Consider the following 228,381-nt stretch of genomic DNA (forward strand, 5'->3'; position numbering starts at 1 on the left):
GCGCTCCGCGGTCGGGATGCGCGCCAGCCGCTCGGCCAACGTTGCATCGCTCCATTGCGCGGCCACTGGCTGCAGCGCGAGGCTCCAGTTCAGGATCAGCAGGTTCGGCAAGGATTTCTCATCGGTCCAGCGCACGAAGTTGCGCATCACCGCGCGCTGGTAGGGATCCGCTGGCCGCAATGGCGGCGACGGCCGGATCTCGTCGAGGTATTCGCAGATGGTGGCGCTCTCATGCAGGAAGCGGTCATCGTCCAGCGCCAGCGCCGGCACCACGCCGTTGGGGTTCATCGCCAGGAAGGCGGGCGTGTGGTGCTCCTGCGCCGCCATGTCGACCGGCACGCTGTCATAGTCGATGCCCTTCTCGGCCAGGCACAGCCGCACCCGGCGCGAGGCGCTCGACAACCAGCCATGGAAGAGTTTCACGTTGCGCTCGCCGGGTTCAAGGGATCAGCACGGCCGAGCCGGTAGTGGCCCGGCCCTCCAGGTCGCGGTGTGCGTCGCGCACGGCGGCCAGCGGGTAACGGTGGTTGACCTCCAGCCGCAGTTGCCCGGCAGCGACCGCGGCGAACAACGTGGCCGCGGCATTGGCCAGCGCCTGCGGGCTTGCGATATACGTGCGCAGCGTCGGCCGCGACACGATCAGCGAGCGCGCGTGCAGCAGCTGCAGGTCGAAGGCCTCCACGTCGCCCGACGCGGTGCCGTAGTTGATCGCCATGCCGCACGGCCGCAGGCATTGCAGCGATGGCACGAACACGTCCTTGCCGACGCCGTCGTAGACCACCGCCACGCCCTCGCCGCCGGTCAGTGCCTGCACTTCGGCCACGAAGTCCGCCTCGCGGTAATTGATGACATGGTGGCAGCCATGTGCCAGCGCCACCGCGCGCTTGGCCTCGCTGCCCACGGTGCCGATCACGGTCGCGCCGAGCGCGCGCGCCCACTGCGACAGCAGCACGCCCATGCCCCCGGCCGCGGCGTGCACCAGCACGGCGTCGCCCGGCTGCACCGCGTAGAGCCGGCGCAGCAGGTACTCGGCCGTCAGCCCGCGCAGCAGCGTGGCGCCGGCCACCTCTTCCGGGATCGCGTCCGGCAAAGGCACGACCCGGCCGGCTGGCACGTTGCGCGTCACCTGACAGGCGCCGGGATGCATACAGGCGACGCGCTGGCCAACCTCGAACCCTTCTACGCCGGGACCAACCGCGGTCACCTTGCCGGCGCCAACCGAGCCCGGCGTGACCGGGAACGGCGCCGCGGTGTGGGGGCCATGCGCGCCCTTGCGCTGGTAGATGTCCGCGAAATTCAGGCCGATGGCCGATTGCCGCAACTGCAGTTCGCCGGGACCGGGCGGCGGCACTGTGACCTGGCAGGACTCCAGCACCTCAGGTCCGCCCACCCTGTTAATACAGACAGCATCAGTCAGCATACAAACCCTCGAAACATGAGCGCCGGCCGGGCGCGGACTCGATTGGAACCGGCAGCCTGGCTGCCGATTGCCCTATTCCATATGACTCAAATGCCATTCTCATAGGATCCATATGACGCAAATCCATATGAAAGCCCTCGAAGCCTACGCCATCCCGCTGCACTCCGCATCATGGAAACTCCGTATACGTATTTTTATGATTGTTATTTGTATACTCAATGCCGATTTATCGCCAAGGAACTGCCATGATGTCTTTGCCTCCCGGCACCGAAGCCGCCGGGCCCCACGCCCCGCCCGCGGACCTGCCGCTGTCCGGCATCACCGTGCTGGACCTGTCCATCGCCCGCGCCGGCCCGGCGGCGGTGCGCCTGCTGTCGGACTGGGGCGCCGACGTGATCCGCGTGGAGCCGCCCCCGCCGCAGGACCGCGGCTCCGTCACCGGGCGGCGGCGCGGCTCGGACGAGCAGAACCTGCATCGCAACAAGCGCAGCCTGTGCCTGGACCTGAAGACCCCGCAGGGCGCCGAGGTGCTGGCGCGCCTGGTGCGCCGGTCGGACGTGGTGGTGGAGAACTTCCGCTCGGTGGTCAAGGAGCGGCTGGGGCTGACCTATGAGCGCCTGAGCGCGATCAATCCGCGCGTGATCCTGGCCAGCATCTCGGGCTTCGGCCAGGACGGGCCCTATTGCGAGCGCCCGGGGCTGGACCAGATCGTGCAGGGCATGTCGGGGCTGAGTTCGGTCACCGGCGAGCCCGGCAAAGGCCCGCTGCGCGTGGGCATTGCCATCTCCGACACCACCGCGGGCATGTTCCTGGGCCAGGGCATCCTGCTGGCGCTGCTGCACCGCGCGCGTACCGGCCGCGGGCAATGGGTCCATACCTCGCTGATCGAGGGCATGCTCAACAAGCTGGACTTCCAGGCCACGCGCTACACCGTCGACGGCGAAGTGCCGACCCAGCAGGGCAATGCGCACCCGACGCTGGTGCCGATGGGCACCTACCGCTGCCGCGACGGCGTGGTCAATATCGCCGCCAGCACCGACCGCATGTGGACCAACTTCTGCCGCACCGTCGAGGCCGGCTGGCTGCTGGACGATCCCTCGTTCCAGACCGCCGCGGGCCGTGCCGCCGAGCGCCACCGGCTGGACGAGGCCATCAACCGGTGCACCGCCGCCTTCAGCGCGGCCGAACTGACTTCGCGCCTGAATGCCGCCGGCGTGCCGTGCGGGCCGGTGTTCGATATTGGCCAGGCCTTCGAGGACGCGCAGGTGCGCCACCTGCGCATGACCCGGCCCGCCGAGCACCCGGCGCTGGGGCCACTGGAACTGCTGCGCTCGCCGATCAACCTGTCGGCGGCGCCGCACCCCGAGCGCTTTGCCCGCGCCGCACCCGATCCCGGCGAGCACACCGACGAGATCCTGCGCGGGCTTGGCTATGACGAGGCCGGCGTCGCGGCCCTGCGCGAAGCCAACGTGGCGTCCTGAGCGCCAGCGGCCAGGACACTCAAAAGCGACAACGAGAACACAAAGGAGACAACAATGAAGCACACCCTCGGGCGCGCCGCGATCGGCGCCGCTTTTGCCACCCTGGCTGCGTTGCCCGGCATGGCCGCTGCGCAGGACTACCCGACCCGGCCGATCCGGCTGCTGGTCGGCTACACGCCGGCGGGCGCGGCCGACTACGTCGCGCGCGTGTTCGGCGAGGCCTTGTCGAAGGAGCTTGGCCAGACCGTGCTGGTGGACAACAAGCCCGGCGCCGGCAGCACCCTGGCCTCCGCGGCACTGGCGCAGGCGGCCCCTGATGGCTACACGCTGGGCCTGGCCACGTCCACGCTGTACGGCATCGACCAGCAGCTCTACAAGGCCCGCTACAAAGCAACCGACTTCACCCCGGTGACGCGGCTGACCGTGTCGCCGCTGATCCTGGCTGTCAACAAGAACCTGAACGTCAGCGACATCAAGACCCTGGTGGCCAAGGCGCGCGCGCAGCAGGGCAAGTTCAACTACTCGTCCTCCGGCATCGGCGGCTCGCCGCATCTCGCCGGGCTGCAGTTCGAGAAAGCCACCGGCGTCAAGATGACGCACGTGCCCTACAAGGGCGGCGCACCGGCGCTGCAGGCCGTGGCCGCGGGCGAGGTGGAGTTGTCGTTCGGCACGGCGGCGTCGGTGTTGCCGATGGGCACGCAGGGCGTGGTAAAGATGATTGGCGTAACCACGCCCAAGCCCTCGGCGGTGGCACCGGGCCTGCCGGCGCTGGCGGAGATGGGGTTGCCGGGCTTTGATTTCACCTTCTGGTTCGGGCTGTACGGGCCGGCCGGCCTGCCCGACGGCATTCGCGACAAGCTCTTTGCCGCCACCGCCAAGGTGATGGCCGATCCGCAGCTGCGCGCGAAGCTCGCCTCCAATGGCAGCGAGGTCTCAACCTCGGCGTCGCCCGCTGAGTTCGGCAAGTGGGCCGCGGCAGACGGCAAGTCGGCCGTGACGCGGATCGAGCAGGCCGGCGTCAAGCTGGACTGAGCCTGCCTGACCCGGCGGCCATCGACTAGCGCCGGCCGCGCTTGCCGCCGGCCTCGTCGCCGGGCATGGAGGCAATCATGTCCGCGTAGACGTCGCCCCCGGTGGCGATATGCCGGACCATCGCCGCCGCGGCATCGTCCTCATTGCCGCGCACGATGGCGCCCATCACCGCCTCATGCTCGGCCAGCGAGGCCAGGATGCGGGCCGGCTTCTCGAAGCGCAGGTCGCGCATGCCGCGCATGCGCGCGCGCATGGTGCGGATCTGCCGCGACAGGATGTCATTGCAGCAGGCCGCGTAGATGACTTCATGAAAGGCATCATTGGCCTCGCGGTAGCGATCGGAATCGGCACGCTCCGCGGCCGCGCGGCAATCGTCGAACGCGGCCTGCATCGCCGTGCGCTGTGCTGCACTGATGCGGCGCGCTGCCAGCCGCGCCGCCAACGCCTCAAGCTGCACCAGGATCTCGTTCATCGACACGTACTCGCGCAGCGTGATCGACGACACGATCGCGCCCTGGCGCGGCACCAGGTCCACCAGGCCGGCCGACTCCAGCTGGATCAGCGCTTCGCGCACCGGCGTGCGCGACACGCCAAAGCGCGCCAGCAACTGCTGCTCTTCCAGCTGGGCGCCGCTGGGAAGCTTTCCGGAAAGAATCTCCTGCTCGATCGCGGCGCGGATGGTTTCGGACAGGCTCTTCTTTTCTTCGGACATGGACTACGGCGGCATGCGGAGGACGGGGGATGGCCTGATTTTACCCTGCCCTGCGTATTCATTGATGCCCATTGTGTGCACACGATGTGGGGCCACGCTACGCCAGCTTGACGGAAGGCGGACGCAGACTGCCTGCCATCGGGTAGCAGGCAGCTCCTCTCAGCCAGCAATTACCAACTCTGCCAGCGCGACACTTTTGGTTACAAAACCAAATCGCCAAATGTGTTTGATGTCAAACATCTGACATTTGACCAATCAACAATCGCTCGCTGTCGCGACAAGCCAAGGCCAACCGCACCCGAACCGGCCAGTTCCCCGCACTTGTCGTCCGCGCTGCGGAAGTCCATGGGCCTGCATCCGATGTCGGCGCATGGGCTCGGCAATCGTTATCCCCCTCAACGACTACAACGCAATGCACGAAATGAGACCCTCATTGCTGTCGCGTTCCACCCGGCCATGGCTGGCGGCCGGCACCATCACCCTCGCACTGATGCTTGCCGCCTGCGGCGGCGACGACTCGCCGGGCGCGAGCGGCAGCACGATCCAGCCCACCGCCGCCAACGGCAGCAAGCCGGACAACCCCGGCAAGCCTGACCAGCCCGGCGCCTGCTCCACGCGTTGCGCCCCGTGATGCGGGCCCTTTTTCGATCCAGCGACAGACCGACCCAGCCACAGCCATGACCTTCAACCCGTCAAAAAGACAGTTCCTGAAGACCAGCCTCGGCACCGGCGCCGCCGCCGCGGTGCTGGCCAGCTTTCCGCCCAGCATCCGCCGCGCGCTCGCCATCGAAGCCAACAACGCCACCGGCACCATCCAGGACGTCAAGCACGTCGTGATGGTGATGCTGGAGAACCGCTCGTTCGACAACTACTTCGGCACCTTCAAGGGCGTGCGCGGCTACGGCGACCGCTTCGCGATCCCATTGCCCAATGGCAAGAACGCGTTCTACCAGACCGATGCCAACGGCAATCTCCTGACGCCCTACCATCTCGACGAAACCCAGGGCAACGCGCAGCGCGCCGGCGGCACGCCGCACACCTGGCCCGATGCGCAGGCCGCGTGGGACCACGGCCGCATGGACCGCTGGCCGGTGGCCAAGAAGACGCTGTCGATGGGCTACTACGATGACGCCGAGATTCCGTTCCAGCGCGCGCTGGCTGACGCCTTCACGCTGTGCGATGCCTACCACTGCGCGATGCACACCGGCACCATCCCCAACCGCCTGTTCTACTGGACCGGCAGCAACGGTCCCACCGGCGACAACGTCGCGGTGATGATTAACGAGTTCAACGCGGGCGCGGATGTGGGCCCCTCCACCGAAGGCTGGACCTGGAAGACCTACGCCGACCGCCTGCAGGCCGCGGGCGTGGGCTGGAAGGTCTACCAGAACGTGCCGGACAACTATGGCTGCAACCAGATGATGAGCTTCCGGCACTGGCGCGCAGAGATGGAGAAGATGCCCGTCGGGCGCAAGCTCTCCAACACCGCCGGCACCGGCGTCAACCCGCCCTACAACCCGGACATCGACGACCAGTACAGCCCGCTGGCCAAGGGCTTCTGCAACACCATGCCCGACGGCGGCTTCCTGCAATCGCTGCGTGATGACGTGCTCAACGGCAAGCTGCCCGAGGTGTCGTGGATCATTCCGCCGGCCGAGTTCAGCGAGCACCCCGGCCCGTCCAGCCCGGCCAAGGGCGGCTGGTACGTGCAGGCCATCCTGGACGCGCTGACGGCATCGCCCGAGGTCTGGAGCAAGACCGTGCTGCTGATCAACTTCGACGAGAACGACGGCTTCTTCGACCACAGCCCGCCGCCGACCGCGCCGTCGCGCGACCTGGACGGGACCCTGGCCGGCAAGTCGACCCTCGACGACGCGCAGATGGCCTATGAGTACTTCAACTTCCAGCCCGCCACGGCCAAGCAGCCGCCGCAGGACGGCAAGCCCTTCGGCCCCGGCCCGCGCGTGCCGATGTGGGTGGTGTCGCCGTGGAGCCGCGGCGGCTGGGTCAACTCCGAAGTCTTCGACCACACCTCGGTGCTGCGCTTCCTGGAGGCACGCTTCGGCGTGATGGAGCCGCAGATCAGCGCCTACCGTCGTGCCATCTGCGGCGACCTGACCAGCGCCTTCAACTTTGCCACGCCCAACACCGAGACCCTGCCCACGCTGGCCGGGCGCACCACCCGTGCCGACGCCACCAGCCTGACCGCCTGGCAGCAGACCCAGCCGGCGATCCCGGTGCCGGCCACGCCCGCGCTGCCGGAGCAGGACACCGGCACGCGTCCGTCGCGCAAGCTGCCGTATGAACTGCATACCAGTGCACGCGTCGACGCCGCATCCAAGGCCGTGCGCCTGCTGTTCGCCAACGCCAGCACCAACCAGGCCGGCGCGCTGTTCCACGTCTATGACAAGCTGCACCTCGACCGCATTCCGCGCCGCTACGTGGTTGAAGCCGGCAAGACGCTGGACGATGCGTGGGACATTGATGCCGACGGCGGCAAGTACGACCTGTGGGTGCTGGGGCCCAACGGCTATCACCGCTCGTTCTCCGGCGACATCAACGAAGCGGTGACCGCGTCCACCGAAATCCAGGTCTGCTACAACCCGTGCAGGAAGCCCACGATGCAGGTGAAGCTGCATAACGACAGCGATGCCGACGTGACCTTCACCGTCACGGCACTGGCCTACCGCGACGACGGCCCGTGGACGCAAAGGGTGAAGCGGGGCAAGGTGGAAACGCTGGAATGGCCGGTGGCCGACAGCGGCAACTGGTACGACTTCGTCGTGACCTGCGAGGCCAGCCCGTCGTTCGCGCGGCGCTTTGCGGGGCGGATGGAGACCGGCGAGGACGCGGTCAGCGATCCGGAGATGGGAGTGGTTTGATGCGGCAAGCCCCGGGGCTCACGTCGGGCCCCGGGGGCGGATTGTGCAAAGCAAGTCGCGTAAGTCGTAGCCGGCGCCCTGCCGGCTACGCCTTGCGCCAGACCGGCGAGGCCGAGATCGCCACCTTGCGCGGCAGGATCTGCTGCGCGGTGAAGGCATCGGCGATGCGCTGCTGCTCGGCCAGCGCGGCGGCGTCGACCGTGCGCACCGCATAGCTGCGCCGCGCGTTCGCGGCTTCCACGGTGGCCGCATCCAGGCCGATCAGCGGCGCGTGCCAGCGCGCAGCCTCGGCCGGATTGCGCTTGACCCAGTCGCCCGCGTCGCGCAACGCATCGAACACCACCTCAAGCACCTCGGCATGCGCGCGCGCGAACGGCGTCGCCGCCAGGTAGAAGCGGCGATAGCTGGCCAGCCCCTCGCCATCGCGCAGCACGCGCGCATTGGCCTGGCGCTGCACCGCCGCGAGGAACGGATCCCAGATCACCCATGCCGCCACGCTGCCGCGCTCGAACGCCGCGCGGGCGTCGGCCGGGCTCAGGTATGCCGGTTCAATATCGCGGATCGACAGACCCGCGCGCGCCAGCGCTTCCAGCACCAGGTAGTGCGCGCCTGCGCCCTTGGCAAACGCCACCCGCTGCCCCTTGAGTTGCGCCACCTCACGAATTGGCGAGTCGCCACGCACGACAATGGCCTGCGCCTGCGGCGAAGGCGTCTCGCTGGCGTAGTAGGTCAGCGCGGCACCCGCGGCCAGCGCAAACGGCGGCACCGCATCGGCCACGTCGGCGCTCAGGTCGATATTGCCGAGGTTCAGCGCTTCAAGCAGCGGCAACCCCGAGGTGAATTCGTACCACTGCACCGCCACCCCCTTGGGCGCCAGCGCCTTCTCCAGCGTCTGCCGCGACTTCAGCAGGATCATCAGCGTAGAGGACTTCTGATACCCGATGCGCAGCGCGGTCTGGCCCTGCCCCCAGCTGACGCCTGGCAGCGCACTGGCGGCGGCTGCGGCGCCCGCTGCGGCCAGAAGCAGGCGGCGGCGTGAGTCGTGGGTCGGGTTCATGACGGTGCTCCGGGATTTCGTCGGAGCGACAGCTTAGTCACGGGCCCGCACAAAGCCAACGAAGATTGTCGCGGATGCTTATGCGCCGGCCGCGCGAATCACCGCAAGCCGGCGTTATGATCTGGCACTCCTGCACAACTACCGAACGGAAATCCATGAACCTGTCTGCCGGCATCCCCATCCTCCGGATCTTCTCGGTCGACAAGGCCAAGGAGTTCTACCTCGACTTCCTCGGCTTCTCGCTCGACTGGGAGCATCGGTATGAAGAGGGGTTTCCGCTGTACGCGCAGGTCAGGCGCAGCGGCCTGACGCTGCACCTGAGCGAGCACCATGGCGACGCCACGCCGGGATCGACGGTGTTCGTGACGGTGGAGGATATCGATGCGCTGCAGCGGGAGCTGTCTGCCAAGGCCTATCCGTACGCCAGGCCCGGCGTTGAGGATGTGGGCTGGGGGCGCATGCTGCAGGTAGCCGATCCGTTCGGGAACCGGCTGCGGTTTTGCGAGGTGTCGGAGGATTAGGTCCGCACTGGCAGGCGCCTTCCTGCCAAGACTGGCCTACTCAGTTGCGCTTGACCAGCGGAGCCGGGAACCACTCGCCGGACAGGATCGGCTGGTCCGGCCCATAGAGCCGGAACGTCAGGTGGTAGTTCTGCCCCTTGGGCGTGGGCAGCCAGTTGCCGTCAGGCGCGTCCTTCGGCCGGGCAGGCCCGAAGTACAGCGTCAGCGAACCGTCTTTGCCATAGCTCAGCCTGGACTGTTTGTTGATCAGGAACCGGTTCTTCGCATTCGGGATCACGCGGAAGTTCCTGGAATCCACCGCAATCACAGACCAGAAGTATTTGACGTGGCCGGCAGGCAGCTCGTCCTTCGGGAAGGTGATGGTGTAGACATTGCCGCCGTCGAGCCTGGTGCCTGTCCCGTCTGTATCCGTCTTGAAATAGACGACCTCATCGGTGCTGTTGGCCCAGATCCCGCCCAGGTTGATGCGGGTGCGGGTCTGGTAGTCGCTGCCGTACTTGCCAATGGTAGCGGGCCGGTTCCAGCCGTTCTTGATGGTACCTGCCGTGGAGAACGACTGGAAGAACGCCGGCAGCGTCTTCTCGCGGATGACCTTGTCCACCCGCGCGCGTTCTGCGGGGCTGCTGGCCACCGCGGCACTCACGGCGCGCACCTTGGCCTGGATGAGCTCCATGCCCGGATTGATGTCCGGCTCCGAGCCAAGCGCAACGGCTGCCGAGTCAAAGGCTTCAACACCGGGGAGCTTGTCATTGCTGAAGGCGGGCGTGGCAGGCACCGGGGCAATCGTCGGCGTGCCGGTGATCCGCGTCGTGATCTGATGCTGCAGGGCAATGGCCTGCTTCTTGTCTGCGCCGATTTCCACCCGGGCCAGCACCCGTGAGATCTTGCCCGGCAGGTCGATGCGTCTGGCATTGGGCGAAAGTGCCGCACTGGCACCCTTCAGGCACATCGCGAATTCGCCGCTTGGATGGTCCGGATAGTTGCGCTCGTTGATATTGGCGACAGTTTCGCCCCAGCCGTTCAGGAACTGAATGGTGTAGTAGCGCCCCTTGATGGCCGGCACGCTGAAGACCGTGCAGGTCTTTTCGTCGACCGCGACCCAGGCCTCGCTGTAGGCGACATCCAGATTGGGATTGGCCCACGACACACCGCCGACGTCGCGATGAATGATCCGGTTCCACTGGAAACCTTCCTTCTGGAAGTCGATTTGCTGCTGGCGCAGGACAAGCAGCCGGCCCAGCAGGTAGACGTAGGCATCGTTGATGTCCTGTTCCGACACTGCGGCCGGCGGGGGGCGCGACGTGACAGCCGACGCCGCAGCCAACGCCGCGGCCGGCGGGTTATGGCATCCGGCCAGGCCCGCCAACATGGAAGCGGCCAGCATGGAGGCACCGACGGCGCGGATTGAGATCGACATGGGGCCCTCTCTTTCCAGTATCGCGATTTGCGATCGCTAGACTGTCGCTGAGAGGTGGAAAAAAGTGAACTAAATAAATTCTTCAGGTGATCTGAATAAAGTCGACCTGGACACTTCCTTCGCCCCGGAGTGCCTGAGTGGCACCACAGCCGCAGGCAAAACAAAGTTACTGCCAGAAGTCAGGCGCTTGCACCGGCGCGTTCAGCGCAGGGCCCCGGTTGACCAGGCGACGTGGGTATCCGCCGCACCGCCCCCGGCGTCCTGCGGGGTCAGCCATTGGAACAGCAAGGCATGTAGCTGCGACGGCTCCAGCGGCTTGTGCAGGACCACGCAGCCTTCGCGCTCGGCCTGCCGGAGCGCCTCGGAATCGAACTCGCCGCTGACCATGGCGCCGCTTGCGTGGTGGCGACGGCAAACGGAGCGTGGCAACCCCACCGCCTTGATCGACTACGTGACCCCCTTCACCAAGCCTATGAACGCCTCCTCGCTTGATTCGACGCGCACGGACGCCGTTCGCGGCAAACAAGCACCTCGAGTAAACGTGCCAACCATGCACACTTCAGCGCAGGCCATTTTCAATCCCACCGGCAACTTGCAGGATTCGCTCGTCGGCACCGTTCAATCCACAGACGCTGAGTGCGACGCCCGGCACGGCGGCGGGAAGCGGAAGGGATACCGCACAGCCATCGAGAAAATTGATGACACTGGGATTGCGAAGCACGAGGCCGTTGGTCGAAAAGAAGGCTTCATCGCTGTCGAGCGCGTCGAGCCGCGGCGGCCGGACGGCCACCGTAGGCATCAGCCAGGCATCGGCATCGCGCAAAAGCTCTGCCGCTCTCTGGCGCATGACTTCGCGTTCCTTGAGCAGGGTCAGATAGTCGGCGGCGCTCTGTTGCTGGCCGCGGCGGATCCGTGTCGCCACGCGCGGGTCGTAGGCAGCGCCGCGCTCGTCCAGCAGCGCACGATGCCAGTGCCACGATTCGGCCGCGGTCAGGCCGCCGCCGGCATTGATCTGTGGCAGGCGGTGAAGCTCGGGGAAATCGAATGGGATGACGTGCGCACCGAGCCTGGACAGGCTGTCCAGGGCTGCGTCGAAGCCACGCGCGACTTCGCTGTCCAGACCCTCTGTGACGAAGTCGCGCGTCACGTATAAGCGTAGGCCCGCGAGCGCAGTGGGCCGGCTGTCGAGCGCCTCACCACTGAGGACCGCATCGAAAGCCGCGCAGCAAGCCACTGAGCGCGCCAGCGGGCCGGCCGAGTCGAGCGAGGTCGACAACGGCACTGCGCCCTCCAGCGGCACGCGCCGTGCACTGGGTTTAAAGCCGGTCAGTCCGCAGAACGCGCTCGGAATGCGGATCGAGCCGCCCGTGTCGGTACCGAGCGCGGCCACGGCCATGCCGAGCGCCACGCTGACGGCGCCGCCTGAGGTAGAGCCGCCGGCGATGCAGGCTTCGTCGAACGGCGTGCGGGGCGTACTGTAGTGCGGATTCAGGCCGAGCCCGGAGAAAGCGAACTCACTCATGTTGGTGCGCCCGATCAGCACCGCGCCCGCCGCGCGCAGGCGCGCCACAGCGGGCGCATCAGCCGCCGCACCAGTGCCATCGAGCACCTTTGAGCCGGCCCGCGTCACCTGGCCGCGCACATCGAACAAGTCCTTTACCGAAACCGGCAGGCCGGCCAGTGGCGATGCCACATAGCCTGCGGCACGCGCCTGGTCTGCCGCTGCGGCCGCCGCCAGCGCGCCCTTGTCATCGACCTCGACAAAAGCCGCGCCGCCCGCCGCGCGATGACTGTTGATACGCGCCAGCGCCTGTTCGGTCAGCGCGACGCTGGTAGTACGCCCGGCATTCAGGCTGGCGGCCAGTTCGGCGATGGTGGGAAGATCGGTACGCATCAAGGGGCTACCTCCAGGCTTGCCACGCGGTACGCATGACGTATCGAACGCCGCAATACCGGATCGTGCAGCTCGACTTCAAATGCCTCCCCTCCTCCCAGTACCCCGATCACGGCCTGGGTGCCGCAGAACATCGCGGTACCGGGCGGCAGCGCGCCCTCGGCATGCAGGCGGCGGATCAGATCGCGAGGATCGAGCAGGCGTGTCACCAGTCCTTCCTGGTAAAGCTCGCGCACGCCATGCCGGGTGCGCCAGCAGCGCATCTCGAGCCGGTCCCAGTGCGCCGCGACATCGCCAAAGCGCCAGACCTCCCTACCGACCGGCTTGGCGCACATCTGTTTGGAGACGGTGACATCATAGGCCTCGACCTTGCGGTCCGTATGGTCCGAGCCCACGCCGACATAGAGCGCGTCCGGGCCCGCCATCAGCACGAACTCGATCTCACCCGATGAATCTTCCCGCGGCACTTCCAGCAACGGCGCGGTGGTCAGCAGCGAGGCGGCAAGCGGGTAGAAGCACGGAACGGTCGAAGGCGGCTTCACGCCGATCTGTTCGAGTTCCCGGATGTGGTGGTTGACGGCACCGGCATCGCGTCCGGTCCATCCGGCAATGACGAGCCGGTCGATATGCAGGGCCAGCGGTCCCTCGCCGGCGAGCTGGAATTGCAGAGTAGGCATGCGGTACTAGTAGTTGGGAAGGATGGGCTGCAGGCGGAGTGCAGCCGGCAGGCTCGGCCCGTCCGACACCGGCGGGCCACGCCTGATCTAGTGCTCAAGCGGCTTGTGAGCAGTCTCGCGGGCAGCCAGCAGCGCAACCAGCGTCACGCCCAACGCCACGCAGACGTAGAGCGACACCGCGCCGGTGGTGCCATAGGCCCTGTACAGGCTCGTGATGATGAGCGGAGCGAAGCCGCCACCGAGGATGCCCGCCAGGGTGTAGGCCAGCGATGAGCCTGCATAGCGCACCCGCGTCGGAAATTGCTCGGTCACGAACGCTGCCTGCGGGCCGTACATGACGGCGTGGATCTGCAGCCCCAGCACAACGGCCACACAGATCTGCCACGGCTGGCTGCTGTCCATCAACACGAAGAACGCGAACGCCCAGACGATTCCCAGCAGCGCGCCGGTCAGGTAGACCGGCCGGCGGCCGAGCTTGTCAGACAGCGCACCGAACAGCGGCACCGTCAGCGCATTGCCGGCCGCACCCAGCATCGTCGCGGTCAGTGCCAGCGGACGCGACAGGTGCAGCACACTGGTGACATAGGTCAGCGTGAATACCACGACCAGGGCATAGAGCACGTCCGAGCCGATCCGCACGCCGCCGGCCACCAGCAGACGCCGCCAGTGCGATACGAACACTTCCTTGAGCGGAGTCTTGGCCTGGGCATTGTGGGCAGCCATTTCCTTGAATGCCGGCGTCTCATCCACGCCACGCCGCAGCCACAAGCCGAAGACCACCGGCGCCACGCTCGAAACGAACGGGATGCGCCAGCCCCACGCCAGGAAGTCCTCCGGGCTCAGGAACAGCGAGACCATGGCAATAAAGCCAGTGCCCAGCAGCGTGCCGGCCGACGGGCCCACCTGCGTAAAGGACGCGTTGCGCCCGCGCTGGTCCTGCCTGCCGTGCTCCATCGCCAGTAGCACCGCGCCGGCCCACTCGCCGCCGATGGCGGCGCCCTGCACAAAGCGCAGCGCCACCAGCAGCAGCGGGCTCCAGATGCCCCACGACGCGTAGGTCGGCAGCATGCCCATCGCACCGGTGGCCACGCCCATCAGGATCAGCGTGGTCACCAGGACGAAGCGGCGGCCGAGCTTGTCGCCAAGATGGCCGAACACCATGCCCCCGAGCGGCCGGGACACATAGCCGACGGCATACGTGGAGAACGCCAGGATCGTGCCGGTGAGCGGATCGAACGACGGAAAGAAGATGACGTTGAAGACCAGCGCCGCCATCAGGTTGTAGACGGTAAAGTCATACCACTCCAGCGTGGTCCCGATCGAGCTGGCCGCGGCCAGGCGGCGCATCTTCGCGTTCGCGTTGGCGCTGGCCTCGCGCGCGCCGGCTGCAGCGCCGACGTCGGCTACCGGAGAAATCATTTCGCTCATGACGTCAGTTCCTTTGCGTAGAGTTTCCACTTGAGGATGTAGCGCGTCGCACCTGCGGGATTGGCGTGCAGGCCCTGCGCCGCGATGCCCAGCGCAAGCTCGCTTGCCTGTTCGTCACTGCTCTCCACGACGAACAAGGGCAGCAGTTCGCGGCCTTCGAGGCTCTCATTGGGCAAAGGTTGACTGAGCTCGTCGTCGGGGACGAGAAGATAGGAGCGGACGAACCCTGCGCGCAGCGAGAGTTCATCTCCGACCTCGCCGGTGCGATCGATGAGGGACACGGTATCGTCGGCGCGCGGCAGTGGAAGGACCGCGAGCCAGCTGCCGCTGCCTTGCCCCACCGAAGCATCGACCGAGCACACGCGGCGCATCGGCTTGCGCATGCGTCCAAGGTTGGTGACTGACCATGGGGTCTGGTGCCGGAAGGCCTGCTTGTAGGCGGCCGAGGTGAACGCAGCCAGCGATTCGGTGCGATAGAGGCCAAGGTACTTCGGGCCACCGTGCACTGCCTGGTAGCGCGCGGCCGAGATAAAGCCTGGAACGCGTGCACGCTCCTCTACGTGTTCGCGGTCGTACCAGAGGTTGAAATCGGCTTCATCGGCCGCATCCACATCGGACGCGACGAACAACAAGCCATGTGGGGGAATGGCCGCAAGATTGCTCATCAAACTCTATCTCCTCTGACGGGGTGATCGCCGGGCGTGGCTGATGAGTCGATGATCGTTGCAGCAGCGAGTCAGGACAAACGGGAAATTGTTGGTCCTTCCGATCAGTTTTTCTTGTGGATACGGCCGGGAAGCCGCACCAGGGTGGCGCAACGGCCTCTCTAGGGCCTGTTCACATATAAAACGTGCGCGCGCAAGGGGGATACGCGGCGCAGGGCTAGGTGCCAGTCGCGCCGCTTGGTCATTCCAAGCAAGCGGCTGGCAGCAACGCCATGCGCCGCGTATCCCCCTTGCCCTGCGGGTTGGCCCGAGCCGGGGCCATCTACTTTGTCGGGCGCCTTGCAAAGGGAATGACCCTTTGCGGCGACGCCCTTCGCGTAGCTGACCCCGGCTCGGGCCAACGCGCGTACGTTTTATATGTGAACAGGCCCTAGGCCCCCGAATATGGTGCAGGCAGCGACCGGACGAACTGATCCGATTCGCGGCAAGCCAGTTCGGCAACAAAGCGGATGGCCTCGGAAACGCCATGGTCGTGATAACTGACCACGACACGCTGCGGTGGCAGCGGGACATCGCAGGCAAGCAGGCGCAATTCGCCGCGCTCGACCTGCTCGCGCACCGGCGCCAGCGGCATCAGGGCATTGCCGAACCCGCCCTTGACCAGCCTGACAATGGCGGCGATCGAGCTCACGCAATGCACCTTGCCTACCGGCAGTCCGGCCTTGCGATACAGCTCCTTGAGCGCAACGTGGGGCTGCGAGCCCCGGCTCATCGTGATGGTCGGATGCTGGAGCAGCGCGACCAGCAGGCCTTCACCCGGCTGCGGTTCGCCCGGCGGGCCAACCCAGCCCATCGCCATCGGCAGGCAGGGCATGCTGGCAATCCCTTCGCCCACGGCAGTGTCGGTCTGCAGCGCGATATCGATTGCGCCGGCGCGCAAGCTCTTGTGCAGCCCTTCGGTCGTCTCGGAGGTGATCTGCACCTCGATGCCGGGATAGGTCGAACTCAGGTGGCGCAGGAAGTCGACCAGCCAGGTATGCACCACGGTCTCGATCGCGCCGATGCGCACCAGCCCGAGCAGCTGCTGGTCCGAGCGGCCCAGCACCATGATCTCGCGCTGCAGCTCGAGCATCCGCTCGCCGTAGCTGAGCAACCGCAGGCCAACCGGCGTCAGGCGCAGATCGCGGGCTTCGCGTTCAAAGACGCGGGCTCCGATCTCCTGCTCGAGCGAGGCGATGCGATTTGACATGGCAGCCTGCGTGATGTGCAGATGGTCGGCCGCAGCGCGGAAACTGCCAAGCCGCGCTACCCACATGAAGGCCTCGATGAAACGTGTATTCAAGGGCACCCCGGCGCCAGGCGGCCTGAAACCACACCGTTCATGATGTCGTCCCCCTCGTATTTATGTGCCAATTCACTTTGTCCATCGCGTTCCGTAGGCATCGCGCTTTTACTACACGGTGATGACCAGATCGGTGTACTTCGACAAATGACCATCCGAAGTCACCAAACGTAGTGGCTCCGAAAGAGCCTGTGCAACCAGGAGCCGGTCGAACGGATCACGGTGAATATCCGGCAGATCGCGCACCATCGCCGCGTGGGCCGCCCGCACCGGCAATTCCGAAAAGCCGCTCGCTTCAATCTCGGACACAAGGAGATTCACATCGACGTCGAGCTTGCCAAGCCCGGCCTTGATCGACGCTTCCCATATACTCGCGCCGCTGACGAACACATCATCGGCGTCAAGTATGAGCTTGCGGGCCTCTTTGGTCAGCTTGCGGTCGTCCGTGACACACCAAAGGTAAACGTGCGTATCGAGAAGCAGGCGCATCACCGACCCTCGAATGCGGCAATCACGTCATCGGGTAGCGGTGCATCGAAGTCTTCGGCGATGCGCACCTTGCCTTTCAGGCCACCAAACCGACGCACCACCTTGGCCCGTTCCATCGGCACCAGTCGCGCGGCCGGTTTGCCTGCCTTGGCAATCACAATTTCCTCGCCGCTGGCTGCGGCATCGACCAAACGCGAAAAATGAGTCTTCGCTTCATGGATATTGACCGTCTGCATTTTTGCTCCTAGTGGACTAAGTCCATATTAGTCCACTGAGTCCACCTGGGTCAACTCCGTCTCGTAATACGTCCCGATTCCTGACTTCGCCCCTCAGGCCCGTGTAAACTGCTGGATTTTTCGAATCCGGCGCAATGTTACAAGTGCCCCGGCGCACAGGTTTCAGCGGCCCGACGCTAGTCCGCCTGCTGGCTCGCCTGACCGACGCCGACGCCCCCTCTCCTGCAAGCTCGCTCTCGAGCCAGCTGAGCCAATGGCTTGGCTGGGCGGACGCGATCGCGCTGTCGTCGGCCCTGAAGGCCAATGCACCGGCTATGCCACCTGCGGCAAGTGCCGCTGCCGGCACCGAGGCGCAGGAATGCGCGCGCGTGCGCGCCACGCTGGCCGACGCCATCGTGGAAGACACCACGCTTGCCAACCGGCGGCGCGGGCCGGCGCGCCCGTCCGCGCTGCCCGACCCCGTCGATGCGCAGGTCGACTATGCGGTCTATCGCCAGCGTTACCTCACGCTCCAACAGACCATGGAGACGGCGATCAGCAACCTGCGCGCCCGCTTGCGCGCCACGTTGTCCGCCCGTGCCCCCGGCGTGGCCAAGCTGGCCTTGGTCGATGCGGTGATGGAACGCGTGCTGGGCGCGCGCGAGCAGGCCCTGCTGGGCACGGTGCCGGCCATGCTGGAGCCGCACTTCCAGCGCCTGCGCCAAGGCGAAGCGGCAGCGCTGGCCGAGGCCCAGGCCGCGGGGCAGCCCCCGGCGGCCCGCCCCGGCGCATGGCTGGGGGTGTTTCGCAAGGATATGCAGAGCGTATTGCTCGCCGAACTCGACATCCGCTGGCAGCCCGTTGAAGGCTTGCTGGCGGCGCTGCAAGACAGCTAACCAGGACATCATGACCCGATACCTCACCCATATTGTTGCTTTCCTGGCGGGCCTGGCGGTCGTGTGCTGGATCGCCGCCGGCTATGCCGGCACCAATTTCCTGGCGCTCATCGTCACCTTGCTGATCGGCGGCTTCTACGTGGCGGGGGCGTTCGAGCTGTACCGCTACCGCCAGGCCACGGCCACGCTGGCACAGGCGCTCGCCGGCCTGTCCGAAGCGCCGGCCAGCCTTGGCGGCTGGCTGGAACGGCTGCACCCGAGCCTGCGCGACAGCGCGCGCCTGCGCATCGAAGGCGAGCGCGTCGGCCTGCCCGGCCCCGCGCTCACGCCCTACCTGGTCGGCCTGCTGGTGCTGCTGGGCATGCTGGGCACGTTCCTGGGCATGGTGGCCACACTGCGGGGCACGGGCATCGCGCTGGAAGGCGCCACCGACCTGCAGGCCATCCGCGCCTCGCTGGCCGGGCCGGTCAAGGGGCTGGGCTTTGCCTTCGGCACCTCGGTCGCGGGCGTGGCCACGTCGGCCATGCTGGGGCTGCTGTCGGCGCTGTGCCGGCGCGAGCGGCTCCAGGCCGCGCAGGCGCTGGACGCCCGCATCGCCACCACGCTGCGGCCCTACTCCCGCGGCCACCAGCGTGACGAGGCCTTCCGGCTGCTGCAGCGCCAGGCTGACGTGATGCCGGCGCTGGTCGAACAGATGCAAGCCATGATGCGCACCATGGCGCAACAGAACGAGGCCCTGACCGAACGCCTGGCCGCCAGCCAGGACGCCTTCCACGGCAAGACCGAGGTCATCTATACCCGCCTGGCCTCATCGGTGGAGCAATCGCTGAAGGACAGCATTGCCGATAGCGCCCGCGCCGCAAGTGCAGCCATCCAGCCGGCCGTGGACGCGACCATGGCAGGCCTGGAACGCGAGACCACTGCCTTGCGCGACACCGTGACCCACGCCGTGCAACAGCATCTGGATGGGGTATCGAGCCGTTTCGAGACCGCCACCGCGGGTGTCGCGGATACCTGGAACCAGGCGCTGGCCGGGCATCAACGCACCAGCGAGGCACTGGCCGCGGATCTGCGCACGTCCCTCGACGGCTTTGCCCAGACCTTCGAACAACGTTCGGCCGGGCTGCTGGACGGTGTCGCCACCCGCCTCGACACGGCTGCCGCCAGCGCTGCCGACGCATGGCGCGAGGCACTGTCCCGCCAGGAGCGCACCGGCGAGAAGCTCGCCGACGACAACCGGCAAGCCCTGGCGTCCGCCGCAGCCGCGTTCGGCGAACATGCGGCGGCACTGGTGCGCACCGTGGGCGAGTCGCATGCCGGGCTGCAGACGCAGCTGGCCGCGCACGACGCGCAGCGCCTGTCGGCCTGGACCGATACGCTCGGCACCATCACGACTGCCCTGCGCCAGGAGTGGGAGCAACTGAACGCGCATACGGTAAGCCGCCAGGACGAGATCAGCACGACGCTGGCGCAAAGCGTGCGCGAGATCTCGGCCCAGACCCAGGCGCATGCCAGCCAGACCCTTGCGGAGATCGACCGCCTGGTGCAAGCCGCTTCGGACGCGCCGAAGGCGGCCGTCGCGCTGCAGGCGGACCTGGCTTCGCGCGATGCACAGCGCTTCGCCGCCTGGACCGATACGCTCGGCACCATGACGGCCGCGTTGCGCCAGGAGTGGGAACAGCTGAACGCCCACACGGTAAGCCGCCAGGACGAGATCAGCACGACGCTGGCGCAGAGCGTGCGCGAGATCTCGGCCCAGACCCAGGCGCATGCCAGCCGCACCCTCGCTGAGATCGACCGTCTGGTGCAGGCTGCAACGGACGCCCCGAAGGCGGCCGTTGCGCTGCAAGCCGAGCTGGCTGCGCGCGACGAACAGCGCTTTGCCAGCTGGACCGATACGCTCGGCACCATCGCCGCCATGCTGCGCCAGCAGTGGGAACAGGCCAGCACGCACGCCGCCACCCGCCAGCAGGAGATCTGCGAGGCGCTGGCGCAGACCGCGCGCGCGATCTCGACCGAGACGCAGGCGCATGCCAGTACCACCCTCGCTGAAATCGACCGCCTGGTGCAGGCAGCGGCCGAGGCACCCAAGGCCGCCACCACGCTGCAGGCGGAACTGGCATCGCAAGACGCGCAACGCATGGCTGCCTGGACCGATACGCTCGGCACCATGGCCGCATCGCTGCGCCAGGAATGGGAACAGGCCAGCGCGCACACCGTCAGCCGCCAGCAGGAAATCTGCGAGACGCTCGCCGTCACCGCGCGCGACATGGCAGCCCAGGCGCAGGCCCAGGCCACCGGCACCATCGCCGAAGTCGCCCACCTGATGCAGGCCGCATCCGAAGCGCCCAAGGCCGCCGCGGAGGTCATCGCGGAACTGCGCGAGAAGCTCACCGACGGCATGGCGCGCGACAACGCGATGCTGGAAGAACGCAGCCGCATGCTGGAAACGCTGGGCACGCTGCTCGATGCCGTGAATCACGCCTCCACTGAGCAGCGCAGCGCGGTCGACACCCTGGTCGCCACCACGGCGGACCTGCTGGACCGCGTCGGCACGCGCTTTACCGACAAGGTCGAATCCGAAACCGGCAAGCTCACCGACATCGCCGCGCAGGTCACCGGCAGCGCGGTCGAAGTCGCGAGCCTGGGCGAGGCCTTTGGCGTGGCGGTGCAGCTGTTCAGCGAATCCAACGGCAAGCTGATCGACCACCTGCAGCGCATCGAGGCCGCGCTGGACAAGTCGATGACGCGCAGCGACGAGCAACTGGCCTACTACGTGGCGCAGGCGCGCGAAGTCGTCGACCTGAGCATGCTGTCGCAAAAGCAGATCCTTGAGGATCTGCAGCAGCGCGCCGGCCAGCAAGCGCCCAGCGCAGAGGCGGCATGAGAGAGGACCTTGACGCCGGCGTGGAGCCGACCGTTCCGGCGTGGGCCGTCTTTGGCGACCTGATGTCGGTCCTGCTGGGCGCGTTCGTGCTGGTCCTGCTGGGGGTCATCGGCGTGCAGATGGAACTGTCGGCCAGGCTGGAAGCCGAGGTGAAGCAGCGGCAGGAGGAAGCACAGCGCCGCGAAACGCTGGAAAAGGCGCTGGCGGGGCCGCTGGCGGCCGGCCGCGTGACGCTGGTGAACGGCCGCATCGGCATCAGCGGCAACGTGCTGTTTGCACTCAACTCAGACCAGCTGCAACCTGAAGGCCGCGATCTGCTGAAAAGCCTGGCGCAACCGTTGTCGGCCTACCTGCGCAGCCGCGACGAGATCCTGATGGTGAGCGGCTTTACCGACGACCAGCAGGTGCGCGAAGGCAACCGCCGCTTTGCCGACAACTGGGAGCTGTCGGCGCAGCGCGCGCTGACCGTGACCCGCACCCTGATCGATGCCGGCATCCCGCCCACCTCGGTGTTCTCGGCCGCCTTCGGTTCGCAGCAGCCTGTGACACCGAATGCCGATGCCGAGGGCCGCGCGAAGAACCGGCGCGTGGAAATCTCGCCGGTGCCGCGCGTGACCGCGGGCACGGTGAAGCCGCATGGCTAGCCTCGACGTGGCAGCCGATATCCGCGCGCAACTGGACGCCTGGCAGGCCAGCGGCGCCGACCAGGCCGATCCCGTGCGCTTCCGCCTGATGGAAGCGCTGGCCCGCCGCTCCGCCGGACACAGTGGCGCTGCGCGGGGCTTGCTGGATGAGCGCCTGCGAGGTCTGGCCGCCGCGTATGCCGCCATCGTGCAGCGGTACACAGGCAACGATAGTGATATTGCCGATGATGGCGCGCCGTCCACGCCAACATCCGGCCCAACAGCCAGCGCGCTTGGCGCACTCGTGCACGACATCACCGCGCGCGCCAGGCCCGCCGCCGCGGTCGCCTCGAACGATGCACGATCGCCCGCGCCGGTGCCGGCACACGCCCCCCAGTCCGACGCGCCGCTGGTCGATGCCCTGGCCGACTACTTCCGCGAGACCTGGGCCAGGGTCAGCGTCGAGCAGCACTTCCGCCTGTCGCTGGAACGCGTGCCGGAGAATGCCGGGCCGCTCAATACCGACCATCTCGTGCATCGTTCGCTGTCGCTGATGCGCGAGACGTCGCCGGAATACTTGCGGCATTTCCTGTCCTATGTCGAGGGCATGTCCTGGCTGGAGCAGTTGGGCGCAGCGGCAGCGGCCGAGAAGGAAGCGGCGCGCGCCGCCGCGGCCAAAAAGAGCGTGCGCGGCAAGGCTCGCAAATAGCAGTCCGGCCTGCGCCTCAGCGCAGCCGCACCACCACCTTGCCGAAGGCCCCGCGTTCCAGGTGGTCGAGCGCCGCAGGCAAGTCCCCGAAGTCATACTCGCGCTCGATTATCGGACGCAGCCCCAGCCAGTCCACGGCACGCACCAGGTCCTGCAGCGCGCGCCGGTGCGACACGCCGATCCCCTGCACGGTCACGCGGCCATGCAGCACCGGATAGACGCTGGCGCGCAGTTCATCGCCCTGCAGGTTGCCGATCACCGAGATCCGGCCGCCCTGCGCCAGCGCCGCCAGCGACCGGCCGAAGTTGTCTCCGCCAGCCAGTTCCAGCACATGGTCGGCACCGCGGCCGCCGGTCAGCTCGCGCACGGCGGCCGGCCAGTCAGCGGTGCTGCCGCGATGGATGCCATGCGCCGCGCCCAGCGCCTGCACGCGTGCGAGCTTGTCGTCGCTGCCTGATACCACGATCACGCGCGCCCCCTGTGCGCGGGCGATCTGCAGCGCAAACAGGGCCACGCCGCCGGTGCCGATCACCACGACGGTGTCGCCGGGCCGCGTCACCGTCGCCTCAGCCAGGGCTTGCCAGGCCGTCAGGCCGGCGCAGGTCAGCGTACTGGCCTGCGCGGCGTCCAGCGTGCGCGGGGCCGACACCAGCGAGTCCTCGGCCAGCACCACGTACTCCGAAAGCATGCCGGGACCCGGCACGCCCAGCGGCATGCTGCGGCGCGGCTGCACGCCATCGAGCCAGCCGGTGAAGAAGGTGCTGATCACGGCGTCGCCAGGGGCAAAGTCGGCTACACCCTCGCCAATCGCCACCACCTCGCCGCGCATGTCCGACCCGGGAACCAGCGGCGGCTGCACGGGCATGCCCATGCCGTCCTGGATGATCAGCAGGTCGCGGTAGTTCAAGGCCACTGCATGGACGCGCACGAGCACCTCGCCGGGACCGAGCACGGGAATGGGCGCGTCGACGCGATGCAGGTTGTTGCGGCCGAAAGCCGACAGTTGCCAGCGTTGCATGGAGGATGTCATGGGCGTACTCCGGTCTGTTGAAAACGGTGAACCCACTATACTGATTCCCTGTCAGATCCATTGGACAATCGATGTCCTTCCCATGTAGATCTTATGGAACCAATTACCCATGACCGGCTGGCCGGCATCTCCGCCTTCGTTGCCGCCGCGGAAGCCGGCAGCTTTGCCCAGGCCGCGGCGCGTCTGGGGCTGACGCGCTCGGCTATCGGCAAGGCCATCGCCCGGCTTGAGGCACGCGTCGGCACGCGCCTGTTCGTGCGCACCACGCGCAGCCTGGCACTGACCGACGACGGCCAGGCCTTCTACGAACGCTGTGCCCAGGCGCTGGAAGACCTGGATGCCGCCCAGCTCATGCTGGAAGCCGGGCGCAGGGAAGTGGCCGGCCGGGTCCGCGTGAGCGCCCCGGTGGTGTTCGGCCGCCACCATGTGGCGCCGCTGCTGCTGGACCTGGCGGACCGTCATCCGCAGTTGCGGCTGGAAGGGAATTTCACCGACCGCCTGGTCGACTTTGCTGACGACGGCATCGACCTGGCCGTCCGCAGCGGGCGCCTGCCGGACAGCGACATGCTGGTGGCACGTCCGCTGGGCATGCAGGCCATGGTGCTCTGCGCCGCGCCCGGTTACCTGCGCAAGCACGGCACGCCGGCCAGCATTGCCGACCTGGCCTCGCACCGCTGCCTCGTCTACATGCATGGCGGCGAGTCCGTGCCCTGGTCACTGGCCGGTCCCGACGGCAATATCGCGCGGCCGGAGCTGGCGCACCGTCTCGGCTTTGACGATATCGACACCATCGCCGCGGCAGCCATACGTGGCGCGGGCCTGGTCAATGTCCCCTTGTGGCTGGTGCGGGAGCCGCTGGACCAGGGCACGCTGGTGCGCGTACTGCCGCAAGCCTCGGTCATCCGGACCCCGCTGCACCTGGTGTGGCCGCGCACCCGTTTCCTGCCGCACAAGCTGAGGGTGACGATCGATTTGCTGGTGGAGGCGATTCCCGGGGTGCTGGCGCCGGACTGACGCCGGCGGCGCAAGCCGCCCGCTATCCCTTCACCGCAAACCCGTACAACGCTGCGGCGTTCCGCCACCGGAGCGCAGCGGACAAGGCCGCGCCGGCCGCCTCGCTGTCACCGGGTGCCCCTTGTCCCGGCCAAGCGGCAAGCATCCGGCACTCGTCGACCCGAGCCGGCGCCTCGTGATTGGTCCATGGCCAGTCGCTGCCCCACAGCAGCCGGTCATCTCCCACGACTTCGTGCCAGCGCTGCGCAAGACCGGGCCAGTCCTGAGGTGACTGCAGCCGGTACGGCGCGCTGATCTTCACCCAGACCTGGCGGCGCGCGCGCACGGCAGAGGCCACGTCGAAGATCGCATCCGCGGTTCCTGCGGGACCGGGCCGGCCAAAGTGATCAAGCACGACCGGCGTGCCGGCATCGCCAAGGGCCGCGTCAAGCTGCGCCAGCACCATGGCGCCATCGCCGTTGCTGGTATGGAGTTCGACATGCCAGCCCAGCCCGGCGACCCGGGAGAACAGCCCGCGCCACGGCGCGGTGGCAATGCGCTGCCAGTCCGGATCGGCATACAGGTTCAGGCGGATGCCCCGCACGCCGGCGCCGTGCAATGTGGCCAGTTCCTGGTCCGTCACTTCCGGGTCGACCACCGCAACGCCGCGCAAGCGCCCGGGCATGGCCTGCAGCGCGGCCAGCAGCGCCGCATTGTCGGTGCCGAGAAAACTGGTCTGCACCACCACCCCATACAGGTCCCCCAACCCGGCAAGCCGGACGTGCCAGTCCTTCAGGTCGGCGGCGTAAGGCGGCTGGTAGCGGGCCGATGGCGCGGCCACTCCGGCATCGAAGACGTGGAAATGGGTATCCACCAGCGGCAAAGCGCATTTGTTCATCAGTCAGCCCCCTCCGTGGCGCGGCTCAGTGGCGCGGGTATATCCGGATATGGCATCCGAACCCGCGTCAGTATTCTAGTCCTCTAGAGGACATCGAGATTGACATCAATTTAGCACGGGTTCGGCATGCCAGACAACGCGCTGCTCCAGACTACAACCACCGCCGTGGGCCTGAGCCGCTACGGGCAGATTGCGGCGGAACTGCAGGCAAAAATCGTTTCCGGCGCATGGGCGCCCGGCAGCGCCATCCCTGCGGAAGGCGCGCTGGCCAAGGAGTTCGGCATTGCGCTGGGCACCATCCGGCAGGCCATCGCCGTGCTGGTCCAGCAGGGCCTGCTGGAGCGCGTGCAGGGCAAGGGCACCTTTGTGCGCAAGGGACTGAGCGGGGCCAGCCTGATGCGGTTTTTCCGCTTCGGCGGCGCCGATGGCGCGCCGGTGGTGCCGCGCTCGGAAATCCTGTCGTGCCGCGCCGTGCGCCTGGACAAGGCCATGGCAACCCGCTTCGGGCTGCCGACGGGCGCGCGCGGGCTGGCAATTTCACGCCGCCGCTGGCTGGAAGACACGCCCAGGCTGCTGGAATCGATCTGGCTGCCGCTGCCGCGCTGCGAAGCCCTGCAGCAACTCCCGCCGGCGCAATGGGGCGACCTGCTCTACCCGCTGCTGGGCAGCGCTTGCGGCATCACGGTCCATCGCGCCGTTGACGAAGTGACCTTCCGCACGCTGGCATCGGACGAGGCCGCCGCGCTGGACTTGCCGGATGCGCATCCGTGCGCCGTCGTGACCCGGCATGCCTTCGACCTGGGCGGCAACTGCATCGAGTACCGGCTGACGCGGGGCGACGCCTTTGCCTTTCGCTATACCGCGGACGTCCGCTGACGGACCGCACCCGAGGAGACAGACCCATGCACGCACGCAACGCGATCGCCACCACGGTCGCTGCCATGATCGCCACCACCACGCTGGCGCAGGCCGCCGACACCGCAGCTGCCTGGCCGTCACGGCCCATCACGATCGTGGTGACGTATCCGCCGGGCGGCGGCGCGGACCTGATGGCACGGCTGATCGCCCCGGCTCTCGGGCGCGAGCTGGGCCAGACCGTGATCGTCGAGAACCGCCCGGGTGCGGGCGGGCAGATCGGTGCCGCCTATGTCGCCAAGGCGGCACCGGACGGCTACACGATGATGGTCGATGCCTCCTCTTATGCGGTGAATCCCAGCCTCTATCCGCGCCTGCCCTACGATCCGGACAAGGCCTTCCGGCCGGTCGGCGTGCTGGCGCGCTATCCCAATGTGCTGGTGGCCACGGCGAGCTTTCCCGCGAGCAAGGTCAGCGACGTCCTGGCAATGGCCAGGCAGAAGCCGGGCTCGGTGGCCTTTGCATCCTCGGGCAACGGCTCGGCGCAACATCTCGCCGGCGTGCTGTTCGAGCAGCGCACCGGGGTCGATCTCCTGCACGTGCCCTACAAGGGTGGCGGCCCGGCCATGACCGATGTCATCGCCGGCCAGGTGCCCCTGTTCTTCGCCAACGTGGCTTCGAGCCTGCAGCACATCAAGGCCGGCAAGCTGAAGCCGCTCGCGGTGACCAGCCATGCGCGCACCCAGGCGTTGCCGGCCGTGCCCACCATGCAGGAAGCCGGCGTGGCGAGCTACGAGGTCTATGAATGGAACGCGGCCTTCCTGCCCGCCGCAACGCCGGACCCGATCGCAGCGAAGCTCGCTGACGCCCTGCAGAAAGTCATGACCAGCCCCGGGATCCGGCAACGCGTGGCCGAGCTGGGCGGCGAGGTCGTGGCTGCGCCGCCAGCACAGGCACGGCAATTCATCGACGGGCAGGCCCGGCTATGGGCCAAGGTCATCCGGGACGGCAACATCAAGCCCGAATAGCGCCGCCAACACCACCATTGCCCTACCACGGCCCAGTTAAAGAACGTCCAGGAGACACACATGACCAGCTTCAATCCTCTTCGCCGCCACCTGCTCAAGACCACCGCCGCGCTGGGCGCGTGCGCGCTGGCGCCAACGCTGGCGCGTGCCCAGGCCTGGCCGGCCAAGCCGATCCGGCTGGTGGTGCCGTTCGCGCCAGGCGGCAGCTCGGAGATCGTGGCGCGCTCCACCGCGGCGGAGCTGACCAAGCTGCTCGGCGTGTCAGTGTTCGTCGAGAACAAGCCCGGCGCGGCCGGCAATATCGCCATGGGCGAAGTCGCGCGCGCCGATGACAACCACACGCTGATCCTCGGCCATATTGGCACGCTGGCGGTCAATCCGTTTATCTTCCCGAAGCTGCCCTACGACCCCATCAAGGACTTCCGCGCGATCTCGCTGCTGTCCAAGGTGCCGAGCCTGTACGTGGTCCACCCCGACGTGCCCGCGAAGAACCTGAAGGAGTTCGTGGCGCTGGCCAAGAGCAAGCCCGGCAAGCTGAACTACGGTTCGGCCGGCAACGGCAGCGCCGGCCACCTGGCCTTTGAATACCTGAAGGCCGCGACCGGCACCTTCATCACCCATGTGCCGTATCGCGGCAGCGGCCCGCAGATCACCGACCTGCTGTCGGGGCGGCTGGACGCGGCCGCCGTCGGCGCGCCCGCGATCATCCAGTTCATCAAGGCCGGCAAATTGCGCTGCATCGCCACCGGCACGACCCAGCGCATTCCCCAGCTGCCTGACGTGCCAACGGTTGCCGAACAAGGCTATCCCGGCTTCGAAATGACGCAGTGGTATGGCCTGCTGGCACCGGCATCTCTGCCCCAGGCGGCCGCCGACAAGCTGGCGGACGCCACCGTGAAAGCAGTGAAGAGCAAGTCGTCGGTCGAGCGCCTGAGCGCGGATGCGGCGATTGTCGTGGGCGACACGCCGGCGGAGTTCTCGCGCTTCATCGCGCAGGAGCAGCAGCGCTGGAAGCCCATCATTGCGCGCGCGGGGATCAAGCCCGACTAAGCGGACAGCCGCTGCCGGTCCAGCCTCAGCCGGCGATGCCAGCCCAGCGCAGGTGCCTGTCCCAGTCGGCGTCGCTGATGACGCCGGACACGCCCTGCCGCTGGCCATCGGCGCGATAGAAGTAGGTGCGCGGCATCTCGCCCATCCAGTCCGGATCGACCGCATAGCGCAGCCGCTCCTGCGGCTCGTGCCCGAACACCCACGCGTTGCGCGTGAGCCTGACGCGCTGGAGCAGTTGCTGCACCTGTGGCAGCGCGTCGGGGTTGTCCGTCGCCAGCGTGACGACGCGCAGGTCCCGATGCTGCGCGCGCAGCTTGCCGATGGCGTCGAAGTTGCGCTTGCAATAGACGCAGTCGAGCGACCACACCACCAGCACAAAGGGCTTGCCCTGCTGGCTGGCTGCCAGCTGGGTGGCGCTGGCCGATGCGAACACGGCGACGCGCCCGGCCGGCGCACTGCCGGCATTGGCGGCAGTCATCGCCAGGGTCAGGACGGCAGCGGCGAGCAGCTTGCGGCGGGATGGCATCATGCGCCCTCCTTGCCCAGCGTGAACACCTGGAAGCCCTCGGCCTCGGTTCGCCACAGCACGTACGCGCGGCCGGCATGCTGCAGCAGGTGCGGCTGGTCCGAGTCGCGCCCGGTGCCGGCAAGCTTGCGGATCTGCCAGGTCTTGCCGCCGTCTTGCGACGACATCGCCGACAGGCGTGTCTGCTGGCCGTCGAACGATTTCCAGGTCACCACAATCTCGTTGTCATTCAGCGCGACGATGTCGGCATGCTGCGCGCGCGGGTCATCCAGCGGGCGCTGTGCCTGCAGCTTGCCGTCCTTCCAGCGCCCCACCGAGACCGTGGGCTTGCCTTCGCGCACATTGAACCAGACCATGTGCACCGTGCCATCGGGCGCCACCGAAGCGCCGGGGCCGTGGTGCGGGCAGGCGTCGATGCGCCAGTCGTCGAAGGTGGCGCGCTGCATCGGCGTGGCCTTGCCGTCGGTGCCCAGCAACGCCAGCGCGTGGTCGCGCGCGTTGGGCGGGAATACATGGCGCCACAGCGCCAGCATCTTGCCGTCGGGCGTTGGCGACAGCGCGATGCGGCAGCATTCGCACGACTGGTCGGCGATCTTGTAGTCGCCCTGGAAGGTCTTGCCCTGGTCGGCCGAAACCGCGTAGTAGATCGCGGCGCCGGCGTACGACTGCTTGCGCGCCTCGGCGGCAACCACGTCGCGCTTGTCGATCCAGCTGACAAAGACGCGCCCGGCGTTGTCCACCGCGATGGCGTCGAAGCGGTGCGCAATCTGGTCACGGTTGGCATGCACCGTCAGCGGTTCGGCGAAGGACTTGCCGCCGTCGGTGGAACGCGCAAAGCGGATAAAGCCGGTCCACGGCTTGGGCAGCGGCTGGGTCCAGGTGACGAAGATCTCGCCGTCGCGCCCCGCGGCCACCTTGGGCCGGCTTTCATGATCGGCGGCGACCTGCTCCGGCACGCTGTTGACATGCTGCGCCGGCCCGAAGCTGCGGCCGTAGTCGGTCGATGCACGTACCGCGACGTAGGGGCCGTCCTTGTAGGCGACCCACAGCTTGCCCTCGCGATCGAAGGCCGCGCCGGTGCCCAGCTCGCTCATCTTCGCGGCCTTGGCCTGGCCGCCGTGGCCGGCATGATCGCCGTGCGTTTGCGCGGTCGCGGCCAGCGCGGCACAGGCCATCAGCCCGGCAACGATCAGACGGAAACCGGGGCGAACGCCTTGCATGGTTGTGGTCAGCCTGTTCACGTGCTCAGAAGGAAAGTTTCGCCTCGGCGTAGAACGTCCGGCCCGGATACGGGTGGTAGACGTAGTAGCGCTGGTCGGTGAGGTTGTCGATGCCAAGCCCGAGGCGCACGTTCCTGGCGGGCCTGTACGTCACCTTGACGTCAAAGGTCAGGAAGCTGCTGGTGCCGCCGAAGGTGTCGGGATTGACGTCGGAATTGTCGAGCGTATTGTACTGCCGGCCCGAGTAGGTCATGGCCAGCGTGCCCGCCCATGCCGGCGTGATGCGATAGGTGCCGGCCAGGTTGGCGCGCCACTTCGGGATCCGGTAGAAGTACTTGCCGACCGAGGCCGGGTTGTTGGCATTCTCCAGCGTCTTCGAGTGGTTGTAGGCGCCGCTGGCCGACAGGTCGAAACCGCTGACAAGCACATCGCGCGCGTCATAGGCCAGCTCGATGCCGCGAGTACGCACACGGTCCACGTTCTGGAAGCTGGTGACGGTCGGGAATACCGTGGTGTTGGTCTGGCTGACCAGGGCATCGCGGATATCGTCCTCATACACCGAGACCCGGAAGTACGACGCATCCACCGTGCGCTCGAAAGTCAGGTCCTTCGAGAACGATCGCTCAGGCCGCAGGTTGGGATCGTTGTTGATCAGCGCGGTCCCGGTGATGCGGCCCTGGAACAGCTCGCTGACAGTCGGGTAGCGATAGGCCTGGCCCAGCGACAACCGGCCCAGCCAGTCCTGCCCGAAGGCCTTCTCCAGCGCCAGCTTGGGCGACCAGTTGGATTCGCTGCGCACCGGGTAGCCGATAGCCACGCCGGGCTGGCTGCGGCTGCCGTCATAGGCGCGCCAGCGTTCGTAGCGCACGCCGGGGATCAGCTTCCAGTCCTCGGCGAAGTACCAGGCGTCCTGCGCATACAGCGCCTGGGTCTCGGTCTTGCCGGCAAAGGCGTTGTTGAAGGCGGTGATGGTGGCCGCCTGCCAGTCCGAGGTGTTGTAGGTGGTGTTGGTCAGCCGGTAGTTGTCGTAGTGGTAGCCGAACGTGACCCAGTGCCCGCCCTGCAGTTGCTGCGGGCGGTAGTCGGCCTTCAGGTCGAGTGTGCGCCAACCGGTGCCATCGCCGTAGGTCACGGTGCCCGGCCCGTTGCCGGCGGTGTTGGCGCTGCGGCTGATGTCCTTGCTGACATCGAACAGCGACGCCACGCCCGAGAAATTCCAGCCGGTCTCGTTGCGCGTGCGCAGCGACAGGCCATAGAGCCAGCGCGCGTCCTCGCCGTTGCTCGGGGCAAAGGCGTTGGCGGGAATCACATAGCGATAGCCGCCGATATTCACATTACCGCTCGACACCGCATTGCCATTGGCATCGCGCAGGTAGCTGCCCGTGGCGCTGGAGCGGTCCTGTTGCCAGTAGGCGGCAGTGAACTGCGCCTGCAGGGTACTGGTGATGTCGTAGCCAAGCTTGAGCTTGAGCTGGTCCTGCACGGTATGCGTGACGCCCTCGCTGTTCACGCCCATCACCACGCGGTCGCGGCCGGTCTGGTCCTGGTCGAAGTGGGCGCCGGTGACCGGCTTGTCGGCGGAAGTGGCGCGGGCTGTGGAGCGCGCCACGGTATAGAAGCTCAGCGGCTGGCTCTTGCTGTCCTGCCGGTCCACGCTGACCAGCCAAGAGAACGGGCCGACGCGGTCGCCCACATAGGCGTTGGCGTGGACCCCGTTGAAGTTATCGTGCGTGCCATACAGGCTGAAGCGCTGCGTGAACAGCTGCACGCTGGCATCGCCCTCGAACTTCTCCGGCGTGCGCGTGGTGATCAGCACCGTCGCACCCAGCGAGTTGCCGGGATACAGCGCCGAATACGGGCCGTACAGCACATCCATGCGCTCGATCTCGGCGCTGTTGACCAGCGACCAGCGCGGCGGGAAGCTGAAGTCCGAACCCAGCAGGTTGGACAGCAGCAGGCCGTCCGCATAGACCAGCCCCCGCGCCGACTGGCGCGAACTGGTGCTGCGCACCGAGATGATCGAGTTCATATCGCCGATGAAGCGCTTGCGTACGGCGAGGTTGGGCGCGTATTTGAGGGCGTCTTCCGTGTTTACCACATTGAAGTCGGCCATGCGGCGGCTGCTGATGCCGTAGGCCGGCGAGGGCGTGTTGGGCGGTATGGCCGGCGTCTCGCCGCGCTCCGACTTGGCCGAGACCACCACCTCCTGCAGCGGCTCGGGCGCGTCCACCGCCTGGGCGGCGGCGACAGCGGGGCCCATCAGCACCGCCGAAACGGCCAGCGCAATGCGATTTTTCTTCACTGGAAAACCTTGTTGTCGTCTTTTTTTTGGCTCGCCCCACCTGAGCGCGGCATACGGCGCTTCTCCCCGAGAGCGAGCGCTGACATTTTATGGGGCACGGGGACGCAGGCCGATGCGACATAGCGACGCGGGCGGCGGGGCCGCCTAAGCGTTAACCCGCATATCCAACGTCAAGTCTTGTCACTACATTGCCCGGATTGGCGTCAAGCCAATGTGATGCAGGGAGAGACTGTCGCGGCGCCCGCCGCGGACGGCGCCGAAGGAGCAACCGCCCCGGAAACTCTCAGGCAAAAGGACCGGCATCACCAGTCAGTGCACTCTGAAGAATGCCGGACGCTATCGTCCGCCGGCATACCGAAGGAGCAAGCGCACCCCGCCCTGTCGGCCGGGTGTCGTGAATCTCTCAGGTCCAGAACAGAGGGGGCGTCCGCCACGCATATTGCGTCCGGGCTCCCACCATCGACGTTCCTGGAACCTGCAGATCATGAAATCAATCGCTGTCATCGGCGGTGGCATCACTGGTGTCACCACGGCCTACGCGCTGGCCCGGCGCGGATTCTCCGTCACGCTGTTCGAACGGCACCGCTATGCCGCCATGGAGACCTCGTTCGCCAATGGCGGCCAGTTGTCGGCCTCCAACGCCGAGGTCTGGACGCACTGGTCCACCATCATCAAGGGCATGAAGTGGATGCTGCGCAACGACGCCCCGCTGCTGGTCAATCCCCGGCCCAGCTGGCACAAGCTGTCGTGGTTCGCCGAGTTCATCGCCGCGATCCCCCACTACCGCCGCAACACCATCGAGACCGCGCGCCTGGCCATCGCGGCGCGTGAACACCTGTTTGACTGGGCGGCGCAGGAAGGCATTGATTTCGACCTGAAGAAAGAGGGCATCCTGCATATCTACCGCGACAAGGCCGGCTTCGAGCATGCCGGCCGGGTCTCGGCGCTGCTGGCGCAGGGCGGGCTGGAGCGGCGCGCGGTAACGCCGCAGGAGATGCGCGCGATCGAGCCGACGCTGGCCGGCTCGTACTACGGCGGCTACTTCACCGAAAGCGACTCCACCGGCGACATCCACAAGTTCACCAGCGGCCTGGCCGCGGCCATCGATCGGCTGGGCGTGCGCTGCCTCTACGGCCAGGACGTGCGCGCGGTGAAGACCGACGGCAGGCGCGCCACCGTGACCGTGCAGGACGGCGCCGACACGGCCACCTCCACCTTCGACGGCGCCGTGATCTGCGCCGGCACCGCCAGCCGCGCGCTGGCCGCGGGGCTGGGCGACCGGGTCAACATCTATCCGGTCAAGGGCTATTCGATCACGGTCAACCTGACCGACGAGGCCAGCCGCGCCGCCGCACCGGTGGTAAGCCTGCTCGACGACGAAACCAAGCTGGTCACCAGCCGCCTGGGCCACGACCGCTTCCGCGTGGCCGGCACCGCCGAGTTCAACGGCTACAACCGCGATATCCGCGCCGACCGCATCCGCCCGCTGGTGGAATGGGTGCAGCAGTGCTTCCCCGCCGTCAGCACGCGCAGCGTGGTGCCTTGGGCCGGGCTGCGGCCGATGATGCCGGACATGCTGCCGCGCGTGGGGCGCGGGCGTGCGGCCTGCATCTTCTACAACACCGGGCACGGGCACCTGGGGTGGACCTTGTCGGCGGTGACGGCGGATATGGTGGCGGGGGTCGTTGACCAGCATCTCGGCGCGAAGGTGGCGGTCGCGGCGGGTGCGCCGCTGGCATTGGCCAAGGCCTGAGTTCGCGGGTGTTTTCTCCCCCATTTGTGGGATAGGGCCACCGTGCTCGAACAGCGCCGCGCCGTGATGGAAGCATGGGGCGGCGCATGTATACGCTTGAAGAATAGTGGAAGTGATGCCCTATCTTCGCCCGGATGAGTATCCAAGCCATCCACCAATTAATGAGGCTGCGACCATAGACACGAACCAACCAACAAAGAACAGATTCGCTGCATGCTGATTCGTGTCGAACAAACTTCCTGTCCCGCGCAAAACTCCAATGCCGAAGAGATATAACCCGCCCCAAGCAGCAAGCGTAGCCAGGGCAGCGCCAGCAATAGCGCCGATGACTGCTTTCAGTATGTTCATTTTACGGGGAAGAAAAGAATTTTTTTCGAGTTGCGAAAATCTGACCAAATACCCGGAATCACAATATTCAAACTTACTCTTAGACCAGTACCAAAGCCCGTAAGCTTTTCTTCATTCCATAGATCGATATGACCTCCGCCGGCACTCCCTGCCGCCTCTCCATCACGCGCCCAATATCCATCAAACATTATTATTCCGGTTCGCCCCTTTACCTTGCCCACCCAGTCCCGCCCTGTAATATTCTCCGCCTTCCCCAGTCCGGCAAAAGGTTGCAATTTCAACCATTCCCCAAGTTCGTTTGCTCGCGTGGCAGTGACCTTCCCGTCTGCGGGAAGAATAATGCGCCCGATACTCGGCTGCCCCGACAGCGGCTTCACAAGCTTCGATGAAAAGGACTTCATCCCAATTCCGACCCTATGAAGAGCAACACTCATCCGGATCGCGCACTGATCGGAATAGGCCGGATTGTCATATGGATTGCCCGACGGATAATTGGCCCAGAGTTCCTGAAACGTTACCACCTTAAGCTGCACCTCCTTAATGGAATTCGGTGTCGCGTTTGTTGTCACGACCGTTTTCTTATTGGGCATACCTCATACCTCTGTCTGTTTTGCTAGAGCGTCATCGCCCCAATAAATTGCGTACTCGTTGAGGTTCTCTGTATATATGCGTGGTAACTTGCCGCTTTCGCCTATACCCCCAGAGAATGCGCGCCCGTCGGGCGTCTCGATGAAGTAGGGGTAGCCTTCCAAGGGTGTATTACCCGCTCGGACTCGGACTTGCTCGTCGTAGTCACCGGTCGCGGGCGAAGTCAGGTTCGAAGAGGCCAAGGACGCGGACGATGGCGGCGGTGGCGCATTGCGGCCTCCCCGGTTCACTTCAATAATGAAATCCGTCCGCGAGTGGATGACAACCGGATGAGTCGGGCACTTGCAATTGACTCGCGCACCAGTCACCAACATCTGTTTGCCGTCTACATCGACGGCCGGATAACAGTCATTCATCACCGGCCCGCCCACCTTGCAGGCGGGGCAGGTTGCATGGTCGCCTTCGACACCGACTATCAGGTCATGATGGAATATGCTGCGGCCCGTGGCGATGAGTATGCCGCCCGAGCTTGTCTTGTCTCCGTTCCGGAGTGCGTAGCGAATATCCGGCATGACGGCCTCTTAGGCGCGCACGGGATAGTAGGCGGGATCGAGCAGGCCAAGGATAGGCTTATCTGCCGATTCGTGGAATTCCAGCGCCGTCACGGGACTGAACACAATGGTGTCCCCATTGCTCAGGGGGCTGCCGATGAGGGCTACCGGCACGCCTGCTGACTCGCACGCCTTGCCTGCGCCCGCCATAATCACCGCTGTACTGCCATCCTGGTAGGTCGCCACGTCGCCAACCCGGACGATGGGACGGCCATCGTAGCTTTGATTGCTGGAACCCTTCACGACTTCACCGCCGTTGGCGGTCTTCGCACCTTCGAATGCTGCAACGTAAATCTTCTTGGTTTTCGTGTCTTGCATCATTGATCCCCGGTTGGAAATGGTTTTCTTGCCGAGTACCATTGAGCCGAAATCGGCAGTGGGGATCAATCAGACATCGCCTAAATTTGGGGATGATTCTTCAAAAGTCTTGCATGACGGCCAGGCGGCCCGAAGCCTATTGTTCGCGGGACGACCGCGACCGGCCTCCTGGCTGTGGGGCGCTCGGTGCGGCAGCCGCACGCTCGGCCTGCGCCCGCACTACCAGTTCCCCGATCGCCTGCGCGAGCCGCGTGTGGGCTTCCAGCCCCCATCTTGTAGGCCGCATTGCGTGAGGGATACCCACTCCCCGGCCCCTCTCCCGCAAGCGCGAGAGAGGAGAAACTCCATGGACGGTTTTCGCCTCACCCGGGGCGTCGCCCCAAACTCCCCACAATCCCCTTGCGGAACGTCAGCACGCACACGATGAAGATGATGCCCGTCACCATCGACACCGATTCACCGAGCCCGTTGAACCAGTCGATGCCCGTCACCGCCGCAAGGTAGCTGCCCAGTTCGCCAAGCTTGTTCTCCAGCGCGATCACAACAAACGCGCCGATGATCGGCCCGGTCAGCGTGCCGAGCCCGCCCAGCAGCGTCATCAGGATGACCATGCCGGACATCGACCAGTGCACGTCGCTCAACGTCTCGAAGCCCAGCACCAGCGCCTTGACCGAACCGGCCAGCCCCGACAGCGCCGCCGACAGCACAAAGGCGGTCAGCTTGAAGCGGTCGACGTCATAGCCCAGCGATACCGCGCGCGGCTCGTTCTCCTTGATCGCCTTCAGTATCTGCCCGAACGGCGAATGCACCGTGCGCACGATCAGCGCGAAGGCGGCCACGATGATCGCCAGCGCGATGTAGTACAGCGTCAGGTCGTCCGACAGCGGCAGCACCCCGAACAGCTTGCCGCGCGGGATGCCCTGCAGGCCGTCCTCGCCGCCGGTGAACGGCGCCTGCAGGCAGATGAAGAACAGCATCTGCGCCAGCGCCAGCGTGATCATCGAGAAGTAGATACCCTGCCGGCGGATGGCCAGCGAGCCCACCACGTAGCCGATCAGCGCGCCCGCACCGGTGCCCAGGATCAGGCCGATTTCCGGGGTCACGCCCCAGACCTTCATGGCATGGCCAGCGGCATAGCCTGCGCCGCCGAAGAAGGCCGCATGGCCGAACGACAGCAGCCCGGTGTAGCCGATCAGCAGGGTGAAGGCGCACGCAAACAGCGCGAAGCACAGCACCTTGAGCACGAACACCGGATACGCCCCCGCCAGTGGCGCGGCCAGCAGGCACGCCAGCACCACCCCGTACAGAACCTGCTTTGGCAGGCGCCCCGCCACCTGCTGCTGCCGCACGCCGATTGCGGCGATAGATTGTCCGCTCATCACTTCTCCTTTCCGAACAGCCCTGCCGGGCGCAACAACAGCACCACCACCATGATGACGAAGACAACGGTGGAAGATGCTTCCGGGTACAACACCTTGGCCAGCCCTTCGATCACGCCCAGCCCCAGGCCGGTCAGGATCGCGCCCATGATCGAGCCCATGCCGCCGATCACCACCACCGCGAACACGACGATGATCAGGTTCTGCCCCATCAGCGGCGATACCTGCATGACCGGCGCCGCCAGCACCCCGGCAAACGCGGCCAGCGCCACGCCGAAGCCGTAGGTCAGTGTCACCATCAGCGGCACGTTGACGCCGAACGCCTCGACCACCTTGGCGTTCTCGGTGCCGGCGCGCAGGTAGGCGCCCAGCCTGGTCTTCTCGATCACGTACCACGTCGACAGGCAGACCGCCAGCGATGCCCCAACCACCCACACGCGGTAATTGGGCAAGCGCATGAAGCCCAGGTCGGAGGCGCCCTGCAGCGCCTCGGGCGGTGCATAGGGCAGCCCGGACACGCCATAGACCGAGCGGAAGATGCCTTCGATCACCAGCGTAATGCCCAGTGTCAGCAGCAGGCCGTAGATATGGTCGAGCTTGTAGATCCAGCGCAGCATGGTCTTCTCGATCCCCACGCCCAGCGCGGCCACCACCAGCGGCGACAGCAGCAGCATCGCCCAGTAGCTGAGCCCCGCATGGCTCATGCCGGCCCACGCCAGCACCGCGCCCAGCATGAAGAGCGCGCCGTGCGCAAAGTTGATGACATTCAGCAGCCCGAAGATCACCGCCAGGCCCAGGCTCAGCATGGCGTAGAAGGCGCCGTTGACGAGCCCGAGCAACAGCTGCGACAGCAGCGCCGGGAGCGGGATTTCAAACAGATTCATGAGTCGCTCCTTATACGCCCAGCAGTTCATGCAGCTCCGGCATTCTGGCCTGCAGCTCATTGGCCGCGAAGCGCTCGACGATGCTGCCGTGCTCCATCACGTAGAAGCGGTCCGCCAGCGGCGCGGCAAAGCGGAAGTTCTGCTCCACCATCACCACCGTATACCCCTTCTGCTTGAGCATCAGGATCATGCGCGCAAGCGCCTGCACGATCACCGGTGCCAACCCTTCCGAGATTTCATCGAGCAGCAGCAGGTTGGCGCCGGTGCGCAGGATGCGCCCGACCGCCAGCATCTGCTGCTCGCCGCCGGAAAGACGCGTGCCCTGGCTCTGGCGGCGCTCCTTCAGGTTCGGGAACATCTCGTAGATATCGGTCTCGCTCATGCCCTTGCTGGTGTCGGCGCCCTTCAGCACCGGCGGCAGCATCAGGTTCTCTTCGCATGAGAGGCTGGAGAAGATCGCCCGCTCTTCGGGGCAATAGCCAATGCCGTAGTGCGCGATCTTGTGCGTGGGCAGGCTGATGGTCTCGTGGCCATTGACCTTGATCGAGCCCTTGCGCGCGCCGGTCAGTCCCATGATCGCGCGCAGCGTGGTGGTGCGGCCAGCGCCGTTGCGGCCCAGCAGCGTGACCACTTCGCCGCGGTTCACGGTCAGGTCCACGCCGTGCAGGATGTGCGATTCGCCGTACCATGCATGCAGGTCCCTGATCTCGAGCGCGGGTGTGTTGGATGTCGTCATATCGTTCCCCGGCCCTCTCAGTGCGCGCCCTGCAGTTCCGCGTCGACGGTGCCCATGTAGGCCTCCATCACGCGCGGATCCTTCGAGACTTCCGCATACGGGCCTTCGGCCAGGATCGCGCCACGCTGCAGCACGGTGATCTTGTCGGCGATCGACGAGACCACGCTCATGTTGTGCTCCACCATCAGGATGGTGCGGCCCGCAGAAACTTTCCTGATCAGCTGCGTGACGCGGTCCACGTCTTCGTGGCCCATGCCCTGCGTGGGTTCGTCGAGCAGCATCAGCTCGGGCTCCATCGCCAGCGTGGTGGCAATCTCCAGCGCGCGCTTGCGGCCGTACGGCAGGTTCACCGTCAGCGTCTGCGCGAACTCGGTCAGGCCGACCTGCTCGAGCAGCTCCATGGCGCGGTCATTGAGCACGTCCAGCGAGCGCTCACTGCGCCAGAACTGGTACGCCGTGCCGAGTTGCCGCTGCAGCCCGATGCGCACGTTCTCCATCACCGTCAGGTGTGGAAATACCGCCGAGATCTGGAACGAACGGATCACGCCGCGCCGCGCGATCTGCGCGGGCTTTTCACGGGTGATGTCGATGCCGTTGAAAAGGATGGTGCCGGTGGTCGGCTCCAGGAACTTGGTGAGCAGGTTGAAGCAGGTCGTCTTGCCGGCGCCGTTGGGCCCGATCAAGGCATGGATCGACCCGCGGCGCACCCGCAGGTTCACGTCGCTCACCGCGGTAAAGCCGCGGAAGGCCTTGCCGAGGTTGCGGGTCTCTAGTATCAGGTCGTGGTGCATGGCCGTGACTCCGTGGCGCTGCCGTGTCGGTTGGGATGGCGCGGCATGCTCAGCCCGCCACGGGCAGCGCAGCGACCGCGTAGGCGTGGCGCAGCGTGCGCCCCAGCACCGGGTCTTCCAGCTCGATCTCGAAGCGCTCGGCCGGGCGGATGCCGCCGATCGCGGGCAGCGTTCCGCACAGCATCGCCGAGCCTTCGCCAAAGTCGCCGCCATGGCCGCTGAAGCGCTGCAGCAGGTCCGCCGGGGAGCGCATGGCGGTCACCGGGCCTTCCTGGTACAGCACGCGCTCGCCGTCGATGGTGGCGTAGGAGCGCAGCACCAGCTGGTCCCAGTGGCCTTCCACCTCGGAAAGGCGCCACAAGGCCGACGCACAGGGCTTCTCGCACATCTGCTTGGACACGGTGATGCCGTAGGTCTCGGCTTCGCGGTCGGTATGGTCCGAGGCAATGCCCACCAGGATGTCATCGCCGTCCCGGACCAGCAGGAATTCGGCTTCGCCGCTGCTGGCCTCGCCGCTGACCTGGATCTCCGGAGCCGGCCCCAGTCGCTGCGCAGCGACGCGATAGAACACCGGGGTATAGGGCGGGCGCTTCACACCCAGTTCTTCCAGTTCCCGGATGTGGGCTTCCATGGCTTCGACGTCGCGGCCGGTCCAGCCCGCCACGATGAGCTGGTGGATGGTGACGGTGCGTTGCGACTTGCCCTGGCGGCTGTCGAGTTCAAAGGTAAGGGTCTTCATGATCGGTTGCTCTCTGCAATCGGGTGGAGCGCCGGCTGGAATGCCGGCCTCGGTGAGGGATGTGGGCTTACTTCCTGACCAGCGGGCAGGTGCTTGCGCTGAGCGGGCGGAACGCCTCGCTCGCGGGAATCACGCTGTTGATCTTGTAGTAGTCCCAGGGGCGCTTGGACTCCTGTGGCCGCTTCACTTCGACCAGGTACATGTCATGCACCATCAGGCCGTCCGCGCGGATCGTCCCGTTTTTGGCGAAGAAGTCATTGACCGGGGTCTCGCGCATGCGCGCCAGCACGGCATCGCTGTCGTCGGTGCGCGCAGCCTGGATCGCTTTCAGATAGTGCGTGGTCGACGAGTACACGCCGGCATGCACAAGCGTTGGCATGCGCCCGGTCTTCTCGAAGAAGCGTTGCGACCACGCGCGCGTGGCGTCGTCGCGGTCCCAGTAGAACGATGTCGTCAGCGTCATGCCCTGCGCGGCTTGCAGCCCCAGGCTGTGGATGTCGCTGATAAACATGTGCAGCCCGGCCAGTTTCTGCTTGCCCGCGGTGTTGATGCCGAAATCCGCGGCGGTCTTGATCGCATTGACCGTGTCGGCGCCTGCGTTGGCCAGGCCGATCACCTTCGCGCCCGAGGACTGTCCCTGCAGCAGGTAGGACGACAGGTCGGCGGAGTTGATCGGATGCTTCGCCTTGCCCTTCATGGTGCCGCCGACGCTGGACAGCGCCTCGGTGCCGTCCTTCTCCAGCGACGCGCCCAGGGCGTAGTCGACCGTCAGGAAGTACCAGCTGTTGTCGCCGCGCCGTGCCAGCGCCTTGACCGTGTTGGCGGCAAAGGCATACGTATCGTACGAGTACTGGATGGTGTAGGGCGAGCAGTCTTCATTGCTCAGGCGCGTGGTGCCGGCACCGCTGGCGATGACGATCTTGTGCTTGAGCTTGCCCAGGTTGGACACGGCCAGCGCGACCGAGGACGGCAGCGCGTCCTGGATCACGTCAACCTTCTGGTTGTCGAACCAGCCGCGCGCCAGCGTGGCGGCGACGTCGGTCTTGTTCTGGTGGTCGGCGCTGACCACCTGGATGGGGGCGCCCAGCACCTTGCCGCCGAAATCGTCCACGGCCATCTGCGCGGCGACCACCGAGCCCTTGCCGCCGATATCGGAAAAGATCGACGACATGTCGGTCAGCACACCGATCTTGACCACGCCGTCGCTGATGGGGGACGGGTCGGCTGCGGAAGCAGTCGCCGCGAACAGGGTGGCGCAGGCCAGTACGGCGGCGCCGGTACGGATATCAGGCATTGTTGTCTCCACTGTAGTTATGGGTACTTCTGTACTGCTGCGGGAGCTCAGCCCCGTTCGTGCCGCAATGCCGCCTCGATGCCCATGCCGATGGCCAGCAGCCTGCGGTCGGACAGGTGGCGCCCGAACAGCATCAGTCCCACCGGTGCGTCGCCCAGGCGATGGCACGGGACTGACAGCGCGCACAGGTCGAGCATGTTGGCGATGGCCGGGTTGCGCAGCAGCAGCCGGTTGGTACGGAAGAAGGCTTCGTCGTCGTCCAGGTCCGCAATGCGCGGCGCCACGACCGGCGCGGTGGGCAGGACCACTGCGTCGAAGCCCGCCAGCTCGGCATCGGCCTGCCGGCACAGCTCGCCCCGGCGCTGCAGCATGCGCAGGTAGTCGGCGGCACGTTGACCATCGGCCAGCCGGATGCGCGACAGCACGCGCGGGTCATAGCGATCAGACTGCTCGGCCAGCAGGCTGCCGTGCCAGGCACTGGCTTCCGCGGCGACCAGGCCGCCGTTGGCGCCGATGCCGGCCAGCTGGTCCCAGCTGTCGAAGCTCACGTCCTGCAGCAGCGCGCCCGCCGCCGACAGCCGGCGCAGCGTGCGGCTGAAGACCTCGGCCACCTCGTCCGACATGCCTTCCAGCACCAGGCCGGCGGGCACCGCCAGGCGCAGCCCGGCCAGCGGCACTGGCCCCGCGGGCGGCGCCTCGCCCGCCATCACGGCATCGATGGCGGCGCAGCACGCCACGGTATTGGCCAGGCAGCCCACCGAGTCATAGCTGGGCGACAGCGGCACCGTGCCCTGCAGCGGCACGCGCCGCGCCGTGGGCTTGAAGCCCGCGATGCCGCATAGCGCCGCCGGGATCCGGCAGGAACCGCCGGTGTCGGAGCCGACCGCGGCCAGTGCCATGCCGTCGGTCACCGACACCGCTGCCCCCGACGAGGAGCCGCCGGGAATGCGGCCCGCTGGCCGGTCATAAGGATTGCGCGGCGTGCCGTAGTGCGGATTGATTCCGACGCCCGAGTAGGCGAACTCGGTCATATTGGTGCGTCCGACAAACACCGCCCCCGCTGCACGCAAGCGCGCGATGACCGGTGCATCGGCGCTGGCGGCACGCTCCGGCAGCACCCGGGCGCCGGCGCGGGTCACGTCGCCCTGCACGTCGAACAGGTCCTTGACGGACACCGGCACGCCCGCCAGTGGGCCGGCCACGCCCTGCTCGCGCAGCATGTCGCAGGCCTGGGCCTGCTTGCGCGCTGCCATGCTCACGCCATGCGGAAACACGCGCGCGCCCTCGCCGCCGGGATTGCAGATACGTTCGACGCAGGACGCCAGTAGGGACTGCGCGTTGGCGCTGCCCGCGGCAAGCTGGCGCTGTGCGGTTGCGATGGTCGCTTCCATGATCAGGCCGGGTCGTAGTAGTGGATCTCCAGCAGCATGCAGCCGCCGTCGGACTTGAACGGGCCGTGGAAGGCACCGGGCGGGCGGCAGGCGTAGGTGTTGGGGACGAAGGCTTCGCCGCCCTTGCCATTGGCGTCGTTGCCGACGGTCAGGTCGCCGCTGAGCAGATAGACCTCTTCCCAGTACTCATGCACGAAGGGCGAGGTGGTGAACACGCCGGGCTGGAAGCGCAGCAGGCGGGTGCGGCTGCCGCTGCGGCCGCCCTCGTCCAGCGAGCCGGACAGGATCTTCTGCTGGATGCCCGAGGGATAGCCGTGAGGGACTTCCCAGCCGGACTCCAGGTCCAGAGTGTGGAACTCGTCGTGAAGTTTGGTGATTGCCATGTCGATCTCCGTGTTCGATGCGGGAATTGGGAAAGGTGGGGGAAATCAGGCGGCCTGCGGCAGCTTGGCCAGTTCGCTTTCAAGGGAATAGCTGCCGAGCATGTTGTCGACCAGGCCGGATGCGTTCTGCCAGTCGTAGGTGCGGTAGGCATGCCCCTTGGTGACGAAGGTGGCGCCCGCGTAGAACATCTCGTACTGGTTGTGGCGCGACGCAAACTCGGAGCCGACCGCGTCCCAGGCGAGCTTGAAGAACTTGACGCGCTCTTCCGGGCTGCACACCGGCGACTTCTGCGTCTTGGCGATGATCCCGGCGAGCGACGGATTGGCGAAATCCTCGATGCTCGACGGCAGCATGATCATGCCGCCGCCGGCCAGCTCGCGCAGCGTGGCCAGCACCTTGCCATAGAGCTGCTGGGTGACCACCTGCGAGCCGTACAGCATGCTGCGGTCCGGCACGAAGTAGCCGTGCTTGCCGACCTGGCCCTTGGCCTCCATGCCGTAGACCCAGGCCTCGACCATGCCCGCCTCGGCGGCCAGCTGGCCCAGCATTTCCCTGACCTGCGGGAAGCTGTTGGTGCCGTTGATCTCGGTGATGCGGTGCGCCAGGCCCACCAGGAAGCGCAGCTTCACCATCAGCCGCACCTGGCACTGGTAGTTCTGGTAGACGTGCGCCGGCGTGGCGTGGAATTGCCTGGCGCACAAGCCCACGTCGCCCGCGACGAAGATGCGCTCCCACGGCACCTTGACGTCGTCGAAATAGAGCACCGCGTCGTTCTCGTCAAAGCGGCTGGCCAGCGGGTTGTCGAACACCGAGGTGGCATTGGCTTCGTACGACTTGCGCGACATCACCTTCAGGCCCTTGGTGTTCATCGGCACCGCGAAGGACAGCGCATACATCTCGTCGCCCTCGCGCAGCGGCTGGATGCAGCTGCAGAAGACCTCGTTGGCCATGATGCCGCTGGTGGCCAGCATCTTGGCGCCGCGCACGGTGATGCCCTCCGCGTCCTGGTCGACGATGCCCACCGCCAGGTATTTGTCCTCCTGCTCGTGCGCGGACTTGGACTGGTTGGCCTGCGGGTTGACGATCACATAGGTGAGGAACAGGTCATTGTCGCGGGCATAGCGGTAGTAGTCGCGCAGCGCACCGGCACGTGCCGGATCGGCCTGCTCGAAAACATCGATGCCCATGTACATGCCCGAGATGCAAGAGGCCACGTGGTCGGGCGAGCGGCCCATGAAGCCGTAGTGCAGCTCGGTCCAGGCTTCCAGCATCTGGCGGCGCTCGACCAGTTCGTTGTAGCTGGCCGGCAGCTCCCAGATCCGGCTGACGCGCCGGTCGGTGCCCGCCGGCTGGAAGGTCATCTTGTCGACATTGCCGGGCTGCGCCTGGAAGTCATAAAGGTTGGCGTAGCTGCGGATCGAGTTGCGGAAAGCCGGATGGCTGGTGACATCCGTCACCCGCTTGCCGTCCAGATACACCTCGCGGCCATCGCGCAGCATGGCGATGTGCTGGTTACCGGTCTTGATCATGTCGTTCTCCTGTGCTGACTGTCTGTTCTTGTGGATTCAGGCAGCGGCCGGGCTGCCTTCCAGTGCCCGGTACTTGCCGCCAAAGAAGATGAGGGGCCGGCCATCCTGGCGGGCCTGGTGACGGACCACCCGCCCGATAAAGATCACGTGATCGCCTCCGTCGTGCATGGCATAGGGCTCGCACTCGAAGGTGGCCAGCGCGTCCGGCAGCAGCACGTGGCTGTCCTCGTTGCGCTTGCTGAAATCGATGCCTTCCCACTTGCCGGAATTGGCCCTGGCGAAGCGGTTCGAGATATCCTGCTGCGCCTCGGCCAGCACGTTGACGGCATAGCGCCGCGCGCTGCGCAGGTCGCCCAGGCTCAGGCAGCGGCGGTCCACCGAGAACAGCACCAGCGGCGGGTCCAGCGATACCGAGTTGAACGACGCCACCGTGATGCCAACCGGCAGCCCTTCTTCGCGCGGCGCGGTAATCACGGCAACGCCTGTTGCAAACATCGCCAACGCATTCCTGAAGCGGCGGTGCGCTTCTGCGTCCGCTTTGACGCCCTGACCAACAGATGACTCAGCCATCACGACTCCTACGCAAGTGTTCTCATCAAACCGGTTACTTTGTTTATTTACCTTTGTAACTTAGGTTTTATTGAATGCTAGAAAACAACGCCATTCAAGTTGGTGGAAACCCTAGAGTGCGGAGCCGGACAGTCCCAACGAGGCGACTCAACGAAGTCCGGAAACCCTTGCTGGACAAGGTTTTCCGGCTAGCGGACAGATGCCGCCACGCGGCCGGAATTGCAGCTGTCCGCGCGTCAAGCAACCCTACCGGCAGCATGGCACCGCCGCGAACGGCCGCTGCCCGGTGCTAGACTCGGCCCCACTTTGCTTGACCAGCGGGTACGCTTTGCCCACGGTCGTCCCCACATCCGCCGCCAGGAATGAGCGCTATGCAATCCGAGCCGAAGGCCCTTCCGATCTACATGGACTACAGCGCGACGACGCCGGTCGACACCCGGGTCGTCGAGAAGATGGTTCCCTACCTGCACCAGCAGTTCGGCAACCCCGCATCGCGCAGCCATTACTACGGCTGGCAGGCGGAAGAGGCGGTCGAGGCCGCACGCGCGCATGTGGCGGCGCTGCTGAATGCGGACCCGCGCGAAATCATCTGGACCTCCGGCGCGACCGAGGGTAACAACCTGGCGATCAAGGGCGCGGCGCATTTCTATCGCGGCAAGGGCAAGCACATCATCACGGTCAAGACCGAGCACAAGGCGGTGCTCGATACCTGCCGCGAGCTGGAGCGGCAGGGCTTTGAGGTGACCTATCTCGACGTCGGCACCGATGGCCTGGTCGACCTTGACGCGCTGCGCGCGGCCATGCGGCCGGACACCATCCTGGTGTCGGTGATGATGGTCAACAATGAGATCGGCGTGATCCAGCCGGTCGCGCAGATCGGCGAGCTCTGCCGCGCGGCGGGGGTGGTGTTCCATTGCGATGCGGTGCAGGCCGCCGGCAAGATTGCCATCGACCTGGAAACCCTGAAGATCGACCTGCTCACCGTGACGGCGCACAAGGTCTATGGCCCCAAGGGCATCGGCGCGCTCTACGTGCGGCGCAAGCCGCGCATCCGCATCGAGGCGCAGACCCACGGCGGCGGACATGAGCGCGGCATGCGCTCAGGCACCCTGCCGACGCACCAGATCGTGGGCATGGGAGAGGCCTTCAGGCTGGCAAAGCTGGAACTTGCGGAGGAAGCGCGCCGCGTGGGCGCGTTGCGCGACCGGCTGCTGGCGGGGCTGTCGCGGCTGGACGAGGTCTACGTCAACGGCAGCCTGGCGCACCGTATCCCGCACAACCTGAACATCAGCTTCAACTATGTCGAAGGCGAATCGCTGATCATGGGCATCAAGGACGTGGCGGTGTCGTCGGGCTCGGCCTGCACCTCGGCTTCACTGGAGCCCTCGTTCGTGCTGCGGGCGCTGGGACGCAGCGACGAGCTGGCACATAGCTCGATCCGCTTTACCCTTGGGCGCTACACCACTGAGGCAGAGGTGGACGAGGTCATCCGGCAGGTCAGCGAGACCGTTACCCGCCTGCGTGAACTGAGCCCGCTATGGGAGATGCACCAGGAAGGCATCGATGTCGGCACGGTGCAGTGGGCCGCGCACTAGCCTTTCTGCCGGCGCGCCTGCAGGTGTTCGAGATCCAGCGCGGCGCGATCGCCGTTGGCGACCAGCCGGTCGACCACCGAGCACAGCACCTTGAATTCGGTGCGGGACACGCCGTCGAACAATACGTCGTTGATCTGCTGCTGCACCGGCAGCAGTTCATTGAGCAGACGGGTCCCGGCGGCGGTGATGGTCAGACGCATCTTGCGCTTGTCTTCGGGATGGGCCTTCTTGTCGATCAGCCCCAGCTGCTTGAGCTTGCCGGTCTCGATGGTGATGAACGGGCCGCTCAGGTGCAGATGGTCGGCGAGCTGGTTGACCGTCACCTCGCCTTGCTGCGACAGGTGCAGGATCGAGCGGATCAGCGAGTACTGGACCCCTGTCAGGCCGATCAGGCTGCCAAAGCCGTCGCGCACGGACAGCAGGCGCGCGGCAAATGGCAGCAGGCCATTCACCAGGTGCCGGAACTCACGGTCCGAGCCGTCGACCAGGCACGCCGGATGCGTTACGGTCAGGTTCTTGTTTGCAGGAGTCGTTGCCATCGGCGGAATGTCCACTTAGCTTTTGATACAAGCTTTGTGCCAAATTCTATCAAACTCGCCGCAACACCCCGGCGGCCCCCGCCTTTCAACCCATACCCTTGAGCCCAGCATGAACACAATCCCGCTCGCCACCGCCAAAGCCCGGCTGGCCCAATACGTCGAGGCCAAGGACAACAACCGCCCGGCGCTGATCCACGAAGCTTTTGCTCCGGATGCGTCGCTGACCTTCTCGATCGATACCGACTCCATCAGCTTCCCGCCCAAGGCCGATGGCGCAGATGCCATTGCCTCGACGCTGGTCAGCGAGTTTGCGAAGAGTTTCGACCGCTGCCGGACTTACTACATCGGCGACGTTGCCGCGGCGCTGGACGGCAACGCCATGACGATCCCCTGGCTGGTGGTGATGCGGGAAACCGCGGCCAGCGCCTTGCGCGTCGGCAAGGGCTATTACCGCTGGGGCTTTGCCGCCGACGATGACGGCACGTACCGTATCGCCAGCCTGCATATCCATATCGAACGGATGGACACGATCGCCGATCCCGGCGCGGTCACGCTGGCGGCCTTGCAGGCGGCACTGCCCTATCCCTGGCTGCCGGCGCCGGTGCTGGCTGCCAGCATCGAAGCGCAAACCAGCGCGCATCCCGCGCTCGGCTTCCTGAACGTGTTCGCGCAAGCGGCCCGCATGTCCTGACGGGCGCGGATCATCTGGCCGGCAATTGCTGCGCGACCAACGCCACCCAATACGCCGCGCCCAGCGGCAGGATCCTGTCGTTGAAGTCGTAGTAGGGATTGTGCAAGGGCGGGTCCTCCGCGCTTTCACCCGCGCCGATGCCGATATAGGCGCCGGGGCGCTTTTCCAGCATGAAGGCGAAGTCCTCCGATCCCATTGCCGGCTTGATATCGGTCTTCACGTTGTCGGCGCCCACCAGTTGCGCGGCGGCGGCAATGGCGACGGCGGTCTCGGCGGGGGTGTTGACCACGCCGGGGTAGCCGGGGCGGTAGTCAATCGCGATCCGCGCGCCGTGGGTCGTGCCCACGCCCTCGCAGATCTGCCGCATCGCGGTCTGCGTGCGATCGCGCACGGCGGGGTTCAGCGTGCGGATGGTGCCGCGCAGCACCACCGACTCAGGCAGCACGTTCCAGGTATCGCCGCCGTGGATCTGCGTGATGCTGACCACGACCGAGTCGGTGGGATCGGTGCGGCGGCTGGCAATGGTCTGCAGCGCGGTGATCAGGTGCGCTGAGACGACCACCGAGTCAATGCCATGGTGCGGCTGGGCGCCATGCGCGCCCTTGCCGGTGATGACGATCTCGAAGTTGTCGAGGAACGCGGTCATGGTGCCGGCGCGGATGGCGAACTTGCCGCGCGGCAACTGGGGGAAGTTGTGCATGCCATAGACGGCATCGGCCGGGAACTGGTCGAACAGGCCCTCTTCCACCATCACGCGGCCGCCGCCTTCATTCTCCTCGGCGGGCTGGAACACGAAATGCACGGTGCCGCGGAAGGCATCGCGGTTGCGCGACAGGTGCGCGGCCGCGCCCAGCAGCATGGCGGTATGGCCGTCGTGGCCGCAGGCGTGCATCTTGCCCGCGCAGGTGGACGCGTGGGCGGCCTTGCCCAGCTCCTGCATGTTCAGCGCATCCAGGTCCGCGCGCAGCGCGATGCTGGGGCCGTCGCCGTTGCGCAGCGTGCCGACCACGCCCGTCGTCGCCAGCCCGCGCTGTACCTCGATGTCCATCAAGCCCAGCGCCTGGGCCACGATGCCGGCGGTGCGGTGTTCTTCGAATGCGGTTTCCGGAACAGTGTGAATGTCGCGGCGCCAGGCCAGCATGTCCTGGCGGATGTCGTCGGCAATGTCGGGGTCGCGATACATGGGTAATCTCCGCTGCGGGTGGGGTTCAGTGGAAGAACTCGGCAATCAGCGTGGCGCCGAGGAAGGTGCCGGCCGTGGCCGTCAGCGACACCACCACGATGCGCCAGCCGAGCAGCCGGAACACCGGCAGGTCCTTGGCCACCGAGAAGCCCGCCAGCGCCAGCACCGGCGTGGTGAAGGTCATAAAGTTGAGTTTTTCCGTCATGGCGATGACGGCGTCGGAGAACGGGAACATCCCCGGTACGCCGATCAGCGTGACCACCACCGACATCGTCAGCAGCAGCGGCACGCGCGGGAACACGCGCTTGAGCAGATCGCAGGCCGCCACGATGGCAATGGCCACCAGGATGCCCTTGAGCGATACCGACAGCGGCACGTTGTATGACAGCTTGTTGCCGATCAGCACGCCGGCACCGACCACGAACCAGCCTAGCGCGGCATCCCGCGCCGAGGTGCCGTGCGCCAGCGCGCCGTCCAGCTTGACGTCCTGCACCTCGCGCATGGCGTCACGGCGCGAGAAGCGGCCCAGCACCGGCTCCAGCTTGCCGTACAGCCACGAACACAGCGGCAGCGACAGGAACAGCGTGAAATAGAAGCCCGCCACCGAGGTCAGCAGGTTCGACGCCGCGGCAATCGCCATGATCTCGGAAGCCTGCCCCGGGTGCTGCGCGACGATGGCGCCGACGGCCGCCGCCATCAGGCTGCCCGAGCCCACACCGGCACCCATGGCCAGCGAACGCGGATCGAAGATGCCCAGGCTGCTGACAAACCCCGACAGCACCGCGATGAAGAGCGCGCCCAGCACAGTGCCGGTGATGTACTCGGCCAGCACGCCGCGGCCTTCCGGCGACGCCATGCCGTATTTCTCGCCAATGATGACGATATTGCCCTCGCGCCCGACCGAGAAGGTCGCGCCCACGGCCTCGCGCTTGATGCCCAGCAGCAAGGCCAGCGGCAGGCCCAGCGCCAGCGTGCCGAGCGCGTGCCCGAACTCCTGGAACAGCAGCGCCCAGCCCGCGCCCTTGAGCTGCGGCAGCGCGCCGCCCACGGTCAGGCCGAGCTTCACCACGAACAGCAGCAGCCCGGCATTGAGCAGCCCGGTGGCCAGCGATTGCAGCGGCGCGTCGATGCGCACCGCACGCGGCACGTTCCTGGCCGCGATGCCCCACGCCGCGGCCATCAGCAGCGCCCACAGCATCGGCATCAGCACGACCTTGCCCGGCCCCAGCTTGAACTGCACCGCGCCAATGGTTTCGGCAATCGCCACCACGAGCAGCGTGACAACGGCCAGTCGTACCTTGCCACTGCCGGTGACGGCGGCAATCGGGGAAGCGGACGCAAGCGCCGGCTGGGCAATGGGGTTGGTCATCAGGTGTCTCCGCCGGAAGGCTGCGTATGTCGCACAGAAGTGCTTTCTTCGGCATTCCGGTTCGATGTTGACCGCTTACCGAGAAGGATCGGGTTAGTATTCCGGCCCCTGAGCGTTTCATCAATGATCGTGATATGGGAAACTTGTTGCATTCAATGCAACGCTCAAGCGGAGTAACACGTGCTTTCGATGGACGACAAACTGGACACGCGGCGCGTGCGCTACTTCATGCAGGTGCTCGACAGCGGCTCGGTCCGCGGCGCCGCCGAAGTCCTCGACATGGACCCCTCAGCCGTCAGCCGGGCCATCGCCGTGCTGGAGAAAGACTGCGGCACGCGCCTGCTGGAGCGGCACGGCCGCGGCGTGGTTGCCACCGAGGCGGGCGATCTGCTGGCCGCCTACGTGCGCAACCAGAACAACCAGAAGCAGCAGTTGCTGGCCGAACTCGACAGCATCCAGAAGGTGGCGCGCGGCCATATCGACATCGTGGCGGGCGAAGGCTTCGTCGAATGGCTGATGCGCCATAGCCTGCGCACCTTCATGCTGGCCCACCCGGGGATCACGGTGGACCTGTCGGTGGGCAGCACCGACGAAATCGTGCAGCGCATTGTCGATGGCAGCGCCCATATCGGGCTGGTGTTCCAGCCGCCCAAGGACGCGCGGCTGCGCTGCCACCATGCCCATCCGATGCCGATCCAGACCCAGGTGCTGGCCTCGCACCCGCTGGCGCAGCTGGGCCGGCCGCTGGACCTGCAGGACCTGCTGCCCTACCCCGGCGCCACCCTGCACCGGACCTTCGGCGTGCGCCAGCACATCGAGGCCGCCGAGATCAGCGAGGGCGTGCGCTTGCAGTCGCTGCTGACCACTTCGTCATTCAATGCGCTGGGGCATTTCGCGGCGGCGGGGCTTGGCTATGTCCTGTGTACGCGCCTGGCCTTGTGGAACCAGCTGAACGAGGCGCGCGTGGTGTCGCTGCCAATGAAAAACCCCCTGCTTTACCAGGGGGAAATCCAGACCGTGTCGCGCCAGGGCCGGGTGTTGTCGCCGCCGGCGGCACGGCTGTTGCGGCAGATCGTGGGGGATTTCTCGGCGCTGATGACTGGGGAGTAGGCCCTACTCCGCCGTTGCGCCGGAGGCCTTCACCGCCTTGCCCCACTGGTCGCGCTCGCTGCGCATGAAGGCATCGAAGGCCACCGGCCCCAGCACGCCCGGACGGCCACCAAGCTGTTGCAGCCGCTGGGCAAACTCCTTGCGGGCCAGGACGGCGGCCACCGACCGGTGGACCGCAGCGATCACCGGCTGCGGCGTGCCGGCGCGCGCCACCAGCCCGAACCACCCGGTGACCACGAAGTCGTCCACGCCTGCCTGCGCCATGGTCGGCACCTGCGGCAGCCCGGGCACGCGCTCCGCGCCCGTCACGGCCAGGGCCCTGACGGTGCCCGCGCGCAGCTGACCCTCCGCCGACGGCAGGTTGTCAAACATGAACGCCACCTCTCCCGACATCACGGCCGCCAGGCCCAGGTTGGCGCCCTTGTACGGCACGTGCAACGCGTCGATGCCGGTGCGCAGCTTGAACAGTTCGCCCGACAGGTGCGTGGTCTGGCCGATGCCGGACGAGCTGAAGGTGAGGCGCCCCGGCTGTGCGGAGGCTAGTCGCTTCAGGTCCGCGACGTTGCGCACCGGCGAGTCGGCCTTGACCACCAGCACATTGGAGAACACCAGCACGTCGGCAATGCCGGCCATGTCGGCGGGCGTGTACGGCAGCTTGGGGTACAGGCTGTAGTTGATGGCATTGACGCCGGTATTGCCCATCATCAGCGTGTAGCCGTCTGCCGGGGCCCGCATCAGCGCCTGGGCGCCGACAATGCCACCGCCGCCGGGCCGGTTCTCGACCAGCACGGGCTGGCCCCAGCTGCCAGCCAGTTCCTTGGCCAGCAGCCGCGCGGTGATGTCGCCGCTGCCGCCAGGCGGGCCCGGCACGATCAGCGTGACCGGTCGGTCGGGGTAGCCGGCGGCATGCAGCACGCCGCTGCAGAGCATCGCCAGCAAGGCGATGCCTGCCGTGCGCAGCCAGGCAAGGCGGGCAGCTTTCCCATACAGGTTTGCATTCATCACGATCTCCTTGGGCAGCCTTGCGCCCGGTCAGCGACGCACCAGCGGACAGCCCGATTCCGCCAGCGGCTTGAAGGCCTTGTCGCCCGGAATGGTGGCCAGCAGCTTGTAGTAGTCCCACGGGTATTTCGATTCGGACGGGCGCTTCACCTCGAACAGGTACATGTCGTGCACCATCAGCCCATCGTCGCGGATGCGGCCGTTCTTCGCGTAGAAGTCCGCCACGGGCAGCTCGCGCATCTTGCGCATCACCGCGGGCGCCTCGGTCGAACCGGCGGCCTGCACCGCCTTCAGGTAGTGCAGCACGGACGAATAGACGGCCGCCTGGCTCATGTTCGGCATGGCCCTGACCTTGTCGAAATAGCGCCGCGAGAAGGCCCGCGTCTGCGCGTTCATATCCCAGTAGAACGCTTCGGACAGGACCATGCCCTGTGCGGTCTGCAGGCCGATGGCATGGACGTCGTTGACATACATCAGCAAGCTGGCCAGCCGCTGTTTGCCGCCGGCACGGATACCGAACTCGCGCGCCGACTTGATGACGTTGACCAGGTCGCCGCCAAAGCTGGCCAGGCCGATCACGCCGGCATCACTGCCTTGCGCCCGTACCACCGCGGACGAAAAGTCGGACGCGCCCAGCGGGTGGCGCACCTCGCCGGCCACGCTGCCGCCCTCCTGCTCCAGCGCGGCCCGGGCCGCATTGACGATGTCATGGCCACCAGCGTAGTCGGCCGTGATGAAGTACCAGCGCTTGCCGCCCTGCCTGGCCACGGTACGTGCGACCGAGTTGGCCAGCGCATAGGAGTCGTAGGCGTAGTGCACGGAAGTGGCCGAGCACAGGTCGCCGGTCAGCCGGTCCGAGGCCGGACCGCTGAGCACCAACACCTTGCCCTTCTCGCGGGCGACGTTGAGCACGGCCAGCGCCGTCGACGAGCCCGTCACGTCATGGATGGCGTCGACCTTGCGCACGTCGAACCATTCGCGCGCCTTGCTGGCGGCAATGTCGGCGCGGCCCTGGTGGTCGGCCACCACCAGTTCCACGTCGCGCCCCAGCACCTTGCCGCCGAAGTCGGCAATGGCAAGCTGGGCCGCCGTGGCGGTGCCCTTGCCGGAGATGTCGGCGTAGACCCCGCTCATGTCCAGGATCAGGCCGATCTTGACGGTCTCGGCGGCGCGCGCGGGCAGCGCCGCCAGGCTCAGCGCGGACCATGCCGCGATGCATGCGCACGCCGCGGCAAATCGGCGCGCGCGTGCCAGGCCCTGCCATTGAAGTTGCATAGCTGTCTCCTCGCCGTACGGTGCGGCGTTGTCGGGTCTTGCGATGGGGTGGGAACGTCTTGCGTCGCTGGTACGGCCGGCTACCCAGCCATCAGTCCGGTGTCGCGGATCATTGCGGTCCAGCGCTCGCGCTCGGACTGCAGGAACCTGGCATAGCTGGCGATGGTGCCGCCGGTGGGCGTGACCCCCAGCGCCACCATGCGCTCGCGCATGGCGGGCGCGCCGATGGCCGCCGCCGCCGCCGCGTGCAGGCGCTCGGCAACTGGCGCCGGCGTCCCGGCCGGCACGAACAGGCCGTTCCAGATCGGCACGGCATAGCCGGGAAAGCCCAGTTCCGCCACGGTCGGCACGTCGGGCATGCTGGCCGTGCGCTCGGCGCTGATGGTGGCCAGCACGCGCACGCGGCCGTCCTGCACCAGCGGGCGCGTGAATGGCACGGTCATCACGGCGACGTCGATGCGGCCTTCCAGCAGGTCGGCCAGCGCCGGGCTTTCGCCCTTGTACGGCACGTGCACCATCGATACGCCAGCGCGCTTGCTCAGGTATTCGAGCGCGACATGCAGCGGACCAAGCATGCCGGTGGACATGTAGGAAACCGCCCGCGGCCGCTTGCGCGCCGCCGCGAGCAAATCGTCGAGCGAGCGGTACGGGCTGCCGGCTGCGACCGTCAGCACATAGTCGACATTGCAGAGGTAGGCCACCGGCATCAGGTCCCGCACCGGGTCATATGGCAGCGAAGGCTGCGTGTAGGCCAGCACGATGTTGGTGCCCACGCCCCCCAGCAGCACGGAATAGCCATCGGCCGGGCTCTTGGCCACGGCCGTGGCCCCGATGGCACCCGCCGCGCCAACACGGTTGTCCACCACCATCGGCTGGGCCAGCGAGGACTCCATGGCGCGGCCCAGCAGCCGGCCCAGCGTGTCGGTGGCGCCGCCGGGGGCGAACGGAACGACCAGGCGCACCGGCCGGTTCGGATAGGCGCCTGTACCGGTCGAGGCCAGCGCCGACGTGGCCGGCCAGCCCAGCGGCGCCAGCAGGCCGGCGGACAGGCCGCGCAGCACGCTGCGCCGCCGCGCTGACACACCGCGCTCCCGCGCGCTCCCCTTGCCGCTCGCGGTGCCCACATCATGATCGCCACCCATCCCGGCGCCGCCTTGGCCGCGGCCCTCTGCATCCAGCACTTTCATGTCGTGTCTCCTCTCTTTGCGTGGCCCGCGCACGGTTCGGTGCCGGCGTCGGGAAATCACTGGCGCCCGGCCCGGCTCAGACCCGGACCGCGCTGACCGTAAGGCCGCCGTCGATATGCAGCGTCTGCCCCGTCATGAACCCGGAACGCTCGTCCAGCAGGAAGGCGATCGCATGCGCGATCTCTTCCGGCGCGCCCACGCGCTGAACCGGCACCGCCGCCATCAGCGCCCGGGTCTTGGGGTCGTCCGGCGGGCTGGCCGTATGGAACAGCTCGGTGGCGATCGGCCCAGGGGCGATCACGTTCACCGTGATGCCGGACGCCGCCAGCTCCAGCGCCCAGGTGCGGCTCATGCCGATCACCGCGGCCTTGCTGGCGCTGTACGCGGTGCGGTTCACCTTGCCCAGCGCCGCGCGCGACGACAGGTTGACGATGCGCCCCGTGCCCTGCTCGCGCATGCCCGGCAACAGGGCCTGGGCGCACACCAGCGCCGCATTGACATTGACGCGCATCGCGTCGTCCATGTCGGCGAGCGAGGCGTCGTCCAGCGAGGTGGTTGGCGCCATCGCCGCGTTGTTGACCAGCGCATAGAACGGTCCCTGCGCGGCCAGCCGCGACACCAGCGCCCGCGTCTGCGCCAGGTCGTTCAGGTCGCAGCAATGAAAGGCCGGGTCGTCGGCCAGGTCCGCCGGCCGGGTCCGTGCCAGGCCAATGGCCTCATAACCGTCCTCGCGCAGGCGCGCCAGCGTGGCGCGCCCGATGCCCTTGCTCGCGCCGGTGACCAGCACGCGTCGTCTTGTAGCCATCGATACTCCTTGTATTAAGAATTGCGGCGCGGCCCCTAGCGCTGTGCGCCCAGCACCTTGCGTCCGATGATGAGCTTCTGGATCTCCGAAGCCCCTTCGTAGATGCGCATCGGCCGCACGTCGCGGAACAGTTGCTCGATCACGCACCCTTGAGTGATCCCGAGCGCGCCGAACAGCTGCACGGCACTGTCCACCACGCGGAACGCGGCCTCGGTCCCGCCCAGCTTGGCCATCGCGGCCTCGCGGGTGATGGTGGCCTGGCGCACGTCGCGCAGCCACGCGGCGCGATAGACCAGCAGCGCGGCGGCTTCCATGTCCAGCGCCATGTCGGCCACGCGCATGCGCACGGTGTCCATCTCGGCCATGGGCTTGCCGAACAAGGAGCGGCTGCCCATGCGCGCCACGGTCTCGTCCAGCGCGCGGCGCGCGATCCCGACGGCGGCGGCGCCGACCGACGAGCGGAAGATGTCCAGCACCGACATCGCCACCTTGAAGCCGTCGCCCGGTGCGCCCAGCAGGTGGGCGGCCGGCACTTCGCAATGGCGCAGGTGCAGCGTGGCCAGCGGGTGCGGCGCGACGATCTCCAGGCTGGTGTCGATGGTCAGCCCCGGGGTGCCGGCTTCGACCAGGAAGGCGGACAGCCCCTTGGCGCCGGGCGCCTGTTCGGAGCGCGCCACGATCACGTAGTAGTCGGCAATGCCGCCGTTGGAGATATACGTCTTGGCGCCGTCCAGCACATAGACATCGCCGCGCCGCGTGGCGGTGGTGGCGGTGGCGGCCACATCCGATCCGCCCTCGGGCTCAGTCAGCGCAAACGCCGCGATCTGCCGGCCCTGCCGGCAGCCGTCCAGAAAGCGCTCGCGCAAGGCGGCGCTGCCATGCAGCCACAGCGGGGCGGCACCGATGCCTTGCATCGAGAACACAAAGTCCGCCAGCGCCGAGCCATAAGACAAGGCTTCGCGCACCATGCACACCGAGCGCAGGTCCAGCGCCGGGCGCGCATCGCCCGGCAGCGTGGGCACCGAGTAGCGCAGCAGCCCGGCCTGGCCCAGCTCGGCGGCCAGGCGGCGGCACTGGGCCGGCAGCGGCAGGGCCTCCAGTTCCGGCGCCAGCGCGGCCTGGCGCTGCTGCCAGTCGTCGAGCTCGCGTGCCAGGGCGGCATGGCTGGCGTCGAAGAAGGGAAGATCCCAATGGGTCCATTTCAGCATCGTGCAGTCTCCTCGGCCGCCAGCATCTGCTGGGCCATCGTGCGCAGTTCGTTCTTGCGGACCTTTTCGCCGTTCGGGCTCGGGGTCACCGGAAAGGCATCGACCCGGAACACGCGGATCGGCACCTTGAACACCGCCAGCTGCGCCTTGCATGCGGCCAGCACCGCCGCCTCGGCATGGGTATAGCCGCTGCCGCCCATGACGAAGGCCACCGGCCGGGCGCTGCCGTGGGCCTCCACTGCGACCACCTGGCACGCAGCGGCGCCGCTGGCCGACAGCACCACCTCTTCGATCTCCAGCGGATTGACCAGGTAGCCGCCGATGCGCAGCACATCGCCGATGCGCGACAGGTGCGTGAAGCCGCCATCGCCATTCAGGTAGGCCAGGTCGCCGGTACGCAGGTAGCCGTCGTCGGTAAAGGCGGCGGCGGTGGCCGCGGCGTCATCGAGATAGCCGAGCATGACGTCGGGGGTGAGCAGCTCGAGTTCACCGGATTCACCTGGAGGCAGGCACTCGCGGGTCTCCAGCGAGCGCACGCGCACGCGCGCCGCCGGGGCCAGCGGCACGCCTCCCGATTGCTCGCGCCGCGCCAGCGGGGCTTCTGCCGGCTGGCTGGCGAACAGCGCCAGGGTTTCACTCAGGCCATAGCAGCCGCGCATGGCGATGCCGCGCTGCTGCGCCCGTTGCGGCAAAGCCGTCAGCCCCGGCGTGAAGTTGGCATGCCCGTACATGCGCAGCACAGGCGGCTTCCATTCCGGGCCGCCCGCGTCCAGCAGCTTGTCCAGCATGTCGTTGGTGCCGAACATGTGCGTAATGCCGTCCGCCACCAGCAGGCGCGCGGTCTCGGCCGGCTCGAAGTTCTCGACCAGCGTCAGCGGCGCCTGGGCGGCCAGCGCGGTCATGGCGACGGTGTAGCCGAAGGCGCCGCACAGCGGGATCGCCAGCAGCAGCCTGGCGTCGCCGCCCTGCATGGCAAGGGCGGCCGCCACGTCGCCCGCATGCCGTGCCACCCGGCCCTGGCCATGGACGATCAGCTTGGGCTGGCTGGTGGTGCCGGACGAGGACAGGATGATGCAGGCATCGCCGGGCTGGCCGCCGGCAACAGCATCTGGCTCAACGTCGGCCAGGTCATCCAGGTCAACGCGCGCCAGCCGAGGCCACGGGTGCGCCAATGCCCCGGCGATGTCCGATGGCGCAGGCTCCGGCGCCTGCAGCAACGGCACCGCCAGCGCAAGCGTGGCCAGGCTCTGCGGCTCCACCGCGCCCATCAGGGCGTCATAGTCCTTGCCCCGGTACGCCGGCATGTAGACCAGCGCCTTGCAGCGGGCACGGCGGATGAAATCGCCGGCTTCCTTTGCGCCATACCGCATGTTCAGGCTCATGACGCTGGCGCCGATGCGGGCGCAGGCAAAGGCAACGCCAAGCCAGTCCGGCACGTTCGGCAGCCACAGGCCCACCACGTCGCCGCGGCCGATGCCATGCCGGCGCAGGCCGCCGGCGATGCACAAGGCGCGCTCGCGCAGCGCGCCGTATGTGATCGCGCTGCCCTCGAAGCGCAGCGCCACCGCATCGGCAGGCGCGGCGTCAAGCAAGTCGAACAAGGTACGTTCCGCCATGGTCGCCCCCGCTCAGACCGTGCCAACCGGCGTCACCGGCGAGCCCACCGCGCCGGGCAGCCGCAGCGGCGGCGCGGTCAACAGGAAGCGGTTACGCCTGTTGGCGCGCAGCCATTGCGCCAGGGGTGTCAGGTACCAGAGCTCGCCAAACGGCATGCCCAGCTTGAACAGGCACAGCTCATGCAGGGGCAGGAAGGCGCACGGGCCCGCCTGCGGGCGCGCGGGGATGGCCTCGACGCCGTAGTTGTCGGCCACGATGGCGGCGATCCCGCTGTCGATGATCCACTGGTGCAGTTCCGGGTCGCGCCCGTCAAGCGCCGCGCCGACACGCTCGGCCATGTCCGGCTCAGGCTGGCGGTTGCGCTCCAGCAGCAGTTGCGCAAACCCCGTGTGCAGGCAAAGGATGTCGCCCGGCTCGACCGTCACGCCATCGTCGCGCATGATCTGCGCCAGTTGCCGGTAGCCAACGCGGGTATGGCCGTCGCCAAGGTGCGCGCGCAGGTCCACCATCACCGCGCGGCCCTGCACGCCGTGCTCGGCGATCTTCTCGATGCCAAGCGCCAGTGCCCGCGACTGGCCGTCCAGCGCCGGATCATCGTCCGGCCCCTGCACGTCGACGCCGGCGCGGAAGCCGTTGTAGTAGACCATTTCGCTAACGCCATCGCCGTCGGCATCGAAATGCCCGCCCACGTGCGCCAGCGCATCCCATTGCGTCGAGTACTGCAGGAACATGTGCACGTAGTCGTCGCAGACCACATCGGTGAGCTCGGCGTTCTCGCGCGCCAGCGCGAAGTTCATGCCCAGCCCCAGCGCGCGCGGCGTCGGCTTGATGACGGGCGGGTGGCGTCGCGGGTTCAGGGCGTTGCCGCCCGGGAAGTCCAGCGGCAGGCTTAGGCAGAAGCGCAGCCCTTCCCTGACCTCCGCCGCGCCCTGCCTGACCTTTTCAGGCGTGATCAGGTTGAGGCGGCCCAGCTGGTCGTCGGGTCCGAAATCGCCCCAGTTGGATTGCTCGGGCCGTTGCTGCCAGCGCGCCGTGCGCCGGGTTGCGGCACCTTCAACCGGCCGGGCATGGGGGGCGTGCACGTACTTGTACTGGGTCATGTCGTCTCCTCTGGAATGGTGGCCACTGGCGTTCCGGTGCCGCGTGCGGCTGCCGGACGCTGGCCGTGGTCTCTGTTTTTTATTCCAGCGGAACGTCGATTACACTACAAGCACTTTTGATTAATTTGATTACATTGTGATCACGACCAAAAATCAGGCTGCCAAGGGGCCGGCGGAAACCGGCGTGGCAGGCACCCAGAGCCTGTCGCGCGCGCTGGCGCTGCTCAAGTGCATCGGCGCCGCCCATGAGCGGGGCATCGAGCTGGCGGAACTGCTGGCGGCAACCGGGCTGGACCGCAGTACCGCGTTCCGGCTGGTGTCGGGGCTGGTACATGCGGGCTTTGTCGAGCGCGAGGCGGACACCAAAAAGTACCGCCTCGGCATCGAATCCATGCAGCTTGGCCTGACTGCGATGAGCCGGGCGCCGGTGCTGGTCAGTTGCCGCCCGATGCTGCAGTCGCTGGCCCGCCAGACTGAGGACACGGTGTTCCTGGTCATCCGCAACGGCGACTACGGACACTGCCTGCATATGGAAGAAGGCAGCTACCCGATCAAGGCCCATACCCTGATGGTCGGCAGCCTGCGCCTGCTGGGGATCGGCACCGCCGGGCTGGCCTTGCTTGCCAGGCTGCCCGATGCGGAGATCGACGCGCTATACCGGCGCCACCGCGACGAATACGACGCCGCTGGCCTGACGCGGCTGCGCCTGCTCGAACTGGTGGAGCGCACGCGGCGCCAGGGCTATTCGGAGAGCGAAAACCTGGTGACCGCGGGCGCCGGTGGGGTTGGCGCCGCGTTCGAGATCAGCCAGGGGCACTACGCCGCCTTGAGTGTTGCCTCGGTGATGTCCCGGATGAACAAGACCAGGCGCACGTGGGTGGCCGGGTTGGTGCTTGAGGAAGTCCGCAAGGCGGAAATGCAGTTGCGTGCGGCGCTGCAGTGAAACGGTCCGCGCCGCTGAACTCGCCGATCGCCGCTCAGACCACGCCCTCTGCCCGCAGCCGGGCCAGCTCTTCATCCCCGATACCAAGCCGCCCATAGACCTCGGCATTGTGTTCACCCACATCCGGCCCGGTACGCGGTGACGGCGGCGCATAGCCCGAGAAGCGCGGCACCACGCATGGCGCCGGCACCGAGCCCAGGTCCGGATCGGGCAGCCGCACGATGGCCTGGCGCGCCGCCATCTGCGGGTCGTCGACGATATCGGCGATGCTGAATACCTTGCTGAACGGCACCTGGCACTGCTCCAACCGGGCCGCCACGGCGGCATAGGGCTGCGCGGCAAACCACTCGGCAATGCTGCCGTCCAGCGCTTCGATGTTGCGCACGCGCCCGGCGTTGGTGGCGTATTCCGGTGCCTGCGCCAGTTGCGGCGCGCCCATGGCCTCGGCCAGCCGGCGGAAGGTGGCGTCTGACGAAGCGACTACCGTGACCCAGACGTCGTCCGCGGTGCGGTACATATTGGACGGCGCCGCATAGGTGGTGCGGTTGCCGGCGCGCTGGCGCACATGGCCCAGTTGTTCATACTCGATGGCCAGCGGGTCCAGCAGGCGGAACAGCGCCTCGGTGGCGGCCAGGTCGATCTCGCGGCCGCGCTGGCCGGGCCTGGCGCGTTGCTCGGCTACCGCAGTGGCAATCGCAAAGGCGCCGAACAGCCCGGCGATCATGTCCCCCACCGGGTAGTTCATATGCATCGGCCCGCTCTGCGCGGTGCCCGCCAGGTTGGTGAAGCCGCTCCTGGCTTCAAAGATGCGGGCAAAGCCCGGTCGCGCCGCATCGGGCCCGGTCTGGCCGAAGCCGGTCAGCCGCAGCACGATCAGCTTCGGGTTGGCCGCATGCAGGGTGTCGAGATCCAGCCCCCAGCGCGCCAGCGTGCCAGTGCGGAAGTTCTCGACCAGCACATCGAACTGAGGCAGCAAGCGCAGGAAGATCTCGCGGCCGCGCGGCGTGCGCACATCGAGCGAGATGCCGCGCTTGCCGCGGTTGGTCACCTTCCAGTACAGGGCGTGGTCCTCGGTAACCGGCTCCAGCCCGCGCAGCGGATCGCTGCCGTCGGGCAGCTCCAGCTTGACCACATCGGCGCCCATGTCGGCACACAGCGTGGCGGAAAACGGGCCGGCCACCACGGTGGCCATGTCGAGGATGCGCAGTCCGCCCAGCGGGCCCGTGCAGTGTGCGTCTGGCGATACAGCGTGTGCGTCCTGGTCTTGCATGGCGGGCCTCCGGCGGCATTGGCATCTGCTGCAAGGTGGCAGGCGGCTGGCCCGGATGCAAGTACGGTTTCGCTGTGCGGAACTGTCGTGCTACAACATTGACGCCCCCATCCCCGGATCCCAGCATGGAACCCAAGCACCCACCGCACAGCATGGACCGCAATCCGGAACACCTGCCCCTGCCGGGCCTGGCCAGCGAGGACGCCCTGGCCACCGACCGCCAGTTCGCCACCAACCTGGCGCGCGGGCTGGAGGTGCTGCGTGCCTTCACGCCGTCCAGCCCGGTGCTGGGCAACCAGGACATCGTGGCGCGCACCGGGCTGCCCAAGGCGACGGTGTCGCGGCTGACCTACACGCTTGGGCTGCTCGGCTTCCTGAGCCGCGTGCCCGGCAACCAGAAGTACCGGCTCGGCGCCGGCGTGCTGGCGCTGGCCTACCCGATGCTGGCCGGGCTGGCGATCCGCCAGGTGGCGCGGCCTTATATGGAGGCCATTGCGCGGGAAACCGGCTGCACGGTGAACCTGGGCATGCGCGAGCGGCTGTCGGTGGTGTACGTGGACAGTTGCCGGCTGGATCCTGGCAACCTCTACCAGCCGGACATCGGCAGCACCCGGCCGCTGCTGGCCAGCGCGATCGGCCGCGCGGTCTTGCTGGCCTGCAGCGCCGACGAGCGCACGGCACTGCTGAACCGGCTGCGCGTGGACGATCCGGAGCGCTTCAACGTTGAGCACCAGATGTGGGCGGACGACCAGAAGCACTTCCGCGCGCATGGCTACTGCCTGAGCCGCGGCGAATGGCGGCCAGAGATCCACGCGATCGCGGCACCCGTGCGCCAGTCGCTGCACGAAGACCCGTTCGCGCTGAACTGCACCATCGCCGCATCGCGCAACCGCGACAACATGCTGGAGCGCGAGGTGGCGCCAAGGCTGCGCGAGGCGGTGCGGCAGATCGAACTGAGCTGCGCGCGCTAGCCGACAGGACGCAGCAATGCAGTCTGCCGGTGATGTCGCCGGCAATGACAAGCGGCCCGCCAGAGGCCCGCATGAAACCGCGCCGCGGGAAATCCCCCGGCGCAGGCAACCCAAGGAGACAAGATGGATGCCATCCAACCGTTGCGCCGGCTCGCTGCCGGCATGCTGGCCTGCGCCGTGCTGATGCCGCTGCCAGCGCTGGCCGCCCCTGACAACGCGGCGCGCTTCCCGGACCGCCCGATACGGATCATCGTGCCGTTCTCGGCGGGCGGCGTGGTCGACTCCGTCACCCGCATTACCGCGGAGAACATGGCCAAGGTGCTGAAGCAGTCCGTCATCGTCGAGAACAAGACCGGCGCCGGCGGCGCCATCGGCGCGGACTTCGTCGCCCGGTCGCCCGCCGACGGCTATACGCTGCTGGCGGTCAGCCCCAGCTATGTGGTCGGGCCGCTGCTCAACCCGTCGCTCCAGGGCAAGGGTGGCAAGGACTTCCGCGCGGTGGCGGGCATTGGTGCCGTACCCAACGTGATCGTGGTGCCGGCCGCGTCGCCGCTGCGCACGCTGCCTGAATTGCTCGACGCCGCGCGCAGCCAGCCCGGCACGCTGACCTACGCCAGCGCGGGCGTCGGCACCTCGAACCATCTCTCGGCGGAACTGCTGGCGCAGATGACGCACGTGAAGCTCACCCATGTGCCCTACAAGGGCCAGCCCGAGGCCATGAGCGACCTGCTGGGCGCGCGCGTCTCGATGATGGCGCTGACCTCGGCCATTGCCCGCCAGCAGGTGCAAAGCGGCAAGCTGCGCGCGCTGGCGGTGACCTCGGCAAAACGCTCAGCCGTGATGCCCGACGTGCCCACCGTGGCCGAGGCCGCGCGCCTGCCCGGCTATGAAGTGGGCGGGTGGTTCGGCCTGGTCGCGCCGCAGGGCACGCCGGACGCGGTGGTGCGCAAGCTGGCCGAGGCCGCCGCGCAGGCAACGTCCGACCCCGCCACTGCACGCCGCCTGGCCGAACTCGGCATGGACCTGGCACCGCAATCCACCGCCGCGTTCGACCGCTTCCTGGATACCGAAACCAAGAAATGGACCGGCGTGCTGAAGACCGCCGGCATCACGGCACAGTAGGGCACACGCCCACGCTCATACAACCAACCGGAAACCTTCAATGATCCGCGACTCCGCCAGCCAGCAAGCGCTGCTTGCCGATATCCGCCGTTTCGTGCTGGAAACCTGCATCCCGCTCGAGGCGGAAATCGACCGCACCGACGTGATACCCGAGCCCGTGGTCGAGCAGATGCGCCGCCTCGGCCTGTTCGGCCACAGCATCCCCGAAGCGTACGGCGGCGCAGGGCTGACCACCGAGGAACTGGCGCTGGTGAACATCGAGGTCTCGCAGGCCGCCACCGTGTTCCGTGCCCGCTTCGGCGGCAATACCGGCATCGCCTCCGAATCGCTGGTGGCCGACGGCACCGAAGCACAGCGACAGCGCTATCTGCCGCAACTGGCCTCCGGCAAGGTGACCGGCTGCTTTGCGCTGACCGAGCCGGAAGCCGGCTCTGATGCGACCTCGCTGCAAACCATCGCAAGGCAAGATGGCGATCACTACGTGCTGAATGGCAGCAAGTGCTTTATCACCAATGCGCCGATCGCCGACCTGTTCACCGTGTTCGCCCGCACCGATCCCGATACGCCAGGCGCCCATGGCATCAGCGCCTTCCTGATCGAACGCGGCACCCCCGGCCTCAGCACCAGCGAACCGGAACGCAAGATGGGACAGCACGGCTCGCCCGTGGGCGATGTCTACCTGAAGGACTGCCGCGTACCGGCCAGCGCCATCGTCGGCGGCAAACCCAATGTCGGCTTCAAGACGGCAATGAAGGCGCTCAACAAGCAGCGCATCAACCTGGCCGGATTGTGCGTGGGGCCCGCCATCCGGCTGGTCGACGAGATGGTCCGCTACGCGGCGCAGCGCCGGCAGTTCGGCAAACCGATCGCGGACTACCAGCTGGTGCAGCAGATGATTGCCGACAGCAATACGGAACTGCACGCCGCCCGCGCACTGGTGCTCGACACCGCGCGCAAGCGCGACGCCGGCGAGGACGTGACCATGGAGGCGTCGATGTGCAAGCTGTTCGCCTCGGAGATGGCCGGCCGCGTGGCCGACCGCGCGGTGCAGGTATTCGGCGGCAGCGGGTATATGGCGCGCACCGTGGCCGAGCGCTTCTATCGCGATGTGCGGCTGTTCCGGCTGTATGAGGGCACGACGCAGATCCACCAGCTCAATATTGCGCGCAGGACGATGGAGGCGCGTGGGGCGGTGTTGGAGGGCGGCGGCGCGGGCTGATGGGCCCCGCGGGGCACACCCGCCGCTCAGCCGCCCCGCACCCGCCCCGCCTTCTCCGCCAGCGGCGAGCGCACGCGAAAATGCGCCGCCAGCAGCGCCGCGAATTCCTCCGCGATCTCCGATGGCGCGGAATGCCCGGAGAACGCCATGCGCACCTCCACCGGGCAGCGTGGTGCGAGCGGCACCACGCGCAAGCCGTGTCCGAATACAGCCGCTACATAGGGATTGACGATCCCTATGCCCGCCCCTTCGGCCGCCATCGTGCAGATCGTGCCTGAGTATGTGGTCTCGATGGTCGCCAACGGCTCGACGGCAGCTTTTTGCATGAGCCGCTGCACCGCCACGTGCAGCGCATCGTCCGCGTTCAGCAGGATCACGAACTGCCCGCGCAAGTCGCGCACGCGAAGGGTGTCGCGCGCCGCCAGCGGATGTTCCGGGTGCATGACGCACACCGCCCCCGACTGATGCACCACGTTGACATCCAGGTGCGGATGGTCGATCTCGCTGGTGGTCAGCACCAGGTCGTACAGGCCATGCAGCAACCCTTCGCGCAACTGGTGCCCGCCGACCGTTTGCAGGCGGATATGCACGTCCGGGTGGCGCTCGGTGAACGGCCGGATCACCTTGGGCATTACCCCCAGCCCGAGCGAAGGCGTGCAGCCGATACGCAGCACGCCGGTGCCGGACTTGCGCAGCACCGCCACGTCCTGCTCGATCCGCGTCCAGCCCCTGGAAGTGGTTCTGCACCGTGTCGAACAGGCGCCGCGCCTCCTGCGTCGGCCGCAGCCGGCCTTTCTGGATATCAAAGAGCTTCAGTTCAGTCGCCGCCTGCGTGTGGGGACCGCACGCGGGCAGCATCCACTACCACCTCTACCAAGACAGCCCCGGCGGCAAGGTTGAAGTCATCGGCGACGGCATCCTGACCGAGAACGGTCACATGACCTTCTCTCCCACCAACAAGCGCTGGCTGCTCAGCGACACCTATCCCGACGCACACACCAACGAGCGCGTGCTGTTTCTCTTCGACATGGCGCAGGGCGTGCGCCATGACCTGGGCAGCTACTACACCAGCCCGGACCTGAAGAAGGAAAACCGCTGCGACCTGCATCCACGCTGGAGCCGCGACGGGCGGCACGTGTGCATCGATTCGATCCATGACCCTGAGCGGCAGATGTATATCGTCGACGTTTCCGCGCTGACCGACGAGGCGGGCTCCGGGCGTAAGACGCCCCCGACGCAAGCGCCGCCGAGCGCGCCGGCACCGGCAGGTCCGGCGCGTAGGTGAACACGCGCAGCACGCTGCTGCCCTGTACCCCCTGCGCCAAAGGCACCAGCCTGGAAGCGCCATGGGCAGCGCCCCCCCCTTTCCGAAGCCACCCCCATCCCCTCCCCCACACGCCGCCAGCGACGTCACGCTGGCGGCGATTGCCGCCGGCCGCAACCTGCGTACCAGGCAGTCCCCCTTATTTCCCGCCCTTGGTGCCAAGTCCCATGTTGCCCCGATTCCTGGTTATGGCGCGCTGCCGCAGCCGCCTGCCTGGATACAGGGCGTGCAAAAAGGGCGTTCTTCACCAAGACTGATGATGAGCATTCGGCAGTCCAGGGCCTGACAAGGTCCCGCCAAGCGCAAGCCACGCCCGGCCCGGGCTTCAAGGGCCGGCGCAACAGGTAGCGCATACGTCACATAAGTGATGATAAAGGCATTTTGCAGCGAGAGATCGGCCAATCGGCCAGCGAAGGATGCGGCCACGACGCGGCTGTCTCAACCAGGCACCCCCCACTCCAAACAGACGTTGGATTGGTGGAAGTCCGGTCACAATCGCTGATTAAGGCTGGCACAGTGGTCGCTACGTCAACAGGACTCTCCCGACTTGTCAGCAATGGCACCTCGCCGGAAGGACTGGGTGCGGCCGCCTCGCGCGCGGACGGCATCTGTTGCCGCCACCACCATGCAGGGCCTTGCCACCGATCTCACTATTACCAGACCTGTAGAAGGAAAGCCGATGTTCTCCGAAGCCGAGCCTCCGCACTCGATGCACCACGCCTCTCGCGCCAAAGCCCCCACGCTGCCGCCATGGATCACGGCGCGGATGGCACAACATTTCGACGAGCGGATGGGCAAGCTCTGGGGCGGCGATCATTTGCTTCACGGACGCACGCCCGGGCCCGACGCGCTGCACCTGAGCAGCAACGACTATCTCTGCCTGCTAGGCGAATCCTCGCTGGTACAGGCGCAGGCGCGGGCCTTCCTCAATGAAGAGCCGGAGTTGCTGATGTCGTCCGTGTTCCAGCACGGCGACACCCCGCAGCGGCAGGTCGAGCGCAAGATCGCAGACCTGATGCAGGCCGAGGACGGGCTGATCGCCCAGTCGGGCTGGGCCGCCAACGTCGGCCTGGTGCAGTGCATTGCCGGGCCCGGCATTCCGGTCTATATCGACATGAACGGGCATGCCTCCTTGTGGGAGGGCATCATCGCCGCGGGCGCGCAGGCCGTGCCGGTGCGCCACAACGATTGCGAGCACGTGCGCCGCCAGCTTGAGCGCTTCGGCCCGGGCGTGATCATGGTGGACTCGGTCTACAGCACCACCGGCAGCGTGGCGCCGCTGGAGGACTATGTCGCCCTGGCGGAGGCATCGGGCAGCGTGCTGGTGGTGGACGAGTCGCACTCGCTCGGCACCCATGGGCCGTCTGGCGGCGGCCTGGTGCGCGCGCTCGGGCTGTCTGAGCGCGTACACTTCCGCACGGCCTCGCTGGCCAAGGCGTTCGCCGGCCGCGCCGGCTATGTTGCGTGTTCAACCGATTTCAAGGACTTCTTCGCGGTTGAGTCCCGGCCGGCCATTTTCAGTTCCGGGTTGCTGCGCCATGAGGTTGCGTGGTTCGATGCCGTGACGGATTTCGTCGCCACGGCGGATGAGCGCCGCGCGCGCCTGCACGCCATCACCCGCGACACCCGGGCTGCAATTGCCGAACTGGGCTACAACATCAGCGAAGGCTCCGAGCAGATCATCGGTCTGGAGGCGGGAACCGAGCCGCAAGTCAAGGTGCTGCGCGATGCGTTGCAGAGCCGCGGGATCTTCGGCGCGGTATTCTGTGCGCCGGCAACACCCAAGAATCGGGCATTGATGCGACTTACGCTGCATGCGAAACTTGCCGCCAATGAAATCGACCGCCTGGTCAGCGTGCTCGCCAGCATCCGCGACGAAGTCCGGCTGGATGAGTGGTCCTCGACGCGCCGGGCCCGGCGCAAGTCTCAAAATCCCACAAGCGGGCCGCTGGCAGGTTCCCGCGAGGAGTAGTCCTGGAGATGGATGCAAAGGTAGCGCAAGCGGAAGACGGCCGCACCTCACTTGCCGGCGTCGCCCGCCATGCGTGGCAGACCGTGTTCGAGACCGCCGCGCGGGCCACCCTGCTGGACGAGGAGAGCGTCATCCGGCTGCGCCGGATCCAGATGGTGGGCGCGCTGGGCGTGATCGGACACCCGCTGTACTACGTGATCTGGTCCTACATCTTCCCGCAGCCCTATGAAAACCTCTGGCTGCGCCTGGTCTGCACCGCGCTGTTCGTGCCGCTGCTGTTCGCCTCCGCCTTCTCGGACCGGCGCTGGCTGCCGCCCTATGCGCTCTTTGCCATTACCGTAGGCCTGCCGTTCGCCTTTATCTTCTTCTACCTGGAGAATGGCGGCTCCATGGTGTGGGCCGAATCGGTCATCATCGCGGTGGTGATCCTGTATCACTTCAACACCGCGTTCGCGACCATTGCCTTGTTCTCAGGGGCTGCGGCAGCCATCGCGCTGTTCGTGCTGGCGGGCAACTCCATGGGCGGAATCCCGTGGGAGCCGGTACTGCTGCAGCTGCCGGTGATCGGCTTTGTCATCGCGGTGCTGGTGGTGATCAAGATGGACCGCCAGCTGCTGGCCGAACAGAAACGGCGCGGGATGGCCGCCGCGCTGGCCACCGTCGCGCACGAGTTGCGCACGCCGCTGACCAGCCTGGCCATGACTGCCAGGGGCCTAAAGGCGCGGCTGCCGGCGGCCCTGGACCAGGACACGCCGCTGCGCGACGGCCTGATGCAGGCCGTCGCCCGGATGGAGTCAGACCTGGCCCATATCAGCAACAGCATTGAACTGCTGGTCGCCAACTCCAAGAACCCGGACAACGCCACGCAGGAGCTGTTTGAACTGGGCGGTGTGATCCGCGACGCTGTCGGCCGGTTTCCGTTTGAGCAGAGCGACCTGGAGCTGGTCACCGTCGACCTGCCTGGCCCCGCCTACGTGATGGGCAACGCCCAGTTGTTCGGGCTGGTCACGACCAACTTGCTGAAGAACGCGCTGGAAGCGACCAAGCGGGCCGGCAAGGGCACCATCCATATCCGCTGCGAGGTCCGGCCCGACGCCGTCCATGTGGTGTTCCGCGACACCGCCACGGGCGTGCCGCCGCAAGTGCTGGCCCGGATGTTCCAGCCCTTCTTCTCTTACCCGGCGCATCGCGGCACCGGCATCGGACTGGCGTTTTGCCAGAAGGTGCTGAACAGCTGGGGGGCAAGCATCAGCTGCCGCTCCGAGGAGCACGTGTTCACCGAGTTCGATATGCGCTTTCCCCGCAAGGGGAAATGGCCCGAGGCGCAATGAACTGAGGCTGGCGCCTGAGAGGGTTTACCTTAGTACGCAGCAACACAAGAGTTTGGGGTGAATCGCTCTACTCCCCCGCAACGCCCTCTTCCTAGTATTGACTCACCGCGCGGCGCGTGAAGGACTGCCGTGCGGTACCAGGCATACCCTGCCTGGCCACGAACCGCCGTTCTCAATCGCGGCGGTTCATGAGCATCACGCATAGCCAGTGTCCCTGATTACCTCAATCAATCCAGCCGTTTACCGCGTGAACGGCTGCGGACACGGCTGCAAAAAAACAAAGGAGACAACATGCTGCACGACCTGCCCGCCCGCCCCGAGACCGTCCACTGGGGCTACTTCGATGCCGCCAAGGCGCCCGCCCTGACCGTGAAAAGCGGCGACCTCATTCGCGCCGAAGCCGTGACCCACCATGCAGGCGACGCCCCCGACCTGATGATGGACGATGCCATCCGCCAGCTCTACCAGAAGATTCCCCAAGACGACCGCAACCCCGGCGTGCACATCATGACCGGCCCCATCTTTGTCGAAGATGCCAAGCCCGGCGATGTGCTTGAGGTTCGCTACCTGCAGATGATCCCCCGCTTCCGCTTCGGGGCCAATGTCGCAGCGCACTGGGGCCAGCTCTACCAGGAGTTCGAGAAGGAGCGGGTCACCATCTATGAGCTGGACCAGGCCTCCAACACCGCGCACGCGCTGTACGCCTTCGACTATCCCGGCAAGCTGACCATCCCCGGCAAGGTCGTCGACGAACGCGAATGCTGCCGGCAGCCCGCGCTGGCCGGCGTGCGCGTTCCCGTGCGGCCGCACCTAGGCACGGCCGGCGTCGCGCCCGATGCGCGCGGCCGCGTCACCACCGTCGAGCCCGGCCTGCATGGCGGCAATATCGACAACTGGCGCATCGGCGCGGGCGCCACCATGTACTACCCGGTGCAGGTCGACGGCGCGCTGTTCTCGATCGGCGACCCGCATATCTCACAGGGCGACGGCGAGGTCAGCGGCACCGCCATCGAGGCCTCATTGAACGTCCTGTTCCAGGTGGTCCTGCGCAAGGACTTCCACTTTCCGTCGCCGCTACTGGAAACGCCGGATTGCTGGGTCGTCCATGGCTTTCATGAAGACCTGGATGAAGCCGGCAAGAACGCGGCCCGCGACATGATCCACCTGCTGACCGAGCAACAGGGACTCTCGCGCGACGATGCCTATTCGCTCATGAGCGTCTCGGCTGACTTCGGCGTGACGCAGGTCGTCGATGGCACCCAGGGCATCCATTGCACCATGCCGCGCTCGATCTTCCCGCCCAAGGACAAGGGCTGAGCCATCAACGCAACAACAATGGGAGAGCGCCACATGCAATACGTCTATATAGGCCGCAACGAACTGGTTGCACTGATTGTCGGCCTGGTCACCGGCACGCTGTATTCCTGGCTGAACCTGCCGATCCCCGCGCCAAACGTCACCGGCGGGATCTGCGCCATCCTCTTCACCTACATCGGCTATCTGATCGTGCACGCGTGGCGCAGGACCATCGCCTTTGGGCGGCCGCCGGAAAGCCGCTGAATCATGCGCAATTCATGAAACTGGGGAATGACATGGTGGAAATTGCATTGGGCAGCACCGAGCTGCAGGCCGCAGCCGTTGGCTTGGTGACTGGCGTTATCTACACTGCGGTACGTGCGCCGATACCGGCCCCGAACGTGCTCGGCGGGATCTTCGCCATCTTTGGCACGTTTGCGGGATTCGTACTGGTGGCCGCGATGCGAGGGCAGTTGCTGTTCGGCTAGCGGATGGCCTGGCCTTCGCAAGAAATGCTTTGGATGCGCGGCGGACAGCAATGTCCGCCCGTTTTCGCTGTTGCAGCGTGATGCCAGGGAGCCTCAATTGCACCTTTTGCGTTTTTCCACCGAAGCCTATCCACGCAACCGGCGCGGCGCAGCCTGGCGTGACGAACTCCGCGCCGCACGCCTGCATTGCGAAAGCCTGTGCGCCGATCACACCCTGCACGGCACGATCCAGTCCCGGACCACCCCGCGGGCATCGAGCTGACCTGCATTGCATCGGTCCCCCAGACGCTGGCCATCACCAGCGGCGATGGCCGCGGCCTGATGCTGCTGATGCTGACCGAAGGCGAAGCGCACCTCGCTGCGCCGGAACTGCGTGAACCGCTGCGGCCGGGGCAGGTTGTCTGCGTGCCGGAACACGCCGCCCGCAGGCTGGCCCTGGCCACCAGCTTCCGGATGCTGATCGTGCATATCGGCCAGGCATTGCTCAGCGCACGCATCACGGCCCCCTTGCCTCGCTCCGCGCTGGTGTTGAGCGGCGACTCGGCGGAACTGTTCGCCCGCCTGCTCCAGTCCATGACGGCCAGCTTCGATACCATCGTGTCCGCAAACGCCAAGGCCATCCAGCCCTTCGACAACACCATGACCGCCTGCCTTGACGCCGCGCTGGCCGACAGCCAGCCCAGCGCCCCGCCGGACATGACGCCCTCGCGCGCGGCCATCTTTGCGCGCGTCTGCAGCCGTATCGACGCACGCCTTGCCGAGCCGGAACTCAGCCTCGCCGCCATCGCCGCAGACGAGCGCATGTCGGCCCGCTACCTGCAGAAACTCTTTGAGAAGTCCGGCAGCAGCTTTTCCGCCTACCTGTGCACCAGCCGGCTTGAGCGATGCCGGGCCGACCTGGCCAACCACCAATACGACAAGCTCTCGGTCTCCGACATCTGCTATCGCTGGGGCTTCAACGACCCTTCGCACTTCAGCCATGCGTTTCGCGAACAGTTCGGGATCTCGCCCCGCGCCTACCGTGAGCAGACGGCGAACACGCCCGAGCATCGCCCACCGCAGAATGTCTCCCGCGGGCTTCCGGCCCATGCAAAACGGGCTCCCGCCAGTCCTGGCGCGCCCGCCAACGATGGCTCTGCTGCGCGCCTGCAACCGGCGCCCACCATCGTCCCCATCACCCAGGCCCGCTCGCACGCCACCCGCCCGGAAGGCCGGCACCACTGGCTGCAGGCCACGGACAAGACCGTGCACTGGGGCTATCTCAGCCACGACCTGCCGCCAGTGCTTGAAGTCATGCCCGGCGACACCGTCACCATCGAAACACTGACGCAGCACGCCTCTGACGACCGGGAGCGCATGATCGACGGCGACGCCGGTGCCGAAAGCGTCTTTCACTGGACCGCAGAGCAGAAGAACGTCAACCGGCGCGGTGCGGGCCCCATCGACGCCTCGGTCTATGGCCGCGGCGCCGGCGAAGGCTTTGGCGTACATATCTGCACCGGCCCGGTCGCGGTGCGCGGCGCCATGCCCGGCGATGTGCTGGAGGTGCGCATCCTCGACGTGCGCCCGCGCCCGTGCTGCAACCCGCGCTTTGCCGGCAGGGCCTTTGGCAGCAACGCCGCGACCTGGTGGGGCTTTCATTATCGCGACATGCTGACCGAGCCGCGCGAGCGCGAAGTGGTCACCGTCTTCGAGATCGATTGCGAACGTGCCGACAGCCGTGCGCGCGCGGTCTACAATTTCCGCTGGATGCCGCAGCGCGATCCGTTCGGCGTGCTGCACCCGACCATCGACTATCCCGGCGTGCCGGTCGACCACGACACCATCGTCAAGAACTACGACGTGCTGCGCGATATCGAGATACCGGTCCGCCCCCACTTCGGCGTCATCGCCGTGGCGCCGGCGCAGGACGGCCTGATCGACTCCATCCCGCCCTCCAGCTTCGCCGGCAACCTGGACAACTGGCGCGTCACCCGGGGCGCCAGCGTCTATCTCAGGGTAGCCGTACCGGGCGCCCTGCTGTCGATTGGCGATCCCCATGCCTCCCAGGGAGACTCCGAGCTGTGCGGCACGGCCATCGAATGCTCGCTGACCGGTGACTTCCAGCTCATCCTGCACAAGAGCACCATGATCGAACGCGGCGCCCCCTTCGCCGACCTGAGCTACCCGCTGGTGGAAACCGCCGACGAATGGATCCTGCATGGCTTCAGCTCGCCGAACCACCTGGCTGAACTGGGCCAGATGGCACAGAGCCACATCTACCTGAAATCCACCCTAGACGACGCCATGCGCGACGCCTTCCGCAAGACACGCCGTTTCCTCATGTCGGTCAAGGGGCTGAGTGAAGACGAGGCGGTCGCGCTCATCTCCGTTGCGGTGGATTTCGGCATCACGCAGGTGGTCAATGGCAACTGGGGCGTGCATGCCATTATCAGGAAGGCGATGTTCAGCCGGAGCTAGCAGGCCGCGGCTAAACCTGTCCACCATTTGCCAATGGCTGGCAAGTGCTAAGACTCCAGAAAGACCAATAGCGTGCTCCCTCTCCCGCTTGCGGGAGAGGGTTGGGGAGAGGGCCGGAGTATCGACGAAGTGACGCGTGTCGGTATGCCGGTGCCTGCCCTCTCCCCCGGCCCCTCTCCCGCAAGCGGGAGAGGGGAGCAAACACGCAGCCGGGCCGGCTATTTCAGCAGTCTGCCAAGCGCCCCCACGCACGGCGGAACTCTGCCAGTCGGCCCCTATAGTATCCTCGCGGGTTCCCCGACCCGTACCACGAGATTGATGCACCACACCGACGACGCGCTCCCCGAGCACGAATCCACCGCCATCCACGAGCCCCGCCTCTGGCGAGACAAGGGCTGGACCGCCCGCGTCATCAAGAACGAGGACGGCGACGGCTGGGCAGTCGAAATGATCCGCGACGGCAGCGCCGAGCCCGCGCTGGTCGGTCCCTGGACCATGGGGCGTAACAAGGTCGATCCCAAGCCGCTGGATGCCACTGCGCACCAGACACTGGTCAAGACGGCTTCAGAGGTAATCCGGCGGCATGAGCAACAACTGCATGCGCAGCTCAACAAGCAGGTCAGTATCGAGTCTGAGTCCGGCGCTGTGATTGTGAAGCTCGCCATTACGCCGGATGAATTCGAGCCCTTTGGCACGCTCACGGCTGAAGATGCCTTCGGCGATGTGCTGGCGACTGTGAAGGTGCGGCCCGACTTTCGGCTGACGCGGGACAGCGCCGAGCGCTGGGCTGCTGGTGGGTTCGACAGGATTCGCTAGGCAACTGCCTGACAGCGAAGCGCCGGAAGATTGCGAATCGTCTGATCGCCACAGACGGCGGAGATGGGAACACTAGAGCCATCACCGAGACAACGGTGATCGGGTGTACCAACCCGGATCTCATTACAGGTGGCCGTCTGATACGGCCAAAAGTCGCACGTCCACATCCCTCAGTTTAATGGCGGGCCGGGCGGGGCAGCCGCAAGGCTGGCCGGACTATCCTGTTAATGAGCCGGTATTGGTACCCCCGCTGTCAGGCCCGCCACCCTTTTAATGCAGGTATCAGGCGGGTCTTCCAACTTTGATAGGAGCTCGCAATGCAGGAACAAACCGCGTCGAAACAACAACCTGTCTTAAGGATCCTAGCAAAAATAACTTGAACAATTACGTCTTGCGACGAGATGTTCGAGGTTTGATGCGGTAGTTCCACTCGCCATGAAATTCGTCGCGCTCAATGGCCACGGCAGCGAGTTCGGCGTCGCTGACCTTGATACCTGCGTCGTACATGTTCTCGTCCAGTTCCGCACGCACTTTCAGCCCTTCAGCGGTACTCACGCTGCCGATGAGGTTCACTACCACCTGACGCGTCAACAGCGGTCGGCCGCGCCAGTTGTTCGTGATATGGCAGAACAGGCGATGCTCGATCTTGTTCCACTTGCTCGTACCCGGCGGAAAGTGGCACACCTGCACAGCGAAACCGAGTTCGTCGGCCAGTCGCTGCAACTGCACCCGCCACAGCCGCACACGATACCCGTTGCTGCCACCGCAGTCGGCGGTGACCAGCAGTCGCCTGGCTTTCGGATACAACGGACGGCCCATCTCCAGCCACCAGCGACGGATGCTTTGAACCGCGAACTCGGCGGTGTCGTGGTTGATGCCCACGCTGACCCAGCCCTCGTTGGCCGTCACATCATAGACGCCATACGGGGCAACCTTGCCCAGTTCATCGTCGATGAAATCGTGCACACGCGCCTGCTCGGGTTGGCCCTTGGGCTGCCATTCGCGGCCAGCGTTCTTGAAATCGCCGATCAGCTCCTTCTTTTTCGTGTCCACCGAGATGACCGGCTGACGCTGGCGCTGATACTGCGCCACCTTGTCGGCGATGTAGTGGAACTGCGCGTCGCGGTCGGGGTGCTGCGCGCCTTCGCGTGTCTTGCGCACCGATTGCAAGCTGTAGCCCGTCTGCGTCAGCAGATCGCAGATCGTGCGCTGACTCACGCGATGCCCCAGCCGGTTGAGCTCTTCGGCCAGACGGGTGGTGCTCTTGCACGTCCATCGTAGTGCTGACATCGGGTCACCCCGGCTGGTCGGCTCCACCAGTGCATCCAGGTGCTCCAACAACCTCGCATCGAGCTCAGTTAGCCTCTTGCGCCCGCCTCCCGGGGCACGAATGCGCTTGGCCGTCATGTCCCGCGTCGCTCCACCGGCCGCTTCGAGTTCGGCCAGTCCCGCATAGATCGTGGTGCGCGAGATGCCTATCGCTTTGGCCACCAGACTCACGCCCCCACGCCCCAGGCTGCGCGCTTCGGCGGCGGCCCATAGGCGCAACGTCGCCTCATCAAGGCGCGCCTGCAGGGCCCGAAACTTCGCTTCGACTGCCTCGCTGATATCCATGTGCGCATCGTATAGACGCGAGGACAACTGTTCAAGTTATTTTTGCTAGGGTCCTAATCGCCAATCCGGAAGATTGCCGGGAATCGCTGAATTGCATCAGTGCTGGATTGGACAGGGTGCTGGTGCTGTTGGAAGTGGAAAGCGAATGTTCGGATGCTTGCTTTGGTATCCGGTGCCTGGTGGCGATGATTAAGGTGAAGTTTGACCGGACGGCGGGAGAGATTTGTCCGGTGGAGTGAGTGGGGATGCTAATGTGGCCGGGGGTGTTGCTCCGGCGGGATGCGATAACCGCAGCTTCGGGCTGCGGTTATTTTTTGGGGCTGGTACAGAGTTGGTTGGTCTGTCGCGTGGGCTGACGCATATCGGCCAGTTTCCGTCCTTGGACAGATCATCAACGCCGCCAGTTAAACGGCGGGTTCACTCCCTGAAACGGCCGGTGGTCAGCGACATCGAAATGCACACGAAATCCCTGACAACCCGATTATGCGTAGCCCTCCTCCCGCGCATTATCAAGCTGCGGCAAGGTGACCTTGACTGAAGCGCCGCACGAAGGCCTTAAACCGCTCCGTGGTTGGATTGGCGAAGACTTCCCGCGGGTTGCCGTCCTCGAGAATTTTTCCCTGATAGAAAAACAGGAGCCGGTCTGCAACGTCACGTGCGAACTGCATCTCGTGGGTGACGATAATCATCGTCATGCCTTCCTTGCTCAAGTCTCGAATTGTGCGAAGTACTTCGTCGACGAGCTCAGGGTCAAGCGCCGATGTAACCTCATCGAAGAGAATGACCTTCGGATGCATCGCAAGGGACCTCGCGATTGCGATGCGCTGTTGTTGCCCGCCAGAAAGCCGCGATGGATACGCAGACGCTTTATCCGCAAGACCGACCTTCTCAAGGAGGGCCATGCACTCGTCTCGGATTTCAGCCTTGCCCCGCTGATGGAACATCAACGGCCCCATCATCACGTTGTCCAGTGCGGTTCGGTGTGGGAATAGGTTGTAATTCTGAAAGACCATACCTGCAGTCATGCGCAGACGGGAAATCTCCGCCTCGGACTGCCGTACTCGCTTTCCGTGCTCAGCACCTTTTCGGTATCCGACAGGCTTTCCGTCGACATAAATACAGCCTTGCTGGAACTCCTCAAGAAAGTTGATGCAGCGCAGAAGCGTGGACTTTCCGGAGCCGCTCGGCCCGACCATAACCACAACCTCTCCTTCACGTACGTCGAAAGAGATTTCGTCTAGCACTCGCAAGTCTCCAAACCACTTCGACACCTTCTGGACCTGAATCATCGGTCGGGTTGCAGCTACGTCATTCATAGGACAGTCCTCAATTCTGATGCGATGGCCCGTGGCACTAGTCGAACTTGAGCCGCTGCTGCAGGTGCACAGCAAAGAGCGAAATCGGGTAGCAGATAGCAAAATAGATGAGCATCACCCCGGCGAACACCTGAAACGCTTCTAGGGTTCGCTCGACAACCTCGCGTGATGCGTACGTGAGTTCCCACACACCGACGATGGACGCATACGAGGTGCTCTTCACAGCAATCGAAGCGTTGGTCACTAGTGGGGGAGCCGCTAACCTCAATGCGAGTGGCAACTGCACCTTCCTCAAGATTTGGCCAGGCATCATTCCAATGCTTTTCGCCGCCTCAACCTGGAGCTTTGGAACTGCGAGAATCGCACCTCTGACAATGTCTGCGACGAACGCCGCAAAGTACGCTGCCAGTGCAATCGCGGCTGCGTAGACAGGTGGAAATTCGACGCCGAGCTTCGGCAATGCGAAGTACGCGACAAAAATGAGGACCAGAACCGGAACACCCCTTACTACATAGATGTACGGGGTGATGACCCACGAGGCGAACCGAGGCCCGATTGCCGCGGCACTTCCCAGCAAAGTACCAACGATGAAGCTAATCGCCACCGTGAACACGGCGAGTTGAAGCGTGACCACCGCTCCTTGCAGAAGGTACGGCAATGAACTGAGCAATCCTGTCGTGCCCATCACATCTTCCTCCGATAGTGACCTTCCATCGCCCGGAAGAAAAGGCTGACTGCAGTAGTCATGACCAGATAGAAGATGGCGACCACCACGAATACCTCATAAGAAGCGGCGGTTCTCTCCATCGTCAGCTTTCCGGTGAGGGTCAAGTCGATCACACCTATGCCGGCGACGAGCGACGTATCCTTGATGAGGACCGTCACCTGGTTGCCCAAGCTTGGAATGACCTTCAGCAACGCTTGAGGAAGAATCGCCCGGAAGAAAACTGCCTTGGGCTTCATGCCAATAGCCCGAGCAGCGTCCCATTGGGTTCGCGGTACCGATTGAACGCCGCCACGAAGCACTTCGGCAAAGTACGCCGCGCTCTGAATGGAGATGGCCAAAGCACCACAGAAAATTCCATCGAGGCGCCAACCGAGCAAAGGCAGGCCGTAGTAGGCCACCAGGATGAGAACAAACGTCGGCGTGTTGCGAAGGAACTCGATTACTGCGTATGCCGGTGCTCGCACCACGACATTGCTGGAGAGACGCATTGCCGCGACCATCGCACCGAGAACAAGCGCTCCAGGCAAACTGAGGGCAACCACCGTCAAGGTTGTGATGAACCCATCCGTGAACTCGCCCAGCATTGAACTGAGCCAGCTAATCCAAATCGATAGCATGTCGTCTCCCCCTGGCTGCTTCTGTTACTTCGCGTAGTACTTCGCGTTCGGAGGATTCCTGCCGAACCATTTCTGATAAATGGCGGCGTACTCCGGATAGAGCGAACCACCGCGCATCTCTGACACATACGTGTTCAGCGCCAGCCACCACGCAAAGTCGCCAGGCTTCATAAAGATGGCGTTGTTCGTGGCCGCGGACATGCGCTGGTCCAGGATGCGAACGTCCGGGTTCTGTTTCACATACCAGAGAGCGACCGGTTCATCCAGTTGCGCGGCATCTACCCGATTGGACTTTACCGCCGTGAACTGAGCGCCGGTCGAGTCCAATACCACCGGCTTCGCTTTCGGAAAGAACTGCTTTGCTCGGGCTGCCTGCACTGGCGTGGACAGGATGGCCGTGGAGTACTTTGTGTTGTCGAGGTCTGCGAACGTCTTGATGGGGGAGTCCTTCTTGACGATGACCACAATGCCGGAATCAATATACCCTTCGGTGAAGGCAACACGTGCGACGCGGTCCGGCAAGATGGTTGCGACATGGATGCCGAAATCCACCTTCCCGCTGTTCACATTTTCCCAACGCGCGGCCGAGCTTTGCTTGACGAACTCGATGCGCTCCGGCTTTTCATCGCCGAAGAGAGATTTGGCGATGAGCTTCGCCACGTCGATGTCGAAGCCCGTCAAAGCGCCCTTCTCATCTACGAAACCGAAGGGAGGCGACTCACTCGATACGCCCACCACGACCTTACCTTTGGACAGCACCGCGTCCAGCTTCGACGCCTGGGCGTGAGCCGGAGAGGTGAGCAGCGCTGCCGCTGCAATCGATAATCCCACGGTCAGACAACGGAACAGACGCTTTACGCGACTCTCTTCGGCAACCCGTCCCATGCCACAGCAGATTTGAGTTTCGTTCATTTTCTTCGCTCCTCGATGTGATCCGTCTCAAAGGCCAGCGGGCTCAGTGGCATTTCACATTGCCCGAAGGGATGCGCCCCGAAGCCAGCAGGGAAAAGTGCCGTCATAGTTCGCAACCCGTATGAGTGGTGTGGGAAGGCGAAAGCCCCCCGCCCCAAACTTCTTATTAGTTGTAGCCGAGCACTGCAACGTGGCTCAGTTCTTCATCGTCGGTGCCACAGTCCAGCCCGACACGCTGCCCCAGCGTCGCGAGCCGCGAATCCGAATACCGGTGCCACTGCTGCGGCTTCGACTGATTCGTCTCGTGGCGGTCAAGAATGTCTTGCGTTGTCGGGGTCGGTCTCATTGCGAATCTCCTGTTATCGAACGACAGGTCGAACAATGGCGCGAAGCATTTCGACCATTGCAAGGTGGCTGGCAACCGGAATGCCGTCGACATTCGGGTCGATAATTCCCATTACGGAATTAATGAGGCCGACGTCCACGCCCCTACGTAGCAGTTCTGCCTCCAGTTCGGGGGTGTGCAGAAGGCGTGCATCGCCCAGGCGCATGGCGAGTGCCGCTGCAATCGCATAGCAACCCCAGTTCGAACACGCAGCAGTGACCAGTACGTCAGCACCTGTCACCGCCCCGATGCCCGAGCCGCATCCACATGCACACTTGTCGCCAAACTTGACGTGCTCGCGCACCGCGTTCGCCACGATGCCCATGCCAATCTCGTTGCCGCCATCGCCGACTGCAACTGTCGGGATGCCTCGGCGAATGGCTTCATCGAAGGCAAAATCGATCCGCGCACGCTTCATGCCATAGTCGACGCCGCGCATGCTGTGATAGACACCACGCTCGCTACGGCCAACGCGCTCAGTTGAAAAGAAGAGAGCAGGCTTCAGTTCGTCCAGCACCTGCTTTGCTGCGTCTCTCGCTGCATCGTCCTCGACCGGGAAGCCTCGGAGCGAAACGACAGCCAGGCTGCCATCCTTGCAGGCAATCTGCGCCTGCTCGAACGGGAGCACTGTCAACCCTGCAGCCGTCAGCACTGCGCCGAGTTGGTCCAGCAGCGTCTCTTCTGCCAACACCACGCAATGGGCCTGCTTGGCGATAGCCAAAGCCCGCACGATGACTGCGAGTCCTGCGGGGCCATCGTTCTCGCCGACGTTCGGCGAAATCCAGGCCCGCGAGACCGACCCTGTTGTCACCAGCACGGTCGCGCTTTTCGGAACGGAGGCAAGTGCGTCAGCCGCTGCGCCGACCAAAGGCTGACCCAGGCGCTCCCGGGCTGCCGCAAAGAGATGTTCGACACCACGGCCGCCGATATCCAACGAGACCAGCTTGTCCAATCGGTCGTCGAATGCGCGAAACTCAGGTTTGCTCGTCATTGCGCCGCTCCCAGAACAAGTCGTGCAACAGCATCCCGGTCGTGAATAATCTTGGCGATATCAGTCAGGGACTTGTCCATCGCATCGATGACCGCTTCGAGGCCACCGGCTCGACGAAGCGCATCGAGCGTCGGCTTGAGTCGGACCGACACCCGCGCGCCCGGTTGGCCATGCGTGTTCACCGTCAGGACACCATGGTCACGCAGCAGGACCATGCCAAGGGCTGAAGTTGCCTCGCAGGGAACAACAGCCGGCTTGTCGTCCGCGCGGCCAGCACGCTCCAGCAGAATGGCCAGGACATCGTTCTCATCAATCATGGGGCCGAGGTCGCTGCGCTGAACCCGTTCCCTGCCAAGACGGTTCTGGAGCGCGGTCGCAAGGACCTGGCCGGCCTGCGCCTCCTTCTGAAGGTCTTCCGGAGAGTATTTCTGCAGGCTGCGCAGTACTGCTGCAGCAATCGGTGCGCGCGCTTCCATGCCAAACTCGGACGCCTTGGCACTGGCCGCCGTCACGAGGTCCTGGCGGCCGACTAGTACACCAGCGCGCGGGCCCGACAAGCCGGCTTTGTCACAGTTCGTGATGGAGATGTCCGCGCCGAGCTGAAGACTCAGGGCTCCTGCGTGCAGCACAGGACGCAGGCGGGCACCATAAGCTTCGTCGAGGAACACAATGGCGTTACGGCGCTTGGCAAAGTCCACCACCTGTGTGGTGATAGTGTCTTCCAGGCGTTCGAGACTGCTGGTTACCGTAGTCACCACGACCAGGCCCGGGCTCTCGGCCTCGATTGCGGAACGCCAATCCTTGTCGCCCTGGACCTCCACAAGCTTGACTTGAGCGATGCGAGCGCCGCGCACCACCGAAGCGTGCGACCGCCCCCCCGGCGGAACCACGGAGACAACCGTCTTTCCGGCCGCATTTGCCGCGATAGTGGCGATGATGCCGGCGCTAGTGCGATTGAAGATGGTCACACCATCCTCCGCCTTCCCACCCATATGCTTGACTGCGACAGCCCGCAGTTCCTTTGCGCCCAACCCAGGCCCCACCCATTCTTCGCACAGCGTCAGAAGGTCATCAGGCGAAACGGGAAAGTCGCGCTGATTGCCGGTGAAGATGCCAATGGACTCCGGACCCAGTTCGCGGACGCGAGCGGCTGCAACGGCTTGGCCTTGCTGCAGGCGGCGCGCCTCGTCGACGCTGGAGCGAATAATCGTGCCGCGAGCGAAGCCCACTACGGGATCAATCGGGTTGCCGAAGCTGTCCTGCGCCAGGCTGTCGACGTCGGGACGCTTGCCAGATGGGTTCTGCATATCAAATCCAATATCTGCTGATTGCGATTCCGGCGGACTCGCCGGCGCTGTTTCCTGCGTGGGCGGCCGCCCGAAGTCGTACAGCGCCGCTCCCGTAAGGGTGAATCCGTCCATTACCTGGACACCGTGACGATGCTGTTGAGGAGTCCTACGAATGACGCGTGCCCCTGCCAGTCAATCCCGTCGACCGCGCATTCAGCCAGGGAGGTCGCACCATCGCGTGCTCCCGCCTTGACCGTTGCCTCGATCAACGCCCGCTCCAGTTCCGGCGAGTGGATAAGTTCCGGCCTTCCAAGCGCGGAGGCCAGCGCAGCAGCGACTGCGTATGCGCCCCAATTTGAGACCGACGCACTCACGACGACATCCGTCGCTGCCGTCGTCACCACGCCTGATTCGCATCCGCGCAAGCACCTTGCCCGTAGCGGATGCACTGCCGAAATTTCGTCGCGAACCGCGCCAAAGCCGACTTCGTTTCCTCCGTCGCCAATCCCGACCGAGAGTATCCGCCGGCTCTTGGCTACTGCCGCAAGCTGATACACGTGAGCGACTTGCTCCGGCTCACGGCAGTCACCTCGGACGCCGTGGAAATGGCCTTCCACGTTGGGACCATCGCGTTCCACGAAGAGGACTGCCGTTGGGCTGTACTCGCGGACCAAGTATTCCGCGGCCATTTGGCCCATGTGCGCCCCCATAGGGAACGATTCGACAGCAACCTTTCCCTTCCCGCCCAGCTCGTCATTGACCACCAACGCTACGGCCGCAACTGGGGGCATATGGGCGTCCTCGGTAACCAGGATGGCCTTCACGCCGAAACCAAGAACCAAGGCTCTCGCCAGAACCGCGGCCCCAGGAGGGCCATCTGTTTCACCGAGTGGCAATTTCGGCGCGATGCCTGCCCCAGTTGCAATCAACACGGTGCTTCCTGGCTTTACCGCATCCATGAGCTTTCGCGCGGCGAGAGTCGTAAGCGGCAGTCCATGATGGCGCCGGCACGCCGCGTACATTGGGGCAACATACCCGGCAGGAAGACCACCACTCAGAGGGCGGATTTCGACAGTCATCAGTCTGTCGAGACGCTCGCCGACAATCTCATCGTTTTGCTTCAACACGACCGGCTCCTCAGGCGTCAATCGGGTCGCGGTAGGTCTCTTTGGCAAGCAGTACGCAAACCAGCGAGATGACTGCGGCGACGACTACGAACCAGGAAACCGCATGCGAGGTGCCGGTCTGCGCTACCAGCCAGGCGGCAATCAAGGGGGTCGGAGCGCTAGAGATGATTCCGGACAATTGATACGCAGTCGATGCGCCACTGAACCGATAACGCGTCGGGTATTGCTCCGCATAGATGACGCCATGCAGAGAACCCGTCGAAGCGTGGCCGATGCCCAGGCCGAGCGTAATGGCCAGCACAATCAAGCCGGGGTTCCCTGTGTTCAGAAGCCAGAACAGCGGAAACGCGTAGACGCCAAGGAAAACTGCGCCGAAGCCATACACTTTCAGACGGCCAATCTTGTCTGAGAGAGCACCGAAGACAGGCTGCATGAACAGGTCAACGGCTGCGCCAACAAGCAGTGCCGTCGACGCAAGACTGCGGGGCAGGTGCAGCGTTTCCGTGATGTAGGTCAACGCATATACCGTAATCAAGAAGTACCCGACGTTGGCGACGCTCTGGAAAAAAACCATCACCAGCGTCTTCTTCTTTTCGTTGGCCCAGACTTCCTTCAGGGGAGCCTTGCAAACGTCGCCCGTCTTAGCCAGCTTCTCAAATGCTGGCGGCTCGCTCACTTGCAGTCGGATATACATACCCACTCCGAGCAGTGCCAGGCTGAACAAGAACGGCAGGCGCCATCCCCAGGCATAGAACTGGTCGTCCGGAAGCATCGAGACGAGTGCGAATGCGCCCGACGATACAAGAAGGCCGGCCGGCACGCCCATTTGCATGGTGCTGCCAAACAATCCGCGCTTCCCTTCCGGCGCGTGTTCGACGGACATAAGAGCTGCGCCGCCCCATTCGCCGCCCAAAGCGAAGCCTTGGAACACACGCAGCAGGATGAGCAGACCAGGCCCCCAGTAGCCGGCCGTCGTAAACGACGGAAGAATGCCGATGGCGGCGGTGCAAAGACCCATCAGCACCAGCGTAAAGACAAGCAGTTTCTTGCGACCCATCTGGTCGCCGAAGTGACCAATAATCATGCCGCCGAGCGGACGGATGATGAATGCCACAGCGAACGACGCCATCGAGGCGAATGTTGCAAATTCGGGAGCAAGCCCGTTGAAGAAGACTTTCGGAAAGACTAGAGCAGCCGCCGTTCCGTAGAGGAAGTAGTCGTACCATTCGACAGTCGTGCCGATGAACGAACCGAGCGCAGCCTTAGTCGATGCCGAACGCTCGGTTCGGGAGCGTCCGACGTTGGTGGCTGTTGTAGTGTGTGCATTCATTCCAAACTCCGCTTCGTGGGGCCTTCTGATACGCGCTGGTCGGCAAGAACACGGCAGAGGATGCCGACCAGCGGAACTACCGTCAGACGTTGATGGTTACGCTCTTGCGCGACGTGTAACTTTCCAGCGCGCCTTCAATCGAATACTCGGCACCGATACCGCTTTGCTTCGCACCGCCATACGACATGCCCGGAATCTGGCCGCCTGCACGATTGACCTGCAGCCATCCCGCATCAATCTGGTCGGTGACGCGCATCGCAGTGGTCAGGTCGTTCGTGAACACATACGCCGCCAGGCCGTACACCGTATCGTTCGCCCACTGCACCACTTCTTGCTCGGTGGAGAACGGGATGGCTACCAGGACCGGGCCGAACACTTCTTCGCGAGCGACCCGCCAACTGTTGTCAATGCCGGTAAAGATGACGGGGCCCGGGAAAAAGCCGTCTGCCTGTTCAACTGCCGGCGGCACGGAGCCAGTCAGCGTCGTGGCGCCAGCCTCGACGGCCTCGGCAATGAAGCTGCGCACTTCCTTGTAGCGCTCGGCGTTGATAATTGCGCCGATGTCGGTGCGCTCGTCCAGAGCGTCGCCGATACGCAATTCGTTCACCTTCGCCACGACCCTGGTCATGACGGTGTCGAAGACGTCCTTGTGGACGTACAGCCGGGAACCCGCTGTGCACGACTGCCCTTGGCGCGCGAAACGCATTGCTGCGATAACGCCATTCACCGTGGCATCGATGTGTTCGGGCGTGGCTGCGTCCGGAAATACGATGCAAGGGCTCTTGCCGCCCAGTTCCAGCGTGGCGTGGCCGATACGGTCCGCCACAGCGTGAGCGACCAATTGGCCAACTTCGAGCGAGCCCGTGAACGACACCTTAGCGACGTTCGCATGCTTGGACAGCGGCGCACCCGCGTCGATACCCGTGCCGGTAACGACATTAAATACGCCGGCCGGAAACAGGTCTGCTGCCAGCTCGGCCACCTTCAGAACGGCCAGCGGCGCATCTTCTGCGGGCTTCAGTACCAGCGTGTTGCCGGTGCCAAGTGCCATGCCGATTTTCACTGCGGCCAAGACGACAGGCGAGTTCCAGGGAATGATTGCGCCGACAACGCCCAGGGGCTCGCGGGTGGTGTAGCTGAACAAGCCGGGACCCAGGGGCAGCGTTTCACCCTTTTGCTCAGCGACCACACCGCCGTAGTAACGAAGCACCTCGGCGGCGCTCTGCACTTCCGGACGGCTCTGCGTGCGCAGAGCATTGCCGGTCTCGGCGGCCAGAACGCGGGCGATTTCTTCCACGTTGGCAGTGATACGGTTCCCCAGTTCGGTCAACAGCGCACCGCGGCTGCGCGATGCGAGACGACGCCATTTCGGGAACGCTGCAGTTGCTGCTGCCACCGCGGCATCCACATCTTCAGCGTCGCTCGCGCCGATAGTGGTAATAACAGTTCGACGGCACGGATTTTCAACATCGAGCGTGCGGCCCTTCTTGGGCGTAATCCATTCGCCGTTTACCAGCAGGCCGGTCTGACCGGCTGCCGGCACAACAATTTCGGGTTGCTTCACTTCAACAGAGCTATTCACGGAATTCCTCACTGACTTAAGACTTATTGATTGGCCGACGGCAGGCTCAGGCGAACGCCCAGCAGCTCTTCGTACAGTTCGTTGACGCTGGTGGAGTCCTTGCCGCCCAAGCCCTTGGCGCGGGCAGCGTTGTAGGTCTGGCGAACCAACTGGCCGAGAGGCATTGGCAGATTCGAGAACTCTTCCAGGCAGAGCGTGATGTCCTTGTGCATCAGGTCGATAGCGAAATTCGCCGGGCGCTCTTCCGTGAACAGAGTCTTGGGCAGATAGTCCAGCATCTTGCTGCCGGCCAGACCCGCGCCGAACACATCACACAGCACGGAGAGGTTGGCGCCGGCCTTCACGCTCGCCGCGAGAACTTCTCCCAGCGCGACGGTATTGATGGCGGTTAGCAGGTTATGGCTCAGTTTGGTCAACTGGCCAGCACCGGTGTCACCACAGTGGACGATGCGGGTTGCCAGAACATCGAGCACAGGGCGTGCCTGGTCGATGACTTCGGCCTTGCCGCCAATCATGATGACAAGCTTGCCATTGGCTGCACCCAGCACACCACCGCTCACCGGCGCATCCAGGAACTCCACAGCCTGCTTGGCGCAAGTGGCAGCAATGTCCTTCGTGGTTGCCGGGTCGACAGTGCTGAAGTCGATGATGATGGCGCCACGAGGAATCGTTTGAAGCACGCCGGTGGCTCCCGTCACTGCATCGCGCAGCGTTTTCGGGCTGGGCAGGCTCAGCAGCACGCGTTCGGCGCCTTCGGCCGCTTCGGCCGGCTTGCCCGAGGCAATTGCGCCCCTGGCCACCAGTTCCTGCACTGCCTGCTGGTTCGGATCAAACACACGGACTTCGTGTCCGGCTTCGATAAGACGAGCGGCCATACGCGAACCCATACGACCCACACCGATGAAAGCGACCTTCATTGAATTAAACCTCCGAAAACTTGAGAGACCGAGCGCCAGGTTCATATGCATAGCGGGGCTGGTCTGGCACCTCGCTTGTTGCGCATTCACTGCGGTTTGCATATGCATTTGCTGTCTGGTGCGACAAACTATAGACAGCGAAAAATGGAAAAAAAAGACGACCATTTATGACGCTATGTGTAAATTTCACTTACCATTGGTATTGCACTTTTTTGGACGAGCACGCGTCCCCAACGGGGTGCAGAAAATTGTGCGGCGCAGAAAAGCGAGCCGGGCGCGAAGACTTCGCGCAGCGTTGGAGCCCATCTGCCGCTAGGCCTTGTGGGGGCTGGGACTGGGTCTCAGATTGATGTCGCTCTGCAGCAGAGAGGGGCATCGCAGTGCGAGCAATATGAGGAGTGCATGTACCGGTTTCCGCACAGATTTGGCGCACCGATAACAGGAAGATTTTTTTGTCCTATTTCACAGACTAGGGTAAACCTCGATTACTCCAGCTTCATTTCACGAAGGGTTGTCATGCTTCATCTTGGTCGACTGCATCTACTGCACGAGCTGTCAGTGCTGGGGACGATTTCTGCTGTGGCGGAAGCGATGCATCTCACTCGCCCGGCCGTTTCGCAGCAACTCGCTCAGCTTGAAGCCGAACTGGAAACAGTTCTCTTCGAACGGTCAGGTCGAAGCGTCGAGTTGACGCCCGCAGGACGACGGTTGGTTGCGCGCGCCGCGGAACTCTTTGAGCTCGTGGAAGACATCGAAGCTGAGCTGGCTGCCGCCAACACGCAGATATCAGGAGAAATTCGGCTGTCTGCGTTTGGTTCTCTGGCATCGACGGTCGTTCCCCATGCCATCGCCAGGCTGGCGAATGAGCATCCGCAACTGAATGTGAGCATTCAGGAACTGGAGCCTGCTGACGGCCTTAAGGCCGCGGCGTCGAAGAAGATGGACCTCGCAGTTGTTGATGACCTGGTCAGCGCAGGAAACCTCGCGACTCTCCTGGAATTCCATCCCCTCTGTACTGACCACTTCGAAGCCGTAGTCGCCGCCGACCACAAGCTGGCAGGCAAGCGGTCAATTCAGCTCTCGGAACTCGCCCACGAACGCTGGGCGCTGAATCAGACGGCAGTTACCTACTACGACTTCCTGCTCAACGCCTTCCATGCTGCAGGGTTCACACCTCGTGTCATGAGCAGTTGCAGGAATATGAGTGCCACCCTGGAGATTGTGCGCACTGGATGTGCCGTTTCCGTGCTTCCCCAGCTTGCGCTTAAGGCCATCAGCAACGACCCGGACTTCAGCACAATTCCCATCCGGCCAATCCTGAACAGACGCATTTTTGTCGCGCTGCCAAAAGGTGCGGCACGGCGCCCCGCAGTGCGCGCAGTGCTGAATGCCCTTGAGGCGGCGGTCCCCCCCGAAGCCGCACTTACAGCTTCCTGAATCAGACGAGAGAAGGATTTTCTTACTCATAGAGTCACATCTCATCGCCTTTTTCTTTCCTAATCCGCTCTCTAATATTCGCAGCTATCAGCGCACCACTGCACGAAACGGCCCGTGCGTGCCGCCGATGCTTTTGGAGAGCCCCATGAATTCGTTAGTAAGGAAGTTTTTCCCCCTGGCATTGATTTGTGTAGCCGGGACCGTAGCGGCCCAAGACAACTGGCCCAGTAGGCCGGTACGTCTTGTGGTTCCTTTTCCCCCGGGCGGCGCTGCTGATGCAGTCGCGCGCATCATTTCCGACAAGCTAGGCAAGGAGTTGGGGCAACCAGTCGTTATCGACAACAGGCCTGGCGGCGCTACTACGATTGCGTCGACATTCGTTGCACGTGCCACCCCTGACGGCTACACGTTGTATCTCGGCGGCATGAATCTTCACGGCCTGGACAAAGTCCTCTATCCCGACATTCCATACGACGGGAACAAGGACTTCACTCCGATTACCCGATGGGTCAGCTCTCCGTTGGTACTGGTCGCCAACAAGGAGAGCGGCATCAAGACCGTTGGTGACCTGCTAAAGAAGGCGAAGGCCGCTCCAGATACTGTGGGCTACGCGTCCGCTGGCAATGGGACGGTGACCCACCAGGCCGCGGTGTACTTCGACAATGTCGCGGGGACAAAGCTTTTCCACGTGCCATATAAGGGTGGTGCCCCGGCAGTGCTTGCGACGCTCTCAGGCGATACCGCGGTCACTTTCGCCACGCCACCGTCTGTGATGCCCATGATTGCGTCCGGGAAGCTCCAGCCTGTGGCTGTGACATCAGCAAAGCGTTCCAGCCTCATGCCTCAGATTCCGTCAATGGATGAAGCTGGCGTGAAGGGATACAACTACACGTTCTGGTACGGCCTCTATGGCCCGGCAAACCTTACGCCGACGACCGCAGACAAGCTCTTCAAAGCAAGTGTCGCCGTCCTGGCCGACAGCAACGTCCGGAAACAGTTGGCCAATCAGGGCATGGAAGCCGTTCCCTCTGCATCGGTCAACGACTTCAAGAAGCTCATCGCTAACGATGGACCCCGTGTGGCCCAGTTTGCCAGCCTGAAAGGAAGCAAGGAGTAAGCGGCGGGGCCGACGCCCTTCAATGCAATTTGACTCGCGGCGTCATCAGTCGCCGCAGTTGATGTGCAATGAAATCGATGAGCATGCGTCGATAGCCGGTAACGGCAGAAATGTGCATACGATAGAGCGAGGCATACATCGCCCTAGCGAGAAGCCCTTCTATCAGCATGCTTCCCCCGACGATTCCCCCCATCAGATTGCCCACTGCTCCGCCCGTTCCCACGGACACGAGGGAGCCGCGATCCCGATAGCGGAATACAGGTAACGCCACGCCACGCACATGACGCTCGATTGCTTCTGTCATAAAGGACGCCTGTTGGTGAGCGGCCTGCGCTCGAGGCGGCACGGTCCGTCCTTGCTCCCATTCACAGCTAGCGCAGTCCCCGAGCGCAAACACATTCGGGTCGGCTTCGCTTTGGAGGCTCCTCGTGACTTTGAGTTGATTGAGACGGTTCACTGCGAGGCCATCCAACCTCCCCATAACGCGATGGCCTTTGATGCCAGCCGCCCACACGATGAGGTCGGCTGGCACTGTCATGCCAGAAGAAGTCCCCCGGCGTCAGGATAGATGTCACGTCACCTGATTCTTAGAGACGAGGTCCGGGGGCGGTAAAATCAGGGTAAATGAAAGCCTACTCAGCAGAGAGAAGAGAAGCGCTGGTGCGCCGCATGATGCCGCCAGAAAACGTGCTGGTTTCAGCGCTGGCCAGGGAAACGGGGATTACCGAGCAGACGTTGTACACGTGGCGCCGACAGGCGAAAGGAAAGGGGCTGGTCGTGCCGGGCGATGGGAAGAATCCCGAAGGATGGTCTTCGGAAGACAAGTTTGCGGTAGTGCTGGAAACCGCCCCGCTCAATGCAGCGGAGCTGGCCGAGTACTGCCGGCGCAAGGGTCTTTATCCCGAACAGATCGCCGCCTGGCGGGCCGCCTGTCTGGCAGCCAATGCGAACGCTGCGGAGCAGGCGCGGGAGCAGCGGCATCAGTCGAAAGACGACAGGAAACGCATCCACCAGCTCGAGAAGGAATTACAGCGCAAGGAGAAAGCGCTGGCGGAAGCGGCTGCGCTGCTGATTCTGAGAAAAAAAGCCCAGGCGATCTGGGGAGACAAAGAGGACGATTGATCAACGTCCCGGATCGCCTGTTATGTATATCGTTGATCCGCGAGGCAGCGCAGTCCGGCTGCCGGTTGGAGAAGGCTTGCAAAGAACTGGGCCTGAGCCTGCGCACGTTCCAGCGCTGGGTGGGTGACGGCGACGCGGTGCCGGCCGATCGCCGCACGACGACCGTGCGGCCGGAACCGGGCAACAAACTGAGCGACGCCGAACGGCAACAGATTCTTGAGGTTGCCATCAGTGAGGAGTTTGCCAGCCTGCCGCCCAGCCAGATCGTGCCGGGTCTGGCCGACCGCGGCGTGTACCTCGCGTCGGAGTCGAGCTTTTACCGTGTGCTGCGCAGCGTTTCGCAGCAGCACCACCGGGGTCGTGCGCGCCAACCCTCGGCTCGGGTGGTGACCAGTCATTGTGCGACGGCGCCGAACCAGGTCTGGTCGTGGGACATCACGTGGCTGCCGTCGGCGGTCAAGGGGCGGTATTACTACTGGTACATGATGCTGGACGTGTTCAGCCGCAAAATTGTCGGTCACGAAGTGCATGAGGCGGAATCGGCGGAACTGGCCGCACTGCTGATGCGGCGTGCCAGTCTGGCCGAGAGCCTGGCGGGACGTCCGCTGGTGCTGCACTCGGATAACGGCAGCCCGATGAAAGGCGCGACGATGCTCGCCACCCTGGAAAACCTGGGAGTGGCGGCGTCGTTCAGCCGGCCGCGCGTGAGCAACGACAACCCGTACGCCGAGTCGCTGTTCCGCACCTGCAAGTACCGGCCCAACTACCCACGCAGGCCGTTCGGCAGTGTCGATGAGGCCCGTGCCTGGACGCAGCAGTTCGTGCGTTGGTACAACCACGAGCACAAACACAGCGGCCTGAAATTCGTCACGCCGGCGCAGCGCCACAACGGTGTAGCCGCTGCTGTGCTTGCGCAGCGCAAGGCCGTGTACGCGGAGGCCAAGGCGCGCAATCCGCAGCGTTGGTCTCGATCGACGCGCAATTGGGAGCTGGAGAATGAAGTCTGGCTCAATCCGGAACGGATGCAGCCGCAAGAACTAAAGCAGTCCGCATGAAGTGACGCGTCAACTATCTTGACAACCGCCGAAGTCGTGACACCATGCTCATGGACTCCATTGACTGCGCTGCTCAGCATAAGCTCCACGTTGAGCTTACCCAGGAGCTTCGTTGTAGCGTTCGACACGCGAGGCGACAGCGCGGGAAGGATGCGAGGGCCACCCTCCACAATCGTTACGTGTATGTCGCTTCGGTCGTCAGCGCCGTAGAGGCCGAAGTCTCGAAGTACCCGCGCTGTCTTCTTGAGCTCAGCGGCAAGCTCCACGCCGGTTGCTCCAGCGCCGATAATGACAATCTTCACCGGGCTGGCAATGCTAGCCCGCGCATGCTCATTGCGTTCTGCACACTTGCGCAGGAGCCTGCGACGAAACCGCTCGGCTTGCCAGACCGAGTCGAGAGATATCGCATGCTGCTCAGCGCCCGAAACGCCGAAAAAGTGCGTGGTGCAGCCAACCGCCAGCACCAGGGTGTCGTATTCAATTTCACGAGCGACGTCGGGAGTTTGTTCGTCTTCGTCGAAACCAGGGACTCTGTTCAAGACGATGGTCTTTCGACTGCGGTCCAACCCGATGAATTCGCCCTGCACGAAACGGAAATGATGCCAGTGCGCTTGTGCGGCGTATGTCAATTGATTGGTGGCTGGGTCCAAGCTACCGGCTGCCACTTCATGCAGGAGAGGCTTCCAGAGGTGCGTAGCGCACCGGTCTACCAAAGTCACACTCACTCGACGCTTCTTCCCAAGCTTGTCACCAAGCTTGGTCGCCAATTCCAGGCCACCTGCGCCTCCGCCTACGATTACAACTCGATGCATGGGTTCCTCTTTGATTCGGTAGCTGCTCACACAATCAGCGGTCACATCAACTCGTCGGCTAGTGCTCCGCGACCGCGTAGTGAGCGGGTACGTTCATTAAAGAGGCGCCCATTCACTGCGTCCAGTTATAAAAAGTTAGGCGTTCGTGAAGCTCGGCTAATGATTTCCACAAGACGTTCCGTATCCGATTCGCCTACTTGTTGGCTAGGGCACCACGTTGGAGTCAAATCATGATTGACGTAGGAAAACTTCGCCTATTGCGCGAACTCGCGCAGCGACAAACCATGAGCGCCGTTGCAGACGCCGTCTGCATCACTGCATCTGCGGTGTCTCAACAGCTCTCAAACCTGGAGGATGAAGTCGGTGTATCGCTCATAGAGAGATATGGCAGAGGCGTGCGTCTGACCCCAGCCGGTAGGATGCTGGTAGAGCACGCCGACCGTGTTTTTGCCGTCCTTGAAGAAGCGAATTCAGACCTTTTGAAAGTCCGCGGAGCGCTATCAGGCTCGGTGAAGATAGCGGCCTTCTCGTCGATTGCCGTCTCACTAATGCCCAGCGTCATCACGGACCTGAATGCGAGGTATCCATCCCTCAGCATCCAACTGCACGACTTCGAGCCGACAGAAGCTCTAGCGGCGCTTCGTTCCTGGCACATTGACCTTGCGCTCATTGACGATATGTTCGCGCTGCCGGCGCGCGACGCGAATACCGTGGAGCGAGAGTTTCTCTTCACCGATGAGCTATACGCCGTGCTACCTGCGGACCATAGGCTCAACTGCTCGGATAGCGTAAATTTGAGCGACCTTCGCAACGACCATTGGGCTCTCAACTCTCACACGAGTGCCTACTATCAAGCCATAGCTGCAGCGTGTAGGAAGGCGGGCTTCGAACCGTCCGTAAACAGTAGCTGCCGGAACGTCGAGGTGACGCTGGCAATGGTAGCCAATGGTTTCTCGGTCTCCATACTCCCGCGACTTCTCACTTACCGGCGTCTCGGAGACATATGTGTGAAACGGCTCAACCCTCCGATGACGCGGAGGGTCGACGCAGCAGTTCGACAGGGAAACGGTAGGAGTCCAGCAATCTCGGGTGTGCTTGACGCGTTGCGTCTAAGAAGCGCACAGTTGTTCGCCGCCTAAAAAGGCTAGAGGCCTCGAAGCTCTCGGGGAGGAGCGGTTGTCATCCCTGGTGCATTGTACTCAGTTCGCTCCGCAGCGTACCTGAGCACAGCAGGCCGCTGGCACATCGAACCGGAGTATACCCGGCATCCACTGCTTTTGCCGCTGGTCTCCCAAACCACCGAATGGCTGATCAAGATTGCGGATTCAACCGGTCGATGCAACAGCTTGATGGAATCGTTCAGCCGGTGTATCGAAGTCTAGCGTTTTGCGCGGACGCTCATTGAGTCGCCTGGCGATGGCGTTGAGCTTGGCTGGCAGCACATCGAAGCTGCCAGCCAACATATACGAAGTGCTGTTCTCCCACAATGAGTGGCCCGCTCAACGGACGCCGGCTGGTCTGTGTCGAATCTCCTCTTCATGCTTCATTTTCCGACCGGTGGTATCGGAATGATCCCCGGGAAGACGTAAGCTTGCAGAAGCGCTATCAGGCCGATAACCGCGGCTCCGGCGATTGAGTGCCAGAAAATCGTGCGGAAGATCGGTCCCAGCGCATGCGACCTCTCCTCTGGCTCGTCATAGCATGCTGCGCAGGCCACCATGATGGACTGCGCGTCGATCATTTTTCCCATCACGCCACCGGTCGAGTTCGTGGCGACGATCAGGATCGGATTCAAATTGAGCTGTTCGGCAGTGATTCGCTGCAGGCTACCGAACAGGGCATTGGAGGCAGTGTCGGAGCCCGTCAGGAAGACGCCGAGCCAGCCCAGGTAGGCGGCGAAGAAGGGATACAGGAAGCCGGCCCCGGTGAACGCGAGGCCGAGCACTGCGTCAGTACCGGCATACCGCGTCAGGAAGCCGAGTCCAAGGACTTGCGCAATCACCAGGACTGGAATCTTCATGCGCTGGAGGGTCTGGGCGAAAGCAGCCTTCCATTGCGCCGCGCTCAGCCTGAGAACCAGGCCGGACAGGATCGCGGCCACGAATACGCCGGTCCCAGCGGCCGAGAGCCAGTTGATGGTGAACCTTGCCACCTCCGGCTTGGCATTGGCTAGCGCCACCGGGGGCATCCGTTGCACCAGGTTGTGCAGGGCGGGCATGTCCCAGACCGGCAGCGAGAGCGTCCCTGAGAATGGTGAGCCAAGCAAGGTCGTGGAAAACGTGATCGAGGAGAACAGGTTGTTCAAATACTTCTTAAACTCCGGTATGCCCCAGATGGCGCAGCAAAGGATCAGGATCACCCAGGGCAGCCATGCGTAGACTGTCTCCCGGGTCGTGTACGAGTACTTCCACTCGGTACTGTCGACCGTGGCTGTCGCGCTGGCCTTGCCGGCCGCAGCCAGCGCCTCGCGCTCGGCCCTGAGCAGGAAGCGTGTCTTCGGATGCCACACAAAGCGCAGGAACAGCGCGGTGCAGATGACCGAGAACACGCCGGAGACCACATCCGTCATCAGGTGGAACTCGTTGGTTCCTGACGCGAACCACTGCATGACGGCGAATGATGCCCCCGCGCACAGCGCCGCCGGCCACACCTCGAATGCTTCCTTCCAGGTGCCGCCTTCCATCTTCACGAACGTGGCAACAAGCCAGAACGGGACCAGGACCGAGACAAAGGGCAGTTGGCGGCCGGCCATTGCGGACAGCGTGACCTGGTCCAGGCCGCTCACCGCTGCCAGCGTGACGATCGGCGTGCCAATCGCTCCCCACGCGACCGGCGCGGTATTGGCCAGAAGATTCAGGACAGCGGACTGGAAGGGCTTGAATCCCAGGCCCACCATCACCGCACCCGCGATCGCCACCGGCGTCCCGAAGCCCGAAGTACCCTCGATGATGGCCCCGAATGAAAACGCGATCAGCACGCACTGCAGCCGCCGATCGAACGAGATATGGATGATGGACTCCTTCACAATCTCGAACTTGCCCGTCACCACGGTCATCGTGTACAGGAACATCGCAGCCAGGACGATCCAGATGATGCCCAGGAAGCCGGACAGCGACCCGAGCGCAAAGGCTGACGCCGCCGAGGCAAGCGGCATCCTGAAGACGATGCAGGACACCAGGAAAGCCGCGATGACGCCATAGAGCGCCGCATAGGGCGCGGAAATGCCGAGGTGTACGTTGCCTTGCGAATCGCGGTGCCGATGCAGGGCGATGAAGTACAAGAGCACAAGAATCGGGATCGCTGCCACCACTGTGGAAAGAAACACGTTCCCGAGCGGATTGTATGTCTGCTGGTACATGGTTTCCCTCATCGGTTACCCCGTTCAAATGAATCGGATGCTGCACATTCAGTGTACGGATAAGTATCCGGCACGCGAGTTGTTCTTAGGCCGGCGAAGAGCAGCGGGGTCCGCAAAAATTCTACCGCCGCGTGTGCCAGCCAGCAAACCTGAAGGTGTTCCGGGATCCTGGCCCGATGTCACGACCGCGCGGCAACAGCGTAATGGACTGTGAGTCATGATTCTGCGCCGCATCCAGCGGAGTGCTCAGCTCCCCCACCGCCCGGGGCCTCAAGCCCTGCGGGAGTGGACATTCTTTCCGCGCCTCAGGATCCTTTGGAGAGGCCTGGCAGCTTGGTGCGAACACTGGGTCGGTTGGAGGCTGCTGGCTCTGCTCTTTATGGGCGCGGATCAACGGTATTTCTTGCTGGCGACCGTAGCGGTCGAGACGTGACGCCTGACAATCAGAGAGCATCTCGCGCGTGGGTAATGACAGGCATCGTCATGGCACAACGGGCAGACATGGCAGCGGCCGGCGCTGTCAGTTGACGTGCTGGGCTAGCCACCTAAACTTGAATTGATCAGAAGCTTAGAACTGGCAGCTTCCATGCCAACACCACTTCACTTGAAGTGAGGCATCTGTCAGTGCACTAGGAGGGCAAGATGTTCAAGCATCTTCTGGTAGCGGTCGATGGGTCTCCATTGGCCGAAGCGGCCTTTACCAAGGCTGTGGAAATCGCTAGCGAGACCAATGCCGAGATCACCGTAGTCCGAGCTTGCCCGGACTATCACGTGTTTTCCTCCGCCGAGACGCTCAGTGATTCTCATGAAGAGTACACAAGAGGGGCCAAGGAGGAAGCGCAGAAATACCTTGAAAGCCTCCAGCACCGGGCCAGCAGCGTGGGCCTGCGCTGCAGCACGACCTACGTTGTCGATGATCACCCCTACGATGCCATCATTCGTACGGCCGAAGGCGAGAAGTGCGATCTTATTGTGATGGCATCTCACGGGCGACGAGGCGTGAAGGGGTTGCTAATCGGTAGTGAGACGCAAAAAGTTCTGACGCATAGCAAGATCCCGGTGCTGGTCTATCGGTAGCAACCCCGGCTGGAGCGATGAAATGCGTTCTGAGTCAAAGCCAAATTGGCGCGATCACGGAGTCAAGATCATTCCTGGCTCCCAACTCGATCTCAATACACCTCAAACGCCTGGCATGACGAGAGCGGCCGCAATCACACATGCGCGGGCGGGGGCTAGCAAACTTTGGGCAGGCACGGTCACCATTGATGCCAATGCCAAAACGGGAGCTCACCATCATGGCGAATTGGAAAGCGTCATATACGTTGTGAGCGGCCGGGCACGTATGCGATGGGGTGTAAATCTGGAGTTTGTCGCAGAGGCAGGGCCTGGCGATTTCATCTACGTTCCGCCATTCGTACCTCATCAAGAGATCAATGCGAGCAAAACCGAGGTTCTCAGTTGCGTGGTGGTCCGCAGCGGTCAAGATCCAATTGTCATTAACCTGGATATCAAACCCGCCGAGCCACCGGAAGAAGTCTATTGGGTCGATCCCATTCATCCGCATCCGTGAGTCCGACATGGGTATGAGCGGTTGGGGGGCGGGAGGACCGCAAGCAGGTAACGCTGCTCGAGTAGCTCGAACGGCTCCTTCTTCCCGGCCGTTTTAGTCATCTGGCAAACAGCGCGTAAACGGCAGAGAAGGCCGAGCACCCGCCAGCCAACGTGACCGACTGGACGGCCGTAGTACCTTGGAGGCTGCCATTGAAGTAGCGCGGCCGCAGCGGCCGCAGTGGGTGGCGGATTCAACCGGTCGATGCCAGCGTAGCGGATATCGGGTTCGATCAGGCGCTTCCCGGCCATCAAGCGACGTCCCCGCAGAAGACCGCGCGGACGCTCAAACGTCACGCATGGCCAAACAGCGGACGCTTGACGCGCGCCGCAACTGACGTGGGATCGTTTGCCACTCACGAACCATTGCCACCCTTTGGGGAACGGCTTGCGCATGGGAATTTGTTCTCGGCGACACTCATTCGTGCCATCATCGGCTGCGGGCAAGGGACGCTTTCTTTTGTCGGAGGAGGCTTCTTCAGTCTGGCTCTCTATGAGCATGCGAAGGCGGCGTTGTGCGACAACTGACCGCCGTTTCTTCCCAGCACGGAGGAGGTGAAAATGGTCGAATCAAGAAATGGACTTTGGAGGCGGACGGGCGCAATGCTGGCCGCATCCGGACTCCTGGCGCTATCGGGGGCTGCCCTGGCCACCAACCAGTCGCAACAGCGCCAACAAGGCAGGGACGCAAACCAGGCTGCCAAACAGGAAGCGCGCACGGGCAAGGTCGACTGCCGAGCTGCAAACCAGAAAAGCAACTCCCAGTGCCGGCAAGACAAGCGCGACACGAAGCAGGAGGGCCGCCAGGAAAAACGGGACATCAAGTACTAGCGCGGCCGATGCTGGCCGCCGAAACGATGCTACGTATTCGTGCGGCCGCTTTCTGGCGCGGCCCTGTTCATGCGCAACCGGCCAACTACGGCCTCTCGACTGCGCTCTCAAGCCGACATTCGAATGTCGGCTTTTCGAATGGGACCTGAAGCGGCTGGCGGCCAGCATCGTCATCGCGGCGGAGCACCTCGCACTGCCGAAGAGCGACGCCGCCCGCGTGGTGACGAACGCCGTGCGCGAATACCGCGAACGGATGTACAACTACGGCTGGATGCGCGCGCTCGACGTCTGGTACGACCGCATCGACCTGCGGAAGTATGAGGAGCGCTCTGGCGAGCCCGACATCATCGCGGCGGCGCGTAAGCGGCTGGCGGAGCGCATCGAGGCGGAGCGGCACAAGTCCGCGCCCGAGCAGCTGTATCCCAAGCTTGTCTCGGCGGAGGGGGAGACGCCGCGCATCAAGGATGATGCCGCCGCTAATCTTCCATCCGCGGTCCAGCCACTGGTATTGAAGCGCCAGCGTGATTGCCTTGTAATCGCCTCCTGCGCGGGTTATCAATCCCCTGGACGCGCCCAGCTTGGCAGACCAGCCACGGACGATCGGTACCGATAGCGTGATGCCGTAACGTGAGTTTTCCTGCCGATCGGCATTAGTCACGCCGTTCACCGACCTGACCCAGCCGGTTGTCCACTGTCTTACAGCGCAAGGGTCACCACGCGCAGCGTGGCATCGTCGGGACACGGTACCTCGGCAAATCCCAAACGTCTAGCCAATCGCCGCATCGCGGTATTCGAGGACAAAACATAGCCTTCCATGCATCGATAACCGCGGCGGCGAGCGATGTCAATCAAAGCGCTCAGCAGTCGGCTGGCAAGGCCAATCCCATGCCAGTCATCGACTACCGTCACGGCAAACTCGCAAACATCGTTGCCCGGCGCCGCGGCGTAGCGCGCGCCACCCACAATAGAGGAGCCCTTCTCTTTCGTGGCAAGCGCCACCAAGGCAAACTCGCGTTCCGCGGACGGGTGCGTCGCCTGCTCAAGCATCGCTTCCGGTAACTGTCGCATGGCGGCCATGAATCTGGCGTAACGCGCATCGGCGGAAAGTTTGCTGAATGCCGCCATCAGGCCGACCTTGTCGTCTTCGGCAATCTCCCGAACCAAGACTTCCCGTCCATCGCGCAGGACCACGGTGAACGGCACGAATGTTGTCACATCGGGCTTGTTTTGCATGGCAACGGAGTCGTAAGAAGAAGGCGAGTTCGACGCACTGAGCCCGCAGCCTTTCATATTAGGCGGTCTAGCGGAATCCGCCGGTACCAGAGGTAGGCCGTTGCACACAACATCGCCGACAACGCCGCCAAATATTGTACCCAGGCCGAGTGGCATCTTGTGATAACGAATTGGAAGGCCAGGCGGCTCGCTCGGCTCTTCGCGTCGAACATCATCGTCGCCCAATTTGGCGCGGGGTTTCCGCTCCGAGCGCCTAGAATGCTGAGTGAGCCGAGGCTCACAGAAGGTCGGCCAGCAGGTCTGGCGGTGCGCAGACCGCTGTTTCGCCCTTGACCACGGCTCCCATCAGCTCATCGGTATGCAGGCCGCCCTTAATGAGGGCCTCGGCCTTGCTTTCGCGCACCAGTTGCACGGCGGCAACTGCGGCCGCATGGCTGTGCTCGGCATCGACAATCGGGTACTCCCGAATGTCAATGCCGGCTGCACGGGCGGCGTCCTCGATGCGGGAACGTGGCCCGACCAGGATCGGTGCGATCAGGCCCAGCCGGGCGGCCTCTATGGCGCCTTCCAGCGAAGACTGGTCGCACGGATGCGCCACCGCCGTCGGCGTGAGCGGCATGGTCTTACAGTAATGCAGCGCGCGCTTCCTTGATGAACTGTTGCTCGGCCTCACACACGTCGAGCAGGGTCTGTCCCGGCTCGGGATCGCGGAAGAAGATGACGAAATACACGGGATGGCCGGCACGCGGCGCCACGCCGACCTGCGAGTCGTCCTTGAAGCCGCCGATGCCCGGGCCATGGCCTGCGCGCGGATCGATAATGACGTATGGGCGGCGGCTATCATCGATCCCACGCCGTCTGGCGGCGTGATCTTCAACAGCGCATAGTTGACGGGCCGTTCGAACTGGCGCCCATCCAAAACGGTCTCGTAGCCAAAATGCAGGACCGGCTTGAGTCCCTGCATGGTGCTTTCGACAAAATTGTTACCCCATTGCCGGAGCGTGTCCCAGAACAGGATGGCACGCTGCATGCTGTCGATGGCACAGGCATAGCCGCTGCAGGAACGCGCCCTCGCAACTCGCGACGTCGATCTTCTGTGGGATACGCGCAAACACCTCCAGTTTGCTTCCCGAATGAAGAACCTGGATCTCTCCATGCTTGATGTTCTACGCAAGGTAGATAGCACGTTCGAGATTCGGGATGATCAACTTTTTACGGCAGTGAACGCAAAGGGCTTCGAGGTGGACATCCTGCGTCGCGAGGCTGCCGATCTTGACCCCCACCCACTCCAACTGACCGACGATGAAGACGACCTCTGGGCAGTCCAGGCGCGACGCGCAAATGTTCTGTTGGGGGCACCTTCATTCTCTGCGCCCATCGTGTCCGTGACCGGAAGGATGGCGCGGATGACGACGATCAGTCCAGCCGCGTTCGTCGACTTCAAGCGCTGGATGGCGTCGACCGCAGAGCGCGATCCGCTCAAGATTTCTCGCGACAGGCTGCAGGCATCGATCGTGGAAGAACTGGCCAACCGCTTCCGGCTCGGTGTTTAGCGAGCCTGCTTTGCTGATGGGTTTTAACGGATTGCAAACGCCACCGCCGTTCTCATAGAACTGCGCAGTGATCTACGGCTGCAGCCATCCGAATTGGTGCCCCGCCGGCGTGCGCGACGCGCTGGTCAACGTTGATGCCTGTGTCGCCTGGTTGGCCCAAGCACAGGCTTCAGACTCGACTCAATAGCCAGGCCGATAGCAAGTCAGGAGCGCGCCTCCGCGCCGGACCCGCATGTTGTTGCATGCCTACTCTTCAATCCGGACTTTCCGTTCCTTAGCCGCATTCTTGTCCATCTTGGCCGCATGCACCGCTGCTTGTTCGAGCAACGCTGCGTGCGCCTTCGGCACGACCAGCATCGTCAAACCCAGTCCTTCCATCACGCGCAGCGCGTGCTCCAGATTGACGCCCTTGCCGTTCTCCAGCTTGGACAGCATACCGACGGAAACCCCGCAATGATTAGCAGCCTGGTCAATGGGCATCCCTTCTCCTGCCCGGGTTGCTCGAAGGCGGTCGAGAATGAACCTCCGCACCCTCAAGGTAACCTTTCATATATCCATCCGAGATCTTCTTCGTTTGCCACCGGCGCCTATCACGTTACGATGGCGCCTTCTAAAGAACGCTTCGCGGGGACGGTCAAGCGCTGACCAGTCCGCGCTGCAGCGCCGTTTTGAGCATCGAAAAGACATGTCGCGCCACCGGATTGACCGCATTGGGCCGCGCCCACAGGTAGTACGTGACATCGGGCAGGCGCGGCAGGCCATCGTTCTCGCCAAGGACGCGCATGTCCGAAGTCAGCAGGTCGATGCTGCGCGCGGTGATACCCAGCCCGCCACGCAGGGCCGCCTTGATGCCGATCAGGCTCGGCGCCAGATAGGCGATGCGCCACGGCACGCCGGCCTGCGTCAGTGCTTCCAGCGACAACTTGCGGAACAAGCTCGGCTCGTCGGCCAGGATCAGTGGCACCGGTGCGCCGCGCTCGTAGATAAAGTCTGCCGCGCAGACCCAGATGGTGGGCGTGGTGCGCAGCACGATGCCGTCCAGCGTGGCATCCTCGCGCGTGGAGACGGTCAGGTCGATCTCGCCGCGGCGCAGTGCTTCCATCAGGAACGGACTGCGGCCGACATGGATCTCCAGCCGCAGCGCCGGCGAGGTCCGGGCAATATGCGAGAGCAATAGCGGCAGGATGGTATCCGCCACATCGTGCGGCGCGCCGATCCGCACCGACCCCGTCAGGTCCCCTTCACGCAGCACGCGCAGGGCCTCGTCGTTGAGCGCCAGCAACTGGCGCGCATACTCGACCAGCTTCTTGCCGTGCCGCGTCAGCTGCTTGGCGCGACCGTGCCGCTCGAACAGCGTCAGGCCCAACTGCTCCTCCAGCCGCTGCATCTGCTGCGTCACAGCCGACTGGGTACGCTGCACCATGTCAGCCGCGGCGCCGAACGTCTCATGGTCCGCAATCGCGACCAGAGTGCGGAGCAAGTCCAGATCCAGGTTACGCATTCATTAGATTTGCTAATGGATTTTCGTGGGGCATTAAGTGGTTTTCAGGGCGGGTGTTCATTACAGTGAAACCAGAGGCACCCTTTTACCCGTCAAAAACAGAGATTGCAAGGATCGACCACACCATGTCCATCGCACAAGAACGCCAGGCAGCAGTAGGAGACACCATCCAATACATTAGGAACCTCGTAGCGAAAGACGGTGTCACCCGCGCTGCACTCGCCGATGTCCTGAGCAAGGTGGAAGACCTGGCGGCCCGCGCCGAACTGTGGAACGACGCCGATTACCCGCCGCCGGAGGCCGGCGAGCGCCAGGCGCGCTACCTGATTGCCGAGGACGCCGACCAGACCTACGCGCTGTACCTGAACGTCATGCGCCCCGGCAAGCGCATTCCCCCGCACAACCACACCACTTGGGCCTGCGTGGCTGGCGTAAGCGGCATCGAGGTCAACGACGTCTACGTGCGCACGGACGATGGCAGCCAGCCAGGCGTGGGCACGCTGGAACACTCGCACACCGTGGAAGTCGGCCCGCGCCGCGGCATTGCCCTGCTGCCCGACGACATCCACTCCGTGGAAATCCGTGGCGACGATGTCATCCGTCACCTGCATATGTACGGCCGATCGCTGGAAACGCTGACCGAGCGCCTGGCGTTCGACCTGGAGACCGGGCGCTGCCAGGTCATGAACGTGGGCGTACAGACGCGCCGCTGACCCCCGCCTGAGCCGGGCGGCCCGACGCCGCCTCCCCCTGAAAAATTGCCGCCGAATACCTCCCCGCACCGGGAGGACGGCCTCCTATTGCCCGAATTTCCATGACCAACCCTTCCTACACCGCCATCGACGCCGTCACGCTGAAAGGCTGGCTGCACGATGCCGGCGAGATTGCACTGTTCGATGTGCGCGAGCACGGCCAGTACGGCGAAGGCCATCCGTTCTACGCCGTGCCGCTGCCGTACAGCCGGCTCGAGCTCGACGTTGGCCGCCTGGCGCCCCGCACCGATACGCGGATCGTGCTGGCCGATGAGGGCGATGGCGTCGCGCCCGCTGCGGCCACCGCCCTGGCCCGTCTGGGCTACACACAGCTGTTCGTGCTCGATGGCGGCATGCCCGCGTGGCGGGCGGCCGGCTTCACGCTGTTTGCCGGCGTCAACCTGCCGTCCAAGACGTTCGGCGAACTCGCCGAGCATCACTACAACACGCCGCGCGTCTCCGCCGCTGAACTTGCGGCCATGCTGGCCAGCCCAGTCGCGCCAGTAGTGCTGGATGGACGCCCCGCCAGCGAATTCCGCAAGATGAATATTCCGGGCGCGATTTGCTGCCCGAACGGCGAACTGGCCTATCGCCTGCGCGACCTGGTACCCGATACCGGGACGCCGATCGTCATCAACTGCGCGGGCCGCACCCGCAGCATCATCGGCGCGCAGTCGCTGATCAATTTCGGCGTGGCCAATCCCGTCTATGCGCTCGAGAACGGCACGCAAGGCTGGTACCTGAACGATTTCCGGCTTGAGCACGGCGGCACAGCACGTTACCCGGACAACGTCTCGCCGCGCGGTCTCGAGGCCGCACGCGGCGCCGCGCAGGCGCTGGCCGTGCGCTTCGACGTGCCCCACATTGCCCCGGCACAGGCCGCGGCCTGGCTGGCCGATCGCACCCGCACCACCTTCCTGTGCGATGTGCGCACTGCCGAGGAATTTGCCGAGCAAACGCTGCCCGGTGCGCAGCACACGCCCGGCGGCCAACTGATGCAGGCCACGGACCAGTACGTCGGCGTGCGCCGCGCGCGGCTGGTGCTGTTCGACGCCGACGGCGTGCGCGCGCCCGTCGTGGCCAGCTGGCTGCGGCAGATGGGCCATGACTCCGTGGTGCTCGAAGGCGGCCTGCAGGCCGGCTTGTCCGCGGGCGTGAAGGTAGCCACCGGCCCGCAGGCCGAAGCCCCGGCCCTATCCACCGTCACCGCCGAGCAACTGGCGGCCGGCCTGCGCGACCAGTCGATGCTTGCGCTCGACCTGCGCGGCAGCATGGCCTTCCGCGCCGGGCATCTCGCCGGCAGCCGCTGGTCGATCCGTCCGCGCCTGGCACAGGACCTGGCCGGCGTTCCCCATGACACCACCCTCGTGCTGGTCAGCGACGGCGATGCCGACGATCCCGCCGGACTCGCCGCCGGCAGCCTGCAGGCGCTGGGCTTTGGCGACGTACGCCGGCTGCATGGTGGATTCGCCGCGTGGCAAGCAGAAGGCCACGCCGTGGCCGAAGGCGCCGACACGCTGCCCGACGCGCGCTGCATCGATTTCCTGTTCTTCGTGCACGACCGCCACGACGGCAACAAGGCGGCGGCACGGCAATACCTGGCCTGGGAAACCGGCCTGGTCGCCCAGCTCGATGCCCAGGAGCTGGCGACGTTCCGCTTCCCGCCCGCAGCCTGATCCGAGTCCTCCATCACCCTGCCCACAATAGAACGAGGTCGCCCCCATGTCACGCATTCCGCAGTTCCTGGCCGCAGCACTCTCCCTTGCCACGCTCGGCGCAGCCGGCGCCGCCCCCGCGCAGCCGCTGGCGACGGTGAACGGTTTTCCGTCGCAGCCGCTGCGGATCGTCTCGCCATTCCCGGCCGGCGGCGGCAATGACGCCGTAACGCGCATCGTGGCCACGCGCTTGCCGCAGGTGCTGGGCCAGAGCGCGGTGACGGACAACCGCGGCGGCGCCGGCGGCAACATCGGTACGCGCTTCGTGGCCGACGCCAAGGCCGACGGTTACACGGTGCTGACCTCGCAGGTCTCGGTGATGGCGGTCAACCCGACGTTGTACCGCGCGCCGGGCTTCGACCCCGTCAAGCAGTTCGTGCCGGTCACGCAAATCAATGCCGCGCCGCTGGCCATCGTGGTATCGGCCAACGCCCCGTGGAAGACCTTTGCCGAACTGGCCACGCAGGCCAAGGCGCAGCCGCAGAAGGTCACCTATGCGACACCGGGCAACGGCACGCTGTCGCACCTGGTCGGCGTGGTGCTGGACAAGGACAGCAGCGTGTCGCTCCAGCACGTCCCGTACAAGGGCGCGGGCCCCGCCATCAATGACCTGCTCGGCGGACAGGTGGATGTGCTGATCACGTCGACGTCGTCCGTGGCGGGCTTCATCCAGTCGGGTCGCATGCGTGCCCTGGCCGTGACCAGCCCGCGCCGGCTGGGCGTGTTCGCCAACGTGCCCACGCTGGAAGAGCTCGGCTATCGCAATGCGCGCTTTGAAGACTGGTACGGCTTCTTCGTGCCGGCAGGCACGGCCCCGGAGCGGGTGGCGCTGCTGAACCGCGCCATCGTGCAGGTCTTGCAGATGCCCGAGGTGGTCAGGCAGATCAACGAGGCAGGCAGCGACGTGGTGGCCAGCAGCCCCGATGCCTTCGCCACCCAGCTCAGGCAGGACATCTCGCGATGGTCCCAGATCGTAAAGTTGTCCGGCGCCCACGTCGACTGAGCACGGCACGGTCCTTGCGGTCACTACACACCAACGCAGCCTCCACAGGTCAGATATGACGCATTCGCTCCCTACCCGCCTGGCGCACGCCGGCCGCACGCACGGCGTGCCAGGCGGCCAGCCGGTGAACCCGCCAGTGGTGCGCGCCAGCACCGTGTTATTCGACTCCGTGGCCCAGCAGCGCGAGATGCGTGCGCGCCGCGACAGCGAACGGCTGTTCACATATGGCGCGCGCGGCAACCCCACCAGCTTCGCGCTCGAAGACATGGTGACGACGCTGGAAGGCGGCTACCGCACGCGCCTGTTTCCCACTGGCCTGGCTGCGGCGGCGATGACCCTGCTTGCCTACGTGCGTCCGGGCGAGCACGTGCTGCTGCCCGACTGCGTGTACGAGCCCGTGCGCAACCTGGCCAATGGTTTCCTGCGCCAGCACGGCATCGCCGCCGATTTCTACGCGGCCGACGGCTCGGACCTGGCCGCGCGGCTGCGTCCCGAGACGCGGCTCGTATACGTGGAAGCGCCGGGCTCGCTCGCCTATGAAATGTGCGACCTGCCTGCCATCGCGGCACTGGCGCACGCACACGGTGCACTGGTGGCGGCGGACAACACCTGGGGTTCGGGGCTATTGTACCGGCCACTGGAACTGGGCGCCGACATCTCGCTGATGGCCGCCACGAAATACCTGAGCGGCCATTCGGACGTGATGATGGGCACGGTATGCACCACCGAAGCTGTGTGGCAGCAACTCTCCAGCGTGGCCGACGCCTTCGGCATGACGGTCAGCCCCGATGACGCTTACCTGGTGCAGCGCGGGATCCGTTCACTGGGCGCCCGCCTCGCGCAGCATCAGCAAGGGGCCATCGCCGTGGCCAACTGGCTGCGCGAACGGGCCGAAGTGGCACAGGTGTTCTGTCCCGCGCTGCCGGACGATCCGCATCACGCGCTCTGGCGGCGCGACTGCCACGGCACCAACGGCCTGCTGTCGTTCACCTTGCGCACGCCGGCACCGGTGGCCGCCGAGCGTTTCGTCGACAGCCTGCAGCTGTTCGGCATCGGCGCATCGTGGGGCGGCTTCGAAAGCCTGGCCGTGCTGGCCGACATGCGCCGCGCGCGCAGCGTCACCGACTGGTCCGGCCATGGCACGGTGATCCGCCTGCATATCGGGCTGGAAGGCGTGGCCGATCTGCTGGCCGATCTCGAACAGGCCTTCGCCGCCATTGCCCAACTCGACACGAACGAACAGGAGCCTGTCCCTGTTCAACATCCGTGACGTGACTGGCTCCGCCAAAAGAAAGACCTTGCGCGCACCGGCAGACAGCTGCCTATAGGCTCGATGGGCTCTAGCTGATACTTCAATACGCAGCTCATGTGCTCGACCCCAGCCGGACCGAACGGAGGGAAACGGCATTTCCCATCACCGGTCCGGAGTCCTGCAGATGCCGAAAAGCCGCAAAAAAACTCAGCTCGTCGAGGAGACTCTAAAGTCAAGGACCAATTCGGTCTGAACAGTACACGGGAGGGCGTGAAAGGACGTGTCAGCGCGGGCCTCATCAACCTGAGACTTCGCCGGAAGCGTGCGTGGCGCGATTCGCACATGACCGTCCGGCACGTGGATCTGCAGTATGTCAGAGATAATTTTTGGCATTCGTCGATCTCGACGACGAGCGGCTACTTGCACAGCGAGGAGGATGCTCGCCTTGAAGCCACGCAGGCGCGGCATCGAATCGGATGGAGCAGCAACCGATCCCTTACCTGATGGATTCTCCACCCGCTTTTGGCCACTCCCGGGTTTGAATCCGAATTGGTCGTCGCGCGTGTTTCGCACGGAATTGCGATACAAAAAAGCTGGCACTTCTAGCGGGCTTCGCGTGCTTCCAAAGCCCTCGTCGCATACCGACCGTACCAACGATCTCTACCCTCGTCCCGACGCCAGATTTAGCAGCTCCATTTCCGGATACATCCGGTCGATCTCCTCTAGATCCCTGAAGGTTTCCTCGATGATCCAGTCACGGAGTTTTGCCACTGTCGGTCGCGGCGTGCCACTGGACTGCTGGACCAGATAGCAGCGCCGCTCTGTGACATGTGTTTGCCCGATTGCGGGCACTAGTGTACCCAGCCGCATCCAGTGCGTGACGACATTGAGCCAGCCCGGTGCGATGCCCTGGCCCAGCATCGCAGTCTGGATGACGATCGAATAGTCTGAGAAGTTCAGGCTGTACAGATCGAGCTCCCGCTGGCGCAGCCCTGGAAACAGATTCGGCCAGTCTCTGAAGCTGTCGGTCAGGTTGATGATGATGTCGCTGCCATGCACCGGCTTGTCGCGATAGCCTGGCGTGCAGACCGGCAGGATGATTTCTGGCATCAGCAGCGCACCCGCTTCGGGCGTCTCGTTGCCGGTAAAAAAGCGGATACCCAGGTCCACATCGTGCATCGGACCGCCCACCTTGCCGGAGATTAGCTGGAAGCGCAGGTCGACATTGGGAAAGTCCCGCCGCAGTTTTTCCATGCGCGGCATCATCCAGTGCGTCGTGAACGCGGTCGACACTGACAGGGTGATTGTCTCCATGCCCGTCGCCCGCGCCTCGATCTCGCTGATTGACGCCTCGATGGTATTGAACCCGGCGGTAATGGCTTGATGCAGCATGCGGCCGTCATCGGTCAGCTCAACGCCGCCGCGCACCCGGTTGAACAAGCGCACGCCCATGCGCTCCTCCATGCGGGCCAGCATGCGGCTCACCGCGGGCTGGCTGACATACAGCTCCGCAGCCGCCTTGGTGAGGCTCCCGCAACGCCCGGCGGCCTCGAAGACGAACAGTGCATTGGCGCTAGGCAACTTGCGACGGAAATTGGCCATAACCTCAGATTATGCTTGACCCAACAATTGGGAAGTTGCTCGCGAGCACCCCGTTTTTCTAAACTTTGGGCATGTCACGGGGATTTCTACAGTAAGCGGGCTGTCTGGACGCCACCCGAACGGAATTGTCCTGCGCCCGATCCTATTACATAGACGCAGTCTTGTCATACGCGACGACGCCACCAAGGAACCTTCTGCCATGAACAACCGCACACAGCTCGACAACCTAATCGGCCCAGCGGAAAGCACGCGCATCCTGGACGGACTGCGGCGGGGCTTTACGCGCCGTGACGTGCTCGCCATGTTTGCGGCCGGGGGCATGCAGGCAGCGCTGGCCGGAAGCCTGGCTGGCATGGCGGTTTCGGCGCATGCACAGACTCCGCGCCGCGGCGGCCGGATTCGGGTGGCCGGCGACAATGCTGGTGCGGGCGATACGCTGGACCCGGCCAGGCAGTCGAACAAGGTTGACTATTGTCGGTGCAACATGCTGTACAACGGCCTGACGTCGCTTGACGCAACCCTCGCACCCCAGCCGGCGCTGGCCGAATCGTTCACATCGAGGGATGCGAAGACCTGGATCTTCACGCTGCGCAAGGGCGTGACCTTCCACGACGGCAAGCCGCTGACGCCCGCCGACGTGGCATTCTCCCTGCTGCGCCACAAGGACCCTGCCACCGCTTCCAAGGCCAAAGTGTTGGCCGACCAGATTGACAGCGTTTCGGCCACCGGCCCTAACGAGGTGACTGTGGTGCTGTCCGCGCCAAACGCCGACCTGCCGGTCATTCTGGGAACATTCCACTTCCATATCGTCAAGAGCGGCACCACCGACTTCAACGCGGGCATCGGCACCGGGCCCTTCAAGCTCAAGGAGTTCAAGCCGGGCGTGCGCTCGGTAGTGACGCGCAATGAAAACTACTGGAAGTCCGGCAAGCCGTACCTGGACGAGATCGAGTTCGTCGGCATCGGCGACGAGGCTGCGCGCGTCAATGCGCTACTGTCCGGCGACCTCGACCTCGTCACGACCATCAATCCGCGTTCCGTTGCCCGTATCAAAGGCTCACCGGGCCATACCGTGTTTGTCACGCAATCGGGCCAGTACACCGACCTGATCATGCGCAAAGACACCGGCCCCGGCACCAACCCGGACTTCGTGATGGGCATGAAGCTGCTGCAGGATCGCGAGCTGATGAAAAAATCCATCGCACTCGGCTATGCACTGACTGGCAACGACCAGCCGATCGATCCGACCAACCGCTTCTATTCTCCGGGGCTGCCGCAACGCCAGTACGACCCCGAGAAGGCCAGGTTCCACCTGAAGAAGGCCAATCTGGGCAGCGCCCCGATTCCGGTGGTGGCCTCGCCGGCGGCCATGTATTCAGTGGATATCGCGCAAGTTCTGCAGCAATCCGCACGGCAGGCCGGCCTGAATCTCGATATCAAGCGCATGCCGGCCGATGGCTTCTGGTCGAATCATTGGCTGCAAAGCCCGGTGGGCTTCGGCTCCATCGTGCCGCGTCCGAACGCGGACACCATCCTCACGCAGTTTTTCAAGTCGGATGCAACCTGGAATGAATCGCGCTGGAAGGATCCAAGGTTCGACCAGTTGCTGTCCGCGGCGCGCGCCGAGACGGATATGGCAAAGCGCAAGCAGATGTACGCCGACATGCAGATGATGATCCACGAGGATTCGGGTATCGGCATTCCGCTGTTCGTCGCCACCATCGATGGCCATAGCAAGAGGCTCAAGGGGCTGTCGCCGATTCCGCTGGGCGGCATGATGGGCTACTCGTTCGCCGAAAACGTCTGGCTCGAAGGCTGAGCCCGCCCGCCGGGTCAACTGGTTTTTCTTTCCGATCCCGGCCGCACGCAGTGCGGCCGGGGGACTCCTTTCGTTTATTCGCTTCATTTCTCCGAGAGAGGCATCTCATGGCACTGCAAGACTTCAAGGTACTTACGTTCGATGTGGTTGGTACGCTGATCGACTTTGAAGGTGGCATGCTCGACTACTTCCGTCGCGTCGTGCCGGACAGCAAGATCACGGACGAGGAATTCCTCGCCGCCTACCGCCGGGCGCGGGCGGAAGACAAGACCATGTGGTACCCCGATGACCTGGAGCGTTGCTGGCACCTGATGGCGCAGAGCCTGGATTTGCCCGATTCCGACGAACTCGCACGAGGGCTGCGCGACTCGGTGGTGCATTGGAAAGCGTTCCCTGATTCCGTAGATGCGCTGAAGCGCCTGCGCAAACATTTCAAGCTCGTAGCGATGACCAACTCGCAGCGCTGGGCGCTGTCGCACTTCGAGAAGACGCTGAACCTTCCGTTCGACGACACCAACACCGCCGACGATGCACTGACAGAAAAGCCCGATCCGCAGTACTTCGCCTATGCCCGCGGCCGCTATGACGCCAAATGGGGCTTCAAGCAGGAGGATAACCTGCACGTGGCCCAGAGCCAGTACCACGACATCGGCGTGGCAAACGCGCTCGGCCTGAAGACCTGCTGGATCGAGCGTCGCCACGCGCAGCCCGGCTTCGGCGGCACCATGGAGGTACCCGAGCTGACCGAGCCGAGCTACCACTTCCATTCGCTGGCGCAGCTCGCCGATGCTGTCGAGGCCAACCAGTAAGTCCCTCCCCCCTGGCCGCTCACCGCGATATCGCGGTGAGCGGCCTTCGTCCGTGCGAAATGCCATGCCCATCACGATCATCCCGAATGCCGCGCAATGCAACGAACTGACCGACGATGGCCCGGTCGGTCGCCCGCTAAGCCAGCCGCCTTGCCGCACCAGCAGCCTGCGAGTCACTCTCGAAGGCGCGGGCGAGAACCGGACCGGCCTGTGGGAATGCACTGCCGGAAACTACGAGCGACAGGTGCCGGAAGCCGAGGTCATGCATATCCTGGCAGGCGCCTGCGTGTTCACGCCGACCGGCGGCGAGCCGATGCGCATCAAGGCGGGTGACACCCTGTTCTTCCCGGCCAATACCGCCGGCACGTGGGAGATCCAGGAGCCCATGCGCAAGGTCTTCGTGATCCTGAAGTAATGGGCGCGGGAAATGCGGGCGGACGCTCGTCCAATGCTGCGATCGACGCGACGTCTCAGTCTGTCGCCTTCGAGACTACGTCCATACGCGCTGATCCGCTTCGGAACCGTCTGAACGAGCCATTGCGGGGCACAGTCCCAGGTGCCCCATAATTCACAACACGATCTGCTTTTGCCCACGCCCATTTCGCAATTCAATGCGGAAAGGCGCAGCAACATCAGCGAGAAGCGCGGCGCGGTTACTCGTATGCTGATGGTCATGAAAGCCACAGCATACGCCCCGCAAACAGCTGTAGATATCCTGCCCACTCACGCAAACTATCCGCGTGTGGCAGCGGCGCTGACGTACATTCACCAGCATCTGGACGAGCGCCTGAAGCTGGAGCAGCTGGCAAGGCTTTGCCAGCTCAGCGTCAGCCGCTTCGTCACGCTGTTTCGTCAGGCGCTCGGGATGCCGCCGCATCGATATATCAGCGGCGCCCGGCTGGAACGTGCGCGCGCCATGCTCAAACGGGGTTGCTCCCCGGCGGACACGGCCCAGGCGTGCGGCTTCTACGATCAAAGCCATCTCGCACTCTGCCTGAAGAATGCCTGCGGGCTTACCCCGCGGCAATTGCAGAGCGCGGGTGGCGCTTCGCTTCCTGCCTCCGTCCCCATTCATTGAAGAGCGAGTTCACCATGAGTCTGAAAGATTTCAAAGTCCTGACCTTCGACGTTGTCGGCACCCTGATCGACTTCGAGCGCGGCATGCTCAACTATCTGCGTAGCGTAGCGCCGGATTCCAAGCTCGGTGACGAGGACTTCCTGGCTGCCTACAGGCAAGCCCGCAAGAGTCCCGACACGACCTGGTACCCGGACGACCTCGAGCGCTGCTGGAAGGTCATCGCCCCCGGCCTGGGCCTGCCCGCGACCGATGAGATCGCAAAGGGCTTCCGCGACTCTGTCGCCCACTGGCCCGCATTCCCGGATTCCGTCGAAGCGTTGAAACGCCTGCGCAAGCATTTCAAGCTGGTCACGATGACCAACGCGCAAACCTGGGCGCTGCGCCACTTCGCAGAAACGCTTGGCAATCCGTTCGACATGGAATTGAGCTGCGATGATGCCATGTGCGAGAAGCCTGACGCCCGCTACTTTGCCTATGCGCGGGGCCGCTACGAAGGCGCCTGGGGCTACAAGCAGGCGGATAACCTGCACGTCGCACAGAGCCAGTATCACGACATCGGCATCTCAAAAGAACTCGGCATCACGACCTGCTGGATCGAGCGCCGGCATGCACAAACGGGATCCGGTGGCACGATCGAATCCGCACACACCACGCCGGACTACCACTTCCACTCGCTGGCCGAGTTGGCTGACGCCGTCGAAGCCGGCAAGTAAGCCCACTTGTGATGTTGCACGCCCAGCCTGTCAGGTCTGGGCGCTTTCCTCCGCCTTTTGAAGCTTCCCTATGTCGATCGTCGTTATTTCAAATTCTGCCCAGGCCAACGGCCTAGTAGCCAGCGGCGCGGTCGCGCGCCCCCTGAGCCAGCCTGCCTGCGAAACCACATCGTTGGAGGTTCCAATGGAGGGCGCTGGGGCCAATCGCAGCGGCCTCTGGGAATGCACGCCAGGTCGCTTCGAACGGCAACTGGCCAATGCAGAAGTCATGCATATTCTGAGCGGCGCTTGCACATTCACGCCTGCCGGCGAGGCGCCGCAAGAGATTCGTGCTGGAGATACTCTCTTTTTTCCCGCCAACACTGTGGGTGTATGGGATATCCGCGAAACCCTTCGCAAAGTCTATGTGGCAATGGGCTAAGTGATCTTCCAGGGGCTTACGCCCCTGGAGTCGGGCACGCCATCCCATTCACGTCGACGGGAACAGACGCTCGATCGGATAATGGGTCTTGATGAATGGAGACTTGATAACGATAAAGCTGAAATATTTCTCGATTCCGATATTGCTTTCCAGCAGGTTTTCCATTATCTCCTGATAATGGTTCACACCCCGCGTGATGAACTTGAGCAGATAATCGTACCCACCGCTCACCAGATGGCATTCGACAATCTCGTCGATATTTGCCACGGCCTTTTCGAAGTGCACAAAATCCTCCCGGTGATGGTCTTCCAGAGTGATCTCGGTGAAAACCGTCAGGATGTCGCCCAGCTTGTCCATCCTGATCTGCGCACTGTACCCACCGATATAGCCAGCCTGTTCGAGGCGCTTGACGCGAATCAGGCAGGGGCTGGCAGACAAGCCTACAGCCTCCGCCAGGTCCACGTTGGTCATACGACCGTTCTTCTGGAGTTGGGCCAGAATACGAAGGTCCAGACGGTCGAGTTTTACGGGGGTTACCATTTTTCCTAACGACAGAAGTGTGTGCCCAGCATTTTCTCCGTCCGCCACGGAGTACGCAACAGGCACTATCCCGGTCAGTATCCCTTTGCGCGATCGACCAGCCCTACCATGGGTTGGCCTTCTTTCATGCGCCGCAAGTTATCGAGCACCACTCGCGCAGCAGTGTCCGGGCGGGTCATGCTTGCCACATGAGGCGTGATCCAGACTTGGGGGTGATGCCATAGCGAAGCGTCAGGCGGCAGTGGTTCCGGATCGGTGACGTCAAGGATGGCGTCACCTACCACGCCATCATCGAGCGCCGTCATGAGCGCCGCGGCATCAAGATGCTGCCCGCGTCCGACGTGAACCAGCTTTGCGCCACGAGGCAGCTTCGAGAACAGCGAGCCATTGAGAATGCCGCGTGTTTCCTCCGTGAGCGGCAAGAGGCAAACAAGAATGTCGGTGCGCGCAAGGAACTCGTCAAGAACCGGCCATCCGCAGAATGTCTGCACCCCGTCCAGCCGATGCGCCGAACGCGCCCAGCCCGCGCAATCGAAGCCGAACGAAGCGAGCCTGCCCAATACCGCTTGCCCAAGCGACCCAAGGCCAAGCACACCTACGCGGCAGGACTCTGCGGAACGAACCTGCAGCGGTCTCCAGTTGCCCTGCGCCTGCTGGCGCCTGTACGCCGGCAAGTCGCGATGCAAGGCAAGCACTGAAAGCGTGACATATTCAACCATCCCCTCGACGATGCCAGGCTCGATCATGCGCACCAGTGGCACATGGTCAGGCAGCCTGTTCAGGTCGAACTGATCGATGCCCGCACCAGTGGAAAACAACACGCGCAGATTCGGAAAGACTGCCAGGTCATCCGGCGGCTCCCACGCGGCCAGGTACTCCACCTCACTTGGATCTCCGATGTCAGGCCACACGCGAAAGCGCACGTGCGGGGCTTCCCGCTCAAACACTTCGGCCCACGTCTGCCCTCGAATGGGATCTGCCTTGTAGAGGAAGGTGACCTCGTCTCGCATACTCCTACCCCAAAGTTTCGTCCGCCAACACGACGCAGCGGCACTGTGGCTGACGTTCCTTGAGGCCGCCTTTGACCATGACGGCCGTATGGCCCGTCTGCTCCAGCCCGAGCGTAACGATCCAGTCGCGCAAGTCCGGAGCGTTCATGACATCCAACCGCAGGAACCGCCCATCGGCCATGGCCGCCAGATGTGCAATCAATGCCTTGGCCGTTACAGTGCATGGCGCAATCACTGGGCCGATCACGGCACCTCGTCCGAACCGACGCATTAACGCGAAGCCTTGAGCGCCGTCCGGGTGGTCCAGCACCACGGTAGCCAGCGCGTTGGGCTGCCATGACTGCAGCATGTTCTTCCGCGTCATTCCGGTGGCAGCGGTATCCAGTTGTGTCAGCAGGGGCAGGTCTTTGCGACCCGCTGGCCGCAAACGGTAGCCATCCGGCAAGGCTACCAGCGGCGGCAACGCTGCACGCCCTTCAAGCCGTGCAATATCACCCACATGGACAAAGCCCAGACGAGTCGCCCAGTCTGGTACAGGGGGCGTCACCTGCATGCGTACGGAGTGATGCTCGAGCCCCGTACAGAGCGCGTTCATAAGCTGCTTGCTGAAGCCATGCCCTCGCCAGAAGGGATGCACAGAAATCAGGCCCAATGACGCCTCGTCGGCTCCCCAGAGCCAGCGCATGCCCATGCCAACAGTGGCCTCGCCTGCCTGGATAACAAAGCCCTGGCCGATTTCAAAGAGTGCCGTCAAATCACGCAGTCTGTGTGGCCATCCGGCCAGTTCCAGGAGTTGGAGAGCATCTGACAGATCGCTCTCCACCATCGGCCGAATTCGAAAGGCGTTGCCAGCAGGTTGTGCGTAAGTGTTTGCCGATTCCATTATTTCCACGACGCAACGGGATTCTGTCGGACGCTCATGATGCGTCGAAGCAGATCGCGGTGATAGGAAAAAATGCTTGCCCGGCGAAGACGCACCAGCGCGGTGCGTTCCGCGGGTAATCCCTGATTTTTTTGCGGTGCACATGCACGTCCCGCGTGCCCGTGGCAGGCAATGCCGAATGGCCCGTCAGAAACCGCAGTATTCGCTGTGGCGGCGATAAATACCCCATAAACTCATCAGGCATGCATGCTTCAATTTCAGCGTGATGACGCAACTCGCACGCAGCGCAACGCCAGCACACTTTGACAGCAAGCCAGGCAGCGCCAGCGGCTCCAAACCACGACTGAAATGAAGCTCGATAGCTATTGGAAGGAAGGTGTACCAGAGTTCGCCGGATCGGCTGACCCATTGCCGGCAACGGCAGATGTCGTCGTCGTGGGCGGTGGCTTCTGCGGCCTGTCGGCGGCGCTGAGCCTGGCACGACGAGGCGCGCGCGTCATTGTCCTCGAAGCAGGCGACAGGCCGGCCGGGGAAGCGTCCGGTCGCAACGGCGGACATGTCAACAATGGCCTTGCTGTTGACTACGCCACGCTGGCGGCACGCGTCGGCGCCGATCGCGCTCGTGCCTGGTATCACGCCTATGACGCCGCGGTCGATACGGTGGAATCAATCGTGCGTGAGGAAAACATCGCTTGCGATTTTGTGCGCCGTGGCAAACTGAAGCTCGCCTCCCGGCCTGCGCACATGGACGCATTGTCGCGCAGCTGCGAACGCCTGCACCGCGATGGTGTCGATACTGACGTAGAGCTCCTGGACGCCGCACTGGTACACGCCGAGGTTGCGAGCGACCGATATCACGGTGGCCTGCTCTACAAGAAAAGCGGCCAGATGCACATGGGCCGCTTTGCCGTCGGCCTTGCCAGCGCCGCTGTGCGCCATGGCGCTGCCATCCACTTCAATACGCCGGTGGAACGGCTGACACGCGTTGGCAATGGACACGCGTACGGCGTCCACACGCCGCGCGGTACCGTACAGGCCGACCAGGTACTGCTCGCCACCGGAGCCAGCCGCCACGGAAGCTATGGCAGCTTCGGCTGGCTGCGTCGCCGCATTGTTCCCATCGGCAGCTTCATCATTGCCACCGCCCCATTGGGCAAAGAGCGCGCCCAAGCGCTGCTGGCTGGCCAGCGCACGTACGTGACGACCGCTAACGTCCACCACTACTTCCGCCTCTCACCGGACTACCGCCTGATTTTTGGTGGCCGTGCGCGCTTCGCTGTGTCGAGCCCGCAATCGGACGCGCGCAGCGGCACCATCCTTCGAGCCGGCATGCTTGAAGCGTTTCCGCAACTCTCTGACGTTGCAATTGACTACTGCTGGGGCGGGCTGGTGGACATGACCCAGGATCGCCTGCCGCATGCCGGTGAGCGCGACGGCCTGTACTACGCCATGGGGTTCAGCGGGCACGGCACACAGATGTCAGTGCACATGGGCCAGTGCATGGCACGGGTGATGGCCGGCGAAGCCGCAGCTAACCCGTGGCGCGGGCGCGACTGGCCTGCCATCCCAGGCCACGTTGGCCCGCCGTGGTTCCTGCCTGCCGTCGGCCTCTATTTCAAGATGAAGGACGCAGTGTCCTGACGCTACGAGACCCCTTTCGAACAACGCTCCGCCCCCTCAAGGATCTATCGCCATGTTTGACAAGAAGCCGCTGGAAGACTTCGTCGGTCCCACCGAATCGTCCCACATCATGCATGCCCTGCAACGCGGCGCCACACGGCGCGACATTCTCAAGCTGCTGGCCGCAGGCGGCATGCAGGCGGCCCTGGCGGGATCGCTGGCGGGCGTCGCGGTGTCGGCACACGCCCAGACGCCTCGTCGCGGCGGACGCATTCGCGTAGCGGGCGATAACGCCTCCGCGGCAGATACTCTCGATCCGGCCAAGCAGTCGAACAAGACTGACTACTGTCGCGGAACGATGCTCTACAACTGCCTGACCGAACTCGACTCGACGCTTGCGCCACAGCCAGCCCTTGCCGCCTCGTTTGCCACACAGGACGCGGCCACCTGGGTATTCAAGCTGCGCAAGGACGTGACGTTCCACGATGGCAAAGCCCTGACCCCGGCCGACGTGGTGTTCTCCCTGATGCGTCACAAGGATCCCGCAACGGGCTCCAAGGCAAAGTCGCTGGCCGAGCAGATCAAGAGCGTTACGGCCTCGGGCCCCAACGAAGTGACGGTCGTATTGACGGCCCCGAATGCTGACTTCCCGGTCATCGTTGGCACCTTCCACTTCCATATCGTCCGTGCCGGCACGACTGACTTCAACCAGGGCATCGGTACCGGTCCGTTCAAGCTCAAGGAATTCAAGCCGGGGGTGCGCTCGGTAGTGGTCCGCAACGAAAACTACTGGAAGCCCGGCAAGCCGTATCTCGACGAAATCGAGTTCGTCGGAATCGGCGACGAAGGCGCTCGCGTGAACGCGCTGCTCTCCGGTGATCTTGATCTTGTTGCGTCGATCAATCCACGCTCGGCAGCTCGCGTCAAAGGCTCTCCCAATGCCGATATTTTCGTCACGCAGTCCGGTCAGTACACGGATCTGATCATGCGACGCGACACCGGTCCCGGCACCAATCCTGACTTCGTGCAGGGCATGAAGCTGCTTCTTGACCGCGAACTGATGAAGAAGAGCATTGCGATGGGTTATGCCGTGATTGGCAACGACCAGCCGATCGATCCTACCAACCGCTTCTACGCCTCGGGCCTGCCGCAAACGAAGTTCGATCCGGAGAAGGCGAAGTTCCACCTCAAGAAGGCCAACATCGGCAGCACGCCGATCCCTGTCGTGGCGTCGCCGGCCGCCCTGTACTCCGTCGACATGGCGCAGATCCTGCAGCAGAGCGCCCGCGCCGCGGGCCTGAACCTTGAAATCAAGCGCATGCCGGCCGACGGCTACTGGTCCAATCACTGGCTCAACAGCCCCGTCGGCTTCGGCAACGTAAACCCGCGCGCCAGCGCAGACACGTTGTTCACCCAGTTCTTCAAATCGGATGCAACCTGGAACGAGTCGCGCTACAAGGATCCGAAGTTCGACGCCTTGCTGCTGCAGGCACGTGCCGAGACCGATGTGGCGAAGCGCAAGCAGGTCTATGCAGACATGCAGGCAATGGTTCGCCAGGACGCCGGCATCGGCATCCCGCTGTTCGTCGCCTCAGTCGACGGCTACAACAAGCGCCTGAAGGGCCTGGCGCCCGTGCCGCTCGGTGGACTGATGGGCTATTCGTTCGCCGAACACGTCTGGCTGGCGGCTTGATCAGAAGGGTGTAGGAGGCATCGTGAATTTGTTCATTTTGCGCTTGTTGGCACGCCGCCTCGGCATGGCCGTGCTTTCGCTGCTGGCGGTTTCCGTGATCGTCTTTGCCATCACCGCGGTGTTGCCTGGTGACGCCGCTCAGGAACAACTTGGCCAGGACGCCACGCCTGAAGCACTGGCCGCGCTTCGGGCACAGATGGGCCTGGATGTGCCGGCCCCCGTACGCTACGTGAAGTGGCTGGGCGGAATGCTGCAAGGAACGGCCGGCACGTCCCTGGTGACCGGGATGGCGGTAACCGAGACCATTGGCGGCCGCCTTCCTCATTCGTTGCTGCTGGCGGGGCTGACGGCGCTGATCTCGGTGCCCGTTGCCCTGGGCCTAGGGATTCTCGCCGCCGTCTATCGCGGGACGTGGTTTGATCGCGCAGTAAGTATCGGCTCGGTCGCCGTCGTATCGATCCCGGAATTCCTTGTCGCGACCCTTGCAGTACTGCTGTTTGCGGTCCAGTTGCGTTGGCTGCCCGCCCTTGCCTATGTCAGCGAAGGCGACTCGTGGCAAACGCTCCTGCGTTCAATGGCGATGCCGGTGTTAAGCCTGTGCTGCGTGATCGTGGCGCAGATGCTGCGCATGACCCGCGCTGCGGTGATCGACCAGCTCAACGCCCCGTATGTGGAGATGGTGCGTCTGAAGGGCGCCTCACCATCGCGGATGGTGCTGTTCCATGCGTTGCCCAACGCGATTGGCCCGATCGCCAATGCCGTCGCACTTAGCCTGTCCTACCTGCTCGGTGGCGTCATCATCGTCGAGACCATCTTCAACTATCCCGGCATCGCCAAGCTCATGGTCGACAGCGTGTCGCAGCGCGACATGCCAGTCGTCCAGGTGTGCGCCATGATCTTCTGCGTGGCTTACCTGCTTCTTGTCACGCTAGCCGACGTCTGCGGCATCGTGGCCAATCCGCGCCTGCGCCATCGCTGACGCGCCATTGGATTATTAACATGACCACGACAACAAATACCCACACCCGGCACTCGTCCGTGACCCCACCAGAATCACGCTTCCGGCTCCGCTGTCCAAGGCTTGGTCCGGCGGGCTGGCTCGGCGCCCTGGTGCTGCTGGCCTGGCTGGTTGCGGCAATTATCGGCCCCATGCTGATCACCACCGACGGCACCCCTTCCGGTGATGTTCAGGTATTCGCCCCGATGAGCGTGCAACACTGGCTCGGCACCGACTACCTCGGTCGTGACATGCTGGTGCGCGTCATTCTGGGAGCACGCTACACGGTGTGCGTGGCGCTGGTCTCGACGCTGTGTGCGAGTGGCATTGGCATCTCGCTGGCGCTGCTTGCCACGGTTAGCGGACGGTGGATCGATGTGGCCCTGAGCCGAGGTCTCGATACGTTGACCGCCATTCCGAGCAAGATGTTTGCGCTGATCATGGTCGCGGCGTTTGGCTCCTCGGTCTGGATGCTCGCAGTCACCGCCGCGATCATCTACGTGCCTGGCGCCTTTCGTATTGCCCGTTCGCTTGCCGTCAACATCAATGCAATGGACTACGTGACAGTCGCCCGGACGCGAGGCGAAAGCACTGCCTACATCATGCGCAAGGAGATTCTTCCCAACATTCTCGGACCGATGCTGGCCGATCTTGGCCTGCGCTTTGTCTACGTCGTTCTTCTGCTTGCCAGCCTGAGCTTTCTGGGCCTCGGCATTCAGCCGCCCGACGCCGACTGGGGGTCGCTCGTGCGCGAAAACATTGGCGCGCTCGCGGACGGAAGCATGGCCGTCATCGCACCGGCCCTGGCGATCGCGAGCCTGACGATCGCGGTCAATCTTGTCATCGACAACCTGCCGGGCCGCTCGGCACGCGCCGGAGGAAAATAATGGGCAAGTCAGTACAGGTAAGGAATCTGCGCATCGCGGCAGGCGACACCACCATTGTTGACGAGGTCAACTTCCACATTGCTCCTGGCGAAGTCCTCGCGCTGATTGGCGAATCGGGATCCGGAAAGACCACCACGGCGCTTTCCCTGATGGGCTATGCGCGCCAGGGTTGCGAGATCACGGGCGGGAGCATCCGCGTTGGCGACACCGAGGTGCTGTCGCTGTCGCCATCCGAGCAACGCGCATTGCGCGGCCGGTCCATCACTTACATCGCGCAAAGCGCTGCAGCGTCCTTCAATCCGTCGCGGACCATCATGGACCAGGTGGTCGAGCCGGCGCTGATCCATCGGCTGATGGACCGGGCCAGCGCTGAGCGCAAGGCCATCGATCTCTTCCGGGAACTGGCATTGCCTGATCCCGAGACAATTGGGGAGCGCTATCCCCATCAGGTGTCGGGAGGCCAACTGCAGCGCTTGATGGCCGCCATGGCGCTTATCACCGATCCGGATCTCGTGATTCTCGATGAGCCGACGACGGCTCTCGATGTCACCACGCAGGTCGAAGTACTGCGTGCATTTCGCCGTGCAGTGCGCGAGCGGCGCTCAACTGCGGTGTACGTAAGTCATGACCTTGCCGTTGTGGCGCAAGTAGCCGATCACATCCTCGTACTTCGCGATGGCAAGATGCGCGAGCTTGGCGAGACTGATCAGATCCTGCATGCGCCAGCAGATGACTACACGCGTAGCTTGCTAGCCGCTGCGCGACCAGCAGAGCGTAGCGGTGGGCCCGGCAGTGCGGGATCGAGCCCGGTGCTACTGGAAGTCAAAGGAGTGTCCGCAGGATATGGGCCGGTCGACGCCAAAGGACAACCGGCAGTGAAGATCCTCGACAACATCAATCTGACACTTCACCGGGGCCAGTCCATTGGTGTAATCGGCGAATCCGGTTCGGGGAAAACTACGTTGGCCCGGGCGATCGCAGGCCTGGTTTCGCCATGCGCCGGAAGCATCAAGTTCGACGGACAGCCGCTTCCGCCATCCCTGGATAAGCGCAGCCGTGACTCGTTGCGCCGGATCCAGATCGTGTTCCAGATGGCTGACACTGCGTTGAATCCGTCACACACCATCGAGGAAATCCTGGCCCGTCCCTTGCAATTTTTCCATGGGTTGCGCGGGTCTAAGCAAAGTGCACGCATCCGGGAGCTGCTGGATCTGGTTCGGCTTCCCGCCAGCCTTGCTGCCCGCACTCCTGCCGGCCTCTCCGGGGGGCAGAAGCAGCGTATCAACCTGGCCCGCGCGCTTGCGGCAGAGCCAGAACTGATCCTGTGCGACGAGATTACTTCTGCGCTTGATACTGTCGTCGGCGCGGCGATCCTCGACCTGATGGCGGAGCTGCGCCGCGAACTTGGGGTGTCGTACCTGTTCATCAGTCACGACTTGCACACTGTGCGGGCGATCTGCGACGAAATCGTGGTGATGCAGCACGGCCGCAAGCTGACACAGGTTGCACACGCGGACTACGAGCGCGGACCACATCACCCGTACTACGACCTGCTTGCCCGTTCCGTACCGGAATTGCGGCGTGGGTGGATCGACGAGGTCGATCTGGCCGCTGCCCGCTCGGCATGTGAGAACCCGGCCGCAGCAACTCACTAGCTGCCGCCGACGCGGCTTCTTCCTTCATACCCGAATCGCTGCTTCGCCATGTCTGCGCATTTGCGCGGCGTGGCAGCGGCCCCCTATTGCCTAGGAGAGATGAAATGTCTTTGACCATCCAGAACACCAGCCTTCTGCCTGGCGCCAATCTGATTGGCGCGGAATGGAGCGCCGCCGCGGATAGCCGCACGCTGAACGTGTGCGACCCGGCGACCGACGAAGTGTTTGCCATCGTGCCGGACAGCGGCGCAGCGGACGCCACGCACGCTGTGGATGTTGCCCATGCAGCGTTTGCAACGTGGAAGAAGGTACCGGCCAAGCAACGAGCGCAGATTATCAAACGCTGGAATGACCTTGTTGTCGCGCACGTAGAGGACCTCGGCCGCCTGATCTCGCGCGAACAAGGCAAGCCGCTTGCCGAGGGCAAGGGCGAGGTCATGTACGCAGCCAGCTACATCGAGTGGTTCGCCGAGGAAGCGACGCGTGCCGATGGCGATGTCATCGCAGCGCCGGTACCCGGCCGTCGCATGTTTGCACTGCGCGAGCCCGTTGGTGTGATCGCTGCCATTACCCCGTGGAATTTCCCGGCAGCGATGATTGCCCGCAAGATTGCCCCGGCCCTCGCGGCAGGCTGCACCGTCGTCTGCAAGCCCGCGGAAGACACGCCCCTTACCTCGCTGGCGCTGGTCAAGCTTGCAGAGCAGGCCGGCGTACCGCCTGGCGTGCTGAACATCGTTACCGCATCGCGCGAACGTGCCGCCGAAGTGGTTGACGTCTGGCTGGACGACCCTCGCGTGCGCAAGATGACGTTCACCGGTTCGACACCGGTGGGAAAGCACCTGGCGCGCCGCTCTGCTGACACGCTCAAGAAGCTTTCGCTGGAACTGGGCGGCAACGCTCCGTTCATTGTCTTCGATGACGCCGATCTCGACGCAGCAGTCGATGGACTGATGGCTGCCAAGTTCCGCAATGGCGGTCAGACCTGCGTGTGTCCCAACCGCATTTTCGTGCAGGACAAGGTCCACGATGCTTTCGTGGAAAAGCTGGCAGCTCGTGTCAGCGCACTCGTCGTGGCGCCCGCGACAGACCCGGCCGCCCAGATCGGCCCGATGATCAATGCTCGCGCCGTGGATAAGATCGAGCGCCACGTCAATGACGCAGTCAGCCGCGGCGCCCACGTGGTGGCGGGCGGCAAGCGGATCAGATCGGACCGCTGCCCGGGACCGAACTACTACGCGCCGACGGTTCTCGTGGATGTTGATGCGACGATGGAGTGCTCGTGCGAAGAGACGTTCGGGCCCGTCGCTCCGGTGACGCGCTTTTCGACCGAGGCGGAAGTCGTTGCCGCCGCCAATGCTACGCCGTTCGGTCTCGCGGCTTACTTCTACTCGAACGATGTGAAGCGCATCTGGCGACTGGCGGACGCGCTCGAGTCCGGCATCGTTGGTATCAACGAAGGCGCCATCGCGGCGGAGGCGGCGCCTTTCGGCGGGATCAAGGACTCCGGCTATGGCCGTGAAGGATCGCGCTATGGCCTCGAGGAGTACATGCACATCAAGTACGTCTGCCAAGGCCAGCTCGACTGAGCAGAAGGCCTTCGAGCCTGCGGTTCCGGATGCCGCAGGCTCATCCTGTTTCATTCTCGCCCCCAAACCGCCGCACTCACTGGGCGCGGCCGGCACGAAAAAGGATGTGCTGTTCGTCGTCGGACAACGAAATACGCTGCTGAACAGCCCCCCTATTTCGATCAAAGCTTCACTGCCCGCCTCCCTATACTGAGCCACACCCCGCCGCATCGGGTGCCGAACGTGCCGAACCGCAATAACCATGACACAAGCCACCTCCCCACTGCCACGCGATCTCAACCTGCTGCTGCGCTTGCGCAAACGCCTCGAAGCAGAGACCACGGCGGAGCTGCGATTCGACCAGGTGACGCGTGCCATCTACGCCTCCGAAGCCTCGAATTACCGGCAGGTTCCGCTGGGTGTGGTCATCCCCCGCACCATGGCGGATCTTGAGACTACCGTGCGCGCTTGTGGCGAATTGGGTGTGGCAATGGTGCCACGTGGTGCAGGCACCTCGATGAGCGGACAGTCGGTCAATGCAGCGATCTGTATCGACCACTCGAAATACCTGCATGCCGTTGAGTCGATTGACTCGGAAGCGCGCATTGGTCGCGTACAGCCGGGTGTCATCTGCGACCAGCTCAAACAAGCTGCCGCTGACCACGGTCTGACGTTCGGCCCGGATCCCGCCACGCATAGCCGTTGCACCTTGGGCGGCATGATTGGCAACAACTCCTGCGGCGCCCACTCGGTCATGGCAGGAAAAACCGTCGAAAACATCGAGCGTCTGGAGGTGATAACGGCCACCGGAGCTCGCTTCTGGGTCGGTGCCACCAGCGAAGCCGCGTACGCCGAGCACTTGGCCGCCGGTGGCGAGCGTGCCCGCATTGTGCGAGGACTGCGTGATCTCGCCGATCGCTATGCCGAGGACATTCGCGTCGGCTTTCCCCGTCTGAAGCGGCGCGTCTCAGGCTACAACCTTGACCAACTGCTGCCCGAGAACGGATTCAATATTGCGCGCGCACTGGTAGGCACGGAAGGTACATGCGCCACCGTTCTGCGTGCCGAAACACGGCTAGTGGAAGGATTGCCGCAGCGGGTCCTGCTGGTGCTGGGCTTCGAGTCGATCTTCGACGCCGCAGACTGCGTGCCCGAGTTGCTGCCGCTTGGCCCGATCGCCATGGAGGGCCTCGACACCGGCATCATCGGCGGCTTGAAGGAGCTGGGGTTGAAGCTCGACGACATCGCCGAACTTCCGGTCGGGAATGCCTGGCTGATGATCGAGTTCGGAGCGAGCGCACGCAGCGAGGCCATCAGGCTGGCACGCCATGCGTCGGAGGCCGCAGCAAAATTTGTCCAGAAGCCCAGTGTCCGACTGGTTGAAGACGCCGGGCTGATGGGCCGACTGTGGGCCATTCGCGAAACCGGAGCGTCGGCTACCTCGCTGTCCACCGTACCAGGTCAGCCCGATCCCACGGTAGGCTGGGAAGATGCCGCGGTCGAGCCGTCCCTGCTCGGCCCGTACCTGCGGGAGTTCTCTGCACTGGTCGCCCGCTATGGCTACAAGACCAATATGTATGGCCATTTTGGCGATGGTTGCATCCACTCGCGCATCACCTTCGACCTTCGGTCCAGGGCCGGCGTAAGCGACTGGCGCAAGTTTCTGGAAGAGGCGGCAGCACTGGTGGTCAAGTACAAGGGCTCCCTGTCCGGCGAGCATGGTGACGGACAGGCCAAGGGCGAGCTGCTTCCGCTCATGTTCAGCCCACGCCTTATGCAGGCGTTCCGCGAGTTCAAGGCCCTATGGGACCCGCACGGCCTGATGAACCCCGGCAAGCTGATCGACGCCATGCCGGTCGACGCCAACCTCCGGCTGGGTCCCGACTATCGCCGCGGCGAGGTCCCCAGCGTGTTCACGTACCCCATGGGCGCCGGTGCCAACACCGGCTACGGCCGTGAAACCGAACGCTGCATTGGGATGGGCAAGTGCCGTTCGTTGGACGGCGGCACCATGTGCCCCAGCTTCAAGGCCACGCGTGAGGAACGATATGCCACGCGTGGGCGGGCACGCATGTTCTTTGAAATGCTTAACGGCGAGATCATCGACGAGACGCGCGATGCAAAGGACGTGAAGGACTCGATGGACCTTTGCCTTTCCTGCAAAGGCTGCAAGAACGACTGCCCCACCCACGTCGATATTCCAAAGTACCGAAGCGAATTCCTCTATCGCTACTATCAGCGACGTATGCGCGCGCCGATGGACGCATTGATCGGCCGACTCGGACAGTGGCTGCCCGTCGCCACCCGATTCAGCGGCGCGTTCAATGCCGTCATGCAGAACCGTCTCTCGCGCAGGATTGGACGAGTGTTCGGCCTGGCAGAGGGCGCTGCTCTCCCACCTGTGGCAGACACGGCATTCCGTCGCAGCAATACGGCAAGGCGTCTGGAGACCACGCGCAACGAATCGTTTGGCCCGCGCGATGTGGTGGTCTGGACCGACAGCTTCAACAACGGCTTCACCCCACACGTGATCGAGGCGGCCGTGAAGGTGATCGAGCGGCACGGCTGGCGCGCACGGCTTAGCTCACGGCACGTCTGCTGCGGCCGCCCCTTCTACGATGTCGGTCTTCTCGACCAGGCCCGCAACAATTTGCGCGAGCTGCTCGACGTGCTGGCAGATCCCATCGCAGCGGGTGTTCCCGTTCTGGTACTGGAGCCAAGCTGTCTGTCGGTCTTCCGCGACGAAATGCTGGCAATGCTTCCCAACGATTCCAGGGCGAAGAGGCTGGCGGGTCTCACCGTGACGATGGCCGAGTTTGCCAAGCGCGCCGGCATCAGGCTTGAGTCCGATACGGAGGTCCATGCACATGCCCATTGCCACCAGCGCGCATGCGGTGGTTCGAGCGCAGAGAGCGCCATGGGCCTGAACGTGATGAACACCGGCTGCTGCGGTATGGCCGGTGCCTTTGGCTACCACGAGAAGACGGCAGCCGTCTCTCGTCACATTGGCGAAACCACGCTTCTTCCTAAGCTTGACGCCCTTGGCGCCGACGCCACGGTGGTGGCTGACGGCTTCAGCTGCCGGTCCCAGATTCGCAAGGTATCCGGACGCGATGCACGCCATCTGGCCGAGGTTCTAGCCGAAGCGACTGCCCCTATTGACCGATCTGTTGCCCCCGCAAAACAACGCGACGCCGCTGTCGCCGAACTTCAATGAGGTATCTAGCATGAGCCAAACCAACCAAGCCTATATCGCCGAGCGCGGCAAACACGTGCCCCACGGAGTGGTCACGGCCCATCCTCTCTTCGCAGAGAAGGCCGAGGGTGCCTACCTGTGGGATGTGGAGGGTCGCCGCTATATCGATTTCGTCGGCGGTATCGGTGTCCAGAACATTGGCCACAATCATCCCAAGGTCGTCGAGGCTGTGCGCACCCAGTTGAACCGCGTCACGCATGCCGCCTTTCAAGTTGTTGGCTATGACGTGTACGTGGACCTGGCAGCGCGCCTGAACAAGCTGGTTGGCGGCAGTGAGGCCTACAAGTCGCTGTTCGTGACAACAGGCGCAGAAGCGGTGGAAAACGCCATCAAGATTGCGCGGGCCTATCGCAATGTGCCCGGCGTCATCGCCTTCCGCGGCGGCTTCCACGGCCGCACGCTGCTGGGTTCGACGCTGACGGGCATGAGCACGCCGTACAAACAGAATTTCGGCCTGGCAGCGGACATCTACCACACCCCCTACCCGGATCCGTATCGCGGCTTCGACGCGGCTGCGGCAATCCGCGCGCTCGAAGATCTGTTCGCCACGCAAGTCGCCCCCGAGCGCGTTGCCGCTGTGATTCTCGAACCGGTTCAGGGCGATGGCGGTTTCCTGCCGGCGGGTACCGAGTTCCTACAGGCGCTCCGTGAACTGACCAAGCGTCACGGCATCGTGCTGATCCTGGATGAAATCCAGGCGGGCTTTGGCCGAACGGGAACGATGTTTGGCTTCCAGCACTCCGGCATTCAACCGGACCTCGTGACGGTGGCAAAGAGCCTGGCCGGCGGTCTTCCGCTGGCCGGTGTGGTCGGACGTGCCGAGATCATGGACGCCCCTGCGCCCGGCGGCCTTGGTGGTACCTACGCCGGCAACCCGCTGGCCTGCGCCGCGGCGCTGGCAGTGCTGGATGTCTTCGAGCAGGACAAGCTGCTCGAGAAGTCAAAACAGACCGGCGAGCTGCTGCGTTCCGGCCTCGACGCCATCGCGCGTGACTTCCCGGCAATCGGCACCGTCCGTGGTATCGGCTCGATGCTCGCACTGGAATTCGTGCGTGACGGCGACCCCTTCCAGCCGGATGCAACGCTGGCGCAATCGGTTATCGACGAATGCCGTACGCGCGGTCTGCTCGTTATCAAGTGCGGTGTGCATCGCAACACGGTGCGCTTGCTGGCGCCGTTGAACAGCGCCCCGGAGACCATCGCGGAGGCCTTGACCATCCTGCGTGATGCGATTGGCGCGTCCACGAACGCTCCCAAGTAATACCGGCACAGGCGCGGCGGACGTCCCGCCGCGCCCGCCGAAATACAAAGGCGGCCAAGACAGGGAACATCACTTCCTTCGGCCCACGGCATTTTCTGCTGAATCAACATGAACTATGCGACGGGCGCCCGTTGCGCAGTGGCATTGCGGCATCAACTACTTCTTGAAACAGCATATGCTGACTGCGACCTTTCTCGCACCGACCCTTGCCCATGCACTCTGATTCCCACGAAGCCCTGGCCGCGCTGGACCGCGCCCACCTCATTCATCCCGTATCGGCCTGGCGCACTCATGAACAACGAGGACCCACGATCCTCACGTCCGGAAAGGGTGCCTATGTCCGCGATGCCGATGGAAACGAACTGCTGGATGCATTCGCCGGGCTATGGTGCGTCAACGTGGGCTATGGCCAGGAGAGCGTGGTGGAAGCGGCGGCACGACAAATGCGCGAGCTGCCTTATGCCACCGGCTATTTTCACTTCAGCAGCGAACCAGCGATCGAGCTGGCCTCGAAGCTGGTCGAGATCTCGCCCGCTTCTCTGCGCCATGTCTATTTCACGTTGGGCGGTTCCGACGCAGTGGACTCGGCTGTGCGCTACATCACGGCCTACTTCAATGCCACGGGCCGGTCGACAAAAAAGCACTTCATTTCCCTGGAGCGTGGCTATCACGGATCGTCGTCGTTCGGCGCCGGCCTGACTGCCCTGCCCGCGTTCCACTACGGTTTCGACCTGCCACGCGCCAATCAACACTACATTCCTTCTCCCTATCCGTACCGTCAGCCTGACGGAACCGATGAGCCTGCGATTATTGCTGCTTCGGTGGCTGCGCTGCGCAGGAAGGCCGAAGAACTCGGCCCGGAGAACGTTGCCGCGTTCTTCTGCGAACCGGTACAAGGATCGGGCGGAGTTATCGTGCCGCCCCGCGGATGGCTCAAGGCAATGCGCGATGCCTGCCGGGAGTTGGACATTCTGTTCGTCGCCGACGAGGTCATTACGGGTTTCGGCCGTACCGGTCCGATGTTCGCGTGCGAGCACGAGGATGTGCAGCCAGACCTCATGACGGTGGCAAAGGGGCTGACGGCTGGCTACGTGCCCATGGGCGCCGTGCTGATGTCCGACGCGGTCTACAACGGCATCGCGGACGGAACGCCGGCCGGCCAGTCCATTGGACACGGCATGACCTATTCCGCTCACCCGGTGAGTGCCGCAGTGGCGCTGGAGGTCTTGCGCTTGTACCAGGAAGGTGGACTGCTGGCCAATGGCCAGCGCGTCGCACTGCCATTCGCGGAGGGCCTAAAGCAGATGCTGGACCATCCGCTGGTGGGCGACGCTCGCTCCCTGGGCTTGCTTGGGGCACTCGAACTGGTCAGCAACAAATCGACAAAGCAGCGCTTTGACCCGGCCCTGGGTCTTTCCGACAAGCTGTTCGCCGCAGGGTACCGAAACGGCCTGATCTACCGGGCCTTCGGGGACAACATCCTTGGCTTTGCGCCGGCATTGTGCTATTCGGAAGCCGACTTTGAAACGCTGTTCCGTCGTTTGCGAAGCGCGCTTGACGAGGTTCTGGCCGATCCTGCTGTCCGCGCCGCCACTTCGGACTGATTAGAACCCTGCGCAGCTATGGAATTCGTGCGCCTGCGCGGGCTCGGGTCCGACTGGGAGGAGAAGGCCGATCGCTGGCCAGTGCTTCGGCCCACTGGCTGCGCCACACCGCCGGCTCGCACATGACCGACCGGCAGGTGGACCTGCGTTACGTGCAGGATAATTTTGGGCATTCGTCGCTCTCGACGACGAGCGGCTACCTGCAGAGCGAGGAGGATGCGCGGCACGAGGCCACGCAGGCACGGCATCGGATTGGATGGGGCCACAAGAGTTAACGCCTCCAGCTTCTCGGCGACTGCGGCAAGCCAGCCTCTGGCAAGGTGAACAGTAGTAGTTTCACGATCTTGAAATTAGATCCGAGCCTACACTCGCATCAACCCGGCGCGACGTCACAGACGGCGTCCCCCTCTCCTGCTGGCAGCATCGTTTGTTGGGGTTGCTTCTTGGCGATTAATTGCATTTTGAGTGGCGCCCTCCGGGGAAAGCGCTGTCGAAGTGTCGAAGATCATCATTCGTGCGACCCGCGCTCATCATTCATGCGACCGTGGCTTTTCAGTGCGCAACAATGTGCCGGTGGGGCGTTGCGCACGCTCTGCAAAGCAGCTCATTAAAGTTGCCAAGCTTATAAAGGTTCCAGCACCAAGTCGTTTCGATCTTGCTGTTGCAGGAAGCCGTTAACAACCCTGGGATACCGCCCGCCGTCGGCGTATCGTCTCGGCATCAAAGAGACGGAGAGCCGACATGCGATGCACGATCGTTCTCGAGTTCGACGATGGCAATGCCACTGCGGTCAGACGGGTTGAGTTGATGCGGTTTCACCGCGCCAACTGCGCGTCTTCCGGCGACGTCGGCTTGTCCCTTACTGAAGGCAAGTCATTAGTCAACCGCGTCCAACAGGAATTCGTCGAAGAGCAGGTCAGTCGCTACTGCGCATCGCAGCAAGCTTGTAAGGCCTGCGGCGCTCTCCGTCGAGTACATGACGGACACTCCTCCGAGCTGAAGACTACGCTGGGAAAGGTCTTTTACTGTCGCGATCGCTGGCAAGCTTGCAAGTGTGGTGCTGATCGATCGAGGTATGTGTCGCCGCTCAAGAATTACATTAAGCAAGCAAGCACAGGGGAGCTGCGATGGCTGCATGCTGAACTCGACGCCACAATGCCCTATCGGCAGGCCAAGCAGGTTATGGACCAGAGTGGCAAACAACCACGGGTCTGGGCATCCGCCATGCCGCGCACCAAGCGACTGCACGAAGAAATGATGAATTTTTTGGAGGACAGCGGATACAACGATCCCGACGAAGTCTGTGTCGTGACTGACGGCGCCCGGGATCTTGCCGGGGTTGCTGACAACCTTCCGTTCGATACCGAATGGGTACTCGACTGGGCCCACATTGGTCGAATGATGCGGCACGTCGATCAAGCGTAACCGCTCATTTCAGCACACCTTGTTGAGTCGAGCCGTTACCCGGTAACGTACGCAATATGGAAACGTTACCGGGTAACTAAGGAGTGCAGGATGGCGCAGACGACAGCCCAACGGCAGGCGGCCTATCGGGCAAGACGCGCGACAGCGGGCAAGGACGGCAACGGAGAACGTCGGCTGGACATGTGGGTGAGTAGCGAGGTGGATCTCGCGCTCGCGCGCCTGGCACGCCGTTACGCGGTAACGAAGCGTCAGATGCTGGAGCGGCTGATAGTTCGTGCCGACGAAGCAATCGTGCGCCGGCTCGATCCGGATTCAGAGCAATGGGACCTCTACTTCAAGGCGAGCCGGTAATGCTCGCCCGTTACCGTGTAACGGGCGAGTGCCGTATATGATCGATCAGCGCCTTGGTTGCGGCCGGTCGTCGTTCAGGCGGCGGGCGCAGCGGCGCTTTGGCGTTTGGCGAAGTTGAACGGCAGCAGGTCGGTGACGTCCGCGTCCGGGGCACGCTGCGGCAATTCGGTCAGCACGTGTAGCAGATAGGCATACGGCTCCACGCCGCAAGCCCGGCACGTGAGCATCAGGCTATAGACCATCGCGCTGGCCTTGGCGCCGGCGACTGTGTCGCTGAACATCCACGACTTCCTCCCCGTACAGAATGGTCTGATGTCGCGCTCGATGATGTTGTTGTCCACGGCCGCTTGCCCGTCGGTGACGTAGCGGCTCAGGTACTCCCACTGGTTTCGCGTGTAGGCGATCGCCTTGCCCAGCAGGCTCTCGGGCAGTACCTGCGGCGCCTGCTCGTCCAGCCATGCCTTGAACGCTTCGAGCAACGGCACGCTGTGCTGCTGACGCATCCGGTACGTGTAGTCGATGCGCGTTTCACCTTCGGGTAGGTCTGCCTTGGCGAGCGTCTCGACCTGATACAGAGCCTTGAAGTACTCGAGCGCGTGCTGCGCGCGGCCACCGGGTTTCTTTTGGCCCTTGAGCGCGTCGACAAACGCTCGCCTGGCATGGGCGAGACAGCCGAAGTGCGTGACGCCATTGACCGTGCGCCACGCGCTGTAACCATCGGTCATCAGCATGCCCTCATAGCCGGCGAGAAACGCTCGCGGATATTCCTGAGCGCGCCCCGGCTGGTAGTCGAACAGTACGACCGGCTGTTCGCTGTCTTCGGCACTGCGATAGACCCACATGTACGATTGACTCTGCGGGGTCTTGCCTTCTTCCTTCAGGACCTGCACCGTCGTTTCGTCGCCGTGGATGAGCGGCTGGGACAGCAGCGTGCGGCGTAGCGCCTCGTACAGCCGACTGTAGTGCAATTGCGCGGGCCGGATGATCCAGTTGGCCAGTGTGCCGCGGCCAACTTCAATGCCGGCGCGACTCAGTGCGTCTTCCATACGGTACAGTGGTGTGCCATCCACGTACTTGCCGGTGGTCACCGTCGCAAGCATAGCCGCGCTTGCATTGCTGCCTGGAAGTGGTTGCGCCGGCATCGGCGCAGTCAGCACCGGCGTGCGTTCGGCGTTGCGCTCGCAGTGCCGACACGCATATTTGAAGCGGACGTGCTGCAGCACCGAGACCTTGACTTCGATGTGCAACTGCTCGCTGACCTCCTCGCCCATGCGGTGCATCGCGCCCTGGCAGCAGGAGCAGATCTTCTGGTCCTCGGGCAGGTCGTATTCGATGCGTTGGCGCGGCAACTCCGCCGGCAGCGGCTTGCGACCACGTTTGCGGCCTGCAGGCTTGTCAGGCTCCGGCAACCCCGTGTCCGGAAGCGCGAGCGCGTTATCCTCATTGTCGTCGGCCGACTCTGCGGCCATTTGTTCGGCTTCGTCGAACACGCGGTCCTTGAGCTTCTCGCTGCTTGGTGCGAAGCGTTTGGACTGCGCGAGGCGGAACTGTTCCTCAAGGAGCCTGATGCGCTCGTTTAGCTCGGCGATGTGCTGGGCGTTGGCAGCAGCCCGCGCTTCGAGTTCGCGGATATAGGCCTGGGCGGCCGGCGGCAATTGGGAGAGGTCGTGTTCGTTCATGCTGAACACGATAGTGCAGCCGCCGCCCATTCGGGTATACGTCACACCGAACGACCATCAAGCTGTGTGCTGATATTTGCGCGACGGATGCCGCTGCACGGCGTCTACGTCGATACCGTCCAGCAGCCAGTGCAACTGCTCGGTCGTCAGCTCGATCACCGCCTGCTGACGCCGTGGCCACACAAAGTGGTCTTCCTCCAAGCGCTTCATCAGGAGCCAGAAGCCGGTGCGATCCCACAGCAAGAGCTTGATCCGGTTGCGCCGGCGGTTATGAAAGGCGTAGACGGCACGGGCAAACGGATCGAGCTGCATCGACTGCTCGACCAGGGCAACCAATCCATTGATCCCGAGGCGGAAATCCACCGCATTGCGGTGCAGGTAGACCTGCAGGTCAGCGTCGAGCTTGAACATCAACGCGCTCCCAACGCTTCGATCATCGCCTTCACCAGCGCGACGTCCTGCCCGCCGCATTGGAGCTCGACCGTCACGCCGTTGGGCAACTGCGCCACCAGCCGAGACGGCAATGGCGCCGGCGGTTGCAACGCACGCACAGGCACCGACACTGCCCCAGGCATAGTTGTCCGCCCGGGCTCGGCCTGCGGGCCGGCACCGTGAATTTCCACCACCGGAACGAACGCCGCCGGCGCACTTTCGATGACGTCCCTCGTGCCAGCAGCAACCTTTTGTTCCGCCTTGTGTTGCCCGATCCATCGGCGCAACTGGTTCGCGTTCACCCCGGCCTTGATTGCCATGCTGGCCACCGATACCCCTGGCCGCAGGCAAGCTTCAACCAACCGCCGCTTGTCACCCTTGTCAAAGCTACGCTTGCCGTTGGCGCCGACGTTGATCGCCCGCAGCGGCAAGAAATCCAAATCGATCTGGCCCATGACTTGTGTCCACTAAAAATGGTGGACACAATCCTGCGCCGTCTGCGCTTCTGATGCTATGTGCGGAGAATTTCGCGCTTACGATCAAGCTATCGCGCCTATGGCCTATGGGCGCCTTACGGCCGATGGATCAGTGTTCGAGCTTTGGGAGACCTTTGTTCGTTTCCGCAGTGACGTCTGGACTGGTCAGACGGACTGGTCAGACGGTGCGTTGGCAGAACCTCGCTCAAACGTTATTTCGTCTGCTTGAGTTGCGTAAGGAGCTTGACCCGAAATTGAGCCGCGCAGCAGAACAAGCCCGCGATAAGCTTCTTATTCTAGTTTGCTACCTTAACAGCAACCTCGATTCATTGATCGACTACCGAACCCGACAGCGTGTTGGCCTACGAATCGCAACCGGCTTTGTCGAATCATCTATCAATCGAATCATTGGCCGCCGCATGTGTAAAAGCCAACATATGCGTTGGAGTCGTATGGGGGCAAACAGTGTCGTGCAAGTGCGCGTCGCTCTCTTGAACCAAGAGCTTCACGAGCTCGCTCAACGAGATTTTCCTTGGATTGGCCAGCGCCGTGTGTCTTGGCCCTGGCAGAAACCGTCCCGGCCTTTTTAACGGCTTCCATTCATGGCCGCTCGCTGGCTCGACGATTCATTGCAAGCACATCCGCCGGCTAATTGTGCAGAGCATCCCTAGCGTCAGCCATGGTCGCAACAGAACTGAATCTTTTCGGACGATGAGATAAGAAAAATTTCTTCTACGTTTGGCTGGAAGAATGACCATTCTATTGGACTCTGCGTGCGCCTTGTCAGCTTGCTGTTCACGTCGAAGTCTGCCGCGCAGACCTCGAAGCCGAGCGGTTGCCGATAGGTGGGGACCACTAAGCGTCGAACCAGGACAGGGGCCAGGTGCTTTGATGCCGGTTTTGAGGGTGGGCAGGATCCAGCCCGCTCGCAGCCGCCTCGGCGCGCATCTTCGCAATGTTGAAAGGGCCCGCGTTGTAACTGGCGAAGGCGAACAACGCGGTGCTCATCCGAGAAATGCGCATCGGGAAAGTACCTGGTCATCAGCAGATCCACATGCGGCTTCAGTTCCTCAATCCTTGTTGGGCTGAATCTTCATGGCGCTGTCGTCAGTGAAATTGTAGAGGTGCGTGTTGTCCGGCGTTTCCCCGAACCGTGTACCGCGCGGGCGGAACTCAAGGTGGCGGCGGAAATTTTCGCTGTCTGACCTGGCGCTCCGGTTAGCAAGTCTGGCCGCCTCCTGGTAGGTCATCGGGTCCTTTTCCTTCTCGATCTCCAGCAGCAACGTACGTTCGTTAACACGCACGCTGTACTTGCCAAGGTTATAGAGGAGGTACATCGCGAACAGGTTGTCGAAGTCCTGATACGCCCCCTCTTCCCTGCGGAAGTCCAGGGACAAAACCGATGGGAAACGATTGGGCAAGTCCTTGAACGCCACCTTTTCGTCCTCGTGAGGATCGACATAGGACGAGCCACCATATTTCTTGTACAGCACCACATCCATGCCATACCCGCGCTTGCCCCACTCCTCGATGAGCTTCATCGCCATTTCGGTGGGAATGTTGGCCGTGGCGGCCGCCACCACGCGCCGCCCGGAGAGAACCCTGGCACTGGTGACATCGAGGTCCCTGTAGTTGGCACCAAACTTGAATGCAGCCCCGATGGTCTTGGCGCAGTTGAGGCGCAAGTAATCGTACTTGATCTCGCCCCTGTGATACTCGGTGTTCCTGGCCCGCCGGTGATAGTCGTCATTGATGCGTTTGAAGTACGCCGCAAGGGCCGCCTTGTCGCTCGCCGGTACGCCGTAGACGCGCACGCCGATGATCGAGCGCTTGTAGATCTCGCCAAAGTCGAGGCCAAACGAAGCAGTCTGCGCGACGGAGGAGACCGTCTTGTACAGGTACTCCTTCTTCGGAATGGCCACCATCAGATCCTTCGTGTAGAAACCTGTTGCGTGCCTGCGTGCGCGGTCGGCATAGAAATTGGCTGAGTAGACCAGATCGTCACCAGGTACTTCGTCTCGAATCGCAAGGGCGATATGGCCGGCCGATCCGCCCTTGGAAGTGCCGAAGCTGATCAGCAACTCCAGATCGTAGGGGTCCTCGCGAAGAAGGTCGGCAATATGGTCGATGTTCGCGGGATCGGGCCCGCCCTTGCTGCCGAAGCTGGCGGCGACTGCCGCCCCGGACCACAAAACGGCCACGGCTACAAGCCAGATTGCCAGCCGCATCCTCATCGTACCTCCTACGCCATCGGCTACCTCGTTACCAATACAGTGGTTCCTTGGCAATTATTACCGGTGCTAGGGGCATTTGTGTGCATGATGGCCGCACGAGACTTGTGCTTCGCCGGGAACAACGCGCCCCGTGTTTGTCTCACTGCACTTTGATCCGTGAGGCCGTCGGCATGGTCTGCCCTGGATGTACCCTGGTCACCTTGTGGATGTGGCTCGCCCTGTGGTGCTGCACGATGCCGGCCTATGCGCAGGAACTCGAGCCACGCGCCTATTCTGCCGCACCCGTCGGGACAGACTTCCTCGCCGCTACCTATACCCGACTCTCGGGGGTCGTGCTGACCGCGGTTTCTATAGCGGCGGCCGTGCGTCAGTGAATGGCATCGGCGTGGCCGACGCCATCGTCGAACCCGTGCCGCTTGATATCGGACCGGTCAGCCAGCGCGGCTTCGATTTTTCGATCATGTCGACGGAGGATGGCTGGTTGCGCTTCAACAATCATGTGCATGGCATCGCGCACAGCTTCGACTTCCGGGCCGACCACAGCGACGAGGCTGCCATGGCCGCCATGCATGCCTGGTTGATGCGGAATGCCGGGTCGCCGTTCACAAACGCGCTGGCAGTCCTGCGTCATACCGCGGACGGCTATGTCGCCCTGCAGAACGATCGCTTGCGCAACGTGATGCCCAACAGCGTTAGCGAACACCGCATCACCAGCGCGGACCATCTCGCGGACACGTTTGAAACCGTTTTCGACCTCGACATTCCCCAGCCCGGGCATGCTTGGGACAAGATCCGGGCGATTCGCCGCGATAAGGCGGCCTAAACAGGCGACACCCGCTCCCACTGGCTAACTCAATGGCACGGGCGGAGGCGAGTTACGCAGCGTTAGGATTCCCAATCTCTTGGCACGTCACAAAGTGAAGTTGGCAATAGGCTTCTATTTGGATGAGATCGTGCAGAAGGCCGTTGAACCCGAATAGCCGGTGTTGAGGCAGGCAACTTCGAACGGCGCATTCGGGTCGAAAAACGACGACCGGCTCGCGACTGACAGAGGTCATCTACGATTTCTATCGGCTCTTCATGCCCCACAGCTGCATCAAGGGTGCCAGGTAGACGGCCTTTCAATTTGCATCGCAGGCCGTTGACTTCCCGCCATGGCATACGAAAGCTTGTTCGCCGCGTCAACGACTGTCTGTGCCAGCTCCAGCAAACGCTCTTCGCTTAGCCGGGAAGTCGGTCCCGAAATGCACATGGAGCCTAGCAGCCGCCAGTGCAATCCGAACACCGGTGCCGACACGCTCGAGACTTCGGGCTCCCGCTCGCCAAGCGACAGATGAAATCCACGCCGGCGGATCATTTCATAAAGCTCGCCCGGCTCGCCTGAGAACGCCAGGATGACGCGGCCTGGCGAACCGCTGTCCAGCGGCAGTGCCGCCCCGATCCTGACGTGATGCCGGATGGCCTGCGGTCCTTCGACCCGGACGAGGCAGGTTCGCTGTTGTCCCTCCCGGACGTAGAACGAAGCGCTTTCGCCGGTCTTGATCGTCAGCTCCCGCAGCACCGGCTCCACCACTTCCTGAACATTGAAGGTTGCCTGGTAGCACGCGCCCAGCCACCCCGCCGCGCGGCCGAGCCGCCAGCTGCCGTCTTCCTTCTGCACCAGATAGTTGTCCGCCGCCAGCGTGCGCGCCAGCCGCAGCACGGTGGTCTTGTGGATGCCGGTCCGCCGGCTCAGTTCGGCAAGTGAGAGCTGGGGGTCGTTCACCCCGAACGCCTCGAGTACGCGCAGGGCGCGGGTGACCGCTATGACGCCCCCCGCGCCATCGTCGCCTTTTGACGCGCCCCTTGGATCACTATTGGCATTCATAGAACGAAACGAGGTGCACGGTGTGAAACGGCATTGTATGCCGTGAAACGGTCGACCACAATCCGAATCACAACGAAACCGAGATTCGGAGACAGTCAATGAAGGCAATTTCCCGTCGCTGCATATTCGTGCTTGCCGCAGGTCTGGTTCTGGCGTCCGCCACTACCCAGGCCGCGCCGCAGTACCCCACCAAGCCCATCCGGGTCATCGTGCCTTTTCCCGCCGGCGGGGGCACGGACATCATCGCGCGAGAAGTAACTAATACGGTTGCCAAGTCGACCGGCTGGGTCTTTGTGGTGGAGAACAAGCCAGGGTCCGGTGGCAACCTCGGGGTGGACGCGGCAGCCAAGGCGCCGGCCGATGGCTACACCATCGTCATGGGGCAGACCAGCAACCTTGCCATCAATCCCTCGCTGTATGAACGGTTGCCATATGACCCACTCAAGGATCTGACACCCATCAGCCTGGTGGCATCCGCGCCGCTCGTGCTGGTGACCCATGTCAATTCGACTTACAAGACGCTGAAGGACGTGATCCAGGCAGGCAAGGCAAAGCCCGGCGCCATCAACTTCGCCTCGCCGGGCAACGGAACGGTGGCGCACCTTGGTGGTGAGCTGCTTCAAACGACCGCGAAGGTGAAGTTCACCCATGTCCCTTACAAGGGCGCAGCGCAGGCGGTCAACGACCTGATGGGCGGACAAGTCGATCTCTACATGGCCTCGGTGCCTACGTTGCTCGGGCATATCAAGAACAACCGGATGCGGCCGCTCGCGGTGACGTCCCCCAAGCGTTTGCAGGACCTGCCTCAGGTGCCGACCGTGGCCGAGCTGGGCTATCCCGGCTTTGATACCGCGACCTGGTTCGGCTTCGTCGCGCCTGCCGCGACACCGAAGGACATCGTGGCGCGCCTGAATACCGAGTTCAACAAGGCGCTCAAGTCTCCGGCGCTTGCCACCAAGCTGGACGAGCAAGGTGCATCGGTGCTGGCTGGCACGCCTGAGGCGTTCAGTGCGCTGATCAAGCAGGACATCGGACGCTGGGCATCGGTCATCAAGGCCTCCGGCACGAAGCTGGATTGACGCCCTTATCTACCTATCTATTTCATATTGCCTGGAGTCCATCATGACCTTGCCCAACATCATCAAATCGTTTGAGCGCGTGCCCGCCGAGATCGTGGCGCGGGCTGCCAAGTTCCAACCGGCGATCCTCTCCGATGTCGGCGGACGCCGCGGTGCGTTGCATGGCCGGATCAGGGCCTTGCGCCCGACCATGAAAGTCGCCGGGCCCGCCTTCACTGTCGAGGTTCGCCCCGGTGATAATCTGATGATCCATGCAGCACTGGCGCTGGCGCAGCCGGGCGATGTTCTGGTCGTCGACGGCAAAGGGGACCAGACCTCTGCGCTGATGGGAACGATCATGATGCATGCCGCTCGCCAGCGCGGCCTTGCTGGTGTCGTCATCGACGGCGCGGTTCGCGACAGCCTCGAGCTGGACGAAATGCAGTTCCCGGTCTTTTCGGTGGGCACGAACCCTAACGGCCCCACCAAGGAAGTTGGCGGGCGCATTGGACACCCCATTTCTGTTGGTGGCGTCACGGTGAACCCTGGCGACTACATCTGCGGAGACGCCGATGGCCTGGTCGTGGTGGAGCGCGAGAAGATCGAAGCCTTGCTCGATGCCGCGGCAAAGAAGGAAGACGCGGAAGCCCAGCGCATTGCCCAGATCAGGGAAGGCAATACCACCGCGCCCTGGCTGCTGGCATCGCTGGTGACGGCGGGCGTCCTGAAGCAGGGAGAGGCACTGTGACGAACAAGCAAGTCATTATCGTCACGGGTGCCGACCTCGCGCCGGAGGCCCTTGCGCTGCTGGGTGACCATGAGATCGTATTCGCGGGGAAAACGCCCCAGACCGCCGATATTGCAGCACTGGCAAAGGAGCACAACCCGGTCGGCATTATCGTGCGCTACGGCAGCATAACCGCTGAAGTCATGGACGCAGCACCGGCCTTGAAAGTGATTTCGAAACACGGCACCGGAACTGACACCATCAATAAAGCCGCTGCGCAGGCGCGCGGCATCAAGGTGGCCGCCGCGGCCGGGGCCAATGCCGCCGCCGTGGCTGAACATGCGTGGGCGCTGATCCTTGCGTGCGCCAAAGCTGTTCCACATCTCAACGATCGCATGCGCCAGGGTCATTGGGACAAAGCAACTTACAAGGCCGTCGAGCTGAACGGTGGCACGCTCGGTATTGTTGGGCTCGGAGAGATCGGCCGCCGCGCCGCCGTGATTGGTGTGGCGATGGGCATGCATGTCACCGCTTTCGATCCTTATGCAACGACGGTCCCGGAAGGCGTAACGCTTGTCGACCTGCCTCGGTTGTTCAGGGAATCCGACGTGGTGTCGCTGCACTGCCCGTTGACGGAAGAGAACCGTGGCATGTTGAACCGTGAAACACTGGCGACGTTCAAGGACGGCGCTATCCTCGTCAATACGGCGCGAGGCGGACTCATCGACGAGCCTGCACTGGCCGAAGCCCTGCAGAGCGGCAAACTGTATGCCGCAGGCCTGGACAGCTTTGCCGTGGAACCGATGCCCGTGCCGCATCCGTTCCGCGACATTCCCAACCTGATTCTGTCGCCGCACATCGGCGGCGTCAGCAACGCCGCGTACGTGAACATGGGCGTTGGGGCGGCGAAGAACGTCCTGGCGGTGCTGCAAGGCGTGGCTACGCCGGCCTGACCGACGCACGGCTGCATCATCAACTAGAACAGAAGTGTCGCGGGAGGACCCGACGGACAGTCAGGTCTCTCCCGCAGCACAAGGAGACAATGGTGTTTTATCGAACAATTGGCTGCCTGGTGGCAGCAACGACGCTGCTTGTCAGCCTGTCCGCCGTGGCGGCGTACCCAGACAAACCGGTCCGCATCATCGTGCCGAATCCTCCCGGCGGCGCCGTCGACGTCGTGACGCGCAAGGTTGCACAGAAGCTCACCGTGCAGACGGGGCAGGGCTTCGTCGTGGAGAACAAGCCGGGCGCGTCCGGCACGATCGGCACGTCCCAGGTTGTCAACGCACCCGCCGATGGCTACACGCTTCTGGCTAACGACAACTCCTACACCACCCTCCCCTATGTCTTCAAGAAGCTGAACTGGGACCATCAGACAGCTCTGGTCCCTATCGCGCCGTTCGCATTTTCGCCGGTGGTGCTTGGCGTCAAGGCCGATTCGCGCTTCAAGGACCTGGCGTCCCTTGTCACCTATGCCAAGACGCATCCGGGAGAGGTGACGTTTGGCACCGGCGGCCCCGGTAGTTCGCCGCATTTTGCCGCCGAAGCGTTCCAGCAGGCCGCAGGTATCAAGCTGATGCATGTGCCGTACAAGGGGGCTGGTGAGGCCATGGTCGGGCTGCTGTCCGGTAGCGTGGATCTGCTGGTCGTGTCGACCCCGACCGCGCTGGCGCCGGTCAAGGGTAATCAGATGCGTCTGCTGGGCATCAGTGGCAAGACCAGGGTGGATGTGTTCCCGAGCGTGCCTACGTTCGCTGAAGCTGGTGTGCCCAACTTCAGCCTGTTCAACTGGTCAGGCCTTGCCGCGCCAAGGGGCACGCCGAACGATGTCATTGCACGCCTGCAAACGGAAATCCAGAAGGCGCTCCAGGCGCCCGACATGAAGACGTTCCTTGCGCAGATGGGGTCGCAGCCAGGCAACCTGGACAGCCCCGCGTTCGCGCAGCTGATTCAGCGCGAAACCGCGCAATGGGCAACGGTTGCGCAGAAGGCGCATATTGAGAAGCAATAACCAGGGGCGGCGATGTTCCTACTTCAGCAACCGGCCGTACGCGATGCACAGGTGCTCACCCGGCTTCCGGAGTCGTTCCGTCGGCACGACCCCAACAACGCGTGGGCGCATGCCAATCGCGGCGGGGCGACGATCGACTCATTCCTGGAGGGGCCGGTCTGGGCCGATGGCAATCTCTGGGTGACCGACATCCCCTACGGCCGCATCTTCCGTGTTTCGATGCAGGGCGACTGGGAGCTTGTTGCCGAGTACGACGGTGAACCGAATGGCATGAAGCGCCTGGCCAGTGGTGATTTCCTGATCACCGACTATCGCAACGGCCTGGTGCGTCTGGATGCAAAGTCGGGAACCGTAACCCCGTTTCTTGAGCGTAGGAATTCGGAACGCTTCCGAGGCGTCAACGACCTGACCTTCGATTCGCAGGGCAATCTCTACTTCACCGACCAGGGCCAGACCGGCTTGCACGATCCGACGGGCCGCGTCTATCGGCTGACGCCCGACGGCAAGCTGGACGTCCTGCTGGACAACGCACCGAGCCCAAACGGTGTCGTCCTGTCGCCCGACGAGAAGGTGCTGTTCGTCGCGATGACCCGCGGGAACAGCGTATGGCGCGTGCCGTTGCAGGCCGACGGGTCGGTCAGCAAGGTCGGGCAGTTCTTTACCTCTTACGGCCCGAGCGGCCCCGACGGTCTGGCAATGAGATCGGATGGCCATCTGCTGGTGGCGAATCCTGGACTTGGCTATGTCTGGGTGCTCAACCATCGCGCCGAACCTGTGGAGGTGATTCGTAGCCCCGGTGGCACATCGCTGACCAATCTGTGCTTTGGCGGCACCGAGGGCACCACGCTATTCATGACCGAGTCGACCACCGGGACGATCCTGTGCGCCGACATGTCGGTGGGCGGTGCACCGGTGCACGGAGGACGGCTGGCATGAACGGAGTATCGGGCGTTCTCGCCATGCCGGACGCATGCCTGCGCCAGAGCGCCGCGGCCGGGCGGCAAGAACGCGGCCTCACCCGCGCCGCGTGCCGCGGGACTATCGCGCCTCGGTCGATTCGCGCTCGAACTTACGGATCACCGGGTTGCCAAGGATGGCATCCCTTCCCGCTTCGATCAGGCGATCGACGTCCTTCTCGGGCAGTCGAAGTCTGGTCGGCAGATCGTTCAGACTTGCAGCACGCTCCTTGTCGAGGGCATCAAACGAGATCCGCGTGACGAAGAATTCGACTTCATCGCACCGCCAGCCTGGGCGGCGTGCAGCGATCTCCTGCTGCCGAGAATGCGGCATCCCACACCGATACGCCACAAGGTCGTCGCGCCACTGCCGCATCATGGGAACGAAGGCGTCATAGCTCATTCGAACGTTGGTCGCCATTCCCGCGTCGATGGCCGCGCTTGCGACTTCGATTCCGGATGGGCCATCCTGGCTTTGGTTCCAATCGCCGCGCGGGCCCTGACCGGCGTCAACAACAATGAAAAGCAGCCGCCGCACATTGATCGCGTCGTTCTCGCTCATGGGACCGTAAGCCGTGCCCAGCAGCAGGCGCGATTGCAAAATGGTGGCCAAGCCGTAGTTGTCGGTCACCCCGCCGTCGACCAGCTTGATGTACTTTCCCTTCGAAGTGTCCCGGAGACCGCGAACGGCGATTGCCAACGCGCCAAGCAGCAGCGAGTGCCCAGGCGCCTGGGCGTGGTCAAGGTTTGGCAGCGGTGCACTACAAGCCTCGGGATATTTTTGAAGGACGATCGGTGCGAAGAAGAGCGGGACCGCCATGGATGCGGCGACGGCCTCGGAAACGGGAAAGCTCGCGAGATCACTGCATAGCGCATCGAATGCCAGCTGGCTGAACGGGAACGCGACCCGGTAGTAGACGTTCGTGGCGTTGATCCAAACGATTGGCTTGCCGCGGCGGAACATGTCGGCGTACGTCGCGCCCTTGAACACGTCTTCGTCGAGCCATGTCCGGAGATCCTCCCGATCGTTGAGGCCCCCCGCGAAGAGGCGCGCAAGGTTGACCGGATTCAGCAGACTGAAGCGAAGTCCCGCCTCTCCGTCCTTCAAGAGCACTGATCGAAAGGTCGCCAGGCTGGCCTTGCCGTGCAGACCGTAGTACGCCGCGGTGATGGAGCCTCCGGACACGCTGCTGATGAATGCGATGTCGTCGAGCATGGACGCGCCCCCAGGACTTCTCATGGCGTCGAGGCCCTGCAGAGCGCCAAAGGCGAAGGCCGCGGCTCGCGTGCCACCGCCAGAGAACGACATGGCGACGGTTGTCTGGCCGGCGACGTCGGTGGGTTCGCGCATGGCCGCGGATGCGCTGCCAGCCGCGGCCTGAGGCAGATTGCGCGGAGCATTGTGAGGAAGCGACCCGCAGGCACTGAGTCCCGCAAGTAGAAGCAGCATCAGAGTGCGGTAGGCCCTGCCGCAGGCGTGCCGCTCTCTCCCTGCCCCCCCATTCGCGAAGGCAGGCTGCTCTTGCGGCGAAGAGTTTGGTCATGTCGAAACTTGAACATTGGACTAGGTAAGGAACGGGCTCGGCGCGGTGGCGGCCCGCAGGAAGGGAAGGCCGAGTTTCGTTGCCGCCAGGATCCGGTGTGTCCGGCTCCCTCGGAATATTACGGCATCTCCATGGGGCCGCACGACCCGCAGATGGCGCCTGAGCAGCTTCGGGAGAAAGTTGGAGGGCGGACGAAGATCAATCAGGTACTGAATGCTAACTTGACCGATCTTGATTGGTTCGCCTGGTGCCACGCCGCTAGCGGTCATGTTCAATCGCCTCCAAGCTATCGGAGCCGCCACGCTCGCGAGTTCCAGGAATCAAACCGCTCACCGGAGCCAGGGTCCCACATGCCCCCCAAATCATCAAATTTTTTGAACAATATTTACAATTCAGGCTGACTGTTTCCGCACCCTCCTTCGCTATAGTTCGTCACATGGACGGCGCGATAACGCGACAGGGCGAACAAAGCGCCGCCATGCAAGAACTCAAAATCATTGAACAAATTTCATCGGAGAGAGCACCATGTCGAACGCCAAGCTGGAAGTCCTGACCCCGCGCAACAGCCAACTGATCATCATCGACCACCAGCCCCAGATGGCTTTTGGTGTGCAGTCGATGGACCGCCAGACCATGAAGAACAACGTCGTGGGCCTGGCCAAGGCAGCGAAGATCTTCGATGTGCCGACCACCATCACCACGGTCGAAAGCGATTCGTTCTCCGGCTATACCTACCCCGAACTGCTCGACGTCTTCCCCGGCAAGCAAACGCTCGAACGCACCTCGATGAACTCCTGGGACGACCAGAAGGTGCGCGACGCGCTGGCCGCCAATGGCCGCAAGAAGATCGTCGTGGCCGGCCTGTGGACCGAGGTCTGCAACACTACCTTTGCGCTGTGCGCGATGCTCGAAGGCGACTACGAGATCTATATGGTGGCCGACGCTTCGGGCGGCACGACCAAGGAAGCGCATGACTACGCCATGCAGCGCATGGTCCAGGCGGGCGTGGTGCCCGTGACCTGGCAACAGGTCATGCTGGAATGGCAACGCGACTGGAAGAACCGCGAAACGTACGACGAGGTGATGGCCGTGGCCAAGGAACACTCGGGCGCCTATGGCATGGGGATCGACTATGCCTATACGATGGTCCACAAGGCCGCGCAACGCACGGCAACCACGCACGAATCGCTGGCTCCCGTGCACGCGCCGGTCGTCGAGCGCTGATGCATGTCCGCCACCAGTCATCCCTCGGAGCGCACAAGATGATTTTTCGAAGCGTGGCCAACGGCGCCCTCCTGCTGGGATGCTGGCTGGCCATCAGCACGTCCAGCGTAGCGGCGGCAGCGATCGTCGCCAACGCGCTGATCACATGATCGCCCCTGCGCGGGGGAAATCTTCCCCCGCGGGCATACCCCAGCGAGACAAACAAGCAAAGACAATGCTGCCGGCGAGCGTTTGCCACCCTTCAGCATTGCCGGATCGGCCGAGCGCCTGGAGTTGGGCGAGTGCAAGGGCCGCTGCACCCATTTACAGGATGGATCTCAACCATGAGCGCAAACGTCAATGCATCAGACAATACAGAAACAAACGAAAATCCCAGCCTCTGGGAAATATGCAAAGCGCCAATCCTTCTTACTATTGTGGGCGGCGCCATCGACACCATTGGCTTTATTGCGCTGCTGGGCTTCTTCACCGCACACGTCACCGGAAACCTCGTGCTTGCGGGAGCGGCATTCGTCAACGGTGGGGCCGGCTTATGGATTAAGCTCGGCGCCATACCACTCTTCATTGTCACGGTCATCATCAGCAAGATGCTGATTGACCGCAACCAGCGGACCCAACAGACCCACCAGACCTTAGGTTGGCTGTTTGTTGCTGAAGCGACCTTCTTGCTGGGTTTCATGGTCGCCGGCCTGTATCTCGAACCGTTCGATAATCCGGATGGCGCGGGCCTTGCTTTGACTGGAGGCCTCGGCCTTGTCGCGCTTGCCGTCCGAAATACTGCCAGCAAGACACTGATCAAGTACATCAGTCCCAGCACCATGATGACCGGGAACACCACCCAGTTGGGTATCGATCTGTCGAATTACCTGCGCGCCAGGACACGCACCAATTTCCAGGATCTTCTCAAAAGCGCAAGTGTTGTGATCGGCTTTGTGATCGGGGCTTTCCTGGGTGCATCCCTCTATGTGACGATCGGATTCTGGGGTGTCCTTCCATTTATACTTCCCGTCGCATATATGGCGCGCATGGCATTCCGCAACCAATTCAGATGAGTGGATGACATCATGAGCATCAGCAAAAACAGGCTTGAATCATTCAGCGATGGTGTCATTTCCGTAAGCTTGACACTCATGTTGTTTCAACTACAGGTTCCGGAAGGTTTTTCGCTTAAAGACATCCTTAATAATGCCTCTAATTTTTTCGGCTATGTGCTAAGTTTTGTTTACGTCGGAATATACTGGAACAACCATCATCACCTGTTTAAAGTTGCCCGTGGAATCAACGGCAAAATTATGTGGGCGAACCTCCACCTGCTGTTTTGGCTAAGCATGATTCCATTCACCACCACCTGGACTGGAAAATCTGGCTTCGCGCAGACACCGACGGCAATGTATGCATTTGTCCTGTTCATGTGCGCCGTCTCCTACTCACTGCTCACAAGACTCATCATCAAGTATGACGGCGAACGTTCCGCACTTGGGCAAGCCATCGGCAACGACCTCAAAGGGAAGCTCTCCATCCCTATCTACGCATTAGCGATCCTGGCCAGCTTTTTCAGCAGCGCAGCTTCGTTCTTCATACTGACCTTAATGGCTGGCATATGGTTTTTTCCCGATTCTCGCATTGAAAAATATCTGCTTGGCAACAATACCCATGAACTCTGACGGTATGGGGCTCAGCGCGTCAACGCATTCTTCGAATGCGAGCCAGTCAACCATCGCAAGTTTGTCGGCCAGGGACTGCGGTTTCAAGAGTTCTCCTCCCGGGGCCTTCTCCAAGCCTGCGTTGAATAGCGTTTCAGCGGTCATGACCGCACTCGATTTCGTGATGTAGGGCGGCTTTCAGTGGCTTGTGCCCTCTTCCAGGCTGCGTATCGATCAGGCATACAAACCGCACACGGCCGGAAGCCGGCGGCGATAGCGATCGACTCATCGAAAAAGAAGACTCGCTGTCTGATATAGCCTCCGCAGGCGATGGCCTGCAGGGCCGCCCGGCAATCAAACCTGCCGTAGATCCGCCCGCCTCGATGGCCACCGAGTGTGCCCGGCACCGAACTCTCGTAGGGCTTGCCGTCCCGTCCGATCAGCGTCCAGGTTCTCGATTCGGTCATAGCCGATCCACCATTTAGACTCACACAGAATGTCTGCATCCAGACCAGATAAGTACTGACCGGCCCGTCCGTATGCGCGTGGAGACAAGTCCGCTGCAATGGTATCGGTCAAGATCAGATCCCCGGCAGCATGGCAGTCTGTGATTCGACACGCGCTGGCGCGATCGCCCTCTCGTGCTCCAGTAGCCAGCGTTTACGGGGTACCCCCCAGGCGTAGCCCTTGAGATCGCCATTGCTGGCGATGACCCGATGACACGGTACGATGATGGCGATCGGATTGGCGCCATTGGCCGCACCGATGTCGATGGCCGCGCGCGGATCGTCGAAGCCCAGTTCCTTGGCCAGCTTGCCGTAGGTCGTGGTCGTGCCGGCCGGAATGCGGCGCAGCGCGGCCCAGACCCGGCGCTGAAGCTGAGAACCAGCGGTCTCAGTCCGCAGGGCATCCAGCGCGCCCAATTCACCCGAAAAATAGCGAGCCAACGCTTCTGCGATCTCGGAAGGGGCCGGAACTTCAACCAGCTCGACACTGCCATAGTGGTCGCGCAAGCTGCGATGCTGGCGCGCCTTGTGGTCGGCAAAATCGAGCCCGCGCACATTCTGCCGCGCATCGGTGACGAGCAGTAGGTCGCCCAACGGCGACTCCAGATAGCTCAAGAACAATTGCATGATGCACTCCTTGCTGAATGAATCGGCGCCCACCTGATGTGGTCAGTCTGCTCATCTCAAGCGGGTAATGCCCCATTGGCCAAACAGGTAGGCCTCACCGCTTTCCATGTGCAGCTCGATGGCACCGGCATCGCCGACCCGCCATTGCGCCGCGCCTTAGCCGTCGCCATTCATGGCGGCCTCCCTGATCAGGCCGAGCTGGGTCAGCGCGGCCACACCGTCGTCCAGGCCGAGTTCTTCCACGATCCTGCCGTCTATCACCTTCAGCACGGTAGTACCGGTGAAATGCATCGTGCGGCCAGTTGCGGCAGGCAAACCGCCGATCAGGAAGTCATCAAATGCCGGGCCCGTGTGGGTACCGCCACCTTCCCACTGGCCGACGACATAGTCGCCTTCGGCGATCAACTCAGCCGTGCCCCAGAAGTTGAGGTCGGGGAATGCTGCACGAAAGTCGGTCATGAAGGCCTTGATATTCTCGCGACCACGACGAGGCTCGTGCAACGAATACTTGAGCAGCATGTTCGGGGCGGCAATCTCATCGATTACCGCCAGATTGACATTCTTGCCCCAGAATTCCGTGAACCAACGACCGACGACGGCCTTGTTCTGCTCTTCTTTGCTCATGGAAAGGTCCTCACAGTTAGTTTCGGCAAGGTTCATCGAAACCATTCGATGCCCTGAGCAAGAGAATAGGCATCCCCGCGTTGTTCAAAACTCCGATTCTTGCTGCGCAAACCAATCCGAAGATCGATACGGATCGGCGCATTGGATTCAATCGCAAGAAACGGAGAGCGCGGCCAAGACAGGCTGCCTACTCGGTTCCGGCCAGGTTTATCCCCGGAGTCGCCACTTTGGATATCGCGGTTGCAGGTGGCAAGCATGCCAATGCCGTGGGCTCATGAAGTCAACGTGTTCGCACTGGCCGTTGGAACGATGATTGCCCTCTTGTTCTTTACGATGATCATGTCGCGAATGATTCATCACGAGCCCCTGCCTGCCGGCAGGGTCCCTTCCCTGTTGATCCTGATGGCACCTTTCGAAGTGGGCTTTCTCGCCTACACCAACTTTACGCGACGCGTCGACACTTTCTCCGGCTTGCTGTTCTACTTCGGCCTCTTCATATTCCTTACGCTGGCGCCTAAAGTATTTCGCAAGGGAATTCCGTTCGCTTCCGGTTGGTGGGCCATCAGCTTTCCGATGGCGGCCCTCGCGAGTGCCGCGCTGAAATATTCGATGTTCGTCCAGGCCTGGCCCGTGACGGTGATTGCGATCATCCTCCTCGCCATGCTGAGCATCGCGATCGTGGTTCTCCTTGTCAGAACCCTGCACATGCTTATTAATGGGAAGCTGCTCGCCGGTTGAAGCAGTGACTGGAAACGTCGGTCAGTTGCTGGGACGATCGCCAGCCCGGGGAAAAAGCGGCCACGCCGTCGCCGCGCAGGCCCCCGCCAGGAGCCAGACGCCGGCCCAGCCGCCGCGATCGAGCAGTAGCGGAATCGCCGCAGGGGCAGCGAAGTACGCGGCGAAGACCAGCGTATTGGCCAGTCCGAGGGCCGTACCCGCCCGCTCCGCGCCCGCCTGCGTCGCCAGTTCGGTGTAGGCAACTCCATGCCAGGCCGAAACCGCGACGCCAGCCAGCACGACCGCGACCATGGTCAGCGTCGCAGGAACACTCTGCCCGACCGCCGCGCAGAGGGCCAGCGGCACGAACATCAGCGCGGCGATCAGCGTGCAATGGCGCAGCCATACACGGCGGTTGCCACGCCGATCGGTATGGCGGCCGCTCCAGATCCGCATCGCCATCGCGCCGAGCTGCACAGCGCAAAGGGTGGCGGCGATGCCCGACACGCCCACATGGGCCGCATCGTGCAGGAACACCGAGGCGAAGCTCAAAACCGCGAATTGGGGCGCGCACAGGATGCCGATGGCCACGGCAATGCGCCAGACCCGCAGGCTGCGCAACGGGCTGGCATTGTCGTGCGCATGGCGTCGTGCCGACGTGGGGGCAGCGAGATGCGTGGGTTCGTGCAGCCATCGCCAAGTCAGCCAGACAGAGGCAAAGCAGAACGCAGCCAGGACTGCGTACACCCAGCGAAAGCCCATGGCAACGGCCAGCCACGGCAACAGGAGCGCTCCTAGCCCACCGCCGAGGGGCACCGCCGTCTGGCGGATACTCATGGCCAGGCCGCGCTCGCCTTCGGCGAACCATCGCATGACCGCCCGCCCGCTGGCCCCGTTGACGCTGCCGCCCGCCAGTCCCAGCAACGCCATGCAGGCCATCGCCACCGGCAAAGGCGGCACGCGATCCGGCCTTGGGGCCAGAAACAGTGCCATCACGGCCAGTATGAGAGCGGTGGCGCCAAGCCCGTACAGCAGGACGCGACGATCGCCCCACCGGTCGGCCGCTGCGCCCCATGGCAGTTCGGACAACGCGGCGCCGATGCCCAACGCACCAAGCAGCAGGCCAAGCCCCCCGTTGTCGATCTGATAGGCGCTGCGCAGCCACACGGCGGTGGCGGGCAACCCGTTGGCGGCAGCGATGAAGCTCGCGTTCGCGGCAACGCCGACGCCCAACACTTTCCAGCGATGCGAAGCGGCGGAGGCGGCGAGGGAATTACCACCAGGGCGGGGAAAACAGACGGACTCGGCCACGACGGCTCTCCGATAAGGCAGTTGACAGAGCGTCAGTATTGCAACCAATATTCGTCTTGAAAATCCGAAAGTTTCGGACCGATTGTTTCGTTTTTCCGGACGATTGCCATGGCGTCGAATCTTGATATTGCCGCGCTGCGCAGCTTGATCGCCGGCATCGACCTCGGCAGCTTCGCGCGCGCTGCGGAGCAGGTCGGCCGCTCCACTTCAGCCGTCAGTGCGCAGATTCACAAGCTCGAGGACATGGCAGGCACGCCGCTGTTTCGCAAGGCCGGCAGGACCCTGGAACTCACCGAGGCGGGGAGTCTGCTGCTTGGCTACGCGCGCAGAATCGTTGCCCTGAACGACGAAGCTGCCGCGGCCGTGCGAGGGGTGGACTTGTCCGGCGGCGTGCGACTGGGACTGCAGGAAGAGTTCGGCGAGGCAATGCTGCCGGAGGTGTTGGGGCGGTTTGCGCGAGCGCATCCGAAGGTCCGGGTCGAAGCCATGGTGGCGCGCAATCACGATTTGTTCGCCCGCATCCAGGCGCGGACACTGGATCTCGCGCTGGTCTGGGGCGGCGCGGATGGCGCTCGGACGGCAAGAGAGCCCGGCGCCGATTTCGCCGTGGTCGGCGAACCGCCGATGTGCTGGGTCGGACCGGCTGCGCTGCCGTGGCGCATCGAACCCGGCCAGCCGATACCGCTGGCGGCATTCGACCGGCCCTGCCATTTCCACGATGCCGCCACGGCGGCATTGGACCGCGCCGGAATTCCCTGGCGCGTCTCGTTCACCAGCCCCAACCTTGGCGGCCTGTGGGCCGCAGCGGCAGCCGGACTTGGGTTGGTGGTCCGCACGCCCTACGGCTTGCCGGCATCGCTGCGGCAACTTGGGGCTGCCGAAGGATTGCCGCCGCTCGGCAAGATGCCCCTGATGCTGCTGCGCGCGCCGGGGCCTGTGTCCGAGGTATCACAGCGCCTGGCCGACATCATGCTGGAGGCGTTGCGTCCGGTGTGATGGCGGCGGTGTGATGGCTGGTCACGCCCTATCGGATCGGCGCCCGGGCAGATCGCCATCCACGGCAACGGCGATGCCGCCATCGATGACATCCTGTTCGCTTTCAGCGAAGCGCAGAAGGCCTTCCCCCGTGCCGATGCGCCGCAGGTGGCAAACGCCCCGGCGCGAAGCTCGTCGTTCGAGCCAGCCCAGACCAGAACCAGTTGATTGGACCCTTCCGGCCAGAAGCGGCCATTCGACATCGAGGGGTAGATTGTCGACGATTCAAGACACTAGCAGCACGGCTGTCCGTCAATGCCGATCGAGTGTCCTGGCTTGCGCGGAGGCAGCGAATACGCTTCGGCGGAAGCAGCCCAGGCTGGCTGCACGCCTACCCTCGGCGCCGCAGCACCGATAGCGCAGGCCAACGGCGCTACCCCGCCCGCAGCGCCCACAGGGCCTCCAGTACGTATTCCGTGGCACGTTCTACCCGTTCCCCGCTGTGCGCCAACCCCAGTCGCCGCCACAACGCCGGCCGCAGCGGGCGCATCACTACGCGCGCATCCGGCGCCGGCGTGGTGACCTCGTGTGGCAGCAGGGCCGCGCCATAGCCGGCCGCCACCAGGCTCTTGATGGCGTCGTTGTAGTTGAGCTGAATACGCGGCGCCGGCCTGTGGCCACCGCTGGCGAACCACTCGGCGGTCAGGCGCGACAGGCGCGTGGTGCCGTCATTCAGGATCAGCGGGCGCGTTGCCAGCCAGGCCGGCGTGATGCGCGCCGGGCAGGGCCAACTCGCTGGCAGGAAAGCCCGTACCGGATCGCGCCGCCAAGGGCGGATGGTCAGCCCCGCCACGCGCGCCTGTGGCAGTGCCACCAGACCGACCTCCAGCGTGCCGGCGGCCAGCCGCGCCAGCGTCTCCTCCGAGGTAAGCACGGCCACCTGCACGTCGATATCGGGATGCCGCTCCGCCAGCATGGCCAGCGCCTGCGGCAGCAGGTGGGCGATGGCCCCGGTCGAGGCGCCGAGGCGCACGCGGCCGGTCAACCCCTGCACCTGACGCTGCACGTCGTCCAGCGCAAGGTCGGCATCGGCCAGCAGGCGGCGGGCGCGATCGACCAGTGTCTCGCCAATGGACGACGGACGCACCTCGCCGCGCCTACGCGTCAGCAGTACCGCGCCGACGCGGGCTTCCAGCTCGGCAATGTGCAGGCTGACGGTGGGCGGAGCCAAGTTCAACGCGCGCGCAGCTTCGGCGAAGGAACCCAGATCGGCGATGGCGACGAGGGTACGCAGGCGGTCCAGGCTGATCTCGCGCATGGGGCGGCACTCCGGTTAAGGGCGTATCTGCTGACGAGGATTATCGTTCAGGAAACGTGAATTTCATCGTCATGAAATTCAACTTCTTCGATTCTATCCGGTGGCGCAAGATGGCGCTTCCTGTACCGGCCGCACCAACGCAGAGCTGATGCTGCACCGGCCGGGGCCGCCACTTTCACGCCACTTCCAAGGATCCATCAATGCGCTACCCTCTTGTTTTCATCGACGGCGACCAGGGCACCACCGGCCTGCAGATCCACGAACGCCTCCGCGGACGCGACGATCTGCGCCTACTGACACTGCCCGCCGGCCAGCGCAAGGATGCGCGCGCCCGCGCCGACGCCATCAACGGCTGCGACATCGCCATCCTGTGTCTACCGGACTCCGCCGCACGCGAGGCGGTGACGTCCATCGTCAACCCTGCGGTGCGTGTGATCGACGCCAGTTCGGCACACCGCACGCAGCCCGGCTGGACCTATGGCTTTCCGGAGATGGCCGCCGGCCAGGCCCAGCGCATCGCGGGCGCGCTGCGCGTCAGCAATCCGGGCTGCTATCCCACCGGGGCGATCGGCCTGCTGCGCCCCTTGGTGGAGGCCGGCCTGGTGCCGGACGACTACCCCATCGCCATCCACGCGGTGTCGGGCTATTCAGGTGGCGGCCGCACCGCCGTCGATACTTACGAGGGACCGGAGGCCACCCGGGCCCTGCCCTTCCAGGTCTATGGCCTGGACCTGGCGCACAAGCACACGCCTGAAATCCAGCAGCACGCGGGCCTGGCACGCCGCCCCGCCTTCGTGCCGGCCTACGGCGCTTTCCGGCAAGGTATCGTACTGACGGTGACGCTGGAGTTGGACCTGCTGGCATCCGGCACGGACGTCGGCAGGCTGCACGCCTGTCTGCTAGACCACTACGCCGACGCCCGCCATGTCGAGGTGATGCCGCTAGCCGAATCGGCCGCCGCCACTCACCTCGACCCGCAGGCACTGAACGGCACCAACGACCTGCGCCTGGGCGTGTTCGCCAACCGCGAGCACGGGCAGGTGCTGTTGGCAGCGGTGTTCGACAACCTCGGCAAGGGTGCTTCGGGAGCGGCGGTGCAGAACCTCGACCTCATGCTGGCCGGGGTGGCGGCGGAGGTTCGCCGGGCCGCCTGAGGCCTACCCAGGGTAATGGCGGTCGTCGCAGCCGGGCAGTCCCGAGTTCACCGTGTCGCCTTCCAGGCGCGTTACTTAACGCGGCGCAAGCTTCGGCGTCGAAATAAGAAGCGGGCCGGCAGCTTCCCGGCTTCCGGCCCGCCTGGTGCGATCGGGTCAATCAGGCGTGATTCGGCGCGTCAGTGAATCTGCATGCCACGCATGGCGTGGATGCGTTCGTGATATTTCCGCATGCCCTCGTACTGACGCAGTAGCACCGAGCGAATTTCCTCTGGCATGTCTTTCGTCAGCGCCGAGCGGTACTCGCCCCTAGTGGCCTCTTCCTCGCGCTCGCACAACTGCAGCCCAGCGTCGGTGGCAACGTCACTCGGCCTTGTAGCCCGATGCTTTGATGGGCCGTTCCCAGCGCCTGAGCTCGGCGACCTGGGTCTCGCCGAGCTGCTGCGGGCCGGCGTAGTTCGCATTCAGGCCGATCTCGCGGATGCGCGCCTGGAGATCGGGCGCCTTGAGCACTTCGGCTATCGCGTCGGACAGGCGCTTGACCTTGTCGGCCGGCAGGCCTGCCGGGGCGAACAGGCCGACGAAGGCCTCCGCTCTGGCGTCGATTCCGGTCTCCTTGAGCGTGGGCACGTCGGGCAGCGCCGGCGATCGCGCGTTACCCGTGACCGCGAGGATGCGCAGGCGGCCCGCGCGGTGATGCTCGATGGTCTCCGATATCGTGTCCACCATGATGGGAATCTGTCCGCCCAGCAGATCGGACACCGCCGGCGCGCCGCCCTTGTAGGCCACGTGCGTGAGCGGCACGCCTGAGGCCTGCGACAGCAGCACACCCGCAAAGTGCGGCACGGTGCCTGCGCCCGAAGTGCCGTAGTTGGCTCGGGCCGGGTTGGCCTTGAGCCAGTTCAACACCGCGCGGATGTCGCCGGCCGGCGCCGCCGGACCCGCCGTCACCGCGAAGTCGAAGGTCACCACACGCGCGACGGGCGTGAAGTCCTTCACCGGGTCGTAGTTGAGGTGGTAGAGCCATGGCGAGATCACCAACGCGCCGCTGGGCGAGATGACCAGCGTGTTGCCGTCGGCCGGCGCGCGCTTTACTTCCCCAAGCACCAGGCGACCGCCGGCTCCGGGCTTGTTCTCGACGATCACCTGCTGGCCGAGCGGCAGGCGCAGGCGCTCGGCCAGCAGCCTCGCCACGACATCGACCGAGCCGCCGGGCGCGAAGCCGACCAGCAGCTTGAGGGGCGGCTTGTCCTGGGCGAGGGCGCCCATGGGCAGCGCGGCGGCCAGCGCCATGGTTGCAGCCACCCGATTGAAAACGCGTCGCTTCATCATGGTGAGAGTCTCCTTGGTCAGCCGAAGTCGATCAGAAACCGAATACTCGCATGGCATTGCCCGAACGCACGGCGTCGCGCTGCGCGGCGGACAGCCGCTCGGTATTGGCGAAGGACCCGCGCGTGTCGTGAACCTGGTGCGGCCAGTCGGTGCCGAACATCACGCGGTCGGCGCCGACGACCGAGATCAGGAACTCCAGCGAAGCCGGACTGTACGAGATGCAGTCGTAGTGGATGTGGCGCAGGTAGTCGATGGGTGTGCGCTGCATCTTGCGCCGCTGGGGGATCTCGACCTCGTGGCCCTTCCCGAAACGGCCGGCCAGGTAGGGCAACGCACCACCCGCATGCGAGGCGATGATCTTGAGGTTGGGGTATTGGTCGAAGAAGCCCTCGAAGATCATGCGCGTGATGGCGAGCGTGGTGTCGAACATGAAGCCCACGGACCAGCTCAGGTCGAACTTCGTCATGTCCATCAGGTCGGCGCCCGGCGGGTCGGTGGGGTGCACCAGCACCGGCAGCGCGCGACGGTCGATTTCGGCCCAGATGGGTGCGAAGGCCGGGTCGGTCAGGCTGCGGCCGGCGATGTTGGCCAGCACCATGACGCCGCTCGCACCGTTATCGCAGGTGCGCTTGAGCTCGTCGAGCGCGCGCTGCGGGTATTCCCACGGCAGCGAGGTGAACCAGCGCAGCCGGCTCGGGTGAGCCGCCTGCGCCTGCGCCAGCGAATCGTTGGATTCGCGCGCCGCTTCACAGCTGGTTTCCTCGTCGCCCCAGAACACATTGGGGCAAGTCAGCGACATGACTGAGATGTCGATGCCCGCCGCGTCCATGTGCTGGATGCGTAGATCGTAGTCGAAGTGCCCTTTCTGTGGGATGACCACGGGCGTGTCGCCACGGAATACCTCGTGCTGGCCGTCGGGGCGCTGCTGGATGTTGTAGAGGCCGCCCTTGCGCTTGAGCAGCTCCAGCCAGGGTTTTGTGAAGATGTGGGTGTGAACATCGATGACAGGCATCAAGGGGGCTCCTGTGGTGTGTGAATGACGGATGTTCGATCGAGGCCTAGACGCTACTGTAGTGATCTGGCATAAACGTATTGGTGGATATCTTGATACCAGGATAAGTAAATACTTATGCCCGACCGACTCACCGCCCTAGCCCTTGAAACGCTGGACCGCATGCGCTCGCGCCTGAAGGCGCGCCAGCTCAACCTGCTGGTCGCGTTGAGCGAGTACGGCTCGCTCTCCCGCGTGGCGCAGGAATGGGGGGTGACCCAGCCCTACTTGACGCAGATGCTGGCCGAGATCGAATCCATGATGGGCACGGCTCTGTTCACGCGGCAACGCGGTGGCGTCACGCCCACGCCCGTGGGGCGCATCGCGATCTCGCGCGCATCGCGCCTGCTGGTCGACCTGCAGGACTGGGCCAACGACATGGCCGCAGCCCGCCTGGGCTTCACCGAGCGGCTCAGCATCGGCGTGATTCACTACCTGTCCGGCCAGTTGCTGTGCGACACGCTCTCGCACACGCGCGAGCAGGTCGGGCCGTTCGTGTTCTCGGTGGAGGAAGCCAGTAGCGACCGCCTGCTGGCCCTGCTTCGCGAGCACAGGCTCGAAGGCGTGGTGGCACGCGCGCGCGGCGCGGCGCAGGTGCGTGACCTGCGCTGCGACATCCTGTTCCGCCAGCGCCCCGCGCTGGTGTGCCACCTCAAGACTGCCAAGCATCTGGGCAAGCGCGCGCTGGACTGGCACGAGCTCGCCACCATGGACTGGGTCCTGCCGCCCGCGGGCACGGCGCTGGGCGCCTCGGTGCTGGACCTGTTCCTGCACGTGGGCGAAGCGCCACCGGTGCCGGCTATCGAAACCCATTCGCTCAAGATCGTCGGCCGCATGATCGAACGCAACCCGTCGATGGTGGCCATAGTGCCCGCCGACGTGGCGCACGATCTCTCCACCCGCGCGCACGTGGCCAGCGTGCCCTGCGACCTGGAGTGGCCGCTGCCGCCGGTGGCGCTTTACCGGCGCCAGGGTGCGGGTGACTCACCTACCATGGCGACCTTTGTGCGCACGCTGAAGACCCTGTGCAAGCAACGGTTCTGATGACCTCCGCCGCGGTTTCCTGCGATGAACCTGATTTTGGGCTATACCCGCGGCGTCAGCGCCGCAAAGATCGCGGTGGCCCGCGCCAGGCAGCGATCGCCCACAACCAGTCGGCACGTCCCGTAACGCAGGCGCGAGCCGAGCTTGTCGAACTCCACCCGTGCTTCGACCCAGTCGCCAAGGCGCGCCGAGTCCAGATAGTCCAGGCTCAGGTTCACTGTGACGGCGGTGGCTGACCGTCCCATTTCCAACAACATCATTGCGCCAATCGCAGTATCCGCGAGGGTCGCCAGCATTCCGCCATGGGGCATACCAAGGGGTTCAGGTGGCTTGCGCCGATACGCACCCCAAGCGTTCGACGCTCCTCGTGAACGTAGAGCTCGCCAAAGTTTGCCATGTACCCGCCTCGCTTGCGAAAGGCGACAATGCCTTCCGACACGCCGGCATGTGTTTGCGACGTATCAGCGCAAGAAGCTTCGATCATAGAGATTTCAGTTGCAGTCATGGTTTCATCCACCGAAGCGCGAACCGCGCCAGGCTACTCGCGGCACCTTGCAACCAGCGAGTGACTTGCCCAGCGCGGCACGGCGCGCCGCTTCGATCAGCCTAGTCAAGACTCAGATTCGAATGGCGGACGATCTGGCCCCAAAGTCGCTGCTCGCTGTCGACGAAGGCAGCGAACTTTGCCTGCGGCTGCCCTCCAGGTCCAGGCTGGGGATGTGGAAGTTTCGTCGCACCAGACCAGGAAGCCAATGGCTCACACGCTCGCCCGTCGCGTCTTCCTCCAGCCAGGTCGGAACTGGACGCGGCATGAGTTTGCATCGCTGCTGCGCCTGTCTACCGGCGACTTGTCACGCCAGTTGTTCTCTGAAGGGGAATGCATGCGGGATACCGTCCGGTCAAGCCGCCTTTGCAGGCTTCTGTTGGACCTTCCGAATCTCCCGAAACTCGACACCCGGCTCTCCGAAGCTTACGGCTTCCAATATCAGTACCTACTTGAAGAGGCTGTGCATGAATCCTTCGGCGTCACGCTGGCAACCCTGACAGCGTTGGTCCGACAAAACTGCAACGTCATCCCCTGGCACCCTCCGCACCAGTAGCAACCACGTCCAGAGATGGCTGGCAAAAAGCCGTAGAGCTATCTTCGCTGGCGCCGCAGCCGGAACGCCCGGTGCGCCAGGGGCTGCCTCGCTTTGTGGCCGGTGGGACGCCGCAAAGCGCAAGCGGCTCTTCACGCGCGCGGCCAGAAAAGCGACAGCCCTGCACGTCCGGTCGGCTATCATGCGAATCCTCTCCGAAGTAGCTCCCTATGATTTCCGTCCGTAATGTCACGCTGCGTCGCGGCGTCAATGTCGTACTCGACCGCGCGTCCGTCACCTTCAACCCCGGCGAGAAGATTGGTCTTGTCGGCCGCAATGGCGCCGGCAAGTCATCCTTCTTCGGCCTTCTCAACGGCACGCTGCACGAAGACAGCGGCGAGTTCTCGATTCCCGCTGCATGGAAGATGGGCCAGGTCGCGCAGGAGATGCCGGAGACCGAGCAGAGCGCGACCGACTTCGTAGTCGAGGGTGATACCGTGCTGTTGGCCGCGCAGGCCGAAGTAGCCGCCGCCGAGGTCAGCGACGACGGCATGCGCATGGCGCATGCCTACATGGCCCTGCACGACGCCGGTGCGCACGATGCCCCCGCACGTGCCCAAGCGCTGATCCTCGGCCTTGGCTTCAGTGCTGCGCAGCTTAGTCAGCCGGTCAACAGTTTCTCCGGCGGCTGGCGCATGCGACTGCAACTGGCGCGCGCGCTCATGTGCCCGTCCGACCTGCTGCTGCTCGACGAGCCGACCAATCACCTCGACCTCGACGCGCTGGTCTGGCTGGAAGCCTGGCTCAAGCGCTATCAAGGAACCCTGGTAGTGATCAGCCACGACCGCGAATTCCTCGACACGGTGACGCAGGTGACGGTGCACGTCGACAACGCCAAGCTCGTGCGTTATGGCGGCAACTACAGCAAGTTCGAAGACATGCGCGCTGAGCAGCTCGTATTGCAGCAGGCCGCGATGGCCAAGCAGGCGGACAAGATCGCCCACCTGCAAAAATTCATCGACCGTTTCAAGGCCAAGGCCTCGAAGGCGAAGCAGGCGCAGAGCCGGGTCAAGGCGCTCGAACGCATGGAGAAGATCGCACCGGTACTTGCCGACGCAGAATTCAACTTCGAGTTCAAGGAGCCGCTCAACGTCCCGAACCCGCTGTTGTCGATGCTGGACGCGAGCTTCGGCTACCCGGCGCCGACCGGCGCACTGCCGGGCACGCCGCCCACGGTCATCGTGCGGGGCATCAACCGTTCCGTGCTAGCCGGGCAGCGCATCGGCATTCTCGGTGCCAACGGCCAGGGAAAGTCCACGCTGGTGAAGACCGTGGCGCACGCGCTGGCGCCGATTGCCGGCGAAATCAGCGAAGGCAAAGGCCTGAATATCGGCTACTTCGCACAGCAGGAACTCGACGTGCTGCGCCCGCTCGACACGCCGATGGAACACATGATCCGCCTTGCCAAGGACACGCCGGCGCACATGCGCGCTCCCGGCCAGAGTGGCACCGAACAATCCCTTCGCACCTTCCTCGGCACCTTCAACTTTAGTGGCGACATGGTCCATCAGGCGGTCAGCACGATGAGCGGCGGCGAGAAGGCGCGGCTCGTGTTGTGCATGATCGTGTGGCAGCGTCCCAACCTGCTGCTGCTCGACGAGCCTACCAACCACCTCGACCTGGCCACCCGCGAAGCGCTAGGCATGGCGCTCAACGAATTCGAAGGCACAGTGATGCTGGTCAGTCACGACCGGGCCCTGCTGCGCGCCGTATGTGACGAGTTCTGGCTGGTCACCAAGGGCGGCGTCGAGCCCTTCGACGGCGATCTGGACGATTACCAGCAGTTCCTGCGCGACGAAGCCCGTCGCATGCGCGAGCAGCCTGCCGCAGAGCAGAAGGTCATCGCCTGAATTGGTGGGATCCAGGCGTGAGCTTTACAGGATTCAGCTGTGGGCGCCAGCTCCGGGTCGAGTTTATGCTTCGAAGACCTCGCGATTGGCCTCTACAAATTCAGCGACCGTCTGCGGCGCCTTGCCCGTGATCTCCTTGATGACGCCGTCAGTACCGGAGAAGATGCCGTTCTGATAGTCGACCGCGGTAGCCAGGAAATGCTGGATCACGAATTCCGGCAGGTTGTACTTCTCCAGATGCTCACGATATTGCTCAAGGGTCGACGGCGCATAGGTGATCTTGCGTCCCAGCACCTTGCCAATCTCATCGGCGATTTCTTGCTGGTTCAGCTCGACAGGACCAAAGAGGGAATAGGTCTTGCCGATATGATTCGAAGGCTCAGTAAGGATATTTGCGATCAGACGGGCCTGGTCCTCGGCGGCGATCGGTGCATGACGACCGGCACCATAGGGCAACGTGATCTTGCCTTCCTGCACGAGGGGGTCTAGTACCCACGGAAAAATCAGCCATTCGGAGAAGTAGGTCGGGCGAATATGGACGGCCGGCACACCGGACCAGTCGAGCACGCGCTCGGCGATCCAGTGGTCGCGGGCGGCATGGCTCTCCGAATCGTCCCGCGCCGAGATTTGCGACATCTCGATGACAACCTCTACGCCGGCGCGCTTTGCGGCATCGGCAAAGTATGAGGTGGCCTGAATGTAGCCCGGGCGAACCGGATAACAGAGATACGCTCCCGCAACGCCTTCCATGGCGCGAATCACGTCGTCGTGCTCGAGAAGGTCACCCACGAAAATCTCGGCGCCTTCATTGCGGAGCGCAGCGCTGCGCTCATCTTCCTGGTGTACGAACGCGCGAACCGCGTGCCCAGCGTTGAGCAGAAATCGGGTGGTGTAGACCCCGGTCTTGCCGGTGGCGCCAGTGATGAGATATTTACGCTGTTCCATGTATTGCTCCAATCTGTGAATGTGTCCGACAGGTTTACATCGCCCCGAGGTGCTGCTTCACATCCTCCAGAATCGCCGCTGAAGCGTCGGAATCTTCAACGACTCTTGACATCGTTACGGCCCCAATCATGGCCGCCGCTGCGAACACAGCCGAGGACCGGGCCGCCTTTGGCGACTTGCCGTCCATTCGCTTCGCCAGTACATCGACCAGCTCTTCAAAACCTTGCGTGGCTGCCGCCCGCGTCTGCGCATCAGCCCTGGCGAGTTCGCTCCCCATAGCCGCCAGCGGACATCCGCCTGTCGGTGTGTCGCGGTGGTGCTCAGACACATAGGCATTGACGACGGCGGCAAATCCGTTGTCCGCATCGCTATCTCGCGCGGCGGCTTCCAGCCCGTCGATGACCTCGGTCATCGCCTGGGAACACGCTTCTGCGATCAATTGATCCTTCGAAGAGAAATGCCGATAAAAGCCGCCCTGCGTGAGGCCTAACGGCGACATCACGTCGTTCAATCCCGTCGCCTGGATGCCATGGATCCGGAACTCTCGCGCCGCGACCTCCACAATGCGTCGGCGGGTATCCGCTGTTTCAACCTTTGATTTCCGCATCACCTTTCTCCGTACTTTGTGTGTGGTCGCTAACCATCTTATTTAGATGGTAGGTAACATCTAAACGGAAGTCAAGGAAGAGAATTGCGTGGGCCGGTGGGCTTTAAGGCGGAAAAAAGTTGCCCCTGCGGCGCTTCTGCTGCGCCGCGGGTAGCAGAAGCGCCGCAGGAAAATCCTTATTCGAATGCCTTCAGTCCCTTCACTACGGCGGGACGTTGTGCCACTGCCTGAAACCACCGCATAAGGGCCGGGTGATCCGGCCACTGAATATTGCCGCTGAATGCACTTGCGATGGTGAATGCCGCGATGTCGGCAAGCGAAAACGTATCGCCAGCCATGAACTCTGTCGACGCCAGGAATTGCTCCGCTTCGATGAGTGAGGCTCTTGCCAGTTCGTGGATGTGCGAGGCCTGAGCGCCTGCGCCGATCTGCTCAAGCCGGAACGCACCGTGACTTACTGCGATCACGTCAGTCAGAAAATAGAAAAAGCGCTCATAGACCTTGGCGCGTGCCACCGGATCGGCGGGCAGGAGCTTGTTCTTGGAGCGCTCGGCCGCAAACAGCATGATGGCATTCGACTGCGTCAACACGAAATTGCCGCCGTTCCGGTACTCGACAAGTACCGGAACCTTGCCGAAGGCATTCAGGGCACGATGTTGCTCGCTGCCCTGTTCACCCGCGGCCAGATTGACCCGCTTGACCGTATAGGGGATGTCCGCCTCGTCAAGCGCGATCGCGGCACGGATACAGTTGCCAGTTAACGCTCCATACAGTTCGATCGAACCTTGCATGCGCCCTGCCTCATCCATGCGAGCCTCACACTAGGCTACCGGCAGATACGGGCGTACCGCATCAGCCGTCGTCTCCTGAGGTGTAAAGCGACGATTGAAAGTAGACCCGCCAATGTAGCGCTCAGCAATCTTCCACCCACCATCGGTCTTGCGGAGTCGGTCCAGCATCGGCGAGTAAAGCCAGATAACGGGCAAGTCGTCACTCTCGTCCACTTGCCCATCGCTCAATTTTGGCGCGTCTTCTGGTGAAGCGTAGCGCACCAGAAGATTCTGGTAGCGAACGGCGACCAGCCCACTGGCTTCCATATCGACAATGTGATTGCAGGCGCAGCGGCCAACTCCCGGAACCAGATACGGGTAATGTTCAGTCAAGAAATGCCGGACATCGTCCTCGCCGCTCAAAGTACCGTGGAAATGGACGATCCTGGCGTCGGACGTAAAGGACGCGATCATGCCAGGAAGGTCCCAGGTCTCGAACAGCCAGTTAACGCGATTGACGTAGTCGACTGCGCTTGCGCGCACTTCTGCGTCAACCGGCCCCACCGGATCGACTTTGGGGAAGAAACGCATCGTTGCCTCCTCTGCTCGTTTGTTGCAGCCCGCCGCTTTTGAACGCGAAACCTTCTTCGTCATGGCAACGAGCGGGCAGCGATATCGACCACGGCCATCCCAGCACCAATCGGACGTTCGTCTTCGTTACCAAGTTGTCGACATCTAATAGTAGTCTGTGGATCTACCTGTCGCTCGTGACAACTCACCGTCCATGCCTTGACATGCTCATCAGAAAGTTGCCGAATCTGCCAATCTGCCGAAACGATTTCGATAGTCTGGCGGCGAAACTCCAAGTGCCTTGACAAACGCACGGCACATCCGCTCATCGTCCCAAAAACCAGTGTTGTGCGCGATCTGTTTGATGGGGTCCGGCCCTTTCTCAAGGAGTCGACGTGCGGCTTCCAGCCGGATCAGCTCGTTCGCACGTTCAGGGCTGTTTCCAGTTTCGCGCTGATAGACGCGCACGAAATTGCGAGGGCTCATATGCGCAGCCGACTTTCATTGGCTTGCTCACCAATGGCCGCTCTCCGCTGGAAGCCGCGCCTTGGCTTGGAGGCGGTCGCAAATTGCTCCCAGAAATGGCTAGAATGGCCCTCTCCAATCAACGGAACGCCTTAGCGCCAAATTAATGGAACTCGACGAGTCTATTCACCGGTTGATCAAGACGCATTGCGCAGACGGCGATGCGCTTGCGGACAGTGCTCAATATCAAGCGGCCGTTGCAGCCTATAACAAGGCGTGGGAATTGGTGCCGGCTCCGAAGACCGATTGGAATGCGTCCACCTGGATCCTGGCCGCCATCGGCGATGCCTGCTTCTTGGGTGGCTATGCGGCTTCCAGCAAGGAAGCGTTTTCTTTCGCGCTAACTTGCCCAGGCGGATTAGGTAACCCATTCATTCACATGCGTCTCGGGCAACTGGCCCACGACGCAGGAGATCTTGATGCCGCAGCTGACGAACTCATGCGCGCGTATATGGGCGCTGGCGACGAGATCTTCGCGAACGAGGATAGGAAGTACCTGACATTCTTAGGGACACGCGCCAAGCTGCAAGGGCCTGTTTGAAGCCAGGGAAGCGGTTGCGCAAGATGCCGCAGTTCAATCTTTACCCCCGGAGAGGGTTATGGCCGATTTGGAAATTGCGGAGATCCGTTACGAGAACGGAGGCGTCAAGTATCGCTACTCTCGGTACCTCGCCTCCGATGGCAGTCGCTGGATCAGGCACGGGCCGTTTGTCGCATACGGCGAGGACGGCACCGTGGTATCCGAAGGGACCTATGACCATGGCGTCGAACATGGTTCATGGAAGGACTTCCATCCGAACGGCCGTATTGCCGCATCAGGCGAATATGATCGCGGACATGAAGTAGGAACCTGGAAGTATTGGGATGCGGACGGCCAGCCCGAGTCATAACGTTTGCTTCCTGCCCGCCGACGACCGCCTCGCTACTGCCAGAGGTCAATGCTGCCCGGCAGCCAACGATCAGACGCCAGGCGGTCGACGTTCGATTCAAATCATCGACAACAATTCCGCCCCAAGCAGATCGGTCCCGTACGAATTATCAATCGCGCAGAGCCAATTGCCCTCTGGCCCCTTCCTGAAAACGTACGTCGCACGTCTGGTCGTTGCGACGGCGGCACCCGCTGCATCGAGCGAATTGAGCACCGTCTCCATAATCACAAGAGCCGTATCACCGTTCTCCAGTACCACCGTCTCGCCCTGACTGACATTCATGCTGTGATTGAAGTGCTCGGCGATTGCTACGAATGCACGGCGAATTTGCTCCTTGCCCCTTGCCACCATGCCCGGCTTGACAACGAGCATCGCGTCGTCGGCATAGATTGCCATCAACGTATCAAAATCCTCGGCAGTGATCGCAGCATCGGCGGCCTTGATGATCCGGGTGAGCTCGTGCGCTGACATCGTTGGGTTCCTCTGTAATGAGAGCCACTGAAGCGGGCAACAAAAAACCCGCCGGGGCGGGTTTTGCACTCTGGCCAGATGCGCGCTACCCACCGAAAGATCGGATGGCGCGAATAATCAGCAGTGCGGGAGCGTATGCGTACGACATGCCACGTATTCTGCCACGCATTCCGATTGACATGCTGTTGATCACCCAGGCGCCACAGGCGATCGCCAGCAAAACCTCAAGGTTTGCCAAGTAGTGCTGCCGCTGATTGCGAATCATTATTGGGTGCACTATGCTGATTGCTCCCACGATACGGAGACGTCTCATGCTTAGAATTGGCGCGCTGATGGCAATGATCCTGGTGTCCGGTTCCGCGCTGGCCAGCGCGAAATGTCCCGCGCACCCCAAGAGCGATTGGATGAAGGAGAGCGATGCCCGCGCCAAGATTGAGGCGCAGGGCTACAACATCAAGAAGTTCAAGGTCGACGGGAATTGCTACGAGATCTACGGCACGACCAAGGAAGGAAAGAAGGCGGAGATCTACTTCGATACCAAGACGCTGGACATAGTCAAGGCGGAAATCGAGAAGTAACGCCGCACCTCCCCGCCGCCGCGCCATGAAGCCTTCGCGCCAGTCTGTCCAGGTCTGGGATCCCATTGTCCGTTTCACGCACTGGGGCGTGGCGACACTGGTGCTCTGGGGCCTGTACGAGGATTCCGGCGGGCCGCTGCACCGCAACCTTGGCTACGCGGCCGCGTGCCTGGTGCTTGTCCGCGTGGCGTGGGGCATGATGGGCAGCGGCGCGGGGAATATCCGCGAATGGGTTCCCGGCCGCAGCGGCGTGGTTGCCTATGTCAAGGCCGCCGTTGCCGGGCGTCCGCCCCGCCACCTTGGCCACAATCCGCTTGGCGCGCTGATGATGCTGGTGCTGTGGATCCTCATCCTTTCACTTGCCGCCACCGGCTGGATGTCGAGACTGGATATGTTCTGGGGCGAAGACTGGCCCAAGGACCTCCACGGCGTTCTCGCCAACGTGCTGTTGGCGCTGGTGAGCGTGCATGTTGTCGCCGCGATTCTGATGAGCCGGTTGCACAAGGAAAACCTGATCCTGTCCATGGTGACCGGAAGGAAACCGGCGGCGCCGGATCAACGCAAGCCATCTGCCGGGGACGACAAATCCACCAGCCCATCGGGCCCGCCCGTTGTCGCCGACTCACGTGCCGTCTCACCGGGCCGCCGCCCGTAGCGCTGCCATGAACTGCAGCATGGCCTCCGACGGCAACTCATTCTTGCGGGTGACAATGCCGTAGCTCGACATAGCGCGCCGGATCGGCACCGGCACGTGCGCCAGCATGCCTTCCGCGACGAAGCGCTCGACCACGGCGCGCGGCTGCAGCGAAAGCATATCCGTCGCCTGCAGCAGCTCCAGCGTGGAAAAGATTGACGGTGTTTCCACCATGCCGACCAGGCCCTGGATGCCTGCCGCCGCAATGGTTTCATCGAACAGTTGCCGGATGGCGGTGAGCTGCGGGTAAAGGATCCACGGCCATGCGCCGATGTCGGCAATTTCCGTAACTATTCAGCGGGCATGGGCGAAAGCACGTTGCCGGTGAACGCGTGAGCCAAGGCTTCAAAGAGAGGTCGGGACTGCTTGCGCAGGGTGGCGAGGTAGGAGCGGATGGTGCAGAACGCGTCGAGACCGTTTTGGCTGCGGAAGCAGCCAGAGACTTTCTGCTTGAGCTTGGGCATGCGGATGTCGCGCTCGGCCAGATTATTCGTAAATGGCACCCGATGATCGGCAATAAAGCGCCAGACCTGGTCGGCATGACGTTCCAGACGCGCCAGCAGATTGAACGCAGGGCTTTGCTTGATCTTGCCTCGCTGCTTTGCCTGCGAGGGGGCACGCTGCTGCTGCGGATTGAGTCTACGGCCTTCGGCAATCAACTTGCTCGAACGCTGCCGGTAGTAACTTTGACGCTGTTTGGGCAGGCTCTGCGCACCCTGGTCGATACTGCGGCCGACCTCGCCGCACGCTTGGCGCAGCAGCTCAATCAGCTTTGCGGCCCAGGGCTGCTGTGTGGTTTCCGAGATGAAAATCAGCTCGCGCAGGTGATGGGCGTTGCACAACGCGTGCTCGCATTCATAGTGCGCATAGGGGGCCCAGCCGTCATGCACGGCAACGCCCGTGAACGCCGGGAGAATGCCGTGACTGTCCATGGCCTCTTTGCCCCGCTTCTGATGCGCGCCCAGCCAGCTGAGCATCGCCGTCGATACGCTATGCAGCCAGTGAAGCTTGCCTGCCACGTGCACCCCCGATTCGTCGAAGTGTGCCACGGTCGCCTCCTGCAACGCCTGCCTGATCTGTGCAACGGCAGGCTTGAGCGCAAAGGCGGCTTCGTTGATGCAGTTCTGGACTGTACCTGTGCTCAGCCGCACACCGAACAGATCGGCCAGCGCCTGGGTCGTACGGTCCACCGGCAGCTGCTGATATTGCGTCAGGTACACGACTGCCGCCTTGATCTGCGATCCGTACTGCGCCGCCTGACTCACGCCTGCGGGGAACGCTGCGCGATGCACCTTCCCGCATCCGCACTGTGCCCGCTCGACGCGATGCTCGGTCACTTCAAAGCGGATTGGCGGCAGGTCAATGACCTGCCGCGATTCGGCCAATACCGACACGTCCTCGCGGGCAATCGGCTGACCACAAGCGTCGCACAACGGCGCAACCGAATGGATTTCAACGTGATCAGGCTGCTCAACGCGCTTGAGCGTGTTGCCCTTGTGGCCGGGCTGACCACCGGCCTTTGCTTTGCCACGCTCGCGCAGAGACTTCGGCTTGCGGCGCAAGCCATCCGACGATGGCGGCTTGCTCGAGTTGTGACTGTCCTTCCCGAGCCTTGCCTCCAACTCATCCACCCGCTTCAGAAGCGTATTGACCATTGCGACCAGTTCGATGATGAACGCATCTTTCTGCTCGTGCGTCATCGACTTCAAATCGGGAACCGGCAACTCGGGGGTCTTATTCGACATCCCGACACTATGCCGGGTTCAGCCAATGTTTACAACACCCGCTGAATAGTTACCAATTTCCAGCCTGGGCCTGTCCAGCAGGGGATGTCCCGGCCGGCAGACGACCCATACCGGCTCCGGTGACAGTGCCTCGAAATCGAAGATCGCCTGGTGCCGTGGCTCGGTCAGGCGCCCGACCATGATGTCCAGCTTCCGGTCTTCCAGCCAGACGGCGAGTTGGTCACTGCTCTGCTCGATCAGCTTGACGACGAGCCGCGGGCGCTGCTGCAGGATCTCGCGGATCGCCGTGGTCACCACCTGCGCGGCCGACGCCGAAATCGCGCCAACGGTGAGGTGGCCGTGCCCGCCGGCCCGCAGCGCTTCCAGTTCGCTCACAAACTTGCCGAGTTCGGCCAGCGCCGTCGACGCATAGCGCAGCGCGAACTCGCCCAATTCGGTCGGACGCATATCCCTTGGCAGGCGATCGAACAGCCTGGCCTGCAGAGTGTCTTCAATGTCGCTCAGTATCTTCGTGGCAGCCGGCTGGGTGATATGCAGTTGCTCGGCCGCGATGCGCAGGTTGCGGCTGCGTCCCAGCACATCCAACAGCTGCAGGTGCCGGAAGCGCAGCTTGGCGAGCACGGCGGAAGGGGCAGAAGCAGTTTGTCTGGCCATGGACAGGGTAAACCCAATTGAATCAATAACTAAACGGAATTGATTCTACCCAATAATCGATTGGATGTTTATCGGACTGCCACGTAGAGTTCCACCCAACGCTGCGGTGGTCGCAGCGCGCTCATGACAACATCAGGTGGAGACAATCGATGGCATTGCCGCTCACGCTCAGCGCAACGCAAACGCTTCCTGCCGACGGGCTGGCGGGGACGCTGGTCGGCCGCGCATGGATCCCGGCCAGTGACGGCGTTCCGGCCGGCCCGGCTGTCGTGGTCCTGCGGCCGGATGGGGTATTCGACATATCGGATGTCGCTCCAACCATGAGCACCCTGCTCGAACAGGGTGACCCGGTGGCAGTCGTGCACAATACGCCCGGCCGCTGGATCGGCAAGCTGGACGACCTGCTGGCCAACACGGTCGATCCGCGCGGCAGCGACGGCGTGGCCCGCCTGCTGGCGCCACGCGACCTGCAGGTGATCAAGGCGGCAGGCGTGACCTTTGCCGGCAGCCTGGTCGAGCGTGTCATCGAAGAGCAGACCAAGGGCGACCCGCAAGGCGCCGCCGAGGTCCGCAAGCGGATCCAGGCGCTGGTGGGCGAGCGCCTGTCCCGGATCCGGCCGGGTTCCCGCGAGGCGGGCGAACTCAAGGCCTTGCTGATCGAGCATGGCATGTGGTCGCAATACCTCGAGGTGGGCATCGGCCCGGATGCCGAGATCTTCACCAAGGCACCGCTGCTTTCGGCGCTTGGCATCGGTACGGAAATCGGCCTGCATCCCGGTTCGGCATGGAACAATCCGGAACCCGAGATCGTGCTGGCCATCAACAGCCGCGGTGATGTGCTCGGCGCCACGCTGGGCAATGACGTCAACCTGCGCGATTTCGAGGGCCGCAGTGCGCTGCTGCTGGGCAAGGCCAAGGACAATAACGGCTCCTGCGCGATCGGTCCGTTCCTGCGCCTGTTCGACCAGAGCTTCTCGCTCGACGACGTGCGGCGGGCGACGGTGGATCTGCGCGTCGATGGCCTGGACGGCTTCGTGTTGTCCGGCACCAGTTCGATGGACCAGATCACGCGCGACCCGCTGGAGCTGGCCGAGCAGGCAATGGGGGCGACCCACCAGTATCCCGATGGCGCCATGCTGTTCCTCGGTACGCTGTTCGCGCCGGTGGAAGACCGCGACACCGCGGGCGGCGGCTTCACCCACAAGGATGGTGATCTTGTCACCATCTCCAGCCGCCAGCTCGGCAGCCTGGTCAACCGCGTGGGCCGCAGCGACCGCATCGCTCCGTGGACGTTCGGCGTACGCGCCCTGATGGCCAACCTGGCCGCACGTGGCCACACCACTTTCTGAACGGCGATTTCTGAACGGGCGCCACGGCACCCCGCCCTGAACACCGCAGCTACCCTCGCGCAAGCAAAAAGATGGGGATGCCGCAATCCATGACATGAGGCCGCGACGCGCGGCTTCGTACCGGAGACAACCCATGCAGACTCAAGCTGCCAACCACGATCCGCTCGCAAGCGCGGTAAGCAAGGCCCGCCTGCGCCTCGCGCCTTTCCTTGCATTGATGTTCGCGCTGTCGATGCTCGACCGCTCCAACGTCGGCTTCGTCAAGCAAGCCCTGATGGTCGATTCCAATATCGGCAACGCGGCCTATGCGCTTGGCGCCGGCATCTTCTTCATCGGCTATGCCGTCTTCGAGATCCCCAGCAACCTGATCCTGCACCGGGTCGGCGCCAGGGTCTGGCTCAGCCGCATCATGGTCACCTGGGGGCTGGCGTCGGCGGCCATGATGTTCGCGCATGACGAGACCTCGTTCTACGTGCTGCGCTTTATCCTTGGCATCGCCGAAGCGGGCTTCTCGCCGGGCGTGATCCTGTACTCGACCTACTGGTTCCCTGCCAGCCAGCGCGGCAAGGCGCTCGGCGTCTACTACTTCGGCTTGCCGGTGGCACTGGTGCTGGGCGGGCCGGTCTCGGGGCTGCTGCTCGATGTGATGGGTGGCCAGCTGGGCCTGCGCAACTGGCAATGGATGTTCATCATCGAAGGCCTGGCGGCGTCGGTGGTGGGCGTGATCGCCTTCTTCTACCTGGTCAGCAAGCCGCGCGATGCCAAGTGGCTGAACGCCGACGAGAAGACTGCGCTCGAAGCCGCTATCGCCGCGGAAGACAACCAGAAGACCGCGCATGGCCCGGCAACCGCACTGAGCGCGCTGGGCAACTGGCAAGTGCTGCGTTTCGTCGCCATCTACTTCGCCATCCAGGTCAGCGTCTACGGCGTCATCTTCTACCTGCCGACGCGTATTTCCGAGCTGACCGGCACGGCGATTGGCGCCAAGGTCGGCCTGCTCACCGCGATTCCGTGGCTGTGCGCGCTGGTTTCCCTGCGCCTGATCACCGGCATCGCGGATGCCAAGGGCAAGCAACGGGAATTCGCCATGGCCATGCTCGCCATGGCGGCCACCGGCATAGCACTGTCGACGCTGGGGCACGAACTGGTGCCCGTGCTGATGGCTTTCTGCCTGGCTACCGTCGGCTTTGTCGTGGTCCAGCCGCTGTTCTGGACACTGCCCACCGCGTACCTGAGTGGCACCGCCGCGGCCAGCGGCATCGCCCTGATCGGTGCGCTGGGCAATCTCGGTGGCTTTATCGCGCCGACGCTGAAGACCGCGGTCGAATCCGCATTCCATAGCCAGCAAGCGGGCATGCTGGCCCTGGCAATCGCAGGCGTGGTCGGCGTGCTGCTGCTGATGAGCATCGGCGCACGGGCCCGCCGCACCGCGACGTTGCGGCTCGGCTCCTCCGAGGCGGCCTGACTGCGTCACGTATTCCCTGCACCAAAACACCCTGACATGACCATCCTCGGACTTCACTACATCGGCGGCGAACGCCGTGCCGCCGGCACCCCGCTGTTCAGCATCGACGCCGTGACCGGCGAGCGGTACCCGGTCAGCTTCCACGAAGCCACCGAAACCGAAGCTGCAGCAGCCGCGCTGGCCGCGCACCAGGCCTTCCCGGCGTTGCACGCCACCAGCCCGGCCGAACGCGCCGCGCTGCTGGAAACCATCGCCGATGAAATCGACGCGCTGGACCAGGCGTTCATCGCGGCGGCCAGCCGCGAAACCGCCCTGCCGCCGGCGCGGCTGGAAGGCGAGCGCAAGCGCACCAGCAGTCAGCTGCGCATGTTCGCGGCCACGGTACAGCGCGGCGACTTCCTCGATGTCCGCATCGACCGCGCGCAGCCTTCGCGCCAGCCGCTGCCGCGACCCGACCTGCGGCAGTACCGCGTCGGCGTGGGGCCGGTGGCGGTCTTCGGCGCCGGCAATTTCCCGCTCGCATTCTCGGTGGCCGGTGGCGACACGGCTTCGGCGCTGGCAGCGGGCTGCCCGGTGGTGGTGAAGGCACATCCGGGCCACATGGTCACGTCTGAATACGTTGCTAATGCGATCGAACGCGCGATCGCGCGCAGCGATGCACCGGCGGGCGTATTCAACATGGTGTTCGGCACCGCAACCGCCGGGGCGGCACTGGTACGGGCGCCGCGCATCAAGGCAGTGGGCTTTACCGGATCACTGGCTGCGGGCCGGGCTTTGTTCGATCTGGCGCAAACGAGGCCGGATCCGATTCCGGTGTTCGCGGAGATGTCGAGCGTGAACCCGGTGTTCCTGATGCCCTCGGCACTGTCCGCTCGCGGCGCGCAGATTGCGCGCGAACTGGCGGCCTCGGTCACCATCGGCTGCGGCCAGCTCTGCACCAACCCGGGGGTGGTGCTTGGCATCCGCTCGCCGGCATTCGATGCGTTCGTCGCCGAACTCGGCACGGCACTGGCGCTGGCCGAGCCGCAGCCCATGCTGGGCGCCGGCATCCGGGAAAATTTCCAGCGCGGGCTGGCCGGCTTGCGCGAAGTCCCCGGCGTGGAAATCCTAGTATCAAAGCAAGCGGACGGCCATATCGGCGGGCATCTGCTGAAGGCCGATCGCAGCGTGCTGTTTGCGGAAAATCGTCCGCTGGAGGAGGAGGTGTTCGGCCCGTCGACGGTGATCGTCGCGCTGGATTCCGAAGACGACTTCCTGGCCTTTGCCGAACGGATGCGCGGCCAGCTTACGGCCACGCTGATGGCCGATGACGGTGACCTCCATCACCACGCCGCGCTGATCGCGCTATTGGAAAGCAAGGTCGGCCGTTTGCTCTTCAACGGTTACCCGACCGGCGTGGAAGTCAGCGACGCCATCGTCCACGGCGGCCCCTACCCGGCTACCACCGATGCGCGCGGCACCTCCGTCGGCAGCGCTGCCATCGAGCGCTTCCTGCGCCCGGTGTGCTACCAGAACTATCCCGATTCCGTGCTCCCGCCGGCCTTGCGCGACCGTAACCCGTGGCAGTTGCCGCGCCTGGTCGACGGCGTGCCGACACGCGCCGCGCTGCAAGGCGCGCACGATCTGGAGGCCGCAGCATGAGCATCGTTCTGGAACAGGAAGCAGCAACCGCCGCCGAACCCGTCATACGGCTGCATCCGGATGACGATGTCGTCATCGCGCGTGCGCAGCTGGTGGCAGGCGCGCGCCTCGGCGCAGGCCTGGTGGTACGCGGCCTGGTGCCCGCAGGGCACAAGCTGGCAGTGCGCGCACTCCAGGCCGGCGCACCGGTGCGCCGCTACGGACAGGTCATCGGCTTCGCCACGCGCCCGGTCGCGCCAGGCGAGCACGTCCACACCCACAACCTGGCCATCGGCGCGTTCGAGCGCGACTACGCGTTTGGCACCGGTAAGCGCCCTGCCGCGATGGCGGCGCAGCGCGCGCAATTCATGGGCATCGTCCGCGCCGATGGGCGAGTCGGCACGCGCAACTACATCGGCATCCTTACCTCCGTCAATTGCTCTGCCACCGCGGCACGCGCCATCGCCGAGCATTTCCGGCGCGAGCTCAATCCGCAGGCGCTGGCAGACTACCCGAACGTGGATGGCGTGGTGGCCCTGACGCACGGGCAAGGCTGCGCGGTGGATGGCGAAGGCGAAGGCCTGGCGCTGCTGCGACGCACGTTGGCGGGCTATGCGCGCCACCCCAACTTTGCAGCCGTGCTGATCGTCGGGCTGGGCTGCGAAACCAACCAGATCGACGGCCTGCTCGACAGCGAGGGACTGGCACGCGGCGCCGCGCTGAAAACCATGACCATCCAGGCCACCGGCGGCACGGCCCGTACGGTGGCGGCAGGCATCGAGCAGATCAAGGCGATGCTGCCCGACGCCAACCGGGTGCGACGCGAGCCCGTCGATGCCCGCCACCTGGTGGTCGGACTGCAATGCGGCGGCTCCGACGGCTATTCCGGCATCAGTGCCAATCCCGCGCTTGGCGCAGCCGTCGACCGGCTGGTGGCGCATGGGGGTACCGCCATCCTGTCGGAGACGCCGGAGATCTATGGCGCCGAGCATTTGCTGACGCGCCGTGCCGTCTCGCCGGAAGTCGGGCACAAGCTGCTCGACCGGATCCGCTGGTGGGAAGCCTACTGCACGCGCATGAACGCCAGCCTGGACAACAACCCGTCCGCCGGCAACAAGGCGGGCGGGCTCACCACCATCCTGGAGAAATCGCTCGGTGCCGTGGCCAAGGGCGGCACCACCAACCTGGTCGACGTATACCGCTACGCAGAGCCGGTGGAGGCGGCTGGCCTGGTCTTCATGGACACCCCCGGCTACGATCCAGTCTCGGCGACCGGACAGGTGGCCGGCGGCGCCAACCTGATCTGCTTTACCACCGGGCGCGGCTCCGCCTATGGCTGTGCACCGTCCCCGTCCCTGAAACTCGGCACCAATACTGCCTTGTGGCAGCGCCAGCAGGAGGATATCGACATCAACTGCGGCACCGTGATCGATGGCGCGCAGACGATCGACGCGCTTGGGGAAGAGATTTTCCGCCTCATGCTGGCGGCAGCGTCGGGACAGCGCTCAAAGAGCGAACTGCACGGCTACGGCCAGAACGAATTCGTTCCCTGGCAGCTTGGCGCGATCACCTGACGGAGCGTCGGTCTGGCCGCCTTCATTCGCCACTGGCCTTCGCATCCGGCCCAACGCTGAGCGTGCCTGTCATGGTCGGATGCACGGTACAGGTGTAAGGGAACAGCAGGACGTTTCGGCCGCCTGATCTACGCACGAGATCAATCAATCAACAAATGCGGATTCTCGGATAGGTTCGCCCTCCCTATACTTCGGCAGGCACCCCAAGACGCCATTAAGCGGTACAACAGATCCGCAACACGGCAGAGATGTGACCATAACCGAGGTGGAGAGATATCTATGAAAGGTAGACTGGCACCTGCGTGCGCAGGCCTGATGCTGGCATTGACCGCAAACGTCGTGGCGGCGGCGGATGCCTACCCATCCAAGCCCATCCATTTTGTCGTGCCCTATCCGCCAGGCGGGCCCACTGATCTGATGGCGCGGCTGTTGCAAGCCAGCCTTCAGTCGCGGCTTGGGGTGCCGGTAGTGGTGGAGAACCGTGCCGGTGCCGGCGGCAATATCGGAACGGATGTCGTTGCCAAAGCCGCCCCTGACGGCTACACGATCCTGCTTGCCGCAAGCGGGCCCATGGCCGTGAACCCGACCCTGTACAAGCGCTTGCCGTATAACCCGCAGGCAGACCTTGCGCCAGTCATCCAGATCTCCGCGTTCCCGCTGGTGCTGGAGGTCCATCCGGACAGGTCGGCCAAGGAAGTGAAATCCTTCATCACCTCGGTCCGAAACCAGCCGGGCGACTACAGCTTTGCATCGGCCGGCAATGGCACGCCGCAGCACCTGGCCGGAGAGTTGTTCAATACCACCGTCGGCACGAAGATGCAGCATGTCGCCTATAAGGGCGCGGGGCCCGCGTTAAACGACGTGCTCGCCGGGCAGGTGCCGGTCATGTTTGACATCCTTGCGAGTTCCCTGCCCTATATCAAGTCTGGCAAGCTTCGCCCGCTCGCTGTCACGACGAAGACTCGCGTGCCGGCGTTGCCGGACGTACCGACGCTGGCGGAGTCGGGCATGCCAGGGTTCGACTTCGTAGCGTGGCATGGCATCGCCGTGCCAGCCGCGACGCCGCGTGACATAGTGATCAAGCTCAATAGCGTGATCAACGCGAGTTTCAAGGATCCCGAGTTCCGCAAGCGCTGGGAGGCGATCGGAACCCCGGCGGTTGGTGGCACGCCGGAGGCCTTTGGCACGCTGATCCGCAGCGAAACCACGCGCCTGGGGAAGATCGTTCGGGACACAGGTGCAACGGTTGACTAAGTGGGTCTGAACCTTCCTCTGGTCACCTGACGCGTCCCGTCGCCAATTGCGCGCCAATCAACACTGCATTGGCCGCAACTGGCGGAGCGTCACCTTACACTCACCTGCCGGGGCCAGGGGGCACCGCTCGCAGATTTAACGCTTCTCAGCAGCAGCTGCGCGCGGGGAATCAGTCGGTGGCGACCGCCACACGTACCTGCTTTAATGCCTGGAACGGTTCCAACTGCTCGGCCGTGGCCGCCGCATCGGTAATCAACGTCCATGTGCGGTCGAGCGGCGTCCAGTGCTGCTGCTGTGCCCGGCCCAGCTTCGTAGCGTCGGCCAGCACAAAGATATCGGCCGCCTGGCGGACGATGCACTCCTTCAGGTAGGCCTGCTCCGCGCTGGCTTCGCACAGCCCCACGCCTGCGACCACGCCGTCCGCGCCAAGGAACGCCTTGTCGACGCTGATGCGCGACAGCGTTACCTGGGCCAGCGGACCGAAGGTGCCCATGCTGGAGGGGCGCACGTCGCCGCCGATCAGCGTCACGCGGATGCCGGGCAGGCCGGTGAGCGCGGTGACGGCCAGCAGGTTAGTCGTGTAGACATGGAGGTCTTCGCGCGCCCCCAGCTGCCGAGCCAGCGCAGCGGCCGTGGTGCCGCTATCGAGCAGCACGGCGTCGCCGTCCTGCACGAAGCTCGCGGCCAGGCGGGCAATGGCTTCCTTCTGCTCACGCTGCAGCGACTTGCGCTCCTCAAGCGAGGCCTCGGGCTCGTGGCCGCCTACCTGCATCAGCGCGGCGGCGCCGCCGTAGGTCCGCACAATGCGACCCTCGCGAGCCAGCGCGGTCAGATCGCGGCGCACCGTGGCCACGGAAACCCCGAGGCTGCCGGTCAACTGTTCGACATTGGCGACCTCGCCCGAGAGCACGAGTTCGAGAATGGCGCGGCGGCGGTCGGCGGCTTTCATGGCAGGCGAAATGAAAATGGGGGATCCTCAACGATCCCCGATCTTACAGGAGCCGGCAGCCCCGGCGCGCGCCGATGGCTCAGGCGCGGCGCGTGGCCAGCTCAGCGCCCTGGCGCAGCGCCTCCAGCAGGCTGCGTTCGTCGGCGATTCCCTTGCCGGCGATGTCGAAGGCGGTGCCGTGATCCACCGACGTGCGGATGACCGGCAGGCCCACCGTGATGTTGACGCCGGCCTCCAGGCCGAGCACCTTGACCGGCCCGTGGCCCTGGTCGTGGTACATCGCCACCACCAGATCGAAATCACCGCGGCCGGCGCGATAGAACAGCGTATCGGCGGGCAGCGGACCTTCCACGTCCCAGCCGCGCGCGCGCAAGGCCTCGACCGCCGGGATAATCTTTTCCTCCTCCTCGCCGTGGCCGAACAGGCCGTTCTCGCCGGCGTGCGGATTGATGCCGCACACGCCGATGCGCGGCGATGCAATGCCAGCGCGCTGCAGCGTCTGATGGCCGCGCTCGATCGTGCGCTGGACCAGGCCCGGCTCAATCTTGCGGATGGCGTCGAGCAGGCCGATGTGCGTGGTGACGTGGATCACGCGCAGCTTCGGCGCCACCAGCATCATCGACACCTCCGGGGTGCCGGTCAGGTACGCCAGCATTTCCGTGTGGCCGGGAAACTTGTGACCACCCGCGTGCAGGGCTTCCTTGTTCAGCGGCGCTGTGCAGATCGCATCGATCTTCTCGTCGCGGGTCAGTGCCACCGCGCGCTCGATGTAGCGGAAGGCGGCATCGCCGGCGACGCCGGACAGCTTGCCGAAGGGCAGGTCTTCCGGGATCAGGCCCAGGTCGATGCAGTCGATGGTGCCGGCCTGGAAGCGCGCTTCCTCCGGGGCCTGGATGGCGCGCACCTTAAGCGGGGAGCCGACGAGCCGGCCGGCCAGTTCCAGCCGGCGCGCGTCGCCGATGACGAGCGGGCGGCATTGCGCACGAACGCTGTCATGCGCGAGGCTCTTGACGATGACTTCGGGGCCGATGCCTGTGGCATCGCCCATGGTGATACCGATGACGGGGAGGTAGTCGCTCATTTATGTGTCTCTTGTCGAGTGTGGCGCGGCGCGCCGTCAGGCTGACGGCGCGCGGGATTCAGTCATAGCCTGCCACGCAAGCCACAGGGCGGCCTCGGAGCCGAATGCACCGGCCTTGGTAGCAACGCGGCGCGCGGGCACGCCAGGCAGCGCAGGCGTGTCGGACAACGGCACACCGGGCTCGACTTCGCGCCGCAGCGTCAGGGCGCCGATGCCGGCCGCCGAGAGCATGGCCCGAGCCGTCTCGCCGCCGGTGGCGATCAGGCCGCGCGTATGCTGGAAGCCGGGCAAGGACATTTGCGCCAGCGCGGCGCTCAGGCGCGGCCCTTCGCCCGGGTCGAACGCGTCGTCGCGACCAATGCTGACCAGCAGGTCGCCGCCTGCCCGCAGGCATTCGGTGATCGATTGCTGCGCGGCGTCCCACTCAGCGTGGCCCGCACCTTCGCGCAGGATCCGCGGCGGGACTACCATCGATGGCATCCCGGTGCGTTCGCGCAGGCACGCGGCCTGTCGCCCGGAGATGCCCGAGAGGCTGCCGACCAGCGTCAGGACCGGGCCGCCCTCAAGGGCAGGCAGCGGCTGCGGCGCACCGCCTTCGAACAGGCATTGTGCAGCCAGCGCACGAGCCAGGCCGCCCGAGCCGACCCAGAATGCGGGGACGTCGAGCTGCGCCGTGGCTGCGGCCAGCGCCACCAGGTCTTGCTCCGTCTGCGCATCGCAGACGACGGCCTGCACGCCTTCGCGCGCCAGTCCGGCGATGGTCAGCCGCAGGGCCGCGTCACCCGCGCGCACCGCGTCCAGCGGCAACAGGGTCACCCGCAGCCCCTGCGCGGCCAGCAGCGCGACAAGGTCGGCACGTCCGGTAAGCGCTTCCAGGCGCCAGATGTCGGAGTCTTCCAGCGGCTGGCCGTTCACGAACATGCAGCCGCCGGCCGTGGTGCGGCCAGTGGCCGGAAAGGCCGGCGCGACGATGGCGAGGCCTGCCAGCGGCGACAGCGCCGCGGTTTCGGCAGCCCAGTTGCCTCGCAACGTGGAATCGATCTTCTTGTACAGCCGCCGCCTGGCGCCCTGGCCGCGATGCCAGGCTTCGAGATTGCGCGCCGCCGCCTCCTGGGGCGCCATGCGGCGGCTGTCGACGTCGCAAGCCACTACGTCGGCCTGCGACAGGTCCACGCCCGCAGGCGCCGCCTCCAGCGTTACGACGGTCCGGGCGCCAGACATGGCGTAGCCAATCGCGCAGTCGGCAGCGCCTGACAGGTCGTCGGCGATGATAAGCCAGCTCATGCGGCGGTCCTCACCAACGCCTCGGCCTCCTTGCCCGCCACGCGGCGGGCGACCCAGGCGGTCACCAATGGCGTCAGTACGGCGGTGACCACCACGCAGGCGGCCACCAGGATCGTGGCGCCCTTGGCCGATTCCGCGTAGACCGGATTAGCCGCCGCTACCAGCGTCGGCACGGCGGCGGCATTGCCAGCGGTGCTGGCGGCCGCCACCCCTGCCACACCCGTGCCGCCGGTGAGGCGGTCAGCGAAGTACAGCGCGCAGCCGGTGACAGCCACCACGGCAACACCAAGGCCGAGACCCAGCATGCCCGCCTGCCAGACCTTGTGCAGGTCCAGGCCAGCGCCCAGCGCCAGCGCGAAAAAGGGGATCATGACCGGCACGGCCTTACCCAGGAAATCGCGCATCTCCCGATCCAGGTTGCCCAGCAACATGCCGAGCATGAGCGGAAGGATGCTGCCAACCATCGTCGGCCATGGGAACGCGGACAAACCCGCCACGCCCAGCGTCACCATCGTCAGGAACGGGCCGGACTCCAGCGACATGATGCTGTAGGCGCCCACGTCTTCAGGCTTGCCGTACTGGCCCATCAGCGCCATGTACAGGCCGCCATTGGTGTCGTTCATCGCGGCCACGACGGCAAGTGTCGACAAACCGGCAAACATTCCGGCACTGATCGGCGCCTCGCCCAGGAAGTGCCCCATGATCACGCCCAACACCATGGCCGTGCCGACCTTGGTGCCGAACAACACTCCGCCCTTCTTGAGAATGTAAGGCGTGGCTTTGATGTTGATGCTTGCGCCCATGCAGACATAGAACACCGCGAGGATGGGCAGGGCACCCGTAAAGAGCGCACCGGTAAACGATCCAAAGAACTTCGGCCCATCCGGCGCGAACGTGGCAACGAGCGAACCGATCAGCAGCGGCACGATCATCATGCCGCCGGGCACGCGCTCGATGGCGCGTTTGATAGAAATCTGCATGGTTGTCTCCTGCCGCTGAGGATGCGGCCTTGTATGTTTCGAGCAAACATTTGATCGAAACGATCAAATGTCATCGAAGTGTAGTGCAGCGGATTGAATTTGACCAGTTCAATCATTTATGTGATCGAAAAGATCACATGTGCAGCCAAATGCTGGCGTTCAGTCGACTTGGAGCAACCGACCAGGGTAGCGGGCTCAGAAAGGCACCACAGGTCACTCCCTTGTGTCCTGCAACATGCGGGGTGGACACCTCGCTGCATGGGCACGAGGGGCGCTCATTGAGCCGCCTCGCTACGGCATTGAGCTTGGCATCCGGCTACATGGGCGGGACTGGCGGCCAAGGGGGCGCCGGGGGCAAGGGAGCGAACTGCGGAAGTACGGGCCGGGATCGGCCGGACCGTCTCGGCATACCGACGCCGCCGGGCGTACACGAGGAGTCGGGGGACGGTGTGTTCGACGAAACAATCATCGTGCCGGGATCGCGGACACACTAGTCGATCAGGCGCCGCAACGGCAATGCGCGGGCATCAGTCTCAAGGAACTCATCTTGCACCGTGCCCTTATTGTGCATGCGATTGCCGGCAGGGACAGACTCCCAAAGAGTGAAGAGAATGGCCCCGCACAACCACCACTAACGGGCACTGGCCCGCTGCGTGGTCCATCGGCGATAGCGCCGCGTCTGGCACGAGGTGGACAGCTGCTGCAACACTAGCGCCCTGAGGGGCGAGATGCGTGGATCCGTGACACGTCCCTCACTGAGCCGTTTGAGCTGGAACTTGACGACGGCCATATTGGCCAGGGAGCCCAGCGTCTTGTTCTTCCAGGTGATCGACCGCAGCGCGGGCGCATTGTTCTTTCCTGCATGCCAGTTGCGCGGCAGGTTCGGATCGATGGACAGCGCTGTGGCGATGCCCGCCATGGCGATGCCACTGTCGATCACCTGTTCGGCCACGGCTCGGCGGCGGATGCCTCCGGTGACCATCAAGGGCATGCGCGCGACCGACGCGATGTCGCGCGCAAACTCCAGGAAGTAGGCTTCCCGGGCGAGCGTGCGGCCATCTCGGGCTTGCCCCTGCATTGCCGGCGCCTCATAGCTTCCGCCCGACAGCTCGATCAGGTCGACGTTGAGCGGATTGAGCATCTCGACCACCCGCTTCGCGTCATCGGCGCTGAAGCCGCCGCGCTGGAAGTCGGCCGAATTCAGCTTGACCGAGACCGCGAACCGGGGCGATACCGCGCTTCGTACGGACCGGACGATGTCGAGCAGCAGGCGCGCACGGTTCTCGATACTGCCGCCCCACTGGTCCTGCCGCTTGTTGGTGATCGGTGACAGGAACTGGCTCAACAGGTAGCCATGGGCCGCATGAATCTGCACCCCGGCAAAGCCGCTTCGTTCCGCCAGTTGGGCGGATCGTGTGAAGCGCTGCTGCACATCGGCGATGTCCCGGCCGGTCATTTCCCTGGGCACGGGAAACTGCTTGGACAGCGCCCCCAGGTCCAACGGAACGGCCGACGGCGCCAGCGTAGTCTGGCCGAGTGCCGCAGGCATCTGGCGCCCGGGATGGTTGATCTGCATCCAGACATGGGCGCCGCCGGCCCGTGCGGTGCGGGCCCAACGCCGGAAGCGGTCCAGGTGGGTGTCGTCTTCCAGGACCACACCGTTCGGCCCGGTCATTGCACGGTGATCCACCATGACGTTGCCGGTCAGGATCAGGCCTGCCATGCCGTTGGCCCAGGCGTCGTACAGGCGCAGCAACGCATCCGATGGGGCGTGATCCGCGTCCGCCATATTCTCTTCCATGGCCGCTTTGGCGAGACGGTTGGGAATCACAGCGCCGTTGGGCAGGGCAAGGGGTGTGAACAGCTTCATGGGAGGCATCCTGATTTGACCAGAGCCTGACTTTAAGTTTAAAGTCAACTTTAAGGTCAAGCCCCCCGGGAGAATGCAGATGAAAATCGGAGAACTGGCTCGGTTGAGTGGCATTGCCGCCTCACGCATCCGGTTTTATGAAGCGAGCGGGCTGCTCGAGCCCGCGCAGCGGCAAGCCAACGGCTATCGCGAATACGCACCGGAAACGTTGACCAGGCTGGAGATCATCATGTGTGCGCAAGGCTCGGGCTTCTCTCTGGAAGAGATTCGAGCCATCCTGCCACCAGACCTGGACAAGTGGCCGCATGACCAACTCCTCCAGGCCCTGCGGCGCAAGGTCGATGAGATCGAGCTGCTGGAGCAGCGTCTGGCGCAGAGCAAGCACCGCCTCGTCGCACTGATCGACGAGATCAACGGCACCAGGGAAGGTGAAGATTGCGAGGGCAAGGCCAGGCGGGTCCTGGAGCGATTGAATCAGAATGGCAACAGTGGTGCGGCGGCGGGTCTCCCAGGTCGTACGACGAGGACGTCAAGAAAAAGAATTCCTCTGTAACGCGGCGTCAGGTTCGCCTATGCTGTCCAATGCGGCAGATGCAAAATCCGCACAGGTCCCACGGATCTGAAAACAAGAAGGGGGAAGTCCCCGGAACGGAAAGCGCCATCAGGATTGCGCTTTTCGCGCGCTTGCTTGGCCGAGTCACGGGGTGGTGACCCATCGCACACGAGGCATGTTGCCAGCTCGTGGGCGAGATACTCCGTTGACGACAACATGACAGACGCCTTCCTGTTCAGTAAGCCGTTCACGTTTCTCGCCTGCGCCGGCATGTCGGAAGTCAGGGAAGGGGTTGATGTACTCGAAGCCCTCCCCGGCCACCTGCTCTGGCTCGAGAACGAGGACTACATCCGCCGGGTCTATGTGCCCGATTTCCTGGAGCAGAGCCGCGCCGCCCTTGAGGCGGTGATGCCGGGCGGCCCAGCGCAGATCGATGCCATGGCCGACGAGATCCGGCGCAGCCCCCGCCTGCTGCCGGATCTGCAGCGCCTCTCCCCGGAGATCGCCGCTGCCGCCCACTCGTACTGCTATTGGCGCTACTGCGCAGATGTGGTCGGGCGCGCGCAGGGCATTCCGCGCAGCGCCATCGAGCGCCAGTTCGACCGGGCAGCGCGGCCTCGGGACGGCGCGCACAAGCTGCAATGGATCTGCCCGTGCTGCGACGGACTTGCGCACTATCAGGTCGACGGGCTGCTCGCCTCGCAGCGGCCGGCACGGCAAGGCGGCTTTTCACTTGAATGCGCACACTGCGGACACCAGGAACGGCTGTACGCCGGTTTCCTGCATGCGGGCCGCCTGGAATGCCGCTGCGCGCATTGCACGGGCTTTATCAAGACGCTGGCCGGCCAGCTGGCCAGGCCCGCGCGCAGGCTGTGCGCGGGCCTGGAGGACTATGCATGGATGCATGCCGTGGATACCGCGGCAGAAGTCCGCGAACTCTGGGAGGAGTCATTGCAGGTGCTGGCAAGCGGTGCCAGGCCGTCCGACAACGCGATGGCCTTCGCCCTGGCCATCCAGTCAGGCGAGGCACGCCCCATCCCGGACATTCTCAGCCAGATCGACCCGACCCTCGAAGGCCGGTTCGACAAGAATCCAAGGGCCTGGGTACTGCTGTGCGAGCTGCTGCGCGAAGGCGTACTGGACGCCGACTGCGCGATCTACGACCAGGACGGCCGCCAGCACGTGGCGCTTGAGCTTGCCCTGCTAGAAGACGACCAGGCAGCCGACAGCGCCACTGCGCAGGACAGCCTGGCTACCTTGCTGAAGGGCTACCAGCCACCGGAGCGCGATGCCTTCGTCAACTGGCTGAAGGCGCTGAAGCGCTTGCGGCTTTGCACCGCCAGGTTCAATGCCGCCGTGGACGTCGCCTGGAAGCCCAACCTGGAGCATTGCCGCATCCTGACCGCGCGATGGTCTGACGGCCAGGCAGCGCCCGCCGCGCAAGCCAGCGCCGCATGGCTGCCGGCCGCGCCGCGCCCGCGCCGTCCGGAACGGCCGGTGTACCTGGACGCAGAGCTGGAGGCGGTGCAGTTGCTGAAGTCGCTGGGCTATATCGTCCTCAGTCCTGAGGAGATTCGCTCGCAACGAGATCCCATCGAGGATATGTCGTGAACCGGCAAGCGCAGTCCCAGGGTGTCGGGAATTTTGTCCGCACTCCGATCATCTGCAAGACGTAGTTCGACTGCCTGAACCGCGAATGTGTGTGGTTGCCAACCATCGCCTCCTGCCGGCGCCGCGCCCTGCCTTGGCGGCAGAAGATGTGCTTGCTAGACTGTCTTACGCATGCCTGGGCGGGCCTGCAGCAGCACGGCGTCCACCCGCCATGGGCCGCGCAAACAGGCAGGGAGAAGCCAATGAGCAACGACAACAAGCCTGGCGGCACATTGACGCGGCGCGATTTCCTCCTGACTGCCGGGGTCGGGGCCATGGCATTGGGCCTTGGCGCGGGCGCGGATGCCAAGGATGCGCCAGCCGGGGCAAGCGACGCGGCCCAGGCCGCCGGGAGCCTGCCATCGGGACCGTACAACATCCTGTTTATCCTTGTTGACCAGGAACGCTACTTCCGACCTGGCGAGTTGCCCAAGGGCTATGGCCTGCCTGCACATGAACGCTTGATGAAGCGCGGTACGACCTTTGTCAATCACCGCATAAATTCATGTGTTTGCACCCCGTCCCGCTCAGTTCTTTACACGGGCCAGCACATCCAGCACACCCGGATGTTCGACAACACGAACTTCCCGTGGATTAGCAGCATGTCAACAGAGATACGGACGCTCGGTGACATGCTTCGTGACGCCGGCTATTACACCGTGTACAAGGGCAAGTGGCACCTCACCAAGGAATTCGAGACCGTCAACAAGCTTGGCACGCCAACCAAGATCTTCACTCAGGAAATGGAAGCCTATGGCTTCTCTGACTACATCGGAATCGGCGACATTATTGCCCACACCAGCGGTGGGTACCTGCACGACGGGGTGATTGCTGCAATGGGTGTGAGCTGGCTGCGCGGGAAAGGGCGTGAGCTGGCGGCACAGGGAAAGCCATGGTTCCTGGCCGTCAACCTCGTCAACCCGCACGACGTGATGTTCTACGACACCGACGCGCCCGGCACCGAGGTTCAGGCAATGCGCGGCCTTGCACATGTCGCGCGCGACCCGGCCGACCCGCTATACGGCAAGCAGTGGCAATTCACGCTGCCGGCAAGCCGGAAACAGGCGCTTGACGCGCCGGGGCGCCCTGCGGCACACCGCGATTTCCTGCGCTCGCATGACGCCCTGGTCGGAGCCATTCCAAATGAAGACGCGCGCTGGCGCCGGCGGCACAACTATTACCTGAACTGCATGCGGGATGTCGACCGGAATATCGCTGCCCTGTTGGCAGAGCTTGACGCTGCAGGGCTCTCCGACAAGACCATCGTAATCCTGACATCGGATCACGGTGACATGGACGGTGCCCACCAGCTCCACGCAAAAGGCGCCGTCTCCTATCGGGAGCAGAACAACGTGCCGTTGGTCATTGCCCATCCCGCCTATCAAGGCGGCAAGCAGTGTCGCGCCGTCACCTCACATCTGGACATCGCGCCCACCCTGGTTGCATTGACTGGCGTCTCGACTGACAGGCGCGCAGCCATCGCCAAGGGATTACCGGGAAAGGACTTTTCCCGCTTGCTTGCGAAGCCTGACGCAGCCGAAGCAAATGCGATTCGCGATGGTGCGCTGTTCTGCTACAACATGCTGGCCTACCTGGATGGCGATTATCTCTTCAAGGCTGTTGCCCATCTGCAGGGCGGTGGCAAGCCCGACCAGCTCAAGCAGGCCGATATCCGCCCGGACCTGATGAAGCGCGGCGCGGTGCGTTCGGTCTACGACGGACGCTACAGTTTTGCACGGTACTTTTCTCCCAGGCAGCACAACAAGCCGAAGACCCTGGAGGAGCTCTACCGGTTCAACGACGTGGAGTTGTACGATCTGCAGACCGATCCCTTCGAGATGAACAACCTGGCGGCAGGCGAAAAGCAACGGGAACTACTGGTCGCCATGAACGAAAAGCTGAATCAGCTGATTGATGCCGAGGTTGGCGAGGACCGCGGCCAGATGCTGCCCGGTGGCATTGACGCAGGATGGGATGTCACCGCGGAAACGATGGCGGGGGCCTGACTGCACCGCCCAACGCCGGCCAAGAAGGCACGCAACGGGTATCGCTCTGGCGGGATGAAAGGACCGCAGCGCAGGCTGCCAGATGTGGCGGCATTGGCTGGCCGCTAGCGCTCTTCCGCCAGGTAGATCCTGGTGAGGCCTTTCGCAATGGCCTCGACGATCTGCTCGCGCCGCAAGGCAATATGCGAAGTCAGGCATCTCTCCCCCTTCTCCCAGTCGTGCGCCTGCAAGGCTTGAACGATTTCGGCGTGTTCACTCTGGGTGGAGTCGCGCCCGATATTCTCCATGTCGATCCAGCGGATAAACCGGATGCGTTCGTTCAGGCTGACCAGCATGCGCTTGAGTTCGGCGTTACCCGCCATGGCGGCGATGCGCAGGTGAAAGCCTTCGTCCAGTTCCACCAGTTGCGGGATCGGGGTATTTGCGGGCACCGACTTGCTGTGCTCCAGGTATCGCGCAAGCTCCTCGATGCTCTCGGCCGAGGCCCGCTCGAACGCCAGGCGCAGGCAATCGCGCTCGATCGTCACGCGTGCTTCATATAGATCCAGCATTTCCTGGATATCGAGCGGCCGGCGCACATAGCCGCGGCTGGACTCCGCCAGGAAGCCCTCGGTGGCGAGGCGGGTCAGCGCTTCGCGCACTGGCGTCCTGCTCACGCCGAGGCGTTCCGCCAGCTCAATCTCATTGAGTCGTTCGCCGGGCTTGAGCTCGTAGGAAATCGCCATCTCGCGCAATCGACTAATGACATCGGATCCCCGTTTGCGCCTGATAGCGGAAATCAGCGGCTTCATGCCGTTGGTTGCTTGCATAGATATTCCTCGTTGGCCGCGATCATACCCGACGCTACCGACCCTCCAGGTGCCGCATCCTTCCCTTTAAGTTTAAGTATACTTAATTGTATCCTGCAGTGTATTCTTATCTCGCCTGCCCGACACTGACTTGGAGACTCCTGGAATGACGAAGATGAACGGCGCTGAAGCCATGGTCCGAATGCTTCAACTGAATGGTGTAAAGCATGTCTTTGGGCTGTGCGGCGATACCAGCCTGCCTTTCTATGACGCCATGGCGCGCCTGGACCATGGGATTGACCACATCCTGACGCGCGATGAGCGCAGCGCCGGCTACATGGCCGACGCCTATGCCCGCGTCACCGGCAAGGTTGGCGTATGTGAGGGGCCCAGTGGCGGCGGAGCTACCTATTTGCTGCCGGGTCTGGTCGAGGCCAATGAGTCTTCGGTGGCCGTGCTTGGGATCACCTCGGACGTATCAGTCGGCTCGCGCGGCAAGTACCCCCTGACCGAGCTCGACCAGGAAGCGCTGTACCGTCCCCTCACCAAGTGGAACACCACGATCGACCGCGCCGACCAGATCCCGGGCGCGGTACGCGGCGCCTTCCGGGCCATGACGACCGGCAAGCCCGGATCCGCGCACCTGTGCTTGCCGTACGACGTACAGAAGCATGAGGTGGACACTGCCGACGTATGGGCGCAGCCTGGCCACGACCGTTTCCCTGCGATGCGCTATGCGCCGGACCCGACCGAGATCGAACGGGCAGCGCAGCGGCTGATTGCAGCGCGCCTGCCGGTCATCATCTGCGGCGGCGGCGTGGTCATCTCTGGCGCCTGCGCAGAACTGGAAACACTGGCCGGCATGCTGAATGCCCCGGTCTGCACCACCGTCAGCGGTCAAGGCAGCCTGGCCGACACCCATCCGCTGAATGCCGGCGTGGTCGGTGCCAATGGCGGCATCATGGCCACGCGCGAAATCGTCGCCAAGGCCGATGCCGTGCTGTTCATCGGTTGCCGCGCCGGCTCGACCACCACCGAGCACTGGCGCTTCCCGTCGCGGGACATCGCAATCCTGCATCTCGATGCGGATCCGATGGCGATTGCCGCGAACTACCGCACTGACGTCGCCATGGTTGGCGATGCCCTGCTCGCCCTGAAGGCGCTCAACGCCGCCGTGAGCGAGCGCCTTGCCCACCGCCGGTCCGACGCCGCCGACGGCGCCGCGCTGGCCGGCGCCGCGCGTGCCGCCAAGCTCGCCGCCTTCGCGCCGCTGGCCGCCTCGCTCGATGTGCCCATCAAGCCGGAACGCGTGGTGGATGCGCTCAACCGGCTGCTGCCGGATGACGCCATCGTGGTGGCCGACCCCGGCACGCCCTGCCCGTATTTCTCCGCGTACTACAACGCCAGCAAGCCTGGTCGCCATTTCATCACCAACCGGGCCCATGGCGCACTTGGCTTCTCGATGTCGGCCGGGATCGGCGCGGCCATTGGGCGCCCGCGTGCGACCGTCGTATCGGTCATGGGCGACGGCAGCTTCGGCTTTACCTGCGGCGAGATGGAAACGCTGACGCGACGCAAGATTCCGCTGAAGATGATCGTGTTCTCGAACGCTGTATATGGATGGATCAAGGCAAGCCAGAAGGCCGGCTACGAGCAACGCTACTTCTCAGTCGATTTCAGCCGCACGGACCACGCGCGCGTTGCCGAGGCGTTCGGCATCAAGGCCTGGCGCGTGGAAGACCCCGGACAGCTCGATGCCGCGATTCGCGCGGCGCTGGAGCATGATGGCCCGGCGCTGGTCGACGTGATTTCACAAGAACTGCAGGACACCGCCGCACCCGTGAGCCAGTGGATGGGCTGACACCCAAGGCACATCCAGAACGCCATATTTGTTCCGAACCGTAGCTCAACGATGGGAGAGGTATCTATGTCTAGCCGACTTGCGGCACCAGGCCGCCAGAAAGCGTTTTGTTCCGGCGTGGTGGCCCTTGCCTGCCTGCTGCTGCCGCTGGCAACGGCAGCCGCGGTGGCTGACAGTGCCACGCCGCTGAAGCTGGTGGTCACCTTCCCGCCCGGCGGCAGTACCGACATTGCCGCACGCATCATCCAGCCGAAACTGGCGGAGGCGGCCGGGCGGCCCGTGGTCATCGAAAACCGGCCCGGCGCTGCCAGCCAGGTCGCCACCCAGTATGTGGCTCGCTCCGTGCCGGACGGCAATACCCTGCTGGTTGCCTTCGATACGCATGCGATCAACCCCGTGGCGAAGTCCAAGCTCCCCTATGACACCTTCAAGGACTTCACCGGGGTCACGTTTGCCGTGCGCTTCCCGCTCGTGATCGGCGCTTCGCCCACTGTTCCTGGCAAGGACCTGCGCAGCTTCCTCGACGCTGCGCGGCGTGAGCCGTCCAAATACAGCTACGCCTCCACCGGGCTTGGCTCGATGAACCATCTTGTGGCCGAGGATCTGAAGCGGCAGGCTAAGGTCGAGTTAATGCACGTGCCCTATGCCGGCGGGGGCCCCGCGGTCCAGGCAGTGCTGGGCAATGTGTCCAGTATCACGCTGCTGAGCTATGCGGCCCTGAAGGGCCAGATCTCTGCCAACAAGATCAAGCCGCTGGCCGTGACGGGCGCGCGCCGCTTGCCGGACCTGCCCGATGTTCCAACCGTCATCGAGTCCGGGTTCCCGGACTTCGAGGCCTATTCGTGGATCGGCATCTTCGCACCGGCAGGCACCCCGCCCGCGGTCGTCAGGAAGCTGACGGAAGATTTCCAGACCGCACTGTCGGACCCGGAAACCAAACGAAAACTGACCGCGGCCGGCTTCGAGGTCATGGCCACTGATGGTCCCACCGTAGACCGCTATGCGCGCGAGCAATACGAGCGCTGGCACAGCTTCGTCAAGAAGACCGGGCTGAAGCTGGAAGACTGAGGCGGGGTCGGGGCCGGCCGCATCGCATTCAGGGTGTCGCGGCCCCTGGCCCTGGAGATTCGCCTCGCCCCGTTCACCACCTCACCCCCTGCTTTCCCGCCTGAAGCGCGTCGGCGCATGCCCGGTCCAACGCTGGAACGCCCGCCGAAACGCTTCCTCGCTGGCAAAGCCAAGCTGCTCCGCGATTCTTCCTACCGACCAGTTGGTCGTGCGCAGGCATTGTTCGGCGTACTCCTGCAGGCTGTGTTCGCGCAGTACCCGGTAGCTGCTGCCGTCGGCAGCGAGACGGCGGCGCAGGGTCGGTTCGCTCACATCAAAGCGCATGGCCAGCTCAGCCAGCGTCGGCAGCCGCGCGCCATGCACCAGCGCTGCATGCAGGATGCCGCGCACCTGCTGGCTCAGTGATACGACCTCGACCGGCGCACCGATCAGCCGGTATGGAAAGTCTTCCAGGAAGGCGTCGAGCTCCGCGGCCTGGCGCACGACCGGCCGGTCGAGCAAGGCCTCATCGAATTCGAATCCGTAGGTCTGGGCGCCAGGCGTCACCGCGGCATGGAACAAGCCCAGGAAAGGCATGGCGTCCTCGCGCCGGGGGTGCGCCAGGTAAACGTGGGTCGGGCGTAGCGGCTGGCCGACCAGCCAGCCGAACAGCAGCATATAGAAGAAGAGCCCGGTCAGGTCCACCAGGCAAGCCGCGGAGGAGTTCGCACGCCGCAGCGAATCCATGCGGAACACCGCCTGCCCTGCGCTTTGCCCGAGGCTGAGCGCACCGGCGCGCGGATACAGCATCGCGCAAAAGTCGGCCGCGCAGCGGATCGCCTCCCTCAGCGTCTGGCTGCTCAATACGCAACGGCACAACAAGTCCACTTCCTGCTTGCACATCGGGGGGTGGCCGTTGCCTTTGGCGACCAGGGCTTCCAGCCGCTCGATCGCGGCACGATAGAGCGCGGTGAACCGGGCGGGCGGCGCATGCGCGGATGCGCCGCCGGCAGGCGGAACCTCTACGCCCTGCCGCTTCAGTTCGTCGAGCAAGCGCTGCACCATGCCGTGTGGAACAGGTACGGGATTCCCCGGTATGTGGGCATTCATGGTCGCTCGTCCTGATTGCTTCGGTAGCGATGGTTGATCGTTCGGGTGGGGATTCGGTGCGGCCTGGCCTCCCATAATCATCCCGGCACTTCCACTCGCGCGGCAGCTTGCGCACGGCCTGGGCGATGGAGGTTGCCATGCGATGAACAGCATGCCTATACGGGACAACCCATAACCACGCTTCCCTCCCGCAAACCCCCGGCTCAGGCATCGCAGCCCTGCTGCCCTGCCTGCGCCGCGTGAGCCACACCATGATCCACATACTCGATGAAATCGTGCTCGCGCCCGGGCATCTGCCCACTGTGCTGAGCCTGCTGGAAAGCCAGTACCTGCCCGGCAGTGCCGCCAGGGGCCTGGCGCTGCTGCAGCGCTGGGTGTCGCCGCCCGTGGCGCTGGAAGATGCACCCAATACGCTGTGGCTGCTGTGGCAAGTGGCGGATGCGCCGGCTTACTACGCCATGCGCGCCAGCATCGATGCCCCGGTGCTCGCCTTCTGGTCGACAGTCGACACGCTGTGTGAAGCCCGCCGCCGCCATGTGATGGCCGATGCGACACCTGCGCTGCCCCAGCGCAAGGAGCATTGCGATGCGGCTTGAGACAGCACAGGTCCGATTGCACGCCGGCTTCTGCGCAGGGACGTGCACACAGGAGCAAGCCCTGCTTGCGCGGATTGAAACGCTGCCAGGCCTGCGCCATGTGGCGATTGGCCGGAACCTGGCGGGGAGCTGGGGTGCCGGCGACTATACGCTCGACCTGCAATTCGACCCGACTGCATCCGGCTCGCCCGGTCACGATACCGGCCTGGCTGCAGCGCTGGACGGCATGGCAGAGGTGGATGGCATCACCTATAGCCCAATCTCGGGCGGGCTACGCGCCCCGCAACTGCGCCATGGGATCTGGCGCACGCTGATGTTCCGGGTCCGGCCTGAAGCGCCGGACTGGCAGGTCCGCGGCCTTGAGCAGGACCTGCTGCGGATGCCTGAGTACATGCCCGGCATCCTCAACTGGCGGCTTGCCCGCGTCCTGTCGCCAGACGCATGGACTCATGTCTGGCAGCAGGAGTTCGCCAGCGCGGACGACCTGCTGGGCAAATACCTGATGCACCCCTTTCATTGGGGCCATGTCGACCGATGGTTCGACCCCGAGTTTCCCGAATGGACAGTCCAGGCGATCTCCCATGCCTTCTGCCCGCTCGCGACAAGCCTGATCGCCAACCACAACCGCACAGAAGAATACGCGCCATGACCGGACCCGGAAAACTGACTGGAAAGATTGCGCTGGTGACCGGCGCCAGCCGCGGCATAGGCCGCGCCATCGCGCAGCGCTTCGCGGCTGAGGGCGCGCTGGTGGTTGCCACGGCACGGCGCGCAGGCGAGTCCGAGGATGAACCTGGCACGCTGGCCGAGACGGTTGGCCAGATCAGGCGGCAAGGGGGCAGTGCCATCGCGCTGGCGGCGGACCTCGAGGATCCCGCGCAGCGCGACGACCTGGTGACGCAGGCGGCAAATGCCGCGGGTGGTCTCGACATCCTGGTCAACAATGCCGGCATGGCGGAATACAGCCGCGTCGAATCGATGCCGCTGGAAATCTTCGACAGGACGGTCGACCACTACCTGCGCATCCCCTTCGTGCTCAGCCGTGCAGCGATCCCGCTGATGCGCACCCGCGGCGCGGGATGGATCCTGAACCTGGGCTCCGTCACCGCCCTGTCGCCTGCTCGCCCGTATCAAGATTTTGACCGGGCTGGCGGGGTCACGGCCTACGCCGCGGTCAAGGCCGCCATCAACCGGTTCACCGAGGGGCTGGCAGCGGAACTGGAGGCCGACAATATCGCGGTCAATTCCGTAGCGCCAAGCACGGCGATCCGCACGCCAGGCAGCGAGCGCTATATCCCGGACGGCTATCCCACCGAGCCAGTGGAGTACCTGGTGGAAACGGCGCTTGCACTCTGCAGCGTGCCGGCCCGCCTGCGCACCGGCCACATCGCCCATAGCCTGCACTTCCCCCTCGCGCACGGGCTGAACGTCCGTACGCTTGATGGCCAGGGCATGCTGCCGCCGCCCGTGATCCCGTCCTGGGCACATCCCGGTTTGAACCACGAACTATCCGCAAAGTAAGCCCATGGAGAAGAGCATGCGCGCTGTCGTCATTGATCGTACCGGCGGACCCGATGTACTCAGGCTTGGAGACCTCCCGACGCCGGAACCCGCTGCCGGCGAAGTCCTGATCCGCGTGGCCTGTGCCGGCGTGAATCCCGCTGACTGGAAATGCCGCGAAGGCTATCTGAGCCACTTCATGCAATACAGCTTCCCCTTCGTGATCGGCTTCGATGCCAGCGGCGTCGTGGCAGCGGTGGGGAACGACGTCAAGGACTTCGTCCCGGGACAGCGCGTGTTCGCGCAAACCGGGGTCGGCGCAGGCAAGTGGGGTTCTTATGCCGAGTACGTTGCGGTCAGCCAGGATTGCGTGGTGCCGATTCCCGACAACCTGGGATTCGCCGAAGCCGCGGCCGTCCCGACCCCGGCGCTGGCCGCCTGGACGGGACTCTTCGACGAAGGCGGACTCAAGCCGGGCCAGACGGTGCTGGTTCATGGCGGTGCCGGCGCGGTCGGCACGTTTGCCGTGCAACTGGCAAAGGCGGCCGGCGCAACCGTCGCCGCCACCTGCAGTGCGGCACGCCGCGACGAACTGATGGCGCTCGGGTGCGACCTGGCAATCGACTACCGGGGCGGCGACATCGCTGCCGCGATGCAGGCATGGGCGCCGGCTGGCGTCGACCTGGTATTGGACGCGGTTGGCTGCGGCACCCTGCCGAACGGCATGGACCTGCTCAGGCCCGGCGGCATCCTTGTCGCCATCCTGACGCTGGTCAGTGGCGACAACGGCCCGGATCCTGCCGCAGCCGCGCAGCGCGGCGTCCGCACCGCCGTGGCGTTCAGCAAGATGCCCAGCGGCGCGCGGCTGCGCGAGATCGCAGCGCTGCTCGGCGGCGGGCGCCTGCGACCGCCCCGCATCGAATGCCTGCCGCTGGAACACGCCGGGCGCGCGCTCGATCTGGTCCAGTCGGGCAAGGCGGCAAGCAAGCTGGTGCTGCATATCGCCGAGCCAGCCAATGCTGGCGCATGACCATAACACCATTGAAATCGGAGGAGACACAATGAAGAGCAAGGCCTTCCTGCTGTGCACGATCGTCGGTGCGGTGCTAGCCGCCTCACAGATCAACGCACCTTCCCTGGCCGCGATGACGCCTGATGAAGTCAAGCGCCTGGACGGTCCCCTCACGCCCATGGGGGCCGAACGGTCAGCCAACAAGGACGGCAGCATCCCCGCGTGGAGCGGCAAGTGGCAGGCCGCGCCCGCAGGCCTGGCGTTCCGGCCGGGCGATGCGTATCCCGATCCCTATGCGTCGGAACAACCGCTTGCAACGATCACGGTCCAGAACCTGGAGCAGTACCGTGCCCGCCTGAGCGACGGGCAGCTCGCCATGTTCAAGTTGTACCCGGCAACCTTCAAGATGGCGATCTATCCCAGCCATCGCGACTTCCGCTATGGCGATGCCGTCTACAAGGCAATCCAGCAGCACGCCCCCGGCACGCAGCTGACGGCGGATGCGAACGGGCTCAAGGACTATCCGCCGACCGCGCCCTTTCCCGTTCCCAAGAATGGCCTGGAGCTGATGTGGAACCTTCGCTTCTCTTCCGCCATTGCCGAAGAGGCCGCCGTCTATGACCAGGCCGTCGTGTATCGCGACGGCAAGATCGCGTGGGGCAAGTGGAAATATGACATCTGGTCGCCGGTCAACGGCACCGCATTCGAAAAAGGCTCGCCCCTGATCAACCGGACCTTCGCCCGCGTTGAAACCGAGCTGCCTTTGCGCGAACGCGGCAATATCATCGTCTCCCACAATTTCTGGGATCGCGAAGGTTCGGATACGGCCAGGACCTGGCAATACAATCCCGGCACGCGCCGGGTCCGGCAGGCACCCGAGTTCGGCTTCGACCAGCCGCTCGGGCCGGGCGGCTTCCGCACCGTGGACGACGATCGCCTGTTCAATGGCTCAGGTGAACGCTACGACTGGAAGATTGTCGGCAAGCGGGAGATCTATATTCCGTACCACAACTACAAGCTGGCCGATCCCGCCGTCAAGTACGCCGAGCTGCTGGGCCCCAATCATGCGGCCCCCGACCTTGTCCGCTACGAACTGCACCGCGTCTGGGTGCTCGAAGCCAAATTGAAGCAAGGCTTCCGGCATCAGTACGCGAAGCGCGTCCTGTACCTGGACGAGGACACCTGGATGGCCGTGCTTGCCGACAACTACGATGCCCGCGGACAGTTGTGGCGAACCAATATGCAATCGTCGCTCTTCGCCTACGATGCACGGCGCTACTACCCGGCGGTGGCGTTCTATCACGACCTCACCGCTGGCTCCTATCTGGCGGACCGGCTGACCAATGAAGGCAAGCCGGTACGCCTGAACAGCAGTCCGCAGTTCAGTGAAGCGTATTTCTCGCCCGATTCGATCCGGGGGGCGGGGCATTGACGGTCACGCCGGCTCACGGTACCCATGCGGGCGTCCTCCAGATGACTTGGGACGGATGCCTGCTGTGGGGCTCGCGGGAACAAGCGCCTCAATCGGAGAGGTAACGCTCCACCAGCAGGCTCCAGTACGCAGCCCCAACGAGCAGGTTGCCGTCGTTGAAGTCGTACTTGGGGTGATGGACCGGGTGGCTGCTTTCATGGAAGAGCCCGTTGCCCAGGCGGAGATAGCAGCCGGGCCGGTGCTGCAGCATGAAGGCGAAGTCTTCGCCTGGCGTAATCTGGCCAAAGCTCGGGTCCACGCGATCCGGTCCCACCAGCTCGCGCGCAACGTCGACGGCGAAGTCGACTTCCCTGTCGGTGTTCACCAGCACCGGATAGCCCGACTGGTACTCGATCTCCGCCTGCGCGCCGTAGCTCTGCGCCTGTCCATGCACGGTGGCTTCGATGCGCTGCCGAAGCCGGGCCCGCACCTCGGGATCAAAGCAACGCACGCTCAGCTCGATGCTGGCCTCGTTCGGGATCACGCCGTAGAAGCCACCCGACTGCAGCGAGCACACCGAGAGTACCGCGGTCTGCGTGGGATCGACGTTGCGCGACACGATGGTCTGCAGCGCCATCACGATGCTCGCGGAGACCACCGCCGGGTCCACGGTGAGATGCGGGCGCGCCACGTGCCCGCCTTTGCCAATGACGCGGATGCTCACCTTGTCGGTAGCCGGCTGGAATGCGCCCTTGCGCATCATGAAGGTCCCGACTTCGGCGCCAGGGTGATTGTGCAGGCCAAACACGGCATCGCAAGGGAAGCGCTCGAACAGCCCGTCCGCGATCATGCGTTCGGCTCCGCTGTCGTGCCCGCGCTCCTCGGCGGGCTGGAAGTACAGGTGCAGCGTTCCGGAGAAGTTGCGCGTGCGGCCCAAGTACTTGGCAGCCCCCAGCAACATCGATGTGTGGCCATCATGGCCGCAGGCGTGCATTTTCCCGGGCTGCTTGCTGGCATAGGGCAACCCCGTTCTTTCCTCGATCGCCAGCGCATCCATGTCGGCACGCAGGCCGATGCGCCTGGATCCCGTGCCGGCCTTCAGCGTGCCGACGACACCCGTGGTGCCGACGCCTGTCGTCACCTCGAATCCCCACTCGCCAAGCTTCGCCGCAACGAGGCTGGCCGTTGCGGTCTCTTCGAAGGCAAGCTCGGGATGGCTGTGGATCTGGTGCCGGATCGCGGTGATCTCCGCAATATCCTGCGCGAGTTGCTCAAGCTTCTGATGCACTGGAAACATGGCTCTCTCGCGCTCAGTCAAGATTGATGTCCAACTGCTTGACCGCATCGTTCCACTTCCTGTGTTCGCTCTGCAGGAAGGCGTGGAATGCCGCCGGCGACCCGGGCATGACCTCATTGCCGTTATCCGCAAGCGTCTTCTGCGTCTGCGGACTGGCGAGCACCTTCTGCAGCGCGGCATTCAGCTTTTGCACCACCCCTGCCGGAGTGCCTTGCGGCGCCACCAGGCCGTACCAGGTCGTCACGTCGAAGCCGGGGTAGCCAGACTCAGCGATCGTGGGGATATTGGGGAACAGCTTCAGGCGCTTGCCGCCGGACACAGCCAGGCCCCGCAACTTCCCGGCCTGGATCATCGGGGCCGAGGACGACGCCACGTCAAAGGCAACGTCGATATCGCCCGAAAGCATCGCCGTCAGCATGGGCGCCGTGCCCTTGTACGGAACGTGTGTCATCACGATGCCGGCCCTGGCGTTCAGCATTTCCATGGCGATCTGCGGGCTCACGCCGGCGCCGGTGGAGCCATAGTTGATCTGCCTGGGCTTGCTCCTGGCCAACGTGACCAGCTGCTTGACGTCGCGCACCGGGGAGTCCTGCCTGACGATGAGAATAGTCGGGGCGTTGACCACGCCGCCAACCGGCGTGAAGTCCCTGGCAAGGTTGGCCTTCATCGATGGATACAGCAAGCCGGGGCTGTAGACCAGCGACGTGCCGCCGAACAGCAGCGTATAGCCGTCCGCGGGCGCTTTCGACACGTACTGGGCCGCGATATTGGTCCCCGCGCCCGGCTTGTTCACGACGACGACGGGCTGCCCCAGCTCGCGGCTGAGACCGTCGCCCACGATGCGGGCAGTCGTGTCCGCGGAGCCGCCCGGCGTAAAGCCAACGACGATCTGGATCGCCTGGCTGGGAAAGCGTTGTTCCTGGGCGAAGCCAGGTGTAGCGGTAAATGCGCACGCCAGGCCCAGCAGCGCAATGCACTTCATCTTCACAGGCACTCCTCCTTGAGCGGATATCTTTCCGGCCTTTTGTTTCTCGCCTTCGCCTCGTTCAGGGCGTCTCGTGGGGCTTGTGTTATTGGCCGTTTGAATCAGGAGGCAGTGTATGCTTGGGACTTCCATTTACCAAATCGATATGGCTGATGACACGCATCGATCATTTGAATTTACGTTCCTTTGACCTGAACCTGCTGCTGGCCTTCGACGCGCTGATGCAGGAGCGAAGCGTCACCCGTGCGGCGGCCTGCCTGCGCATCAAGCAACCCGCCATGAGCCACGCCCTGGCGACACTGCGCGTCTTGCTTGGCGACGAACTTTTTATCCGCGTGGGTTACCAGATGGAGCCGACACTGCGGGCACGCGAACTACAAATGCCGATTCGCGAGCTCCTGGATGCCACGCAGAAATTGCTGCTCGCAAACCCCAGCTTCGACCCCGCTGTCGACGAAAGAACGTTCCGGATCGGGCTTTCCATCCAGTCAGAGCCGCTGCTGGTGTCGGAACTTTTCGCAGACCTGGCGCTGTCGGCGCCCCGGGTGAAACTGTTGCTCAGCCAGACCAGCCGCGAACGCGCCTACGATGCGCTCGATGCAGAGCAGATCGACTTCGCCATCGGCTATCTTCCCGGCGGAAGCGGATGGCACCACCGCCAGGGGATGTTCGACCTGGGTGTGGTTTGCTGCTTTCACCCGTCGCTGCTGCCGTACCAGGTGCCGGTCAGGCTCGATCAGTACAAGGCGAGTCGCCATGCGTTGATCTCCGCCAAGAGCAACCTGCTTGGGTATCTTGAGGACGCGCTGACCGAGGCGGGTGTGGAGATCGAACCTGTCCTCGCCGCCCCGAACTTCCTGACGCTCTTCGCGACCGTGGCGCGCGCACCGCTGATGGCCACCGTTCCGGCCATCATTGCGCGGCACTACGCGCCGATGTTCGGCCTGGTTGCGAGTCCGCTACCCTTTGCGTTTCCCTCGTTTCCCGTTGAACTGATATGGCACGCACGAAGCCAGGGCGACAGCGCCCACGCATGGCTGCGTGGCAAGATCGAGCAAAGCGCCGCCGCGATGATTCCCGCGGACATGATCCAGCCAGGGTCTTCTGGCGCCGCTGCCGGCGTGGCGGCCCGTGGGCGACGGCGCCGTGACAGGACCTAGCCTGCCCCTGATCGCCGTCTGCTCCGCCGTTACGGCGTGCCGCCCGACACATCGATCCGATACACCCGCCCGCTCGTCGCCGACGTGCCCGGATCGGCCAGCACATACAGCGCCTGCCCGTCATCCACGCCAAAGGAGAACACACTGCCTGGGACAGTGACGTTCCAGTCGACCTGTTCTACAACCACGCCGTCGCGATACATGAAGCTCAGCAGCTTGCCCGTGCAAAGGTCGGTATAGAAGTACCGCCCATGCAGCGCCGGACCGGCACTGCCCCGGTACACATAGCCGCCGACGATGGCACAGGCGCCCGCGTCATGGCCGTATTCGAAGACCGGCATGGTCAGCCCGGTCTTGTCGCACCCGGCCGCACCCACGCAGGCGGTGCCCTCGGTCCGGTTCCAGCCGTAGTTCAGGCCCGCGCTGGTGGCCGGCGCCACGTCGACTTCCTCGCGCCGGTCCTCGCCGACATCGGCGACATACAACAAGCCGGCGTCGAACGAGAACCGCCACGGGTTGCGCAGGCCGAGGGCCCAGATTTCGCCGCGGCTGCCAGACTGGCCGACGAACGGATTGCCGGCAGGCAAGCCGTAGCCGGACGCGCCGCTGACGTCGATGCGCAGCATCTTGCCGAGCAGCGTTCCCGCGTTCTGGGCGTTGCCCGACGGATCGCCACTGCCGCCGCCGTCGCCCGTGCCGATATAGAGCATGCCGTCCGGGCCGAACGCGAGCTGGCCGCCATTGTGGTTGGAGAAGTTGCCGTGGGGGATCGACAGCAGCACGGTGCCGGATGCATTGGCGATATCCGGATTCGCGGCCGACACGCTGTAGCGGGCGATGGTGATGGCCCCATTGGCGTCGGTGTAATAGACGTAGAAGCGGCCGTTGGTCCCATAGTTCGGATCGAACGCCATCGACAGCAGCCCGCGCTCGCCATCGGTCGTCGTCAGCGCAGCGATATCGAGAAACGGCGTAGCGACCAATGCGCCGTTGCGCACGATCCGGATGCGGCCGGCCCGCTCGACCACGAACAGGCGCGAATCGCCGTGGGGCGCGGTCAGGAAGAGAGGCGCTGATAACCCGCCGGCAACCTGCGTCAGCGACAACTGCACTGTTTCCGGCGAGCCGTAGGCCACGCTTGCCGAAGCACGGCCGCCCGCGGTCACCGCCACGGTCTGCGAAGGCGGCTGCGGCTTGAGGAGCGTGCTGCCCGTCAGCACGCTGGCGGCACTGATGGTGTAGCTGCCAGCAGCCAGGTTGGACAGCGTGATCGACTGGGTCACGGTCTGGCGGAACTGGCCGGGCCCCAATATCGTGATGGCCGCCGACGTCCCGGACGGCAGGCCGGAGATGGAGAGCGTCAGCGTGCCGGTGCCGGTGCCCGTGGCGCTGTCACTACCCCCGCCGTCGCCGCCCCCTCCGCAGGCGGCGAGACCCAGGCAGCAGGCGACGAAGAATCGGCAAAGCGAGTATCGAAGTGCTTCGGACATGGCGCGCTCCTGTCACGGCTCGGGCACAGCCTGCCATGCAAGAACCGGTCCACGGCCCTGGCACAAGTCCTGGCGGGCGCTTCCGGCGGCAGGGGCGCCTCGCCTTTGTAAAAGATACTTCATGCGCGTGGCATCGGCGATACATGCAGTGGCCCACTGGCTGGACCGGGCAAAGTCCGTCCTCGATGCAGGCCGGTCGTCCTTGCGCACAATGCTCACGTACAAGGCGATTGCGCATGGCGCGTGGTACGAGGAAGTCGATGAACGATTCACCAGCTCGGAAATTACTGACTGCTTTCCTTAGTCGAGCCCTTTCTCCGGGACAGAAACGCCTGCATCAGATCTGCCACCTGCAGGTTGTTCAAGTCCGAAAACGGAAAATGCGTGTTCCCACGTACTCCGACGTCCGGCAAGTGAACAAGCCTGGCGTCGCCGCCATGGCGATTGACGGCATCGACCCACAGCTTTGCCATGGCCAGCCGCACGCGCCAGTTGTCCAGCCCCGGATCCGCGCCAGGCTGCGTCGGAATTTTGTCGCCGTAGTAGAGGATGATCGGAATGCGCGTGAGCGACTTGAACCGGGCCATCGTCACCGCCACGCCGGCCAAGGGTCCGGTGAGTCTTGGCATTGCCGCAGGCACCTCACCTTCCGGAAAGACGAAGCCAACGAGCCCGGCTGCCCGGCCAGCTCGCGGTACTGGGCCAGTTGGCGCGTGCTGTCCACCTTCTCGACCTTGTCGTCGCCCCAGTCAAGCTGGAGCGCTTCGCGGCCCTGGCGCGCCGACCAGTAGCCATCGGCAACCACGGCCACGCCCTCGGCTCCCAGAGCCAGCGGCACACGGAAGACACCCTTGACGCCACGTACCGCCCGCGCGGCGCGGTCGTCCACGGCACGCAGCCGGGCGCCGAAAACCGGCGGACGTGCCATCACCGCCGTCAGCATGCCAGGCAGGCGCATATCGATGCCGAAGCTTTGATGGCCGCTGCTCTTGGCACGCGCGTCCAGCCGACCGGTGGGCTTGCCTATCAACCGGAAGTCCCTTGGATCCTTGAGCGTAACCGTCTCAGGCACAGGCTGGTCCATGGCGGCATCGGCCAGTTCGCCGTAGCCGGCTTGTCGGCCACCCGGCCCCGATACGCGGCCGTTGCGTGTCTGCAGCGTGGCGGCGTCCACGTTCCAGCGCGCCGCGGCAGCAGCCAGCAGCCAGCAGCCAGCAGCCAGCAGCCAGCAGCCAGCAGCCAGCAGCCAGCAGCCAGCAGCCAGCAGCCAGCAGCCAGCAGCCAGCAGCCAGCAGCATTGTCCGGGCACGAGCCCCGAGTTCCCGGTATTGCTGGTAGCCGTTGCGGATGCTGCTCGAACCGCCCGTGAGATGCAGGCCCGAGGTCGGATCGGCGAACGCCGGCGCATTGTCGCCGAGGCGACTGGTGACCCGGCTCCAGTCCGCATCAAGCTCTTCGGCCAGGATCATTGGCAACGCTGTCTGAACACCCTGGCCAAACTCGAGCCGATTGACGGCGACCGTGACCGCACCGTTTGCATCGATCTGCAGGAACGCGGAGGGCTGCTGCGTCGGTTTCAACGTTGCCGGCGTGGCGGCATCCGCGTGGCTGCTGCCAATTAGGGGAAATACGCCCAGCGCCAGCCCACCCGCGCCGGCCAGCTTCATGAAGCGACGCCGGGGCATGGAGGCTGGCGCGTCGTCTGGTTCGATCAGGTGCCGCAGGGCCGGCGGGAGTTCTCCGAGGAAGGTGTCGGGCCGTACAGGCCCCGCACAGCGCCGCGCCGCAGCCGAACTTGGTGCCCGTCAGGCCCAGCGTGTCACGCAGGGCCCAGAGGACAGGCATAGCGGGATCGGTATCGACCGAATGCTCACGGCCGTTGATATTCAGAACTGTCATGGGATCCGTTCCCTCACTGTGGCTGCTTGTTGAAGGCTTCCCGCGCGATGCCGGCCGCCGTCACCGCGCTGGGCCAGCCAGCATAGAAGGCCAGATGGGTCAGCGCCTCAACCAGTTCGGCCTCGGTGAGACCATTCTGCCGGGCCAGCGCCATATGCGAGCGCAATTGGTCCGGGCGATTCATCGCGATCAGTGCGCTGACGGTGACCAGGCTGCGGTCGCGCGGCGACAGGCCGGGCCGGGCCCACACGTCTCCGAACAGCACATCGTCGGTCAGTTGCGCCAGCTTGGGCGCCACGTCGCCGAAGCGCCGCTGGGCCACCGACGGCTGTGCAGCGTCTTGCGCGGCCGGCCTCGGTGCCGCCGTCCCCGCGCTGTACTGCTCGTCGCTCACCTGTTCCAGCCAGTCCACTGTCTTGCCATCGCGCGCCTCCTGGATGGCCATGTGGGTCATCGCGCTGTCGGCCGCCGCCCCGTGCCAGTGCCTGGTGTTGGGCGGGATGCGCACCACGTCGCCGGGGCGGATTTCCTGGACTGGCCCGCCCCAGCGCTGCACACGGCCGACGCCGGCGGTGACGATGAGCGTCTGGCCAAGCGGATGCGTGTGCCACGCGGTGCGGGCCCCGGGAGAGAAGGTCACCGTTCCCGCCGAGGTGCGGTCCGGCCCGGTGGGCGTGAACAGCATCTCGACCTGGACTCTGCCCGTAAAGTGTTGCGCCGGCGCCGCCTGGACCTGGCGCGATGCGGCGCGCGAAATCTGCAAGTCCGGTTCGGACGCGCCCGCGGCATCCACCATCGACAGCGCGAGGGTTGCAATGGCAATGGACCTTCTCATGTCTCGTGCTCCCTCACTCATCGCCCGACACGTGCCTGCAACGCTGCGGGATAACGATCGCCATGGACCTTGACCTGATCGAGCGCGCTGTGGATATGGCGCAGTTCGTCGCCGGACAGCTCCACGGACGCCGCGCCGAGGTTCTCATCAAGCCGGTGCAGCTTGGTCGTGCCTGGAATGGGGACAATCCACGGTTTCTGCGCCAGCAGCCAGGCCAGCGCCACTTGGGCCGGCGTGGCCCGCCTGGCCGCCGCGATGACGCCCAGGGCGTCGATCAGCGCCCGGTTGGCCTGCCGCGCCTCCGGGGTGAATCGCGGGACGACGTTGCGGAAATCGTCTTTCGCGAATCTCGTGTTCTGGTCGATCGCGCCAGTCAGGAAGCCCTTGCCCAGCGGACTGAACGGCACGAAGCCGATGCCGAGCGCTTCGAGGGTTGGCAGGATCTCGCGTTCGGGTTCGCGCCACCACAACGAATATTCGCTCTGGAGGGCAGTCACTGGCTGTACGGCGTGGGCGCGCCGGATCGACTCGGCTCCAGCCTCGGACAGGCCGAAGTGGCGCACCTTGCCTTCAGCGATCAGGTCCTTCACAGCGCCAGCCACGTCCTCCATCGGCACCTGGGGATCGGTGCGATGCTGGTACAGCAAATCGATGCGGTCGGTCCGCAGGCGCTTGAGCGAAGTTTCCACCACGGATCGAATGCGCTCGGGGCGGCTGTCCATGCCCTTGGTGGCATCGCCGTCCCTGAAGCCAAACTTGGTGGCGATGACAACCTGATCCCGAATCGGCTGCAAGGCTTCGCCAACCATTTCCTCATTCAGGGCACCGTAGGCTTCGGCGGTATCGAAGAAGGTCACCCCGCGCTCGAAAGCTTCGCGGATCAACTGAACCGCCGCGGCACGTTCCAGTCCGGGACCGTAACCAAAACTCAGCCCCATACAGCCGAAGCCCAGGGCAGAAACTTCCAGGCCAGAACGGCCGAGTTGTCGCTTGTGCATGGTGGTCTCCCGTCCAATAAGTCCCGATACCCCGGACTGTAAAGACCGCCGTCTCAACCAACTAGGCCATTCTCGCTTGCACCAGTTACAAGAAAAACTTGATAATCAGCTTCCAAGCCGGGAGATTTCCATGCCGATCAACGAATTCAGAGCGATCGCCATGTTCGCCAAGGCGGTCGAGTTGGGCAGCATCCGACGCGCCGCCAAGGCACAAGGGGTGACGCCACAGGCAGCCAGCCAGGCGATCGCTCAGCTGGAGCAGCATCTTGGCATTCGCCTGCTCCACCGCACCACGCGGAACCTGGCGCTGACCGAAGAAGGACAGCGCCTGCTCGAGAACACCCAGCCGGCAATCGCGGCGCTGGACCGGGCACTGGCCATGGCCCGGGAAGCCAAGGACGACATTGCCGGGCCCCTGCGCATCGTGGGTCCAAAGTCGTCTTTCGCGCCAATCCTCATGCCAGTGCTCGATGAGTTCTGCCAGGCGTATCCCGACATTCAGCCAGACATCCAGCTTGACGACGGCATTGGCAACTGGGTATTGGATCGTATGGATGTCGGCTTCAGGATCGGCATATCGCCGAGCGAGGGCGTGATTGGCCGCCAGTTGTTCCCGATCCAGATGATCGTGTGCGCCGCACCGGCCTACCTGGCCAGCCACGGCGTTCCCGCCACACTGGACGACCTGGTCGCCCACCGATGCAGTGTTTTTCGCCACCCCGCAACCGGCACGGTATCGCCCTGGTATTTGACGGTAGATGGCAAGCTTGAGCACAGGCCGATGTCCCCGGCATTCTCGACCAACGACTCCGAACTCGAACTGCAGGCTGTGCTCGCCGGGCAAGCGATCGGCCAGCTCGCAAACTTCTCTGCGGCAGCACACATCCGTGCCGGCAGACTGGTACCGGTGCTGCTCCAGCACATGAGCGCTCACATCGGACTGCACATCTACTACGGAAGCCGCACCGCACAACCGAAGCGCGTGCGGGAATTTCTGGATCTGGCGATTTCCCGCCTGCTGGACTCCCCTGATTTCGTATTGACTGGAAAGGAACTCGGGACTGCTTCGCGGGGCTGGCAAGATGCGCAGCGGCGGGGAAAGTAAGAGTGAAGGCTGGGCTGGCGAACGGGCAGCCTGCGTTGGTGCGGAACCGTTGCCGGCGCACGCATCGATAATTGATCCCCTGCCGCCGTTCGTTCCCATCGGGACGCGCGCAGGCAGTAATATGAGCGTTCCCTCCCTCCATTGGAAGTACCGCGATGCAAGTACTGGTTGACGCAGACGCCTGCCCGGTTGTCGTCAAGGAAATGTTGTATCGGGCCGCCCAACGTGTCGAAGTGTGCGTCACGCTGGTTGCCAACCAGTACATGCGCACGCCGCCTTCGCGCTTTATCAAGGCACTGCAAGTGCCTGCGGGCTTCGACGTCGCCGATAACCGTATCGTCGAGCTGGTCAGCAGCGGGGACCTCGTCATTACCGCGGACATCGTTCTTGCCGCCGCCGCCCTTGACAAGGGCGCCTATGTGCTCGACCCGCGAGGAAGCTGGTTCAGCCGTGAGAATATCCAGGAGCGCCTGACGATGCGCGAGGTGATGGAACAACTCCGCAGCTCGGGCGTGGATACAGGCGGACCGGCACCGTACGCTCCACAGGATAGCAAGGCGTTCGCTGGCCAATTGGACCGCTTCCTGGCACGCCATGCGCCGCCAGGCGGCGTCGCCTGAGGCGTGCTAGCCATACGCAGTAGTGGGCCGGCCTTGGGACTCAAGGTGGCAACATTGGGTACGGCTGGCAGTGGCTGCTCTATGAATGGCCAGTGTTTGCAGCTCTTCCAGTCGCCATTTCGGCACCCTCCTGGCATAGTGATCGAGCAGTTCGCAGGTGACTCTGGCGAGTCTGCGGCTGTCTCGTTGCTCTCTGCGAGCCGCCATCGACGTCGGCATTCTGCAATGGATCGGTCAGAGCCGACCGCAGTTTCGCGGCGGGCATCCGACCGGAATCCGCAGCCAGTCTCGGACATTGCTGTTCGGATCGGCGAGCGTCTGCTGTGCAGCCCCGAGCGGACGCTCACCCAGGCAGCAGTTGACGCCGTATTCTCGTTCGCAACTGCCGTTCAACATCCGGCGATAGCGCCAACCAACTGACAGACAAAGGGGGCAGCATAAGAGTGCCCCTCAATCAAAAGAAATGCCTGAGCCCGAGCCTGAACATCACCTGGTTCGGGCCGGACGCCACCCCCGCCGCCCCTGCCACGTAGGCGGAGTCGAGCACGCTGCCGGTCTTGTCGCCGCCCACGTGCTGGTACACCGTCTGCACATAGACGTCCGTGCGCTTCGAGAAAACGTAGTCGGCCATCAGGCCAACCGAGTGATAGACCGGATGCTTCTTGCCTGACGTCTCATCGAAGGTGGCGCGGGTGTAGGCGTACATCGCGCCAAACCAGTATGACCGGGCTGGCTGGTACTTGATGTTCGCCTCAAAATTGTCGAAGCGCAGCGCGCTGAGCGTGCCCGACGGTGGCGTAATGTCCCCGACATAGGCGGAACTGCGCGGGTCCGCTACATCGGTCCTGGCGTACGACAGGCCAAACTGGAACTTGCCAGTCTCGTAGGTGCCACCCGCGCCCCAGATCTTCAGTTTGCTGCCAGGCAGGTTCTGGTCGCCGCCGTTGTTGATCGCGCCAAAGGATGTGGCCGACGGGTTATCCGCCTGCAGGTACGCGGCCGCCAGCACGAGTCCGTCCTTCGCGTATTGCGCGCCGCCGCTGAAAACACGGTTGTTCGAGAACTTCGGGTCGTTGCTGAACCCGTACATGCCGCCAAACTTCACGCCGCCCAGTGCGGGGCTGGTGTATTTGAGCGTGTTGTTGACGCGGAACGTGTTGATCAGGTTGTCGTTATCGTAGGGGTGGGCAAACATGTAGCCGCCCCAAGTACCGCCCGCCGACGTCTGCGCGAGGTAGTCCACCACGGAGTCGTACTGGCGCCCAAGAGTGACCGTGCCCCAGCGCTGGTCGCTCAGCCCCATGTACGCCTGCCGCCCGAACAATGCTCCGCCCTGGAAGGCGCGACCATTGTCCACGTCGAAGCCGTTCTCGAGCTGGAAAATCGCCTTGGTGCCGCCGCCAAGATCCTCGTTGCCCTTGAGGCCCCAGCGGCTGCCATGTGGAAATCCGCTGGCCATGGCTACCTGGCTATGGCCGCCGACGTTGTTGGTGTAATTGATGCCCTCGTCGAGCACGCCATACAACGTCACCGAACTCTGCGCCGAGGCCGATGCGGAACCCGCGCACAGGGCTGCCATGCACAGCCAATGTGCGCGCTTGTCTCTCTCCGATTTCATGTGATATTTCCTTGGGGTACATTGCCCCGGGGGGGACCTGCTAAGTTGTCTGACTGGAACCGGTTGATGGCGCGGCCCGCTCACCCTTGCCACGCGTCGCCAGCCAGCAAAGGATGGAGCCCGCGACGACCATCGCCGCCCCCTTCCAGAATGAAAAGGACAACGGCGCGTTCAGCAGTGCAGCAGCCAGAGCAGCCGAAAGCACCGGGATGAAGTACGACGCCCCGGCCAGCACCGTCACGTTGCCGTGCAAGATGCCCACGTTCCACGCCGCATAGCCGAAGCCCATGGCGCAAGCCGCCAACGCCAGATATATGACGCCACTGACGCTCAAGCCCATCATCTCGCCACCCGTGAACAGGTATTTCCCCCACAGCGCGAGCGCCGTCAGGATGAAGAACAGCGTGACACCATTCTTGCCCTGGGCAATCCGCGCCGTCACCGTGCAGTAGCCCGCCCAGATCACCGCGCCGGCAAATGCCAGGCCGTAGCTCAGAGGGTTGTCCCGCACGTTGGCCGCCATGCTGGCCGGATCCAGCCCCTGATCGCCGCCGAGTACCGACGTAATGCCCAGGATGGCCACCAGAAAGCCGGGCACGATCAGCCAGTTGGCCCGCTGCCTGTTGAACAGGATGGCAGCCACCATCGTGAAGGTCGGCCACAGGTAATTGACCATGCCCACCTCGATGGCCTGCCGGCCGGTGTTGGCGTAGCCGATCGACAGCGACAGGCACAGCTCGTACGACACGAACAGCAGGCTGCCCCAGATGCGGTAGGACCGTGGCAGCGCCTTCAGCCGCACCGGGCCCACCGAGATCCACAGCAGCACCGAGGCGACCGAATACATCAGGGCCGCCCCGCCCGTGGCGCCGAAACTCTCGCTGACGCCGCGGATCAGGCCGACAATCGAACTCCAGAGGAGCACCGCGACAAGCCCGATCAGTGTTGCCTGTTTTCTTTGCATGACTGCCATGTGGGTAAAACCATCGGTAGGAACGGGAGGGGCTGCAAATTACCTGGCCGGTGCCGGCACGTCAATCCAGATCGTCTTGATCTCGGTGTACTGGTCATGCGCCCAGATCGACTTGTCGCGGCCGCCAAAGCCAGACTCCTTGTAGCCGCCGAACGGGGTGGTGATGTCCCCCTCGCCGAAGCAGTTCACGGTCACCACGCCAGCGCGGATCTCGCGTGACAGCCGGATCGCCTGGCTCAGGTTGCTGGTGTAGACCGATGCCGCCAGCCCGTACACGGAGTCGTTGGCCAGCGCGATGGCTTCTTCGGTGCTGCTGAAGGTGGTCACCGACAGGACCGGCCCGAAGATTTCCTCGCGGAACAGGCGGCTTCCCGGGGGCACGCCATCAACCACGGTAGGCTCGACGAACGATTCGCCCGTGGTGCCACCGCCAAATGCCACGCGCAACTTCTCCACATCGGCCTGCTCGATATACGAACGCACCTTCTGGAAATGCGCCTCGCTGATGAGCGAACCGATCCGGTGTGCCGGGTCGAGCGGATCGCCCATCTTCCAATCACGCATATGCACGCCGATGCGCGCCAGCAATTTGTCCTTGATATCGGCATGTACGATCAGCCGCGACGACGCCGAGCAGTTCTCTCCCATGTTCCAGAACGCGCCGTTTACCACGTGCTGGGCCACGGCATCGATGTCCTCGACGTCCTTCATCACCACGGCAGGATTCTTGCCGCCGCATTCAAGCACAACCCGCTTCAGATTCGATTCCGCCGCGTACTTCAGGAACAGCCGGCCCGTGGCGGTGGAGCCCGTAAAGCTCACCATCGACACATCCATGTGCATGCCCAGCGGCTCGCCCACTTCCTTGCCGCCACCGGGCAGCACGTTGAATACGCCCGCCGGCACGCCGGCCTGATGGGCCAGTTCCGCCACGCGCAGCGCGGTCATCGTGGTCTCCTTGGCCGGCTTCACCACGATCGAGCATCCGGCCGCCAGCGACGGGCCGATCTTCCACGCCAGCATCAGCAGCGGGAAATTCCACGGCAGCACAAGGCCGACCACGCCAATCGGCTCGCGCACCACCAGCGACAACGCAGCCGATCCCACCGGCGCCGTGCTGTCGTAAATCTTGTCGATCAGTTCCGCGTGCCAGCGGATCGTATGGATGGTCTCGGGCACGTCGGTGTTCTGGCATTCGCGGATCGGCTTGCCGCTGTCCAGGCTTTCCATCACCGCCAATTCGTGCGCATGCTGCTCCAGCAGATCCGCAAACTTCAGCAGCACAGCCTTGCGTTGGCCCGGCGACTGGCGGTGCCAGCGGCCATCCTCAAAGGTGGCCTTCGCCTTGGCGACAGCGATATCCACATCGCGTGCATCGCAAGCAGAGATCTCGGTCAGCACCCGGCCCGTTGCCGGATTGGTGGTCTGGAACGTCTTGCCCGACACCGCGCGAACAAAAGCGCCATCGATGAAAGCCTGCATCGGCAGCGTGATCCTGTCCGCGATGGCGGCGTATTCAGCGGCGGTCAGAAGCTGAGCCATTACGCCTTCTCCTCGATGATGGTGGCTACCACGCGCTTCAGTTCGGCGATGATCGCCTGCAGGCGGCGCTTCTCGGCGTCGTCAAGGTCCTGCAGCGGGGCGCGAACGCCACCGGCACGTAGACCGGCCACCGTGCAGCCGTGCTTGATCGATTGCACGAACTTGCCGCCTTCGAGGAAGTCCATCAACGGCATCATGGCCGACATGATGCGGCGGCCCTTGTCGAAGTTCTTCTCGACCACGCACGCTTCGTACAGCGCGATATGCTCGCGCGGAATGAAGTTGGAACCGGCGCAGACCCAGCTTCGCGCACCCCAGGCGAAGAATTCCAGCGCCTGGTCGTCCCACCCGCACGAAATTTCGATGTCGTGGAACTCGGTCGCCAGCATATGCAGTTGCGACGTCTGGCCCGAGCTCTCCTTGATGGCAACGAAGTTTTTCGAGGCCGACGTGACCATGCGAAAGAACTCGCGCCCCATCGACACGCTCATCCGGCCCGGATAGTTGTAGAGCATGATCGGCAGGCCGGCGGCCTTGTCGACGGTCAGCGCGTGAATGGCGTTCTCGGCTTCGGTCGGCAGCGCATAGGGCGGCGAGCCGACCAGGATGGCGTCCGCCTTGATCGCACGGGCGCCTTTGGCGTATTCGACCGAATCTTCGGTGCGTACGGCACCTGTGCCGATGATCAGCGGCACGCGGGTACCGATCACTTCCTTGGCAAACGCAGCCAGGGCCAGGCGCTCTTCCGTGGTGTGCGCATAGTATTCGCCAGTGGACCCGCCGATGATAATGCCGTGCACGCCGGCTTCGATCAGGGACTCGAGTACCTCGCCAAAAGCGGCGTTATCGATCTGGCCGTCTGGCGTCAGTGGGGTGATGGCGGGCGTGTAGATGCCTTGGAACTTCATGATGACTCCGTAGATTCAGGAATTCGGAAAAGGGGACGTGAATCGCTAGCGGCTCAGCGAAGCCGCTTCCTGGAGACTGAGCGAACGAGTCTCCGGGGCCAGCAGCAGCGATATGAGCAGGCCCACCAGCGTGACGCCGGCTGCGGCATACATCGTGGGACCGATGCCGATGGTCTGCAGCGAGATCGGCACGAGCCAGGTGCCGATGGCCGCGCCGATGCGCGACAGCGAGGCGCCGAGCCCGACCGCCGCCGATCGGATCTCCGTCGGGAACAGCTCATTGGGATAAACCAGTTGCAGTACCTGCGCGCCGCCGATGAACAGCGCATAGGCGCCGAACAGCACGAGCACCAGCATCTGGCTGCCGTCGGAGCAGGCGCCCAGCCCCAGCAGGGCCAGGCCCGACCACAGGAAGCTGTGGATCAGCATGCTGCGCCGGCCAATAACGTTGATCAGTCGCGTGGCGATGATGCAGCCGACTACGAACAGCATGGTGATGGCCACAGACCCGAACGACGCCCATTCGCCCTTCAGGTTCAACGCTTGCAGCACGGTCGGCGCGAAGGCGTAGACCGCGAACACCGGAATGACCGAGCAGCTCCAGAACACCGAGACGAACAGCATGCGCTTGCCGTAGCCGGAGTGCAGCAGCGCCAGCAGCGACACCTTCTTCTCGGCCACCTGTTCAGGCAGGTTGCGCAGCGAGAACGTCGGGCCGTAGACCTTGCGGATGATGCGCTCGGCCTCCGACGCGCGGCCCTTGCTCAGCAGCCAGCGCGGCGATTCCGGCGTTCCCATGCGGATGACCAGTAGCAGCATGCCGATGATCGCCGGGCTTGCCAGGACCAGACGCCAGGCATCGGCTCGACCGGAATCCAGCAAGGCATTGCCGACGATATAGGCCAGCGCAGCGCCGGCAAACCACAGGATGGTCAGCATCGCCAGCCGGGGGCCGCGATATTTCTTCGGCAGGAACTCGACCAGCAACGCGCCGGCCACCGGGTATTCAAAGCCGACGCCGATGCCGATCAGGAATCGCATGAAAAACAGTTCCGCCCCCGAAGTCGCCCAATACTGGAGAAGCGAACAGAGCACGAAAATCGTCGGCCCGACGAAGTACAGCTTCTTGCGCCCCAGCCGGCCGGTCAGCAAGCCACCCAGGAATCCGCCGCAGAAAATGCCGATCAGTGCCGACGCGGCAACCATGCCCTGCCAGAAGCTGCTCAGGCCCAGCGCCGCAGCCAGCGGCACCATGGCCACGCCGATGATGCTCAGCACGTAGCCGTCGAGCAGCCAGCCGCCGCCCGAGCGGATGCATAGCAGTTGATGAAAGCTGTTAAGAGGAACGTCCTCGATTGACACATTGTTTGCCACCGTTTGTCTCCTGGTTGACTGTGTATCGCCCGGGCCTGCCTTGGGCCCGGCTTTATGGAATTTGGTGCGGCATCGCCGCTACATACCGGCTACATACCGGCTACATACCGGTTCAGACTTCCCTGCCCGCCCGGCGCTGGCCAAGCCAGAGATTGGCGTTGACGCCCATCGACAGGATCGGCTCAGGCAGATTACGGTTCGGTCCCGGTGACGACAGCAGGAAGTCGATCAGTTCGTTGCGCTCGCCGGCCAGGTGTTCGGCCAGCAGATGGCCCGTCACCGTGCCGCGCGTGATGCCGAGCCCGTTGCAGCACAAGGCGCCGTAGACGTTGGGAGCGAGCTGGCCGAAGTGGCCCATGTGGTTGCGCGACAGCGCAAGCGATCCGCCCCACGTGTATTCGAATTCGACGCCGGGCAGCATCGGGAAGCGACGCTCGAACGAATCGCGATGCGTGTGGACAAATCGTTCCAGGTACGTGGGATTGCTGCGACCGTCCCGGTTGTAGCTGAAGCTGTTGCGGACCAGGATGCGGTTGTCGTGCGTGCGGCGCAGCGTGGTGCCGTACGGATCGGCCGGGATCAGGCCCCAGAACTCCTTGCCACCCAGTTGCGCCTGCTCTGCCAGCGTCAGCGGACGTGTCAGGCTGGCGTAGGTGAACACCGGCAGCATCGTGCCGCGCAGGAAACCGAAGCGCTGGCCGAAGGCGTTGTTGGTCAGGATCAGCGTGTCGGCGCAGATGCTGCCGCCGCGATGGGTCAGCAGGATCTTGTCGCCGTATTCCACATCGGTGATCGCCGTGTGCTCGTGCAGCGTCACATTCGGCGGCAGGCTGTCCGCCAGCCCTTTCACCAGTGCCGCCGGCTGGATCAATGCCGTGCCGGGCGTGAACAGCGCCTTCCGATAGAACGACGTGCCGATGTGGTCGGGCAGGTCCGCGCCCTCGATCATGTCGTACGGCTGGCCCAGCTTGTCCAGCCCGCGGCGGTAGGCGTCGAGCACCGCGATGCCGCGATCCTCGATGGCCGCCTGGTATTTCCCCGACGCCCGGAACTGGCAGTCGATGCTGTACTGGTCGACCAGCGCCTTGAGAATCCGCTGGCCGGTCAGGTTCAGGTTCATGCATTGCCGTGCCGTCGCGATGTCGCCGATGTAGTCGTCGGCGCCAATGTCGTGCGGCAGGTCGATCGCAAAGCCAGCATTCCGGCCGGATGAGCCGAATCCGACTTCCTGCGCTTCCACCAGCACCACCTTGTCGTTCGGAAAACGCTGCGCCAGTTGCCGGGCGGCGGCGAGGCCGGTGAAGCCGGCGCCGATGATCACCCAACGTGCGGTTGTCTTGCCGGAATGGGCAGGCATCGGCTTGCGCGCCCTGCTCAGGTGAAACCAGCCGCAGGTGGAATCGTCGGCCGGTATCGAAGTTACTTTGGTCATGTCGCCCTCACTCCTGGGTCAGCCCGCCATTCGGCATCCGCTGCGCCCGTGTTTGTGTCTATCATTTGTAGACAAAGAATATTTCTACGATAGACAAACGGCTATGAGGGTTTACGCTCAACGTGTGTAGATCATCTTTAGTGACTCATGAGGCATATTCAGAGACAAACAAGCGACCAATTCGCCGCGATGCCATAGAATGTCTACGATTGATAGACAGGGGCCTGAAATGGCAAGAACCAAGGCTGGCGCGGAAGACGCGCCAACATCCGATGCTTCGGTGGATCGTAAGGCGCTGCTGGCCGAGGCGCTGCGCCGGCGGATCGTCAGCATGGAAATGGCGCCAGGTGCCGTCGTGGACGAATTGGCGCTAAGCGAGGAATTTGGCCTGTCACGGCCGCCCGTGCGGGAGCTGATGCGGCAGATGGCCGCCGAGGGCTATATCGAACTGGAAGCCAACCGCGCGGCGAGGGTGTCGTCGATGAACCACCAGTCGCTGCGGAATTTCTTCCTGGCCGCACCGATGATCTATATCGCGACCACGCAACTGGCCGCCACGAACGCAACCGCGCGGGAAATCGAGGAACTGAGGGATATCCAGCGGCGGTTCCGCGAAGCCATCGATCAGAACGACGTCGAGAATCGCGTTCTCAATAATGACCAGTTTCACCTGCAGATCGGCAGGATGGCGCACAACCCGTATTTGATGCCGAGCCTGCGCCGCATCCTGATCGACCATGCCCGGCTCGGGAAGATCTTCTACCGGCATCCGACCACCGTCGACATGGAGCTAGACCTGGTCAAGGCGGCCGACCAGCACGACGAGATCATTGATGCCATCGCGCGCCACGATGCCGAGGCAGCAGGTGACATCGTGCGGGCTCATATGGATCTGTCGCGCCGGCGCATGACGGAATATGTCGCGCCTGTGGGCGTGGATGTCCCGCTCACGCTGTAGTGTTCTGAGGCTTCGGCCTACCATGCGCGACGCCATTGCACTGCAATGGCGATCCATGGCGGTTGCTGGCATTTGCCAGACCGGGCGGAGTCAGCTTCCGGCTACGGTGTTGTCCGCAGCGCCCAAAGCACGAAACATTTGTTCCCGTATGCTCCATTGACACGCAGACTCATGACTGACCTCCCTCTTCCCACATTCCGTAAGGCCAGGCCGGATGACGCCGATCGTTGCTACCAAATTGAAATTGGCGCCTACGAAGGCGATGAGGCGGCAACCCATGAGAAGATCGCCACCAGAATCGGGTTGTATCCGCAAGGCTTCCTTGTGATGGAACTAGACGGCGAAATCGCTGGCTTCATCAATAGCGGATGTGCCTACAACGTGGTCATGTCAGACGAGTCATTCAAGGAGTTGGTAGGCCACGATCCTCAGGCGCCGAACGTCGTCGTCATGTCGGTTGTCGTTGACCCCGTGCATCAGGGAAAGGGCTACGCGTCGCAATTGATGAGTACTTTTGTGTCCGAAATGGCCCGGCTCGGAAAACAGACTATCCATCTAATGTGCAAGGAGCGGCATGTCGACTTGTACAGGCGCCTCGGCTACAGCTACGTCAGGCGTTCGCCATCGAACCATGGCGGCATGGCCTGGCACGAGATGGTCATGGCGATCTAAGCCGAAATCAGCTCGCGCCAGTTCCCATGACGCATCCTGGATACCGAGCGGCCATTCATAGGCGCAGATTCCGATGGCCGTGATGGGTCGAGGCCGTGTGGAAACGTCTCTCGAATCGCACCAATGCGCATCCCCTCCGGGGCATCGCCTGTCTTATCGAATTTTCGGCCATTTCGCTCGCGGGACGACGTCGAAACGGGTGCGAACAGCCCTATACGCCCCTGAGGGCGACCTTTAGGACCCTAGCAAAAATAACTTGAACAGTTGTCCTCGCGTCTATACGATGCGCACATGGATATCAGCGAGGCAGTCGAAGCGAAGTTTCGGGCCCTGCAGGCGCGCCTTGATGAGGCGACGTTGCGCCTATGGGCCGCCGCCGAAGCGCGCAGCCTGGGGCGTGGGGGCGTGAGTCTGGTGGCCAAAGCGATAGGCATCTCGCGCACCACGATCTATGCGGGACTGGCCGAACTCGAAGCGGCCGGTGGAGCGACGCGGGACATGACGGCCAAGCGCATTCGTGCCCCGGGAGGCGGGCGCAAGAGGCTAACTGAGCTCGATGCGAGGTTGTTGGAGCACCTGGATGCACTGGTGGAGCCGACCAGCCGGGGTGACCCGATGTCAGCACTACGATGGACGTGCAAGAGCACCACCCGTCTGGCCGAAGAGCTCAACCGGCTGGGGCATCGCGTGAGTCAGCGCACGATCTGCGATCTGCTGACGCAGACGGGCTACAGCTTGCAATCGGTGCGCAAGACACGCGAAGGCGCGCAGCACCCCGACCGCGACGCGCAGTTCCACTACATCGCCGACAAGGTGGCGCAGTATCAGCGCCAGCGTCAGCCGGTCATCTCGGTGGACACGAAAAAGAAGGAGCTGATCGGCGATTTCAAGAACGCTGGCCGCGAATGGCAGCCCAAGGGCCAACCCGAGCAGGCGCGTGTGCACGATTTCATCGACGATGAACTGGGCAAGGTTGCCCCGTATGGCGTCTATGATGTGACGGCCAACGAGGGCTGGGTCAGCGTGGGCATCAACCACGACACCGCCGAGTTCGCGGTTCAAAGCATCCGTCGCTGGTGGCTGGAGATGGGCCGTCCGTTGTATCCGAAAGCCAGGCGACTGCTGGTCACCGCCGACTGCGGTGGCAGCAACGGGTATCGTGTGCGGCTGTGGCGGGTGCAGTTGCAGCGACTGGCCGACGAACTCGGTTTCGCTGTGCAGGTGTGCCACTTTCCGCCGGGTACGAGCAAGTGGAACAAGATCGAGCATCGCCTGTTCTGCCATATCACGAACAACTGGCGCGGCCGACCGCTGTTGACGCGTCAGGTGGTAGTGAACCTCATCGGCAGCGTGAGTACCGCTGAAGGGCTGAAAGTGCGTGCGGAACTGGACGAGAACATGTACGACGCAGGTATCAAGGTCAGCGACGCCGAACTCGCTGCCGTGGCCATTGAGCGCGACGAATTTCATGGCGAGTGGAACTACCGCATCAAACCTCGAACATCTCGTCGCAAGACGTAATTGTTCAAGTTATTTTTGCTAGGATCCTTAGCCCATTTTTTGGGCGCAAATGGGTGCTTACGCACCCACCAGGCGCATGGCCTTCATTGTTTTCGAGAACCCGAGAATTCGAAGGACGCGCTTGAGGTTGTACGCCAGAACATGCAGGCTCATTTCAGTACCTACTTTCGGTAGCGTACGCGTTAGGAAATGCGTGTAGCCCATCCAATGTTTGAAGGTTCCGAAGACATGCTCGACGGTTCGTCTGCGAACCGTCATTGCATCCGGCGTCTTGTCGAGCCGGCGCTGGACGGCCTCCAGCACTTCCTCATGCTCCCACCTGGAGATGCGCCGGTACGGACTCGGCGTGCATTGAGACCGCATGGTGCACTGAGGACAAGCACTACTCCAATAGCGGCGTAGTTGCAGTCCATGTTCTTCTCTGGTGAAACGGTATATCGCACGTTCACCGGCGGGACATTGATATTCATCGTCTCGGACAATGTAGATGAAGTCCGCCCGATCAAATCGACCTCCCGCCTTCGCGCTGGACGTCGTTGGCTTGGGCAAGATGGCAGCAACTCCCGTATCCGCACATGCCTTGATCTCCTGCGCGCTGAAGTAGCCACGATCAGCTATGGCTTTAAGCCTGGTCTTACCCATCGCATCGCGAGCGGCACGAGCCATCGAGCTGAGTTGCGCCCGATCACTGCCAATATTGGTGACCTCATGAGCGACGATTAGATGGTGCTTGGCATCTACGGCCATCTGTACGTTGTAGCCGACCATTCCAGAGCCCTTGCCACTTGTCGCCATCGAGCGCGCATCAGGATCGGTCATCGAGATCTGACCATCTGGCAGCGTCTTGAGCTCTTCTTTTATCTGGTCAAGGCTATGCATCTGCCGACGCAGTTGCGCAATCTTCTCGCGCAGTCGAGTTGTCTTGAGTTCTATCTCCGCTGGCTGCGTGCGATCCGCAGTCTCCAGGGCGCTCAGATATCGCTGGATGCTTTCCTCGATTTGCTGCTGGCGCGTGTCGACCTTGCCCGCGGTGAAATTGCGGTCCCGCGTGTTGACTGCCTTGAACTTGCTGCCGTCGATGGCGACCAGGGCCTGCGAGAACAACTTTAAATCGCGGCACAGAACGACGAAACGACGGCAGACATTGCGAATACCCGTGCCGTTATCCCGGCGGAAGTCTGCAATCGTCTTGAAATCCGGCGCCAGTCGACCGGTAAGCCACATCAGCTCTATATTGCGTTGGCATTCGCGCTCCAGACGGCGGCTGGACTGGACCCGGTTGAGGTAGCCATAGATGTATATCTTCAGCAGGACGGCAGGATGATATGAGGGGCGACCTGTAGTCGAAGGATTGGCACCTTCGAACTCGAGCGACTCGAGATCCAACTCTTCAACAAACGCGTCAATGATCCTGGCGGGGTTATCCTCGGCGATGAAATCATCGAGGCACTCTGGAAGCAGCGTAGCTTGCTTGCGGTCTTCTCCCTCTATGAATCGCTTCATCCGGTCCCCCAATCTGAATGCGTTGATCCAGTCTAGGTGATCGAGACGTTTTCACACACCCTCGGTCGGCAACAGACCGCCCTCCCTGTCGACCCGACACGGCATGCGCAAAGCGCGTCCTGTCATGCTGAGAAGAGTGCGGAACCGCCCGCACTGCGGTGTCAGGCACCGGATTTATTCAGCAACACAGGATCGTTGCGATAGACATCGGGAAAGACCTGCTTCAGATTGCCGATCTTGGGCAGGTCATAGATCATGATGTACGGATGGTTCGGATTCTTCGTCAGGAAGTCCTGATGATGGGCTTCCGCCGAATAGAACCCCTTGTAATCTTCCACACGCGTCACGATGGGTGCCCGGAATACCCTGGCTGCGCCAAGCTGGGCAATATAGGCTTCGGCAATCGTGCGCTGTGCCGGCGTGACCGGGAAGATCGCGGACCGGTACTGCGTGCCGTGATCGGGCCCCTGGTAGTTGAGCTGGGTCGGGTTGTGCGCCACCGAGAAAAAGACTTGCAGCAACTTGCCGTAGCTGACTTGCGCCGGATCGTAGCGGATCTCGACGGATTCCGCGTGGCCGGTCGTGCCCGTGCCTACCTTTTCGTACTGCGCTGTGCTGGCGGTGCCGCCGGCGTAGCCCGACGTGACGCGCGTGACGCCGCGCACGTGCTGGAATACGCCCTGGACGCCCCAGAAGCAGCCGCCGGCAAACACGGCGGTCGCGGTATGGGCGTCGCCGGGTTTCTCGTCCTGTGTGGGAGCGGGGATGCGTACGGCTTCCTCGGCGGACAGTGCGGGCCGCTCCCAGATGGCGGCAACGGCCACCAGCATGGCCACGCCGACGAGCTTGAGCGTGGCGGGGCGCGTCCAGTGCCGCAGTCCTGCAGTCGCGTTCATGATGAGGTTCCCTGGTTTCAATGGGTTAGCCGAATGTGAAGGCATAGGCCTCCACGCCGGGATCGAGGAATTCGATGGCAAACGTGCGGTCCCTGATCTCGCCGTCCTGCCGCACCAGTTGGTAGAGGCGCTGGGCCGATACCTCGCCGTATCCATCCGGCGAGGTGTCGGTGCCGTGCGACGCGCCCGGTGCGGTGCCGTCAATCGTCACGCGAAACCTGACCGGTTTGCCGTCCTGAGCCGGACCGAGCACGAGGTGCAGGTCGCGTGCGTGGAAGCGGTAGACGATGCGGCCGTTGGTGCGGTCAAGCGTGGCGTGCTCCGCGCCGATGCGCCAGTTGCCCGCAAGGCCCCACTCGTTCAGTTCGAGCTTCGCGGGGGCCGTGTAGTCCTTCGGCCGGTCGCGCACTGCGCCGCCAGGCGAGCCGAAGTTCTCCGCGCGTTCGTAGCCAACGTAGGTTTCCGGCGACCGCATCGCACTGTTGTCCGCCGCCATCTGTACGCCCATATGCATGCTATTCCCGGCCTTCTCGTTTGACGTGGACGGCGTGGCCATCGCAGTCGTCGCCACATCGGCGTGGCCGGCTTCTGCCAGCAGTTGGCGGATCACGGTTTCGGAGCGTTTGTATTCCCCCTCGCCGAAATGGTGGAAGCGGATACGGCCCTGCGCGTCAATGAAGTAGTGCGCGGGCCAGTACTGGTTGCCGAACGCGCGCCAGATGGCGAAGTTGTTGTCGATCGCCACGGGGTAGGTCACGCCGAGATCGCGTGTGGCTTTCTTCACGTTGTCGATATTGCGTTCAAACGCGAATTCCGGTGCGTGGACGCCGATGACGACGAGCCCCTGCTCCTTGTATTTGTCGGCCCATGCCTTCACGTAGGGCAGCGTGCGCAGGCAGTTGATGCAGGAGTAGGTCCAGAAGTCGACCAGCACGACCTTGCCGCGCAGGCCCTCGGCGGTCAGGTGCGGCGAGTTCAGCCATTCGACGGCACCGTTGAGTCCCGGAAACTGGCCTTCGACCGGCAACGCCGCAGCCTGGCCCGCGCGGGCGCGCATCATCATCGCGCCCGCACTCGCGGCGGGCGTTGCGTCCGGTACCGTGCTTTCCGGGTTCGCGCTCATCATCATCGCGCCGCCCTGCTTCCCGTCAGGGTTGTTCCCGGCCAGCTTGTCGATGAGGTGCTGCTCCAGTCCGCCCGTGGCAATCGTCGACACACGCGCCAGCACGCCGGTATCGAGACCCAGGCCGATCGCCACCACCCCGACCAGCATGGCGACGCCGATTCCGCGGCGAATCCATTCGCCCGCGTCGAGCGAACGCTTCATGGCCGCAAATACGCGTCCGCCGATCAGCAGGGCGACCGCCAGCGACGTCGCCGCACCGGCCGCATACGCCATCAGCAGCAGCGTGGTGCCGAGATTGGCGCCTTGCAGTGCCGCGCCAGTCAGCACGAGGCCGAGGATCGGTCCCGCGCAGGGCGCCCAGAGGAGTCCCGTGGCGATGCCAAGCAGGAACGACGATCCGGGACTGGCCGCGCGGCCATCGGAGTGCGCGAAGTTGGACAGGCGGCTACCGGCGTTGACCAGCGGGCGCATCAGCCGCTCGGCAAACCGTGGCAGCAGCAGCGTCAGGCCAAACACGGCCAGCAGCGCAATGGCGAGCCAGCGACCATATTGGTTGGCCTGCGCGACCCAGCCGCCGCCCACCGCCGCCAGCGTGGCCACGAACGCGAACGTGATGCCCATGCCAGCCAGCAGCGGCAGGCCGCTGCGCACAAAGGGCTGGTCGGCGCGGGCGAACACGAACGGCAGTACGGGGAGGATGCATGGGCTCAGGATGGTGAGCGCACCGCCGAGATAGGCCAGGATCAGGAGCAGCATGATGTGGTGTGTGCGGTCAGGAGGGCTTCAGGCGACGGACCGGAATGTCATGGCGACGCCGTTCATGCAATAGCGCAGGCCGGTCGGCTTGGGGCCGTCGTCGAAGACGTGCCCCAGGTGACCTCCGCAGCGCCGGCAATGGACCTCGGTGCGCAGCATGCCGAACGTGCGGTCCTCGGTGGTGGCCACGGCATGCTCCAGCGGTGCCCAGAAGCTGGGCCAGCCGGTACCGCTGTCGAACTTGGTCTTCGAAGAGAACAAGTCGAGCGCGCAACCGGCACAGGCAAAGATGCCGTTGCGGTGCTCGTCGTTGAGCGGGCTGCTGAAGGGACGCTCAGTGGCCGCGTTGCGCAGCACTGCATACTGGGCCGGGGACAGCTTCTGGCGCCACGCGTCGTCGCTCAGGGTGACCTCAAAGCGCTCCGCGGCCTTGCGGGTGTCGCCAGCACCGGGCGTGCCGCCTGCCAGCGCGCGCCAGCCGCCCACGGCGGCGAGCGTGGCGGCCAGGGTGCCGCCGGACAATAAAAAGCGCCTGCTGATGCGCATGACGGACTCCCATGCTGATTGAACCGGTCGTGACAGCATCCTAGGCGCGAGGCCGTATCGGAGTCCTCGCCAAACCTTAAACAATCCGTGATAACTCGGTGGCAGGATTTCTGCACAATGGTGGTATTACCGGCGACTATTTCCGGCCGGTCGACGACCGACCGGCGAACCGTACATGGAACACCTCAAACGCATTCTGCTCGTCGAGGACGACGTCGGCATCGCCAACGTGCTGGCCATGCATCTGCGCGATGAGCGCTACGAGGTCGTCCACAGCGCCGACGGTGCCGAAGGCCTGCGGCTCCTGGAGCAAGGCGGCTGGGACGCGCTGGTGCTGGACCTGATGCTGCCCGGCGTGGATGGCCTCGAGATCTGCCGACGCGCTCGCGCGATGACGCGCTACACGCCGATCATCATCACCAGCGCGCGTTCCAGCGAAGTGCATCGCATCCTCGGCCTGGAGCTGGGTGCAGACGATTATCTGGCCAAGCCATTCTCCGTTCTGGAACTGGTGGCGCGCGTCAAGGCGCTGCTGCGGCGCGTCGAGGCAATGGCCAGGGACATGCGCGCGGACGCCGGCACCCTCGAACTTGGCGGCCTGACGATCGATCCGCTGGCGCGCGAGGCCACGGTCGACGGCAAGCGGCTCGACCTGACGCCGCGCGAGTTCGACCTGCTGTACTTCTTCGCGCAACATCCCGGCAAGGTATTTTCGCGGATGGATCTGCTCAACGCGGTGTGGGGCTACCAGCACGAAGGCTACGAGCATACGGTGAATACGCATATCAACCGGCTGCGCACCAAGATCGAAGCGGATCCGGCGCAGCCGCAGCGCATCCTGACGGTGTGGCGGCGCGGCTATCGGTTCGCGGCCGAGCCTGGCGCGGTCGGCACTACCGGCGCGGGAGAGCCATGATGAATCTTTCGCTGACCCAGCGGCTGTCCGCAGTCTTCGCCGCCCTCCTGCTGGCCTGTTGCGGCGCCTCAGCCTGGCTGCAGGTCCGCTCCAATGCCATGCACGAGAAGGAAGTGGTCCAGGGCTTGTCGCGCGGGCTGGCTGCATACATCGGCCGCAATGCGCTGCTGGCGGACCAGAGTGCGCTTGACCCGGAGGCACTGCGCCAGTTGTTCGGGCAACTGATGGTCTTGAATCCGAGCGTGGAAGTCTATCTGCTCGACGATACCGGCCTCATTCGCGGCCACGATGCGCCAAGTGGCCATCTGATCCGGGACCGCGTTGACCTGGCACCGGTCAAGGCGCTGATCGATGGCGGCGCGCTGCCTGTCCTCGGCGACGATCCGCGCAGCGCGACGGCCCGCAAGGTCTTCAGCGCGGCACCGCTGCGGCAGGGTGGCTACATCTACGTGGTGCTGATGGGCGAGACCCACGACAAGCTGGCGGCGCAGGCGACGGAGAATTCCGTGCTGCGGACCACGCTGTGGTCGATGGCGCTCGTGGCGGCGCTCGGCTTGGTCGCGGGCCTGGTCGCCTTTGCGCTGATCACCAGGCCGCTCCGGCGGCTGACGCAAGCGATGCGGCAGTTCAATTCCGGCGGCGTCCCGCAACCTGCGATGTTGCCGGTGACGGCGCCTGAGCAGCGCGACGAGATCGCCGCGCTGGAAACCGCGTTCCGCCAAATGGCGGATCGCATCGAAGCGCAGTGGCGCACATTGACGCAGCAGGATCAGGAGCGCCGCGAGATGGTCGCCAATATCTCGCACGACCTGCGCACGCCGCTGGCGTCGCTGCACGGCTATCTGGAAACGCTGTCGCTCAAGGCCGACAAGCTCGGCCCCGAAGAACGCCAGCGCTACCTGGCGATCGCGCTGGCGCAAAGCGTCAAGGTTGGCGGTCTGGCGCAGTCGCTGTTCGAACTGGCGCGGCTGGAACACGGCATGGTCCAGCCGGCTCCGGAGGATTTCTCGATCGTCGACCTGACCCAGGATGTGCTCGAGAAATTTGCGCTGCCGGCGCAGGCCAAGCATCTTCAACTGCGTGCGGGTGTGCCACCGGCCTTGCCGGCCGTGACGGCCGACCTCGGCATGATCGAGCGCGTGCTGACCAATCTGCTCGACAACGCCATCCGGCACACGCCGGCGGAAGGCGTGGTCGAAGTCGACCTGGAGTATCGGGACGGCAAAGTAGCGGTGACCGTCAGCGACAATGGGCCCGGCATTCCGCCGGCGTTACGCGAATCGATCTTCCAGCGCCCGTTCCCGTCGGGCGGCGCGCACCGCGGCGGCGGGCTGGGGCTGCTGATCGTGCAGCGCATGCTGCAGCTCAACCATAGCCAGGTAAGGCTGGTCGAAGGCGCCGGCGGGACCACGTTGTGTTTTGAATTGCGCGTGGCCGGCATGCCGAAATCGACCGGTTGAGCGTGTCGTATGGCTGGCTACTTGGCGGTGTATGCCCGCAACACGGTGCGCAATTCGATACGATGCGAACCATTCGACTGGCGGACTTTCCGTGACCCGTGCCAGCAATCCAGAGGGCGCATCTGCACAGGACCGCCGATGGCCACTGCAAGCTGCCGGGATCTCGCGTAAGGACCAGACATGACAAGAGAATCGTCGCTTCCCGGCCAATAGCGGTCTGATGGGTTACTTCTGACGGACGTCCCTTTGCTGCCCCGTAACGGCCCTCCGCCTCTCCGCAATATTTCACGTTAGAGGGGCAAACTAGGCCCCATCGCCCATTGTCACGCCCAAGGAAAATTCGACGGCTGCCTCTGCATGGACGGCGGTCGAGTCAAAGCCAGGGAGCGGCAACTCGTCCGTCTTCAGGATCATGCAGATTTCCGTACAGCCGAAGATAACGGAATCCGCACCGTGCTGCTTGGCCTTCTCAATGATCGACACCAACTCATTGCGAGAGGAATTAAGAATTTTTCCGACACTCAGCTCATCAAAGATGATGTTGTGGATGCGGGAGCGATCAGCCGCATCGGGCACCATGACCTCGTTGCCATGCGGCGTCATTCTCGCCGGATAGAAACCATTCTCCATGGTGTAGCGCGTGGCAATCAACAACGGCCTGGTGTGGCCGGCGCTCTTCAGGCGCTTCGCCATTTCATCGACGATGTGGATGAACGGCAAATCAGTCGCCTGGGCGACGGCATCGGCCACCAGGTGCATGGTGACCGCACACATCACCACGCACTCTGCACCGCCTGCTTTCAAGTTGCGTGCAGCCTTTGCCAACCGAATGCCGGCTTCATCCCAGCGGTTGCTCTTCTGCATCGCCACGATGTCCTGAAAGTTGACGGAGTCCAGCAGGATCTCAGCCGAGTTCAACTCACCAAGCGCACGGTTTACTGCTTCGTTGATCTTGCGGTAGTACACGGCCGTCCCTTCGAAGCTCATGCCGCCGATCAGACCAATTTTCTTTAGTGTCATACGAGATGTTCCCCTTATCAAA

205 protein-coding genes, 15 pseudogenes and 2 riboswitches (2 of these 222 only partly in view) are annotated in these 228,381 nt (G+C 64.0%); of the genes and pseudogenes, 102 read left to right on the plus strand and 118 right to left on the minus strand.

The window, feature by feature from the left end:
* Positions 1-423 carry the 5' portion of a glutathione S-transferase family protein gene (locus RS901_RS32700; protein WP_316154810.1) on the minus strand. 333 nt of this gene lie to the left of the window's left edge, so 423 of the gene's 756 nt are visible here — the first part of the coding sequence; the start codon lies at positions 421-423; the stop codon falls past the left edge of the window.
* A gap of 16 nt (positions 424-439) precedes the next feature.
* A complete protein-coding gene (locus tag RS901_RS32705; protein WP_316154811.1) occupies positions 440-1,420 on the minus strand; it encodes a quinone oxidoreductase in 981 nt (326 codons plus the stop codon).
* Between the two features lie 248 nt (positions 1,421-1,668).
* On the opposite strand from RS901_RS32705, the gene RS901_RS32710 reads away from it, so the two are divergent.
* Both RS901_RS32710 and RS901_RS32715 read left to right on the plus strand, forming a co-directional pair.
* Positions 1,669-2,901, plus strand: a complete 1,233-nt coding sequence (locus tag RS901_RS32710) for a CaiB/BaiF CoA transferase family protein (protein WP_410054246.1) — start codon at positions 1,669-1,671, stop codon at positions 2,899-2,901.
* Positions 2,902-2,955: 54 nt separating this feature from the next.
* On the plus strand, positions 2,956-3,933 hold the full coding sequence (locus RS901_RS32715; RefSeq protein ID WP_316154814.1) for a Bug family tripartite tricarboxylate transporter substrate binding protein: 978 nt from the start codon (positions 2,956-2,958) through the stop codon (positions 3,931-3,933).
* 25 nt (positions 3,934-3,958) lie between these two features.
* Here the strand turns inward: RS901_RS32715 and RS901_RS32720 are convergent, their stop codons facing one another.
* Positions 3,959-4,645, minus strand: coding sequence for a GntR family transcriptional regulator (locus RS901_RS32720; RefSeq protein ID WP_316154815.1), 687 nt, complete (start codon positions 4,643-4,645; stop codon positions 3,959-3,961).
* Between the two features lie 433 nt (positions 4,646-5,078).
* Here RS901_RS32720 and RS901_RS32725 point away from each other — a divergent pair, with 433 nt between their 5' ends.
* Together RS901_RS32725 and RS901_RS32730 are read left to right on the plus strand one after the other, a co-directional pair.
* Entirely contained in the window at positions 5,079-5,276 is a 198-nt protein-coding gene (locus RS901_RS32725; RefSeq protein WP_316154816.1) for a hypothetical protein, read from the plus strand.
* 46 nt (positions 5,277-5,322) lie between these two features.
* Positions 5,323-7,527: a phosphocholine-specific phospholipase C gene (locus tag RS901_RS32730; RefSeq protein ID WP_316154817.1), complete on the plus strand. Its 2,205-nt coding sequence runs from the start codon at positions 5,323-5,325 to the stop codon at positions 7,525-7,527.
* An 85-nt stretch (positions 7,528-7,612) separates the two neighbouring features.
* Here the strand turns inward: RS901_RS32730 and RS901_RS32735 are convergent, their stop codons facing one another.
* Entirely contained in the window at positions 7,613-8,584 is a 972-nt protein-coding gene (locus RS901_RS32735) for an aliphatic sulfonate ABC transporter substrate-binding protein (protein WP_316154818.1), read from the minus strand.
* A gap of 155 nt (positions 8,585-8,739) precedes the next feature.
* Between RS901_RS32735 and RS901_RS32740 the strand changes: the two genes are divergently transcribed.
* Positions 8,740-9,105, plus strand: coding sequence for a glyoxalase superfamily protein (locus tag RS901_RS32740; protein WP_316154819.1), 366 nt, complete (start codon positions 8,740-8,742; stop codon positions 9,103-9,105).
* A 40-nt stretch (positions 9,106-9,145) separates the two neighbouring features.
* On the opposite strand, the gene RS901_RS32745 is transcribed toward RS901_RS32740, so the two are convergent.
* The 9 genes from RS901_RS32745 to RS901_RS32785 all read right to left on the minus strand — a co-directional run bounded on the left by RS901_RS32745 (position 9,146) and on the right by RS901_RS32785 (position 17,253).
* Positions 9,146-10,522 carry a DUF1214 domain-containing protein gene (locus RS901_RS32745; RefSeq protein ID WP_316154820.1) on the minus strand — a complete coding sequence of 459 codons (1,377 nt, stop codon included), beginning with the start codon at positions 10,520-10,522 and terminating at the stop codon, positions 9,146-9,148.
* A gap of 201 nt (positions 10,523-10,723) precedes the next feature.
* Positions 10,724-10,951: a hypothetical protein gene (locus RS901_RS32750; protein ID WP_316154821.1), complete on the minus strand. Its 228-nt coding sequence runs from the start codon at positions 10,949-10,951 to the stop codon at positions 10,724-10,726.
* A 130-nt stretch (positions 10,952-11,081) separates the two neighbouring features.
* Positions 11,082-12,416, minus strand: coding sequence for an amidase (locus RS901_RS32755; RefSeq protein ID WP_316157342.1), 1,335 nt, complete (start codon positions 12,414-12,416; stop codon positions 11,082-11,084).
* Positions 12,416-13,093, minus strand: coding sequence for a DUF2848 domain-containing protein (locus tag RS901_RS32760; RefSeq protein WP_316154822.1), 678 nt, complete (start codon positions 13,091-13,093; stop codon positions 12,416-12,418). The genes RS901_RS32755 and RS901_RS32760 overlap by 1 nt, the downstream gene beginning before the upstream one ends.
* Positions 13,094-13,180: 87 nt before the next feature.
* A complete protein-coding gene (locus tag RS901_RS32765) occupies positions 13,181-14,440 on the minus strand; it encodes an MFS transporter (RefSeq protein ID WP_316157343.1) in 1,260 nt (419 codons plus the stop codon).
* Positions 14,441-14,517: 77 nt separating this feature from the next.
* Positions 14,518-15,186: a DUF4286 family protein gene (locus RS901_RS32770; protein WP_316154823.1), complete on the minus strand. Its 669-nt coding sequence runs from the start codon at positions 15,184-15,186 to the stop codon at positions 14,518-14,520.
* Between the two features lie 430 nt (positions 15,187-15,616).
* Positions 15,617-16,528 (minus strand): LysR family transcriptional regulator, encoded by a 912-nt coding sequence (locus RS901_RS32775; RefSeq protein WP_316154824.1) that lies wholly within the window; start codon positions 16,526-16,528, stop codon positions 15,617-15,619.
* A gap of 111 nt (positions 16,529-16,639) precedes the next feature.
* Complete coding sequence (locus RS901_RS32780) at positions 16,640-17,017, minus strand: type II toxin-antitoxin system VapC family toxin (protein WP_316154825.1); 378 nt, start codon at positions 17,015-17,017, stop codon at positions 16,640-16,642.
* Complete coding sequence (locus tag RS901_RS32785) at positions 17,017-17,253, minus strand: type II toxin-antitoxin system Phd/YefM family antitoxin (RefSeq protein ID WP_316154826.1); 237 nt, start codon at positions 17,251-17,253, stop codon at positions 17,017-17,019. Before RS901_RS32785 ends, RS901_RS32780 begins: the two co-directional genes overlap by 1 nt.
* 134 nt (positions 17,254-17,387) lie before the next feature.
* Here RS901_RS32785 and RS901_RS32790 point away from each other — a divergent pair, with 134 nt between their 5' ends.
* Genes RS901_RS32790 through RS901_RS32805 form a run of 4 tightly spaced genes read left to right on the plus strand, consistent with a single transcriptional unit; the run spans position 17,388 to position 22,347 of the window.
* Positions 17,388-18,128, plus strand: a complete 741-nt coding sequence (locus RS901_RS32790; protein WP_316154827.1) for a DUF3348 domain-containing protein — start codon at positions 17,388-17,390, stop codon at positions 18,126-18,128.
* 10 nt (positions 18,129-18,138) lie between these two features.
* Positions 18,139-21,015 (plus strand): DUF802 domain-containing protein, encoded by a 2,877-nt coding sequence (locus tag RS901_RS32795; RefSeq protein ID WP_316154828.1) that lies wholly within the window; start codon positions 18,139-18,141, stop codon positions 21,013-21,015.
* The gene (locus tag RS901_RS32800; RefSeq protein WP_114136067.1) at positions 21,012-21,659 is read left to right on the plus strand and encodes an OmpA family protein; all 648 of its coding nucleotides are present in this window, start codon (positions 21,012-21,014) and stop codon (positions 21,657-21,659) included. Before RS901_RS32795 ends, RS901_RS32800 begins: the two co-directional genes overlap by 4 nt.
* Entirely contained in the window at positions 21,652-22,347 is a 696-nt protein-coding gene (locus tag RS901_RS32805) for a DUF2894 domain-containing protein (protein ID WP_316154830.1), read from the plus strand. The genes RS901_RS32800 and RS901_RS32805 overlap by 8 nt, the downstream gene beginning before the upstream one ends.
* Before the next feature lie 16 nt (positions 22,348-22,363).
* Here the strand turns inward: RS901_RS32805 and RS901_RS32810 are convergent, their stop codons facing one another.
* The gene (locus RS901_RS32810; RefSeq protein ID WP_316154831.1) at positions 22,364-23,377 is read right to left on the minus strand and encodes an NAD(P)-dependent alcohol dehydrogenase; all 1,014 of its coding nucleotides are present in this window, start codon (positions 23,375-23,377) and stop codon (positions 22,364-22,366) included.
* 93 nt (positions 23,378-23,470) lie between these two features.
* Here RS901_RS32810 and RS901_RS32815 point away from each other — a divergent pair, with 93 nt between their 5' ends.
* Positions 23,471-24,391 carry a LysR family transcriptional regulator gene (locus RS901_RS32815; protein WP_316154832.1) on the plus strand — a complete coding sequence of 307 codons (921 nt, stop codon included), beginning with the start codon at positions 23,471-23,473 and terminating at the stop codon, positions 24,389-24,391.
* 22 nt (positions 24,392-24,413) lie between these two features.
* Here the strand turns inward: RS901_RS32815 and RS901_RS32820 are convergent, their stop codons facing one another.
* Positions 24,414-25,268, minus strand: a complete 855-nt coding sequence (locus tag RS901_RS32820) for an amidohydrolase family protein (RefSeq protein ID WP_316154833.1) — start codon at positions 25,266-25,268, stop codon at positions 24,414-24,416.
* Positions 25,269-25,394: 126 nt separating this feature from the next.
* On the opposite strand from RS901_RS32820, the gene RS901_RS32825 reads away from it, so the two are divergent.
* From RS901_RS32825 to RS901_RS32835, 3 genes are read left to right on the plus strand one after another with little or no spacing between them, the layout of a single operon-like run.
* On the plus strand, positions 25,395-26,144 hold the full coding sequence (locus RS901_RS32825) for a GntR family transcriptional regulator (protein WP_316154834.1): 750 nt from the start codon (positions 25,395-25,397) through the stop codon (positions 26,142-26,144).
* A 26-nt stretch (positions 26,145-26,170) separates the two neighbouring features.
* Entirely contained in the window at positions 26,171-27,151 is a 981-nt protein-coding gene (locus tag RS901_RS32830; protein WP_316154835.1) for a tripartite tricarboxylate transporter substrate binding protein, read from the plus strand.
* Between the two features lie 60 nt (positions 27,152-27,211).
* Positions 27,212-28,201: a tripartite tricarboxylate transporter substrate binding protein gene (locus RS901_RS32835; RefSeq protein ID WP_316154836.1), complete on the plus strand. Its 990-nt coding sequence runs from the start codon at positions 27,212-27,214 to the stop codon at positions 28,199-28,201.
* A 25-nt stretch (positions 28,202-28,226) separates the two neighbouring features.
* Here the strand turns inward: RS901_RS32835 and RS901_RS32840 are convergent, their stop codons facing one another.
* From RS901_RS32840 to RS901_RS32850, 3 genes are read right to left on the minus strand one after another with little or no spacing between them, the layout of a single operon-like run.
* Entirely contained in the window at positions 28,227-28,730 is a 504-nt protein-coding gene (locus tag RS901_RS32840; protein ID WP_316154837.1) for a hypothetical protein, read from the minus strand.
* Positions 28,727-29,947, minus strand: coding sequence for a sialidase family protein (locus tag RS901_RS32845; protein ID WP_316154838.1), 1,221 nt, complete (start codon positions 29,945-29,947; stop codon positions 28,727-28,729). The genes RS901_RS32840 and RS901_RS32845 overlap by 4 nt, the downstream gene beginning before the upstream one ends.
* Before the next feature lie 25 nt (positions 29,948-29,972).
* Positions 29,973-32,249 (minus strand): TonB-dependent receptor, encoded by a 2,277-nt coding sequence (locus tag RS901_RS32850; RefSeq protein WP_316154840.1) that lies wholly within the window; start codon positions 32,247-32,249, stop codon positions 29,973-29,975.
* 210 nt (positions 32,250-32,459) lie between these two features.
* A riboswitch (glycine riboswitch) is annotated at positions 32,460-32,558 on the plus strand.
* A riboswitch (glycine riboswitch) is annotated at positions 32,559-32,677 on the plus strand. It abuts the riboswitch before it with no gap.
* A 56-nt stretch (positions 32,678-32,733) separates the two neighbouring features.
* Here RS901_RS32850 and RS901_RS32855 point away from each other — a divergent pair.
* Positions 32,734-34,002 (plus strand): D-amino acid dehydrogenase, encoded by a 1,269-nt coding sequence (locus tag RS901_RS32855; protein ID WP_316154841.1) that lies wholly within the window; start codon positions 32,734-32,736, stop codon positions 34,000-34,002.
* Between the two features lie 344 nt (positions 34,003-34,346).
* On the opposite strand, the gene RS901_RS32860 is transcribed toward RS901_RS32855, so the two are convergent.
* From RS901_RS32860 to RS901_RS32920, 13 genes are all read right to left on the minus strand, one after another.
* Entirely contained in the window at positions 34,347-34,940 is a 594-nt protein-coding gene (locus RS901_RS32860) for a type VI secretion system amidase effector protein Tae4 (RefSeq protein WP_316154842.1), read from the minus strand.
* A 3-nt stretch (positions 34,941-34,943) separates the two neighbouring features.
* A complete protein-coding gene (locus RS901_RS32865; protein ID WP_316154843.1) occupies positions 34,944-35,510 on the minus strand; it encodes a PAAR domain-containing protein in 567 nt (188 codons plus the stop codon).
* Between the two features lie 9 nt (positions 35,511-35,519).
* The gene (locus RS901_RS32870) at positions 35,520-35,936 is read right to left on the minus strand and encodes a PAAR domain-containing protein (protein WP_316154844.1); all 417 of its coding nucleotides are present in this window, start codon (positions 35,934-35,936) and stop codon (positions 35,520-35,522) included.
* Between the two features lie 293 nt (positions 35,937-36,229).
* On the minus strand, positions 36,230-37,246 hold the full coding sequence (locus RS901_RS32875) for a branched-chain amino acid ABC transporter permease (RefSeq protein ID WP_316154845.1): 1,017 nt from the start codon (positions 37,244-37,246) through the stop codon (positions 36,230-36,232).
* Positions 37,246-38,130, minus strand: a complete 885-nt coding sequence (locus RS901_RS32880) for a branched-chain amino acid ABC transporter permease (RefSeq protein ID WP_316154847.1) — start codon at positions 38,128-38,130, stop codon at positions 37,246-37,248. The genes RS901_RS32875 and RS901_RS32880 overlap by 1 nt, the downstream gene beginning before the upstream one ends.
* A 10-nt stretch (positions 38,131-38,140) precedes the next feature.
* Positions 38,141-38,866, minus strand: coding sequence for an ABC transporter ATP-binding protein (locus RS901_RS32885; protein WP_316154848.1), 726 nt, complete (start codon positions 38,864-38,866; stop codon positions 38,141-38,143).
* A 17-nt stretch (positions 38,867-38,883) separates the two neighbouring features.
* Positions 38,884-39,657, minus strand: coding sequence for an ABC transporter ATP-binding protein (locus RS901_RS32890; protein ID WP_316154849.1), 774 nt, complete (start codon positions 39,655-39,657; stop codon positions 38,884-38,886).
* Positions 39,658-39,706: 49 nt separating this feature from the next.
* The gene (locus tag RS901_RS32895) at positions 39,707-40,396 is read right to left on the minus strand and encodes a DUF2848 domain-containing protein (RefSeq protein WP_114136333.1); all 690 of its coding nucleotides are present in this window, start codon (positions 40,394-40,396) and stop codon (positions 39,707-39,709) included.
* Positions 40,397-40,463: 67 nt separating this feature from the next.
* Positions 40,464-41,690 (minus strand): ABC transporter substrate-binding protein, encoded by a 1,227-nt coding sequence (locus tag RS901_RS32900; RefSeq protein ID WP_316154850.1) that lies wholly within the window; start codon positions 41,688-41,690, stop codon positions 40,464-40,466.
* A gap of 47 nt (positions 41,691-41,737) precedes the next feature.
* Positions 41,738-43,081 (minus strand): amidase, encoded by a 1,344-nt coding sequence (locus tag RS901_RS32905; RefSeq protein ID WP_316154852.1) that lies wholly within the window; start codon positions 43,079-43,081, stop codon positions 41,738-41,740.
* Between the two features lie 2 nt (positions 43,082-43,083).
* A complete protein-coding gene (locus RS901_RS32910; RefSeq protein WP_078199353.1) occupies positions 43,084-43,464 on the minus strand; it encodes a cupin domain-containing protein in 381 nt (126 codons plus the stop codon).
* A gap of 45 nt (positions 43,465-43,509) precedes the next feature.
* The gene (locus RS901_RS32915; protein ID WP_114136336.1) at positions 43,510-44,994 is read right to left on the minus strand and encodes a 4-hydroxyphenylacetate 3-hydroxylase family protein; all 1,485 of its coding nucleotides are present in this window, start codon (positions 44,992-44,994) and stop codon (positions 43,510-43,512) included.
* A gap of 36 nt (positions 44,995-45,030) precedes the next feature.
* Entirely contained in the window at positions 45,031-45,564 is a 534-nt protein-coding gene (locus RS901_RS32920) for a flavin reductase family protein (RefSeq protein ID WP_316154853.1), read from the minus strand.
* Between the two features lie 371 nt (positions 45,565-45,935).
* Here RS901_RS32920 and RS901_RS32925 point away from each other — a divergent pair, with 371 nt between their 5' ends.
* On the plus strand, positions 45,936-47,159 hold the full coding sequence (locus RS901_RS32925; protein WP_316154854.1) for an IscS subfamily cysteine desulfurase: 1,224 nt from the start codon (positions 45,936-45,938) through the stop codon (positions 47,157-47,159).
* On the opposite strand, the gene RS901_RS32930 is transcribed toward RS901_RS32925, so the two are convergent.
* Positions 47,156-47,698: a MarR family winged helix-turn-helix transcriptional regulator gene (locus RS901_RS32930; protein ID WP_316154855.1), complete on the minus strand. Its 543-nt coding sequence runs from the start codon at positions 47,696-47,698 to the stop codon at positions 47,156-47,158. The genes RS901_RS32925 and RS901_RS32930 overlap by 4 nt on opposite strands.
* A gap of 109 nt (positions 47,699-47,807) precedes the next feature.
* On the opposite strand from RS901_RS32930, the gene RS901_RS32935 reads away from it, so the two are divergent.
* Positions 47,808-48,389 carry a nuclear transport factor 2 family protein gene (locus tag RS901_RS32935; protein WP_316154856.1) on the plus strand — a complete coding sequence of 194 codons (582 nt, stop codon included), beginning with the start codon at positions 47,808-47,810 and terminating at the stop codon, positions 48,387-48,389.
* A gap of 10 nt (positions 48,390-48,399) precedes the next feature.
* On the opposite strand, the gene RS901_RS32940 is transcribed toward RS901_RS32935, so the two are convergent.
* Both RS901_RS32940 and RS901_RS32945 read right to left on the minus strand, forming a co-directional pair.
* A complete protein-coding gene (locus RS901_RS32940; RefSeq protein WP_316154857.1) occupies positions 48,400-49,572 on the minus strand; it encodes a M20 aminoacylase family protein in 1,173 nt (390 codons plus the stop codon).
* 25 nt (positions 49,573-49,597) lie between these two features.
* Entirely contained in the window at positions 49,598-50,941 is a 1,344-nt protein-coding gene (locus RS901_RS32945; RefSeq protein ID WP_316154858.1) for a DUF3100 domain-containing protein, read from the minus strand.
* Between the two features lie 189 nt (positions 50,942-51,130).
* Here RS901_RS32945 and RS901_RS32950 point away from each other — a divergent pair, with 189 nt between their 5' ends.
* Positions 51,131-52,051 carry a LysR family transcriptional regulator gene (locus RS901_RS32950; protein ID WP_316154859.1) on the plus strand — a complete coding sequence of 307 codons (921 nt, stop codon included), beginning with the start codon at positions 51,131-51,133 and terminating at the stop codon, positions 52,049-52,051.
* Between the two features lie 3 nt (positions 52,052-52,054).
* Here the strand turns inward: RS901_RS32950 and RS901_RS32955 are convergent, their stop codons facing one another.
* The 7 genes from RS901_RS32955 to RS901_RS32985 all read right to left on the minus strand — a co-directional run bounded on the left by RS901_RS32955 (position 52,055) and on the right by RS901_RS32985 (position 60,245).
* Positions 52,055-53,053, minus strand: coding sequence for a tripartite tricarboxylate transporter substrate binding protein (locus RS901_RS32955; protein WP_316154860.1), 999 nt, complete (start codon positions 53,051-53,053; stop codon positions 52,055-52,057).
* A gap of 30 nt (positions 53,054-53,083) precedes the next feature.
* Complete coding sequence (locus tag RS901_RS32960; protein ID WP_316154861.1) at positions 53,084-54,328, minus strand: ABC transporter substrate-binding protein; 1,245 nt, start codon at positions 54,326-54,328, stop codon at positions 53,084-53,086.
* 80 nt (positions 54,329-54,408) lie between these two features.
* Positions 54,409-55,515 carry a tripartite tricarboxylate transporter substrate binding protein gene (locus tag RS901_RS32965; protein WP_316154862.1) on the minus strand — a complete coding sequence of 369 codons (1,107 nt, stop codon included), beginning with the start codon at positions 55,513-55,515 and terminating at the stop codon, positions 54,409-54,411.
* A gap of 76 nt (positions 55,516-55,591) precedes the next feature.
* Entirely contained in the window at positions 55,592-56,320 is a 729-nt protein-coding gene (locus RS901_RS32970; RefSeq protein ID WP_316154863.1) for an SDR family oxidoreductase, read from the minus strand.
* A gap of 35 nt (positions 56,321-56,355) precedes the next feature.
* Positions 56,356-57,528: an acyl-CoA dehydrogenase family protein gene (locus RS901_RS32975; protein WP_316154864.1), complete on the minus strand. Its 1,173-nt coding sequence runs from the start codon at positions 57,526-57,528 to the stop codon at positions 56,356-56,358.
* Positions 57,522-59,144, minus strand: a complete 1,623-nt coding sequence (locus RS901_RS32980; protein ID WP_316154865.1) for an AMP-binding protein — start codon at positions 59,142-59,144, stop codon at positions 57,522-57,524. The genes RS901_RS32975 and RS901_RS32980 overlap by 7 nt, the downstream gene beginning before the upstream one ends.
* A gap of 12 nt (positions 59,145-59,156) precedes the next feature.
* Entirely contained in the window at positions 59,157-60,245 is a 1,089-nt protein-coding gene (locus tag RS901_RS32985) for a cyclase family protein (RefSeq protein ID WP_316154866.1), read from the minus strand.
* A 184-nt stretch (positions 60,246-60,429) separates the two neighbouring features.
* Here RS901_RS32985 and RS901_RS32990 point away from each other — a divergent pair, with 184 nt between their 5' ends.
* On the plus strand, positions 60,430-61,188 hold the full coding sequence (locus tag RS901_RS32990) for an IclR family transcriptional regulator (RefSeq protein ID WP_316154867.1): 759 nt from the start codon (positions 60,430-60,432) through the stop codon (positions 61,186-61,188).
* Between the two features lie 34 nt (positions 61,189-61,222).
* Here the strand turns inward: RS901_RS32990 and RS901_RS32995 are convergent, their stop codons facing one another.
* Positions 61,223-62,458 carry a CaiB/BaiF CoA-transferase family protein gene (locus RS901_RS32995; protein WP_316154868.1) on the minus strand — a complete coding sequence of 412 codons (1,236 nt, stop codon included), beginning with the start codon at positions 62,456-62,458 and terminating at the stop codon, positions 61,223-61,225.
* 125 nt (positions 62,459-62,583) lie between these two features.
* Here RS901_RS32995 and RS901_RS33000 point away from each other — a divergent pair, with 125 nt between their 5' ends.
* From RS901_RS33000 to RS901_RS33010, 3 genes are all read left to right on the plus strand, one after another.
* Positions 62,584-63,429, plus strand: coding sequence for an IclR family transcriptional regulator (locus RS901_RS33000; protein ID WP_410054204.1), 846 nt, complete (start codon positions 62,584-62,586; stop codon positions 63,427-63,429).
* Positions 63,430-63,552: 123 nt separating this feature from the next.
* Complete coding sequence (locus tag RS901_RS33005) at positions 63,553-64,551, plus strand: tripartite tricarboxylate transporter substrate binding protein (RefSeq protein WP_316154869.1); 999 nt, start codon at positions 63,553-63,555, stop codon at positions 64,549-64,551.
* 40 nt (positions 64,552-64,591) lie between these two features.
* Positions 64,592-65,770: an acyl-CoA dehydrogenase family protein gene (locus RS901_RS33010; RefSeq protein WP_316154870.1), complete on the plus strand. Its 1,179-nt coding sequence runs from the start codon at positions 64,592-64,594 to the stop codon at positions 65,768-65,770.
* Between the two features lie 26 nt (positions 65,771-65,796).
* Here RS901_RS33010 and RS901_RS33015 read toward each other — a convergent pair whose 3' ends face one another.
* A complete protein-coding gene (locus RS901_RS33015; protein WP_316154871.1) occupies positions 65,797-66,474 on the minus strand; it encodes a LysR substrate-binding domain-containing protein in 678 nt (225 codons plus the stop codon).
* A gap of 80 nt (positions 66,475-66,554) precedes the next feature.
* Here RS901_RS33015 and RS901_RS33020 point away from each other — a divergent pair.
* The 8 genes and pseudogenes from RS901_RS33020 to RS901_RS33055 form a co-directional block, all read left to right on the plus strand.
* A pseudogene (locus RS901_RS33020) lies at positions 66,555-66,974 on the plus strand (hypothetical protein); the annotation flags it as partial.
* A 799-nt stretch (positions 66,975-67,773) separates the two neighbouring features.
* Positions 67,774-69,066: an alpha-hydroxyketone-type quorum-sensing autoinducer synthase gene (cqsA, locus tag RS901_RS33025; protein WP_316157345.1), complete on the plus strand. Its 1,293-nt coding sequence runs from the start codon at positions 67,774-67,776 to the stop codon at positions 69,064-69,066.
* 8 nt (positions 69,067-69,074) lie between these two features.
* Positions 69,075-70,397 carry a sensor histidine kinase gene (locus RS901_RS33030; RefSeq protein WP_013952136.1) on the plus strand — a complete coding sequence of 441 codons (1,323 nt, stop codon included), beginning with the start codon at positions 69,075-69,077 and terminating at the stop codon, positions 70,395-70,397.
* A 291-nt stretch (positions 70,398-70,688) separates the two neighbouring features.
* Positions 70,689-71,714 (plus strand): acetamidase/formamidase family protein, encoded by a 1,026-nt coding sequence (locus RS901_RS33035; RefSeq protein ID WP_316154872.1) that lies wholly within the window; start codon positions 70,689-70,691, stop codon positions 71,712-71,714.
* Positions 71,715-71,747: 33 nt separating this feature from the next.
* A complete protein-coding gene (locus RS901_RS33040; RefSeq protein ID WP_010812532.1) occupies positions 71,748-71,957 on the plus strand; it encodes a XapX domain-containing protein in 210 nt (69 codons plus the stop codon).
* 14 nt (positions 71,958-71,971) lie between these two features.
* Positions 71,972-72,181, plus strand: coding sequence for a DUF1427 family protein (locus RS901_RS33045; protein WP_316154873.1), 210 nt, complete (start codon positions 71,972-71,974; stop codon positions 72,179-72,181).
* Between the two features lie 97 nt (positions 72,182-72,278).
* A pseudogene (locus tag RS901_RS33050) lies at positions 72,279-74,641 on the plus strand (acetamidase/formamidase family protein).
* A 318-nt stretch (positions 74,642-74,959) separates the two neighbouring features.
* Positions 74,960-75,457, plus strand: coding sequence for a hypothetical protein (locus tag RS901_RS33055; RefSeq protein ID WP_316154874.1), 498 nt, complete (start codon positions 74,960-74,962; stop codon positions 75,455-75,457).
* Positions 75,458-75,841: 384 nt separating this feature from the next.
* Here the strand turns inward: RS901_RS33055 and RS901_RS33060 are convergent, their stop codons facing one another.
* The 12 genes from RS901_RS33060 to RS901_RS33120 form a co-directional block, all read right to left on the minus strand.
* Positions 75,842-77,071, minus strand: coding sequence for an ISAzo13 family transposase (locus RS901_RS33060; RefSeq protein WP_316149395.1), 1,230 nt, complete (start codon positions 77,069-77,071; stop codon positions 75,842-75,844).
* Positions 77,072-77,580: 509 nt separating this feature from the next.
* A complete protein-coding gene (locus tag RS901_RS33070) occupies positions 77,581-78,387 on the minus strand; it encodes an amino acid ABC transporter ATP-binding protein (RefSeq protein ID WP_316154876.1) in 807 nt (268 codons plus the stop codon).
* Positions 78,388-78,424: 37 nt separating this feature from the next.
* A complete protein-coding gene (locus tag RS901_RS33075; protein ID WP_316154877.1) occupies positions 78,425-79,072 on the minus strand; it encodes an amino acid ABC transporter permease in 648 nt (215 codons plus the stop codon).
* A complete protein-coding gene (locus RS901_RS33080) occupies positions 79,072-79,731 on the minus strand; it encodes an amino acid ABC transporter permease (RefSeq protein ID WP_316154878.1) in 660 nt (219 codons plus the stop codon). The genes RS901_RS33075 and RS901_RS33080 overlap by 1 nt, the downstream gene beginning before the upstream one ends.
* A gap of 24 nt (positions 79,732-79,755) precedes the next feature.
* Entirely contained in the window at positions 79,756-80,643 is an 888-nt protein-coding gene (locus RS901_RS33085) for a transporter substrate-binding domain-containing protein (protein ID WP_316154879.1), read from the minus strand.
* 166 nt (positions 80,644-80,809) lie between these two features.
* On the minus strand, positions 80,810-80,989 hold the full coding sequence (locus RS901_RS33090; RefSeq protein WP_316154880.1) for a hypothetical protein: 180 nt from the start codon (positions 80,987-80,989) through the stop codon (positions 80,810-80,812).
* A gap of 13 nt (positions 80,990-81,002) precedes the next feature.
* Positions 81,003-82,019: a glutamate cyclase domain-containing protein gene (locus RS901_RS33095; RefSeq protein ID WP_316154881.1), complete on the minus strand. Its 1,017-nt coding sequence runs from the start codon at positions 82,017-82,019 to the stop codon at positions 81,003-81,005.
* Positions 82,016-83,440, minus strand: coding sequence for an aminotransferase class I/II-fold pyridoxal phosphate-dependent enzyme (locus tag RS901_RS33100; protein WP_316154882.1), 1,425 nt, complete (start codon positions 83,438-83,440; stop codon positions 82,016-82,018). Before RS901_RS33100 ends, RS901_RS33095 begins: the two co-directional genes overlap by 4 nt.
* On the minus strand, positions 83,440-84,435 hold the full coding sequence (locus RS901_RS33105) for a glutamate cyclase domain-containing protein (RefSeq protein WP_316154883.1): 996 nt from the start codon (positions 84,433-84,435) through the stop codon (positions 83,440-83,442). Before RS901_RS33105 ends, RS901_RS33100 begins: the two co-directional genes overlap by 1 nt.
* A 10-nt stretch (positions 84,436-84,445) precedes the next feature.
* Positions 84,446-85,765 carry an MFS transporter gene (locus RS901_RS33110; protein ID WP_316154884.1) on the minus strand — a complete coding sequence of 440 codons (1,320 nt, stop codon included), beginning with the start codon at positions 85,763-85,765 and terminating at the stop codon, positions 84,446-84,448.
* 82 nt (positions 85,766-85,847) lie between these two features.
* Positions 85,848-87,347, minus strand: a complete 1,500-nt coding sequence (locus RS901_RS33115; RefSeq protein ID WP_316154885.1) for an aldehyde dehydrogenase family protein — start codon at positions 87,345-87,347, stop codon at positions 85,848-85,850.
* Between the two features lie 23 nt (positions 87,348-87,370).
* Positions 87,371-88,264, minus strand: a complete 894-nt coding sequence (locus tag RS901_RS33120) for an NAD(P)-dependent oxidoreductase (RefSeq protein ID WP_316154886.1) — start codon at positions 88,262-88,264, stop codon at positions 87,371-87,373.
* 516 nt (positions 88,265-88,780) lie between these two features.
* Between RS901_RS33120 and RS901_RS33125 the strand changes: the two genes are divergently transcribed.
* Together RS901_RS33125 and RS901_RS33130 are read left to right on the plus strand one after the other, a co-directional pair.
* Positions 88,781-89,701, plus strand: coding sequence for a LysR family transcriptional regulator (locus RS901_RS33125; RefSeq protein WP_316154887.1), 921 nt, complete (start codon positions 88,781-88,783; stop codon positions 89,699-89,701).
* 145 nt (positions 89,702-89,846) lie between these two features.
* Positions 89,847-90,818: a tripartite tricarboxylate transporter substrate binding protein gene (locus RS901_RS33130; protein WP_316154888.1), complete on the plus strand. Its 972-nt coding sequence runs from the start codon at positions 89,847-89,849 to the stop codon at positions 90,816-90,818.
* 19 nt (positions 90,819-90,837) lie between these two features.
* Here the strand turns inward: RS901_RS33130 and RS901_RS33135 are convergent.
* Positions 90,838-91,368 (minus strand): annotated as a pseudogene (locus RS901_RS33135) (NAD(P)/FAD-dependent oxidoreductase); the annotation flags it as partial.
* Between the two features lie 74 nt (positions 91,369-91,442).
* Between RS901_RS33135 and RS901_RS33140 the strand changes: the two are divergent.
* A pseudogene (locus RS901_RS33140) lies at positions 91,443-92,995 on the plus strand (IS3 family transposase).
* A gap of 80 nt (positions 92,996-93,075) precedes the next feature.
* On the opposite strand, the pseudogene RS901_RS33145 reads toward RS901_RS33140, so the two are convergent.
* Positions 93,076-93,807, minus strand: a pseudogene (locus RS901_RS33145) (NAD(P)/FAD-dependent oxidoreductase); the annotation flags it as partial.
* Between the two features lie 230 nt (positions 93,808-94,037).
* Between RS901_RS33145 and RS901_RS33150 the strand changes: the two are divergent.
* Positions 94,038-94,946: a LysR family transcriptional regulator gene (locus RS901_RS33150; RefSeq protein ID WP_316154889.1), complete on the plus strand. Its 909-nt coding sequence runs from the start codon at positions 94,038-94,040 to the stop codon at positions 94,944-94,946.
* Positions 94,947-95,350: 404 nt separating this feature from the next.
* Here the strand turns inward: RS901_RS33150 and RS901_RS33155 are convergent, their stop codons facing one another.
* Complete coding sequence (locus tag RS901_RS33155; RefSeq protein WP_316154890.1) at positions 95,351-97,165, minus strand: lactate permease LctP family transporter; 1,815 nt, start codon at positions 97,163-97,165, stop codon at positions 95,351-95,353.
* Between the two features lie 642 nt (positions 97,166-97,807).
* Here RS901_RS33155 and RS901_RS33160 point away from each other — a divergent pair.
* The 4 genes and pseudogenes from RS901_RS33160 to RS901_RS33175 all read left to right on the plus strand — a co-directional run.
* Positions 97,808-98,242: a universal stress protein gene (locus RS901_RS33160; RefSeq protein WP_316154891.1), complete on the plus strand. Its 435-nt coding sequence runs from the start codon at positions 97,808-97,810 to the stop codon at positions 98,240-98,242.
* Between the two features lie 22 nt (positions 98,243-98,264).
* Positions 98,265-98,735 (plus strand): cupin domain-containing protein, encoded by a 471-nt coding sequence (locus RS901_RS33165; protein WP_316154892.1) that lies wholly within the window; start codon positions 98,265-98,267, stop codon positions 98,733-98,735.
* A 599-nt stretch (positions 98,736-99,334) separates the two neighbouring features.
* Complete coding sequence (locus RS901_RS33170; protein WP_316154893.1) at positions 99,335-99,604, plus strand: hypothetical protein; 270 nt, start codon at positions 99,335-99,337, stop codon at positions 99,602-99,604.
* A 133-nt stretch (positions 99,605-99,737) separates the two neighbouring features.
* Positions 99,738-100,095 (plus strand): annotated as a pseudogene (locus RS901_RS33175) (DUF2252 family protein); the annotation flags it as partial.
* 205 nt (positions 100,096-100,300) lie between these two features.
* On the opposite strand, the gene RS901_RS33180 reads toward RS901_RS33175, so the two are convergent.
* The 3 genes and pseudogenes from RS901_RS33180 to RS901_RS33190 form a co-directional block, all read right to left on the minus strand.
* A complete protein-coding gene (locus tag RS901_RS33180) occupies positions 100,301-100,837 on the minus strand; it encodes a GNAT family N-acetyltransferase (RefSeq protein WP_316154894.1) in 537 nt (178 codons plus the stop codon).
* 299 nt (positions 100,838-101,136) lie between these two features.
* Positions 101,137-101,456 (minus strand): annotated as a pseudogene (locus RS901_RS33185) (phosphate acetyltransferase); the annotation flags it as partial.
* Between the two features lie 16 nt (positions 101,457-101,472).
* Positions 101,473-101,894 (minus strand): annotated as a pseudogene (locus RS901_RS33190) (DUF3141 domain-containing protein); the annotation flags it as partial.
* A 37-nt stretch (positions 101,895-101,931) separates the two neighbouring features.
* Between RS901_RS33190 and RS901_RS33195 the strand changes: the two are divergent.
* Entirely contained in the window at positions 101,932-102,390 is a 459-nt protein-coding gene (locus RS901_RS33195) for a GSU2403 family nucleotidyltransferase fold protein (protein WP_316157346.1), read from the plus strand.
* A gap of 246 nt (positions 102,391-102,636) precedes the next feature.
* On the opposite strand, the gene RS901_RS33200 is transcribed toward RS901_RS33195, so the two are convergent.
* Positions 102,637-102,870: a hypothetical protein gene (locus RS901_RS33200; RefSeq protein WP_316154895.1), complete on the minus strand. Its 234-nt coding sequence runs from the start codon at positions 102,868-102,870 to the stop codon at positions 102,637-102,639.
* A gap of 154 nt (positions 102,871-103,024) precedes the next feature.
* Positions 103,025-103,891 (minus strand): LysR substrate-binding domain-containing protein, encoded by an 867-nt coding sequence (locus RS901_RS33205; protein WP_316154896.1) that lies wholly within the window; start codon positions 103,889-103,891, stop codon positions 103,025-103,027.
* Positions 103,892-104,016: 125 nt separating this feature from the next.
* Between RS901_RS33205 and RS901_RS33210 the strand changes: the two genes are divergently transcribed.
* The 4 genes from RS901_RS33210 to metC all read left to right on the plus strand — a co-directional run bounded on the left by RS901_RS33210 (position 104,017) and on the right by metC (position 108,631).
* The gene (locus tag RS901_RS33210; protein ID WP_316154897.1) at positions 104,017-104,604 is read left to right on the plus strand and encodes a cysteine dioxygenase family protein; all 588 of its coding nucleotides are present in this window, start codon (positions 104,017-104,019) and stop codon (positions 104,602-104,604) included.
* Between the two features lie 101 nt (positions 104,605-104,705).
* Positions 104,706-106,319, plus strand: a complete 1,614-nt coding sequence (locus tag RS901_RS33215) for a rhodanese-like domain-containing protein (RefSeq protein WP_316154898.1) — start codon at positions 104,706-104,708, stop codon at positions 106,317-106,319.
* A 46-nt stretch (positions 106,320-106,365) separates the two neighbouring features.
* Positions 106,366-107,361: a tripartite tricarboxylate transporter substrate binding protein gene (locus tag RS901_RS33220; protein WP_316154899.1), complete on the plus strand. Its 996-nt coding sequence runs from the start codon at positions 106,366-106,368 to the stop codon at positions 107,359-107,361.
* Between the two features lie 55 nt (positions 107,362-107,416).
* A complete protein-coding gene (gene metC / locus RS901_RS33225) occupies positions 107,417-108,631 on the plus strand; it encodes a cystathionine beta-lyase (RefSeq protein ID WP_316154900.1) in 1,215 nt (404 codons plus the stop codon).
* Positions 108,632-109,273: 642 nt separating this feature from the next.
* Here metC and RS901_RS33235 read toward each other — a convergent pair.
* Positions 109,274-110,215, minus strand: a complete 942-nt coding sequence (locus RS901_RS33235) for a LysR family transcriptional regulator (protein WP_316154901.1) — start codon at positions 110,213-110,215, stop codon at positions 109,274-109,276.
* A gap of 199 nt (positions 110,216-110,414) precedes the next feature.
* Between RS901_RS33235 and RS901_RS33240 the strand changes: the two genes are divergently transcribed.
* The 6 genes from RS901_RS33240 to RS901_RS33265 all read left to right on the plus strand — a co-directional run bounded on the left by RS901_RS33240 (position 110,415) and on the right by RS901_RS33265 (position 115,055).
* Positions 110,415-112,034 carry an ABC transporter substrate-binding protein gene (locus RS901_RS33240; protein ID WP_316154902.1) on the plus strand — a complete coding sequence of 540 codons (1,620 nt, stop codon included), beginning with the start codon at positions 110,415-110,417 and terminating at the stop codon, positions 112,032-112,034.
* A gap of 107 nt (positions 112,035-112,141) precedes the next feature.
* Complete coding sequence (locus RS901_RS33245; RefSeq protein ID WP_316154903.1) at positions 112,142-112,843, plus strand: HAD-IA family hydrolase; 702 nt, start codon at positions 112,142-112,144, stop codon at positions 112,841-112,843.
* A gap of 64 nt (positions 112,844-112,907) precedes the next feature.
* A complete protein-coding gene (locus RS901_RS33250; RefSeq protein WP_316154904.1) occupies positions 112,908-113,258 on the plus strand; it encodes a cupin domain-containing protein in 351 nt (116 codons plus the stop codon).
* A gap of 171 nt (positions 113,259-113,429) precedes the next feature.
* Positions 113,430-113,921 carry an AraC family transcriptional regulator gene (locus RS901_RS33255; RefSeq protein ID WP_316154905.1) on the plus strand — a complete coding sequence of 164 codons (492 nt, stop codon included), beginning with the start codon at positions 113,430-113,432 and terminating at the stop codon, positions 113,919-113,921.
* A gap of 14 nt (positions 113,922-113,935) precedes the next feature.
* A complete protein-coding gene (locus RS901_RS33260) occupies positions 113,936-114,634 on the plus strand; it encodes an HAD-IA family hydrolase (RefSeq protein ID WP_316157347.1) in 699 nt (232 codons plus the stop codon).
* Positions 114,635-114,704: 70 nt separating this feature from the next.
* A complete protein-coding gene (locus tag RS901_RS33265; protein WP_316154906.1) occupies positions 114,705-115,055 on the plus strand; it encodes a cupin domain-containing protein in 351 nt (116 codons plus the stop codon).
* A gap of 48 nt (positions 115,056-115,103) precedes the next feature.
* Here RS901_RS33265 and RS901_RS33270 read toward each other — a convergent pair whose 3' ends face one another.
* The 3 genes from RS901_RS33270 to RS901_RS33280 form a co-directional block, all read right to left on the minus strand.
* Positions 115,104-115,595 (minus strand): Lrp/AsnC family transcriptional regulator, encoded by a 492-nt coding sequence (locus RS901_RS33270; RefSeq protein WP_316154908.1) that lies wholly within the window; start codon positions 115,593-115,595, stop codon positions 115,104-115,106.
* A 74-nt stretch (positions 115,596-115,669) separates the two neighbouring features.
* On the minus strand, positions 115,670-116,605 hold the full coding sequence (locus RS901_RS33275; RefSeq protein ID WP_316154909.1) for a glyoxylate/hydroxypyruvate reductase A: 936 nt from the start codon (positions 116,603-116,605) through the stop codon (positions 115,670-115,672).
* Positions 116,606-116,609: 4 nt separating this feature from the next.
* Positions 116,610-117,488: a GNAT family N-acetyltransferase gene (locus tag RS901_RS33280; RefSeq protein ID WP_316154910.1), complete on the minus strand. Its 879-nt coding sequence runs from the start codon at positions 117,486-117,488 to the stop codon at positions 116,610-116,612.
* A gap of 348 nt (positions 117,489-117,836) precedes the next feature.
* Between RS901_RS33280 and RS901_RS33285 the strand changes: the two genes are divergently transcribed.
* The 12 genes and pseudogenes from RS901_RS33285 (at position 117,837) to RS901_RS33340 (ending at position 133,802) form a co-directional block, all read left to right on the plus strand.
* The gene (locus RS901_RS33285; RefSeq protein ID WP_316154911.1) at positions 117,837-119,129 is read left to right on the plus strand and encodes an FAD-binding oxidoreductase; all 1,293 of its coding nucleotides are present in this window, start codon (positions 117,837-117,839) and stop codon (positions 119,127-119,129) included.
* A gap of 52 nt (positions 119,130-119,181) precedes the next feature.
* The gene (locus RS901_RS33290) at positions 119,182-120,801 is read left to right on the plus strand and encodes an ABC transporter substrate-binding protein (protein WP_316154912.1); all 1,620 of its coding nucleotides are present in this window, start codon (positions 119,182-119,184) and stop codon (positions 120,799-120,801) included.
* 22 nt (positions 120,802-120,823) lie between these two features.
* Positions 120,824-121,780, plus strand: coding sequence for an ABC transporter permease (locus tag RS901_RS33295; protein ID WP_316154913.1), 957 nt, complete (start codon positions 120,824-120,826; stop codon positions 121,778-121,780).
* Between the two features lie 20 nt (positions 121,781-121,800).
* On the plus strand, positions 121,801-122,685 hold the full coding sequence (locus RS901_RS33300) for an ABC transporter permease (RefSeq protein ID WP_316154914.1): 885 nt from the start codon (positions 121,801-121,803) through the stop codon (positions 122,683-122,685).
* Positions 122,685-124,340, plus strand: a complete 1,656-nt coding sequence (locus RS901_RS33305; protein WP_316154915.1) for an ABC transporter ATP-binding protein — start codon at positions 122,685-122,687, stop codon at positions 124,338-124,340. Before RS901_RS33300 ends, RS901_RS33305 begins: the two co-directional genes overlap by 1 nt.
* 104 nt (positions 124,341-124,444) lie before the next feature.
* Positions 124,445-125,926, plus strand: a complete 1,482-nt coding sequence (locus RS901_RS33310) for an NAD-dependent succinate-semialdehyde dehydrogenase (RefSeq protein ID WP_316154916.1) — start codon at positions 124,445-124,447, stop codon at positions 125,924-125,926.
* Positions 125,927-126,167: 241 nt separating this feature from the next.
* Positions 126,168-129,122, plus strand: coding sequence for an FAD-binding and (Fe-S)-binding domain-containing protein (locus RS901_RS33315; protein ID WP_316154917.1), 2,955 nt, complete (start codon positions 126,168-126,170; stop codon positions 129,120-129,122).
* A gap of 10 nt (positions 129,123-129,132) precedes the next feature.
* Complete coding sequence (gabT, locus tag RS901_RS33320; RefSeq protein ID WP_316154918.1) at positions 129,133-130,422, plus strand: 4-aminobutyrate--2-oxoglutarate transaminase; 1,290 nt, start codon at positions 129,133-129,135, stop codon at positions 130,420-130,422.
* A 212-nt stretch (positions 130,423-130,634) separates the two neighbouring features.
* On the plus strand, positions 130,635-132,026 hold the full coding sequence (locus tag RS901_RS33325) for an aspartate aminotransferase family protein (protein ID WP_316154919.1): 1,392 nt from the start codon (positions 130,635-130,637) through the stop codon (positions 132,024-132,026).
* Between the two features lie 24 nt (positions 132,027-132,050).
* A pseudogene (locus tag RS901_RS33330) lies at positions 132,051-132,301 on the plus strand (tyrosine-type recombinase/integrase); the annotation flags it as partial.
* Between the two features lie 466 nt (positions 132,302-132,767).
* A pseudogene (locus RS901_RS33335) lies at positions 132,768-133,448 on the plus strand (ISKra4-like element ISBusp5 family transposase); the annotation flags it as partial.
* A 93-nt stretch (positions 133,449-133,541) separates the two neighbouring features.
* Positions 133,542-133,802, plus strand: coding sequence for a hypothetical protein (locus RS901_RS33340; protein WP_316151027.1), 261 nt, complete (start codon positions 133,542-133,544; stop codon positions 133,800-133,802).
* Positions 133,803-133,876: 74 nt separating this feature from the next.
* On the opposite strand, the gene tnpC (RS901_RS33345) is transcribed toward RS901_RS33340, so the two are convergent.
* The 3 genes from tnpC (RS901_RS33345) to tnpA are packed head-to-tail and all read right to left on the minus strand — an operon-like array spanning position 133,877 to position 136,368.
* Positions 133,877-135,481: an IS66 family transposase gene (tnpC, locus tag RS901_RS33345; RefSeq protein WP_316151028.1), complete on the minus strand. Its 1,605-nt coding sequence runs from the start codon at positions 135,479-135,481 to the stop codon at positions 133,877-133,879.
* A 57-nt stretch (positions 135,482-135,538) separates the two neighbouring features.
* Complete coding sequence (tnpB, locus tag RS901_RS33350; RefSeq protein ID WP_316151029.1) at positions 135,539-135,892, minus strand: IS66 family insertion sequence element accessory protein TnpB; 354 nt, start codon at positions 135,890-135,892, stop codon at positions 135,539-135,541.
* A complete protein-coding gene (tnpA, locus tag RS901_RS33355; protein ID WP_316151030.1) occupies positions 135,892-136,368 on the minus strand; it encodes an IS66-like element accessory protein TnpA in 477 nt (158 codons plus the stop codon). The genes tnpB and tnpA overlap by 1 nt, the downstream gene beginning before the upstream one ends.
* Positions 136,369-136,441: 73 nt before the next feature.
* Here tnpA and RS901_RS33360 point away from each other — a divergent pair.
* Positions 136,442-136,979: pseudogene (locus tag RS901_RS33360) on the plus strand (ISKra4-like element ISBusp5 family transposase); the annotation flags it as partial.
* A 480-nt stretch (positions 136,980-137,459) separates the two neighbouring features.
* Here the strand turns inward: RS901_RS33360 and RS901_RS33365 are convergent.
* Positions 137,460-138,623 (minus strand): hypothetical protein, encoded by a 1,164-nt coding sequence (locus tag RS901_RS33365; RefSeq protein ID WP_316154920.1) that lies wholly within the window; start codon positions 138,621-138,623, stop codon positions 137,460-137,462.
* Between the two features lie 385 nt (positions 138,624-139,008).
* Here RS901_RS33365 and RS901_RS33370 point away from each other — a divergent pair, with 385 nt between their 5' ends.
* Positions 139,009-139,446 (plus strand): arylamine N-acetyltransferase, encoded by a 438-nt coding sequence (locus tag RS901_RS33370; RefSeq protein WP_316154921.1) that lies wholly within the window; start codon positions 139,009-139,011, stop codon positions 139,444-139,446.
* Between the two features lie 273 nt (positions 139,447-139,719).
* On the opposite strand, the gene RS901_RS33375 is transcribed toward RS901_RS33370, so the two are convergent.
* Positions 139,720-140,490: an IclR family transcriptional regulator gene (locus tag RS901_RS33375; RefSeq protein ID WP_316154922.1), complete on the minus strand. Its 771-nt coding sequence runs from the start codon at positions 140,488-140,490 to the stop codon at positions 139,720-139,722.
* Positions 140,491-140,588: 98 nt separating this feature from the next.
* Here RS901_RS33375 and RS901_RS33380 point away from each other — a divergent pair, with 98 nt between their 5' ends.
* The 5 genes from RS901_RS33380 to RS901_RS33400 all read left to right on the plus strand — a co-directional run bounded on the left by RS901_RS33380 (position 140,589) and on the right by RS901_RS33400 (position 145,222).
* Positions 140,589-141,569, plus strand: a complete 981-nt coding sequence (locus RS901_RS33380) for a tripartite tricarboxylate transporter substrate binding protein (protein ID WP_316154923.1) — start codon at positions 140,589-140,591, stop codon at positions 141,567-141,569.
* A gap of 43 nt (positions 141,570-141,612) precedes the next feature.
* Positions 141,613-142,296: an RraA family protein gene (locus RS901_RS33385; RefSeq protein WP_316154924.1), complete on the plus strand. Its 684-nt coding sequence runs from the start codon at positions 141,613-141,615 to the stop codon at positions 142,294-142,296.
* A complete protein-coding gene (locus RS901_RS33390; protein WP_316154925.1) occupies positions 142,293-143,228 on the plus strand; it encodes a hydroxyacid dehydrogenase in 936 nt (311 codons plus the stop codon). Before RS901_RS33385 ends, RS901_RS33390 begins: the two co-directional genes overlap by 4 nt.
* A 92-nt stretch (positions 143,229-143,320) precedes the next feature.
* Positions 143,321-144,286: a tripartite tricarboxylate transporter substrate binding protein gene (locus tag RS901_RS33395; protein WP_316157348.1), complete on the plus strand. Its 966-nt coding sequence runs from the start codon at positions 143,321-143,323 to the stop codon at positions 144,284-144,286.
* A 12-nt stretch (positions 144,287-144,298) separates the two neighbouring features.
* The gene (locus RS901_RS33400; protein WP_316154927.1) at positions 144,299-145,222 is read left to right on the plus strand and encodes an SMP-30/gluconolactonase/LRE family protein; all 924 of its coding nucleotides are present in this window, start codon (positions 144,299-144,301) and stop codon (positions 145,220-145,222) included.
* Between the two features lie 102 nt (positions 145,223-145,324).
* Here the strand turns inward: RS901_RS33400 and RS901_RS33405 are convergent, their stop codons facing one another.
* Positions 145,325-146,593 (minus strand): patatin-like phospholipase family protein, encoded by a 1,269-nt coding sequence (locus RS901_RS33405; RefSeq protein ID WP_316154928.1) that lies wholly within the window; start codon positions 146,591-146,593, stop codon positions 145,325-145,327.
* A 718-nt stretch (positions 146,594-147,311) separates the two neighbouring features.
* Between RS901_RS33405 and RS901_RS33410 the strand changes: the two genes are divergently transcribed.
* The 3 genes from RS901_RS33410 to RS901_RS33420 all read left to right on the plus strand — a co-directional run bounded on the left by RS901_RS33410 (position 147,312) and on the right by RS901_RS33420 (position 149,674).
* Positions 147,312-148,010: a hydrolase gene (locus tag RS901_RS33410; RefSeq protein ID WP_316154929.1), complete on the plus strand. Its 699-nt coding sequence runs from the start codon at positions 147,312-147,314 to the stop codon at positions 148,008-148,010.
* A 323-nt stretch (positions 148,011-148,333) separates the two neighbouring features.
* A complete protein-coding gene (locus RS901_RS33415; protein ID WP_316154930.1) occupies positions 148,334-149,062 on the plus strand; it encodes a YoaK family protein in 729 nt (242 codons plus the stop codon).
* A 12-nt stretch (positions 149,063-149,074) separates the two neighbouring features.
* Entirely contained in the window at positions 149,075-149,674 is a 600-nt protein-coding gene (locus tag RS901_RS33420; RefSeq protein ID WP_316154931.1) for a TMEM175 family protein, read from the plus strand.
* A gap of 140 nt (positions 149,675-149,814) precedes the next feature.
* Here RS901_RS33420 and RS901_RS33425 read toward each other — a convergent pair whose 3' ends face one another.
* The 3 genes from RS901_RS33425 to RS901_RS33435 all read right to left on the minus strand — a co-directional run bounded on the left by RS901_RS33425 (position 149,815) and on the right by RS901_RS33435 (position 151,410).
* The gene (locus RS901_RS33425) at positions 149,815-150,120 is read right to left on the minus strand and encodes an Ada metal-binding domain-containing protein (RefSeq protein ID WP_316154932.1); all 306 of its coding nucleotides are present in this window, start codon (positions 150,118-150,120) and stop codon (positions 149,815-149,817) included.
* A gap of 114 nt (positions 150,121-150,234) precedes the next feature.
* A complete protein-coding gene (locus RS901_RS33430; protein ID WP_316154933.1) occupies positions 150,235-150,786 on the minus strand; it encodes a methylated-DNA--[protein]-cysteine S-methyltransferase in 552 nt (183 codons plus the stop codon).
* 156 nt (positions 150,787-150,942) lie between these two features.
* Positions 150,943-151,410, minus strand: coding sequence for an ester cyclase (locus RS901_RS33435; protein WP_316154934.1), 468 nt, complete (start codon positions 151,408-151,410; stop codon positions 150,943-150,945).
* 182 nt (positions 151,411-151,592) lie between these two features.
* On the opposite strand from RS901_RS33435, the pseudogene RS901_RS33440 reads away from it, so the two are divergent.
* Positions 151,593-152,148: pseudogene (locus RS901_RS33440) on the plus strand (C4-dicarboxylate ABC transporter); the annotation flags it as partial.
* A 21-nt stretch (positions 152,149-152,169) separates the two neighbouring features.
* Here RS901_RS33440 and RS901_RS33445 read toward each other — a convergent pair.
* Positions 152,170-153,438, minus strand: coding sequence for an MFS transporter (locus tag RS901_RS33445; protein WP_316154935.1), 1,269 nt, complete (start codon positions 153,436-153,438; stop codon positions 152,170-152,172).
* Positions 153,439-153,546: 108 nt separating this feature from the next.
* On the opposite strand from RS901_RS33445, the gene RS901_RS33450 reads away from it, so the two are divergent.
* Positions 153,547-154,434 carry a LysR substrate-binding domain-containing protein gene (locus RS901_RS33450; RefSeq protein WP_316154936.1) on the plus strand — a complete coding sequence of 296 codons (888 nt, stop codon included), beginning with the start codon at positions 153,547-153,549 and terminating at the stop codon, positions 154,432-154,434.
* Positions 154,435-154,846: 412 nt separating this feature from the next.
* On the opposite strand, the gene RS901_RS33455 is transcribed toward RS901_RS33450, so the two are convergent.
* Positions 154,847-155,731: a LysR family transcriptional regulator gene (locus RS901_RS33455; protein ID WP_316154937.1), complete on the minus strand. Its 885-nt coding sequence runs from the start codon at positions 155,729-155,731 to the stop codon at positions 154,847-154,849.
* Positions 155,732-155,931: 200 nt separating this feature from the next.
* Here RS901_RS33455 and argC point away from each other — a divergent pair, with 200 nt between their 5' ends.
* Positions 155,932-156,885: an N-acetyl-gamma-glutamyl-phosphate reductase gene (argC, locus tag RS901_RS33460; protein WP_316154938.1), complete on the plus strand. Its 954-nt coding sequence runs from the start codon at positions 155,932-155,934 to the stop codon at positions 156,883-156,885.
* 363 nt (positions 156,886-157,248) lie between these two features.
* On the opposite strand, the gene RS901_RS33465 is transcribed toward argC, so the two are convergent.
* Together RS901_RS33465 and RS901_RS33470 are read right to left on the minus strand one after the other, a co-directional pair.
* Positions 157,249-158,217 carry a Bug family tripartite tricarboxylate transporter substrate binding protein gene (locus tag RS901_RS33465; RefSeq protein ID WP_316154939.1) on the minus strand — a complete coding sequence of 323 codons (969 nt, stop codon included), beginning with the start codon at positions 158,215-158,217 and terminating at the stop codon, positions 157,249-157,251.
* A 31-nt stretch (positions 158,218-158,248) separates the two neighbouring features.
* Positions 158,249-159,229 carry an amidohydrolase family protein gene (locus RS901_RS33470; RefSeq protein WP_316154940.1) on the minus strand — a complete coding sequence of 327 codons (981 nt, stop codon included), beginning with the start codon at positions 159,227-159,229 and terminating at the stop codon, positions 158,249-158,251.
* 117 nt (positions 159,230-159,346) lie between these two features.
* Between RS901_RS33470 and RS901_RS33475 the strand changes: the two genes are divergently transcribed.
* Positions 159,347-160,312, plus strand: a complete 966-nt coding sequence (locus tag RS901_RS33475) for a LysR family transcriptional regulator (protein WP_316154941.1) — start codon at positions 159,347-159,349, stop codon at positions 160,310-160,312.
* 41 nt (positions 160,313-160,353) lie between these two features.
* Here RS901_RS33475 and RS901_RS33480 read toward each other — a convergent pair whose 3' ends face one another.
* Positions 160,354-160,608 (minus strand): PaaI family thioesterase, encoded by a 255-nt coding sequence (locus RS901_RS33480; RefSeq protein ID WP_316154942.1) that lies wholly within the window; start codon positions 160,606-160,608, stop codon positions 160,354-160,356.
* 1,013 nt (positions 160,609-161,621) lie between these two features.
* On the opposite strand from RS901_RS33480, the gene RS901_RS33485 reads away from it, so the two are divergent.
* A complete protein-coding gene (locus RS901_RS33485; protein WP_316154943.1) occupies positions 161,622-163,301 on the plus strand; it encodes an ABC-F family ATP-binding cassette domain-containing protein in 1,680 nt (559 codons plus the stop codon).
* Between the two features lie 63 nt (positions 163,302-163,364).
* On the opposite strand, the gene RS901_RS33490 is transcribed toward RS901_RS33485, so the two are convergent.
* The 5 genes from RS901_RS33490 to RS901_RS33510 form a co-directional block, all read right to left on the minus strand.
* Positions 163,365-164,246: an NmrA family NAD(P)-binding protein gene (locus tag RS901_RS33490; RefSeq protein WP_316154944.1), complete on the minus strand. Its 882-nt coding sequence runs from the start codon at positions 164,244-164,246 to the stop codon at positions 163,365-163,367.
* Between the two features lie 34 nt (positions 164,247-164,280).
* A complete protein-coding gene (locus tag RS901_RS33495; RefSeq protein WP_316154945.1) occupies positions 164,281-164,853 on the minus strand; it encodes a TetR/AcrR family transcriptional regulator in 573 nt (190 codons plus the stop codon).
* Positions 164,854-165,029: 176 nt separating this feature from the next.
* Positions 165,030-165,644, minus strand: a complete 615-nt coding sequence (locus RS901_RS33500) for a glutathione S-transferase family protein (RefSeq protein WP_316154946.1) — start codon at positions 165,642-165,644, stop codon at positions 165,030-165,032.
* Positions 165,645-165,674: 30 nt separating this feature from the next.
* Positions 165,675-166,277: a nuclear transport factor 2 family protein gene (locus RS901_RS33505; RefSeq protein ID WP_316154947.1), complete on the minus strand. Its 603-nt coding sequence runs from the start codon at positions 166,275-166,277 to the stop codon at positions 165,675-165,677.
* 147 nt (positions 166,278-166,424) lie between these two features.
* A complete protein-coding gene (locus tag RS901_RS33510) occupies positions 166,425-166,679 on the minus strand; it encodes an AraC family transcriptional regulator (protein ID WP_316154948.1) in 255 nt (84 codons plus the stop codon).
* 145 nt (positions 166,680-166,824) lie between these two features.
* On the opposite strand from RS901_RS33510, the gene RS901_RS33515 reads away from it, so the two are divergent.
* Positions 166,825-167,259, plus strand: a complete 435-nt coding sequence (locus RS901_RS33515; RefSeq protein ID WP_316154949.1) for a tetratricopeptide repeat protein — start codon at positions 166,825-166,827, stop codon at positions 167,257-167,259.
* Between the two features lie 58 nt (positions 167,260-167,317).
* Positions 167,318-167,608: a hypothetical protein gene (locus tag RS901_RS33520; protein WP_316154950.1), complete on the plus strand. Its 291-nt coding sequence runs from the start codon at positions 167,318-167,320 to the stop codon at positions 167,606-167,608.
* A gap of 96 nt (positions 167,609-167,704) precedes the next feature.
* Here RS901_RS33520 and RS901_RS33525 read toward each other — a convergent pair whose 3' ends face one another.
* Positions 167,705-168,118 carry an SgcJ/EcaC family oxidoreductase gene (locus RS901_RS33525; RefSeq protein WP_316154951.1) on the minus strand — a complete coding sequence of 138 codons (414 nt, stop codon included), beginning with the start codon at positions 168,116-168,118 and terminating at the stop codon, positions 167,705-167,707.
* A 311-nt stretch (positions 168,119-168,429) separates the two neighbouring features.
* Here RS901_RS33525 and RS901_RS33530 point away from each other — a divergent pair, with 311 nt between their 5' ends.
* Both RS901_RS33530 and RS901_RS33535 read left to right on the plus strand, forming a co-directional pair.
* A complete protein-coding gene (locus RS901_RS33530) occupies positions 168,430-168,696 on the plus strand; it encodes a PepSY domain-containing protein (protein ID WP_041228530.1) in 267 nt (88 codons plus the stop codon).
* Positions 168,697-168,721: 25 nt separating this feature from the next.
* On the plus strand, positions 168,722-169,351 hold the full coding sequence (locus tag RS901_RS33535) for a cytochrome b/b6 domain-containing protein (protein WP_410054205.1): 630 nt from the start codon (positions 168,722-168,724) through the stop codon (positions 169,349-169,351).
* Here the strand turns inward: RS901_RS33535 and RS901_RS33540 are convergent.
* From RS901_RS33540 to RS901_RS33550, 3 genes and pseudogenes are all read right to left on the minus strand, one after another.
* Positions 169,331-169,684 (minus strand): LysR substrate-binding domain-containing protein, encoded by a 354-nt coding sequence (locus RS901_RS33540; RefSeq protein WP_316157349.1) that lies wholly within the window; start codon positions 169,682-169,684, stop codon positions 169,331-169,333. The genes RS901_RS33535 and RS901_RS33540 overlap by 21 nt on opposite strands.
* Positions 169,681-171,135, minus strand: a complete 1,455-nt coding sequence (gene tnpC, locus RS901_RS33545; protein ID WP_316148913.1) for an IS66 family transposase — start codon at positions 171,133-171,135, stop codon at positions 169,681-169,683. The genes RS901_RS33540 and tnpC (RS901_RS33545) overlap by 4 nt, the downstream gene beginning before the upstream one ends.
* Positions 171,136-171,183: 48 nt before the next feature.
* A pseudogene (locus RS901_RS33550) lies at positions 171,184-171,789 on the minus strand (LysR family transcriptional regulator); the annotation flags it as partial.
* Positions 171,790-171,938: 149 nt separating this feature from the next.
* Between RS901_RS33550 and RS901_RS33555 the strand changes: the two are divergent.
* The 5 genes from RS901_RS33555 to RS901_RS33575 all read left to right on the plus strand — a co-directional run bounded on the left by RS901_RS33555 (position 171,939) and on the right by RS901_RS33575 (position 179,051).
* Positions 171,939-173,138, plus strand: a complete 1,200-nt coding sequence (locus RS901_RS33555) for a fumarylacetoacetate hydrolase family protein (protein WP_316154952.1) — start codon at positions 171,939-171,941, stop codon at positions 173,136-173,138.
* Positions 173,139-173,271: 133 nt separating this feature from the next.
* Positions 173,272-174,603, plus strand: a complete 1,332-nt coding sequence (locus RS901_RS33560; protein ID WP_316154953.1) for an MFS transporter — start codon at positions 173,272-173,274, stop codon at positions 174,601-174,603.
* A gap of 36 nt (positions 174,604-174,639) precedes the next feature.
* Positions 174,640-176,244 carry an aldehyde dehydrogenase (NADP(+)) gene (locus tag RS901_RS33565; protein ID WP_316154954.1) on the plus strand — a complete coding sequence of 535 codons (1,605 nt, stop codon included), beginning with the start codon at positions 174,640-174,642 and terminating at the stop codon, positions 176,242-176,244.
* The gene (locus RS901_RS33570) at positions 176,241-177,797 is read left to right on the plus strand and encodes an altronate dehydratase family protein (protein WP_316154955.1); all 1,557 of its coding nucleotides are present in this window, start codon (positions 176,241-176,243) and stop codon (positions 177,795-177,797) included. Before RS901_RS33565 ends, RS901_RS33570 begins: the two co-directional genes overlap by 4 nt.
* A gap of 279 nt (positions 177,798-178,076) precedes the next feature.
* Entirely contained in the window at positions 178,077-179,051 is a 975-nt protein-coding gene (locus RS901_RS33575; protein ID WP_316154956.1) for a tripartite tricarboxylate transporter substrate binding protein, read from the plus strand.
* 169 nt (positions 179,052-179,220) lie between these two features.
* Here the strand turns inward: RS901_RS33575 and RS901_RS33580 are convergent, their stop codons facing one another.
* From RS901_RS33580 to RS901_RS33600, 5 genes are all read right to left on the minus strand, one after another.
* The gene (locus tag RS901_RS33580) at positions 179,221-180,000 is read right to left on the minus strand and encodes a DeoR/GlpR family DNA-binding transcription regulator (protein WP_316154957.1); all 780 of its coding nucleotides are present in this window, start codon (positions 179,998-180,000) and stop codon (positions 179,221-179,223) included.
* 79 nt (positions 180,001-180,079) lie between these two features.
* Positions 180,080-181,081 (minus strand): 4-hydroxythreonine-4-phosphate dehydrogenase PdxA, encoded by a 1,002-nt coding sequence (gene pdxA, locus RS901_RS33585; protein WP_316154958.1) that lies wholly within the window; start codon positions 181,079-181,081, stop codon positions 180,080-180,082.
* Between the two features lie 36 nt (positions 181,082-181,117).
* Complete coding sequence (gene dtnK, locus RS901_RS33590; RefSeq protein ID WP_316154959.1) at positions 181,118-182,365, minus strand: D-threonate kinase; 1,248 nt, start codon at positions 182,363-182,365, stop codon at positions 181,118-181,120.
* Positions 182,362-183,345, minus strand: a complete 984-nt coding sequence (locus RS901_RS33595; protein ID WP_018312661.1) for a 2-keto-3-deoxygluconate permease — start codon at positions 183,343-183,345, stop codon at positions 182,362-182,364. The genes dtnK and RS901_RS33595 overlap by 4 nt, the downstream gene beginning before the upstream one ends.
* A 631-nt stretch (positions 183,346-183,976) precedes the next feature.
* Positions 183,977-185,215, minus strand: coding sequence for an NADH:flavin oxidoreductase/NADH oxidase family protein (locus tag RS901_RS33600; protein ID WP_316154960.1), 1,239 nt, complete (start codon positions 185,213-185,215; stop codon positions 183,977-183,979).
* Between the two features lie 79 nt (positions 185,216-185,294).
* Between RS901_RS33600 and RS901_RS33605 the strand changes: the two genes are divergently transcribed.
* The 3 genes from RS901_RS33605 to RS901_RS33615 all read left to right on the plus strand — a co-directional run bounded on the left by RS901_RS33605 (position 185,295) and on the right by RS901_RS33615 (position 189,424).
* On the plus strand, positions 185,295-185,768 hold the full coding sequence (locus RS901_RS33605) for a MerR family transcriptional regulator (protein ID WP_316154961.1): 474 nt from the start codon (positions 185,295-185,297) through the stop codon (positions 185,766-185,768).
* Positions 185,769-185,984: 216 nt separating this feature from the next.
* Positions 185,985-187,379, plus strand: a complete 1,395-nt coding sequence (locus tag RS901_RS33610) for a hypothetical protein (protein ID WP_316154962.1) — start codon at positions 185,985-185,987, stop codon at positions 187,377-187,379.
* Between the two features lie 242 nt (positions 187,380-187,621).
* Positions 187,622-189,424, plus strand: coding sequence for a sulfatase-like hydrolase/transferase (locus RS901_RS33615; RefSeq protein WP_316154963.1), 1,803 nt, complete (start codon positions 187,622-187,624; stop codon positions 189,422-189,424).
* Positions 189,425-189,528: 104 nt separating this feature from the next.
* Here the strand turns inward: RS901_RS33615 and RS901_RS33620 are convergent, their stop codons facing one another.
* Positions 189,529-190,215, minus strand: coding sequence for a GntR family transcriptional regulator (locus RS901_RS33620; RefSeq protein WP_316154964.1), 687 nt, complete (start codon positions 190,213-190,215; stop codon positions 189,529-189,531).
* Positions 190,216-190,378: 163 nt separating this feature from the next.
* On the opposite strand from RS901_RS33620, the gene RS901_RS33625 reads away from it, so the two are divergent.
* Complete coding sequence (locus tag RS901_RS33625; protein WP_316154965.1) at positions 190,379-192,073, plus strand: thiamine pyrophosphate-binding protein; 1,695 nt, start codon at positions 190,379-190,381, stop codon at positions 192,071-192,073.
* A 66-nt stretch (positions 192,074-192,139) separates the two neighbouring features.
* The gene (locus RS901_RS33630; RefSeq protein ID WP_316154966.1) at positions 192,140-193,141 is read left to right on the plus strand and encodes a tripartite tricarboxylate transporter substrate binding protein; all 1,002 of its coding nucleotides are present in this window, start codon (positions 192,140-192,142) and stop codon (positions 193,139-193,141) included.
* Between the two features lie 81 nt (positions 193,142-193,222).
* Here the strand turns inward: RS901_RS33630 and RS901_RS33635 are convergent, their stop codons facing one another.
* Positions 193,223-194,230: an AraC family transcriptional regulator ligand-binding domain-containing protein gene (locus RS901_RS33635; protein WP_316154967.1), complete on the minus strand. Its 1,008-nt coding sequence runs from the start codon at positions 194,228-194,230 to the stop codon at positions 193,223-193,225.
* Between the two features lie 251 nt (positions 194,231-194,481).
* On the opposite strand from RS901_RS33635, the gene RS901_RS33640 reads away from it, so the two are divergent.
* Genes RS901_RS33640 through RS901_RS33660 form a run of 5 tightly spaced genes read left to right on the plus strand, consistent with a single transcriptional unit; the run spans position 194,482 to position 198,770 of the window.
* Positions 194,482-194,826 carry a hypothetical protein gene (locus RS901_RS33640; protein ID WP_316154968.1) on the plus strand — a complete coding sequence of 115 codons (345 nt, stop codon included), beginning with the start codon at positions 194,482-194,484 and terminating at the stop codon, positions 194,824-194,826.
* Positions 194,816-195,475, plus strand: coding sequence for a Dabb family protein (locus RS901_RS33645; RefSeq protein ID WP_316157350.1), 660 nt, complete (start codon positions 194,816-194,818; stop codon positions 195,473-195,475). The genes RS901_RS33640 and RS901_RS33645 overlap by 11 nt, the downstream gene beginning before the upstream one ends.
* Positions 195,472-196,347 carry an SDR family NAD(P)-dependent oxidoreductase gene (locus RS901_RS33650; RefSeq protein WP_316154969.1) on the plus strand — a complete coding sequence of 292 codons (876 nt, stop codon included), beginning with the start codon at positions 195,472-195,474 and terminating at the stop codon, positions 196,345-196,347. Before RS901_RS33645 ends, RS901_RS33650 begins: the two co-directional genes overlap by 4 nt.
* 16 nt (positions 196,348-196,363) lie before the next feature.
* Positions 196,364-197,356, plus strand: coding sequence for an NADP-dependent oxidoreductase (locus RS901_RS33655; protein ID WP_316154970.1), 993 nt, complete (start codon positions 196,364-196,366; stop codon positions 197,354-197,356).
* 31 nt (positions 197,357-197,387) lie between these two features.
* Entirely contained in the window at positions 197,388-198,770 is a 1,383-nt protein-coding gene (locus RS901_RS33660) for a DUF1329 domain-containing protein (protein ID WP_316154971.1), read from the plus strand.
* An 88-nt stretch (positions 198,771-198,858) separates the two neighbouring features.
* On the opposite strand, the gene RS901_RS33665 is transcribed toward RS901_RS33660, so the two are convergent.
* Together RS901_RS33665 and RS901_RS33670 are read right to left on the minus strand one after the other, a co-directional pair.
* Positions 198,859-200,046 (minus strand): M20 aminoacylase family protein, encoded by a 1,188-nt coding sequence (locus RS901_RS33665; protein ID WP_316154972.1) that lies wholly within the window; start codon positions 200,044-200,046, stop codon positions 198,859-198,861.
* A 13-nt stretch (positions 200,047-200,059) separates the two neighbouring features.
* The gene (locus tag RS901_RS33670) at positions 200,060-201,028 is read right to left on the minus strand and encodes a tripartite tricarboxylate transporter substrate binding protein (RefSeq protein ID WP_316157351.1); all 969 of its coding nucleotides are present in this window, start codon (positions 201,026-201,028) and stop codon (positions 200,060-200,062) included.
* A 155-nt stretch (positions 201,029-201,183) separates the two neighbouring features.
* On the opposite strand from RS901_RS33670, the gene RS901_RS33675 reads away from it, so the two are divergent.
* The gene (locus tag RS901_RS33675) at positions 201,184-202,191 is read left to right on the plus strand and encodes a LysR family transcriptional regulator (RefSeq protein WP_316154973.1); all 1,008 of its coding nucleotides are present in this window, start codon (positions 201,184-201,186) and stop codon (positions 202,189-202,191) included.
* A gap of 29 nt (positions 202,192-202,220) precedes the next feature.
* Here the strand turns inward: RS901_RS33675 and RS901_RS33680 are convergent, their stop codons facing one another.
* The 7 genes and pseudogenes from RS901_RS33680 to RS901_RS33710 form a co-directional block, all read right to left on the minus strand.
* The gene (locus tag RS901_RS33680) at positions 202,221-203,681 is read right to left on the minus strand and encodes a PQQ-dependent sugar dehydrogenase (protein ID WP_316154974.1); all 1,461 of its coding nucleotides are present in this window, start codon (positions 203,679-203,681) and stop codon (positions 202,221-202,223) included.
* A 284-nt stretch (positions 203,682-203,965) separates the two neighbouring features.
* On the minus strand, positions 203,966-204,310 hold the full coding sequence (locus RS901_RS33690; RefSeq protein ID WP_410054206.1) for a hypothetical protein: 345 nt from the start codon (positions 204,308-204,310) through the stop codon (positions 203,966-203,968).
* On the minus strand, positions 204,271-204,990 hold the full coding sequence (locus tag RS901_RS38940; protein ID WP_410054253.1) for a hypothetical protein: 720 nt from the start codon (positions 204,988-204,990) through the stop codon (positions 204,271-204,273). Before RS901_RS38940 ends, RS901_RS33690 begins: the two co-directional genes overlap by 40 nt.
* 148 nt (positions 204,991-205,138) lie before the next feature.
* A pseudogene (locus tag RS901_RS38945) lies at positions 205,139-205,366 on the minus strand (twin-arginine translocation signal domain-containing protein); the annotation flags it as partial.
* Between the two features lie 73 nt (positions 205,367-205,439).
* Positions 205,440-205,580, minus strand: a pseudogene (locus RS901_RS33700) (2Fe-2S iron-sulfur cluster-binding protein); the annotation flags it as partial.
* 13 nt (positions 205,581-205,593) lie between these two features.
* Positions 205,594-206,415, minus strand: a complete 822-nt coding sequence (locus tag RS901_RS33705; protein WP_316154975.1) for a (R)-mandelonitrile lyase — start codon at positions 206,413-206,415, stop codon at positions 205,594-205,596.
* 17 nt (positions 206,416-206,432) lie between these two features.
* Positions 206,433-207,413 (minus strand): aldo/keto reductase, encoded by a 981-nt coding sequence (locus RS901_RS33710; protein WP_316154976.1) that lies wholly within the window; start codon positions 207,411-207,413, stop codon positions 206,433-206,435.
* Positions 207,414-207,543: 130 nt separating this feature from the next.
* Here RS901_RS33710 and RS901_RS33715 point away from each other — a divergent pair, with 130 nt between their 5' ends.
* Both RS901_RS33715 and RS901_RS33720 read left to right on the plus strand, forming a co-directional pair.
* Positions 207,544-208,518, plus strand: a complete 975-nt coding sequence (locus tag RS901_RS33715) for a LysR family transcriptional regulator (RefSeq protein WP_316154977.1) — start codon at positions 207,544-207,546, stop codon at positions 208,516-208,518.
* Positions 208,519-208,673: 155 nt separating this feature from the next.
* Entirely contained in the window at positions 208,674-209,138 is a 465-nt protein-coding gene (locus tag RS901_RS33720; protein WP_316154978.1) for a YaiI/YqxD family protein, read from the plus strand.
* Between the two features lie 454 nt (positions 209,139-209,592).
* Here RS901_RS33720 and RS901_RS33725 read toward each other — a convergent pair whose 3' ends face one another.
* The 6 genes from RS901_RS33725 to RS901_RS33750 form a co-directional block, all read right to left on the minus strand.
* Positions 209,593-210,717, minus strand: a complete 1,125-nt coding sequence (locus RS901_RS33725; protein ID WP_316157352.1) for a porin — start codon at positions 210,715-210,717, stop codon at positions 209,593-209,595.
* A 79-nt stretch (positions 210,718-210,796) separates the two neighbouring features.
* Positions 210,797-211,729, minus strand: a complete 933-nt coding sequence (yddG, locus tag RS901_RS33730) for an aromatic amino acid DMT transporter YddG (RefSeq protein ID WP_316154979.1) — start codon at positions 211,727-211,729, stop codon at positions 210,797-210,799.
* Positions 211,730-211,768: 39 nt separating this feature from the next.
* Entirely contained in the window at positions 211,769-213,271 is a 1,503-nt protein-coding gene (locus tag RS901_RS33735) for an aldehyde dehydrogenase (RefSeq protein WP_316154980.1), read from the minus strand.
* Complete coding sequence (locus RS901_RS33740) at positions 213,271-214,179, minus strand: dihydrodipicolinate synthase family protein (RefSeq protein WP_316154981.1); 909 nt, start codon at positions 214,177-214,179, stop codon at positions 213,271-213,273. The genes RS901_RS33735 and RS901_RS33740 overlap by 1 nt, the downstream gene beginning before the upstream one ends.
* 45 nt (positions 214,180-214,224) lie before the next feature.
* Positions 214,225-215,553, minus strand: a complete 1,329-nt coding sequence (locus tag RS901_RS33745; protein WP_316154982.1) for an MFS transporter — start codon at positions 215,551-215,553, stop codon at positions 214,225-214,227.
* A 112-nt stretch (positions 215,554-215,665) separates the two neighbouring features.
* Positions 215,666-216,985 carry an FAD-binding oxidoreductase gene (locus tag RS901_RS33750; protein ID WP_316154983.1) on the minus strand — a complete coding sequence of 440 codons (1,320 nt, stop codon included), beginning with the start codon at positions 216,983-216,985 and terminating at the stop codon, positions 215,666-215,668.
* Positions 216,986-217,214: 229 nt separating this feature from the next.
* Between RS901_RS33750 and RS901_RS33755 the strand changes: the two genes are divergently transcribed.
* From RS901_RS33755 to RS901_RS33765, 3 genes are all read left to right on the plus strand, one after another.
* Positions 217,215-217,943, plus strand: a complete 729-nt coding sequence (locus tag RS901_RS33755) for a GntR family transcriptional regulator (RefSeq protein WP_316154984.1) — start codon at positions 217,215-217,217, stop codon at positions 217,941-217,943.
* A 171-nt stretch (positions 217,944-218,114) separates the two neighbouring features.
* On the plus strand, positions 218,115-218,615 hold the full coding sequence (locus RS901_RS33760) for a GNAT family N-acetyltransferase (protein WP_316154985.1): 501 nt from the start codon (positions 218,115-218,117) through the stop codon (positions 218,613-218,615).
* A 291-nt stretch (positions 218,616-218,906) separates the two neighbouring features.
* A complete protein-coding gene (locus RS901_RS33765; protein ID WP_316149395.1) occupies positions 218,907-220,136 on the plus strand; it encodes an ISAzo13 family transposase in 1,230 nt (409 codons plus the stop codon).
* Positions 220,137-220,193: 57 nt separating this feature from the next.
* On the opposite strand, the gene RS901_RS33770 is transcribed toward RS901_RS33765, so the two are convergent.
* The 4 genes from RS901_RS33770 to msrB all read right to left on the minus strand — a co-directional run bounded on the left by RS901_RS33770 (position 220,194) and on the right by msrB (position 224,963).
* Entirely contained in the window at positions 220,194-221,639 is a 1,446-nt protein-coding gene (locus RS901_RS33770) for an IS1182 family transposase (RefSeq protein WP_316154986.1), read from the minus strand.
* A 161-nt stretch (positions 221,640-221,800) separates the two neighbouring features.
* A complete protein-coding gene (msrA, locus tag RS901_RS33775; protein ID WP_316154987.1) occupies positions 221,801-222,535 on the minus strand; it encodes a peptide-methionine (S)-S-oxide reductase MsrA in 735 nt (244 codons plus the stop codon).
* Between the two features lie 25 nt (positions 222,536-222,560).
* On the minus strand, positions 222,561-224,417 hold the full coding sequence (locus RS901_RS33780) for a cytochrome c biogenesis protein DipZ (protein WP_316154988.1): 1,857 nt from the start codon (positions 224,415-224,417) through the stop codon (positions 222,561-222,563).
* Positions 224,418-224,444: 27 nt separating this feature from the next.
* On the minus strand, positions 224,445-224,963 hold the full coding sequence (msrB, locus tag RS901_RS33785; protein WP_316154989.1) for a peptide-methionine (R)-S-oxide reductase MsrB: 519 nt from the start codon (positions 224,961-224,963) through the stop codon (positions 224,445-224,447).
* 175 nt (positions 224,964-225,138) lie between these two features.
* On the opposite strand from msrB, the gene RS901_RS33790 reads away from it, so the two are divergent.
* Positions 225,139-225,879 carry a response regulator transcription factor gene (locus tag RS901_RS33790; protein WP_316154990.1) on the plus strand — a complete coding sequence of 247 codons (741 nt, stop codon included), beginning with the start codon at positions 225,139-225,141 and terminating at the stop codon, positions 225,877-225,879.
* On the plus strand, positions 225,879-227,339 hold the full coding sequence (locus RS901_RS33795) for a HAMP domain-containing sensor histidine kinase (RefSeq protein WP_316157353.1): 1,461 nt from the start codon (positions 225,879-225,881) through the stop codon (positions 227,337-227,339). Before RS901_RS33790 ends, RS901_RS33795 begins: the two co-directional genes overlap by 1 nt.
* A 303-nt stretch (positions 227,340-227,642) precedes the next feature.
* Here the strand turns inward: RS901_RS33795 and RS901_RS33800 are convergent, their stop codons facing one another.
* Both RS901_RS33800 and RS901_RS33805 read right to left on the minus strand, forming a co-directional pair.
* The gene (locus RS901_RS33800; RefSeq protein ID WP_316154991.1) at positions 227,643-228,359 is read right to left on the minus strand and encodes an aspartate/glutamate racemase family protein; all 717 of its coding nucleotides are present in this window, start codon (positions 228,357-228,359) and stop codon (positions 227,643-227,645) included.
* Between the two features lie 17 nt (positions 228,360-228,376).
* Positions 228,377-228,381, minus strand: the 3' portion of a protein-coding gene (locus RS901_RS33805) for a glutamine amidotransferase (protein WP_316154992.1). It continues 748 nt past the right edge of the window; only the last 5 of its 753 coding nucleotides appear in the window; the start codon falls outside the window, past its right edge — the gene reads right to left on this strand; it ends in the stop codon at positions 228,377-228,379.

The organism is Cupriavidus sp. BIC8F (genome assembly GCF_032465815.1).
Classification (GTDB): domain Bacteria; phylum Pseudomonadota; class Gammaproteobacteria; order Burkholderiales; family Burkholderiaceae; genus Cupriavidus; species Cupriavidus necator.

Bases quoted from the DNA above. Each gene is read 5' to 3' on its own strand.
- RS901_RS32705 (WP_316154811.1), bottom strand. From the start codon at position 1,420: ATGCTGACTGATGCTGTCTGTATTAACAGGGTGGGCGGACCTGAGGTG.
- RS901_RS32710 (WP_410054246.1), top strand. From the start codon at position 1,669: ATGTCTTTGCCTCCCGGCACCGAAGCCGCCGGGCCCCACGCCCCGCCC.
- RS901_RS32715 (WP_316154814.1), top strand. From the start codon at position 2,956: ATGAAGCACACCCTCGGGCGCGCCGCGATCGGCGCCGCTTTTGCCACC.
- RS901_RS32720 (WP_316154815.1), bottom strand. From the start codon at position 4,645: ATGTCCGAAGAAAAGAAGAGCCTGTCCGAAACCATCCGCGCCGCGATC.
- RS901_RS32730 (WP_316154817.1), top strand. From the start codon at position 5,323: ATGACCTTCAACCCGTCAAAAAGACAGTTCCTGAAGACCAGCCTCGGC.
- RS901_RS32735 (WP_316154818.1), bottom strand. From the start codon at position 8,584: ATGAACCCGACCCACGACTCACGCCGCCGCCTGCTTCTGGCCGCAGCG.
- RS901_RS32740 (WP_316154819.1), top strand. From the start codon at position 8,740: ATGAACCTGTCTGCCGGCATCCCCATCCTCCGGATCTTCTCGGTCGAC.
- RS901_RS32745 (WP_316154820.1), bottom strand. From the start codon at position 10,522: ATGTCGATCTCAATCCGCGCCGTCGGTGCCTCCATGCTGGCCGCTTCC.
- RS901_RS32755 (WP_316157342.1), bottom strand. From the start codon at position 12,416: ATGCGTACCGATCTTCCCACCATCGCCGAACTGGCCGCCAGCCTGAAT.
- RS901_RS32760 (WP_316154822.1), bottom strand. From the start codon at position 13,093: ATGCCTACTCTGCAATTCCAGCTCGCCGGCGAGGGACCGCTGGCCCTG.
- RS901_RS32765 (WP_316157343.1), bottom strand. From the start codon at position 14,440: ATGCGCCGCCTGGCCGCGGCCAGCTCGATCGGGACCACGCTGGAGTGG.
- RS901_RS32770 (WP_316154823.1), bottom strand. From the start codon at position 15,186: ATGAGCAATCTTGCGGCCATTCCCCCACATGGCTTGTTGTTCGTCGCG.
- RS901_RS32780 (WP_316154825.1), bottom strand. From the start codon at position 17,017: ATGCGCCTGCTTCTCGATACGCACGTTTACCTTTGGTGTGTCACGGAC.
- RS901_RS32785 (WP_316154826.1), bottom strand. From the start codon at position 17,253: ATGCAGACGGTCAATATCCATGAAGCGAAGACTCATTTTTCGCGTTTG.
- RS901_RS32790 (WP_316154827.1), top strand. From the start codon at position 17,388: ATGTTACAAGTGCCCCGGCGCACAGGTTTCAGCGGCCCGACGCTAGTC.
- RS901_RS32795 (WP_316154828.1), top strand. From the start codon at position 18,139: ATGACCCGATACCTCACCCATATTGTTGCTTTCCTGGCGGGCCTGGCG.
- RS901_RS32800 (WP_114136067.1), top strand. From the start codon at position 21,012: ATGAGAGAGGACCTTGACGCCGGCGTGGAGCCGACCGTTCCGGCGTGG.
- RS901_RS32805 (WP_316154830.1), top strand. From the start codon at position 21,652: ATGGCTAGCCTCGACGTGGCAGCCGATATCCGCGCGCAACTGGACGCC.
- RS901_RS32810 (WP_316154831.1), bottom strand. From the start codon at position 23,377: ATGACATCCTCCATGCAACGCTGGCAACTGTCGGCTTTCGGCCGCAAC.
- RS901_RS32815 (WP_316154832.1), top strand. From the start codon at position 23,471: ATGGAACCAATTACCCATGACCGGCTGGCCGGCATCTCCGCCTTCGTT.
- RS901_RS32820 (WP_316154833.1), bottom strand. From the start codon at position 25,268: ATGAACAAATGCGCTTTGCCGCTGGTGGATACCCATTTCCACGTCTTC.
- RS901_RS32825 (WP_316154834.1), top strand. From the start codon at position 25,395: ATGCCAGACAACGCGCTGCTCCAGACTACAACCACCGCCGTGGGCCTG.
- RS901_RS32830 (WP_316154835.1), top strand. From the start codon at position 26,171: ATGCACGCACGCAACGCGATCGCCACCACGGTCGCTGCCATGATCGCC.
- RS901_RS32835 (WP_316154836.1), top strand. From the start codon at position 27,212: ATGACCAGCTTCAATCCTCTTCGCCGCCACCTGCTCAAGACCACCGCC.
- RS901_RS32840 (WP_316154837.1), bottom strand. From the start codon at position 28,730: ATGATGCCATCCCGCCGCAAGCTGCTCGCCGCTGCCGTCCTGACCCTG.
- RS901_RS32845 (WP_316154838.1), bottom strand. From the start codon at position 29,947: ATGCAAGGCGTTCGCCCCGGTTTCCGTCTGATCGTTGCCGGGCTGATG.
- RS901_RS32855 (WP_316154841.1), top strand. From the start codon at position 32,734: ATGAAATCAATCGCTGTCATCGGCGGTGGCATCACTGGTGTCACCACG.
- RS901_RS32860 (WP_316154842.1), bottom strand. From the start codon at position 34,940: ATGCCCAATAAGAAAACGGTCGTGACAACAAACGCGACACCGAATTCC.
- RS901_RS32865 (WP_316154843.1), bottom strand. From the start codon at position 35,510: ATGCCGGATATTCGCTACGCACTCCGGAACGGAGACAAGACAAGCTCG.
- RS901_RS32875 (WP_316154845.1), bottom strand. From the start codon at position 37,246: ATGAGCGGACAATCTATCGCCGCAATCGGCGTGCGGCAGCAGCAGGTG.
- RS901_RS32880 (WP_316154847.1), bottom strand. From the start codon at position 38,130: ATGAATCTGTTTGAAATCCCGCTCCCGGCGCTGCTGTCGCAGCTGTTG.
- RS901_RS32885 (WP_316154848.1), bottom strand. From the start codon at position 38,866: ATGACGACATCCAACACACCCGCGCTCGAGATCAGGGACCTGCATGCA.
- RS901_RS32890 (WP_316154849.1), bottom strand. From the start codon at position 39,657: ATGCACCACGACCTGATACTAGAGACCCGCAACCTCGGCAAGGCCTTC.
- RS901_RS32895 (WP_114136333.1), bottom strand. From the start codon at position 40,396: ATGAAGACCCTTACCTTTGAACTCGACAGCCGCCAGGGCAAGTCGCAA.
- RS901_RS32900 (WP_316154850.1), bottom strand. From the start codon at position 41,690: ATGCCTGATATCCGTACCGGCGCCGCCGTACTGGCCTGCGCCACCCTG.
- RS901_RS32905 (WP_316154852.1), bottom strand. From the start codon at position 43,081: ATGGAAGCGACCATCGCAACCGCACAGCGCCAGCTTGCCGCGGGCAGC.
- RS901_RS32910 (WP_078199353.1), bottom strand. From the start codon at position 43,464: ATGGCAATCACCAAACTTCACGACGAGTTCCACACTCTGGACCTGGAG.
- RS901_RS32915 (WP_114136336.1), bottom strand. From the start codon at position 44,994: ATGATCAAGACCGGTAACCAGCACATCGCCATGCTGCGCGATGGCCGC.
- RS901_RS32920 (WP_316154853.1), bottom strand. From the start codon at position 45,564: ATGGCTGAGTCATCTGTTGGTCAGGGCGTCAAAGCGGACGCAGAAGCG.
- RS901_RS32925 (WP_316154854.1), top strand. From the start codon at position 45,936: ATGCAATCCGAGCCGAAGGCCCTTCCGATCTACATGGACTACAGCGCG.
- RS901_RS32930 (WP_316154855.1), bottom strand. From the start codon at position 47,698: ATGGCAACGACTCCTGCAAACAAGAACCTGACCGTAACGCATCCGGCG.
- RS901_RS32935 (WP_316154856.1), top strand. From the start codon at position 47,808: ATGAACACAATCCCGCTCGCCACCGCCAAAGCCCGGCTGGCCCAATAC.
- RS901_RS32940 (WP_316154857.1), bottom strand. From the start codon at position 49,572: ATGTATCGCGACCCCGACATTGCCGACGACATCCGCCAGGACATGCTG.
- RS901_RS32945 (WP_316154858.1), bottom strand. From the start codon at position 50,941: ATGACCAACCCCATTGCCCAGCCGGCGCTTGCGTCCGCTTCCCCGATT.
- RS901_RS32950 (WP_316154859.1), top strand. From the start codon at position 51,131: ATGGACGACAAACTGGACACGCGGCGCGTGCGCTACTTCATGCAGGTG.
- RS901_RS32955 (WP_316154860.1), bottom strand. From the start codon at position 53,053: ATGAATGCAAACCTGTATGGGAAAGCTGCCCGCCTTGCCTGGCTGCGC.
- RS901_RS32960 (WP_316154861.1), bottom strand. From the start codon at position 54,328: ATGCAACTTCAATGGCAGGGCCTGGCACGCGCGCGCCGATTTGCCGCG.
- RS901_RS32965 (WP_316154862.1), bottom strand. From the start codon at position 55,515: ATGAAAGTGCTGGATGCAGAGGGCCGCGGCCAAGGCGGCGCCGGGATG.
- RS901_RS32970 (WP_316154863.1), bottom strand. From the start codon at position 56,320: ATGGCTACAAGACGACGCGTGCTGGTCACCGGCGCGAGCAAGGGCATC.
- RS901_RS32975 (WP_316154864.1), bottom strand. From the start codon at position 57,528: ATGCTGAAATGGACCCATTGGGATCTTCCCTTCTTCGACGCCAGCCAT.
- RS901_RS32980 (WP_316154865.1), bottom strand. From the start codon at position 59,144: ATGGCGGAACGTACCTTGTTCGACTTGCTTGACGCCGCGCCTGCCGAT.
- RS901_RS32985 (WP_316154866.1), bottom strand. From the start codon at position 60,245: ATGACCCAGTACAAGTACGTGCACGCCCCCCATGCCCGGCCGGTTGAA.
- RS901_RS32995 (WP_316154868.1), bottom strand. From the start codon at position 62,458: ATGCAAGACCAGGACGCACACGCTGTATCGCCAGACGCACACTGCACG.
- RS901_RS33000 (WP_410054204.1), top strand. From the start codon at position 62,584: ATGGAACCCAAGCACCCACCGCACAGCATGGACCGCAATCCGGAACAC.
- RS901_RS33005 (WP_316154869.1), top strand. From the start codon at position 63,553: ATGGATGCCATCCAACCGTTGCGCCGGCTCGCTGCCGGCATGCTGGCC.
- RS901_RS33010 (WP_316154870.1), top strand. From the start codon at position 64,592: ATGATCCGCGACTCCGCCAGCCAGCAAGCGCTGCTTGCCGATATCCGC.
- cqsA (WP_316157345.1), top strand. From the start codon at position 67,774: ATGTTCTCCGAAGCCGAGCCTCCGCACTCGATGCACCACGCCTCTCGC.
- RS901_RS33030 (WP_013952136.1), top strand. From the start codon at position 69,075: ATGGATGCAAAGGTAGCGCAAGCGGAAGACGGCCGCACCTCACTTGCC.
- RS901_RS33035 (WP_316154872.1), top strand. From the start codon at position 70,689: ATGCTGCACGACCTGCCCGCCCGCCCCGAGACCGTCCACTGGGGCTAC.
- RS901_RS33040 (WP_010812532.1), top strand. From the start codon at position 71,748: ATGCAATACGTCTATATAGGCCGCAACGAACTGGTTGCACTGATTGTC.
- RS901_RS33045 (WP_316154873.1), top strand. From the start codon at position 71,972: ATGAAACTGGGGAATGACATGGTGGAAATTGCATTGGGCAGCACCGAG.
- RS901_RS33055 (WP_316154874.1), top strand. From the start codon at position 74,960: ATGCACCACACCGACGACGCGCTCCCCGAGCACGAATCCACCGCCATC.
- RS901_RS33060 (WP_316149395.1), bottom strand. From the start codon at position 77,071: ATGGATATCAGCGAGGCAGTCGAAGCGAAGTTTCGGGCCCTGCAGGCG.
- RS901_RS33070 (WP_316154876.1), bottom strand. From the start codon at position 78,387: ATGAATGACGTAGCTGCAACCCGACCGATGATTCAGGTCCAGAAGGTG.
- RS901_RS33075 (WP_316154877.1), bottom strand. From the start codon at position 79,072: ATGGGCACGACAGGATTGCTCAGTTCATTGCCGTACCTTCTGCAAGGA.
- RS901_RS33080 (WP_316154878.1), bottom strand. From the start codon at position 79,731: ATGCTATCGATTTGGATTAGCTGGCTCAGTTCAATGCTGGGCGAGTTC.
- RS901_RS33085 (WP_316154879.1), bottom strand. From the start codon at position 80,643: ATGAACGAAACTCAAATCTGCTGTGGCATGGGACGGGTTGCCGAAGAG.
- RS901_RS33090 (WP_316154880.1), bottom strand. From the start codon at position 80,989: ATGAGACCGACCCCGACAACGCAAGACATTCTTGACCGCCACGAGACG.
- RS901_RS33095 (WP_316154881.1), bottom strand. From the start codon at position 82,019: ATGACGAGCAAACCTGAGTTTCGCGCATTCGACGACCGATTGGACAAG.
- RS901_RS33100 (WP_316154882.1), bottom strand. From the start codon at position 83,440: ATGGACGGATTCACCCTTACGGGAGCGGCGCTGTACGACTTCGGGCGG.
- RS901_RS33110 (WP_316154884.1), bottom strand. From the start codon at position 85,765: ATGAATGCACACACTACAACAGCCACCAACGTCGGACGCTCCCGAACC.
- RS901_RS33120 (WP_316154886.1), bottom strand. From the start codon at position 88,264: ATGAAGGTCGCTTTCATCGGTGTGGGTCGTATGGGTTCGCGTATGGCC.
- RS901_RS33125 (WP_316154887.1), top strand. From the start codon at position 88,781: ATGCTTCATCTTGGTCGACTGCATCTACTGCACGAGCTGTCAGTGCTG.
- RS901_RS33130 (WP_316154888.1), top strand. From the start codon at position 89,847: ATGAATTCGTTAGTAAGGAAGTTTTTCCCCCTGGCATTGATTTGTGTA.
- RS901_RS33150 (WP_316154889.1), top strand. From the start codon at position 94,038: ATGATTGACGTAGGAAAACTTCGCCTATTGCGCGAACTCGCGCAGCGA.
- RS901_RS33155 (WP_316154890.1), bottom strand. From the start codon at position 97,165: ATGTACCAGCAGACATACAATCCGCTCGGGAACGTGTTTCTTTCCACA.
- RS901_RS33160 (WP_316154891.1), top strand. From the start codon at position 97,808: ATGTTCAAGCATCTTCTGGTAGCGGTCGATGGGTCTCCATTGGCCGAA.
- RS901_RS33165 (WP_316154892.1), top strand. From the start codon at position 98,265: ATGCGTTCTGAGTCAAAGCCAAATTGGCGCGATCACGGAGTCAAGATC.
- RS901_RS33170 (WP_316154893.1), top strand. From the start codon at position 99,335: ATGGTCGAATCAAGAAATGGACTTTGGAGGCGGACGGGCGCAATGCTG.
- RS901_RS33180 (WP_316154894.1), bottom strand. From the start codon at position 100,837: ATGCAAAACAAGCCCGATGTGACAACATTCGTGCCGTTCACCGTGGTC.
- RS901_RS33200 (WP_316154895.1), bottom strand. From the start codon at position 102,870: ATGCCCATTGACCAGGCTGCTAATCATTGCGGGGTTTCCGTCGGTATG.
- RS901_RS33205 (WP_316154896.1), bottom strand. From the start codon at position 103,891: ATGCGTAACCTGGATCTGGACTTGCTCCGCACTCTGGTCGCGATTGCG.
- RS901_RS33210 (WP_316154897.1), top strand. From the start codon at position 104,017: ATGTCCATCGCACAAGAACGCCAGGCAGCAGTAGGAGACACCATCCAA.
- RS901_RS33215 (WP_316154898.1), top strand. From the start codon at position 104,706: ATGACCAACCCTTCCTACACCGCCATCGACGCCGTCACGCTGAAAGGC.
- RS901_RS33220 (WP_316154899.1), top strand. From the start codon at position 106,366: ATGTCACGCATTCCGCAGTTCCTGGCCGCAGCACTCTCCCTTGCCACG.
- metC (WP_316154900.1), top strand. From the start codon at position 107,417: ATGACGCATTCGCTCCCTACCCGCCTGGCGCACGCCGGCCGCACGCAC.
- RS901_RS33235 (WP_316154901.1), bottom strand. From the start codon at position 110,215: ATGGCCAATTTCCGTCGCAAGTTGCCTAGCGCCAATGCACTGTTCGTC.
- RS901_RS33240 (WP_316154902.1), top strand. From the start codon at position 110,415: ATGAACAACCGCACACAGCTCGACAACCTAATCGGCCCAGCGGAAAGC.
- RS901_RS33245 (WP_316154903.1), top strand. From the start codon at position 112,142: ATGGCACTGCAAGACTTCAAGGTACTTACGTTCGATGTGGTTGGTACG.
- RS901_RS33250 (WP_316154904.1), top strand. From the start codon at position 112,908: ATGCCCATCACGATCATCCCGAATGCCGCGCAATGCAACGAACTGACC.
- RS901_RS33260 (WP_316157347.1), top strand. From the start codon at position 113,936: ATGAGTCTGAAAGATTTCAAAGTCCTGACCTTCGACGTTGTCGGCACC.
- RS901_RS33265 (WP_316154906.1), top strand. From the start codon at position 114,705: ATGTCGATCGTCGTTATTTCAAATTCTGCCCAGGCCAACGGCCTAGTA.
- RS901_RS33270 (WP_316154908.1), bottom strand. From the start codon at position 115,595: ATGGTAACCCCCGTAAAACTCGACCGTCTGGACCTTCGTATTCTGGCC.
- RS901_RS33275 (WP_316154909.1), bottom strand. From the start codon at position 116,605: ATGCGAGACGAGGTCACCTTCCTCTACAAGGCAGATCCCATTCGAGGG.
- RS901_RS33280 (WP_316154910.1), bottom strand. From the start codon at position 117,488: ATGGAATCGGCAAACACTTACGCACAACCTGCTGGCAACGCCTTTCGA.
- RS901_RS33285 (WP_316154911.1), top strand. From the start codon at position 117,837: ATGAAGCTCGATAGCTATTGGAAGGAAGGTGTACCAGAGTTCGCCGGA.
- RS901_RS33290 (WP_316154912.1), top strand. From the start codon at position 119,182: ATGTTTGACAAGAAGCCGCTGGAAGACTTCGTCGGTCCCACCGAATCG.
- RS901_RS33300 (WP_316154914.1), top strand. From the start codon at position 121,801: ATGACCACGACAACAAATACCCACACCCGGCACTCGTCCGTGACCCCA.
- RS901_RS33305 (WP_316154915.1), top strand. From the start codon at position 122,685: ATGGGCAAGTCAGTACAGGTAAGGAATCTGCGCATCGCGGCAGGCGAC.
- RS901_RS33310 (WP_316154916.1), top strand. From the start codon at position 124,445: ATGTCTTTGACCATCCAGAACACCAGCCTTCTGCCTGGCGCCAATCTG.
- RS901_RS33315 (WP_316154917.1), top strand. From the start codon at position 126,168: ATGACACAAGCCACCTCCCCACTGCCACGCGATCTCAACCTGCTGCTG.
- gabT (WP_316154918.1), top strand. From the start codon at position 129,133: ATGAGCCAAACCAACCAAGCCTATATCGCCGAGCGCGGCAAACACGTG.
- RS901_RS33325 (WP_316154919.1), top strand. From the start codon at position 130,635: ATGCACTCTGATTCCCACGAAGCCCTGGCCGCGCTGGACCGCGCCCAC.
- RS901_RS33340 (WP_316151027.1), top strand. From the start codon at position 133,542: ATGGCGCAGACGACAGCCCAACGGCAGGCGGCCTATCGGGCAAGACGC.
- tnpC (WP_316151028.1), bottom strand. From the start codon at position 135,481: ATGAACGAACACGACCTCTCCCAATTGCCGCCGGCCGCCCAGGCCTAT.
- tnpB (WP_316151029.1), bottom strand. From the start codon at position 135,892: ATGTTCAAGCTCGACGCTGACCTGCAGGTCTACCTGCACCGCAATGCG.
- tnpA (WP_316151030.1), bottom strand. From the start codon at position 136,368: ATGGGCCAGATCGATTTGGATTTCTTGCCGCTGCGGGCGATCAACGTC.
- RS901_RS33365 (WP_316154920.1), bottom strand. From the start codon at position 138,623: ATGAGGATGCGGCTGGCAATCTGGCTTGTAGCCGTGGCCGTTTTGTGG.
- RS901_RS33375 (WP_316154922.1), bottom strand. From the start codon at position 140,490: ATGAATGCCAATAGTGATCCAAGGGGCGCGTCAAAAGGCGACGATGGC.
- RS901_RS33380 (WP_316154923.1), top strand. From the start codon at position 140,589: ATGAAGGCAATTTCCCGTCGCTGCATATTCGTGCTTGCCGCAGGTCTG.
- RS901_RS33385 (WP_316154924.1), top strand. From the start codon at position 141,613: ATGACCTTGCCCAACATCATCAAATCGTTTGAGCGCGTGCCCGCCGAG.
- RS901_RS33400 (WP_316154927.1), top strand. From the start codon at position 144,299: ATGTTCCTACTTCAGCAACCGGCCGTACGCGATGCACAGGTGCTCACC.
- RS901_RS33405 (WP_316154928.1), bottom strand. From the start codon at position 146,593: ATGCGCGAACCCACCGACGTCGCCGGCCAGACAACCGTCGCCATGTCG.
- RS901_RS33410 (WP_316154929.1), top strand. From the start codon at position 147,312: ATGTCGAACGCCAAGCTGGAAGTCCTGACCCCGCGCAACAGCCAACTG.
- RS901_RS33415 (WP_316154930.1), top strand. From the start codon at position 148,334: ATGAGCGCAAACGTCAATGCATCAGACAATACAGAAACAAACGAAAAT.
- RS901_RS33420 (WP_316154931.1), top strand. From the start codon at position 149,075: ATGAGCATCAGCAAAAACAGGCTTGAATCATTCAGCGATGGTGTCATT.
- RS901_RS33425 (WP_316154932.1), bottom strand. From the start codon at position 150,120: ATGACCGAATCGAGAACCTGGACGCTGATCGGACGGGACGGCAAGCCC.
- RS901_RS33430 (WP_316154933.1), bottom strand. From the start codon at position 150,786: ATGCAATTGTTCTTGAGCTATCTGGAGTCGCCGTTGGGCGACCTACTG.
- RS901_RS33435 (WP_316154934.1), bottom strand. From the start codon at position 151,410: ATGAGCAAAGAAGAGCAGAACAAGGCCGTCGTCGGTCGTTGGTTCACG.
- RS901_RS33450 (WP_316154936.1), top strand. From the start codon at position 153,547: ATGGCGTCGAATCTTGATATTGCCGCGCTGCGCAGCTTGATCGCCGGC.
- RS901_RS33455 (WP_316154937.1), bottom strand. From the start codon at position 155,731: ATGCGCGAGATCAGCCTGGACCGCCTGCGTACCCTCGTCGCCATCGCC.
- argC (WP_316154938.1), top strand. From the start codon at position 155,932: ATGCGCTACCCTCTTGTTTTCATCGACGGCGACCAGGGCACCACCGGC.
- RS901_RS33465 (WP_316154939.1), bottom strand. From the start codon at position 158,217: ATGATGAAGCGACGCGTTTTCAATCGGGTGGCTGCAACCATGGCGCTG.
- RS901_RS33470 (WP_316154940.1), bottom strand. From the start codon at position 159,229: ATGCCTGTCATCGATGTTCACACCCACATCTTCACAAAACCCTGGCTG.
- RS901_RS33475 (WP_316154941.1), top strand. From the start codon at position 159,347: ATGCCCGACCGACTCACCGCCCTAGCCCTTGAAACGCTGGACCGCATG.
- RS901_RS33480 (WP_316154942.1), bottom strand. From the start codon at position 160,608: ATGCTGGCGACCCTCGCGGATACTGCGATTGGCGCAATGATGTTGTTG.
- RS901_RS33485 (WP_316154943.1), top strand. From the start codon at position 161,622: ATGATTTCCGTCCGTAATGTCACGCTGCGTCGCGGCGTCAATGTCGTA.
- RS901_RS33490 (WP_316154944.1), bottom strand. From the start codon at position 164,246: ATGGAACAGCGTAAATATCTCATCACTGGCGCCACCGGCAAGACCGGG.
- RS901_RS33495 (WP_316154945.1), bottom strand. From the start codon at position 164,853: ATGCGGAAATCAAAGGTTGAAACAGCGGATACCCGCCGACGCATTGTG.
- RS901_RS33500 (WP_316154946.1), bottom strand. From the start codon at position 165,644: ATGCAAGGTTCGATCGAACTGTATGGAGCGTTAACTGGCAACTGTATC.
- RS901_RS33505 (WP_316154947.1), bottom strand. From the start codon at position 166,277: ATGACGAAGAAGGTTTCGCGTTCAAAAGCGGCGGGCTGCAACAAACGA.
- RS901_RS33510 (WP_316154948.1), bottom strand. From the start codon at position 166,679: ATGAGCCCTCGCAATTTCGTGCGCGTCTATCAGCGCGAAACTGGAAAC.
- RS901_RS33515 (WP_316154949.1), top strand. From the start codon at position 166,825: ATGGAACTCGACGAGTCTATTCACCGGTTGATCAAGACGCATTGCGCA.
- RS901_RS33520 (WP_316154950.1), top strand. From the start codon at position 167,318: ATGGCCGATTTGGAAATTGCGGAGATCCGTTACGAGAACGGAGGCGTC.
- RS901_RS33525 (WP_316154951.1), bottom strand. From the start codon at position 168,118: ATGTCAGCGCACGAGCTCACCCGGATCATCAAGGCCGCCGATGCTGCG.
- RS901_RS33530 (WP_041228530.1), top strand. From the start codon at position 168,430: ATGCTTAGAATTGGCGCGCTGATGGCAATGATCCTGGTGTCCGGTTCC.
- RS901_RS33535 (WP_410054205.1), top strand. From the start codon at position 168,722: ATGAAGCCTTCGCGCCAGTCTGTCCAGGTCTGGGATCCCATTGTCCGT.
- tnpC (WP_316148913.1), bottom strand. From the start codon at position 171,135: ATGTCGAATAAGACCCCCGAGTTGCCGGTTCCCGATTTGAAGTCGATG.
- RS901_RS33555 (WP_316154952.1), top strand. From the start codon at position 171,939: ATGGCATTGCCGCTCACGCTCAGCGCAACGCAAACGCTTCCTGCCGAC.
- RS901_RS33560 (WP_316154953.1), top strand. From the start codon at position 173,272: ATGCAGACTCAAGCTGCCAACCACGATCCGCTCGCAAGCGCGGTAAGC.
- RS901_RS33565 (WP_316154954.1), top strand. From the start codon at position 174,640: ATGACCATCCTCGGACTTCACTACATCGGCGGCGAACGCCGTGCCGCC.
- RS901_RS33570 (WP_316154955.1), top strand. From the start codon at position 176,241: ATGAGCATCGTTCTGGAACAGGAAGCAGCAACCGCCGCCGAACCCGTC.
- RS901_RS33575 (WP_316154956.1), top strand. From the start codon at position 178,077: ATGAAAGGTAGACTGGCACCTGCGTGCGCAGGCCTGATGCTGGCATTG.
- RS901_RS33580 (WP_316154957.1), bottom strand. From the start codon at position 180,000: ATGAAAGCCGCCGACCGCCGCCGCGCCATTCTCGAACTCGTGCTCTCG.
- pdxA (WP_316154958.1), bottom strand. From the start codon at position 181,081: ATGAGCGACTACCTCCCCGTCATCGGTATCACCATGGGCGATGCCACA.
- dtnK (WP_316154959.1), bottom strand. From the start codon at position 182,365: ATGAGCTGGCTTATCATCGCCGACGACCTGTCAGGCGCTGCCGACTGC.
- RS901_RS33595 (WP_018312661.1), bottom strand. From the start codon at position 183,345: ATGCAGATTTCTATCAAACGCGCCATCGAGCGCGTGCCCGGCGGCATG.
- RS901_RS33600 (WP_316154960.1), bottom strand. From the start codon at position 185,215: ATGAAGCTGTTCACACCCCTTGCCCTGCCCAACGGCGCTGTGATTCCC.
- RS901_RS33605 (WP_316154961.1), top strand. From the start codon at position 185,295: ATGAAAATCGGAGAACTGGCTCGGTTGAGTGGCATTGCCGCCTCACGC.
- RS901_RS33610 (WP_316154962.1), top strand. From the start codon at position 185,985: ATGACAGACGCCTTCCTGTTCAGTAAGCCGTTCACGTTTCTCGCCTGC.
- RS901_RS33615 (WP_316154963.1), top strand. From the start codon at position 187,622: ATGAGCAACGACAACAAGCCTGGCGGCACATTGACGCGGCGCGATTTC.
- RS901_RS33620 (WP_316154964.1), bottom strand. From the start codon at position 190,215: ATGAAGCCGCTGATTTCCGCTATCAGGCGCAAACGGGGATCCGATGTC.
- RS901_RS33625 (WP_316154965.1), top strand. From the start codon at position 190,379: ATGACGAAGATGAACGGCGCTGAAGCCATGGTCCGAATGCTTCAACTG.
- RS901_RS33630 (WP_316154966.1), top strand. From the start codon at position 192,140: ATGTCTAGCCGACTTGCGGCACCAGGCCGCCAGAAAGCGTTTTGTTCC.
- RS901_RS33635 (WP_316154967.1), bottom strand. From the start codon at position 194,230: ATGAATGCCCACATACCGGGGAATCCCGTACCTGTTCCACACGGCATG.
- RS901_RS33640 (WP_316154968.1), top strand. From the start codon at position 194,482: ATGATCCACATACTCGATGAAATCGTGCTCGCGCCCGGGCATCTGCCC.
- RS901_RS33645 (WP_316157350.1), top strand. From the start codon at position 194,816: ATGCGGCTTGAGACAGCACAGGTCCGATTGCACGCCGGCTTCTGCGCA.
- RS901_RS33650 (WP_316154969.1), top strand. From the start codon at position 195,472: ATGACCGGACCCGGAAAACTGACTGGAAAGATTGCGCTGGTGACCGGC.
- RS901_RS33655 (WP_316154970.1), top strand. From the start codon at position 196,364: ATGCGCGCTGTCGTCATTGATCGTACCGGCGGACCCGATGTACTCAGG.
- RS901_RS33660 (WP_316154971.1), top strand. From the start codon at position 197,388: ATGAAGAGCAAGGCCTTCCTGCTGTGCACGATCGTCGGTGCGGTGCTA.
- RS901_RS33665 (WP_316154972.1), bottom strand. From the start codon at position 200,046: ATGTTTCCAGTGCATCAGAAGCTTGAGCAACTCGCGCAGGATATTGCG.
- RS901_RS33670 (WP_316157351.1), bottom strand. From the start codon at position 201,028: ATGAAGTGCATTGCGCTGCTGGGCCTGGCGTGCGCATTTACCGCTACA.
- RS901_RS33675 (WP_316154973.1), top strand. From the start codon at position 201,184: ATGACACGCATCGATCATTTGAATTTACGTTCCTTTGACCTGAACCTG.
- RS901_RS33680 (WP_316154974.1), bottom strand. From the start codon at position 203,681: ATGTCCGAAGCACTTCGATACTCGCTTTGCCGATTCTTCGTCGCCTGC.
- RS901_RS33690 (WP_410054206.1), bottom strand. From the start codon at position 204,310: ATGCCAAGACTCACCGGACCCTTGGCCGGCGTGGCGGTGACGATGGCC.
- RS901_RS33705 (WP_316154975.1), bottom strand. From the start codon at position 206,415: ATGAGAAGGTCCATTGCCATTGCAACCCTCGCGCTGTCGATGGTGGAT.
- RS901_RS33710 (WP_316154976.1), bottom strand. From the start codon at position 207,413: ATGCACAAGCGACAACTCGGCCGTTCTGGCCTGGAAGTTTCTGCCCTG.
- RS901_RS33715 (WP_316154977.1), top strand. From the start codon at position 207,544: ATGCCGATCAACGAATTCAGAGCGATCGCCATGTTCGCCAAGGCGGTC.
- RS901_RS33720 (WP_316154978.1), top strand. From the start codon at position 208,674: ATGCAAGTACTGGTTGACGCAGACGCCTGCCCGGTTGTCGTCAAGGAA.
- RS901_RS33725 (WP_316157352.1), bottom strand. From the start codon at position 210,717: ATGGCAGCCCTGTGCGCGGGTTCCGCATCGGCCTCGGCGCAGAGTTCG.
- yddG (WP_316154979.1), bottom strand. From the start codon at position 211,729: ATGGCAGTCATGCAAAGAAAACAGGCAACACTGATCGGGCTTGTCGCG.
- RS901_RS33735 (WP_316154980.1), bottom strand. From the start codon at position 213,271: ATGGCTCAGCTTCTGACCGCCGCTGAATACGCCGCCATCGCGGACAGG.
- RS901_RS33740 (WP_316154981.1), bottom strand. From the start codon at position 214,179: ATGAAGTTCCAAGGCATCTACACGCCCGCCATCACCCCACTGACGCCA.
- RS901_RS33750 (WP_316154983.1), bottom strand. From the start codon at position 216,985: ATGACCAAAGTAACTTCGATACCGGCCGACGATTCCACCTGCGGCTGG.
- RS901_RS33755 (WP_316154984.1), top strand. From the start codon at position 217,215: ATGGCAAGAACCAAGGCTGGCGCGGAAGACGCGCCAACATCCGATGCT.
- RS901_RS33760 (WP_316154985.1), top strand. From the start codon at position 218,115: ATGACTGACCTCCCTCTTCCCACATTCCGTAAGGCCAGGCCGGATGAC.
- RS901_RS33765 (WP_316149395.1), top strand. From the start codon at position 218,907: ATGGATATCAGCGAGGCAGTCGAAGCGAAGTTTCGGGCCCTGCAGGCG.
- RS901_RS33770 (WP_316154986.1), bottom strand. From the start codon at position 221,639: ATGAAGCGATTCATAGAGGGAGAAGACCGCAAGCAAGCTACGCTGCTT.
- msrA (WP_316154987.1), bottom strand. From the start codon at position 222,535: ATGAACGCGACTGCAGGACTGCGGCACTGGACGCGCCCCGCCACGCTC.
- RS901_RS33780 (WP_316154988.1), bottom strand. From the start codon at position 224,417: ATGCTGCTCCTGATCCTGGCCTATCTCGGCGGTGCGCTCACCATCCTG.
- msrB (WP_316154989.1), bottom strand. From the start codon at position 224,963: ATGCGCATCAGCAGGCGCTTTTTATTGTCCGGCGGCACCCTGGCCGCC.
- RS901_RS33790 (WP_316154990.1), top strand. From the start codon at position 225,139: ATGGAACACCTCAAACGCATTCTGCTCGTCGAGGACGACGTCGGCATC.
- RS901_RS33795 (WP_316157353.1), top strand. From the start codon at position 225,879: ATGAATCTTTCGCTGACCCAGCGGCTGTCCGCAGTCTTCGCCGCCCTC.
- RS901_RS33800 (WP_316154991.1), bottom strand. From the start codon at position 228,359: ATGACACTAAAGAAAATTGGTCTGATCGGCGGCATGAGCTTCGAAGGG.